Genomic DNA, 230686 nt, shown 5'->3' with positions numbered 1-230686 from the left:
CCCGGGCCACGTGCCGATGCAGTTGATCAAAGAGAACATGGACAAGCAGCTGGAATGCTGCGACGAGGCGCCGTTCTACACCCTCGGCCCGTTGACCACTGACATCGCGCCGGGCTACGACCACATCACCTCGGGTATCGGTGCGGCGATGATCGGCTGGTTCGGTTGCGCCATGCTTTGCTACGTGACGCCGAAGGAGCACTTGGGCCTGCCGAACAAGGATGACGTGAAGACCGGGATCATCACCTACAAGATCGCCGCGCACGCAGCGGACTTGGCCAAGGGGCACCCGGGCGCACAGATCCGCGACAACGCCTTGAGCAAGGCGCGATTCGAATTCCGTTGGGAAGACCAGTTCAACCTCGGTCTCGATCCGGACACCGCGCGTTCGTACCACGATGAAACCTTGCCGAAAGACTCGGCCAAGGTCGCGCATTTCTGTTCGATGTGCGGACCGAAATTCTGCTCGATGAAGATCACTCAGGAAGTCCGCGAATACGCGGCCAACCAGCGGATCGAAGCGGTCGACGCCGAAGTCGCCCAAGGCCTGGCGGAACAGGCTGAGCGGTTCAAGAAGGAAGGCAGTCAGCTGTACAAGAAAGTTTGATCTGACCTGAACAGGTGGGGTCTGCAAAGGCCCCATCGCCAGCAGGCTGGCTCCCACAGGGGACTATGAACGTACTCTCCTGTAGGAGCTGCCGAAGGCTGCGATCTTTTGACTTTGTTTTGCAAGATCAACAGATCGCAGCCTTCGGCAGCTCCTACAGAAAACTATTCACAAGTTCCCTGTGGGAGCCAGCCTGCTGGCGATAGCGGTCAACACAACAACAAATGTCCCTCTGAGATAACACCCTTGAGCATTCAACCCGGTACCTACTCCCCCGATCTCGCCGTGCCCGCCGACAAGCGTGTATTCGGCGGTCGCGATCTGTTTTCCCTGTGGTTCTCCCTCGGCATCGGCCTGATGGTGCTGCAGACCGGCGCATTGCTCGCGCCGGGTCTGGGCTTGTCCGGTTCGCTGCTGGCCATTTTCCTCGGCACGCTGGTCGGCGTTTTGCTGCTGGCGGCCGTCGGGGTGATCGGCAGCGACACCGGCCTGTCGTCGATGGCTGCACTCAAACTCAGCCTCGGCAGCAAAGGTGCGAGCCTGCCGGCGCTGCTCAATCTGTTGCAACTGATCGGTTGGGGCTCGTTCGAAATCATCGTCATGCGAGACGCCGCCAGCCTGCTCGGCACCCGCGCATTCAGCGAAGGTTCGCTGTGGTCCAATCCGGTGTTGTGGACGCTGTTCTTCGGCGCTCTGGCGACCCTGCTTGCCGTCAGCGGGCCGCTGACGTTTGTCCGGCAGATCCTGCGCAAATGGGGTATCTGGCTGCTGTTGGCCGCGTGCCTCTGGCTGACCTGGAACCTGTTCGCCAAGGCTGATCTGGCCGCACTTTGGGCGCGTGCCGGTGACGGTTCGATGCCATTCGCCGTGGGCTTCGACATCGCTATTGCCATGCCGCTGTCGTGGCTGCCGCTGATCGCCGACTACTCGCGTTTCGGCAAGCGTGCGAAGAACGTTTTCGGCGGCACCGCCGTCGGTTTCTTCATTGGTAATTTCTGGCTGATGAGCCTCGGCGTGGCATATACCCTGGCGTTCGCGCCGAGCGGTGAAGTCAATGCGTTGCTGCTGGCACTGGCCGGTGCCGGGTTGGGTATTCCGTTGCTGCTGATTCTGCTCGACGAGTCTGAAAACGCCTTCGCCGACATTCATTCGGCAGCGGTGTCCAGCGGGATTCTGTTGCGCCTGAAAGTCGAGCATCTGGCTTTGGCCATCGGCGTCATCTGCACGCTGATTGCACTGCTGGCGCCATTGGCGCAATACCAGAATTTCCTGCTGCTGATCGGCTCGGTGTTTGCGCCGTTGTTCGGCGTGGTGCTGGTGGATCACTTCATCCTGCGCAAGCGCCGGGGGCTGGTCGCTTCAGCCGCGTTGCGCTGGCCGGCGTTGTTGGCGTGGCTGGGTGGTGTCAGCACCTATCACTTACTGGCGAATCTGTATCCGGACATCGGCGCGACCCTGCCGGCGCTGGTGCTGGCAGGGCTGCTGCAATTGGTGCTCGGTCGAGCCTTCAGTTACGGCCGGGAAACAGCTCAGGCTTGAGAATGCCGTTCAGACGTGGATAAGGGATCTTCAGTTCGACGTGGCCCAGCGCGTAAGGCGCGATGGTGCTCGTTTCGTACTTGAGGATCACCCCGCCGTAGGTCAGCGCGACGTGCGGGGTTTTCACGAATGGCCAGCTCTTGACGAATTCGGCTTCCTGATCGAGCTTAGTGCTGATCAGCCAGCTGTTGTGCGCCACTTGCGCAGCCTTCCAGAACGCCTCTTCCTGCCCCGGCATCAGCATGTCGGACAGATTCAGCACTTTGTGCTGCTGGCGCGAATAGTTGATGAAACCGCGACCCGGTGTGCCATGGGCGCCACCGGTGTCGAGGTAGCTCGACAATTCGATGATCACCAAGCCGTCATGCTGCTCACGTACTTTCGCTTGCAGATAGCTGCTGTTGCGCGGGCCGGCGTTGGCCAGAAACTGCTCGCGGTAGGCCGCCAGCGTCGGCGCGACAGGTGCGCCCGGCTCGGTGCGGGTCATTTGCAGCAGGCGTTTTTCGATGATCGGGTCCAGCGCGGGCTCTGCTGGGAAGCGCAGGGTGTCGATGTTCACCAGTGGGCAATCCGGGTTGGAACAGCCCGGTTTCAGCTGTTCCGACGCATCACGGGTGGTTTCCAGCGGCGTGCGATAGTTGGGCTGGAACAGGCTCGCGCACGCGCCCAGGGTCAGGGCAATGGCGGCCACGGAGGCAATTTTGAAAAGCGACATGGGCGTCCTTTCGAAAGCAGGGGAAGGCAAAAAGTTACCGCTTCGACTCTCAACGAAGCAGTCAGTTCGCCACTAAGCTAATTAGAGTGGGTTTCGCCGCCACCGTCCATCCCGATGACGGTAAAGGGGCTGCATCAAACGGTACGGGCGCGTTAGGATGGCGCGAAGTCGAGGTTGCCGGTAACGATAAGGAACCTCGTAATGGATTCGCAGTAAACGAGGATGCTCATGACTGACTTTGCCAACGCCATTCCGACCGCCGTCGACATCGTGCGCCGCGAGAGCTGCTATCAGGGCTTCTACAAGCTCGATCGTGTGCACCTGCGCCATGAGCTGTTCGCCGGGGGCATGAGCCGCGAGATCAACCGTGAAGTGTTCGTGCGTCACGATGCCGTGTGCGTGCTGCCGTACGATCCGCAGCGCGACGAAGTGGTGCTGATCGAGCAGTTTCGCGTCGGCGCGATGGGCAAGGCTGACAATCCGTGGCTGGTCGAACTGGTCGCTGGTCTGATCGACAAGGATGAACAGCCGGAAGAAGTTGCTCACCGCGAGGCGCAGGAGGAAGCTGGGCTGGACATCAAGGCCCTGTGGCCGATGACCAAATATTTCCCGTCGCCGGGCGGCAGCAACGAGTTCGTGCATCTGTATCTGGGGCGTTGCAGCACCGATGGCGTTGGCGGCCTGCATGGGCTGGAGGAAGAGGCAGAAGATATCCGCGTCACGGTCTGGGCCTTTGAAGATGCCTTGCAGGCCGTCCGTGACGGACGCATTGCCAACGCGGCGAGCATCATCGCTTTGCAGTGGCTGGCGCTCAACCGCGCCGAAGTGAGGGGGCTATGGTTGTAAACAAGTTGCGCGATCGTTATCGAGTCGACCTCGCGGGGCTGCAAGCCGCCTGCGAGGCCAACTACGCGCGCCTGATGCGACTGGTGCCGGACATGCGCAACGAGCCCGAGGCGCGGCGCATCGCTGTGACTCAGGGCGAGCAGATGCTCGGCGTACTGGCCCTCGAAGTGCTGCAAACCTGCCCGTATACCACCACGTTGCAAGTGCGTCAGGAGCACAGCCTGCCATGGCTGCCGGTGCCGCAACTGGAAGTGCAGGTCTATCACGACGCGCGCATGGCCGAAGTGATCAGCGCCGAACATGCACGACGCTTTCGCGGCATCTATCCTTACCCGAACGCCGCGATGCATCAGCCCGATGAAAAAGCTCAGCTGAATCTGTTCCTGGGGGAATGGCTGAGTCATTGCCTGGCGTTAGGGCACGAGTACGAAGTCGTACGCTAGTTGTGAACTGCGTCCGGTTCCTCGGTTTCCTCTTTCAGTAATCCCCCAGCATAATTGCGGCACTTAACCGATTCCGTGCTTTTGCCTTGGGAGAACGCCTTGCCGAGCGTATCCACGTTGACCACCGCCGATCCGGCGTTGCTGGTGCAGTTGTCCGACAGCCATCTGTTCGCCGAAGCGGGTGGCACACTGCTGGGCATGAACACCCGCGACAGCCTGCAAAAAGTCATCGAGTTGGTCCTGGGGCAGCAGCCACGGATCGATCTGATGCTGGCCACCGGGGATATTTCCCAGGATGGCACGCTGGAGTCGTATCAGCTATTTCGTGAAATGACCGCGCAGATCGATGCGCCGGCGCGCTGGATTCCCGGCAACCACGACGAACCCATGATCATGGCTGAGGCAGCAGTGCAAAGCGCGTTGCTGGAATCGGTGGTCGATCTCGGCAACTGGCGTGTGACGATGCTGGATTCGGCGGTACCGGGTTCGGTGCCGGGGTATTTGCAGGACGATCAGTTGCAACTGCTGGCCCGCTCGTTGAGCGAAGCGCCGGAGCGTCATCATCTGGTGTGTTTTCACCATCATCCGGTGTCGATCGGTTGTGCGTGGATGGAGCCGATTGGTTTGCGCAATCCGGAAGCGTTTTTCGAAGTGCTGGATCGTTTTCCGCAGGCGCGGGCGGTGCTGTGGGGGCACGTGCATCAGGAAATTGATCGCGAGCGTAATGGCGTGCGTTTGATGGCGTCGCCTTCGACCTGTATTCAGTTCGAGCCGGGGAGTGAAGACTTCAAGGTCGGCGAGCAGGCGCCGGGATATCGCTGGTTGCGGTTGTTGCCGGATGGGGGGCTGGAAACTGGCGTGGAACGCGTGACTGGCTTCGACTTCACCGTCGACTACGGTTCCAACGGGTACTGAAATTCCTTTTCCCAACGGCTAATGCCAACCCCCGGCTAACGCTACCCTGTAGGAGCTGCCGAAGGCTGCGATCTTTTGATCCTGTTTTTTTACAATCAAAAGATCGCAGCCTGCGGCAGCTCCTACAAGAGGCAACATGGTCTGCATGGGCATCATTTGTATGGCCCATCCTGCTGTGACTCCCTGTAAACTCCGCTATCTTTCGCCGACACCCAGGGAGCTCAAATGTCCGGTTCGATCCTCTATATCCACGGTTTCAACAGCGCCCCGGCCTCGACAAAGGCCTGTCAGCTGGTCGCGGTGATGGAGCGCCTGGGTTTGAGTGAGCAATTGCGTGTTCCGGCCCTGCATCACCATCCGCGTGAAGCCATCGGTCAGTTGGAACAGGCGATTGCCGAGCTAGGCCAGCCGTTGCTGGTGGGAAGCTCCCTCGGCGGCTACTATGCGACTCACTTGGCCGAGCGCCATGGCCTGAAAGCCCTGCTGGTCAACCCGGCGGTCAGCCCGCACCGGATGTTCGACGGCTATCTGGGCACGCAGAAAAACCTGTACACCGATGAAACCTGGGAATTGACCCACGACCACGTTGCGGCCCTGGCCGAACTGGAAGTGCCGGCGCCCCAGGATGCGCAGCGTTTTCAGGTCTGGTTGCAGACCGGCGATGAAACATTGGATTATCGCCTCGCCCAGCAGTATTACCGCGCCTGTGCCTTGCGCATCCAGGCCGGCGGCGACCACAGTTTCCAGGGTTTCGCCGGGCAATTGCCGGCGTTGCTGAGTTTTGCCGGCATTGGCGCCGATTTGTATCAGGCAATCGATTTCACCGCACTGTGAAGTCTTGCCCCTATTTCATGAATGACTGACGACGAGACCCTATGGCCACTCCCAGCGCTAGCTCTTATAACGCCGACGCCATCGAAGTCCTCTCGGGCCTCGACCCGGTGCGTAAACGCCCCGGCATGTACACCGACACCAGTCGGCCGAACCACCTCGCCCAGGAAGTCATCGACAACAGCGTCGACGAAGCCTTGGCCGGCCACGCCAAATCGGTGCAGGTCATCCTGCACGCCGACCACTCGCTGGAAGTCAGCGACGATGGCCGCGGCATGCCGGTCGACATCCACCCTGAAGAAGGTGTGTCGGGCGTTGAGCTGATCCTCACCAAGCTCCACGCGGGCGGCAAGTTTTCCAACAAGAACTACCAGTTCTCCGGCGGTCTGCACGGGGTGGGTATTTCCGTGGTCAACGCCTTGTCGACCGAAGTCCGGGTGCGCGTGAAGCGTGATGGCAACGAGTACCAGATGACGTTCGCCGATGGCTACAAGGCCACCGAACTTGAAGTCGTCGGCACCGTTGGCAAGCGCAACACCGGCACCAGCGTGTATTTCGCGCCGGATCCGAAGTATTTCGACTCACCGAAATTCTCCATCAGCCGCCTCAAGCACGTGCTCAAGGCCAAGGCTGTGTTGTGCCCGGGCCTGCTGGTCAGCTTTGAAGACAAAGGCACCGGCGAGAAAATCGAGTGGCATTACGAAGACGGCCTGCGCTCTTATCTGGTCGACGCTGTCAGCGAGTTCGAACGCCTGCCGGACGAACCGTTCTGCGGAGCTTTCGCCGGTAATAAAGAAGCGGTCGATTGGGCATTGCTGTGGCTGCCGGAAGGTGGCGACGCGGTGCAGGAAAGCTACGTCAACCTGATCCCGACGGCGCAGGGCGGTACCCACGTCAACGGTCTGCGTCAGGGCCTGCTCGATGCGATGCGCGAATTCTGCGAATTCCGCAGTCTGCTGCCGCGCGGCGTGAAGCTGGCGCCGGAAGACGTCTGGGAGCGCATTGCCTTCGTTCTGTCGATGAAGATGCAAGAGCCGCAATTCTCCGGCCAGACCAAAGAGCGTCTGTCGTCCCGTGAAGCGGCGGCGTTTGTTTCCGGTGTGGTCAAGGACGCGTTCAGCCTGTGGCTCAACGCCAACCCGGAAACCGGTCTGGCGCTGGCCGAACTGGCGATCAACAACGCCGGCCGTCGTCTGAAAGCAAGCAAGAAAGTCGAGCGCAAACGCGTCACCCAGGGTCCGGCACTGCCGGGCAAACTGGCCGACTGCGCCGGGCAGGACCCGATGCGTTCCGAACTGTTTCTGGTCGAAGGTGATTCCGCCGGCGGTTCCGCCAAGCAAGCGCGGGACAAGGAATTCCAGGCGATCCTGCCGTTGCGCGGCAAGATCCTCAACACCTGGGAAGTCGACGGCAGCGAAGTGCTCGCCAGTCAGGAAGTGCACAACATCGCCGTGGCCATCGGTGTCGATCCAGGCTCGGCCGACATCGCCCAACTGCGCTACGGCAAAATCTGCATCCTCGCCGACGCCGACTCCGACGGTCTGCACATCGCAACCTTGCTCTGCGCGTTGTTCGTCCAGCATTTCCGCCCGCTGGTGGATGCCGGTCACGTCTACGTCGCGATGCCACCGCTGTACCGAATCGACCTGGGCAAAGAGATCTACTACGCCCTCGACGAGGCTGAGCGCGACGGCATTCTCGACCGTCTGGTCGCCGAGAAGAAGCGCGGCAAGCCACAGGTCACCCGATTCAAAGGTCTGGGTGAAATGAACCCGCCGCAACTGCGTGAAACCACCATGGACCCGAACACCCGGCGTCTGGTGCAGTTGACCCTGGAAGACTTCGACGCAACCTCGGAAATGATGGACATGTTGCTGGCGAAAAAACGCGCCGGCGATCGCAAGTCGTGGCTGGAATCCAAAGGCAACCTGGCCGAGGTTCTTGGTTGATGCGGGTTGGCTTTGCCCTGGCGTGTGCGTTACTCCTGAGCTCTGTTTCGGCGTTTGCCGAGCCGGTGCCGGAGTTGCGCGTGCTGTCCGAACATCCGGTAGACGGCATGCGCGGCGGCAACCTGTCGGGGCTGGCGCAGTGTGGCAACGAGTTGTGGACGGTGTCCGACCGCGACGATGATCAGATCTATCGCCTCGATACGCGGCAAACCACCTGGCAGGCCGAAACCGTGCACATCGACGTGCCACAATTGCCCGAGACCGGGTTGCCGTGGGGTTTGCGTTCGCGCAACTGGGCAGCGTCGTTCGTGCGCGGCGGCGATCTGGATTTCGAAGGCATCAGCTGCGACAGCGCCGGCAATCGCTACCTCGTCAGCGAGGGGCATGCAGCGGTGTTGCAGTTGCCTGTCAGCGGCCCGGCAAACTGGCTGAAGATCTCGCCGATGCTGGTTCGCGAAGCGCGAGCCAAGGGCATGTTGCAGAAATTCAACGCGATATTCGAAGGTCTGGCGATCAATCCGGCGGGCGATCAGATGTGGTTGGCTGCCGAGCGCCAAAGCCGTGGCTTGCTGTTGATCAAGCGCCAGCAGACGGTGTGGGACTGCGACGGACGCTGTGTGTTGGTGAGCGAAGGCGGCAAGGAAATGCAGCCGGCGCAGTTTCCCAAAGCCAAAGCGGTCGACCGGGATTTTTCCGACCTGTCATTGTTCAACGGCAAGCTGTTCACCCTCGAGCGCAATGCCTTCCAGATTTGCCGTCGCGATTCGCTGACGGCCAAGGTCGAGCGCTGCTGGTCGTATGCCGCCGAACTTTTGCAGAAAAACCGCCGCTATTCACAGAACTATGGGCTGGAAGAAGCGTTGATCGTTGATGCTGAAGGCGCGTGGATTGGCGTCGACAATAATTTCGGCCCGCGTGCCGATGGCGAGAACCGCCCGATCGTCTGGCGCTTCGCAGCGCCGGAAGGTGGCTGGAGCGCCAAGCCATGAGCCAGCAACTGCCGGGCAAGCGCGCCGGCCGGGTACTGATGATTCTGGCCTGGTGTGCGGCACTGTTTCTGGCGACGCGGTTTTTTGGTCAGTGGGAACAACGCCAGCAGAATCCGAACGTCGTCGTGAGTTCGGAGCAGGGCGCAGGATTTATCGAAGTGAAACTGGCGAGCAATGCCCAAGGGCACTTTGTCGCCAGCGGTCAGATCAACGGCGAACCGGTTGAGTTCATGCTCGACACCGGCGCGACCGATGTAGCGATCCCGGCGGATCTGGCCAAGCGTTTGAAGCTGGAAGAAGGTTTCGGTGTGACCCTGAGCACGGCCAATGGCCTGAGCCAGGGCTATCGTACAAAAATCGCTCGCCTGCAACTGGGCGACATCGTGCTGCGGGATGTCCGCGCGCTGGTGGCGCCGGGGTTGCATGGTGATCAGGTGCTGCTCGGCATGAGCGCCCTGAACAAACTTGAATTTACTCAGCGCGGTGGCACCATGCTGCTGCGCCAGACAACGAACCGATGAGGCCTGCATGAGCAATCCCCTTGATCTTAGCCTGGACGGTGTTGAACGCCGCTCGCTGGCTGACTTCACCGAAAGTGCCTACCTCAACTACTCCATGTACGTGATCATGGACCGTGCCCTGCCGCATATCGGCGACGGCCTGAAACCGGTACAGCGGCGGATCATCTACGCGATGAGCGAGTTGGGCCTGGACGCCGATTCCAAGCACAAGAAATCGGCGCGTACCGTCGGCGACGTGCTCGGCAAGTTCCACCCGCACGGCGACTCGGCGTGCTACGAAGCGATGGTGCTGATGGCCCAGCCGTTCAGCTATCGCTACACGCTGGTCGACGGCCAGGGCAACTGGGGTGCGCCGGATGATCCCAAATCCTTCGCGGCCATGCGTTACACCGAAGCGCGTTTGTCGCGCTATTCCGAAGTGCTGCTCAGCGAGCTGGGCCAGGGCACCGCGGACTGGGGCCCGAACTTCGACGGCACCCTGCAGGAGCCGCTGGTGTTGCCGGCGCGCCTGCCAAACATTTTGCTCAACGGCACCACCGGTATCGCCGTGGGCATGGCCACCGACGTACCGCCGCACAACCTGCGCGAAGTCGCGACCGCGTGCGTGCGCTTGCTCGATGAACCCAAAGCCACGGTCGAACAGCTCTGCGAACACATTCAGGGCCCGGATTATCCGACCGAAGCGGAAATCATCACACCGCGCGCCGACCTGCTGAAAATGTACGAAACCGGCAAGGGCTCGGTGCGCATGCGCGCCGTGTACCACGTCGAGGACGGCGACATCATCGTCACCGCGCTGCCGCATCAGGTCTCCGGGGCCAAAGTGCTGGAGCAGATCGCCGCGCTGATGCAGGCCAAACCGTCGAAAGCGCCGCAGATTGCTGACCTGCGTGACGAGTCCGACCACGAAAACCCGTGCCGCATCGTGATCATTCCGGTCAACAGCCGCGTCGATCACGAAGCATTGATGCAGCATCTGTTCGCCAGCACCGAGCTGGAGTCGACCTACCGGGTCAACGTCAACATCATCGGTCTGGATGGCAAGCCGCAGCTGAAAAACCTGCGCGCATTGCTGGTCGAATGGCTGGAATTCCGCGTGCAGACCGTGCGTCGCCGCCTGCAATTCCGCCTCGACAAGGTCGAGCGTCGCTTGCACCTGTTGGACGGTTTGTTGATTGCCTACCTCAACCTGGATGAAGTGATTCACATCATCCGTACCGAGGAACACCCGAAGCTCAAGCTGATCGAGCGTTTCGCCCTCAGCGAAATCCAGGCTGACTACATTCTCGACACCCGTCTGCGTCAATTGGCGCGACTGGAAGAGATGAAGCTGCGCGACGAGCAGGACGAACTGCTCAAGGAGCAAGCCAAGCTGCAAGCCCTGCTGGGCAGCGAAGCCAAGTTGAAGAAACTGGTGCGCACCGAGCTGATCAAGGATGCAGAGACCTATGGCGACGACCGCCGCTCGCCAATCGTCGAGCGCGCCGAAGCCAAAGCGCTGACCGAACACGATCTGCTGCCGAACGAGAAAGTCACTGTCGTGCTCTCGGAAAAAGGCTGGATCCGTTCTGCCAAGGGTCACGACATCGACGCCACCGGCCTGTCTTACAAGGCTGGCGACGGCTTCAAGACCTCGGCGGCGGGACGTTCCAACCAGTCTGCCGTGGTGATTGACTCCACCGGCCGTAGCTATTCGGTCGCTGCGCACACGTTGCCGTCGGCGCGTGGCCAGGGCGAACCGTTGACCGGACGTCTGACACCACCACCGGGTGCGACGTTTGAATGTGTGCTGATGCCCGAAGACGATGCGTTGTACGTGATCGCCTCCGACGCCGGTTATGGCTTCGTGGTTAAAGGTGAAGACCTGCAAGCCAAGAACAAGGCCGGCAAGGCGCTGTTGAGCCTGCCGAACAACGCTAAAGTCATCGCGCCACGGCCGGTGGCTGATCGTGAGCACAACTGGCTGGCCTCGGTCACGACCGAAGGTCGCCTGCTGATCTTCAAAATCAGCGATCTGCCACAATTAGGTAAGGGCAAAGGCAACAAGATCATCGGTATTCCCGGTGAGCGTGTCGCCAGTCGCGAAGAATATGTCACGGACATCGCGGTCATTCCGGAAGGCTCCACCCTGGTGTTGCAGGCCGGAAAACGCACGTTGTCGCTGAAGGCCGACGACCTCGAACACTACAAAGGTGAGCGCGGACGTCGTGGTAACAAGCTTCCGCGTGGCTTCCAGCGGGTCGATGCGCTGCTCGTCGAAAACCTCAATTAGGCGTCCTAGAGAGCTCGATCTACGATTTAACGCGTAGATCGACGCTTTGGCGCTGGAGTCGGAACGCATATTCACGGATGATATGGCCTTTCAAGCGCCGGCGTGGCCGAGCGTTCTTCATATTTATTGAGTATTTTCACTGTGGTCAGCTTTGTGGCGGCCACCTGGACGGGATGATGACTGCGCTGCGCCTTCCACTTATTTTGTTACTCGCTGGCGTTCTTGGCCTGGCGGGTTGCAGCGTTCGCCAGCCGGTGTCGCTGTATCAACTGGACAGCGGAAGTCCGGTTCAGCCCGCGCAAAGCGCGGGCATGGCGGTTTTACTGGGCCCGGTAGTCGTAGCCGATTACCTGCAACGTGAGACCCTGTTGCAACGTCAGCCGGATGGCAGCCTGCAAGCGGCGACCGATGGTCGTTGGGCTGGTAGCCTTTCGTCGGATATTGATCAGTTGCTGATGCGTCAGGTTTCCGGTCATCTGGACAGCCAGCGTGTCGTTCTGGCACCGGCCACTGGCGGGTTCACCCCGGATGTGCAGGTGTTGCTGACCATCACGCGTCTGGACTCCGGTGCGAAGCAACCGGCGATTCTCGATGCGCAATGGCGCTTGATCGACCGTCGCGGCAAGGTGCGCGATAACCGCATTGTTCATCTGCAAGAGTTGCATCTGGGAAGCACGGCGTCGCAAGTGAAGGCGCAAGGCATTCTGTTGCAGCGTCTGGCCGAGCAACTGTCGGTAGCGCTCAAGCCATTGGCCAATCAGCCTCCTGTGGCGGAAGCACCGCGTAAAGCGGCGCAGAAACCCGCAGCGCGGGCCGAGGAAGCCGAGAAGCAGCCGAAGATCCCGATGGCATCGCCGATTCGTACAGACATGGAAGTGTTTCGCTTCTAAGGCTGGATCGAGTCAAGACAGAGCCCGCCTTGTGCGGGCTTTGTTGTGTCTGGACGAACGAATAACACACGCGAACCCTGTAGGAGCTGCCGAAGGCTGCGATCTTTTGATCTGGTCTTCAGGATCAAGATCAAAAGATCGCAGCTCGCCGCAGCTCCTACACGATCCGATTCCGCGTTCGAAGATCCTTTCAGGTGACCACAAAAAAGCCCGCAGACAATCACTCGTCTGCGGGCTTCTGTGTATCAGGGCTAGGGCTTAAGCCCGACGCTCATGCATCCGCGCCAGTTGCCGCTCCAGCATTGATGGATAAGGCTCCATCAACCGCTCTACGCAGCAAGCGCCCTCAGGGCTGGCAATCGGTCGGATCCGCGCACGCTGACGGATCAGCGCGTCGTCACTGATCTTGCGCTCGACCAGCAGCAGGTTGCGGCTGTGTTGCGACAGGGCCAGGGCATCCTGCGCCGAATCAGTCAGCAGCAGATCGATCTGGCTCAAACCGAACAACTCATCGCCAAGGGTCAGGCCCAGCTGCAATTGCAGAGTGATGCCGCTGTCGGCGACTTCGATTTGCAACTGATGACCCAGTGCGCGCAGCAATTCGCCGCAGCAGATCGCGTTGGTCAGGTAGTCGTCGCCGCTGTCTTCGGTGTGGAACAGCATCAGCGTGCTGCCGTCGTTCAGGGTTTCGATTTCGCCCTGGTACAACGAAGCGGCTTGATCCAGACAGTCGCGGTAGCGCGCCTGCAATTCTTCCAGACGTGCCCGAGGCAAACGGCGCAGTTGCTCTTGCGAGCCCAATTGCACCGCCAGCACGGCGGTGTGTTGCGGTACGTTCGGCGTCGCTTTGCGCACGGCCGGTGGCGCGACAGCAGTCAAAGACTCGTCGCGCAGGTCGGCGAACGCGTCGTCGTCATCATCGTCTTCGACGGTGCTGACCACATGGCGCGGAGCAGGCTTGTGCGCGGCCAACGGACGGGTTTCGTCAAAGCTCGGGTCGCGCAGATTGCGCACTTCGAACTCCGGCTCGTCGTCCTCGTCCTCGTCCTCGTCCTCGAATTCAGGTTCTGGCTCAGGCTCGGGCGCAGGTTCCGGCGCGTAGTTGGCGTGCAGCTGACGGGCCAGATCGCCAATTTCATCCTGACGCTCTATGCCCGGCGTGTGCTCGTCGATCCGGCGCAGCCAGACGCGTAATTGCAGCAACGGTGTGGACAGATAGCGGCCCATGCGCAGGCTCAAGGCCAGCGACAGCGCCAACAGAATTGCACTGAGAATGCCCATGCTCTGCAAGCTGATGGTCATCGGCTGCTGGAATTGATCCATGTCCAGACTGATGCGCAGTTGCCCGGCAGTCACGTCCTGGAACGTGATCTTGCTCTCGTACATGCCCTCGGCTTCGCCTAACAGACTGTGCTTGGGGCGCTGACCGGATTCGGCGAGGATGCGGTTATCCACGCTATAGATAGCCGCGTGGGCCACCAGTTTGTTCTTGGTCAGGTTATTGAGCAGCACGTTGAGGCTGAGGATGTCGTTGGACACCAACAGCTCCGTGGCGGAGGTGGCGGTCTGCGTGGTCAGGCTTTCGCCCAGCGCATCGGCCTGCTCGTGCATGGCCTGCTTGAATTGCAAACCCATCACGCCGGCATAGATCACCAGGGCCAGAGCGACCAGGATCACGTTATGGCTGGCAATGCGCAATGCAATCGGTACACGGCGGTGGCGCAGTGCACGGAAGATCAGCAGGAAGAAGTTATCGGTTTTAACTGGCGTAGGCCGGTTCACTGAGCTCGGCTCTTTTGTCCGTGAAGTTGACGCGCAGTATAGCGACAGGCCCTAGACCGGCAAAGCGCTCGCTGTGCCCGATGGTCACTGAAAGTGGGTAGAATGCGGTTTTTTTCCAGTTGCGGGGGTGCGCGTTGCGCGAAATCGTCCTGATTAACATCACGGGAGTCGACCGTCCGGGTCTGACGGCGGCCATTACCGGTGTTCTGGCCCAAGGTGGCGTGAACATTCTCGACATCGGTCAGGCGGTGATCCACGACACCCTGTCGTTCGGCATCCTGGTTGAAATTCCCGACTCCGAGCAAGGCAAATCCGTGCTCAAGGACATCCTGTTCAAGGGCTACGAGCTCGACCAGCAGGTGCGCTTCACTCCGGTGTCGGAAGAGGATTACCAGCAATGGGTAGGTAATCAGGGCAAGAAACGCCACATCGTCACCCTGTTGACCCGCAAAGTGACGGCCGGCCAATTGCAGGCTGTCAGTTCGATCACTGCCAAATACGGCCTGAACATCGATCACATTGACCGTCTGTCGGGTCGCATGCCGCTGGACACCCCGGCCGACAAGGGCAAGGGCTGCATCGAGTTTTCCGTGCGTGGCGAAGCGGCCGATCCGCAGGCGTTGCGTGCTGAATTCCTCAGTGTCGCGCAGGAACTGAACGTCGACATCGCCTTCCAGGAAGATTCGCTGTTCCGCCGTAACCGTCGCCTGGCGGTGTTCGACATGGACTCGACGCTGATTGAAGCCGAAGTCATCGACGAACTGGCCAAGGCCGCCGGTGTTGGCGAGCAGGTTTCGCAGATCACCGAGCGCGCCATGGCCGGCGAACTGGATTTCCGTGAGAGTTTCAAAGAGCGTCTGGCGTTGCTAAAAGGCCTCGACGTCAGCGTGCTGGATTCGATCGGTGCTTCGCTGCGCCTGACCGAAGGCGCCGAAACCCTGTTCGCCGAACTCAAGCGTCTGGGCTACAAGACCGCCATCCTGTCTGGCGGCTTCACCTACTTCGCCAAGCAGTTGCAGGCCAAGCTCGGCATCGATTACGTGTTCGCCAACGAACTGGAAGTGGTCGACGGCAAGTGCACCGGCGTGGCAATCGAGCCGATTGTCGATGCGCAGCGCAAGGCTGATCTGCTGAAAGAGTTGGCGCACAAGGAAGGTTTGCGTCTGGAGCAAACCATCGCGGTCGGCGACGGCGCGAATGACCTGCCGATGCTGGCGATTGCCGGGTTGGGTGTGGCGTTCCGCGCCAAACCGCTGGTCAAACAGTCGGCGAAACAGGCGATCTCGACCTTGGGTCTGGATGGCGTGCTGTATCTGCTGGGTTTCCGCGATCGCGACGGGCAGCTGTGATTTAACGATCAAAAGATCGCAGCCTGCGGCAGCTCCTACAGGGGATGGGTATTGCCTCTGTATTTGCTGTGAACTAAAGATCAAAAGATCGCAGCCTGCGGCAGCTCCTGCACAGGAATTTGTATTTCCCTGTAGGAGCTGCCGAAGGCTGCGATCTTTTGTTTTTAAAGCGACTTCCAAAGAGAATCAAAATCCTCCTCGCTCCCGCCATTCTGCGCGGCCTCCAGCGAGCGATAAGCAAACTGATTGAAGCTGTGCGTACTCGCCACCCGTCGATCCAGACCGGCGCGGTGTTCTTCGCCCTGGGTGTTGATCAGCACTTTGCTGCCTTCCTGAAACGGCAAGCGTGGTGCCAGTAACGTTGCTGGCAGATCGATCGCGCTGATCTGCGGCAACAGCAATCCGCGTAAGTAATGGCTGTGATCGTCCCGCGAGCGCACCAGTTGCAGGCCGCACGGCTCGGCATGCGGTGCCACCAATTCGATGCCCATCTGCGTACCGCTGCCGCGCACCTGACGAATCCAGCGAATCACCGCAATGCTCCAGCCAAGACTCACACTGTCCTGAATCCCGAGCATTTCTCCGGCCTGCAGCTCGGTGGGCACCTCTTGCGGCCAGCCCAGGCAATATCCGCCGGGGCTGTGATTGATTACCGGCAACGCATAAGTCGGGTAGTGCGGCGTGCTGTCGGTGCTGTTTTCGTCCTCGACCAGACGGTCGTACTGGATTTCCTCGTAGGGTAAAAACTCGTCAGCCTTGCTCTGCGGCGCTGCGTCGAACGCCTGGCTCCAACTGTCCTTTTCACCCTTGGCCACCACGTTGTTGAAGTTTGCCGCACGGGCGCCGGGATGTTTCAGCAGATCGCTGAACGTACGCTCGCCGCCCAGGAAGAAGTGCAGGGCGCTCATGCCGACACACACGGTCAGGTTGCCCTGACCCACGGTGCGCTGGAAACTGCGCTCGGCCGCCTGACCCCAGGTCGCGTGCAAATGTTGCAGAGTGTCGAAACTGAGCCCCGCCGGGACGGCCAGCGGCGTCGAGGTGTGCTGGCGCAGTAGGTGCGCTTCGATGGCATTCACCAATAGCTGAGGATCAAAGCCGAGCAGTCCGGCCTTTTGCTCGTTGCGGAACATACTGCGATAGCGCGGGCCGGCGTCGATTTCAGCGCTGACCGCAAACAAGCCATCGTTCGGGCTGCCGGGATGGAGCTTGAGCAGTGCGCTCCACGGCTCCAGGACTTCCGCGAGTCGGGCGATCTGGTTCTGGCGCAGTTGATTGCAACGGGCACTGCCCAATAACAGTGTGGCGAGGTAAGTCTGTTCGACGCTCAGTTCGGTTGTCAGGCTGGCGAGATCATCGTGTACGCGACGTTGTTGCAGCTGCAATGCACACGCGGTGCGATACAGCTGATGCAGCTCGAACCACAGATGCTCTGGCGGCGAGCCGTACAACTGCGTCGCGCGCACCAGTTGGCCTTTGAGTGCATGGGTCGCCCGTTGCAGGGCCAGGCTGACCAATGCCGCACGATCCTTGCTGTATTTCGGCGCGATGCGCAGCACGATCTGCTTGTAGCCGATGGCCAGATGACTTTGCAGTGCCTGACACAAGTTGCTGATCTTGCGTGAACGCTCGTCGAGCATGATCGCCTGATGCAGAAAGTGCCGCTCCAGATGCTGGCAGACGAAATACACCTCGGGACGCAGCAGCTCCAGCAGTTGCAGGCGATTGTCGCTGGGGGTCAGCAATAGGTTGAGTTCGCCGAGGCCCTGGTACAACTGACGGGCAGTTTCGCCGATGTTGGCCTTGGGCAGGCCGGCGATCCAGCGCTTGAGATCGCGCGGGGTGGCTTCGCAAAACGACAGGCGCGTTTGCGTCGGGGTGGTGGCGCGTAGTTGCGGAGGAGAGATGGTTTGGCTCATGCCAAAAACCATAGCAGCAAATGAAGGTGCTGGCCTTTAACCTGTAGGAGCTGCCGAAGGCTGCGATCTTTTGATCTTGCTTGTAAAAAACAAAATCAAAAGATCGCAGCCTTCGGCAGCTCCTACAGGGGATCGGCGTGTTTCGTCGGATCAGGCTTTCGGCAGTGCCAGGCCCTGGCCCATTTGCACTGGCGAACCGGCAACCAGTTCTTCAGCCCACTTCACTTGATCAGGGCCGAACAGCACGATCGCGGTAGAACCCAGCTTGAAGCGCCCCAGTTCCGCGCCTTTTTCCAGATGAATCGGTGCACGGGCGGCTTCGTCGTAGCGGAAGGTTTTCAGCTCACGCTTGGGCGGCGTGACCAGACCGGCCCAGACGGTTTCGATCGAAGCAACGATCATTGCGCCGACCAGCACGACAGCCATCGGCCCGCGCTCGGTGTCGAAAATGCACGCCACACGCTCGTTGCGGGCGAACAATTCCGGGACGTTTTCGGCGGTGGTCTGGTTGACCGAGAAGATTCGGCCGGGGATATAAACCATTTCGCGCAGGGTGCCGGCCAGCGGCATGTGCACGCGGTGGTAGTCCTTCGGCGACAGGTAAACAGTCGCGAACTCGCCGCCCATGAACGGCGCCGCATTGGCCGCGTCACCGCCGAGCAGCTCCAGCACGCTGAAACTGTGGCCCTTGGCCTGGAACACGCGACCGTGTTCGATCGGGCCGAGTTGGCTGATCGCGCCGTCTGCCGGGCTGAGGATCGCGCCCGGGGTTTCGTCCAGCGGCCGCGCGCCGTCTTTCAGGGCACGGGTAAAGAAGGCGTTGAAGTGCTCGTAAGCGGTTACGTCTTCAACCAGCGCTTGCGACATGTCGACTTGATAGCGCTTGGCGAACCAGGTGGTGAAGGCATTCTTGAACCAGGGCACGCGGCACTCGGCGATGCAGCCGGCCAGGCGCGACAGCAGGTGATGAGGCAGCAGGTACTGGCTGAGGATAAACAGACGCTCTTTCATTAGTTGTCCTTAAAAACCTTAAATCTCGACTGGCGTGTCAGGGTGGTTGCCCCATTCGCCCCAGGAACCGGCGTAGCCTTTGACCCGCGGATAACCGAGGGACTTGGCCACCAGATAGGTGAAGCCCGACCGGTGATGGGTCTGGCAGTGGGTAATGATTTCTTTGTCCTTGGTGATCCCCAGGTCTTCGAGGATCTGCGGCATGTCAGTGCGAATGCGCAACTGACGCGCCTTGTCCATGCCGGCAGTCCACTCGAAATTGACCGCGCCGGGAATATGGCCTGCCTTGGCAGCCAAAACCTTCTCGCCGGAATACTCCAGCGGCCCGCGTGCATCCCAGATCGCCAGATCGGCAGCGCCGAGACGGCTTTGCAGGTATTCGCGAGTGGCGGTCGGCTCTTCATGCAGCGTCAGTGCGACCGGCCCACCGACGGCGGGTGGCACCTGGATCGACATCGGCGAACCTTCCGCCAGCCACGCCGGCAGACCGCCATCTATATAGTGATACTTGTCGTGACCGATCACGTCGAGCAGCCAGATGAAGCGCCCGGCCCAGCCACCGCCCTCGTCGTCGTAGACCACGTAGACCGCGTCCTTGCGGTGCCCCAGCTCACCGAACAACGCTTCCAGATCGGCTTTCGCCGGCATCAGGCCCGGTGCTGGCGGTTGGCCGAGCTGGGTGCGTTTCGGATCGACAAAGCGTGCGCCGGGCAGATGACCTTCGGCATAGCGGGCGGGACTGGTCAGGTCCACCAGGATGAGTTCGCTGGCATCGAGGCGAGAGAGCAGGTCGCTCGGTTCGATAACGAGCGGCAAGCCAGAGAAGTCAGACATGTGAGGTCTCCAGAGCACAAAGGGGGGGATTGTAGCGCAGCCTCATCGGCCACGGCTGCTAAAGCTGTGCAGGGCTTTTTCGATGCACTGCGCGGTTTTGCCAAAGGCTTGCACGGTGATATCGGCGAACGGCCCGCCGCCCTGATCGGCGACGACGATCATGATCACCCGACCGTTATTGACCAGTGAACGCAGGAACAGATGCTCGCCACGGAACAACGTGCGCAGACCCGCCGGCAACAACGCGGAGAATTGCGCGTTGTTCTCTGGATTGATCCGCACCTGTGCCTGCTGCGCGAGCAGTCGTTGCAGGACCTTGCTCTGGCTGACGACGAAATTCAGCGCCGCAGCTTCTTTCGGCAGGCCAACGGTTTGATGCACGCGCAAGTTCGACTGCGTGCGATCAGCCATCAGGATCATCACCCGCCGCATGCCGCTGGCCACCAGCGCGTCGCGGGCGGCGACGGTCAGGCTCATGGCATTGGTGAAGCGACTCGGCTCGGCCAGCAGTTCGGCGCATTGCCGGCGCCACTGGGTCAAATCTTCGGCATTGGGCGCCGCCGCAGGCAGCATGCCAGCGGGCAGGCGACGCGTACCCCACGGCCACAGCAACGACACGGCCGGGTGCCACAGGTCAGGCATCGCATGCTGACGCGCACTGTTGGCGGCTTGCTGGTGCAGCTGTTGTTGCACCTCGTCCATCGAAATCTGTAGATAAAGACTGGTCAGGTACTGCCAGCGCTCGCTGTGCGGGCTGTCCCACGCCTGCTGCGCCGACAGCGCCAGGCCGTTGGCCAGCAACACGGTATTGGCTGGCTGATTGAGCCATCGGCGCAGGGTCGGGTCCTCATCGAGTCGGTTTTGCTGGCGCAGCGGATGCTCGCTGTCGCGGGCGATGCGCAACACTTTGACCAGTTCTCGGTGCTCGCTGAGCAACAGTTTATAGCCCTGTTGCACCCAGATTGGCAGGTGCCAGACGGCCACCAGTGCTTGCGCGATTGCCAGCAGACGCACGCCAAACAATTGCTTCTCGACGGTGCGTGCCGATTCGCCCTTGTGGATCACCCGCAGCTCCCACTCTTCAAGCAATTGCGGGTAAGTCAGCGCCAGCGGCCACAGCGGCGAGAGGAACAACAGGCTACCCCAATGAATGTCCTGCCACAGCCGCGCCAGGCGACTGGCAAAAAAACCGTTGGCCTGTTGCGTGGCGTGCTGGCTGATCATTTGCAGTTGGCGCAGGGCCTTGGGGATCTGCATCTGCGGAACGGCGGGCAGGCGCGCGAGCAATTCTTCGGTGCGGGCGAGGCCGAGGCGATTGATCGCCACTTCGAGATTTTCTGCCGGCGTGGCCATGTTGCCGTGGGTGTGACGATTGGCCTCACGGATGATGCTCAAGGCCAGCGCCGGGCTGTCTTGCATCAGGTCGGCGATGTCGCGAAGCGAGCTGCGATTGTCGCGGATCGCGCGGCAGACCTTGTCGTGCGCCTCCTGCGGTACGGGCAGTAGAACGCTGTCGAGCAGTTTTACCCAGCCGTCGAGTGTGGTCGGTTGTGCGTGTGGGACGTTCGTTTCATTAGCCATGTCTGGACAAGATCTTCACTGACTGTAGACGCGCCCGGCATGGGCTAAATTGGCTTTTCGCCTGAACTGGCTATAGTCTGGCGCAGTTTTGCCGATAAGTAGAAGAAGAGATTTTTTAACTTCCGAATATGACCTTGAACCCGACTTAAATAAGTACTTTCTACCTATGGCTAAAATTATCGGCATCATCGTCGTATTCGCGAGCGTGCTCGGCGGATACGTGCTCTCCCACGGCAAAATTGCCGCCCTGATCCAGCCTTTCGAGGTGTTGATCATCGGCGGTGCTGCACTGGGCGCTTTTCTCCAGGCGAACCCCAGCTACATGACGATGCACGTGCTCAAGAAATCCCTGAGCATGTTCAGTTCGCGCTTCACCCACACTTTCTATCTGGAAGTGCTGGGGCTGATCTACGAGATCCTCAACAAGAGCCGCCGCGAAGGCATGATGGCCATCGAGGGCGACATCGAAGATGCCGCCGCGAGCCCGATCTTCGCCAAGTACCCGGCGGTGCTTAAAGATGAACGCATGACCGCGTTTATCTGCGACTACCTGCGCATCATGTCCTCCGGCAACATGGCTCCGCACGAGCTGGAAGGCCTGTTCGACATGGAGCTGTACAGCCTCAAGGAAGACCTCGAGCACCCATCCCACGCGGTGAACGGCATTGCCGACGCCATGCCGGGTTTCGGTATCGTTGCGGCGGTACTCGGTATCGTGGTGACCATGGCCTCCCTGGGTGAAGGCGATCAGAAATCCATCGGCCTGCACGTTGGTGCGGCACTGGTCGGTACCTTCTTCGGTATTCTCGCCGCCTACGGCTTCTTCGGTCCGTTGGCGCATTCCCTGGCCCACGATGCCAAGGAAGAGCTGAACGTGTATGAAGCCATTAAAGCTTCGCTGGTGGCTTCCGCTTCCGGCATGCCGCCATCGCTGGCGGTGGAGTTCGGTCGCAAGGTTCTGTACCCGGCCCACCGTCCAAGCTTTGCCGAGCTCGAACAAGCGGTTCGCGGTCGCTAAGTCATGGAAAATAATCAGCCGATTATCATCAAGCGCGTCAAGCGCATAGCCGGCGGGCACCACGGCGGGGCATGGAAAATCGCCTTCGCCGACTTCGCCACGGCGATGATGGCGTTCTTCCTGGTGCTGTGGCTGCTGTCCACTGCAACGCCGGAGCAGAAGATTGCTATCGCCGGTTACTTCAAAGACCCGGTCGGCTTCTCCGAAAGCGGCACGCCATACATCATCGATCTGGGCGGTACGCCGACGCTGGCGCCGGAGAACACCCTTAACCCCGAGGTGAAGTCCCAGCCGCAACCGGACAAGGTCACCGTCGACACCGAGCAAGTCGAAGGCATGGCCGAAATGGTCGAGAAAGAACGCCTGGAACTGTTGCTGCAAGAACTGCAGAACAAGGTCGACGAGAACCCGCAACTGCAGAAATTCAAGGACCAGATCCTCTTCGAGATCACGCCGAACGGCTTGCGCATCCAGATCATGGACGCCGAGAACCGGCCGATGTTCGACTCGGGTTCTGCGCGCCTGAAGCCGTACTTTGAAGACATCCTGCTAGCCATGGCCGACACCATCAAAGCGGTGCCGAACAAGATCAGCATCAGCGGCCACACCGATGCCAAGCCGTATATCGGTACCGGCGATTACGGCAACTGGGAGCTTTCAGCCAACCGCGCCAACGCTGCACGGCGTGCGCTGATCGCGGGCAGTTATCCCGACGCGCAAGTGGCGCGGGTGGTCGGTTACGCTTCGTCGGCACTGTTCGACAAGGAAAAACCGTTCAACCCGGTCAACCGTCGCATCGATATCGTGGTGCTGACCAAAAAGGCTCAGGCGGCCATCGAAGGTGCGCAAGGCCCCGACGCTGCGAAGCCGGCCGAACAAGGTCAGAACGGTGCCGCGCCGGCAACCCCGGTCGACCCGAACGCCTTGCCGGCGGATCAGCAACCGGTGCCTGCCCACGAGCTGCGCGAACGGCTGAACCTGTTCGACGACGCCGCGCCCAAACCGGCTGAGCCGGGGAGTGCGGCGCCAGTGCCGACAGCGCCAACAGCGCCACCGGCCACTGCACCGGCCCCCGCGCCGAAGCAGTGATTCACAAAAAAGCCGCGAGATGATCGCGGCTTTTTTGTGTCTGTCGGTTTGTGCTTCGCTGTGTTCGTTGGATCTTTCCCCCTCACCCCAGCCCTCTCCCCCCAGGGGGCGAGGGGGAAAGGGAGCCGATCTTCATGCGGTTCAAAACCTGAGTTCGACTCGGTCTTTCACGTCGGCGTAACTCGAACATCCGCCTCGGTCAGTCCCTCTCCCTCCGGGAGAGGGTTAGGGAGGGGCATCAAGGGTGACGATGTTTCAGAACCCGCGCCGAATCCGGTTCTTCAGTTGTTCGTGGAACATGTCGGCATTGCGTTTGTAGGTGCCCTTGACGGATTCACTCATCGATTCCAACGATATCGACCGCTTGTTCGACACCTCCTCACGATACGCATCAATAAAGAAATCCAGATCACTCTCCGTGCTCAGCTTCGGCCATTTGTCCAGATACAACGGCAACTCCGCTGGCCCGGTCCTGAAGGAACAGATCCGCCGATTGCTGATCGTCGCCTCGCCGATCTCAAACGGCACCCACCACGACAATGCGGTTTTTTCCGAAACCACCGCCAGCAGGTGCGTGCACTCGGTGATGTTGCGCGTGATGACCCCGGTGATGTCGTCGGTGGTCTGCGATTCCGGGTCCAGCACGTCAAGGTAGGTCTTGATGTTGGCCCTGATCAGGCGGCTGTTAATCGCCATCGCGTGGGCGCGATCCATGTGGCGGTAGCTGATAAAGACTGGCATCAGAAATGTCCTTTGAGGGCGAGTTCGCGGTAATAGGCGCCGAGGGCGGTGAGGCGGCAGCCGGTCGAGTGGATGGCCGCGTAATACATGTGCTCGGCGTCCATCGGTTCGATCAGGCTGTGGCGGTTGCACTTTTGCAGCTGGGCGAAGACTTCGCCGTGTTCCGGATTGAAAGTGGCTTCGGTGGGTTCGTAGCTGGGATCGAGCGGGAAAACTGATTCGGCTTCGGCAAACCATTCCGGCAGTTTGCGCAGGATCTCCTTGGGGATCAGCGGCGAGACTTCGCGCAGGGAAATGAACTGCGAGACGTTGGTCTTGAACACCGGACGCTGCTCCCAGGCATCGAGCGCATTGTCGACAAAGGAATAGAGGCTGCCGGGGGTAATCTTGCCGAGAATATTGGCTGCGCCGCCATGCAACGCCTGCAACAGCAGCCCGGTGAACACACCGTGTTGCGCGCCTTCCATGGCCGGCTCTTCCTTTTTGCACGCGGTCAGAATCGTCATGCCTTCGCCGACCACGCTGCTTTCACTGCGCAGCGCGCGCACCTCGCCGGCCGCGCCGCTTTGGCAGCAGTCGAGGATGATCACCTTGTTTTTGATCCTGGTCGCTTTGGCTGCCCAGTTGAGGATGTCGCTGATGCGGATGCCGTCCTTGGGGTTACGGAAATCCTGAGGCAGCAGCATGCCTTCATCATTGTCAGTGTCGAAGCCGCCATGCCCGGCGAAGTACAGCAGCGCGACGTTGCAGTCACCGGAAAACAGTTCGCGAATCTGGTCTTCGAGTTTCTCCCTGCTCAAGTGATCCTCGGCGGACGTCAGCACCACGTTCTTGAAGTTGGGGTCGCCATTGGCGTCGGTTTTCAGTACGGATGCCATGGCCATGGCGTCATTGCTGCACCCGCTCAAGCGCGAGATGTGTTTGTAGTCGTTGATCCCGATAAACAGTCCCTTGCGCATGGTTACACCGCCGTGTGCAGGCGAATCGCGCTGACAATGCTGTTGGTGTTCCACGCGCACTCGGCATGTGCGGCGTTGCGCACCAGATTGTCATGGCCGTGGGAGTGGTTCCACGAGTGGCTGATGAACAGATGGTAGGTTTGCATGGGGTTCCTCGGAGGTCGCGAACGTGCGAAGGAGGAACCGAATGTAGGCATCTGGGAAATGCCTACAAGATGTGCGCGGCAAAAGAGAAATGTCCTGCAAGCAGGCGTACGCAGGCCTTACAGAAAAATCTGATGTTTAAAAAAACAGGGAATTTGTAGGGAAAGATCCGACAACCGGCAGCACCTGAGACAGGCGCTGCCGGGTTGGCTGTTTAATAACCGTTTTCAGGCAGACTGGCGATGATCGAGCGGTAGCTGTTCATCCGTTGCTGCTGCACGCGGCCATCTTCCAGGGCCTTGAGCAGTGCGCAACCCGGTTCGCGATCGTGCTTGCAGTCGCGGAAGCGGCAGGTGCCGAGCAAGTCGTTGAACTCGATGAAGCCGGCTTCGACGTCGGCGCGGCTGACGTGGCCGAGGCCGAATTCGCGGATACCCGGGGAGTCGATCAACTCACCGCCGCCGGGGAAGTGGAACAGACGCGCGGTGGTCGTCGTGTGCGTGCCCTGCCCAGACAGCTCGGACAACGGCCCGACGCGGGTTTCAACCTCGGGCAGCAAGCTGTTGACCAGCGACGACTTGCCAACGCCGGACTGGCCGACGAACACGCTGATGCGCCCGTCGAGCTGCTGTTGCAGTTGTTCCATGCCGTTGCCGTGGTGCGCCGAAACTTCCAGCACCGGATAGCCGAGCGTGCGGTAAACCGCCAGCAGCGCGTTTAGCGCCGGGGCGTTCTGCTCGTCGATCAGGTCGAATTTGTTCAGCAGCAACAGCGGCCGGATACCGGCGTGTTCAGCCGCGACCAGGTAGCGGTCGATCAGGTTGGCATGCGGCTCGGGCAGCGGGGCGAAAACGATGACGATCATGTCAACGTTGGCGGCGACCGGTTTGAGCTGGCCACGGCTATCCGGGCGGCACAGCTCGGTGGTACGCGGCAGTTGCGCGACGATCACACCGATGCCCTGGTTACCGGCACGCCAGACGACGGTATCGCCGGTCACCAGCGCCGGCAGGTTGGCGCGCAAGTGGCAGCGGAATACCTGGCCGGCGAGTTCGCCGTCCTTGGCCTCGACTTCGACCTGCACACCGAAGTGTGCAATCACCAGGCCGGTCTGTTCCGGGCCCAGGTCGCCGCCCTCCAGGGCCTCGACAGCCGAGGACTCGCGTTTGGCGGCGCGTGCGGCGCGCTCGCCCTGAATTTTTTCGATGCGCCAGTTTTGACGTCGATTGAGTTGGCGTTTGGCCATGGGTGTTCCGTCTGAAGAATGCAGCGATTAGGTAAAACGGCCGCGAGTTTAGCACGCCCGGCCACCGGCCTAGGCTAAACTGCGCAGCATTGCCTAGGAGCCGAAATATGCAAAACCCGCAGAATTTGATCTGGATCGACCTGGAAATGACCGGTCTGGATCCGGATAACGACGTCATCATCGAAATGGCCACTATCGTCACTGACAGCGACCTCAACACTCTCGCCGAAGGGCCGGTGATCGCCATTCACCACAGCGATGAAGTCCTCGCGCGCATGGATGAGTGGAACACCCGCACCCACGGCAACTCCGGCCTGACCCAGCGCGTACGCGACAGCCGCGTCAGCATGGCCGAAGCCGAAGCCGAAACCATCGCCTTCCTCGAAAAGTGGGTGCCGAAGGGCAAATCGCCGATCTGTGGCAACAGCATCTGCCAGGATCGTCGCTTCCTTTATAACCACATGAAGGCGCTGGAAAGCTACTTCCACTACCGCAACCTCGACGTGTCGACCCTCAAGGAACTGGCCGCGCGCTGGGCGCCGGACGTACGTGACAGCTTCAAGAAGGGCAGCACGCACCTTGCGCTGGACGATATCCGCGAATCGATTGCCGAGCTGCAGCACTACCGCAAGCATTTCATCAAGTTCTGAGATTGGCGAACTTCGCTATCGCCCTCTTTTGGTGCCATGGCGAAGTCAGTAGACTGCGCGCCTTCCTGCAAGGATCGCCACCATGTTGCTGATGCTCTACCTCGTCGCCATCACCGCTGAAGCCATGACTGGCGCCCTGTCTGCCGGGCGTCGTGGCATGGACTGGTTCGGCGTGGTGCTGATCGCCTGCGTCACGGCATTGGGCGGCGGTTCGGTGCGCGACGTGCTGCTTGGGCATTACCCGCTGACGTGGGTCAAACACCCGGAGTATCTGGTACTGACATCAGTGGCGGCGATGTTCACCGTGTTCACCGCCCGCTGGATGCGTCACCTGCGCTCGCTGTTTCTGGTGCTCGATGCGGTCGGTCTGGTGGCATTCACCCTGATCGGCTGCATGACCGCCCTGGAAATGGGCCACGGTATGCTGGTGGCGTCTGTCAGCGGTGTAATTACCGGAGTGTTCGGTGGCATATTGCGCGATATCTTCTGCAATGATATTCCGCTGATCTTCCGTCGCGAACTTTACGCCAGCGTGTCATTTGCCGCAGCGTGGTGCTACATGCTGTGTCTGTATCTGAACTTGCCGAGTGAGCAGGCAATACTGATCACACTGTTCGGTGGTTTTCTATTGCGCTTGTTGGCGATCCGTTTTCATTGGGAGATGCCCAAGTTTGTATATAACGACGAACATTGAAATTTGCTGTGGTCGCTATTTGTAAACGGATGACTAACTAGTCGATAGTCGGCGATTATAAGTGTGTGCATATTTCTTACATTTTTAGGTTTGTCGCTCTTTTGAAGGTCGTGTTATTTTTTTGATCGGTTATCTCAGTATCGATTATCGAAACAAGCATGAATTCAAAGGAGTTGCATCATGGATGTAGAATTAGGCGTAGCACGGACCGCGGAAGCCATGTCGGTAGTTCTCGATGGTATTTCCAGCTTCAAGGTAAAGTTTGATGCGAGTGACGCTACCCGCAGCAAGACTCTATTCGGCAATGGGCGTATGCAGGTAAAAGTGCAGGTTCTGGTCACCGGAGTTGATAGTAATGGAACTCCAGTACATGTGCCTGCCGTAGTCATGGATAGCATTGAGCTTATCCATTACACCACCGGCAAAACCCTGCGCGCTGGCTGGGCCGCAAGCGCCGAGCAAGGGCGATTCACGCTGGAAGCACCAGCGGTCACGACCGTGGGTGGGGGCGATGACGATGCGGAGGATGACGTTCTACATCACCAGGTTCGCACGTTCTGGGTGTCGTCGTCGGGTGCCGGGACGACCCAGATCGCCGCGCGCCTTTCCCTCCAAGGCCAGACGATCACCACCAATGGAACTGCGCTCGGCGGTGTTCATGACAGCAGCGTGACGCTGGAGGCGCAACCACCACAAGCCTACGCGATGGAACAGTTCCGCTGGCATATGACCCGCCGGGGAAATGAGGAGCCGCGTAATCGTATCTTTAACTATTATCTTGGTTTATATCCAAACGGGCAGCAAATCAAACTGGTTGACTGGATTGCCGATGGAGCAGTGGCTGAAGAAAATTATAAGTTTGTTTCAGCTAATAAACTTTACGAATACGCGACGAATTATCTCAGCGGTATTTTGGCTCGGCCAACAGCTACGCATGTGCAACTGTCATTGCCCTACAACGGAGACGCGACTGCTTTTACATTTTTCCGTGATGCGATTACGCGGGATTCGAAACTTTACAGTGTGAGGGTAAATGACCGGGATGGAGAACTGACGTTTGTGCAGGCTCTCTCCGAATATTCGAGGATTGCACCTGAATTCAAAAGTGACAAAGTCTTTCGGTTTCGCGCCATTGATCAACATGGTACGGAGCATAAACTGGCGATTCGCACCGATTTCGCAGCGCGCAATTTCTATCTTGAACGAGGTTGAGTGCCGCCTCATTCAATTTGCGTACCGCACTAAAGCAGGCAGTCCGATAAACTGAATTTTCGCTCGTCAAGTATTGCGATATGCAGAATTTGTATGTCTGTCATGCGTTGACTCTGTAGGAATACGGAGTCTTCGCAACCACACGCCAACAGTTCTGAACTCTGTGCTAACGCACGTAATCAGCGTGGATTTTGCCGCCGCGTGCTGCTACATCCTGTGTCTGTATTTGAATGTGCCGGGTGAGCGAGCCATTCTGATTACCTGTGTGCGAATTTTTGTTGCGTCTGCTGGCCATTCGTTTTCATTGGAAAATGCCGAGTTTTTTGTAAAGACCAGTGTTGAAATGTTTTGCAGTTGCTGTTTGCGCGCGGGTAATTAACTTGTCGGTCTTGGTGATCATAAGTGTATGGATGTTTCTTGCGTTTTCCGCTTTACCGATCTTTTGACGGTTGTGTTATTTGTTTAGTCGGTTGTCTCAATATCGATTATCAAAATAAACATGTTTCAGAGGCGTCCATGACAGCAGCGTGACCGTGGAGGTGCAGCCGCCACAAGGCTACGCGTTGGAGCAGTTCCGCTGGGGGAGCATCCGACGGAGAAATGAGGAGTCGGGTAATCGTATCTATAACTTTTATCTTGGTTTGTATCCACAGGGGCGATTAACACGGATTCGGTAGAGTGCTATTTCCATCTTGAACGAGGTTGAACGCCGAAACATTCAATTTGCGGTGAATGTGGTAGACATGTATGCCGCTTTACAAAAGGCATGCCACTAAACTGAATTTCGCTCATCAAGTATTTGCGATACGCAGTATTTGCATGCCTGTCATGCGTTGACCCTGTCGGAATACAGGGTATTCGCAACCACATTTCAAGGATGAAATCCCATGGTTGGCAAAACGCCAAAAAACCCACCGGCACCCGTTCCCCCCGTTTCTCGCAAACGGATCCAGCCGCCTGACCCACCATTACGCGTCGAAACTTTTCTCCCTCCGATAGCTCACCCTTTAGTTACGAGCTCTGTGCTAACCCACACAGGCAGCCCGATACATGTTTCTCCAATCGTTGCCACTGCCGCCATCAAAGTCAGTCCTTATCCCCACAAACCTGACTCGCCAAGCGGCGCCGCGGTATCGATGGCCCGATCTCTGGAGGAGTTTTATACGCCGGTACCGTCGTGGATACCGAATACCGAGGCCGATGGAACATTGCTGTTCAAGCGGCGCCAATACGTGGCCGTAGACCATGAGCACTTTGTGCAAGTGGTTCGCGATCCCGCCAGTGGCCACCTGCGCGCAACACTGTCGATTGAACGAACGCCCTCGGGGCCGTGGCTTCAGCGTGATCCCGTCAGCGGATTCTGGCGTTGCGTGGAGCAACCAAGGATGGAGACTGTCACCGGCGCGTGGGGCCAGGCTGTCGAGCGCCCCGCGCAATGGCAGGTCGCGCAGCTATTCCGACGGTTAGGTCAGTCAGTCGCGATGTTCTCCGATGCCACCGTCGCCCGCATTCTCGCAGTGAGTGGTATCGATGATGATTTGCTGCATCGCCTCTACGCCCGATCCCGTCGCCCGCCTGCGCTGCTGGAAGACACGGTCAGGCGCTTCAAGCTTGATCAGCAGATCCGGCAGTTGGTCACCCATCTGGAGAGCGACGACCCCTCGGTATACGTCAAGGCCGATCCTCAGTTGCAGTTATTGCTGCTGAAAGCCAATGGCGTCGATGTTGCAAGCACCCCTCTGTTCAGGGGTGACTTACTCCCCTGTGTTGTCAGGACGCTGGATGCTGCATTGCTCGAAAAACTGCTGGCACCAACGGCAAGCGCGCAATCCGGTTTAACGCCGCTGGACTCACGGGTTGGCCGTTTACGCAAACTAATGGCCCGTTGGGCTCGGCACGCGCCAGAGCAGCTATTCAAAGCTCGAGAAGAAGCGTTCGAACTGGACTGTAACGAAACCACCCTGCAGATACGCCGGGTTTTTCCGAACCTGCCGAAGACTGCGGCTATGGAAATCTGGCGTAACGCGAGTGCCTCCGAGCGATTGCGGGTGCAAGGTAACCAGAGCATGTCCGACCCCATGATGAATGACGCCTTGCTGCTGTGGCGAGAGATCAGGATCGCGAGGGCATGTGAGGGCATTTACCTGCCGGCAGCCTCCAGTCTGGACAGCGACAGCGTGGCGCTACTGATGATTGCCGACTTGTCCCAATGGCCGCGAGACATGGCGATAGAGATTCGCCACTACGATAGGGGAGGCAAATTGTTGGCCGCTGTCGGAAAATCCGAAGTTGAGAAAACTCGCATTCTGGTGCGCACTGACGACGGTTATGTCATCGAAAATGGCGCCGCACTCAAATCGCAGCGGGCGCGCGATGTGTATTCGGCACTCCTGTTGACCTTGCAGCCTGCGCAGCGTCAAGCCTTCGGTTTGTCTGCCGATGAGGGCAAGTTGCTGCAGCGACGAATCCGGACGCAGCCTCTACCATCACGACAACGTATCAGCGAGGCGCTCGGGTTGCCACCGACCCCGATCGATACGCATGGTCAAGGCCTGGTGCCGCGCGATAGGGGATCGCTGCGCGGCGGTGGTGATATTGACCCCGCCCCCTCTACTTCAGATGTACAGCGCCTGCGTGAACTTTATCCATCGTTATCGGAGGACGAGGTGGCCAAATTCATGTCCCGCGGCGGCCAGCTTTCCAGTGTGTTGACGCGGCTGGAAAAGGAGTTCGCGACACTGCGCAGCGATTTGGCGGTCTGGAGTGCCGAGGTGCCCGCTGAATCGTCCTCGACGGGCCAAGGGAATGTGCTGAAACTCGCCGAACAACGCCAGGCTCGCCAACAGTTCAGCGCAATGCTGCAAGATATCTGGCAGCGCAAGTCGGTTTCGCAATGGGGGGAGGGAGAGTCTCATTTTTCTTACTATGTCGATTTTTCGGGTGAATTACCGAGATTGTCCGCCAGATTTGAGTATGTAACAGAGTTGATATTGACCGTAAAAAACCCGGACGTCCGTATAGGCACGTTTCTTGATTGCTTTCCCAATATTCAATTTTTAGGGGTCGTTGGCATAAAAATGGAAGAGTTCCCGTCAGGAATTTTTCAAATGCGCCAGTTAAGCGAACTTACACTGGACGGGTGCGCTCTAAAACTGTCTGAAGTCACGGCTGAGGGGGTGTCCAGAATCGAAACGCTCACATTGTTGAACCTGGCAAACAACCCTCTTACAGTCGCTCCGCATATAGGCTACATGGCAGGTTTGAGCGAGTTGATGCTGAGCAACGCAAATCTTTCCAGTGTTCCTTCAGGCATAGGTACGCTCAAGGGGCTAGAGCTCGTGGCATTACATAATAATAATATTTCCGACGTGGGATATGAGTTGTTTGATATTCCGGATACACAGGATCTATTCGTTGGTTTAGTGCATAACCCACTAAGTGATACGTCGAGACAGCGTATTGAACAGTATCTTGAAAATTCCAGTATGGACCGTAAGGTGGAAATCCAGACGGAGGGGGAAGTTTTAGAGTCTGACTCCGATAGTGAGTCTTCAGAAAGCGGGATCTCGACTGCGTCAGGAAGCGACTGAATATTGGTGAAAGTAACGGCTCCTTTGTTTTTCTGAGATAACCTGACAAGAATAAACTGCCCGGTGGCTCCCCTTTTGATTCTGTTGAGTTGAGGTCAGGAGGGGAGAAGGTCATTGAGTGCTGGAATCATGGGGGCAGGAAGAGTGTTGTTAAAGTCCGCTTCATGTGATCTACGATTTTTGAATGTATAAGCATTTGTGTGGGTTGTTGATGGTGATGTTAAAATATTACTCCCTCACAATTTGTCGAATGTCGCGGCTGTTTTTATTCAAGTCGATTCTCCATAGTTTGCTGAGTCCTTAGAGGGCGGAATCTATTAATCAGCAAGGTATTGTTAGATGTTTGATGAGCAAATTGGTATTTCCCGTATCGAGGTAAAACTCGACTCCACAAGGTCAGGCCAGCATAAAGTGCTTTATGCCAATGGGCGCATGCAGGTGCGGGTGTTGGTACTTCTACACGGGATCGATAACAATGGCGACGGCGCTTCACTGTATGGTCATCCCGCGTTGCAGACACTGCGCTTGATTGCCTATAACGGTGCTCGAGCTCTGGAAGGGGATTGGCAAGTATCCGTTCAGGAAAATCGGTATAACCACGAAATGTCGGGTGGAGTATCGCATCTCACAGAGGTTGCTAAGGTTACCGATAACCGAATAAGCAGCAATTTGGATCCGGTGCAGATTTTTGAGTTCTGGGTTTCCGCCACCAAGACCGGAATCATGGAGGTTGCCGCCGAAATCGTCATGAACGAAGAGGTATTGAGAAGCAACGGACTTGGTTTTGACAGCAGCGTTACGCTGGAGGCGATTCCACCGAAAGAGTATTCGCTGAGTGACTTCTCGGTGAGCAAATACGGAGACCAGGAGCGGCGTGATCGTTACGACTGGATCCAGACTTATCATATTGCCCTGCACGCGGAGGGCAGGCAGATTTCCCTCCTGGATTGGTACAGTAGCGAAGTAAGGCTTGCGTATTACGATTCCGATACTGCGGTGCAAGTGTATGTGTCCGGAAATATTCCCGATACTGAGGATAATCGGCGGTGTTTTTATGGCTATATGGCGCCGATGTATAAGCGCAGCGCAACGTTTCGCAGCCCTCGCCTTGGTTATATGACGGTGCCTGTGAACAAAGTAGCAGGGCGATTGACGCTCATTCAGTATATTTCCGCTGATTCTCAAGAGGGCGGCGAAAACAAAAACGGATTCGAGTTCTCGGTATTTGATGAGTTTGGTACGGAACATCGGCTGTGTCTCGAAGGCGACAAAGAGCAGCGTACTTTTATTCTGGTTAAGTCAAAGCGACCGATGCAACAGTTCTGGTCTCGTTAAGTCCGGCCAGGCCAGCACACAGTTCGCTGGCCTGCTGTTGTAGGCCGTATCTGAATAAATTGAATGCAAGGCGTTGTTTCATGACTAATAATTCAAATTCCCCTGTTCACTCAAATGCTTTCAACTTCGGTGAGTTCGTTACTGGAGGCGTTGATCCGCGTACGGGTATGTACACCTGCGCCTTTTCCTTGGGCACGTTACACTCGGCGGATCTCAATGGCCCTGACCTTGCAATTTCACTGGGCTTCAATCCGCTTAATCAGACGGATGCCGGTTTCGGAGTTGGCTGGTCGCTGATCACGACAAATTACGACTTGCGCAGCAAAGTCATGACACTGTCCAACGGTGAGCGTTACAAGGCTGTCGAAACGCCTGCTGGGTTGAAGTTCAAGGAAATGAAACTGCAAACGGCAAAAGTGTTAGTGACCGGAGCAGGGCGCTATGAAGTTCGATACAAGGATGGTCGGCGTGAACTGCTCAAGGTTCTGGCTGGCACTCAGGTCGCGGTAGCGGAAAAAATAATCGCGGCGAACGGTGTGAGCGTCACGCTCAAGCATAAGGCGTTCAATGAGTTTCCCATGCTGACCGAGATCAGCGACACCAAGGGATGCCTGCTGAACATTACACGCAAGGAGGGTCAGGTGACATTGACCCGGCATCCGGATACCTCGTCCAGTTTCAATTACAAATTGATCCTGAAAAATGGGCGGGTGACGTCAATCGAACTGCCGGTCGGCAAAGGTTGGGACCTCGATTATGACGTCATTGATGGAGCCAGTTATCTGCGCAAAGTCGTCAATCCATTGCATGGCATAGAAATCATTCGTTACAAGCGGCAAGGTCACCGCTTCATCAATGAGGTGGAACAGACACTACCGTTTGTTATCGCTCACGATATCTACCCTGGTCGTGGCCAACCCAGGCTGTGCAAGACGTACACCTACTCCGACCGTAACTTTCTCGGGCATGGTCTGGTGCCGGCCAGGGGCGATGACGGAGATCCTCTCTACCGGGCATCTGGCACCTACGTCTACACCTCTGAGGAGAAGTTGGTTGTGAGCGGTAAGGCACATACGCGCATCAACCGCACCTACAACAAATTTCATTTGCTGGTCGAAGAAGTTACGACGTGTGGCGATGCTCAGATCGAAACCACTACTGAATATCATTGTTCGGTCGCCAAGCCGTTCAACGAGCAGCCGGCTCAGTTCCGCATGCCGAAAGTTCAGACGGTGACCTATCTCGATCGACGCACCAAGCAAGCGCGCAAGGAAATCACCGTCACCGAGTTCGACGGCGAAGGCAACCTGCTTAAGTGCGTTGAGCCGAGTGGGGTGACGACTGTCACGGAGTTTTATCCGGCAAGCGGTGGGGACAACTGCCCAGAGGATCCGCTGGGTTTCGCCAGGTTCCAGAAAAAGAGGACGGTCACCGCTGCGGCAGCGGGTGAGGCCTCGACTGTCACGTACTACGACTATGCGCTGCATCCTGCGCTGGAAGGTGAGGGGCTGGCATCCGTCTTGCCGGTCGAGGAACGTGATTTCGAGTTCGTGAAGGGGGTAGAGGTCCTGCTATCGAAAACCGAACGCAGTTACCTCGATACGCCAAAGGATCCGTTCAAGCACGGGGCGACGAAAGCGCAAAGCGTCACCCGAAACTATAAAAAGATCTGTACGGAATTTTCCTATGAGCTTGAGGACAATCGTCTTCGGGTGAAGTCCAGCACACGCGGGTTTGATGGTTCGCAGCAGACCAGTGAAAAAGTGCTCTCGACGCAGACGGGCTTACTGTTGGCAGAGGTCGGTGTCGATGGCACGCGCATCGAACATGAATACGACGCGATCGGCCGAGCTGTATGCAAAACGGTTGCCCCCGGCACGCCCTACGCGGCCTCTACCCAGTGGGCCTACCTGGCCGCCAGTAAACAACAGCCGGCCACGATGGTGACCACGGATGCGGCGGGCGGCGAGCAAAGAGTGACTTATGACGGCCTGGAGCGGGTAATCACCGTTCAGGAAAAGGACTGCGATCATCCCGACAAGGACGGTCTTATCCAGTCCCGCACCCTATATTCAGCCATGCATGATTCGGCGGGTCATAAAGTCAAATCGACGCTGACCGATTGGCGCGATGGCAAGCCTTGTCCGGTCATTACCTGCTACGAATACGATAGCTGGGGCCAGGTCAGCAAGACGCTGCATGCCGATGGGCGCATCGAACACAGCGTGGCTGATCCGGTCCTTCGCCAGCAAACGAACTGGCTCGAGGGAATGGGCAAGACGGTGACTGAAGTCAACGACTTTGGTAAACCGCTGAGCGTCGAGCACTTCAACCTGAAGAGCAAGAGCCTCGGCAAAACCGTTTATACCTATGACGGCTTCGGGCGCACAACCAGCCAGACAGATCCCGTCGGCAATACGACTCGATATGAGTACGACGTTTTTGACCGGATGATCCGCACTGTCCTGCCCGATGCCAGCGCGGTCGTGACCGACTATGCCGAGCATAGCGATGAAGGTCTGCCGATCGGCATCAAGGTTGATGACAAAGTGTTGGGGCAGCAAACTTATGACGGTTTGAGTCGTTTAATACAAAGTACCGTGGGCGGACGAAAGTCCGAGGCTGGTTATGAAGCGGGCTTCACTCAGCCACAGTGGCACAAGAGTGCTGATGGCAAAAAAACCGAATTCACTTATTTGCGCGATCTGGGCGGTTTGCTGACGGAGCGCAAGGCAGGTGCTTTAGTCACGACCATGACTTACGACCCCGTCAGTGGCAATCCCTTGACCTGTACTGAAAACGGCAAGGAACGCAGCTTTACCTATTACCCTTCCGGACGCCTCAAATCCGAAACGACGACCTTCGGCGCTATCACGAAAGCCACGTCCAGTACCTATTCCCTGCAGGGGCGACCGATCACCCATGTCGATGTACTCGGAGCCGAAAGCAGATCCGAATACGATGAGCACGGCCGCCTGCTCTCCACTTCGCAGGGCTCGCTGAAAACCGAGTTCCACTACAACACCCGGACGGGGAAGCTGGACTGGACGAAAACCGAAGAAACGTCAATCAAGCGTCAAATGGTCACCCGGTTTGTCTACGACGATATCGGTCGTGAAACCCGCCGTACATTCGAGATTCAGGGTCAGCCTGACCAGACGCTGGAATCGACTTATACGCTTGCTGGCAAACTGGCGCAGAAGGTTTCCAGGCGTGGCACGCAAATTTTGCGTGATGAGCAATTCACATACGATGTGCGCGGGCGTCTGATCAAGTACGACTGTGCCGGCACCCAAAAGCCCCGCGATCCGTATGGCAAGGAAATTGTCCAGCAGACGTTCACTTTCGACGCGCTGGACAACATCCTAACCGTGCAGACGAAGTTCCCGCTGGGCGTGAATCTGACCACCTTCAGTTATGACAATCCTGATCCTGTACAGCTCAGCGCAGTCAAGCATTCCCATGTCGATTATCCGTCGGCAGTGACGCTGGAGTACGACGCCAACGGCAGGATGATCAAGGACGACCAGGCGCGAACGCTGGCCTATGACGCATTCGGACGTCTAGAGCAATTGTCCGGCGCTGGGGGATCAGTCATTCGTGGCTACCATTACGACGGTTTCGACGATCTGGTTGAACTGTCGCAACCCGAAAAGGCAACTGCGCAGCGTTACTACTACGCAGGCCGGGTCGCCAATGAGGTGAGTGGTGAAAATTCATACAGTGTTGTACGTCACGGTGGAGCGCTTGTGGGGCAACAGCAGCTAGGTTTGAACGCCGGCGCCCAGCTATTTGGCACCGATCAGCAGCAAAGCGTGCTGGCAACGCTGGGCAAGGAACAGCTCACCGATTGCGCCTACAGCCCTTATGGGCACCGTCCTGCCGAAGGCGGATTGTTCAGCCTCGCGGGGTTCAACGGCGAGCAGCTCGATCCGGTTACCGGGCTGTATCTGCTGGGGAATGGTTACAGGGCCTATAGTCCGACACTGATGCGTTTTCTCGCCCCCGACAGCATGAGTCCGTTCGGCGCGGGCGGATTGAATACCTATAGCTATTGCTTGGGCGATCCTGTCAATCGTGTCGACCCAACCGGGCATATCTCCTGGCAATCAGTCCTGGGAATCGGGCTCAGTATTCTCGGGGTTGTTGCCAGCGTATTGACGATGGGCGCGGCGACGCCATGGGCAGTGGCGTCAATGGGGTTGGCGGTTGCGTCTGGACTGGCGGGTATAGCCAGCGAGGTGCTCAATGAATTGGCACCGGGTTCTCAAGCAGGCGAGATATTGGGGTGGATCAGCTTTGGTCTAGGATTGGCTTCGCTCGGTACAGGCCTGGCGGCTGGTGCCAAAGCGGCCATTAATGCTGGCAGGAGACTTGCTGGGGCCTTTAAGCCGGGGTTGAGTGGCAGAGGAGGCCAAAAAGCAGGCCAAGAGATGGCCCGAGGTTTCGTCAAAGGAAAAGGGGCCAAGGCAGCGGCCAAAAAAGCCAAGGCGCCCGTGGTGGAAGAGTCGGATGAACCTTGGCAATTAATCAGGCCCACGCGACACACTTTCCAAAATCCATGTAATAGCAGAAAGGCTTATGATTTCTACAGGCTCATTGAAGGCAATAACTCCCCCCGCCAAGCGGCCAACCTAAATGGGATGCTGTACGGGGAAATGAGACCACTCGGCAATGGAAGAAGTGTATCGCATGTTTATATGGCGAAGACGGCCGGACGTGGGGAGCGTATTTACCTTCTAGAGGACAGTAATCAGAGAGTTTGCAAAGTCTTGCACGCGGGCGAGCATTTGTCCCCGGGGCAGACGAATGCACTGATAGAATCTGCTTACGATATGGATACAATGCGCATTCCTACGGCCTGAGTACTTTGCTGGCCCTTTATGGATTTGAAGGCCTGGAGTGCCGTTCCAGCGCCCATTCCACATGCTCTCTAACCAACTCCGACGGATAATCCCGTCGCGCCTTCAACGCTTCCAGCACCGGAATCGTTGAAGGCGCATTCCCCAGCCCCACTGCCAGATTCCTCAACCAGCGCTCATACCCGGCACGCCGCAATGGCGAGCCTTCGGTGCTGCTCAAGAACTTCTCTTCATCCCACAAAAACAGCTCGGCCAGTTCGGCATTGTCGAGGTTATGCCTCGGCTTGAAATCACCTTCTCCTGAGGGCTTGGCGAAACGGTTCCACGGGCAGACGATCTGGCAGTCATCGCAGCCGAACACGCGGTTGCCGATCAGCGGGCGCAAATCTTCAGGGATAGCGGTTTTCAGCTCGATGGTCAGATACGAAATGCAACGCCGGGCGTCCAGCACATACGGGCCGACGAAGGCGTTGGTCGGACAAATGTCGAGGCACGCGGTGCAACGGCCGCAATGTTCGCTGCTGTGCGGCTCATCCACTGGCAGCGGCAGATCAACAAACAGTTCGCTCAAGAAGAAATAGCTGCCCGCCTTGCGATTCAACACCAGCGTGTTTTTGCCGATCCAGCCCAGCCCAGCCTGTTCGGCGATGGCTTTTTCCAGTACCGGCGCGCTGTCGACGAAGGCACGAAAACCGAACGGGCCGATCTCGCCTTGAATCTTGTCGGCCAATTGTTGAACACGTTTACGGATCAATTTGTGGTAATCGCGGCCCAAGGCATAACGCGACACGTAAGCTTTTTCCGGTTCGGCCAGTCGTTTAGCCATTTCGGTGTCGCCCGGCAAGTAGTCCATGCGCAGGGAAACCACGCGTAAAGTGCCGGGCACCAGCTCCTCCGGATGCGAACGTTTGCTGCCGTGGGCGCCCATGTAATCCATTTCGCCGTGGTAGCCGGCTTCGAGCCAGCGCTCAAGGTGCTGCTCATGCTCGGCCAGATCGAGGCCGCTGATGCCGACTTGCTGAAAGCCCAGCTCGCGGCCCCAATCCTTGATCGATTGGGCGAGGGCGGGCAGGTCTGTGGTGATGGCGGACATGAGGCGAGAGAAACCGGAGCTGAGGTGCGTATAATTCTGCCAGACATCGGAGCCCGAAGACGCATGCCGCACACGAAAGATGAATTACCCGACGCGCTGTATGGCGCTGCGCAGGTGCGTGAGATCGACGCACGGCTGATTGCCGCCGGCACGCCGGGCTTTGAATTGATGCAACGCGCCGCCCATGCGACCTGGCGGGCACTGGTGCGGCAGTGGCCATCAGCCGATGAAATGACTGTGCTTGCTGGGCACGGCAACAATGCGGGCGATGGTTATTTGATCGCTGTGCTGGCGCAGCGGGCCGGGTGGTTGGTGCGGGTGTTGGCGGTCGGTGATCCGCAGCGTTTGCAGGGTGATGCTGCGCTGGCTCATGCCCAGGCGTTGGCAGAAGGCGTCAGCGTGCAGGGCTGGACTGCGCAAAGCGAACTGCGCGGCGTCATCGTCGATGCCTTGCTCGGTACTGGCCTCACCGGCGAAGTGCGCGAGCCTTATCTCGATGCAATCAAGACAATCAACGCCAGCGGCTTGCCAGTCACGGCGGTGGATATTCCTTCCGGATTGTCCGCCGATACCGGGCATGTGCTCGGCGTGGCGGTTCGTGCCGATCTCACGGTCACCTTCATTGGTTTGAAAATCGGCCTGTTCACCGGCGACGCGGCGGACTACACCGGTCATCTGGTGTTTAACGATTTGCAAGCCGCAGCCGAAACCTGTCGTGACATTTGCGTTCGTGCCCGACGCCTCAACGCGGCTAATCTGCCGCGGCTGGCGCCCCGTGCACCGACGGCGCACAAGGGCCGTTTCGGACACGTGCTGTTGATCGGCGGCGATCAAGGTTTTGGCGGGGCGATCTTGCTCAGCAGCGAAAGCGCCTTGCGCAGCGGTGCGGGCATGGTTTCGCTGGCGGCGCGCCCGGAGCATGTGCCGGCAGCGCTGACGCGGATTCCGGAAGTCATGGCGCTCGGCGTTTCTTCGGCCAATCAACTGATGGGCTTGCTGGAAAAGGTTTCCGTGCTGGTGGTCGGACCGGGTCTCGGGCAAGCAGGTTGGGGGCGGGCGTTGTTGTCCGCCGCCGCCAACGCAGCGCTGCCGCAAGTTTGGGACGCCGATGCATTGAACCTGCTGGCCAGCGGTTGTGTCAGCTTGCCCAGGGATTGCGTGATCACGCCGCATCCGGGTGAAGCGGCGCGTCTGCTGGGGATCAGCACCGCCCAGGTGCAGGCCGATCGTCCTGCCGCTGCGTTGGCGTTGAGCAAAAAATATACAGCGGTGGTAGTGCTCAAAGGCGCCGGTAGCCTGATCGCCCATCCCGACGGGCGTCTGGCGTTGTGTCATCAGGGCCATCCGGCCATGGCCACCGCCGGGCTCGGCGATGTGCTGGCCGGTTTGACCGGCGCACTGCTGGCGCAAGGCATGGACGGTTTCGATGCCGCGTGCCTGGCGGTCTGGCTGCATGCCAATGCCGGAATGCAACAAGGGAAATTCGGCCGTGGGCTGGCGGCCAGTGATTTGATTCCAGCCATTCGTCAGTTGTTGGAGGAGCATGCACCGTGTCTGAAGTAACCCTGTACTTGGCCGATGAACAGGCCATGAGCGACTTTGGCGCACGCATCGCCCGCGTTACCCAGGGCCATGGCCTGATTTTTCTCGAAGGCAATCTCGGCATGGGCAAAACCACCCTGTCGCGGGGCATCATTCGGGGTCTGGGGCATGTCGGCTCGGTAAAAAGTCCGACCTTCACGTTGGTCGAGCCCTACGAGATCGGTGACATCCGCGCGTTCCACTTCGACCTGTATCGCCTGGTCGATCCGGAAGAACTGGAGTTTCTCGGCATCCGCGACTACTTCGAAGACGATGCCCTGTGCCTGATCGAGTGGCCCGATAAAGGTGCAGGCTTTTTGCCAAAGCCTGACCTGACCATTACCATTAGCCCGCAAGACAGCGGTCGTTCGCTGAAAATTTTATCCCAGAGCTCGCGTGGCGAGGCCTGGTGTGCCGCTTTGGCATTGGAAACCAATTAAATGATGGGGTTAGGTATGCGCTTTCGCGCGTTGGTGGCTGCCGTTGGACTGTTGTTGATGGCAGTAACCGTCAACGCTGTGGCCGATTCAAAGGTCAACAGCGTGCGCCTGTGGCGGGCGCCGGACAACACGCGACTGGTCTTCGACCTGAGCGGCCCGGTGCAGCACAGCGTTTTCACCCTGACTTCCCCGGATCGACTGGTGATCGACATCAATGGCGCCACCCTCGGTGCGCCATTGAATGTGCAGACCGCGAATACGCCGATCACCGCGATGCGCTCGGCTCAGCGCACCCCGACCGACCTGCGGGTGGTCATCGACCTGAAAAAAGCCGTCACGCCGAAAAGCTTCTCGCTGGCGCCGAACGCGCAATACGGCAACCGTCTGGTGGTCGATCTGTTCGACAACCCGGCCGATGCCGCTCCGCCGCCTGCACCCACGCCGCGCGTGGCGACTGTACCGGCCGTGCCGGTCACCCCGACCGAACCGACAATCAAGCTGCCGCCAGCCCCGGCCGGCAAGCGCGACATTATTGTGGTGATTGACGCCGGCCACGGTGGCGAAGACCCGGGTGCGTCCGGCTCGCGCGGGCAGCGTGAGAAAGACGTGGTGCTGCAGATCGCCCGTGAATTGCAGCGTCAGGTCAATGGCATGAAAGGCTTCCGCGCCGAACTGACCCGTACTGGCGACTACTTCATCCCGTTGCGCGGCCGTACCGAAATTGCCCGCAAGAAGGGCGCCGACCTGTTCGTCTCGATCCACGCCGATGCTGCACCGTCAGCGGCGGCCTTCGGTGCTTCGGTATTTGCCCTGTCTGATCGCGGCGCGACCTCCGAGACCGCTCGTTGGCTGGCCGACAGTGAAAACCGTTCCGACCTGATCGGCGGTGCTGGCAACGTCAGCCTCGACGACAAGGATCGTATGCTCGCAGGCGTATTGCTCGATCTGTCGATGACTGCCTCGTTGACCTCAAGCCTCAACGTCGGCCAGAAAGTCCTGACCAACATCGGCCGGGTTACGCCGCTGCACAAACAGCGTGTTGAGCAAGCCGGGTTCATGGTGCTGAAGTCGCCGGACATTCCGTCGATCCTGGTTGAAACCGGGTTTATCTCCAACGCCAACGAAGCAAACAAACTCTCGGCGTCGAGCCACCAGCAAGCGCTGGCGCGTTCGATCAGCAGCGGCGTACGGCAGTTCTTCCAGCAGAATCCGCCACCGGGGACTTACATCGCCTGGCTGCGCGATTCCGGCAAGATTGCTCAAGGCCCGCGTGATCACCGGGTGAACCCCGGGGAAACCCTGGCGATGATCGCCGTGCGTTATCAGGTCTCGCCTGCGACGTTGCGCAGCGCCAACAATCTGAAAAGCGATGACCTGAAGGCCGGTCAGCACCTGACCATTCCTGGCACCGAACTGGCGTCCAAGGAATGAATCAGGTCTTGAATATGGCCCGCATCGAACTGCTCAGCCCACGGCTGGCGAACCAGATCGCCGCCGGTGAAGTGGTCGAGCGCCCGGCGTCAGTGATCAAGGAATTGCTGGAAAACAGCCTCGACTCCGGAGCGAAACGCATCGACGTCGATGTCGAGCAGGGCGGCGTAAAGCTGTTGCGGGTTCGCGACGACGGCAGCGGCATCTCCGCCGACGACCTGCCGCTGGCGCTGGCCCGCCACGCCACCAGCAAGATTCGTAATCTGGAAGATCTTGAGCAGGTGATGAGCCTGGGCTTTCGCGGTGAAGCCTTGGCATCGATCAGTTCCGTGGCGCGCCTGACCCTGACTTCGCGTACCCGCGATGCCGATCAGGCCTGGCAGGTTGAAACCGAAGGTCGCGACATGGCGCCGCGTGTTCAGCCGGCCGCGCATCCGGTGGGCACTTCGGTGGAAGTGCGTGACTTGTTCTTCAATACGCCGGCACGACGCAAATTCCTCAAGACTGAAAAAACCGAATTCGATCACCTGCAAGAAGTGATCAAACGTCTGGCACTGGCGCGTTTCGACGTGGCTTTCCATCTGCGCCACAACGGCAAGACCATCCTCAGCCTGCACGAAGCCCACGATGATGCGGCCCGCGCCCGGCGTGTGGCGGCGATCTGCGGCTCGGGTTTTCTTGAGCAGGCGCTGCCGATCGAGATCGAACGCAATGGCTTGCACCTGTGGGGTTGGGTCGGGTTGCCTACTTTCAACCGCAGTCAGGCGGACTTGCAGTACTTCTTTGTGAATGGCCGTGCGGTGCGCGACAAACTGGTGGCCCATGCGGTGCGCCAGGCGTATCGCGACGTGCTGTTCAACGGTCGTCACCCAACGTTTGCGCTGTTTTTCGAGGTTGATCCGGCGGCGGTGGACGTTAACGTTCACCCGACCAAACACGAAGTGCGCTTCCGTGACGGGCGCATGGTGCATGACTTCCTTTACGGCACGCTGCACCGTGCGTTGGGCGATGTGCGCCCGGAAGATCAGCTTGCCGGTTCGGTCACCACTGCCGTCGTCCGTCCGACAGGGCTTGATGCCGGCGAATTCGGGCCGCAGGGCGAAATGCGTCTGGCGGCCAATGCGCTGCTGGAGCAACCGCAGGCACAACCGGCGTTCAACACGTCGTCGGGCGCCAGCGCTGGCGGCGCTTACCAGTATCAATACACGCCGCGTCCGCAATCCGCCGTGCCGCCGGCCGCTGAGGCTCAGGCTGCCTACCGCGAGTTTTTCGCGCCGTTGCCAGAAGCCAATGCCAATGCATTGCCGGCTGGTCAGGAAGACATTCCGCCGCTCGGCTACGCATTGGCGCAGTTGAAAGGCATCTACATCTTGTCCGAGAACGCCCAAGGCCTGGTGCTGGTGGACATGCATGCTGCCCACGAGCGGATCATGTACGAGCGCCTGAAGATCGCTATGGCCAGCGAAGGCCTCAGCGGCCAACCGTTGCTGGTGCCGGAATCGCTGGCGGTCAGTCAGCGTGAGGCCGATTGCGCCGAAGAGCATGCCGCGTGGTTCCAGCGACTGGGCTTTGAATTGCAGCGTCTGGGCCCGGAAACATTGGCGATCCGCCAGATTCCAGCACTGCTCAAGCAAGCCGAAGCCAACCGTTTGGTCGGCGACGTGCTGTCGGATTTGATGGAATATGGCACCAGCGACCGGATTCAGGCACACCTGAACGAACTGCTCGGCACCATGGCCTGCCACGGCGCAATCCGCGCCAACCGGCGCCTGGCCCTGCCGGAAATGAACGGCCTGCTGCGTGACATGGAAAACACCGAGCGCAGCGGTCAATGCAACCATGGCCGACCGACCTGGACCCAATTGGGCCTGGACGATCTGGACAAACTGTTTTTGCGCGGTCGTTGATGAGCCAGCTTCCTCCAGCGATTTTCCTGATGGGCCCGACCGCTGCGGGCAAGACAGATCTGGCCATCGAGTTGACCAAAGTGCTGCCGTGCGAGCTGATCAGTGTCGATTCGGCGCTGGTCTTTCGCGGCATGGACATCGGCACCGCCAAGCCCTCAAAAGAGCTTCTGGCTGAATATCCTCACCGTCTGATCGACATTCTCGATCCGGTTGACGCCTATTCGGCTGCGGATTTTCGTCGCGATGCCTTGCAAGCCATGGCTGAAATCACCGCGCGCGGAAAAATTCCGCTGCTGGTCGGCGGCACAATGCTCTATTACAAGGCTTTGGTCGAAGGTCTGGCGGATATGCCAGCGGCCGATCCCGAGGTGCGCGCGCAGATCGAAGAAGAGGCTGCACGCCTTGGCTGGCAAGCCCTGCACGATCAATTGGCGGTGATCGACCCGGTGTCCGCCGCGCGGATTCATCCGAACGATCCACAGCGCTTGAGTCGCGCGCTGGAAGTCTATCGGGTCAGTGGTCAGAGCATGACTGCGCTACGTGAGCAACAATCTGCGCAAAGTACTGAAGCAGCCGCTTCGGGACTGCAACAATTGCCCTATACTGTCGCGAACTTGGCCATTGCCCCGGCGAATCGTCAGGTACTGCACGAGCGCATTAAACAAAGATTCACAAATATGTTGGAACAGGGATTCATCGACGAGGTCGTAGCCCTGCGTAAAAGAAGTGACCTGCATTCGGGGTTGCCGTCTATACGTGCGGTAGGCTACCGCCAAGTCTGGGACTACCTGGATGGCAAGCTGACATTGGCTGAAATGCAGGAGCGCGGCATCATCGCCACGCGCCAGTTGGCCAAGCGCCAGTTCACCTGGCTGCGCAGTTGGGAAGATCTGCACTGGCTCGACAGCCTTGATTGCGACAATCTGCCGCGCGCCTTGAAATACCTTGGGACCATCTCCATATTGAGCTGAGTCCTTGCAATTGCCGTCTATCCTTGGGGGTGTGACGGCCAAAGCCATCTGAATTACCTATTTTTATTATTGAATCCTTAAAGGAGTGCGGCACATGTCAAAAGGGCATTCGCTACAAGACCCTTACCTGAATACTTTACGTAAAGAGAAAGTTGGGGTTTCCATCTACCTGGTCAACGGTATCAAACTGCAAGGCACGATCGAGTCGTTCGACCAGTTCGTGATCCTGCTGAAAAACACCGTGAGCCAAATGGTTTACAAACACGCTATCTCGACAGTCGTGCCGGTTCGTCCAATTCGTCTGCCTAGCGCAACCGAATCCGAAGCAGGTGACGCTGAGCCAGGTAACGCCTGATAGGAGTCTCCTTTGTTCTTTGAGCGCCACGGTGGTGGTGAGCGAGTAATCCTCGTTCACTTGGATGGACAGGACCCTGAGGCGCGCGAAGATCCGCAGGAGTTTCAGGAACTGGCTAATTCGGCAGGCGCCGAGACCGTTGCGTTTTTTAACGTGCCGCGTCATCGGCCAACTGCCAAATTCCTGATTGGCAGCGGCAAGGTCGAGGAACTGCGCGATCTGGTCCATGCCGAAAAGGCCGATCTGGTGATTTTCAATCACATCCTCACGCCCAGTCAGGAACGTAACCTCGAACGTGTTTTCGAGTGTCGCGTGATCGACCGTACCGGTCTGATTCTCGATATTTTCGCCCAGCGCGCCCGAACCCATGAAGGCAAGCTCCAGGTTGAACTGGCCCAGCTTGACCACATGAGCACGCGGCTGGTTCGTGGCTGGACTCACCTTGAGCGTCAGGGTGGCGGTATCGGCATGCGCGGTCCGGGTGAAACCCAGCTTGAAACCGACCGTCGTCTGTTGCGGGTTCGCCTGCGTCAGATCAAGGGCCGGCTGGAAAAAGTGCGCAGCCAGCGTGAGCAGTCGCGGCGCGGCCGTTCGCGTGCGGATATTCCTACCGTGTCTCTGGTGGGCTATACCAACGCCGGTAAATCCACGCTCTTCAATAACGTGACCAAATCCGACGTGTACGCGGCTGATCAATTGTTCGCCACGCTGGACCCGACCTTGCGCCGTCTGGAACTGGACGACCTGGGGCCGATTGTTCTGGCCGACACGGTTGGTTTCATTCGTCACTTGCCACACAAGCTGGTCGAGGCTTTTCGGTCTACGCTCGAAGAGTCGAGCAACTCCGACCTGCTGTTGCACGTTATCGACGCAGCCGAACCGGATCGCATGTTGCAGATCGAGCAGGTGATGGTGGTGCTGGGCGAGATTGGCGCCCAGGACTTGCCGATCCTCGAGGTCTATAACAAACTCGATTTGCTTGAAGGTGTTGAGCCACAAATCCAGCGCGATGCCGATGGCAAGCCGCAACGGGTATGGTTGTCGGCGCGTGATGGCAGTGGTCTGGAATTACTTGAACAAGCCATTTCCGAGTTGCTGGGCGGTGATTTGTTTGTGGGTACATTGCGCTTGCCGCAACAATTCGCTCGACTGCGTGCGCAGTTTTTCGAACTCGGTGCGGTGCAAAAAGAAGAGCACGACGAAGAAGGCATCAGCCTGCTGGCCGTTCGTTTGCCCCGGGTCGAGTTGAATCGACTGGTAAGCCGCGAAGGATTGCAGCCGATGGAATTCATCGAGCAACACACTTTGCAATAAAAGCCTGACAAAGCGGTTGTGCCGCAACGTCAGGCATTCTGTAGCATTGGTCGGCGCGCCGTGGGTGCGTCTTTGCTTTATCAGATGGAGAGCGCTATGGCTTGGAATGAGCCGGGTGGCAACTCGAATAATCAGGATCCTTGGGGTGGCAAGCGCCGCAATAACGGCGACCGCAAGGGGCCACCAGATCTCGACGAGGCCTTCCGAAAGCTGCAGGAAAGCCTGAACGGTTTGTTCGGTGGTGGCAAGAAACGCGGTGGTGATGACGGCGGTGGTTCGGGCAAGAGCGGTGGCGGCTTCGGCGGTCTGATCGGTATCGCCCTCGTTGTGCTGGCGGCTGTCTGGCTGTACAGCGCGGTTTATGTAGTGGACGAGCAGGAGCAAGCCGTAGTGCTGCGCTTCGGCAAATACTACGAAACCGTCGGCCCGGGTCTGAACATCTACTTCCCGCCGATCGATAAAAAGTACATGGAGAACGTCACGCGTGAGCGTGCCTACACCAAGCAGGGCCAGATGCTGACCGAAGACGAGAACATCGTCGAAGTGCCGCTGACCGTGCAGTACAAGATCAGCAACCTGCAGGACTTCGTGCTGAACGTCGACCAGCCGGAAATCAGCCTGCAGCACGCGACCGAAAGTGCGCTGCGTCACGTGGTGGGTTCCACCGCGATGGATCAGGTGCTGACCGAAGGTCGTGAGTTGATGGCCAGCGAAATCAAGGAGCGTCTCCAGCGTTTCCTCGATACCTATCGCACCGGTATCACCGTTACTCAGGTCAACGTACAGAGCGCCGCTGCACCGCGTGAAGTACAGGAAGCCTTTGATGACGTGATCCGTGCCCGTGAAGACGAGCAGCGTTCGCGCAACCAGGCAGAAACCTACGCCAACGGCGTGGTGCCGGAAGCTCGTGGTCAGGCCCAGCGTATCCTCGAGGATGCCAACGGTTACCGCGACGAAACGGTCTCGCGCGCCAAGGGTGAGGCGGATCGCTTCACCAAACTGGTCGCCGAGTATCGCAAGGCGCCTGAAGTCACCCGCCAGCGTCTGTACCTGGACACCATGCAGGAAGTCTTCAGCAACACCAGCAAGGTACTCGTGACCGGCAACAAGGACGGCCAGAGCAATCTGCTTTACCTGCCGTTGGACAAAATGATCCAGAACAGTTCGGGCAGCGCACCGGTAACCGGTTCGGCCGCCGCCAGCAGCAACACGGACGTCACGCCGCATGTCACTGACGTGCCGCAGTCGCGCACAAGGGAGACCCGCTGATGAGCAATAAATCGCTGATCGCCCTGATCGTTGGCGTCGTTGTCGTACTGGTTGGCTGGAACTGCTTCTACATCGTGGCTCAGACCGAGCGTGCGGTGTTGCTGCAATTCGGTCGTGTGGTTCAGGCCGATGTCCAGCCGGGTCTGCATGTGAAAGTGCCTTACGTCAACCAGGTGCGCAAGTTCGACGCTCGCCTGCTGACGCTGGATGCACCGACGCAGCGCTTCCTGACCCTGGAAAAGAAAGCCGTGATGGTCGATGCCTACGCCAAGTGGCGCGTGAAAGATGCCGAGCGCTTCTACACCGCAACTTCCGGCCTCAAGCAGATCGCCGACGAGCGTCTTTCCCGTCGACTGGAATCCGGTCTGCGTGACCAGTTCGGTAAGCGCACCCTGCACGAAGTCGTGTCGGGCGAGCGTGATGCGCTGATGGCTGACATCACCGCGTCGCTGAACAAGATGGCGGAAAAAGAGCTGGGTATCGAAGTCGTCGATGTCCGGGTCAAGGCCATCGACCTGCCCAAAGAAGTGAACCGCAGTGTGTTCGAACGTATGAGCACCGAGCGTGAGCGTGAAGCTCGCGAGCACCGCGCCAAGGGTAACGAACTGGCTGAAGGCATCCGTGCCGACGCCGATCGTCAACGCCGCGTGCTGCTGGCTGAAGCCTATCGTGAATCTGAAGAGGTTCGCGGTGATGGTGATGCCCAGGCCGCTGCGATCTACTCCAAGGCCTACGGTCAGGATCAGGAGTTCTACGGTTTCTACCGTAGCCTGCGCGCCTACCGTGAAAGCTTCGCGAACAAATCCGACGTCTTGGTCCTCGACCCAAGCAGCGACTTCTTCCGTTACCTGGAAAAGTCCAAGCCTTGATACGGCGTTGACCTGAATCATTCCGCCCGGCGGCTAAAACCTCGGGCGGGGTGATCCTTTGGGAAAACGTGTGTATGATGCGGCAGCCGGGAAATTCCCGGCTTTTTTGCGTCTGCACGTTTGATTGCTGTTGTTACTGCAGAACATCGGGTTGAATGGCTCGACAGTTTTTCGAGGAAAGTGATGGGCGAAGCCGGTTAAAGGCCTTTCGCTGCGTCGTTCATGCGCGTGCGTTTTGAACGGACCGGTCATTTTCTGCTTCACTCAAGGCTCGCCCTAGTGCTGGCCGCCCGGATCAAAGGGGAATGGCGTAATGGCAACGGTAGACCGCTGGCTGCTGCCAGATGGCATCGAAGAAGTACTGCCACCAGAAGCTGCGCGCATTGAAGTCGCGCGTCGTCAGGTGTTGGATCTGTTCCAGAGCTGGGGTTACGAGTTTGTCGTGACTCCCCATATCGAGTACCTGGAATCCCTGCTGACCGGCGCAGGCTCGGACCTCGATCTGCGTACCTTCAAGGTCATCGACCCGCAGTCGGGGCGGCAGATGGGTTTCCGTGCCGACATCACGCCGCAAGTGGCGCGCATCGATGCGCACACCCTGCGTCGCGAGGGCCCGAGCCGTCTGTGCTACGCCGGCAGCGTATTGCACGCCCAACCGCGTGCATTGTCGTCGTCGCGCAGTCCGATCCAGTTAGGCGCCGAGTTGTACGGCGATGCCAGCCCGAGCAGCGACGTTGAAGTGATCAGCCTGATGCTGGCCATGCTGCAACTGGCCGATGTGCCGGACGTGCACATGGATCTCGGTCACGTGGGGATCTACCGTGGTCTGGCGCGCGCCGCCGGCCTGTCCGGTGAAGTCGAACAGCAGTTGTTCGATGCGTTGCAACGCAAGGCCATCGACGAGGTCATTACCTTGACCGAAGGCTTGCCGGCCGATCTGTCCGGCATGCTCCGTGCGCTGGTTGACTTGTGCGGCGGCCGTGAAGTGTTGAGCGCTGCCCGCGAGCGTCTGGCCAATGCGCCGGCGCCGGTGCTGGATGCACTGGAAGATTTGCTGGCGATAGCCGAGCGCCTGTCGGCACGCTTCCCGGAGCTGCCGCTGTACTTTGATCTGGGCGAGTTGCGCGGTTATCACTACCACACCGGTGTGGTGTTCGCGGTGTTCGTACCGGGCGTTGGCCAGTCCATCGCTCAGGGCGGCCGTTACGACGACATCGGTGCCGACTTCGGTCGCGCCCGTCCGGCGACTGGCTTTTCCACCGATTTGAAAACCCTGGTGACCCTGGGGCGTGCTGAGATCGAGCTACCGTCTGGCGGTATCTGGATGCCTGACAGTACGGATGCAGCACTCTGGCAGCAGGTTTGTCAGTTGCGCAGTGAGGGTCAGCGTGTCGTTCAGGCATTGCCTGGACAACCTTTGGCCGCCGCCCGTGATGCGGACTGCGACCGGCAATTGATTCAGCAGAACGGGCTTTGGCAAGTATCGCCACTGGCTTCTTGAGTTTTCCTGCCGGCCATCGCCGGCACCAAGTTTGCGCGAATGAGGACAAGTGTTATGGGTAAGAATGTCGTAGTCCTGGGCACCCAATGGGGTGATGAGGGCAAAGGCAAGATCGTTGATCTGCTGACCGAACATGCTGCCGCCGTAGTGCGCTACCAGGGTGGCCACAACGCTGGTCACACCTTGGTGATCGACGGCGAAAAAACTGTCTTGCACCTGATTCCGTCGGGCGTGCTGCGCGAAGGCGTGCAGTGCCTGATCGGCAACGGCGTAGTGGTTGCACCTGACGCCTTGCTGCGCGAGATCACCAAGCTGGAAGAGAAAGGCGTACCGGTGCGCGAGCGCCTGCGTATCAGCCCGTCCTGCCCGCTGATCCTGTCCTTCCACGTAGCGCTGGACCAGGCTCGTGAAAAGGCCCGTGGCGAGCTGAAGATCGGTACTACCGGTCGCGGCATTGGCCCGGCTTATGAAGACAAGGTTGCCCGTCGTGGCCTGCGTGTTGGCGACCTGCTCAACATGCCGCGCTTTGAAGACAAGCTGCGTGAACTGGTGGATTACCACAACTTCATGCTGGTTGGTTACTACAAAGAGCCGGCCATCGAGTTCGAAAAAACCCTCGCCGAGTGCAAGGAATACGCAGAACTGCTCAAGCCGCTGATGCTGGACGTGACGGCCGAGCTGCACGACCTGCGTCGCGCCGGCAAAGACATCATGTTCGAAGGTGCTCAGGGTTCGTTGCTCGATATCGACCACGGTACCTATCCGTACGTGACCAGCTCCAACACCACCGCGGGTGGCGTGGCGACCGGTTCGGGCGTTGGCCCGATGTTCCTGGACTACATCCTGGGCATCACCAAGGCTTACACCACTCGCGTAGGTTCGGGCCCGTTCCCGACTGAGCTGTTTGACGACGTGGGTGCGCACCTGGCCAAACAAGGTCACGAGTTTGGCGCTACCACCGGCCGTGCCCGTCGTTGCGGCTGGTTCGACGCCGTTATCCTGCGTCGCGCTATCGATGTGAACAGCATTTCGGGCATCTGCCTGACCAAGCTGGACGTACTCGACGGCCTGCAAACGATCAATATCTGCATCGGCTACAAAGATGCCGAAGGCAAAGACGTTGCCCCGACAGACGCTGACAGCTACGTGGGCCTTCAGCCTGTGTACGAAGAAGTGCCGGGCTGGACCGAATCGACCGTGGGTGCCAAAACCCTGGAAGAGCTGCCAGCTAACGCTCGTGCCTACATCAAGCGTGTTGAAGAGTTGATCGGCGCGCCGATCGACATTATTTCGACGGGCCCGGATCGCAACGAAACCATCGTTCTGCGTCATCCGTTTGCTTGATAAGTCGTTGATGTAAAAAACAAAGGCCCCTTAATCGGGGCCTTTGTCGTTTATGCCTGTAGGACGGCATGACCTTTGCTGTGAATCTTCCTACAAGAGTGCCATCAATTTAATGGCGTCAGAAGTAGAGGGATTCATAGTGTCAGCCGTTCTCTCACTGTTACAAAGCCGTCTGTTGCGGCCCGTGTTCGTTACCCTTGGTATCGCCCTTTTGGTGCAGGTGTTGGTGGCCGTTGCCCTGACGCGGAGCACGGTCACGGCACTGGAAGCTGATCTGGCGGTGCGCCTCGGTGCCGACAGCCAGAAACTCTCCGGGGAGCTGGAGCAGGCCGGGCGTGAAGTTACGTCGAGTCTCGACGCCTTGTCCGCCAGTACCCGTCAGCGTCTTACCGCTGGTTTGTCTTCGCGCCTGAAGGACGAACAGGCGCAATTGCGTGCGACGCTGGAAAAGGATTTGAAGGATTCGGCCAATGACATGGCCCAATTGCTGGCTTCGGTCGCACCCCGCGCCATGTGGGACAGCGACGTGCCGACACTGTCCGAGTTTGCCCGGCGCGCCCAGCGCAATCCCAATGTGCTGTTCGTGGTCTACGACGACGCTACTGGCCAACATTTGACCCGTTACCTCAATCGCGAAAATCCGATCAACAAGGCCTTGCTGGAGAAGGGCCAGGGCGAACGTGCGCTGGATAAAGTGCTGGATGCGGCAAAGAACGATCCGTCGGTTTATTACCTCGAAGCGTCGATCAGCCCTAACGGCGTGGAAATCGGCAAGGTGCTGATGGGCGTCTCCACGGCCTCGGTAGAGACCGATCTGGCCGCGCTCGACAAACGCTTCTCGGCATTGATCGCGAGCAGCGATCAACTGGTCGGCGACAGCCTCAAAGGCGCCGCAGCCGATAGCGCTACAGCGATGCGCGCGCGCCTGCAATCGGCACAGTCCACCGCCGCCGAGATGAAATCCAACACGGCGAGCACTGTGCAGGACGCTGCCGCGACCTTGCGTTGGCGCATCGGTATGGGCCTCGCGCTAGTCGGCTGCGGCGTGCTGTTGCTGCTGGCCGTGGTGCTCGGCCATCGCGTGGTCAATCGCTTGAAAATGCTCAATGCAGCGATGGACGACTTGGCGGCGGGCGAGGGCGACCTGACCAAGCGCGTGCAGATCAACAGCAAGGACGAGATCGGCGATATGGCAGCAGCGGTGAACCGCTTTGTCGACAAGTTGCAGCCGATCGTACGAGAGGCGGGCGATGTGGCCCAGCGCACAGGTGTGGAAATTGGCGCGATGACGCTGCGCAATGCCGGTGCCGATGCGGCGGCCGGGATGCAGCGTGACGAAGTCGCGGAAAGTCTGCGGGCGCTTTCGCAAATGGCGGACGAGGCCCAATCGGAAAGCCACGCGATGCAGGCAGCGTTGAAGCAGGTGGTTGATATTCGTCAGGCCACCGATGAGAACACTCGTACGTCGGCCAAGGTCGGCAGTCTGATCGAGGCGCTGGCGGGGCAGGTCGACACCGGGGCGAAAGTCATCGAGCGGCTCGCGCAGCAGAGTGAACAGATTGAAGTAGTACTGACGGTCATCCACGGGATCGCCGAGCAGACCAACCTGCTGGCATTGAACGCTGCGATCGAAGCAGCGCGGGCTGGCGAAACCGGGCGGGGGTTCGCTGTTGTGGCAGACGAAGTCCGGGCGCTGGCGAGCAAGACACAAAGCTCTACCGGCGACATCCAGGCGCACATCGTCGCATTGCAGCAGGGCGCGCGGGAGGCGGTCGAGGCGATTGGCCAGGCCGGGCGCCAGGCCAGTGAAGGTTTGCTGGTGCTGCGCGACAGTGCGCGGCTGCAGCAGTCGGTGCAAGCTTCGGTCGAGCAGGTGCACGCGGCGATTGGTCTGGCAACGCAGGCGGCGGCGCATCAGGCTGCGGGTGCGCAAGCGGTGCGTGGGCGCGTAGAGACGATTCATGTGCAGGCTGAAAAAGCGGCTCAGGCTGTGGTGGAAACCACGGCCAGTGGCAAGGTCCTGGATGGCTTGGCTGCGCAGCTTAAGGCGAGCCTGGGGCAGTTCCGGGCCTGAAGACCAAAAGATCGCAGCCTTCGGCAACTCCTGCAGGGAAACGCAAAATCCCCTGTAGGAGCTGCCGAAGGCTGCGATCTTTTTGCTTTGTCAGCGGCTCAAATACATCCGCGTAGTCAGCAGATAGACGGGCAACCCCGAAACCAATATCAACAGCGCCGCATAAGGTGCCGCCGCTGCAAACTCGACATTCGCGGTATGCGCCCAGACTTCGGTCGCCAAGGTGTTGAGTCCGGTCGGACTCAACAGCAAGGTCGCCGTCAATTCCTTCATCGCATCCAGAAAAACCAACGCAAACGCCGCGCCCAATGCCGGGAAAATGATCGGCAGCGTCACCCGACAAAACGCCGTGAACGACGATGCGCCCAAAGTGCGCGCGGCTTCTTCGAGTTGCGGCGCAGCCTTGTTCAGGGCGGTGCGAATCGGTGCCTGAGCCAACGGCAGAAACAGCAGCGCATAAGCGATCAGCAGCAAACCAGATGTCTGGTACAGCGCCGGAACGTAATGCAGGGCGAAATACACCAGCGTCAGAGCGATCACCAGACCTGGCAGTGCATGCAACAGATACGGCAGGCGCTCGGCCCAGATCGCCAGTTGACCTTTGTAACGCACCACCAGCAGGCCAACCGGCACCGCCAGCAGCAGGCACAGCGCTGCGCCACCCAGTGACAACGCCAGCGACGACAGCAGCGCCTCGGTAATTGCCGCGACCGGGAATGCCGCCGATGACCCGACGGCCAGCCAATACGCCAACATGCCCAGTGGAATCCCGCTGCCGATAATCGCCAGCGTCAGGCAATACAGCTGACCGACAGCGGCCCAGGATCCGAGCCTGACTTGCTCGGCCTGACGTGCCGCGCCCTGGCCGGTGCGTACGTGTCGGCCCTTGCCGCGCACGCGCAGTTCCAGCCACAACAGCACCAGGCACAGCGCTAGCAATACCGCAGAAAGCATCGCCGCATTAGCGTTGCTGAACTCCAGTTCGAACTGCTGATAGATCGCCGTGGTGAAGGTTTGCAGACCAATGATCGACAGCGCGCCGAACTCCACCAGCATGTGCAAGGCGATCAGCAACGAGCCGGCCAGCAGCGATGGCCAGAGCAGGGGGAGGGTGACGCGAAAAAACACCCCCCAACGGTTCTGGCCCAGGGTGCGGGCGGATTCTTCAAGGGATGGATCGAGATTGCGCAGGGTCGCTGCGACAGGCAAGAAGATCAGCGGGTATTTCGACAGGCTCATCACCAGAATCGCACCGCCCAGGCCCTCGAACTGTGCGCTCAACGACACCCAGGTGAAGCTGCTGACAAATGCCGGCACCGCGAACGGCAGGCATAAAATCACGCCCCATAGACGTCGCCCCGGCAAATTGCTGCGTTCCAGCAGCCAGGCCAGCGACAGACCGATCACGCCGCAGGTGACGGTCACGCCGACCATCAATGCCAAGGTGTTGCGCAGCAGGCCGAAAACGTAAGGGCGCCACAACAAGTGCAGCGCTTCGGCCCAGCCGGCCTGCCACGTTTTCAGCCCGACATACGCCAGCGGCAGCAGGCTCATCACCACCAGCAACAACACTGGCAGCACCAGCCAGATCGACGGCCGCTTGCGTCGTGGCACGTAACCCCCGCGCGCGGCGGGGGTGGCTAACGATGCGGTCATCAGTTCAAGCCAACTTCACGTTCCAGTTCCAGTGCCTCTTCAGCATTACCCAGGTCGGCCGGGGTGACATTCGGCGCTTCCAGCTCGCTGAACGGCTTGAGGCCGCGATCCGATGCCATACCTTTGTGCAGCGGATATTCGGCGGTGGTCTGAGTGATCACCCGCTGACCTTCTTCGCTGGCCATATAGGCGAGGAATTGCTGGGCTTCTTTTGGATGTTTGCTGGATTTCAGCACGGCGGCACTGGAGACGGTAATCAAGCCGCCGACGTCGCCGCCGGTGAAGTAGTGCAGTTTCGAATCCAGTTTGCCTTTCTCACGCTGAAGGGCGAACCAGTAGTAGTTGTTCACCAGCACGGTGGCGACTTCGCCGTTTTCCACCGCTTTGAGCGCGACCATGTTGTTGCTGTAAGTCTTGCCGAATGCGCGCAGACCGGTCAGCCATTCTTCGGCGGCGTCACGACCGTGCATCTTGATAATGGCCACGGCCTGTTCCTGGAACGCGCCGCTGGTTGGCACGAAGCCGACTTTGCCTTGCCATTGCGGATCGGAGAACTCCATCACCGATTTCGGCAGGTCTTTCTCATCGATCAGTTTCGGGTTGTAGGCAACCACGCGGACCCGGGCGGTCACGCCGATCCAGGTGCCGTTACTCGCGACGTATTTTTCCGGCAGCACAGCCAGGGTGGCGTCATCGGCCTTGGCCAGCAGGCCTTGCTCGCCAAGTTTGTTCAGTGGCGGGGATTCTTCGGTGTAGATCACGTCGGCGGGCGAGCGGTCGCCTTCTTCGACGATCTGGCTGGCAAGCTGATTGCTGCTGCCCTTGCGGACATTAACGTGTATGCCGGTCTTGGCTTCGAAGGCTTTGGCGATCGCATCGCCGACTTCCTTGTGCTGGCCGTTGTAGAGAGTCAGGGAAACCGCATCGGCAGCCTGGGTGAGGGGAGTGGCGAGTGCCAGGCCGAGAAGGGTGAAGGTCAAGCCTCGGCGCAGGGTATTTCGAAACGTCATTCTCAGGGTTCCTCACTGTCGCATTGCAAAATCTTGCAACAATGATAAACGATATTGTTTCTCAAGTGCGCCTTGCGGGGCTGGACGGGGTCTGGTACTGCAGTTGCTGCTCGTCCTTGTAGGAGCTGCCGAAGGCTGCGATCTTTTGACTTTTGCTTTCAAAAAACAAGATCAAAAGATCGCAGCCTTCGGCAGCTCCTACAGGGGGGGGCAATCGAATTTCGAGTGGGTCGCTTGGAGTTTCAGGAGAGCAGAAACGCAAAAACCCGCTTTCGCGGGTTTTTGAGAAATTCAGGGTCGTAACCTTGAATTTGAATTGGTGCCCAGAAGAAGACTCGAACTTCCACGACCTTGCGGTCACCAGCACCTGAAGCTGGCGTGTCTACCAATTTCACCATCTGGGCAATCATCGCAAGCGTTGCCGCTGTTGATGTGGCGCACTATACGGAGCGCTTTTTGATCTGTAAACCCCTGATTTAATTTTAATAAATCGGTTTTAACAAATCCTTTCCTTAGAATGCAAAAAACCCGCTTTCGCGGGTTTTTGTGTGAGTCTTGAAACTGATCTAGTCTCAAACTCGAAATTGGTGCCCAGAAGAAGACTCGAACTTCCACGACCTTGCGGTCACCAGCACCTGAAGCTGGCGTGTCTACCAATTTCACCATCTGGGCAGTATCGGCAGCGCTTGTGCGTCGTCGATGGCGCGCACTATACGGAGCGCCTTTTTAACTGTAAACCCCTGCTGCCGATTTTTTTGATTTTTTTTACCAGCGGTGTTCAAAACCAGTTTAAAACGGCGATACAGTGCTCTAGATGGGCCTTTATAGTCTGAAATTTCCCGTTTGATGGCGCCTATGCCAAACTAACCCGCATATAGACAAGGTGAAAACTCTCTAATGGCCGATTGGCAGTCCCTCGATCCCGAGGCCGCTCGTGAAGCGGAAAAATATGATAACCCTATTCCAAGCCGCGAACTGATCCTTCAGCACCTCGCTGATCGAGGTTCGCCAGCTGCCCGCGAGCAACTGGTCGAAGAGTTTGGTCTGACCACAGAAGACCAGATCGAAGCCCTGCGCCGCCGTCTGCGCGCAATGGAGCGCGACGCTCAACTGATTTACACCCGTCGTGGCACTTATGCGCCGGTGGATAAACTCGACCTGATCCTGGGCCGCATCAGCGGGCACCGGGACGGTTTCGGCTTTTTGGTGCCGGACGACGGCAGCGACGACCTGTTCATGAGCCCGGCGCAAATGCGCCTGGTGTTCGACGGTGACCGTGCGCTGGCCCGTGTTTCCGGCCTCGACCGTCGCGGTCGCCGCGAAGGCATGATCGTCGAAGTGGTCTCGCGTGCTCACGAAACCATCGTCGGCCGCTACTTCGAAGAGGGCGGTATTGGTTTCGTCGTCGCGGACAATCCGAAGATCCAGCAGGAAGTGCTGGTCACGCCGGGCCGTAACGCCAACGCTCAAATCGGTCAGTTTGTCGAAGTGAAGATCACTCACTGGCCGACGCCACGCTTCCAGCCGCAAGGCGATGTGGTTGAAGTCGTGGGCAACTACATGGCACCGGGCATGGAAATCGATGTCGCCTTGCGCGCTTACGATATCCCGCATGTCTGGCCTGAAGCGGTCTTGAAAGAAGCCGCCAAGCTCAAGCCTGAAGTCGAAGAGAAAGACAAAGAGAAGCGCATCGACCTGCGCCATCTGCCGTTCGTGACCATTGACGGTGAAGATGCTCGCGACTTTGATGACGCGGTCTACTGCGAAGCCAAGCCTGGCAAGTTGCGTCTGTTCTCCGGCGGCTGGAAGTTGTACGTGGCCATTGCCGACGTCTCCAGCTACGTGAAGATCGGTTCGGCGCTTGACAATGAATCTCAGGTTCGTGGCAACTCGGTGTACTTCCCCGAGCGTGTAGTGCCGATGCTGCCTGAGCAACTGTCCAATGGCCTGTGCTCGCTGAACCCGCATGTCGATCGTCTGGCCATGGTTTGCGAGATGACCATCTCCAAGTCCGGTGAAATGACTGACTACTGCTTCTATGAAGCGGTAATCCATTCCCACGCTCGTCTGACCTACAACAAGGTCAGCGCGATGCTGGAAACGCCGAAACTTACCGAGGCGCGTCAGCTTCGCGGTGAGTACAACGACGTTCTGCCGCACCTCAAGCAGCTTTATGCGTTGTACAAGGTTTTGCTGGCCGCTCGTCACGTACGCGGCGCGATCGATTTCGAAACGCAGGAAACCCGCATCATCTTCGGGACCGAGCGCAAGATTGCCGAGATCCGTCCAACCGTTCGTAACGACGCGCACAAGCTGATCGAGGAATGCATGCTGGCGGCCAACGTGGCCACCGCTGAATTCCTGAAGAAGCACGAAATACCCGCGTTGTATCGCGTTCACAACGGTCCGCCGCCGGAGCGTCTGGAGAAACTGCGCGCATTCCTCGGTGAGCTTGGTCTGTCCCTGCACAAAGGCAAGGACGGCCCGTCGCCGAAGGATTACCAGGCACTGCTGGCCAGCATCAAGGACCGTCCGGATTTCCATCTGATCCAGACTGTGATGCTGCGCTCGCTGAGTCAGGCGGTGTACAGCGCTGACAATCAGGGCCACTTCGGTCTGAATTACGAAGCCTATACCCACTTCACTTCGCCGATCCGTCGTTACCCGGACTTGCTCACGCACCGCGCGATCCGCAGTGTGATCCATTCGAAACAGGACACCCCGCACGTTCGTCGTGCCGGTGCGATGACCATTCCGAAGGCGCGCATTTATCCGTACGACGAAGCAGCGCTGGAGCAACTCGGCGAGCAATGCTCGATGAGCGAGCGCCGTGCCGACGAAGCCACTCGTGACGTAGTGAACTGGCTCAAGTGCGAGTTCATGAAGGATCGCGTGGGCGAATCGTTCCCGGGCGTGATCACTGCCGTCACCGGTTTTGGTTTGTTCGTCGAGCTGACCGATATCTATGTCGAAGGTCTGGTCCACGTCACCGCGCTGCCGGGCGACTACTACCACTTCGACCCTGTGCATCACCGCCTGGCGGGCGAGCGTACCGGTCGCAGCTTCCGTCTTGGTGACACCGTTGAGGTGCGCGTCATGCGTGTCGATCTCGACGAGCGCAAGATCGACTTCGAGATGGCCGAAAAAACCATCAGCGCACCGATTGGTCGCAAGAAACGTGGCGCCGAAACTGCTGCGCCCGCTGCCAAGACTGCGGCAGAACCGGCTCCAGCGAAAACCGCTGGCCGCCGTCCTGCCAAGGAAAAGGCCAGTGAAGCCTATCGCCCAAGCGATGCTGTGGCGAAAAACGCCGAGCTGCGCAAAAGCCGTGAAATGAAGCAGGCTTTGCTCGCCGATGCGAAAAACGGTGGTAAAGCGGCGTCCGGGGGAAAGACCGGACGGTCGGCGCCTGAGAATGCGACCGGCGGCAAGCCAGCCAAACCGAGCAAACACCGTAAAGGCCCGCCGAAAGCGGGTTCGGCTCCAGCCAAAAGTGGCGGGGCACGTAAACCGAAGGCGAAGTCATGAGTCAGTTGGAAAAAATCTACGGCGTTCACGCGGTAGAAGCGTTGCTGCGTCACCACCCCAAGCGCGTCAAGCAGATCTGGCTGGCTGAAAGCCGCAACGATCCGCGCGTGCAGACCTTGATCGAACTGGCCAACGAGAATCGTGTCCAGGTGGGTCAGGCCGAGCGTCGTGAGATGGACGCCTGGGTTGAAGGCGTGCACCAGGGTGTGGTGGCGGACGTCAGTCCGAGCCAGGTCTGGGGCGAGGCAATGCTCGACGAATTGCTCGATCGCACCGACGGTGCGCCACTGTTGCTGGTGCTCGACGGCGTGACCGATCCGCACAACCTCGGCGCCTGCCTGCGTTCGGCAGATGCTGCCGGTGCGTTGGCAGTCATCGTGCCAAAAGACAAGTCAGCCACCCTGACACCTGTCGTGCGTAAAGTGGCCTGCGGCGCGGCGGAAGTGATTCCGCTAGTTGCAGTGACCAACCTGGCGCGCACTCTGGAAAAGCTCCAGCAGCGCGGTCTGTGGGTTGTCGGCACGGCGGGCGAGGCCGAGGTCAGTATCTATGACCAGGACCTGACCGGCCCGACCATCCTGATCATGGGTGCCGAAGGCAAGGGCATGCGTCGCCTGACCCGTGAGCATTGCGACTATCTGGTGAACCTGCCGATGGCCGGTAGCGTCAGCAGTCTCAACGTTTCGGTGGCCACCGGCGTGTGCCTGTTCGAGGCGCAGCGTCAGCGCGGTGCAAAAGCCAAGGCTGCTGCCAAGAAATAAGCCTGCTCAGGACCTGTAGGAGCTGTTGAGTGAAACGAGGCTGCGATCTTTTGATCTTGTTTTGAAAAAAACAAAGTCAAAAGATCGCAGCCTTCGGCAGCTCCTACAGATGTCTGTCGGTGATTGTTCAAATAATCACCAATTGCCTTGCACCTCTTCAGTCCCTTCTCTACAATTGCGCCCCTTGCTGTGACGGCAGGCACGCATGTGCCCCGCGCCAGCAAGTCCATAAGTGTCATTCACTCCTTGTCTGACCGTTTTTGAGCGGCAGGCTACAACCCGTAAGGAGCATTCATGCGTCATTACGAAATCATCTTTTTGGTCCACCCGGATCAAAGCGAGCAAGTCGGCGGCATGGTAGAGCGTTACACCAAGCTGATCGAAGAAGACGGCGGCAAAATCCACCGTCTGGAAGATTGGGGCCGTCGTCAACTGGCCTACGCAATCAACAATGTTCACAAGGCTCACTACGTGATGCTGAACGTTGAGTGCACTGGCAAGGCCCTGGCCGAGCTGGAAGACAACTTCCGCTACAACGATGCAGTGATCCGTAACCTGGTCATCCGTCGCGAAGAAGCCGTTACCGGCCAATCCGAGATGCTCAAGGCTGAAGAAAACCGCAGTGAGCGCCGTGAGCGTCGCGACCGTCCTGAGCACGAAGGCGCTGATAGCGCTGATAGTGATGACAGCGACAACAGCGATAACGCTGACGAGTAATCCACGGACCTTTTAAGGAGCCTATCAAATGGCACGTTTCTTCCGTCGTCGTAAATTCTGCCGCTTCACAGCTGAAGAAGTGAAAGAGATCGATTACAAAGATCTCAACACTCTGAAAGCCTACGTATCCGAGACCGGCAAAATCGTTCCAAGCCGCATCACCGGTACCAAAGCTCGTTATCAGCGTCAGCTGGCCACCGCTATCAAGCGCGCCCGCTTCCTGGCCCTGCTGGCCTACACCGACAGCCACGGCCGCTGAGACCGGGCAGTCGACAAGTAGCAAAGGATTGAATGCATGCGTGCCTTAGCTGAGTTCATTATGCGAGGCCGTATGCAGGCCACTCTCGTAGTGGCCGGATGTGCAACATTGCCGTTGTTGTATTGGTTGGGTGCTGCCGCCGGGAGCCTTGTGCTTCTGCGGCGCGGATTGAAAGACGCTCTTGGCGTTCTTTCACTGGGGCTGCTGCCAGCGTTGATCTGGTGGTTGTATGCCGATGACCCACGGGCACTTCTGGTGCTTTTGGGATCTTCGGGGCTTGCGTTGGTTTTGCGCGCAAGTGAGTCCTGGGTTCGCACGCTGCTGGTCAGCGTAGCCGTTGGAGTGGTGTTTTCAGTGGTGCTCGGGGCGGCGTTTGCGGCCCAGATCGAGATGCTCGCGCAGGCCCTCATAAAGGTCATGCCAGCGCTTCTCGGTGAGACCTACAAGCAATTGTCGGTTGATGAGCAAGCGCGTTTCGCGTCCCTGATTGCGCCAGTCCTGACCGGACTGATTGCGGCCTTGTTGCAGATCGTCAGCGTGCTGAGCCTGATTGTCGGGCGTCATTGGCAGGCGTTGTTGTACAACCCGGGTGGTTTTGGTCGCGAGTTTCGCGCCATCCGGATCCCGCTGGGGCCGGCGATGTTACTGCTGGCGTTGATGCTTCTGGGCCCGAATCTCGGTGCACAGATGGCCATGTTGACGCCGTTGTGCAGTGTACCGTTGGTGTTCGCCGGACTTGCCTTGATTCATGGGCTGGTCGGGCAGAAGCGACTGGCCGGTTTCTGGCTGGTGGGGTTGTACGTCACGCTGTTGCTGTTCATGCAGCTGATCTATCCGTTGCTGGTGGTCTTGGCCATTGTCGACAGCCTGATTGATTTTCGCGGTCGTCACGTGTCGAAAGACACCGACAGCGCGAACGGTGAAGGTTAAAAGTTAGAGGATTTTCACATGCAACTGATCCTTCTGGAAAAAGTCACCAACCTGGGCAACCTGGGTGACAAAGTAAACGTTAAGGCCGGTTACGGTCGTAACTACCTGCTGCCTTACGGCAAGGCTACCGCCGCGACCCCAGCAAACATTGCTGCGTTCGAAGAGCGTCGTGCCGAGCTGGAAAAAGCTGCCGCAGACCGTAAAGCATCGGCTGAAAGCCGTGCTGCCCAACTGGCCGAGCTGGAAGTGACTATCACTGCCACCGCTGGCGACGAAGGCAAGCTGTTCGGTTCGATCGGTACTCACGACATCGCTGACGCACTGACCGCTTCCGGCGTTGAAGTGCAGAAGAGCGAAGTTCGTCTGCCGAACGGCACCATCCGCAACGTAGGCGAATTCGACGTAGCCGTGCACCTGCACGCCGAAGTTGAAGCCACCGTACGCGTTGTAGTGGTAGCAGCTTAAGCAACACCTGATCGGCTGGCGGCTTGTCCGTCAGACGGTTAACATCGGGCACGATCCTGTTTACAGGTCGTGCCCTTTGTCTTTCTGCAATCCCTGTTTTCACTAAACAACTCAAGTGGCCATGAACGATATCTCCGCTCCCGAGCAATACGATCTGCAAACCGCTGCCCTGAAGGTGCCGCCGCATTCCATCGAAGCCGAACAGGCTGTTCTCGGTGGTCTGATGCTGGACAACAACGCCTGGGAACGCGTGCTCGATCAAGTCTCCGACGGCGATTTCTATCGACATGACCACCGCCTGATATTCCGTGCGATCGCCAAACTGGCCGATCAGAACTCCCCGATTGACGTCGTGACCCTTGCCGAACAACTGGACAAGGAAGGTCAGACGTCACAGGTTGGCGGCCTCGGTTACCTCGGCGAACTGGCAAAAAACACGCCATCCGTCGCCAACATCAAGGCCTATGCGCAGATCGTTCGTCAGCGCGCGACACTACGCCAACTGATCGGTATCAGCACCGAGATCGCCGACAGTGCCTTCAACCCCGAAGGCCGCACCGCCGAGGAAATCCTCGACGAAGCCGAGCGCCAGATCTTCGCCATTGCCGAGGCCCGGCCTAAAACCGGTGGCCCGGTGGGTGTGAACGAGTTGCTGACCAAGGCCATCGATCGTATCGACACGCTGTTCAACACCGACAACGCCATTACCGGCCTGTCGACCGGTTACACCGACCTCGATGAGAAGACCAGCGGCCTGCAGCCGGCTGACTTGATCATCGTTGCTGGCCGTCCGTCGATGGGTAAAACCACCTTCGCGATGAACCTGGTAGAAAACGCCGTGCTGCGCAGCGACAAGGCCGTTCTGGTGTACTCCCTCGAGATGCCAGGCGAATCGCTGATCATGCGTATGCTCTCGTCCCTCGGCCGGATCGATCAGACCAAAGTGCGTTCCGGTCAGTTGGAAGATGATGACTGGCCGCGCCTGACCTCGGCGGTCAACCTGCTCAACGATCGCAAGCTGTTCATCGATGACACGGCCGGCATCAGCCCGTCAGAAATGCGAGCGCGCACGCGGCGCTTGGCGCGTGAACACGGTGACATCGGCCTGATCATGATCGACTACCTGCAACTGATGCAGATTCCAGGTTCCGGTGGCGACAACCGGACCAACGAGATTTCCGAAATCTCGCGTTCCTTGAAAGCCCTGGCCAAGGAATTCAATTGCCCGGTGGTGGCGTTGTCCCAGCTCAACCGCTCCCTGGAGCAACGGCCGAACAAACGCCCGATCAACTCCGACCTCCGGGAATCCGGAGCGATCGAGCAGGATGCTGACGTCATCATGTTCGTGTACCGGGACGAGGTGTATCACCCGGAAACCGAGCACAAAGGCATCGCCGAAATCATCATCGGCAAGCAGCGGAACGGCCCGATCGGTTTTATCCGCCTGGCGTTCATCGGCAAGTACACCCGTTTCGAGAACCTCGCGCCGGGCAGCTACAACTTCGACGACGACGAATAAAGGCTGGCCGAAAACCCTTCGGCCAGCTCTGCTATTTCATCCTGTTATCCAGCGGCGCCAGCGGCTCCCGCGCCGTTATTCCCGACTGGAACCATGCCCAGTTCCTGTCGGGACAACGTTTCGATGAGCGACGCTTCCTCGATCCGATTCGTTGCTTCCAGCGATTCGGATTGCGCCTTGAACTCATCAAGCGTCAGTCTATTGGCTGCGTGTTCAGCGGCGAGTTCTGTCTGCCGCAGCTGAAATGGCTGGCGTTGGTCTTCGAATTGCCCCCGGTATTTGTTGGTCACGTAGTCTTGCCAGAACTCTTCGGACAACAGCGCCTGGAATTCTTCGGGCGAGTCGTCCAGTGCCACCACTTTTCGATAAGCCGCCTCCAGCGCTCCCTCCGACACCTTGGCCATGTGGGTGTAGAAGACCTGATCGGGTTGCGCCGGCAATTGCAGGCGATCCTTGAGACCATAGCGATAGGCAAGCCTGATCTCCACTTCCTCTCTCAGACGTTCGCTATGCACGAGTTTTTCGATCTCAGACGTCGCCGGATCGCCGAGTATTGCCTCACTGCGCGCGATGTCGGCGGACGCGATCTTGTCGACTTCGTGCAAGCGAAACAGTCCCCGAGAGAGCATGGAAAGGTTGCGGCCCTGAGTTTGATCCGTAGCCTGAGCGATCGCCTTGAAGGCCAGCGACTTGGTTTCCAGGTTGGTAAAGGTGAACGCCGCCCGGTCACAACAGGTTGCGTCACCCGCCCGGTCCAGGAGTTCGCGACGCAGGCGTTTCGACTCCACAGAGTGCTCGGTCATCGAATCGATGAGCGCCCACAATCTCCGTTGTTGATCCGCGTGACCGGCTTTATTGACTCTAAGAAGCTCCAGCATGTTGAAAAAGCCGTTCGAGCCTTCCTCCTCGCGCACCGTTTGCCACTGGATTTTCCTGGTATTTATCTGGTCGGGGGACATCCCGGTGGTCCACCGCGCCATTGAATTATTGGTGAGTGCGCGCATTGCCACAGGTGCTTGGACGCGTGCAGTGTCGACCAGGTTGAATGCTTCGCGCAGAGGTACTTGCGCTTCGATCAAACGGGCCTCGTAAAGGTCGATCCGCGCCAATGTGGCCTCGGACAGCGGATTCGAGCCAATGTTGGTAAAGTCGTTGACGCGCGCGGTGTTCAGGAGTCGTTCGTTCGTGGGGGCGATGACCGCGTCAGGAATGTCCACGATTCTGTTGGAGCTCAAGTCGAAGTGGTCCAGCAGTGGCTGATCGGCAATGCCGCTCGGGAAGGTGTCGATGCCGGTATGGGCCATATTGAGCGAGCGCATGTCGGTTATCTGACTGAAGTCCGGAGCGACGCCCAGTTCCGGATTATTGTGAAGGCCCAAACCTCGTAGCGTTCTACGTTCTGAAATGACCCGGGCGGTGTCAGCCGTCAGCATTAACTGATTGTTCTGCAGAAAGAGTCGGGTCAGCCCGTTCATTTCTCCGATGGCGGGCGGCAGTGTGTGCAGTTGGTTGTGCGACAGATCGAGCCAGCGTACATGGCGGAAGCGGGTCAGAAAGCCCTCCGGCGAAATACTCAGGTTCATGTGGCTCAGTTTGAGTGAACCGACATGGCTGAAGTCAATGTCGAGATCCGGCAGGCTTCCTAGCCTCAGGCCGCTGAGATCCAGCTCAAGCCCGATGGGCGTGCGATCAAAGGCCAGTTTCTGCGGTGTTTCCCGTCTCCAGCAACTGAGAATCCTGGCGGCAGCGATCTCACGGTCAGGGCGGGCCTGCGCGTTGAGGGCCACCTGGTTCGCCCGAGCGTAAGCCGAACGAGCTCCCCGTCCAGAGAACACCCAGTCGTCGAGCTGTTGCTTCAGTTTTCCGAACTCCTGTTCGAGGTTGCGCAGTGTCGTGACCGCCGTATCACCCTCAAGGCTCCAAAGATATTTTCTGCACTGATTGATGTCCTTGCCTGGATACAGTCGTTGATAGCGCTGGGCGGGGGAGTCGCCACTATCAAAGATTACGCCCTCGGCAGCGGGCGTCAGTTCGGAGTGAGCTTCGTTCAGGCGCTGCCAGAATTCGTCGAATTTGCGCCAGTACTCGGTGGGGAAGTCGTTACCGTCGAGTTGGATGACGCTGTTGATCTTGCCAATGGCGAGCAACTGATCAGACGCCGGTTCAAGGAGTGCATGCGGTACTTCATTCAAGCGGTTATCGCGCAAATCAACGACTTTCAGTGCAGTCTTGTTTTGCAATCCACTCGGCCAGTGTTCGATTTCCGTGTTACGCAGCCGCAGGTACTCAAGCCCCGACATGTCGGTGAAGTCAGGGATGCCATCCAGTGGATTGCCCGACAGATTGAGGTCTGACAGCTGGTGCAGGCCAGTGATGACGTTAGTGGTGTGCTCATCGAGAGCGATCCTGTTATTACTCAGATCCAGGTGCGTGAGCTGCTGCATCTGCTCCACGCTGGCCGGCAGCCTGCCGAGGTCGCTTTGAGTGATGGAGAGTTTTTTCAGGTGGGTGAAACTCGACAGGAACCGGTCGCCAGCGTCCGACCAGGCAATGTTGTTCATTTCCAGAGAACGGACATGGCTGAAATCCGCCTCCAGTGCCGGGAGCGGCCCGCGTCCTTTCGGCAACTTCAGCGTGGTCAAGGAATCGTTTAACCAGCACTCCTTGAGGCTCCTCGCAACCTGCTGTACCCATTGGCGGGTCTGTACGTTGGCCGTGGACGAGCTTTGAACGTACCGCTCCAATTGTGCCGCCATCAGGTCGAATTTCTGCATGCGGTCGGGCAGCGCCTTTTGCGTGGCATCGTCCATTGCGTTCCAGTAGGCCTTGGCAGTCTGCACATCCTTGTCGGGGTACATCCGGCGCACCATGGCGATCTCTGGAATGTGGCCGTCCAGACGGAACGCGCCCGGCAGTGCCTGGGCGGCCAGCTCCGGATGATCCGCGGCTACCCGCACCCAGAACGCGCGAGCGACCGCCACAGGTCCGCTTCAAAGCGGTTGTCTTCAAGTTGCGTGACGCCATTGATCCTGGCGCGAGCGGACAACTGCTCCGCTGGCGGGTTGAGGACCGCATTTGGCACTTCACGCAGATCGTTGCCGCGCAGATCAACGAGTTTGAGCCTCGACTGATGCTGCAAGCCCTCAGGCCATCGTTTAAGACCGGTTTTGCTCAGGTTCAGGGTCTGCAAATCGCTCATCGCGCTGAAGTCCGGGGTTCGCCCCAGAGGGTTCTCGGACAGATCAATGGACTTGAGTTTCGTGAGTTTCCCCAGGCTGACCGCAGCCTGCTCATCAAGCCGGAGCTGATTGTTGCGCAGATTCAACTCGGTCAGGTTGTGCAGGGTCGCCAAGGAGTCCGGCAGCTTTTTCAGCGTGGAACGTGTCACTGTCAAACGGGTCAGGCCGGTGAAATTGCTGAGGAATGTCTCGGTTGCGACTGACCAGTTGACCTGGTCCAGCTCGAGCGTGCGGACATGGCTGAAGTCGGCCTTGAGCAGCGGCAGGGTAAAATTTTCAGCTCTAAGCTCAAGTTTCTTTGTTGTGGGGGACTGCCAGCATTGTTTGATCTTGATCGAGTTCAAGCGAATTATCAGATCCTGGCTACTTGCAAGCGACCAGGCCTTCAATGCCTTTTCCATATTTTTATACTCGGCTTCCCGACGAGCCAATCCTCCTGAAACATCGTCGCCAAGTGATGTGAGCAGGGCTGTGACTTGCCTCTCGGTGAGAGCCGGATACAACTTGCGCGCGCGAGACTCCGGGCTTTTCAAGCGATTGAGGGCGGCGCTGAGACGCTCTTTCAATGTGCGTGGCGGGGGATCCCCCGCCCGCCGCATGCCGCCGGCGCCCGGGATACTGACGCCAACCCAGCCCTCTACGGCGTCGAACACAATCGGCTGCGATCTGCCTGGGCGTGTCGCGACATAGCGGTTATCGACGTCGCCAGCCACCGCATCCGCGGCGCGCACGATACGCATCACCGGGGTGAGCGGCGTCGACGCGTCAAGGTCGTGCAGGGTCTGGTAGGTGTGGCTGTCTATCACCACGTAAAGCTTGCCGTCGAAGCGGTGCAGTCCGTTGACATCGGGTTCGACATCAGCGAAGTCCAGCGGTGTCCGGAACCCTTGCAAGCTGCTTTCGCTCAGGGCAAAAGTGATGGGCGATTCGTCGACTTGATGCCAGAGCCTGCTGATTGAGTCGCGTACCAGCAGCGGTCCGGAAGGCTCCAGCTCACTGGGCAATCTGGCACGGTGCTGACCGGTGGCGTCCGTCGCGACAGCGATAATGCCGACCTCGGCCACTTCAACGTAGCGGCGTCCCTTGAACATGATGAAACCCTCGGCGTCGGCATTCGGCAGATGCACCGCTACGCTGATCCGGTAGTCCTCCAGTGTTCGGATCACCGGTGTGGAAGTTGTTCCTGAGGCAGCGGAAACAGGCGTGGGCGTCACCACTACCGGGCTGATGGCATCGAGGTCGGGCCGCCCCGAAGTGCTTGCCGAATCCCTGGGGTTGTGGGGTCTTGCGATGTTCGACATACCCGGATCCAGAGAGTGCGGGAGCTCGGGCTGTCGCACCTGCAGATTGTCCGGCTGCACAGGACGCGTGTGGATGTCGACTGTGACAGTGTTGCGCGGAGGTGTTTTGATGGGCATTGAGTTTTTCTTCCTTGAGACTTGCTGCACCAGGGTCGGTAAACAACTGGCAGGGCAGCGTTCGGCGTCATTGCCGGGGTCGGTGTTTTACGATCAGGTCAAGCGTTCTGTTGCGGATTGAAAGAGCGCCATGATTGACCGGGTTGCTCATCCTTGAGCACTGACCTTTTCCCTGCACAATGATGACGGGGAAAAGGTCTGACTGGCGGGGTCTGCGCCTCGCTCAGTGAAAAGGCGCCTTGCTATCGAATCATCATTCCTGCCAGGGCGATCTCTTCATTATTCGTTAATCGTGAGCAGCAGGTTACGCCGGGATAAGCGTATTCCGGCTGCTTCAAGGCGCATTTGATAAATCAGCGCCTGCTGCCGGGCACTTTCGTCGAATTGGTTATGGGACACGTTGATCACGTTGGTGAGCCGCGCCGAAGCTGCCAGATGTTGCTGCGCAGGATTGATCAAATAGTCGGGAATACTGGTGAGGTTATTGCGGCTGAGATTGATCCGCTGCATCGAAGTCAATGCTTCGAGCCCGGGTGGCCAGTCCCGCAGGCCTGTGCGCGACAGGGCCAACGCGCGCAATTGGGTCATCTGGCTGAGGTCCGGCAACCACTGCAGTGGATTATTATTCATCTCCAACACCTGAAGGGTTGTGCGTTGCGACAGGATTCGCGCTGTCGCATCAGTCAACGCGATGCTGTTGCCGTTGAGAATCAGACGTGTCAGATGGTTCATGTTGCGCAATGCTTGAGGTAGTTCGGTGAGGTACGAGTTCGTCAGATCAAGTGTGCGCAGGTTGGTAAATCGGCTCAAGAAGCCTTCGGGAGGACTGTACAGTCCCTCGTTTTTCATCAGCAGTGAACCGACATGGCTGAAGTCGGCATCAAGATTTGGCAGCACCTCTACGTTGAGACCGCTCAAGTCCAGGGTCAGGTCAAGGAATGCTCCATCCGGCGTGGCCGATGTCGATTGCGTAATACCTTCACGCCGCCAGCAGCTCAAGATGCGCTCCGATGCTGGTTTTTTATTGTTCCCGCCCCAGTCCTGCAGCTGGGATTTCAGCGTATTGAGCTCGTGTTCCAGCGCAGCCAACCTTCCTGGAACGTCGGGCTCCAGCGACTGGATCAGGTGATTGATCGACTGTTCATTGTAGGAAGGGAAAATTTCCTGGACGCGTCGAGCAGGCGTCAGGACGCTGGGCTGTGCGGGGCGGGTGGGGAGGAAGCTGACAGGCAACTCCTGATTCTCAGGGTTGACGGCGGTCAGCAGGTTTCGCGGCCGTTGCAGTGTTATGCCAGCGGCTTGAAGCCTGCTCGCGAGTTGCCTTAAGTTGGATTGAGTGTCGGACGACAACGGGTTGCCGGTGATGTCGAGGCTGTCATAGAGACGGACAAACCCGGCGAGATCCTGATCACCAGGCGCAAGCAGGAAAAGGGGAAGGTCTTTAAACCCGTTATGTGACAGGTTGACCTCCTCCAGTGCCGGCATTCTCTCCAGTCCGGGCGGCCAGGAATCAATTTGCGTACGGGAAATATTCAGTTTTCGCAACGCTGGCAACAAGCTCAAATCAAGCGTGTGCACGAACCTGTTCCTGCTCAGGTTCAGCTCCCGCAGGGACGTCCTAGGCCCCAGGTCCTGGATCAGTTGCGCTGCGTCAGGCCCCAGATAGTTGTCGCTCATGTTCAAGCGTGTCAGATGCTGCATCTTCGCCAATGCCGAAGGCACGCTGCGCAGCTGGTTCTGCGAGATATCGAGCTCGTGCAAATTCGGGAATCGCCCCAGGAAACCGTCAGGATTGTGATGCAAGCGGGCACGTTTCAAGTTGAGCGAGGCGACGAAACTGAAATCAGCATCCAGGCTCGGCATGTTCTCCAGATTCAAACTGGTCAGATTCAATTTCAGGCCTAAATGCTCTCCCCCTGCCCCAAGCAGCATTCGCCCCTCCCGCCGCCAGCATTTCAAGATTTTTTGTGAGGCAATATTGAATTGTCCTTTGGACCATGCGTTGAGCTGGGTTTTAAGCACCTCGAACTCATATTCCAGCCGTGTCAGAACGTTGGAAGCATCCGCGCCCATGGACTGAAGAAACGCATCGGCATTATTTCCCATGGTGGGATACAGCTCGCGTACCCGAACCAGCAGAGCAGATGCCGCGCCGCTGCCATAGTCGCTGTGTACCGGAAGTCGAACCGGCAGTGGCTCCAGCCATCTCATGGTGCTTAACAGGTTCTCCGGATTGGACAGCGACAATCCGCTGGCCAGAAGGCGCAGACGATAAAGGCTGGCGCGCTCGAGCGTGATCAGAGAAAACGGGTTGCCATCCACATTGACGATGTTGCTCAGTCGCGTATTCGCCAGATGCTCGAATGCTGGTGCAATCAGGGCGTCGGGCAATTCGCTGAGGGCGTTGTACCTCAGATCCACCCGTTCAAGCAGTGGCAGTTGATCAAGGCTGGCTGGCCATCGCGCAAGATTCGTGTAGGTCATTTCCAGCCTGCGAAGATTTGGCAGGCCGCTGAAGTCTGGAGCGTCAGCCATCGCGCAGTTGTTCAGACTCAGCACTTGCAGTGTGTTGGAAACCAGCCGCTCACCTGGATTTATGGGTGACGGGTTGTAGTCGAGATTAAGGTGAGTCAAATGCTGCATTGCGCTCAACTGGTGAATCGAACCTTCGATTTTGTTACCCAACAGGTCCAGGTCGAGCACATTTTTGAAGGCGGACAGATTGATGTTTCGATCCAGATTATTACTGCGCAACTTCAGTGAAGTGACATGGCTGAATTCAATCCCGTCCAGCGACGGCAGATTGGTAATTCCCAGACCACTGAGATTGAGCTCCATGCCCAAGGGGGTTCCGTTTGCATCCAGATGCAGCGGCCCTGTCCTGCGCCAGATGCTCAGCAGGCGCTGACTGGCAGTTTCGATGGCATTGTTCGAGGCAGGCATGCCCGGCGTGGCGTTGGCGATTTCCTGCCATCGGGACAATCGCGTTTGCAGCCTGCTCAGACCCACCTCGAACTGAGTCAGTTTGCGCGGCAGGTCAACACCCAGCGACTCGATCGTCAGGCGCACCAGGTCATCCTCGATGGTGGGAAACAGTTCGCGCAGGCGACGCTCCGGGGAAGGAAGGGAAAGAACCTCGTTGTCGCCGCGTCGGATCCCGGCGTCAATCCAGCCGAGTCGCGCATCGAAAATCACCGGCTCCCCCTGAGCGATCAGTTCGGGCTGAAAAAAAGCATGGTTGTCCACGTCATTTGCGGTTCTCTGATGCACGATGTGCATCATTTGGGCCCCATGCTGATCCCACATCACCCGATAAACTTTCTTGCGAATAATGATGTAAGTGTTGCCGTCGAGCGGGTACACGCCGTTGATGTAAGGTTGCACACCCTCCAGATTTATTTGCGTGCGATAGCTTTCGAGACGGGCGTCTGTCAGGACATCTGAGGGTGACCACCAGTACTCGCCGCCAGGATCGGGCACCAGCACCGGCCCAGGCTCACGCTGGGTCGGCCATCTGGCACGGTAGAGGCCGGTGTCCGGATCACTGGCGATTTCCACCGTCTTGCCATCCGGCAAGTTGACGAACTTGCGCCCTTTGATCGTTCGTACGCCCTGACTGTCAATGGTGGCCTGAAGGTTATCCGGGAGCGTGACATGGAAATCTGCCACTGAGAGTCGTGATGCGCTTGTGACCATCGCGGCTAGCGTTGAGGGGGGCAGCGGGGTGACGGTGAGCGGCGTAGTTGAGGGGCCTGCCTGAACGTTGACGTTGGTAGCCGTTGTGCTTGCGGCGATGTTGGATTCGCGCAGATGGGGAAGTGGCGATACATCGATGCGCGAGGGCGTCTCAGTCCAGTCAGAGTGTATGGCGGGTTGTCGCGGTGGAGTAATAGCCGATGTGCCTGTGGGAGTTTTGCCTTTCATGTGTACTCATCCTTGAGTGATTGTTGTATCAATAGCGCGGCTGCAACGACTGATGTTGAACGGTTGTATGTTGTTCGTTTGCCGCGACAGTCGAGCGATCACCGCGCGATATCAAAAATTCTCTGCGCCGTCCTGCTGTCGAGTGCTTCACGCCAGATCGGCACGTGCACGCGTCCGGCCTGCTGATCCTTTTGTTGGGATGCCAGCCCCAAGCCGCTTTGCTCGAGGGTTTTCAGGTGGCCTCCCTGTACAGTGAAATCGAGCGCTGCGCTGTCCTTCCTGTCGTAGTGAAAATGCGCGTGCCACAGCGGCTCGCCACTGAGCCTGTCATTGAGCGAGTAGATATCGAGATAGTGTTTGTTGCTGCCCTTGCCCCGTTCCAGCCGGGTATGGGTTTTCACTGCGAGGATTTGATTCTGGTCGAGCAGGTACGCCACTCGGTTCGCGCTCAGGAACGACTTGTCCTTGTATAGCCGGACGCGGATATTCTCGCCCTCAGTACGCAGCCGCTGACTGTCATGACGTAACTGGCGAACGAGCGGAACGATATTCTCGTCAAGCGCATTCGGCAGGCGCTCCAGTTGCGAGGCGACGTCGTCCAGTTGTTCGGCTTTTGCGCCAAGCGATTCGACGATATTGGTGGCGTTTCGCTTGGCTTTTTCATCCTGTCTGGCGCTATTGAGGTGTGTATCGCATTGGCCCAGTCGCTCGTTGGCCAATGCCACCAGTGTAGGCAAGGCATCGTTTCGCGGCGGGGTCTGTCGGCGCCATTCGCCATCACGGCGCTCATACGTTTGCCAGACCTGATTACTGATGGGGTCTGTGACATCAATGACTTCTTCCCCCGAAGCGGTGCGGCGTGGATGACCGACGCTGATCCTGGAGACGTTATGGTGTCTGGCGCGAAACAAACGCCTGCGTGTTGGCGCCGGGCCGGAGACTTCCTGCGCAGGCACGAAGTCGAAATCAATCACCTGATCCTGCGCCGGCAGCGCCGCCGTAGTCAGCGACTCGCGGTGATAGCGACTCGCCCGCTCTTCCAGTACGTTTTCAAAAGATTGCACGACCTCGACGATTTGCCGACGGACGCCGGCCTCGGAAGACTCCGGCGCAAGCACCAGGGTTTCGTAGGAGGCCCTGATGGCTGCGGTCTCATCCAGCAAGTCGGTGATGACCGCAAGGCGCGCTTGCTGAGGAATACTGTCGATGTCATAGAAAGCCGAAGTCGTTTCAACGTGCCAGCTCCCCAGTTGCGCCAGCGCGGACTGGCTGTCGGCGGGTCTGCCGCTCAGCAGTCGGCTTTTGAAGCTGACCCACCAGGCAGATGCCACGTGCAAATCCAATGCTAATGTATTGCGTGAAGCGATTTCGAACGCGGACGAGCGCGATTGTCTGACGAAGTCATTGATCAGTTGCTGACGCGTTTCGAGAAGCTCGCGCTTCTTCCACAGGTATTCTGCATCGGCGTTGTAGAACTGGTGCAGGTTGTGCAAGCCCGCGCGCTCAATGGTCATGCGACTTTCCCTTGCATAAATCTGGTACTCACAAAGTTCGATGCTGCGCGCCCGCATTTCGTGCAGTTCGGATAGGTACCTTTCTTTTTCATACAGGATGATCGCGTCACGTTCGTTCACATAAAGGCTGATGAGGGGCGTGAGCAGCTCCTGTTCTTGGCGAGCGTACCCTTCCAGTAACGCCAGTGCGCCTCTTTCACCTTGGCTTCCCGGCTCCTGTTCAAGCCTTTTTTTTTCGGCTTTTTCGCTACGTTCCTTGGCCGCATCCCACCTGGCTCGTCCGTTATTCAGCAGGGCGGGCGAAACGAGCATGCGATCAGGCAGAAGAGGGGCAGGGTTTACGCGCCGCATCCCGCCGGCCCCTTTTACGCTGGTGCCGACCCAGCCGTGCTGCGGATCGAGAACAACGGCCTCCGAACGTCCCGGCCGGGTACCCACATAGATATTGTTGGCGTCATGGGCCACGGCGTCTTCCGCGCGGACGATACGCAGTACCGCGGTTGTCGGCGTAGAAGCATCCAGGTCATGCAGGACCTGATAAGCATGGTCGCGGATCACCGCGTAGAGCTTGCCGTCAAAACGGTGCAGACCGTCGCTGCCGGGTTCGATGCCGGTGAAATCGATGTCGCTGCGAAAGGCCTCCAGCCGGGTGTCACTCAGGGTATGCGGCAGCGCTTCGACATTGCCTGCTTCGCGCCAGAACCTGCCGTCGGGATCGGGTTGCAGTATCGGCCCGGAAGGATCGCGCTCGCTTGGGCGTCTGGCCCGGTAAAACCCGGTTTCAATGTCCATCGCGATCTGCACGATCTGGTTATCGGGCAAGGTGACGTACATGCGTCCTTTAATGATTCGCGGGCTCTGGGTAGAGGAACTGTCCCATTCCGGCGGGGGCGTGATGCAGTAATCCTGCAGTGCACGGTGTACGGGCAATGCTGGCGAGTCGATAGCCGTTGGTATCGCTCTGACGGTGGGGGCGGGCGTGATTGCGTCAAGGTCGACGCCGGCCGGGTGCGTCGTCACTAACCGGTTTGTCGGGCCCGCAGAGTGAATGCCGGGGACATCAACCCGCGTGAGGGCATCTGTTCCCGATGTGCCATTCATCGCAGGCCTTGTCGTGGTGGCGCCGTTGGCGCCCTTGCTGGTCTTGCCGATCATGAATACTCATCCTTTAGTATTTTCATGTCCGCCCCGCATGATGCAAGGCTTGAAAAATCTGACGGCGTTGCCGGTTCGCGCGCGTGGGACGTTCGCGGGGCATGTCGCGAACGATCCTGGGCAACGATAAAGAGAAACCGACCATTGCCGTCGGAATTGGTTATTTTTTGTGCTATATTCCGCGCCCGCGATTTTTCATCTCAACACCGGTCGTCGACATGCAAACAGCCAAGCCGTTATTTGACTATCCAAAATATTGGGCCGAATGTTTCGGGCCAGCGCCATTCCTGCCGATGAGCAGGGAGGAGATGGATCAGCTTGGCTGGGATTCCTGCGACATCATCATTGTTACGGGAGATGCCTACGTCGATCACCCGTCGTTCGGCATGGCAATCATCGGCCGGCTGCTGGAGTCGCAAGGCTTCCGCGTCGGGATCATTGCCCAACCGAACTGGCAGTCCAAAGACGACTTCATGAAGCTCGGCGAGCCGAACCTGTTCTTCGGCGTCGCGGCCGGCAACATGGACTCGATGATCAACCGCTACACCGCCGACAAGAAAATCCGTTCCGATGACGCCTACACCCCGGGCGGCATGGCCGGCAAGCGTCCGGATCGCGCCAGTCTGGTCTACAGCCAGCGCTGCAAGGAAGCCTACAAAAACGTGCCGATCGTGCTCGGCGGTATCGAAGCTTCGCTGCGCCGCATCGCGCATTACGACTACTGGCAGGATCGCGTGCGTAACTCGATCCTGATCGACGCCTGCGCCGACATCCTGCTGTACGGCAATGCCGAGCGGGCGATTGTCGAAGTCGCCCAGCGTCTGTCCTACGGTCACAAGATTGAAGACATCACTGATGTGCGCGGCACCGCGTTCATCCGTCGTGACACGCCTGCGGGCTGGTACGAAGTCGATTCCACGCGCATCGATCGTCCGGGCAAGGTCGACAAGATCATCAACCCGTACGTGAATACCCAGGACACCCAGGCCTGCGCCATCGAGCAGGAAAAGGGGCCGGTCGATGATCCGGAAGAAGCCAAGGTCGTGCAGATCCTGGCCAGCCCACGGATGACCCGCGACAAGACCGTGATTCGTCTGCCGTCGGTGGAAAAGGTCCGTGGCGATGCGGTTCTTTATGCGCATGCCAACCGCGTACTCCACCTGGAAACCAACCCGGGCAACGCCCGTGCGCTGGTGCAGAAGCATGGCGAAGTCGACGTCTGGTTCAACCCGCCGCCGATTCCGATGACCACTGAAGAAATGGACTACGTGTTCGGCATGCCTTACGCACGTGTTCCGCATCCTGCGTACGGCAAGGAGAAGATCCCGGCCTACGACATGATCCGTTTCTCGGTGAACATCATGCGCGGCTGCTTTGGCGGCTGCACCTTCTGCTCGATCACCGAGCACGAAGGCCGGATCATCCAGAACCGTTCCGAAGAGTCGATCATTCGCGAAATCGAAGAGATCCGCGACAAGGTGCCAGGCTTCACCGGCGTCATTTCCGACCTCGGCGGCCCGACCGCGAACATGTACCGCATCGCCTGCAAGACGCCGGAAATCGAATCCGCGTGCCGCAAGCCGTCCTGCGTGTTCCCGGGGATCTGTCCGAACCTGAACACCGATCACTCGTCGCTGATTCAGCTGTACCGCAGCGCTCGCGCGTTGCCGGGTGTGAAGAAGATCCTGATCGCCTCCGGCCTGCGTTATGACCTCGCGGTCGAGTCGCCTGAGTACGTCAAAGAGCTGGTGACCCACCACGTCGGCGGTTACCTGAAGATCGCCCCGGAACACACCGAGGAAGGTCCGCTCAACCAGATGATGAAACCGGGCATTGGCAGCTATGACAAGTTCAAGCGCATGTTCGAGAAGTACACCAAGGAAGCCGGGAAAGAGCAGTACCTGATTCCATACTTCATCGCCGCGCACCCAGGCACCACCGACGAAGACATGATGAACCTGGCGCTGTGGCTCAAGGGCAACGGCTTCCGCGCTGATCAGGTGCAGGCGTTCTACCCGTCGCCGATGGCTACCGCCACCGCGATGTATCACTCGGGCAAGAATCCGCTGCGCAAGGTCACCTACAAGAGTGACGGTGTGACCATCGTCAAGAGCGAAGAGCAACGTCGTCTGCACAAGGCGTTCCTGCGTTATCACGACCCGAAAGGCTGGCCGATGCTGCGCGAAGCACTGCAACGCATGGGGCGCGCCGATTTGATCGGGCCGGGCAAGGATCAGTTGATTCCGCTGCATCAGCCGGCCACCGACAGCTACCAGAGCGCCCGTCGCAAGAACTCGACGCCGGCTGGCAGCCATAAAGTGGCGAAGGAAGGCAAAGAGAAGACCACCAAGATCCTCACTCAGCACACCGGCCTGCCGCCGCGTGCCAGTGATGGCGGTAATCCGTGGGACAAGCGTGAACAGGCCAAGGCTGCGGCGTTCGCCCGCAACCAGCAGGCCGCCAAGGAGCGCAAGGACGCGGCCAAGGGCAAAGGGCCGAAGCCGACACGCAAACCGGTCGTGCCACGCTAAACAGAACGCCAACCTTCGGGTTGGCGTTTTTTTTTGAGTCAAAAGATCGCAGCCTGCGGCAGCTCCTACAGTGGGATTCGCGTTTCCCTGTAGGAGCTGCCGCAGGCTGCGATCTTTTGATCTTCGCCACATTTAGGCGCAACTTCGCCAAACCATTTCCTCGCATCGCCCGATTTTGGTGCTGTACTGCCCTGAGCATTCCGCAAAAGCGCCCGAGCCTGTGCATGGCATAAGTCTTGCGCGCTTTCGAATACGCTTAGGGCTCGCAGGAGGCACGCCGTGTCGATTCATGTCGCATTGCATCACGTCACGCATTACCGCTACGACCGCGCTGTCGAACTCGGCCCGCAGATCGTTCGCCTGCGCCCGGCTGCCCACAGCCGCACGCGGATTCTCTCGTATGCGCTGAAAGTCTCGCCCGACCAGCACTTCATCAACTGGCAGCAGGACCCACAGGGCAACTACCTAGCCCGGTTGGTGTTCCCGGAGAAAACCGACGAACTGCGCATTGAAGTCGACCTGCTAGCGGAAATGGCGGTGTTCAACCCGTTCGACTTCTTCCTCGAACCCTACGCCGAGAAGATCCCCTTCGCCTATGCCGCCGATGAGCGCAAGGAGCTGGCGCCGTACCTCGAAACCTTGCCGCTGACGCCGGCATTCAAAGCCTATCTCGACGGCATCGACCGTACGCCGCTGCCCGCTGTGGACTTTCTGGTCGCGATCAATCAGCGTCTGAGCGAAGACATCAATTACCTGATTCGCATGGAGCCGGGCGTGCAAACCCCGGAGCACACCCTCGAACACGCCTCTGGATCGTGCCGCGACTCGGCATGGCTGCTGGTGCAATTGCTGCGCAACCTCGGTCTGGCGGCGCGGTTTGTCTCCGGTTACCTGATTCAACTGACCGCCGACGTGAAAAGTCTCGACGGGCCATCCGGCACTGAGGTGGATTTCACCGATCTGCATGCCTGGTGCGAAGTGTATTTGCCGGGCGCCGGCTGGATCGGCCTCGATGCCACGTCAGGGCTGTTCGCCGGTGAAGGGCATATCCCGTTGGCCTGTAGTCCCGATCCGTCCTCGGCGGCACCGATCAGCGGCATGGTCGAACCCTGCGAGACGCAGTTCAGCCACGAAATGTCGGTTGAGCGAATCTGGGAAGCGCCAAGGGTCACCAAGCCCTACACCGACGAGCAATGGCTGGCGATTCAGGCGCTGGGCCGGCAGATCGATGCCGACCTGCTGGAGGGCGACGTGCGCCTGACCATGGGCGGCGAACCGACCTTCGTTTCCATCGATGACCCGGACGGCGCCGAATGGAACACCGCCGCTCTCGGCGAGGACAAGCGTCGGCTCTCCGCCGAGTTGTTCCAGCGCATGCGCAAGCATTACGCGCCGAAAGGTCTGGTGCATTTCGGCCAGGGCAAGTGGTACCCCGGCGAGCAACTGCCGCGCTGGTCGCTCAATTGCTATTGGCGTCGCGATGGTGTGGCGATCTGGCAAAACGACGCGCTAATCGCCGACGAGCAGCAGGATTACCGCGCCGATGGTGAACTCGCCGGGCGCTTTCTGGCGAGTGTCGCCGAACGCCTGAAAATTCCCACGCGGTTTGTGTTTCCGGCCTACGAGGACAATTTCTATTACCTCTGGCGTGAAGGGACTTTGCCGAGCAACGTCAGCGCCGAAGACTCGCGTCTGGAAGAACCGCTGGAGCGTGCGCGGCTGCGCAAAGTCTTCAATCAGGGACTCGATAAAGTCATTGGCCAGGTACTGCCGCTGGCGCGTACCACCAAGGGCGATCAATGGCAGAGCGGGCGCTGGTATCTGCGCGACGAGCATTGCCGTCTGGTGCCGGGCGACTCGCCGCTGGGCTATCGTTTGCCGTTGGGCGCGCAGCCTTGGGTGAAAGCGGCCGAGTATCCGTTTATCCATCCGCAGGATCCGAACCAGGACTTCCCGGAGCTACCGCAGATTGCGCAACTCAACAGTCACGGCGAACCGGCCACGGCTGACGAGCGCCAACCGAAAATCGACGAATCCGCCGACTGGCTGACCCGCACCGCGTTCTGCGCTGAAGCACGAGAAGGGCGCTTGTACCTGTTCATGCCGCCGCTGGAGCGGGTCGAGGACTATCTGGAGTTGGTCGCTGCCATCGAAGCCACCGCCGAAGAGCTGCACTGCCCTGTGCTGCTGGAGGGCTACGAACCGCCGAGCGATCCGCGCCTGAGCAATTTCCGGATTACTCCGGATCCGGGCGTGATCGAGGTCAACGTGCAGCCGTCGGCGACCTGGGACGAGTTGGTCGAGCGCACCGAGTTTCTCTATGAAGAAGCACGTCAAACCCGACTGACCACCGAAAAATTCATGATCGACGGGCGCCATACCGGCACCGGCGGCGGCAACCACTTCGTCCTCGGTGGCGCGACGCCGGCCGATTCGCCGTTTCTGCGGCGTCCCGATCTGCTGCGCAGCCTGATCAGCTACTGGCACAACCATCCGTCGCTGTCCTATCTGTTTTCCGGCTTGTTCATCGGTCCGACGTCCCAGGCGCCGCGAGTCGATGAGGCGCGTAACGACGCCTTGTATGAACTGGAAATTGCCTTCGCGCAGATGCCGGAGCCGGGCGAGGAGTGCGCGCCGTCGCTGGTCGATCGACTGCTGCGCAACTTGCTGATAGACGTCACCGGTAACACCCACCGCGCAGAATTCTGCATCGACAAACTCTATTCACCGGACGGCGCCACCGGGCGCCTCGGCTTGCTGGAGCTGCGCGCCTTTGAAATGCCGCCGCACGCGCGCATGAGCCTGGCCCAGCAACTGTTACTGCGGGCGCTGGTCGCACGTTTCTGGCGCGAGCCGTATGCGCCGCCGAAACTGGCGCGCTGGGGCACTGAGCTGCACGATCGGTTCATGCTGCCGCACTTTATCGAACAGGATTTCGCCGACGTTATCGTTGAACTCAACAGTGCCGGTTATCCGCTGCGGGCCGAGTGGTTCGCGGCGCATCTGGAGTTTCGTTTTCCCAAGGTTGGCGATTACTCCGTAAACGGTATCGAACTGGAGCTGCGCCAGGCCCTTGAGCCGTGGCATGTGCTGGGCGAAGAGGGCACGGCGGGCGGCACGGTACGTTACGTCGATTCATCGTTGGAGCGCTTGCAGGTCAAGCTCAAAGGCCTGCCACCGCAACGCTACCTGCTGACCTGCAACGGCATCGCGGTGCCATTGCATCCGACCGGGCGAGTCGGCGAGTTTGTCGCCGGTGTGCGTTATCGCGCCTGGCAACCGGCCAACTGCCTGCAACCGAATATCCCGGTGCACGCGCCGCTGGTGTTCGACTTGCTCGATACGTGGATGGCGCGCTCGCTGGGCGGCTGCCAGTACCACGTGGCGCATCCGGGTGGGCGCAATTACGAGACGCTGCCGGTCAATGCCAACGAAGCGGAGAGCCGGCGCATGGCGCGTTTCTTCCGCATCGGACATACGCCGGGGAAACTTCCTATACCGAATGTGGAAATAAACGACGAGCTACCGATGACAATCGATTTGCGCCGTTTCTGAATCGTACGCAGCGCCCGGATTTTTCGTCTATCCGGGCGTCATCTGCCTGCGTTAGTCTGACCTTTCCTTGCTGTCTGCCGAGCTTTCCATGCCTGACCTGCTAGACCGCTACCCGCTGACGGCGGGCACTTATCACGAACTGCTGGATGCCAGCGGTGCGGTGCGCCCGCATTGGCAACGGCTGTTCGACCAATTGCAGCGCAGCACACCGGCGCAACTGGTGCAGCGGCAGGCATTGCTGGCCCGGCAGATTCAGGAAAACGGCGTCACCTACAACGTCTATGCCGATCCCAAAGGCGCGGATCGTCCGTGGGAGCTGGACTTGCTGCCGCATGTGATTGCGGCGGATGAGTGGCAGCAATTGTCGGCCGGGATCGCCCAGCGAGCACGACTGCTCAATGCCGTGCTGGCCGATTTGTATGGGCCGCAGCGCTTGATCAGCGAAGGTTTGCTGCCGGCGGAGCTGGTATTCGGCCACAACAATTTTCTCTGGCCGTGTCAGGGCATTGTGCCGCCGGACAGTGCTTTTCTTCATCTATACGCGGTGGATCTGGCGCGCACGCCGGACGGGCGCTGGTGGGTGACGGCAGATCGCACGCAGGCACCTTCGGGTGCCGGTTACGCCTTGGAAAACCGCACCATCGTGTCCCGCGCCTTCCCCGAGTTGTACCGTGATCTGAAGGTGCAGCATCTGGCCGGTTTCTTCCGTACGTTGCAGGAAACACTGGCCCGCCAGGCGCCCACTGATGACGAGGCGCCGCTGGTGGTGTTGCTGACGCCGGGGCGGTTCAACGAAAGCTATTTCGAACACCTGTATCTGGCGCGTCAGCTCGGTTATCCATTGGTGGAGGGCGGCGACCTCACAGTGCGCGATGCCACCGTCTACCTGAAAACCCTCAGCGGCCTGCGCCGGGTGCACGCGATCATGCGGCGGCTCGACGACGACTTCTGCGATCCGCTGGAGCTGCGCACGGACTCGGCACTCGGCGTTCCCGGTCTGCTTGAGGCGGTGCGGCAGGGGCGGGTGCTGGTCGCCAATGCGCTGGGCAGCGGCGTGCTGGAATCGCCGGGTTTGCTGGGTTTTCTGCCGAGGATCAACCAATTCCTGTTTGGCGAAGAACTGATCCTGCCGTCCATCGCAACGTGGTGGTGCGGTGAAGCGCCGGTGTTGGCCCAGGCGCTGGAAAAACTCCCTGAACTGTTGATAAAACCGGCCTTTCCTTCACAAAGCTTCGCGCCGGTATTCGGCCGCGATCTGAGTGAAAAGCAGCGCCAATCCCTCGCGGAGCGCATGCAGGCGCGCCCTTACGCCTATGTTGCGCAAGAATTGGCGCAGCTCTCCCAGGCGCCGATCTGGCAAGCCGAAGACGGCCAGTTGCAACCCCGGGCGATCGGTATGCGTGTGTACGCGGCGGCCAGCCGTGACGGCTATCGAGTGCTGCCGGGCGGGCTGACCCGGGTGGCGGCCGAGGCTGATGCCGAAGTGGTGTCGATGCAGCGCGGCGGGGCGAGCAAGGACACCTGGGTGCTGGGCGATCGTCCGCCGAGCGGCGAACAGTGGAAGACCCAGCGCAACGTCGGCGTGCACGATCTGGTCAGGCGTGATCCTTATTTGCCGTCGCGTGTGGTGGAAAACCTGTTCTGGTTCGGCCGTTACTGCGAGCGTTGCGACGACAGTGCGCGGCTGCTGCGAATCATGCTCGCGCGGTATGTCGACGGCGACGACCCGCAAGCCTTGCAAGCCGCGGTCGACCTCGGCGAACGGCTGTCGCTGTTGCCGGACGAAGGTGAACTGCCGGAGCGTTTGCTGGCCGCACTGCTCGGCGAAGACTGGTCGTTCAGCCTGCGCTCAAACCTGCAACGCTTGCAGTGGGCGGCTTCGCAGGTGCGCGGCAAGCTCTCCCGGGAAAACTGGCAGGCGCTGGTCGAGTTGCAGCGTGAAGCGCTGGAGCTGGAGACCGACGAGCCGGATTTTGGCGAGTTGCTGGATTTTCTCAACCGCCTGGTGATGTCGCTGGCGGCGCTGTCCGGTTTCGCGTTGGACGACATGACCCGAGACGAAGGCTGGCGCTTCCTGATGATCGGCCGGCGTATCGAACGGCTGCAATTCCTCAGCAGCAGTCTGGCGGGGTTTCTGCGTGGCGCCGGTGCGTTCGATCAGGCCGGGCTTGAGTGGTTGCTGGAATTAGGCAACAGCAGCATCACTTACCGCTCACGTTATCTGGCGGTGGCGCAGTTGATCCCGGTGCTAGACCTGCTGTTGCTCGATGAGCAGAACCCACACGCGGTGTTGTTCCAGTTGAAACTGGTGACTCGCACGTTGAAACGCCTGAACGATGATTTCGGTGTGCCACGCGAGGCTGGGCTGCCACAACTGGTCGAACGATTGGCGCGATTTGATCTGGGCTGCCTGGAGAACCCGCTGTTCGGTGAATCCAGCGTACGCGCAGCGCTCGATGGTCTGGCGGATCTGCTGCAAGAGATCGCCGAGGCCAGCGGGCAAGCCTCGGATCGACTGGCCCTGCGCCATTTCGCCCATGTCGATGATGTCAGCCAGCGCACGGTGTCCGTCTGATGAGCGCGCATTACCAGATCTTCCACGACACCTGTTATCACTACGACAGCCCGGTCTCGCTGGCGCAGCAGTTGGCACACCTGTGGCCGCGTGAGTGCAGTTGGCAGCGCTGCACTGAACAACAATTGCTGATCAGCCCACAACCATCGGCACGACGCGATGAGCTGGATGTGTTCGGCAATCCGCTGACGCGGCTGGCGTTTGAGCGACCGCACGATGAGTTGCAGGTCAACGCCCGGCTTATCGTTGAAGTGCTGGCGCGACCGTCGCTCGATTTCAATCAGTCTCCGGCGTGGGAGCTGACGCGCAATGCACTGACCTACAGCAGCCAGCCACTACCTGCCGAATTGCTTGAGGCTTGCCGTTATCGTTTCCAGTCACCGTACGTGCATTTGAAACGCAGTTTCGTCGAGTTCTCGCACAGCTGTTTTCCACCGGGTCAGCCGTTGCTGTTAGGCGTGCAGGCCTTGATGCAGAAGATTTTCAGCGAATTCACCTTTGATGCCGAAGCCACCCAAGTGGCGACGCCGCTCGTGGAAGTGCTTGAGCGCCGTCGTGGGGTCTGTCAGGACTTCGCGCACCTGATGCTGGCCTGTGTGCGCTCAAGAGGCCTGGCGGCACGTTATATCAGCGGCTACCTGCTGACCCAGCCGCCACCGGGGCAGCCACGGTTGATCGGCGCCGATGCGTCGCATGCCTGGGTTTCGGTGTTTTGTCCGGTGCTGGGCTGGGTGGATTTTGATCCGACCAACAATGTGCAGCCGGCGCTGGAGCACATCACTTTGGCATGGGGACGGGATTTTTCTGATGTGTCGCCGTTGAGGGGGGTGATTCTGGGCGGGGGGAGCCATGATCCGGAGGTGCGGGTCACGGTGATGCCACTGGAGTAACGCGTATTGGGGAGCTTTTGTGGCGAGGGGATTTATCCCCGTTCGGCTGCGAAGCAGTCGCCCAGTCCAGACAACTCAATCGGATTGGCGGGACGCAGGGGGGCCGCTTCGCGACCCAACGGGGATAAATCCCCTCGCCACAGATCGCTCCCTGAGGGAGCGGATCAAGCAATCAATCAGGCGTCAGGCGCCTGCTCTTTCGGTGCATCTGCTTGTGTTTCTGCATCTACAGCGTCGTCTGTCGCCACTTCACCGTCAGGGTTCAGTGCCGCTTCTTCAGCTACTTGTTTCTTGCGCTGAAGCTTTTCCTCTTTCTTCTTTTCCTTTTCCAGGTCTCGTTGACGTTTGGCGAAGGAGTAATTGGGTTTGGCCATGGGCGATCCTCTTGGGTCGAAGGTGAGGTTGAGCGGCGCATATTCTGCCCTGTATCGGTGCCAGGCGGTTAGCCGGGTTTTTGGTCGACCCACTTTGGCGTGACGGTCGGCTTCCAGTTATCCAGGGCGTCGAGCAGCGTTTGCGGCGATTCGCTCACTTGCAGCATGTCACGGTGTGGCCCGCGAACGAAGCCTTCGCCGACGATATGGTCAAGAAAAGCAGTGAGTTTGCTGTAGAAACCGTTCACTTCCAGCAGGCCCAACGGCTTGCCGTGGTAGCCGAGCTGGCCCCAGGTCCAGACTTCGAACAGTTCTTCCAGGGTGCCGAGGCCACCGGGCAGCGCGATAAACGCATCGCTGAGTTCGGCCATCCGCGCCTTGCGGGCGTGCATGCCGTCGACCACTTCCAGACGCGTCAGGCCTTTGTGACCGATTTCCTTGTCCATCAGGCTCTGCGGGATGATGCCGATCACCTCGCCACCGGCGGCCAGTGCGGCATCGGCAACGATGCCCATCAAACCGACGGCGCCGCCGCCATAGACCAGCGTCAACTTGCGCTCGGCCAATGCGCGACCAAGGGCCACGGCGGCTTCGGTATAGGCTGGGTCAGTGCCGGCGTTGGCACCGCAAAATACACAAACGGATGTGAGAGACATGCCTTTCTCCGGTATCGAATCAGTCGCACAGGGTAATGGCTGGCACGCCTCGATCCAAGGTTTAGAGTGCACGCTCCGGCGATTCAAAGGTACCGCTGGCGCCGCAGGCATAGGCGGCGAGCAAGCTGCACAACAGGCCGTTAAAGATCATGACAGACGCTCCGTTTCAGTGAGATGCGCCGATCATAGATTCAGCCGGGTGATCTGGCCGTTAGATTGTGTCGATGAGTGTCATAGCCTGAAAGTTGTATACAATTTTTGACTCAAGTCATAGGAACTTGCGAAGATTTCAGGCAGTCTTTCAACCATTAGTGTTTTTGTTAACCCTGCCTTGGAGATTCACCATGTTTTCCAAAGTTGTTGCGGTATCCCTGCTGGCGCTGGCCAGCAGCCAATTGATGGCTGCCGAGTGCAAAACCACCGTTGACTCCACCGACCAGATGTCCTTCAACACCAAGGCCATCGAAATCGACAAGAGCTGCAAGACCTTCACCATCGAATTGACCCACTCCGGCAGCCTGCCGAAGAACGTCATGGGCCATAACCTGGTGATCAGCAAAGAAGCTGACATGCAGCCGATCGCTACCGATGGCCTGGCCGCCGGCATCGACAAGAACTACCTGAAGGACGGTGATGCACGCGTCATCGCTCACACCAAAATCATCGGCGCCAAGGAAACCGACTCGGTGACCTTCGATGTGTCGAAGCTCAATGCCAGCGAGAAATACGGCTTCTTCTGCTCGTTCCCTGGCCACATCTCGATGATGAAAGGCACTGTGACCCTGAAGTAATCATTCAGGCACAAAAAAAGCGTCCCGCGAGGGACGCTTTTTTGCTCTTGTGTAGGAGCTGCCGAAGGCTGCGATCTTTTGATCTTGTTTGTTGGAAGCAAAATCAAAAGATCGCAGCCTCGTTTCACTCGACAGCTCCTACAGCGATCACAGCGATCACAGCGATCACAGCGGATCGCTGGGATCTCAGAAGTTCCAGGGCGCTGCTTATTACGGCGCGAACGGCATCACGCGTTTGTGATGGGTCTTGTTGTACGTATCAACAATGATCTTGAACGCCTCTTCACGCAGCGGCTCGCCGTGCAGGAACGCGTCGATCTCGGTGTAGGTCACGCCATGGGACGCTTCGTCCGGTTTTCCCGGCGACAGGTCTTCGAGGTCCGCCGTCGGGACTTTCTCGACCAGCGACTCCGGCGCGCCGAAGCTGCGGGCAATCGCCCGTACCTGGTTTTTCACCAGACCGCTGAGTGGGGCGAGGTCACAGGCGCCGTCGCCGAACTTGGTGAAAAACCCCATCACCGCTTCCGCTGCATGGTCGGTACCGATCACCAGACCACCCGCCGCGCCAGCAATCGTGTACTGCGCAACCATGCGCATCCGCGCCTTGGTGTTACCGAGCACGAAATCCACTGACGCCGCTTGCTTGCCTTCGAACGCCGCGACTTCACTGGCCAGCGCTTTCACCGCCGGGCCGATGTTGACGGTGTGGCGTTCGTCCGGATTGATGAAATCCACCGAAGCCTGAGCGTCGTGCTCGTCGAACTGTGTTTCATACGGCAGGCGTACGGCGATGAATTTGTACGCATTGTCGCCGCTACGTTCGCGCAATTCACGCATCGCGCGCTGGGCCAGCAGCCCGGCTGTCAGCGAGTCGACGCCGCCGCTGATGCCCAACACCAGCGTCTTGAGCCCGGAATTGACCAGGCAATCCTGAATAAAGGTAATGCGCCGGGCGACTTCGGCTTGCAGGGCCTGGTGGTCAGCGAACGGCGGTTGCACCTTGAGCTGTTCAGCAATCTCACGCTGTACGGCTTGCATGAATTCACTCCTTGCTAGATAGACTGGAATCGGCAGGAACCTGGAAAACGTGTCGCAAATAGGCGACAAAATTCGGATCTTTGCAGTGGGTCTTGCCTGGCTCGTCGGAGATCTTCGCCACCGGTTGGCCGTTGCAGGCGGTCATTTTAAGCACGATGCTCATCGGTTCGACACCCGGAATGTCACAGGTCAGGTTAGTGCCGATGCCGAAGCTCACGTTGATCCGCTCGTGCAGCGCGCGGAATATCTCCAGCGACTTGGGTAATGTCAGGCTGTCGGAGAACACCAGCGTCTTGCTCATCGGGTCGATGCCGAGCTTGTGATAGTGGGCGATGCATTTTTCGCCCCATGCCACAGGATCCCCGGAATCGTGGCGCAAGCCGTCGAAAAGCTTGGCAAAGAACAGGTCGAAATCGCCGAGGAAAGCATCGGTGGTGATGCAATCGGTGAGGGCGATCCCGAGCAATCCCCGGTACTCGCGGACCCAGCAATCGAGGGCGGCGATCTGGCTGTCGATCAACCTTGGGCCGAGTTGCTGGTGCGCCATGATCCATTCATGGGCCATGGTGCCCAGCGGTTTCATGTCCAGTTCGCGAGACAGGTGGACATTGCTGGTGCCGACGAATCGGCCGGGGAAATCGTGCTTGAGCACGTTCACCACTTCTTCCTGTACTCGGTAGGAAAACCGCCGACGGGTGCCGAAATCGGCGACCTGCAATTGCGATAGTTCATCGGCCGAAGCATTGGCGGTCAGCCAGTCGAACTTGCGATAGAGCTGTTCTCGCGCCTGTTCGATCACGGTTTCGCGGTAGCGATAGCGGTTGCGCACTTCGCTGACGATGGCCAGCAGCGGCACTTCGTAGAGGATCACATGCAGCCACGGCCCGCGCAGACGGATAAACAGTTCGCCGTTTTCGATGCCGGTGTGCAAGTAGCGCAGATTGAAGCGGAACAAGCCGAGGAAGCGCAGGAAATCCGGTTTCAGGAAACTGATGCGCTCCAGAAAGCTCAGTTGATCGGCGCTCAGGCTCAGTTCGGCCAGACGCTCGATCTGAAAGCGGATCTCGGCCAGATACGGACGCAAGTCCTCACTGTTACGGCAGCGAAACTCCCATTCGACTTCGACGTTGGGGTAGTTGTGCAGCACCGCCTGCATCATCGTCAGCTTGTAGAAGTCGGTGTCGAGCAGGTTCTGCACGATGCGATCGGCAAACACACTCTCGCTCATAACGGGGTCTCCAGGTGCGCCGCGCCGTGGCGCGGTCTCGAACAATGGCGCTAGTGGCGCATATCAGCGGTGGGGATTGCCAGCGATTTCTATTCTGAGTGAGGTCAATTGTGGCGAGGGGATTTATCCCCGACCGGCTGCGAAGCAGTCGTCGCTCTTGAAATTTTGGGGCCGCTGCGCGACCCATCGGGGATAAATCCCCTCGCCACAAGGGGCTGATTTCAGCCTGGATTGTCGATCTGCTCCAGCATCCATTTCACAAAATCCCTCACCTTGGGCACTTCCGCAGAATGTTCCGGGTAGGCCAGGTAGTAGGCGTCGGTGCTGGGCATTGCATGCTGCCAGGGAATGACCAGTTTGCCGTCGGCCAATTCCTCTTCCACCAGAAACCGTGGCAGCAGCGCTACACCGCAGCCGACCTGTGCGGCGCGGATGCACATATAAAAGGTTTCAAAACGCGGGCCGTGGTAGCTATGTTCGGTCTGGTAACCCTGACTGTCGAACCAGTCGTGCCAGGCCTGTGGCCGTGAAGCGTTCTGCAGCAGCACCAGGTCGGTGAGTTGCGTCGGATCAGTGAAAGGCTTGTCGGGCAAGCTGCCGGGCGCGCACACCGGCACAAGCTCTTCGCCGAACAGCTTCAGGCATTCAGTGCCGGGGCGTGAACCCTGGCCGAAATAGAACGCCAGATCGCTGCGCCCTTGCAGCAAATCGTCGGCCTCCTGCTCGTTGCACATGTCGAGATGGATCGACGGATGGCGCAAGCGCCAGCCTTTCAGGCGTGGCACCAGCCAGCGGGCGCCGAAGGTCGAAGGCGTGGAGACGCGCAGGACTTCGGTCTCGCCGCCGTAGGAACGCAGGTAGTGGGTCGACATCTCTACCTGCGTGAGGATTTTTCTGACTTCCACCAGATACAAATCCCCGGCCGGGGTCATCTGCAAACGCCGGCGTATCCGGCGGAACAACAAGTGCTGCAACAATTCCTCTAGTTGCGCGACCTGTTTGCTGACGGCGCTTTGGGTGAGGTTCAGTTCCTCGGCGGCCCGGGTGAAACTCAGGTGCCGGGTCACGGCCTCGAAGCACTGCAATGCGGTGATCGAAGGCAAGTGGCGTTTGTTCAGCATGGCCGATCCTTTTCTTGTCTTTCTATGCGCAGCATGAATAAACGGAATGATATCTCGCGTAAAGGTCGTTTGTTGCCTCGCCGTACTGACGCTACAACTAAAGGCCTGCCCGGTCGTGAAAAACCGACCGCACACATTCAGTTTTTTGCTTGAGGAGTGACCCATGGTTGCCGCATTGCTTGATCGTCTTGGTGTGAACCCGGCCCTTTATCAGAACGGCAAAGTGCCGGTGCATTCGCCGATCGACGGCAGCCGCATTGCCGCCGTGAACTGGGAAGGCCCGGCCGAAGTCGAGCAGCACATCAGTCGCGCAGATCATGCGTTCGAAGCGTGGCGCAAGGTGCCGGCCCCGCGCCGCGGCGAACTGGTGCGCCAATTCGGTGAAGTGTTGCGCGAGTACAAAGCCGATCTCGGCGAACTGGTGTCGTGGGAGGCGGGCAAGATCACCCAGGAAGGCTTGGGTGAAGTGCAGGAGATGATCGACATCTGCGACTTCGCCGTCGGCCTGTCCCGCCAACTGTACGGCTTGACCATCGCCTCCGAGCGCCCGGGCCACCACATGCGTGAAACCTGGCATCCACTGGGCGTGGTCGGCGTCATCAGCGCCTTTAACTTTCCGGTTGCGGTGTGGGCATGGAACACCACGCTGGCGCTGGTCTGCGGCAACCCTGTGGTATGGAAACCCTCGGAGAAAACCCCGCTGACGGCGCTGGCCTGTCAGGCGCTGTTTGATCGCGTGGTGAAGAATTTCAGCGATGCTCCGGCAAGTCTCTGCCAAGTGATCATCGGTGGCCGTGACGCTGGTGAGGCGCTGGTCGATGACCCGCGTGTTGCGCTGATCAGTGCGACCGGCAGCACCCGCATGGGCCGCGAAGTGGCGCCGAAAGTCGCCGCGCGTTTCGCCCGCAGCATTCTCGAACTGGGCGGCAACAACGCAATGATCCTCGGCCCAAGTGCCGATCTCGACATGGCCGTGCGCGCAATCCTGTTCAGCGCGGTCGGCACTGCTGGCCAGCGTTGCACCACCCTGCGTCGCTTGATTGCCCACGAGTCGGTGAAGGAAGAAATCGTCACTCGCCTCAAGGCTGCGTACGCGAAAGTGCGTATCGGCCATCCGCTGGAAGGCAATCTGATCGGCCCGCTGATCGATAAACACAGCTTCGAAAACATGCAGGATGCGCTGGAGCAGGCGTTGAGTGAGGGCGGCCGGGTGTTCGGCGGCAAGCGTCAATTGCAGGATCAATTCCCCAACGCTTACTACGTCTCGCCAGCGATTGTTGAAATGCCGGAGCAGAGCGACGTGGTCTGCAGCGAAACCTTCGCGCCGATCCTGTACGTGGTTGGCTATAGCGATTTCGAGGAAGCGCTGCGCCTGAACAACGCTGTGCCGCAAGGCCTGTCATCGTGCATTTTCACCACGGATGTGCGCGAGGCCGAACGGTTCATGTCGGCGGTCGGCAGCGACTGTGGCATCGCCAACGTCAATATCGGCCCGAGCGGCGCGGAAATCGGCGGCGCGTTTGGTGGCGAGAAGGAGACCGGAGGCGGTCGTGAGTCGGGCTCCGATGCCTGGCGCGGGTACATGCGCCGCCAGACCAACACCGTCAACTACTCGCTGGAGTTGCCGCTGGCGCAGGGCATTACGTTCGACTGAGGATCGAGGAAAAGCTCAAAAGATCGCAGCCTTCGGCAGCTCCTACAGGGCTGCGGTTGGCTGCGGTTTTGTAGGAGCTGCCGAAGGCTGCGATCTTTTGGCAGGCCCACATACGCATTTGGTTAGGTTTCTGTTGGAGTCTGGCAATGCCGTTACGCGAAGAATGTCTGTGGGAAAAGCTCACGCCACTAAGGCCCGATAACACGGCGCTCAAGGGTGAGGTCAAGGTTGATGTCTGCGTGATCGGCGCCGGGTTCACCGGGTTGTCGGCGGCACTGCATCTGTTGGAAAAAGGCAAAACCGTCTGCGTGCTGGAGGCTCATCGTGCCGGTCACGGCGGTTCCGGGCGCAATGTCGGGCTGGTCAACGCCGGCATGTGGATCCCGCCGGACGAGATCGAAGCCGGTTTCGGCGAGGCGGTCGGCAGCCAGCTCAACCGCATGCTCGGGGCAGCGCCTTCATTGGTGTTCAGCCTTGTGGATAAGTACAACATCGATTGCCAGCTACGCCGCGAAGGTACGTTGCACATGGCGCACAACGCCAAGGGCGAGGCCGATCTGCGCAGTCGTGAACAACAATGGAAGCGCCGCGGCGCACCGGTCGAATTGCTGACCGGCAAGGCCTGTGAACAAGCCACCGGTACGCAGAAAATCGCTGCCGCCCTGCTTGATCGTCGCGCCGGCACGCTCAATCCGATGGCCTATGTCACCGGTCTGGCGAATGCCGTGATGAGCCTCGGTGGGCAGATGTTTGATCATTCTCCGGTCGCTCGACTTGAGCGCGTGGGGCAACGATGGTCAGTGCAGACCGAGCACGGTTCGGTGCTGGCCGAGCAAGTGGTGATCGCCTCCAACGCCTATACCGAAGGCGACTGGACCGAACTCAAACGCAACTTCTTCCCCGGTTACTACTATCAGGTCGCCTCGGTGCCACTGACCGAAGACGCCGCGCAGGACATTCTGCCGGGCGGGCAGGGGTCGTGGGATACGCGGCAAGTGTTGAGCAGCATCCGTCGCGACAAAGAAGGGCGGTTATTGCTCGGCAGTCTCGGCAACGGCAATCAGAAACCGGCCTGGTTTCTCAAGGCCTGGGCCGATCGGGTGCAACAGCATTACTTCCCCAATCTGAAACCTGTCGAATGGGAATGCACCTGGACCGGGCGTATTGCGTTCACGCCCGATCACTTGATGCGCCTGTTCGAACCGGCGCCCGGTCTGGTCGCTGTCACCGGTTATAACGGCCGTGGCGTGACGACGGGCACCGTGGTCGGCAAGGCCTTCGCCGATTACCTGTGCAATGGCAACCCTCAGGCCCTGCCGATTCCCTTTGCACCGATGCAGCCGCTGGCAGGCGTGGGCTTGCGCAGTTGTCTTTACGAAGCCGGGTTCTCGCTGTATCACGCGGGCCAGTGCCTGCGCATCGTCATTTGAGTGTTGAAATATGTTGCGTGAAGCGGCGCTTTTTCGCTTAGCGACTAGCCTGTAATGGTGCGGGTTGTAGCAGTCCCGCACCAGCAGTGTGCAGTTCGGTGACGCGGGCTGTTACAGGCTGGTTGCACATCGATTGGTGCCGCGGTTGCAATGATGGCGCAAGCGGGTTGCGCCTGAAAAAATAAATGGTTTCACCTTCCGCGGTTTAGACGGTTGCACGCCCAATGAAAATGGGAACGAAACAGTCGAAATAACAAGAAAGCAGCGACTTTTTGAAGAATAAAAAACCGATGGCACGGCCCTTGCTCTGAGCATCAAGAGAAGTGAAGTCGCAGTGCCAACTAAAAAAAACCTTGGAGCACCACCTCATGTCCCAGACGTTTTACAAGAAAGGCTTTCTGGCCCTCGCAGTGGCTACTGCGTTGGGTGTTTCTGCGTTTGCTCAAGCTGATGTGAAAATCGGTGTAGCGGGTCCAATGACTGGCGCCAACGCGGCATTTGGCGAGCAGTACATGAAGGGTGCACAGGCGGCGGCTGACGCGGTCAACGCCGCAGGCGGCGTCAACGGGGAAAAAATCGTACTGGTCAAGGGCGATGACGCCTGCGAACCGAAGCAGGCCGTGACGGTCGCCAAGGACCTCACCAACCAGAAAGTCGCCGGCGTGGTCGGTCACTTCTGCTCCTCTTCGACCATTCCAGCGTCGGAAATCTATGACGAAGCGGGCATCATCGCGATCACCCCGGGTTCCACCAACCCGCAAGTGACCGAGCGCGGCCTGAGCGCCATGTTCCGTATGTGCGGGCGTGACGACCAGCAGGGCATCGTTGCCGGCGACTACATCGTCGACGTGCTCAAGGGCAAGAAAGTCGTCGTGCTGCACGACAAAGACACCTACGGCCAAGGCCTGGCGGATGCCACCAAGGCCCAACTGGTCAAGCGCGGCGTGACCCCGGTGTTGTACGAAGGCCTGACCCGTGGTGAAAAAGACTTCAGCACCATCGTCACCAAAATCCGCGGCGCTGGCGCCGACGTTGTCTACTTCGGTGGTCTGCACCCGGAAGCCGGCCCACTGGTTCGCCAACTGCGTGAGCAAGGCCTGAAAGACGTCAAGTTCATGTCCGATGACGGCATCGTTACCGACGAACTGGTGACCACCGCTGGCGGCCCGCAATTCGTCGATGGCGTGCTGATGACCTTCGGCGCCGACCCACGCATGCTGCCCGACAGCAAGGCTGTGGTAGATGCCTTCCGCAAGGCTGGCACCGAGCCTGAAGGCTACACCCTGTACGCCTACGCTTCGGTTCAGACCCTGGCCGCCGCTTTCAACGGCGCCAAGTCCAACAAGGGCGAAGAAGCTGCTGCCTGGCTGAAGAAAAACCCGGTGAAAACCGTCATGGGCGAGAAGGCCTGGGACTCCAAGGGCGACCTGAAAGTCTCCGACTACGTGGTTTACCAATGGGACAAGGACGGCAAATACCACCAGCTGGAAAAACAGAAGTAAGGGCTGACGCGATCAGTTAATCACCACCGATCCCTTGTAGGAGTGAGCCTGCTCGCGATAGCGGTTCAACATTCAACAAATCTGTTGGCTGTGAGTCCGTCATCGCGAGCAGGCTCACTCCTACAGGGGCGGGGGTAATCAGGCTGATCGTGGCTGACATTGCTCCGACGTAAATCTGTATTTTTCCTAGAAGAACCGCACACCCAGGGTGTGCAGGTTCTCACTGCGTGAGATTGCGTTATGGATGGTATTTTCCTGCAGCAACTGGTCAACGGCCTGACCCTCGGGTCGGTCTATGGCCTGATCGCCATCGGCTACACAATGGTCTACGGCATCATCGGCATGATCAACTTCGCCCACGGCGAGGTTTACATGATTTCCGCTTACCTGGCGGCAATCAGTCTGGCTCTGCTGGCGTACTTCGGTATCGAATCTTTCCCTCTGCTGATGCTCGGCACCCTGATCTTCACCATCGTCGTCACGGCGGTGTATGGCTGGGTCATCGAGCGTGTTGCCTACAAACCTCTGCGTAACTCCACACGGCTGGCGCCGCTGATCAGCGCCATCGGTATTTCCCTGATCCTGCAAAACTATGCACAGATCGCCCAAGGCGCCAAACAACAGGGCGTTCCGACGCTGCTCACCGGTGCATGGCGGGTTGAAGTCGGTACCGGCTTCGTACAACTGACCTACACCAAAGTCTTCATTCTGGTGGCCGCATTCGTCGGCATGGGGCTGCTGACCTACATCATCAAGTACACCAAGCTCGGCCGCATGTGCCGCGCTACCCAGCAAGACCGCAAGATGGCTTCGATTCTGGGGATCAACACCGACCGGGTGATTTCCTACGTGTTCATCATCGGTGCAGCCATGGCGGCACTCGCGGGTGTGCTGATCACCATGAACTACGGCACCTTCGACTTCTACGCCGGCTTCATCATCGGCATCAAGGCGTTCACCGCTGCGGTACTCGGCGGGATCGGCTCGCTGCCCGGCGCCATGTTGGGCGGGATCATCCTCGGCATCTCCGAGTCGCTGTTCTCCGGCCTGGTCAACTCCGACTACAAAGACGTATTCAGCTTCTCGCTGCTCGTACTTGTTCTGGTCTTCCGGCCGCAGGGCCTGTTGGGCCGTCCTCTTGTGTCGAAGGTGTAAGCGATGTCTTCAACCACTAAAAAATCCATTGATGTCAAAAAAAGCCTGGTTGAGGCGATTCTGGCCGGCCTGATTGCCTTGATTGTTTTCGGGCCGATCGTCGGTGTCGTGCTCGACGGTTACAGCTTCAACCTTGAAGTGACCCGCGTGGCGTGGATCATTGCCATCGTCATGGCTGGCCGCTTTGCCCTCAGCCTGTTCCTGCAAACGCCCAAGGGTCTGAAGATTCTCGACGGATTCGAGAGCTCCGGATCGGGCGTGCATGTATTGCCCGCCGATCACAAATCCAGCCTGCGCTGGATTATTCCGCTGGTGGTTTTGCTGGCAGTAGCTGTGCCGTTCTTCTCCAACTCGTACCTGCTGGGCGTGGTCATCCTCGGGTTGATCTACGTGCTGTTGGGGTTGGGGCTGAATATCGTGGTCGGCCTGGCCGGTCTGCTCGACCTTGGTTACGTGGCGTTCTACGCCATCGGCGCCTATGGTCTGGCGCTCGGTTATCAATATCTCGGGCTGGGTTTCTGGACGGTGCTGCCGCTGGCGGCGATCACCGCGGGGCTTGCCGGCTGCATCCTCGGTTTCCCGGTGCTGCGCCTGCATGGCGACTATCTGGCGATCGTGACCCTGGGCTTCGGTGAGATCATTCGTCTGGTCCTCAACAACTGGCTGTCCCTCACGGGTGGCCCGAACGGCATGGCGGCGCCGCTGCCGACGTTCTTCGGCCTGGAGCTCGGCAAGCGGGCGAAGGATGGCGGGGTGCCGTTTCATGAGTTTTTCGGCATCGCTTACAACCCGGACGTGAAGTATTACTTCATTTACGCGGTGCTGTTTCTCGTGGTGCTGGCCGTGCTGTACATCAAGCATCGACTGGTGAAAATGCCGGTCGGTCGCGCTTGGGAAGCCTTGCGTGAAGATGAAATCGCCTGCCGCTCGATGGGCCTCAACCACGTACTGGTAAAGCTCTCGGCATTCACCATCGGCGCGTCGACGGCGGGTCTGGCGGGTGTGTTCTTCGCGACTTATCAGGGCTTCGTCAACCCGACCTCGTTTACGTTCTTCGAATCGGCGCTGATCCTTGCCATCGTCGTCCTCGGCGGCATGGGCTCGACCATCGGTGTGGTGATTGCAGCGTTTGTGCTGACCGTCGCCCCTGAACTGCTGCGCGGGTTTGCTGAATATCGCGTGCTGCTGTTCGGCATTCTGATGGTGTTGATGATGATCTGGCGACCACGCGGGTTGATTCGCATCAGCCGTACCGGGGTCAAACCACGCAAAGGTGTCATTCACTACGAGAGGACTGCGCCATGAGTGAAGTCGTACTCTCTGTTGAAAAACTGATGATGCATTTCGGTGGCATCAAGGCGTTGAGCGATGTCAGCCTGAAGGTCAAACGCAACTCGATCTTCGCCCTGATCGGCCCCAACGGCGCCGGCAAGACCACGGTGTTCAACTGCCTGACCGGTTTCTACAAAGCCTCCGGCGGCAAGATCGAGCTCAACGTGCGCGGCCAGCAGACCAACGTGATTCAACTGCTGGGCGAGTCGTTCAAACCGACCGACTTCGTTTCGCCGAAAAGCTTTCTCAGCCGGATGTACTACAAAATGTTCGGCGGTACCCATCTGGTGAACCGCGCAGGCCTGGCTCGAACCTTCCAGAACATTCGTCTGTTCAAGGAAATGTCGGTGCTGGAAAACCTGCTGGTGGCCCAGCACATGTGGGTCAACCGCAACATGCTCGCCGGCATCCTCAACACCAAGGGCTATCGCAAGGCTGAAAGTGACGCGCTGGATTGCGCGTTCTACTGGCTGGAAGTGGTCGATCTGGTGGACTGCGCCAACCGTCTGGCCGGTGAGCTCTCGTACGGTCAGCAACGCCGTCTGGAGATCGCTCGGGCCATGTGCACGCGGCCGCAGATCATCTGCCTCGACGAACCGGCCGCCGGCCTCAATCCTCAGGAAACCGAAGCGCTGAGCGCAATGATCCGGTTGCTGCGTGACGAGCATGATCTGACCGTGGTGCTGATCGAACACGACATGGGCATGGTAATGAGCATTTCCGACCACATCGTGGTACTGGACCACGGCATCGTTATCGCTGAAGGGGGACCTGAAGCCATCCGCAACGACCCGAAAGTGATTGCCGCCTACCTGGGCGCCGACGAAGAGGAGCTGGTATGAGCCAACCGATCCTCGAACTGAAAAACCTGGACGTGTTTTACGGCCCGATCCAGGCACTCAAAGGCGTTTCGCTGCAGATCAATGAAGGGGAAACCGTCAGCCTGATCGGCTCCAATGGCGCGGGGAAATCAACATTGCTGATGTCGATCTTCGGCCAGCCGCGGGCGGCGAACGGGCAGATCATCTATCAAGGCGTCGACATTACCCACAAGTCATCGCACTACATCGCGTCCAACGGCATTGCGCAGTCGCCGGAAGGACGGCGGGTGTTCCCTGACATGACCGTCGAGGAAAACCTGCTGATGGGCACCATCCCGATTGGCGACAAGTACGCCAAAGAGGATATGCAGCGCATGTTCGAGCTGTTCCCACGGCTTGAAGAGCGGCGCACGCAACGGGCGATGACCATGTCCGGCGGCGAACAGCAGATGCTCGCCATTGCTCGCGCATTGATGAGCCGACCCAAGCTGTTGCTGCTCGATGAGCCGAGCCTGGGGCTGGCGCCGATCGTGGTGAAGCAGATCTTCGCGACCCTGCGGGAACTGGCGAAAACCGGCATGACGATTTTCCTCGTCGAGCAGAACGCCAACCATGCGTTGAAGCTGTCGGATCGCGCGTATGTGATGGTCAACGGCGAGATTCGCCTGACGGGTACCGGTAAGGAGTTGCTGGTGAACGAGGAGGTGCGTAACGCCTATCTGGGCGGGCACTGATACTCATCGTTATGCAAAAGCCCCGACGCGAAAGCCTCGGGGCTTTTTTACATCCGTAATTCACCTCAGACCCCCTGTAGGAGCTGCCGAAGGCTGCGATCTTTTGATCCTTAAAAACAACATCAAAAGATCGCAGCCTGCGGCAGCTCCTACATGGAATCCAGCCGTGACATCAAGCGGATTTTGAAATTGTGGAAAACAAATTCCGCAACCTGCCAAAGCGCGACATATAGACGCTGCAAATGGCTGTTTTTCCACAGTTTTGACTTGTCCCCGTTTGCTGTGGAACTGGCTGTGAATAACGTGGGAGTAGCTGGCTGAAGCCCTTTAAAACCGTGGCGTGCAGGCGTGTGGTTGTTTTTTGATCAGGCGTTTTTGCGGGAGCGACAGACGTCTTTGTCAACCTTTTTGTGGGCGCAGCATGGCAGCAGGTTTGATGCGTACAAGCCTGTGGATAAGTCTGTGATTAAACTCTGGAAAGACCCCGCTAAGGGCCGTAGTTACTGGCCTCGCGCAATCACTTCGCCAACCGGGCTGTCGTGCAAAATGCCATGTCCCGCACAGGTATCGCTCCAGGGTCAAGCAAAAAACTTTCTATTTCGCCCGCAAAGCCTTGTGTGGCGTGGCTTTGCGCGCTTCCACTTGCCCCCGGAAACTGTGGAAGGGACTGTGGATAACATGCGTGCACATGGCTACAGGCCACGGTGCATATGGCGTAGCGACGACTGATCAAATTTCATACAGTGTTTACGCTTTTGTAGGAGCTGCCGCAGGCTGCGATCTGTTGATTCTTGTTTTTAAGATCAACAGATCGCAGCCTGCGGCAGCTCCTGGACGGGCAACGGTTGCTGGTTAATCTCGGGCCGGGCATGCTGCCTGCTGATTTTCTATTCCAATGGCTGCCCTCGCGGTCGAAGCAAGGAGAACACGATGTCCAACACCCTGTTTATCACCGGCGCGACGTCCGGTTTTGGTGAAGCATGCGCCCGTCGTTTTGCCGAGGCTGGCTGGAAACTGGTGCTGACCGGTCGTCGTGAAGAACGCCTCAACGCTCTGTGCGCCGATTTGTCGAAACAGACCGAAGTGCATGGCCTGGTGCTTGATGTCCGGGACCGCAAGGCAATGGAGGAGGCGATTGCCAACCTGCCGCCATCGTTCGCCAAACTGCGTGGCCTGATCAACAACGCGGGCCTGGCGCTGGGCGTTGATCCTGCGCCGAAATGCGATCTGGATGACTGGGACACCATGGTCGACACCAACGTCAAAGGCCTGATGTATGCCACTCGCTTGCTGCTGCCGCGCCTGATCGCCCACGGTCGTGGCGCCGGCATCGTCAACCTCGGCTCCATCGCCGGCAACTACCCTTACCCCGGCAGTCATGTGTACGGCGCGACCAAAGCGTTTGTTAAACAGTTTTCGCTGAACCTGCGCTGCGACTTGCAGGGCACCGGCGTGCGTGTCAGCAACATTGAGCCGGGGCTGTGCGAGAGCGAATTCTCGCTGGTGCGTTTCGCCGGTGATCAGGAGCGCTACAACGCCACCTACGCCGGAGCCGAGCCGATCCAGCCGCAGGACATCGCCGAGACGATTTTCTGGGTGATGAATGCGCCGGCGCATATCAACATCAATAGCCTGGAATTGATGCCGGTGAGCCAGACCTGGGCCGGGTTTGCCATCGAGCGTAACAAGGCTTAAGACCGCATAACGGCCATCGCTGGCAAGCCAGCTCCCACAGGGGCTTCGGCCTAGACATAATCTTGTGACCGACTCGATACCTGTGGGAGCTGCGGTGCGACGATTCGACTTGCCAGCGATGGGGTCATAACAGCCAATAAATCCCGATAAGGTAGACTCCTCTCCCAACAACCCCACCGCACCCCGCGGTTTTCAAGGTTTTCAGAGGAGGCTACGTGAGTAACCGAGGTGAGCAGTCGCTGCTCAAACAATCGACCATCCTGATGTTCGCCGTGTCGATTGCCGGGATCGTCACCGGTTTTGTTTCAGGTTCCCAATCCATCCTGTTCGATGGTTTTTTCTCGCTGATCGCAACATTCATCAAAGTACTGATGCTGATCACTGCCAAGCTGATCGCCAAGGAAAGCAATCACCGTTTCCAGTTCGGCTTCTGGCATCTGGAACCCATGGTGCTGCTGATTGAAGGCAGTTTTCTGCTGTTGATTGCCATCTACGCGTTTCTCAACGGCGTGTTCGGCATCATCGACGGTGGCCGAGACATTGAGTTGGGTCTGGTGATCATCTATGCCGCCGTGTTTACCGTGGTCGAGTTCGCCTACTTCTTCTATGTACGCCGGCGCAATCGCAAGCTCAAATCCAGCCTGATCCAGTTCGACAACATCAGTTGGCTGGTGGATGCGATGCTTTCTGTGGGCCTGCTGATCAGTTTTCTCACGGCGCTGCTGCTCAAGTCCCAGGGCTATGGCGAGTGGGCGGTTTACGTCGATCCGCTGATCCTGATCGTACTGGCCCTGACCATGCTGCCGCCGGCCTTCAAGATCCTCGGCCCGGCGCTACGCGATGTGCTTGGCATCGCGCCGGACACGCTGAATGACCACGTGCGCCAGGTAATGGACGAGGTGAAGGTCGAGCATGGTTTCGACGATTATGTGTCCTACGTGCAGAAGCACGGGCGGGCGCGGTTTATCGAGATTCATGTGGTGTTGCCGGCGGATTACCGACTGGAGCACGTCGGGCAACTCGATGCGCTGCGTGAAGAGATTTCCGCGAAGCTGGGCAAACCGGATGCGGCGCGATGGTTGACCATCAGCTTCACGGGCGACAAGAAGTGGATTGCCTGAAGAACGGCTGATGGGAATTGTGTAAGGGAATGTTGTGCTGAAGGGGTTTACTGTGGCGAGGGGATTTATCCCCGATGGGTTGCGAAGCGACCCCAAAAGCCGGGGCTGCTGCGCAACCCATCGGGGATAAATCCCCTCGCCACAAAGGCCCCTGTTCCACAAAGATTCCCTTTGCAACAGCAGATCCCTTTGCGCGAAACGTCAGCGAAGATAGTCAGCCAATCCGCGATAGCACGTCGCCAAGTGATACGGCGTGGTCGAGGGCATGTCCTTGCGGCTGACCTCGCCCTGCTCATCGCGGCACTCATGCCAGCCACCGGCATGCAGAAAGCGCTGTTGCAACGCCTGCAATTGATGCAGCACCACGGCTTCGCTGTCGGGGCGCAAGGTCAGCGCACGCAGGTATTCGGCCTGGGCCCAGATGCGCTGGGTTGAATCTTTCGCACGTTCGTCCATTTCCAGATCAAGCATTGCGCGCACCGCACCGGACGGCTGCTCCACGCCGAATTGCTCGGTGAAGGCAAAGGCCTTATCAAGCGCCGCATGCAATTTCGAACCGCGCAGCAGCGCTGACGATTGCAGCAGGAAATACCATTCGAACTGGTGCCCGGGCTCGTACCAGTTATCCACAACGCCCAACGGTTTCTCCATCAACACGCCATGTTGCGGGTCGATGAAACGCTTGTGCATGGCTGTGCATAACTCAAGCAGCGCCTGTTGCGTCGCGCTGTCCTGGCGAACTTGCAGAGTGGCGAGGAAGGCTTCGGCGAGGTGCATCAGCGGGTTTTGCAGCGGGCCGGTTTGCAACGTCATCCAGTCGCGGTCGAGGCACGCTTCGTAAAGGCCATCGCCGGTAGCGAAACGCTGACCGATGACTTCCAGCGCGGCGTTCAACGTCGATTCCACCAGCGGCTCGCGGGATTTTTCCCAGTAATGCGCGCAGGCAAACAGGATGAACGCGTGGGTGTAGAGATCTTTGCGCTGATCCAGCGGTTTGCCCTGCGCATCGATGCTGTAGAACCAGCCGCCGTGCTCGGCATCGTGGAAGTGTCGTTGCAGAGAACGGAACAGCGCGGCCGCGCGTTCTGCTGCGTTATCCACAACGCCGATCAGGCTGGAAAACAGATACAGCTGTCGTGCACAGGCCATCGCCCGATAACGTTGCGCTGGCAACGGATGGTGCGCGGCGTCGAGTGCTTCGTAGGGCAGTGCCATGTCGGCATTCCAGCCCGGGCCTTGCCAGAGCGGCACGATCACGTTGACGAAGTGCTGTTGCACCTCGGTGAACAGGGCGGTCAATTCAGGCAGGGATTTGGAGCGGGAAGCATGGGGCATTGGCGGACGTCGTCACGGCTGGGGCGATTGCGCGACATGGTAGCAGAGCGGCGGGCTTTAGAGACCCGGTGTCTGTCAGACCGCTACCGCCAGCAGGCTGGCTCCCACAGTGACTTAAGTGCGCAATGCGACCCTGTAGGAGCTGCCGAAGGCTGCGATCTTTAATGTCAAAATCAAAAGATCGCAGCCTTCGGCAGCTCCTACAGGGGGATGAGGCGTTTAGCCGGCCAGCAACCAGGCACCAGTCATTGCCGAAGCCGCACCCGCCAACCGCACCAACGGCGCTGCCGCTTGCGGCAACACGCGCACCACGCCATAACCGGCGGCATGCAGCGCAGCAGTGGCAGCTACAAAACCTGCCGCATACGCCCACGGATTGCTCATCTCCGGCAATTCCAGCCCATGCGCAACACCATGGAACAACGCAAACAGCGCCGTCGCCGCCACCGCCATAACCAGCGGCGGACGCACCGCCAGCGCCACGGCCAGGCCCAGCGCCAGCACCGATGCGGCGATCCCGCTTTCCAGCGCCGGCAGTTCCAGCCCTTCAAAACCGAGCATGCCGCCGATCAGCATGGTGCCGACAAAGGTGCACGGCAGCGCCCAGCGTGCCGCGCCTTGTTGCTGCGCAGCCCACAAGCCGACGGCGACCATCGCCAACAGGTGATCGAGGCCGCCAATCGGGTGGCTGATGCCCGCGATCAAGCCGCTGTCGCCGTGGCCCGGATGTGCGAAGGCCAGTGCCGGGGTCAGCAGCAGCGCAACGGCGCCGAGAATACGTTTGAGTGTCATGGATAAGCTTCCTTGTTGATAAGTGAATCAGGCTGCGGTCAGCAAGCCCTGGCGTTCGATGAAGGCGATGATTGCGTCCAGACCCTGACCGGTCTTCTGGTTGCTGAACACGAACGGCTTGCCGTTGCGCATGCGTTTGGTGTCGCTATCCATCATTTCCAGCGAGGCACCGACCAGCGGCGCCAGGTCGATCTTGTTGATCACCAGCAGGTCGGACTTGCAGATCCCCGGCCCGCCCTTGCGCGGCAACTTGTCGCCGGCCGAGACGTCGATCACGTAGATGGTCAGGTCGGACAGTTCCGGGCTGAACGTCGCCGACAGGTTGTCGCCGCCGGACTCCACCAGAATCAGGTCCAGCCCCGGAAAACGCCGGTTCAACTGATCGACCGCTTCGAGGTTGATCGAGGCGTCTTCGCGGATCGCCGTGTGCGGGCAGCCGCCGGTTTCCACACCGATGATCCGCTCGGGCGCCAGCGCTTCGTTGCGCACCAGAAAATCGGCGTCTTCGCGGGTATAGATGTCGTTGGTGACCACGGCGAGGTTGTAGCGCTCGCGCAAGGCAAGGCACAGGGCGAGGGTCAACGCGGTTTTACCGGAACCGACCGGGCCGCCGATACCGATGCGCAGAGGTTGTGTGTTCATACAGCTTCTCCAAAATAAAAGGCTCAAAATGACGGGCCCTAGGAACGGAACAGACGGCTGTACTGGCGCTCATGGGCCATGCACGTCAGGGACAGGCCGAACGCGGCGCTGCCAATGTGTTCGGGTTTGATGTGGGTCGCGTCTTGCTGCGCCTGTTGCAGCAACGGCAGCAATTCGCTGGTCAGGCGTTGGGCGGCTTGCTGGCCCAGCGGCAAGGTTTTCATCAGCACGGCGAGCTGGTTTTCCAGCCAGCTCCACAGCCACGCGGCGAGGGCGTCTTGGGGTCTGATCCCCCAGGCGCGAGCAGCCAGCGCCCAGCCGAGCGCCAGATGCGGTTCGCTGCATTGTTCGAGAAAGGTTCGGGCCGGCGCGTCGAGCTCTGGCAAACCGTTGAGCAACTGCTGCAGCGAATAACCCATCTGCCGACTTTCCAGATGCAACTCGCGAGTCTCGCGGCTGGCACGGTGGGTTTCGCAGATGTGCAGTAATTCGCCCCAGTTTTCCTCGGCGGCTGCCTGGCAATGGACAAGCAGCAGCGGAGCTTCGAACCGGGCGAGGTTGAGCAGCAACTGATCGCTGATCCAGCGGCGGGCGCTGTCCGGGTTGTTGACGCGGCCGTTATCCACAGCCATTTCCAGGCCTTGCGAATAGCTGTAGCCGCCAATCGGCAATTGCGGACTGGCCAGGCGCAGCAGCGCCCAGGCTGGGTTCATAAACGAACGCCGAACTGGTGCAGTTTTGGCGCGTAGTTGAAGTCTTCGTCGCCGTGCCGCGAATGATGATGGCCACCGCCGTAGGCGCCGTGTTCCGGCTGGAACGGCGCTTCAAGCGCTTCAACCTGCGCGCCGAGTTGTTCCAGCATGGCTTTGAGCACGTAGTCGTCGAGCAAGCGCAGCCAGCCATCGCCGACTTGCAGGGCGACGTGGCGATTGCCCAGGTGATACGCGGCGCGGGTCAGTTCGAAGGCATTGGCGCAGGTGACGTGCAGCAGTTGTTCGGGGCGGGCGCAGACACGGACGATGCGGCCATCTTCGGCCTGTAGGCATTCGCCGTCATACAGCGGCGGCTGACCGCGCTCCAAAAACAACCCGACGTCTTCGTTTTCGGCACTGAAACAGCGCAAACGGCTCTTGCTTCGGGCTTCGAAGGTCAGGTGCAACTCGGCGGCCCAGACGAGTTGAGGGTCGATTCTGCGATGAATCACCAGCATCGGAAAGCTTCCAGCAGTGGACAATACTCAGGCTAGAGCAAGGGGCTTGCCAATCGGGCGAACTGTAGGAAATCCCTGTCGGATCGTAGATGGTGTTGCAGGATGTTGCGGGGATTTGAAGCGTTTTGGTGCATGAAGATTTTTACATGCACCAATTTGCGGCGCAAAAAAGATCGCAGCCTTCGGCAGCACCTACACCGATCTCTGTAGGAGCTACCGAAGGCTGCGATCTTTTGATTTTTATTCGGTACTGCCCAGCCCTTGCCAGTGCTTGAGCCCGATAAAGATGAAGCGCAACTGCTGGGTGATCTTCGCCTGCGCCGTCAAATGCTCGGGCAAGGCCTCGGCCGGTGGATCGATGATATCCGGCAGGGTGGCGAACACCGATTTGACGATCAGGTCGGCCACCACGCTCAGGCCTTCGGCGTCCAGGTGCTGGAGCTTGGGCATCATCGTCAGATCGGCCGCGAGGTCGGAACTGATGTTCTCGCGCAGACGGCCAATCGCCTGGCGCACCGGCAACGAACCACCGTACTGCTCGCGCGCCAGAAACAGGAACTGCGAACGGTTGGCGCTGACCACATCGAGGAAGATCCGCACCGACGCATCGATGATGCCGCCCATGACGAATTCGTTATGGCGTACCAAACGGATGGTTTCGCGGAAGGTCTGGCCCACTTCGCTGACCAGCACCAGACCGAGTTCGTCCATGTCGGCAAAATGCCGATAGAAACCGGTGGGCACGATGCCGGCGGTCTTCGTCACTTCGCGCAGGCTCAGGCTGCCGAATCCTCGGCCGCTTTCCATCAAATGGCGGGCAGCGTCCATCAGGGCGTTGCGGGTCTGTTGTTTCTGTTCGGCGCGGGGCAGCATCGCAAGGTGTGTTCTTTGGCAAGACAAGCGCCGCACTCTAGCAAATCGGCTTTATCGGCGTCGAACGGCAGCGGGGCAGGTAGCGGGGAAATAGCGACTTATTAATGGCTGCGGCCAAAAAGGCAAAAGCCCAATCCGGGGACTGGGCTTTTTTTCAGGGCCGCCATGGGCTTAGCTCACAGCGCTGTTGCGTTCGATCACACGGTCACCACCACCTTCGGCAAGCGCTTGGCCTTGTGGGGTTTTGTCGTAGCCGTCTTCGACCAGACCTTTTTCTTCCAAGCGATTGCGACCGTTTTCGGCGAGAGCCTGGCCTTGTGGGGTTTTGTCGTAGCCGTCTTCAACCAGACCTTTTTCTTCCAGACGATTGCGACCGTTCTCGGCAAGTTGACCTTGTGGAGTTTTGTCGTAGCCGTCTTCGGCCAGGGTTTGGCTGAACACCGAGTGGCTGTCTTTGACTTGCGGAGTGGCTTGTTCGGCAGCGGGCAGAGCGAAGGCAGTGCTGGCTAGCATCGAAAGGGTAAGACTAAGCAGTAATTGGCGTTTCATGATGGGTTGCTCCTTGGGAGGGCGATAAAGTGGGTACGAGGGCAATGCTACTCTCGATAAGTCGATATAAAAGTTCATAAACGCAATGGTAATAATCAACAGAATTGATTGTTCTGGCGGAAGGCTCTAGAACGGGCCTTCCAGAGGGGCGCTTTTGCACCGCAGTGGGTATTTTCGACCCACTCGCGCCTCGCAAAAGTGCGGGTGGCGGTAACGCTGCCTGACCGATCGGTCGGATTTGGCGCGGCTTTTTGCGCCTTAATCGGTCTTTCGATTAAACCTGCGGGCCTTTTGCCAGTCACAGATTTCATAAGGGGCGCTTTGGCCCGCCGTTTCAGCCGTACGCCGCAGGTTTTGCGTGCGGTCGTAATCAGGAGTTTTGTGCATGACGCGCACCGGAAAAATTTTCAGCTGGACCTTCGCTACCCTCGTACTGCTTCTGGCCGTACTGGTACTGATCATCGTGTTCTTCGACTGGAACCGGATCAAACCGCCGCTCAACGCCAAAGTCTCGGAAGAACTGCACCGACCGTTTGCCATCAACGGCAACCTCGCGGTGGTCTGGCAGCGCGAGCCGGATGAAGGCGGCTGGCGCGCCTGGGTGCCTTGGCCGCATGTGGTCGCCGAGGATTTGAGCCTGGGCAACCCGGACTGGTCGAAGCAGCCGCAGATGGTCACGCTCAAGCGCGTCGAGTTGCGTATTTCGCCGCTGGCCTTGCTGGGGCAGCGCGTGGTGATCCCGCGCATCGACCTGACCGAACCCAATGCCGAGTTGCAACGTCTGGCCGACGGCCGCGCCAACTGGACGTTCAAGTTCGATCCCAAGGATCCGAATGCCGAGCCGTCGAACTGGGTTGTCGATATCGGCGCCATCAAGTTCGACAAGGGCCACGTCACCCTTGATGACCAGACCTTGAAGACCAACCTTGATGTGCTGATCGATCCTCTGGGCAAGCCGATTCCGTACAGCGATATCGTCGGCGACAAAGCGGCGAAAACCACGCAGGACAAGGTTGGCGCACCGCAGGACTATGCGTTTGCCTTAAAGGTAAAAGGTCAGTATCACGGCCAGAAACTCAGCGGCCAGGGCAAGGTCGGCGGGCTGCTGGCCTTGCAGGACTCGAGCAAACCGTTCCCGCTGCAAGCCCAGGCGAAAATCGGCGATACCAGCATTGAGCTGGCCGGCACCCTGACCGACCCGCTCAACCTGGGCGCCCTCGACCTGCGTCTGAAACTGGCCGGTGACAGCCTCGGCAACCTCTACCCGCTGACCGGTGTGACCCTGCCGGACACGCCACCGTACGCCACCGACGGTCACCTGATCGCCAGGTTGCATGACGAGGCCGGCGCAAAATTCACTTATGAGAAATTCAACGGCAAGATCGGCAGCAGTGACATTCACGGTGACCTGACCTACGTCGCCAGCCAGCCACGGCCAAAACTCAGCGGCGCGCTGGTGTCCAACCAACTGCTGTTCGCTGACCTCGGGCCGTTGATCGGCGCCGACTCGAACGACAAGCAAAAGACTGGCAGCGGCGAGAGCAAGCAACCGGCAGACAAAGTGTTGCCGGTAGACGAGTTCAAAACTGACCGCTGGCGCGCGATGGACGCCGATGTCGAGTTCACCGGCAAGCGTATCGTCCACAGCGAAAAACTGCCGTTCACCGACCTTTATACCCACTTGATACTCAACGACGGCGAACTCAGTCTGGAGCCGCTGCGCTTCGGCGTGGCTGGCGGCAAACTCGATGCGCAAATTCGCCTGAATGGTCGCACCGAGCCGCTTGAAGGCCGGGCCAAATTGACGGCGCGCGGGTTCAAACTCAAGGAGCTGTTCCCGACCTTCGAGCCGATGAAAACCAGTTTCGGCGAGCTCAACGGTGACGCCAATATCAGCGGACGCGGTAACTCGGTAGCGAAGTTGCTGGGCGGCGCCAACGGAAATCTGAAGATGCTGATCAATGACGGCGCGATCAGTCGTGAACTGATGGAACTGGCAGGCCTCAACGTCGGCAACTACGTGGTCGGCAAAATCTTTGGCGACAAGGAAGTGAAGATCAACTGCGCAGCGGCGGACTTCGATATCAAGACTGGTCTGGCGACTACGCAGCTGTTTGTCTTCGATACCGAGAACGCGATTATCTATATCGACGGCACGGCGAACATGGCGACCGAGCAACTGGACCTGACGGTGACGCCGGAATCCAAGGGCTGGCGTTTGATTTCGTTGCGCTCGCCGCTGTATGTACGCGGCAAGTTCATCAAACCCAGCGCTGGCGTCAAACCGGTCCCGCTGTTGTTGCGCGGCGCGGGGATGGTGGCGTTGGGCGTGATTGCCGCACCGGCGGCGGGGCTGCTGGCGTTGGTGGCGCCGAGCGGTGGCGAGCCGAATCAGTGCGCGCCGTTGCTGGAGCAGATGAAGGCCGGCAAGGCACCGGTTACCGTCAAACCAACCAAGTAGGCCAAGATCAAAAGATCGCAGCCTTCGGCAGCTCCTACAGAGGAACGCATTTCCCTGTAGGAGCTGCCAAAGGCTGCGATCTTTTGATTCTAATTTTGACCCATCGCGAGCAGGCTCACTCCTACATCTGGAATGCGTTCCAAATGTGGGAGCGGGCTTGCCCGTGATGGCGATTTTGAAGGTTTACAGATCTTTCAGAATGTCAGCCATGTCATCCGCATGCTCTTCTTCCTGCGCGAGGATGTCTTCGAAGATGCGGCGGGTGGTCGGGTCTTTTTCGCCGATGTACTGAATGATCTCGCGATAACTATCAATCGCGATCCGCTCGGCGACCAGGTCCTCGTAGACCATCTCCTTCAAGCTGTTGCCGGCTACATATTGTGCATGGGACAGTTTCGACAGCATGTCCGGATTGAACTCCGGTTCGCCGCCCAATTGCACAATGCGCTCGGCCAGTCGGTCGGCGTGCTGGGCTTCCTGAACGGCATGCTCAAGGAACTCATCGGCGGCCGTGCTGGCCTTCAGACCGCTGGCCATGAAGTAGTGACGTTTGTAGCGCAAGACGCAGACCAGTTCAGTGGCCAGCGATTCGTTGAGCAAGCGCAGCACCTCTTCACGGTTGGCGCTGTAGCTTTCGGTCACTGCGCCGTTTTCCACGTGTAGTCGTGCGCGTTCGCGCAGTGTTTTGACATCTGACAGATGCAGGTCGTCGCTCATTTCAGTCTCCTGGAGGCTAATCCGATTGGCGCCACGCTCTACAGGCGCGATCGCCTACCCAGGTTGTGAGTGATGCGCGAGCGGAAAAGTTTTATCGGATCTACACCGAAGCTGCCGAAGGCTGCGATCTTGGCGCCAGGCCAGACAAAAGTGCTTCTTCCTGCAACCACGCAAAAAACGCCCGCACCGGCGGGTGCCGCTCGCGCCCCGGCACACAAAGCGCGCTGTAGCCGGCACCGTCGACTTGCACATCGCCTTGAAATGGCACCAGCAAACCACTGGCGATGCTTTCCGAAACCAGAATATTGCTCGCCAGCACCAAGCCTTGCCCGGCGATCGCCGCTTGCAACGCGTAATGCTCTTCATCGTATTCGCGAATCGCCGGATGCTGATTCAGCCAGTTCGCACCGGACTTTGCGCACCACGCGTCCCAGCCATGGGCATACAGGTTCGAGTTGTGCCAGCGCACGCTGATCAGCGCCGGCGTGCGCCGCGCCGCCAGCGCCACTTGTTCTGGCGAGCCGTAAACCCCGAACGATTCATCGAACAGGCACAAACCGTAGAGATTCGGGTAATCGTCGAGGCTGTAGCGCAGCACGAGATCGACACTGGCGTCCTGATGCAGATCGATCACTTCGCAATGCGTGTCCAGGCGCACATTGATGTTCGGGTGCCTGGCATAAAACCGCCCGAGGCGCGGCACCAGCCACAGCGCGGCAAACGCGGCAGTGGTCGACAGCGTCAGGCTGCTGCCACTGCGTTGCGGGCGCAAGGTGTCGACGCTTTGCGCCACGTCCAGCAGCGCGCCATGCAGGCTGCGGAACAGCCGCTCGCCGCCCTCTGTCAGGCGCACCTTGCGCGGCAGACGTTCGAACAGGGCCGCGCCGAGCCAATCCTCCAGCACACGGATCTGATGGGAGATCGCCGTTGGCGTTACCGACAATTCTTCGGCTGCGGCCTTGAAGCTCAGCAAGCGTGCAGCGGACTCAAAGGCGCGCAGGGCGGTCAACGGCAAGGAAGCGAACATTGAAACTCCATGGATGAAATGGATTCATCCCGAATGATTTTTGCTCATTTGAAGTCGGGCGGCTACGAGCTTCAAGCTGCAAGCCACAAGCAGTTGGATTCTAGTCCGGAGGAAGTACAGATGAGCAAAATTCTTGTGATCCATGCCAGCCCGCGCGGCGACCGTTCGCACTCGCGGCGTCTGGCGGAAGGTTTTCTCAGCGCCTGGCAAGTGCGTTATCCACAGCCGCAAGTGACGCGTCGTGAAGTCGGCCGGGCGCTGATTCCAGCGGTCAACGAGGCCTTTGTCGCGGCGGCATTCCATCCCGAGTCCGAAGCTCGGTCGCTGTCGATGCAGGCTGATCTGGCACTCAGCGATCAACTGGTTGGCGAGTTGTTCGATCACGATCTGTTGCTGATTTCCACGCCGATGTACAACTTCAGCGTGCCCAGCGGCCTCAAGGCCTGGGTCGATCAGATTGTGCGATTGGGCCTGACCTTCGATCACACGCTCGACAACGGTGTGGCCCAGTACACACCGCTGTTGCAGGGCAAGAGAGCGTTGATCGTCACCAGTCGCGGCGGTTTCGGCTTCGGTCCGGGCGGTGAGCTGGAGGCACTGAATCACGCCGACCCATGGCTGCGCACGGCGCTGGGTTTTATCGGCATCAACGACGTCACGGTGGTCGCGGCCGAAGGCGAGGAGTCTGCCGAACGCACTTTCGCGGTATCGGTGGCCGAGGCTGAGCAGCGCTTGCTTGAACTCGCGAGGGAGTTCCAGGTGGCCTGATTGTGGCGGGGGTTGCAGGGCTGAAGTAGGCTGAACGCTGCGTTGTCATCATTACAGCGGATGCTTGGCGGGTGTTTTGCACGCCTTGCATCCACTTACCGACCACAAGGATGTTTGCCCATGTCGACGCGTTATCCATTGGTGCTGGTGCCGGGAATGCTCGGGTTTATCCGGCTGGTGCTTTATCCGTATTGGTACGGGATTATCAAGGCGTTGCGCCGTGGTGGTGCAACCGTGATTGCGGTGCAGGTGTCGCCGCTCAATTCGACCGAGGTGCGTGGCGAGCAGTTACTCGCGCGCATCGACGAGATTTTGCGCGAAACCGGGGCGCAGAAGGTCAATCTGTTTGGCCACAGTCAGGGCTCGTTGACGGCGCGTTACGCTGCAGCGAAACGCCCGGATCTGGTGGCTTCGGTCACTTCGGTGGCCGGGCCCAATCATGGTTCGGAACTGGCCGACTATCTGCACAAACACTATCCCGCAGACAGCGCCAAGGGTCGTATCCTCGAAGTGCTGCTGCGTGTTGTCGGCTGGCTGATGGCGTTGCTGGATACCGGTTATCACGGGCCGAAACTGCCCGTGGATATCCACGCCTCGCATCATTCGCTGACCACTGAAGGCGTGGCGCTGTTCAATCAGCGTTATCCACAGGGCCTGCCTGAAACGTGGGGTGGCCACGGGCCGGAAGAGGTCAACGGCGTGCGGTATTACTCGTGGTCGGGTACGTTGCAGCCGGGCAAGACGGATCGTGGCGGCAATCTGTTCGACGGGACCAATCGCAGCTGTCGATTGTTTGCGAAAACCTTTGTCCGTGAGCCGGGGCAGTGCGACGGGATGGTCGGGCGTTACAGCTCGCATCTGGGCACGGTGATTGGCGACGACTATCCGCTGGATCACTTCGACATCGTCAACCAGTCGCTGGGGCTGGTGGGCAAGGGCGCGGATCCGGTGCGGTTGTTTGTCGAGCATGCGGCGCGCCTGAAAGCTGCTGGGCTGTAAGATCAAAATAAAAGATCAAAAGATCGCAGCCTGCGGCAGCTCCTACACGGGATCAGAGGTTATCCGCAAAACCGGCGGCGAACGCGGTGCCCTGTAGGAGCTGCCGCAGGCTGCGATCTTTTAAATCAGGCAACGCTGATTTTGCGGCCCAACACCGTCGTCCAGCGCTCGGAAAGAATCACCCCGCCCAACGTCAGCAAACCACCCACCAGGTGATACATCGCCAGTTGTTCCTTCAACACCAGCGCCGCAATCAGTGCGGTAATCAACGGCAGCAAGTTGAAGAACAGTGTGGTCCGGCTCGGCCCGAGGCGCATCACCGCCTGCATCCACGCCAGCGGCGCGACCATCGATGCCAGCAGGCACGCATACAACACCAGCGGAATATTCTGCAGCGTCAGCCCGGTTTTCGGTGAGGCGGCATACAGCGGAAACAACACCACAATCGCTACCAGCACCTGCAAATACAGCAACACCAGCGGCGGCAGGCGTAGCTGCCATTTCTTCAGCAAGGTGCTGTAAATCGCATAGGCGAGCGTGGCGATCAGCATCATCGCATCGCCCAAATTCACGCCGTGTTGCAGCAACGCGCCGAGGCTGCCCGACGACACCACCACCAGCACACCGGCAAACGACAGCACCGCCCCCACCAACGCACCGGCAGTCAGGCGCTGGCCGAGGCTGATGATTGCCATGGCCAGCGACATCAACGGCATCAGCGACAGGATGATGCCCATGTTGGTTGCCGTGGTCAGGGTCGCGGCGAAGTAGGCGAGGCTTTGATACACCGCCATGCCGAGCACGCCGAGGACGAAAATCTTGCCGAGGTTGGGGCGGATCTGCGGCCAGTGCGCGATCACTTGTTTGAGCATGAACGGGGTGAACAGCAAACCGGCTAGCAGCCAGCGGTAGAAACCGATTTCGGCCGGAAAGATCGCGCCGACCGCGAGTTTGTTGATCACGGTGTTGCCGGCCCAGATAAAGATCGCCAGCAGGGGAAAAGCGTATTGCATGCGTTGAAACCAGTACGTTGATGAAACGTGATTATCCCCTGTCTGGATGCAGCCCTATACTTCGAACCAGACAACCTGCCACTGAAAGCGGACAGCATGAACAGTAAACACATTGATCTGCTCGATTTCAGCGAACTGCCGTCAGCGGTGTACTTCCGTTACGCCGATTTCAACGCCCATGAGTTTGCCGCGCCGCACCGCCATCCGTGGGGCACTCTGGAATACGCCGCTCACGGGGTGTTGCACATGGACGTCGATGGCAGTCGTTTCATGTCCCCGCCGCAATACGCAGTGTGGGTGCCACCGCAGGTCGAACACAGTTTCTATAGTCATCAACCGGTCAATTATCGGGCGGTATGTCTCGATCCCAAGGTTTGCGCCGAGCTGCCGGCGCGGGCCTGCACATTGGCGATCAGCGATATCCTCAAGGCGATTCTCAAAGACTTCGCCGCCCGTGACGTGAAGATTCCCGAGCTGGATGCTGATCAGCGTCTGGCTCAGGTGCTGGTCGATCAACTGCAACAGGCGCCAGTGCATGAGTGTTATCTGCCGTATGCAAGCAGCCCCGGATTGCTGGCGATTCTTGAAACGCTGCAAGCGCAGCCAGGCAACAACCAGCCGCTGGCGCACTGGGCGTCGCAGGTGCATGTCAGCGAGCGCACGTTGGCGCGGCAGTTTGTTCGAGAGCTGGGGATGAGTTTCGGCGAGTGGCGCCAGCGTCTGCGCTATCTCGCCGCAATTGAAGCGCTGGAAACGTCGCACAGCGTGCAGGAAATCGCTTTTGATCTCGGCTACAGCAGCGGCTCGGCGTTTATCGCCATGTTCGCGCGGCAGGCCGGTTGCACGCCGGAGCAGTACCGCCGTAGCCACCTGGAAGGCAGGAAGATGTAACAGGATTTGGCTACACTCCAGCAGAGGCCGCCTCCATCGAAGCGGCGACAAGGAGAAAACTCCATGAAGATGTTGCGTGTCCCGTTGTTGATGATTGGTTTGCTCCTGTGTTCCCAGGGTTTCGCCGCCACGGCGCAACAGAACAAAATGACCACCTGCAATGCCGATGCGACCGCCAAGAGTCTGAAAGGCGATGAGCGCAAAACCTTCATGAGCACTTGCCTGAAGGCAGCGCCGGCGGCCAATGACGCCAAGGCCCTGACCCCGCAACAGCAGAAGATGACCACCTGCAACGCCGATGCGAAAACCAAAGCCCTGAGCGGCGATGCGCGCAAGGCGTTCATGAGTGAGTGCCTGAAGAAAAAGTGATCCTCTGACCTTGTGGTGAGCGTGCCGGCCTCATCGCGGGCAAGCCCGCTCCCACAGGGTTTTGGTCGGCTCAGATAATTTGTGTACGACGCAATCACTGTGGGAGCTGGCTTGCCAGCGATGAGGCCAGATAGCCCCCTGAGCTTTTGACTCATGGCCCCGATCAGGCTTGCCCCAGCATATCCCTAGTGCTCCCCCCGGAACGCTGGCAGACTGCCAATCCTTTTACGCCGTTCGTTTTGAGGCTGTATGCCAACGTTTTCTGAGCGTCATGTTGTGTTCTGGGTCAGTTGCATCATCATTTTCGGCGGGTTGCTGCTCGTCCTGCCGCTGCGGTTGTTGCCCAGCCTGCTGGCCGGGTTGCTGGTGTTCGAGCTGGTCAACATGCTCACCCCACAACTGCAACGGCTGATCGAAGGTCGCCGCGCTCGTTGGCTGGCGGTGGCACTGCTCGGTACGCTGGTGGTCAGTGTGCTGGCGTTGCTCTTCGCCGGGGCTATCAGTTTCCTCCTGCACGAAGCGGAAAATCCCGGCGCCTCTCTGGACAAATTCATGGGCGTGGTCGATCGGGCGCGCGGTCAGTTGCCGCCGTTCATCGATGCCTATTTGCCGGCCAGCGCCGCTGAATTTCGTGTGGCCATCGGCGAATGGATGAGCAAACACCTGTCCGATCTGCAACTGGTGGGCAAAGACGCGGCGCACATGTTCGTGACGTTGCTGATCGGCATGGTGCTCGGCGCGATCATCGCCTTGCAGCGCATACCGGACGTGACCAAACGCAAACCGCTGGCGGCCGCGCTGTTCGACCGTCTGCACCTGCTGGTTCAGGCCTTTCGCAACATTGTTTTCGCGCAGATCAAGATCTCCCTGCTGAACACCTTCTTCACCGGGATATTCCTCGCGGTGATCCTGCCGATGTTCGGCGTCCATCTGCCGTTGACCAAGACGCTGATCGTCCTGACCTTCCTGCTCGGCCTGTTGCCGGTGATCGGCAACCTGATATCGAACACGCTGATCACCATCGTCGGTCTGTCGCTGTCGATCTGGGTGGCGATGGCCGCACTGGGTTATCTGATTTTCATCCACAAGCTCGAATACTTCCTCAACGCGCGCATTGTCGGCGGGCAGATCAGTGCCAAGTCGTGGGAATTGCTGCTGGCGATGCTGGTGTTCGAGGCCGCATTCGGCCTGCCGGGCGTAGTGGCGGGGCCGATTTATTATGCGTATCTGAAGAGTGAGTTGAAGCTGGGCGGGATGGTTTAAAACAGCAGCTTCGAGTTTTCAGCTGCAAGCTGCAAGTAAGGGCAAAAGCAGATGCGCTTTTGATCCTGCTTGCAGCTTGAAGCTCGCAACTTGCAGCTGGCGTTAAACGCCGTAACGTTTACGGGCCTCAATCGCCAAACCGCTGCCAATGCTGCCGAAGATATTCCCCTCGACGTGCCGCGCATTCGGCAACATCGCCGAAACGCTGTTGCGCAGCGCCGGGATGCCGCTGGAACCACCGGTGAAGAACACCGTATCCACTTGATCCACGCGCACATTGGCGTCGTTCAGCAAATTCGTGACGCTGCCGCGCACCCGCTCCAGCAGGGCATCGATCGCTGATTCAAACAACGCCCGCGTCAGTTCCACGCTCAGCCCGGCTTCGATGCGGTCCAGCGGCACGTGGCGGCTGTCGGCGTGGGTCAGCTCGATCTTGGTTTCCTCGACTTCCATCGCCAGCCAGTGCCCGGCGCGTTGTTCGATCAACTTGAACAGGCGATCAATGCCGCCCGTGTCTTCGATGTCGTAGCGCATGCTGCCCAGCGCCAGACTCGATTTTTGCGAGTACACCGAGTTGATCGTGTGCCAGGTTGCCAGGTTCATATGATGGCTGGTCGGCATGTAGGCGCCGCTCTTCATGCGGCTGCCGTAGCCGAACAGCGGCATCAGGCCTTGCAGGCTCAGCTGTTTGTCGAAGTCGGTCCCGCCGATGTGCACGCCGCCGGTGGCGAGAATGTCGTCGTGGCGGTTATCCACACCGCGACGCTCGGGCGACAGGCGGACCAGCGAGAAGTCGGATGTACCACCGCCGATGTCGACGATCAGGACCAGCTCTTCCTTTTCGATGGTCGACTCGTAGTCGAAGGCCGCAGCGATCGGTTCGTACTGAAACGACACGTCTTTGAAACCGATCTTTTTCGCCACGTCGACCAACGTGTCTTCGGCTTCCTGGTCGGCCAGCGGATCGTCATCGACGAAAAACACCGGGCGGCCGAGCACCACTTGCTCGAACTCCCGACCGGCGGCGGTTTCGGCGCGGCTCTTCAGTTGGCCGATGAACAGGCCGAGCAGGTCCTTGAACGGCATCGCCGTGCCAAGGACGCTGGTGTCGTGCTTGATCAGCTTGGAGCCGAGCAGGCTTTTCAGCGAGCGCATCAGGCGGCCTTCGTAGCCTTCCAGGTACTCGTGCAGCGCCAGGCGACCGTACACCGGGCGGCGCTCCTCGAAGTTGAAGAAGACCACCGACGGCAGGGTGATCTTGTCGTCTTCCAGCGCGATCATCGTTTCCATGCCGGGGCGCAGCCAGCCGACGGTGGAGTTGGACGTGCCGAAGTCGATGCCGCAGGCACGGGCTGGAGAGGCGTCTTTCATGTCTTTCGGTTCCGGTCAAAAAAACGGCCGCGCAGTGTATGTCAGTGCGCGGCAGATTCGTAGGCCGGTCATCTGCTATTTGATGACTAATCTCGCTTGAAACTCGCCGCTTTGCCCCAAACTTGCTGGCATGGGCCGGCAGATACACCGGCGGTCGCAAGAACCGCCGTCCACTGCCGATAAACTTCTGCAGCGCCACCCGGTCACAAACTTGAGATCGGTCAACCCGGCACGCGCGAATCGGCGCATGCTGGCATGGGCGCGAAATCGATAACGGATGGTGATTCCTTCAATGGACTTCAAAGACTATTACAAGATACTCGGCGTGGAGCCGACAGCAGACGACAAGGCCATCAAGGCTGCCTATCGCAAGCTGGCGCGCAAGTACCACCCCGATGTCAGCAAGGAAAAAGACGCCGAGTCCAAATTCAAGGACGCGTCGGAAGCCTATGAAGCGCTGAAAAGCGCCGACAAACGCGCCGAATACGACGAGCTGCGCCGCTACGGCCAGCACGGTCAGCCGTTCCAGGGACCGCCGGGCTGGCAGAGCCGTGGCGGTTTTGGTGGCGGCGGTCAGGACACCGGCGACTTCTCGGACTTTTTCAGTTCGATCTTCGGCAATCGCGGCCCCGGTTTCGGTGGTGGTGACGGTCGGCAACAACGCAGTGCAGGGCGCCGAGGGCAAGACGTGGAAATGGAACTGCCGATCTTCCTCGAAGAAACCCTTTCGAACGAATCGAAAAAGGTCACCTTCCAGGTGCCGCAATACAACGCGGCGGGCCAGCACGTCAGCAACACCAGCAAAAGCCTGAACGTGAAGATCCCTGCGGGTGTGACCGACGGCGAGCGCATCCGCCTCAAGGGCCAGGGTGCACCGGGTGTGGGTGGTGGCGCGAGTGGCGATCTGTACCTGACCATCCGTCTGGCGCCGCACCCAAAATTTGATGTCGAAGGCGAGAACCTGATCATCACGCTGCCTTTGGCACCGTGGGAGTTGGCGCTGGGTGCCGAAGTGGCCGTGCCGACCCTGACCGGCAAGATCAACCTCAAGGTGCCGGCCGGCAGCCAGAACGGCCAGCGCATGCGCGCCAAGGGCCATGGTCTGAAAAACAAGGCCGGTGAGCGTGGTTATCTGTTCGTGCAGCTCAAAGCCGTCATGCCAAAGACCGCCGACGACGAGGTCAAGGCGCTGTGGCAGGAACTGGCGAAGAAAGCCGCTTTCAATCCGCGAGAGAACTTCTGAACCCAGCGACGGAGTAGCCCATCATGAGCAGCCCCCTGATCGTTCAACTGGACATGGCAGAATTCTGCGAGGCGGCCGATTTGTCGGACGTCTACGTGATCGAAATCGTCGAACACGGCATCCTCGAACCTCAGGGCGCGCAGCCCCGGGAATGGCGCTTCACCGATTACGAACTGGCCCTGGCCAAGCGCGCCGCGAAGCTGCGGCGCGATCTCGATCTGGAATGGGAAGGCGTCGCACTGGCGCTGGACCTGCTTGAAGAGGTTCGCGAACTGCGCGCCGAGAACAGTATGTTGCGCCAGCGGTTGGGACGCTTGGTGGTCGAATAACCGAATCGCGGTCCCTGTAGGAACTGCCGAAGGCTGCGATCTTTTGACCTTGTTTTTTAAAAGCAGGATCAAAAGATCGCAGTCTTCGACAGCTCCTACAGGGATTGGTGTACGCAGGCCCTTGTAGGAGTGAGCCTGCTCGCGATGAACGATTACGCGGTACGACAGACAGAATGAAAAAGGCCCGGATGGGCCTTTTTTGTCAGAACAGGAAATAGCGCTGCGCCATCGGCAGCGTTTCCGCAGGCTCACACCAGAGCAACACACCGTCAGCCTTGACCTGATACGTCTGCGGATCAACGTCGATGTTTGGCAGGTAATCGTTGTGGATCAAGTCGGTTTTCTGCACCTCGCGACACCCTTTGACCACCGCGATTTTCTTTTTCAGACCCAAGGCTTCCGGCAACCCGGCTGCCTGCGCCGCCTGACTGATAAACGTCAGGCTGGTGGCATGCAGTGAACCGCCATAGCTGGCGAACATCGGCCGGTAGTGCACCGGTTGCGGCGTAGGAATCGAGGCGTTGGCGTCGCCCATCAGGCTCGCCGCAATGGCGCCGCCCTTGAGAATCAACGTCGGTTTCACGCCGAAAAACGCCGGACGCCAGAGCACCAGATCCGCCCATTTGCCCACTTCGATCGAGCCGACTTCATGGCTGATGCCGTGAGTGATCGCCGGGTTGATCGTGTATTTGGCGATGTAGCGTTTGGCGCGAAAGTTGTCGTTGCCTGCGCCGTCCTGTGGTAGCGGGCCGCGCTGCTTTTTCATCTTGTCGGCAGTCTGCCAGGTGCGCGTGATGACTTCGCCGACGCGGCCCATGGCCTGGCTGTCGGAGCTGATCATCGAGAATGCGCCGAGGTCGTGGAGGATGTCTTCGGCGGCAATCGTCTCGCGGCGAATGCGGCTCTCGGCGAACGCCACGTCTTCGGCAATGCTCGGGTCGAGGTGGTGGCAGACCATCAGCATGTCGAGGTGTTCGTCGATGGTATTGCGGGTGAACGGCCGGGTAGGGTTGGTCGAGCTCGGCAGCACGTTGGCGAAACCGCAGGCCTTGATGATGTCCGGCGCATGTCCGCCACCGGCACCTTCGGTGTGATAGGTGTGGATGGTGCGGCCCTTGAACGCGCCGAGGGTGGTTTCGACGAAACCGGATTCGTTGAGCGTGTCGGTGTGGATCGCCACCTGCACGTCGTATTGGTCAGCGACGTTCAGGCAGTTATCGATGCTCGCCGGGGTGGTGCCCCAGTCTTCGTGCAGCTTGAGACCGATGGCGCCGGCCTTGACCTGCTCGATCAACGGCTCCGGCAGGCTGGCGTTGCCCTTGCCGGTGAGGCCGATGTTCATCGGGAACGCGTCGGCGGCCTGAAGCATGCGCGCCAGGTGCCACGGCCCTGAGGTGCAGGTCGTGGCGTTGGTGCCGGTGGCCGGGCCAGTGCCGCCGCCGATCATGGTGGTGACACCACTCATCAGCGCTTCTTCGATCTGCTGCGGGCAGATGAAGTGGATATGCGTGTCGATGCCGCCCGCGGTGAGGATCATGCCTTCGCCGGCAATGACTTCGGTGCTGGCGCCGATGGCGATGGTCACGTTGGGCTGCACGTCCGGGTTGCCGGCCTTGCCGATTGCGGCGATGCGCCCATCCTTGAGGCCGACGTCAGCCTTGACGATGCCCCAGTGGTCGATGATCAGCGCGTTGGTGATCAGCGTGTCGACGACTTCGGCAGCCAGCAGTTGGCTTTGGCCCTGACCGTCGCGGATGACTTTGCCGCCACCGAATTTCACTTCCTCACCGTAGGTGGTGAAGTCCTGTTCGACTTCGATCCACAGTTCGGTGTCGGCCAGGCGCACCTTGTCGCCGACGGTGGGGCCGAACATGTCGGCGTAGGCCTGTTTAGAAATCTTCATGTGCTCGCCTTGGGATTCAATTGGTTTTGAAATCGCTCGCATTACTCGCTTTCGCGAGCAGGCTCGCTCCTACATTTGATAGCGGTCTCATGTAGGAGTGAGCCTGCTCGCGATGGCTTTCTTGCAGTCACCTGATGACTTAGAGATCACCCATGACCCGCCCGGCAAAACCGAACACCCGCCGATGCCCGGCGTAATCCACCAACTCGACTTCCCGGCTCTGCCCCGGCTCGAAGCGCACCGCTGTGCCGGCCGCGATGTTCAGGCGCATGCCACGGCTGGCCGCGCGATCAAACGTCAGGGCGTCGTTGGTTTCGAAAAAGTGATAGTGCGAGCCGACCTGGATCGGCCGATCGCCGCTGTTGGCGACTTTCAGGCTGACGGTGCGGCGGCCGACGTTGAGTTCAATCTCGCCGGGCTGGATCTGGTATTCGCCAGGAATCATCACTGGGCTCCTTGCAGAATTTTGTAGTAGAGGGCAGTCGGTCGATACGTGCCGTGGGGATCGCAGGCGTAGTCGGGGATGGCCCCGGCGCGGATGTAACCCAAGGCCTTGTAGAAGTCTTCAGCAGGCGAGCCTGCCTCGGTGTCGAGGTAGAGCATGCCGCGCTTGTGCTTGGGCGCTTCGAGCTCCAGCGCTGTCATCAGTTGCTGGCCGAGACCACGACGACGCGCTTGCTCGCGTACCAGCAGTTTTTGCACTTCGGCGCGATTCAGACCGTTGGCCTTTTGGCACAGGCCCAACTGCACACTGGCCAGCACTTGCTCGTCGTTGACCACCACCCAAAGCAACACGCTGCCCTTGTTGACGTTGTCTTGCACCTCATCGAAATAGGCGCGGGCCTGCGCGGCATCGAGGTCGGCCATGAAGCCGACACTGGCGCCATACCCCACGGCATCAAGCAGCAGATCGATCAGGCCCTGACGATAATGCGCAAAACTTTCAGCGTTGACGCGGCGCAGTTGGGCGGCGTTCATCGGTGTCACTCCTTGTCGGTGTCGGGCGGCTCCGCGCCAGGGTTGAGGGTCAGTTGCATGAAGGTCAGGTCCAGCCAGCGGCCGAACTTGGTACCGACTTGCGGCATCTGCCCGGTGATGAGGAAACCGGCGCGCTCGTGCAGGCGAATCGAGGCGGCGTTGCCGCTTTCGATGGCGGCGACCATGACGTGTTTGCCGCAGGTTTTTGCGCGCTCGATCAGTGCAGTCATCAGTTGCGGACCGAGGCCGTTGCCGCGTTGGTCGTTGCGTACGTAAACCGAATGCTCGACGGTGTGGCGGAAGCCGTCGAAGGGCCGCCAGTCACCGAACGAAGCGTAGCCGAGCACCGTGTTGTCGCTGTCGACGATCACCAGAATCGGGTACGCCTGCGCCTGGCGTGCGGCGAACCACGCTTGCCGGTTGCCGAGGTCGACGGCCGATTCGTTCCAGATCGCCGTGGTGTTGAGCACGGCGTCGTTGTAGATATCGCGGATCGCCGGCAGGTCGGCGTGGAGGGCATCGCGAATGGCGTAGGTCATGGCGCGGCCTCAGACAATCGGTTGGTGGACGGTGACCAGTTTGGTGCCGTCGGGGAACGTTGCCTCAACCTGAATCTCCGGGATCATTTCCGGGATGCCTTCCATCACCTGGTCGCGGCTGAGCAGGGTGGTGCCGAAGTGCATCAGCTCGGCGACGGTGCGGCCGTCACGGGCGCCTTCGAGCAGGGCTGCGGAGATGTAGGCCATGGCTTCCGGGTAGTTGAGCTTCACACCGCGAGCCAAACGCCGCTCGGCGACGAGGCCGGCGGTGAAGATCAGCAGCTTGTCTTTTTCGCGTGGGGTCAGGTCCATTTGGAATCAATCTCGGCAGTTAAAGATATTAAGTCGTGCGCACTGTAGGAGCTGCCGAAGGCTGCGATCTTTTGACTTTGTTTTTAAGTGCAAGATCAAAGGATCGCAGCCTCGTTTCACTCGACAGCTCCTACAGGGGGATTGCATTTCAGGGTTCAAATGCGCAATGCATTTCAGGTGTTCCAGATTCGTGGGGGCTGGGCGTCGCGACCCAGCAGGGCGGGTCTGAGCAAACGCCATAAATCGATGAGCCAGGCCCGGGCGAGCAATGCTTCACTGGCCAGACACCGAGCGACCAATAGCCCCGGCAACTGCGTCAGATCCCCACGTACTTCGTGGCCCAACGAGCGGCAACGCTCAAGCAATTCAGCATCAATTTCCCCGGTCACCAGCAACGTCGCAAACACCGGTTGCCCGTCCAGACCTATGGGCGAATCAAGCAAACCGTCCCCGCCGACAATGCGCTGTCGCTCATGCCAGAGCAATCGACCATCGCGACGAATATCCAGATGACTCTGAAAATGGCCCAGATCAAAGCGCTCGCCACTGGCCGGACGACCCAGCGCGACCACGTCCCAGTAGAACAACCGCGCATCGCCTTCAAGATCGATCGAGGTCGTCAGTTCTGCCTGCGCGGCGCTGTAGACGATGGTCTCTTGCGGCAACCATTCCAGCGTCGCCCCGGCAGCTACTTTCAAGTCCAGCTGCTGATACGCAGGGCCTGCCGCGCGGTACCACTTGGCCGCGCCGGGGCTGGTGATCTGCGCCCAGGCGTGCGCCTCGACGCGGGCGCTGATATCCAGCCGATCACCGCCGGCAATCCCGCCAGGCGGGTGGACGATGATGTGTTGGCACACTTCAGGACCTTCGGCGTACAGATGCTTTTGCACCCGCAGCGGGCCAAGGTGACGGCGCATGACCGGCCGCGTGCAATCGCCGAAGCGCGCGTAGGCCAGCTCCAGCTCAGCGTGCCAGCTCGGGGTAAACAGGGCAGTGGAAATGGGTAAATTCATGGTTTGTAATTATCGTTAGGAAGCTACAGGTTAGATCGTATCGTTAAATCGTGACTAGCCCGCGCACACCCTCGGCCTCCATATTTTCGCCGCGACCCTGTTGCACGATCTCGCCTCGGGACATCACCAGGTACTGATCGGCCAACTCCGCGGCGAAATCGTAGAACTGCTCCACCAGCAAAATCGCCATGTCGCCACGGGCCGCCAGCTTCTTGATCACCGCACCAATCTCTTTGATCACCGACGGCTGAATGCCTTCGGTGGGCTCGTCGAGGATCAGCAGGCGCGGACGGCTGGCCAGTGCTCTGCCGATGGCGAGCTGCTGTTGCTGACCACCGGACAGATCACCACCGCGACGCTGTTTCATTTGCAGCAGCACCGGGAACAATTCGTAGATGAACGCAGGGACTTCCTTCGCTTCGCTGCCGGGAAACCGCGACAGACCCATCAGCAGATTTTCTTCCACGGTCAGCCGCCCGAAGATTTCCCGGCCCTGCGGCACATAGGCAATTCCGGCGTGGACCCGTTGGTGCGGTTTGAACGTGGTGATCGGTTTGCCTTCCCAATTCACCGCGCCTTCTTTCGCCGGCAGCAGGCCCATCAGGCACTTGAGCAGCGTGGTCTTGCCGACGCCGTTGCGCCCGAGCAGGCAGGTGACTTCGCCAACCTTCACGTCAAAGCTCAAGCCCCGCAGGATGTGACTACCGCCGTAGTACTGGTGCAGCTTTTCGACTTGCAGCATGTCCAAAATCTCCCTAAATCCCTGTAGGAACTGCCGCAGGCTGCGATCTTTTGATCTTGTTTTTGAAGAGCAAAGTCAAAAGATCGCAGCCTGCGGCAGCTCCTACAGGGTGACCTTAGCGGCCTAAATACACTTCGATCACCCGCTCGTTTTCCTGCACCTGCTCAAGCGACCCTTCCGCCAGCACGCTGCCCTGATGCAACACCGTCACGTGGTCGGCAATCGAGCCGACAAACCCCATGTCGTGCTCCACCACCATCAGCGAATGCTTGCCGGCCAGGCTCTTGAACAGTTCTGCCGTGAACTCGGTTTCGGCATCGGTCATGCCCGCCACCGGTTCGTCGAGCAGCAGCAATTGCGGGTCTTGCATGAGCAACATGCCGATTTCCAGAAATTGTTTTTGGCCGTGGGACAGCAGCCCCGCCGGGCGATTGACCGAGGTGGTCAGGCGAATGGTGTCCAGCACTTCGCTGATGCGATCGCGCTGCTCGCCGCTCAAGCGCGCACGCAAACTGGCCCACACCGATTTGTCGGTTTTCTGCGCCAGCTCAAGATTTTCAAACACGCTCAGCGCTTCGAACACCGTGGGTTTCTGAAACTTGCGACCGATGCCGGCCTGGGCGATCTGCACTTCGCTCATCTGCGTCAAATCCAGCGTTTCACCGAACCAGGCCTTGCCGTGGCTGGGGCGGGTCTTGCCGGTGATCACGTCCATCAGCGTGGTTTTGCCCGCGCCGTTGGGGCCGATGATGCAGCGCAATTCGCCGACGCCGATGTACAGGTTGAGATTGTTCAGCGCGCGGAAGCCATCGAAGCTGACGCTGATGTCTTCCAGGGTCAGGATCGTGCCATGACGGGTATCGAGGCCCGGGCCGACGCGTTGGCCGAGGCCGATGGAATCGCGGCTGGTGCCGGCGTCCTTGTTCGGCTCGACAGGAAAGAAGGCGGGTTCAAGCATGAATTCTGCGCTGGCCGTGACTCTCATGATTCACCTCGTTTTTTCAGCAGACCGATCACGCCTTTGGGCAAGTACAGGGTCACGATGATGAACAGCGCACCGAGGAAGAACAGCCAGTATTCAGGGAACGCCACGGTGAACCAGCTCTTCATGCCATTGACCACGCCAGCGCCCAGCAATGGGCCGATCAAGGTGCCGCGTCCGCCGAGAGCGACCCACACTGCCGCTTCAATCGAGTTGGTCGGCGACATTTCGCTCGGGTTGATGATCCCGACTTGCGGCACGTACAACGCACCGGCCAAGCCACACAACACCGCGCTCAACACCCAGACAAACAGCTTGAAACCGCGCGGATCGTAGCCGCAGAACATCAGACGGTTTTCCGCATCGCGCAGCGCGGTCAGCACCCGACCGAACTTGCTCTGCGCCAGACGCCAGCCGATAAACAGACTCGCCACCAGCAACAAAACCGTCGCCAGAAACAGCACCGCGCGAGTGCCGGGTTCAGTGATGCCGAAACCCAGAATCGTGCGGAAATTGGTAAAGCCGTTGTTGCCGCCGAACCCGGTCTCGTTGCGGAAAAACAGGAGCATGCCGGCGAAGGTCAGGGCCTGGGTCATGATCGAGAAGTACACGCCTTTGATCCGCGAGCGGAAGGCGAAAAAGCCGAACACCAGCGCCAGCAATCCTGGCGCCAGCACCACCAGACACATGGCCCAGAGGAAGCTGCTGGTGCCGGTCCAGTACCACGGCAACTCGGTCCACGACAGAAACGTCATGAACGCCGGCAGGCCATCGCCGGCAGCCTGACGCATCAGGTACATGCCCATCGCATAACCGCCGAGGGCGAAGAACAGACCGTGGCCCAGCGACAGCAAACCGGCGTAACCCCAGACCAGATCCAGCGCGAGTGCGACGATGGCGTAGCAGAGGATTTTGCCGACCAAAGTCAGGGTGTAAGCGGAGACGTGCAGCGCGCTGTCCGGTGACAACAGCGACAGCAACGGTAATGCGATCAGCAACGCGAGGATGACGACGCCAACCGCCATCGTGATTTTCGGGCCGGCCTTTTGCGTGGCCGTAACGAGCAGGGGCTGGTTCATCAGTCGATCACCCGTCCTTTCAATGCGAAGAGGCCTTGCGGACGTTTCTGGATAAACAGAATGATCAGCGCGAGGATCAGGATCTTGCCGAGCACCGCACCGATCTGCGGTTCAAGAATCTTGTTGGCGATGCCCAGGCCGAATGCCGCGAGTACGCTGCCGGCCAGTTGGCCAACACCACCGAGCACCACGACCAAAAACGAATCGATGATGTAGCTCTGGCCCAGATCCGGGCCGACGTTGCCGATCTGGCTCAGCGCTACACCGCCGAGTCCGGCGATGCCGGAACCGAGACCGAAGGCGAGCATGTCGACGCGCCCGGTCGGCACGCCGCAGCAAGCCGCCATGTTGCGGTTCTGGGTGACGGCTCGGACGTTGAGGCCAAGGCGTGTCTTGTTCAGCAGCAGCCAGGTGAGGACAACCACAAACAACGCGAAAGCGATGATGACGATGCGGTTGTACGGCAGCACCAGATTGGGCAGCACCTGAATTCCGCCGGACAGCCACTCGGGGTTGGCCACTTCGACGTTCTGCGCACCGAACAGCAAGCGCACCAACTGAATCAGCATCAGGCTGATGCCCCAGGTGGCGAGCAGGGTTTCCAGCGGTCGGCCGTAGAGGTGACGAATCACCGTGCGCTCCAGCGCCATGCCAATAGCGGCGGTGACGAAAAATGCCACCGGCAGTGCGATCAGCGGATAGAACTCGATGGCCTGCGGGGCGTAACGCTGGAACATCAACTGCACCACATACGTCGAGTAGGCACCGAGCATCAGCATCTCGCCGTGGGCCATATTGATCACGCCGAGCAGGCCGAACGTGATCGCCAGACCGAGTGCCGCGAGCAGCAGAATCGAGCCCAGCGACATGCCGCTGAACGCCTGCCCGAGAACTTCGCCAATCAGCAGTTTGCGTTTGACCTGGGCGAGGCTGGTTTCGGCGGCGGTGCGCACGCTGGCATCGGTTTCGACGCCGGGTTCGAGCAAACCTTCGAGGCGGGTGCGGGCCAGCGGGTCGCCGGTTTCACCGAGCAGACGCACTGCGGCGAGTCGCACTGCCGGGTCAGTGTCGACCAGTTGCAGATTTGCCAGCGCCAGGCTCAGGGCCGCGTGGACACTTTCATCTTTTTCGCCAGCCAGTTGCTGGTCGAGGAATTTCAGCTGCGCCGGTTTGGCGCTTTTCTGCAATTGCTGCGCGGCGCTCAGACGGATTTTGCCGTCGGCGGCGAGCAATTGGTGGCTGGCCAGAGCGGTGTCGATCAGACCCCGCAGGCGATTGTTCAGGCGCAGGGTTTTCGGTTGGCCGTCGATGGTCAACTGGCCTTGTTGCAGCGCGTTGATCAGTTCGATACGGGCCGGGTCGGGCTGCGCGGCCCAGGTTTCCAGCAGTTTGGCTTGTTGCATGGGATTGGCGGCGACGAAGTCTTCGGCGTCGCCGGCGTGGGTGGTCATCGGCAGCAAGATGGCGATGGCGAGGATGAAGCGATAAAGGGCAGTGGGCATATTCAGTCGCCTTGACGCAGACATTGTGGGAGCAGGCTTTTGTGGCGAGGGGATTTATCCCCGTTGGGTCGCGAAGCGGCCCCAAATCCAGCGGTCGTGGTGTATCAGGTAGATCGCGTCGACCGATTTCGCGACTGCTTCGCAGCCGAACGGGGATAAATCCCCTCGCCACAACTGCCCACTCCCACAGGGATATGTGTCGGGCCAAAAAGTCAGGCCCGACACCCAATGGCTCAGTTGCTCTTCACCGCATAATCCGGCTTCTTGTCGTTGCCATCGATAAACGGACTCCACGGCTGCGCCCGAATCGGCCCCTCGGTCTGCCACACCACGTTGAACTGACCGTCGGCCTGAATCTCGCCGATCATCACCGGTTTGTGCAGGTGGTGATTGGTCTTGTCCATGGTCAGGGTGTAGCCGGACGGCGCGGCAAAGGTCTGGCCGGCGAGGGCTTCGCGGACTTTGTCGACGTCGGTGGATTTGGCTTTCTCTGCGGCCTGCGCCCACATGTGGATGCCGACATAAGTGGCTTCCATCGGGTCGTTGGTCACCGCTTTGTCAGCGCCCGGCAGGTTGTGTTTCTTCGCGTAGGCTTTCCAGTCGGCGACGAATTTCTTGTTCGCCGGGTTCTCCACCGACTCGAAGTAGTTCCACGCCGCGAGGTTGCCCACCAACGGTTTGGTGTCGATGCCACGTAATTCTTCTTCACCCACCGAGAACGCCACCACCGGAACGTCGGTGGCTTTCAAACCCTGATTGGCCAGTTCTTTATAGAAGGGCACGTTCGAGTCGCCGTTGACGGTCGAGATCACCGCAGTCTTGCCGCCAGCCGAGAACTTCTTGATGTTGGCGACGATGGTTTGATAGTCGCTGTGACCGAACGGGGTGTAGACCTCTTCGATGTCCTTGTCGGCCACGCCTTTGGAGTGCAGGAACGAGCGCAGGATTTTGTTGGTGGTGCGCGGGTAGACGTAGTCGGTGCCGAGCAGGAAGTAGCGCTTGGCGCTGCCACCTTCTTCGCTCATCAGATATTCAACGGCCGGGATCGCTTGCTGGTTCGGCGCGGCGCCGGTGTAGAAGACGTTCGGCGACATCTCTTCACCTTCGTACTGCACCGGGTAGAACAGCAGACCGTTGAGCTCTTCGAACACCGGCAACACCGATTTACGCGACACCGACGTCCAGCAACCGAACACCACGGCAACCTTGTCCTGGGTCAGCAACTGCCGGCCTTTCTCGGCGAACAGCGGCCAGTTCGAGGCCGGATCGACTACCACCGGCTCAAGCATTTTGCCGTTCACGCCGCCCTTGGCGTTGATCTCGTCGATGGTCATCAGCGCCATGTCTTTGAGCGACGTTTCGGAGATCGCCATGGTCCCGGACAACGAATGCAGAATCCCGACCTTGATGGTCTCGGCTGCCTGGACAGTCCAGGTCATGCCCATCGCGGCAATGGATGCCGTGAGTGTGAAAGCCTTGATCAAACTGCGACGCTTCATTGTGCGATCTCCATGAACGTTAAAGTTTTTTATGGTTGGCAGATGCGGACGACTGAAGGGTGTTTTGCAAGGGCTGTGCCCGGTCGGGTTTGGGCAGGAAAATGTCGTGTTAGAGCGCTTGCGCTGCTGAGCTCTGCACCATGAAGGGACGCACATGAGGCGTTGGTGCAGGCGGTCGCGCCAGAATGGGGCGCGAACAATCCGTGTAGGAGCTGCCGCAGGCTGCGATCTTTTGATGTTGTTTTTCAAGATCAAGATCAAAAGATCGCAGCCTGCGGCAGCTCCTACATGGGGTGGATCAGGATGAAGTCGAGGCGGACTCGGTTTGCCTGCTCAGGCGCGACAGCAGCAGTCGATCCAGCAACCACACCACCACCAGCGAAGCCCCCACCAGCGGAAAAATCACCGCCAGTGCGAGCATGATCACCACGCCGGTTTTCCATTTCGGCAGGTCATGACGCAGCGGTGGCACGCCGAACTTGCCCTGTGGGCGGCGCTTCCACCAGATCACCACGCCACTGACGGCGCTGAGCAGAATCATCAGGCAGATCAGCAGCACGACGATCTGGTTGAAGGTGCCGAACATCTTGCCTTCGTGCAGCATCACGCCGATTTCCGTGGCCCGTGCCACCGTACCGTATTGCTCGAAACGCACGTCGGCGAGAACCTTGCCGGTGTACTGGTCGACATGCAGCGTGGCGTCATTGCGTGGGTCGTCGGCAAACACTGCGATGGTGAACACACCGGTCGCGGTGGTGGGCAGGGTGATGCTGTAACCCGGTTCGACTTTGCGTTCAGTGGCAATGTTCTGCACATCTTGCAGGCTGATGCTCGGTGCGGCCGGGCCGGCCGGGGCGGCGCCGTGGGCCATGTGTTCGGCGTGGTCGCCGGACATTGGCATCGGCGTGTTTTCCATCGCCCATGGCACGGTCTGGCGGGTGGCGCTGTTGAGGCTGCGGGCCTCGACGTCGGAGGTCGGCACGTTTTCCCACATCGCCGCCGGGAACACGTTCCACACCTGCGCGTATTGCTTGCCCCAGAAACCGGTCCAGGTCATGCCGCTGAGCAGCATTACCAACAGCAATGTCGCGCCCCAGAACCCGGTGACCGCGTGCAGATCACGCCACAACACGCGGCCGCGACTGTTCAGGCGCGGCCACAAAATTCCTGCCGCCTGACCGCGCGGCCACCACAGGAAAACTCCCGACACCACCAGCACCACGCCCCAACCGGCGGCCATTTCGATCAGCCGGTCGCCGACAGTGCCGATCATCAATTCGCCGTGGAGGGCGCGGGCGATGGCTTGCAGATTCTGCTTGGCATCCTGTTCGCCGAGGATATCGCCGTGGTACGGATCGACGAATACATTCAGCTCCTGCCCGGCATTGGTCACGACAAATTGCGCACTGCGCTCGGCGTTTACCGGTGGCAGGTACTGGGTGATCTGACCCTGGGGATAAGCACTTTTGACCCGTTGCAGCAGGTCGTCGGCGGGCACGGTGTGATGACCGGCCGGGACGTTGAGCAGGCTGCTGTACATCAGCGAATCGAGCTGGGGTTTGAACAGGTAAATGATGCCGGTCAGGGCCAGCATCACCATGAACGGCGCGACGAACAGTCCGGCATAAAAATGCCAACGCCAGGCCAGGTTGTAGAAATTCGGTTTGGGCTTTTGCATCACGTTTGCTCCGCTTGGCGAATTTTTTTAGATCAAAAGATCGCAGCCTTCGGCAGCTCCTACAGGTTGCACGCATACCCCATGTAGGAGCTGGCGCAGCCTGCGATCTTTTGACTTTTTTTGTCAGAAACTCATGTCCACCTTGGTCCAGAGCGTGCGCCCCGGTTCATTGATGGCTTGCGGGTCGTTGGCCGGGTAGCCGAAACCGGCGTTGCCCGCCAGGTTCAGGTGTTCGGCGTAAGCCTTGCCGAACAGGTTGTCGACGCCGCTGCTGACCTTCCAGTTTTTGTTGATCCGGTAGGCACCGTTGAGCGAGAACACGCCGAAGCCCGAACTCTTGTCGTAATCCTTGCCGACCACGTTGCCCTTGTTCTGGTCGATACGGTTTTGCGCGGCAACCACCCTCCACAGTGCGCCGGCGCTCCAGTTGTTTTCGGTATAGGTCAGGCCCATACGTGCGTCCAGCGGCGGCATTTGGGGCAGGGCCGAACCGTCGCTGCTGTTCTTGCCCCAGGCGTAGGCCAGGGTCGCATCGGCTTTCCAGTTGTCGGTGAGTTTGTACGCAGCGCCGAGTTCACCGCCCATGATCCGCGCGTCGATGTTCTCGGCGCGCGAAGTGCTCATGCCCATCATTCCCGGGGTGTAGTCGAAGAGGATGTAATCGCGCACCACGCCGATGTACCCGGAGGCCCATGCCTCAAGATCGGCACTCTTGTAGTTCACGCCGAAATCCAGCTGGGTGGTCTTTTCCGGTTTGATCGAGTCGAACGCATTGACCGAGCCCGCAGGTCCCGACTTCGGCGAAAACAGCTCCCAGTAATCCGGGAAGCGCTGTGCGTGGCCAATACCGGCGTAGAGCGTGGTCGGGCTGTCGGCCAGATCGTGCTCGTAGCGCACGAAGCCGCTCGGCAAGGTGTCGGCGCGGGTGTCATCGGCGGTTGGATTGGGCCGGGTCATCATTCCCGAACCGCTGGTCTGCCGGTAATCCTTGGCCGAGGCGCGGTCAACGCGGGCGCCGGTGATCAGGCGATCACGGTCGGCGGCGTACCAGGTCATTTCGCTGAACAGGCCGTAGTTATGGAAATCGGCGTCCTTGTTGTAGGGCTGATCCTTGTAGGTATCGATGCCCATGCCGCTGCGCTGGCGGTGTTCGTTGGTCTGCGCGTCAAGGCCGGTGATCAGCTGAATGTCAGCCCAGCGCCACGTCGCTTTGATCCGTGCGCCAAGGGTGCGGCGGTCGACGTTGGATGCCATTGGCCCCGCCATCATGCCGGTGCCGGACGGGGTACGCAGGGTGTAGTTGTCCATCACGTGGTCGGCGTAGTTGTAATAGACCTGTGCTTCCAGCTTCTCCAGCACGTCGCTGATGTTGGATCTTTCGACGCGCAGGCCGAGGCTTTCACGCAGGAACTGCGAACCGTCCATGCCGCGTCCGGCGTAGCGGGCTTCACCATCACCCTTGCCGGCGGTGAGCTCGATCAGGGTGTCGGCGTCCGGCGTCCAGCCCACGGCGACATCGCCGTTCCACTTGTCGTAGCGCGAGGCGACGATGTCGTTGTTGCCGTCGCGGTAGTCGTCGGAGTGCGCGGTGTTGCCGATCACCCGCACGTAGCCCAACGGACCGCCGGCAGCGGCGTCGACGACTTTGTCGAAGCGCCCGTGGGAGCCGGCCAGAATGCTGGCGTTCACCCTCGTGCCGAGTTCGCCGAAGCTCTCCGGTTCACGGTCGAACAGCACGGTGCCGGCCGAGGCACCCGGGCCATAGAGCACGGTTTGCGGGCCTTTGATTACGGTGAGTTTGTCGTAGGTTTCCGGCGAGATGTACGAGGTTGGCGCGTCCATCCGGCCTGGGCAGGCGCCGAGCATCATGCTGCCGTTGGTAAGAATATTCAGGCGCGAACCGAACATGCCACGCAGTACCGGATCGCCGTTGGTGCCGCCGTTGCGCACCAGCGCAAAGCCCGGAATGGTCTTCAGGTAGTCGCCACCATCGCTGGCCGGCACTGGCTGGCGCGGGTCTTTGGGGTTGGTGACGATGGTCAGTGGCGAGCTCGGGGCGATGGCGGTAATCACCGTCGGGCTCAGTTCTTCGCGGTGATCGGCGTGATCATCGGCCAGCACCAGCGGGGACAGCAGGATGCCGCAAAGGACGGCGATAGCGTGCCTGAAACGAATGCGTGATTCGTTCAAAGCGAAGGACGCCTGGGCAGAGCCCGAGCGGGGAACAGCAGAAAACCTGGACATGACAATTTCCATCAAGCAGTCGTAAACGACACGGCCGGCAGCCTGAGGCTGTCTTCTCAACCGTGTGCAATCAAAGGTGCGTGTTTACGCTGTGACGGGCGGGGCGCGGGGGCGGGCGCCGGGGAAGAAGGTTTGCCCGGCATGACCCAGGCGTGGCGAGGGTGAAGTGAAGGTGTTCAGCGGCAGGATATTGAAGGCAACGAAATCGCCGCCGCCCGTCAGTGCCGGGCAATTGAACAGCAGGCTGCAATAGCCGCATTTTTCCCACAGCACATGCTGCGAGGATTGTGGCGGGCAATGTTCGGCTGCGGGTTTTGCGCCATGCCCGGAGTGATCCATGCCGGGCATGTCCATCGACATGTCCATGCTCATTGGCGCGGATGTCGAGGCGTGTTGATTCATCGGCATCGACTGAGAAATCAGTGGGCCGATGAAGATCATCAACATGGCGAACAGGGCGATCCAACTGCCTTGCTGACGGCGGTTGTCGATGGACCTGGCGCGAGGCGGGCGCATGGGTGCGATCAGCCGGGCTGATTACTGAGCGTGCGCGTGGGCCTTGCTATTTTCCGGCGGTTTCTTCTGCACGGCGACTTCGACGGTGACGTCCCCGGCCTTCTCGAAATGCATCGTCAGCGGGAAGCGTTTGCCGTCGCTGAGCAGGCTGCGGTCAGTCGGGTTGAGCAGCATCACGTGATAGGCCATCGGCGCGAAGGTCACGTTGCCGCCCGCAGGAATATCCACGCTCGGCACCTGCTGCATCTTCATCAGGTCGCCCTGCATCACATGCTCATGCAATTGTGCTTCGGGGGCGATGGGCGAGTCGACACTGAGCAAGCGGTCGGCGGTCTTGCCGGTGTTGTGAATCACGAAATACGCGGCAACCGTGGGGGCATTGGGCGGTAGTTCCTGCGACCACGGGTGGGCAATTTCAAGCTCGCCAGCCTTGTATTCGTGGGCATGGGCGAAGCACGCAGGCAGCAAGAGCGCAGCGATGACGATGAATTTGTTCAACATGGCAGTTCTCCAGAACGATTTGAAACGCAGATTAATTGCGCGAACAAATCAAACCAGAGGGGAGGCGCGGGGGTTCAGACTCGGCCATTGCTGGCGCGGCGTAGGGGCTTGCAATGAGGCGGGCGCCACACTGCGATTGCTTTCGAAACGCGCAAAATACAGCTGCGGTGGATGTCCCGGCAGCGCCACCAGCGACGCTGAGCCCGAGCAACACCAGCAATGCTGCATGTTGGAATGGTTGTCGGTGGGCGGGGCTTTTTCATCCGTGGTGCCGATGTTGATCGCCACCATTTTCGTCCCGCTGCCAGTGCAGAAACTGCTCCACAACAATTGCTCGGTCGGAGAATTGGCCGCCTGTGCCATCGCTCCCGTCATCGGCATGGCGAGCATGTTGAACAGCACTGCAAAGCAGGCAATCCAGGCAAGCGCGAGCCGTTGTCGGTTCATGGGACAGGTCCATAGGGTGGGCGATCAGGCGTGGCTATTTAGCCTGATCAGGGCCGATAAGTAAAAAAGCGTCGTGCGGTTTGGTGTCGCAGAGCTTCCTGCAAGAGTTTGAGAAGTCTGCGGCCCAGCTCGATTTCGCCGTTATAAATGAGTGTAGCGGCTTCGATTCGCATTGCCTGGGCGAAATCCGAGTCGCTTTCTATTCGTGCGCGAATGGTCTGCTTGACGTCTCGAAGTGCTACCCGGTTGAGCTGCCCATCGCCGGAGTCTTCGATCTCACAGCCCTTGATGTATTGGCCGAGGTCGGCAGATGTTGTGAGGTGATCCTTAACGTCGAAACGCAGGAATTTTTCTGACATTGGATGTCTATGCCTTTGGAATGAAAGACAGTGAGCGTAGATGTGGACGCTCGACGCTGACAGTCAGTAATTCGTTAAGTTGTTGTGGGCAGTATCTGGCGCGGTTGTAGGATTAAATTCGGACGCAGTCAGATATTCGGTCAAGCCTGGACATTGTAGGAGTGAGCCTGCTCGCGAACTCGCTGTGTCAGGCAATGAGGTGCCGGCTGTGCTGACGTCATCGCGAGCAGGCTCACTCCTACAGTGGTCTGTGTCATCCGCATAATCTGTGTACACCGGAGCGACGGTGCGACCTTTTTAAAGCCGGTTGAAGGTCGCGAGGGCGGTGATGACTTCGTTGACCGACCCAAACTCCCGATCAACCCCCGGCAACCCCGGCCGCTTCAACACAATCACCGGCACCCCACGCTCCCGAGCCACTTCCAGCTTCGGTTCGGTCGCCGTGCTGCCGCTGTTTTTGCTGATCAGCACATCAATCTGCCGCCGTTCGAATAGCGCCCGCTCGTCCTCCAGCAGGAACGGCCCACGTGCGCCGATGACTTCGCAGCGTTCGTTACCGGGATAAACGTCGAGGGCGCGCAGGGTCCAGAATTGTTCGGCGGGGATTTCGTCGAGGTGTTGCAACGGTTCGCGGCCCAAGGTGAACAGGGGGCGGCGAAACGGTTTGAGGGCGTCGATCAGTTCGGCCCAGTCGCAGACTTCACGCCAGTCATCACCTGGCTGCGGCTTCCAAGCGGGGCGGCGCAGGGCCCAGCAGGGGATGCCGGTCAGTTGCGCGGCGGTGGCGGCGTTCTGGCTGATTTGTGCGGCGTAGGGGTGAGTGGCATCGAGCAGCAGATCAACGCCTTCATCGCGAATGAACTGCGCCAGACCTTCAGCGCCACCGTAGCCACCGACGCGCACCTGACAGCTCAGATCGCTGGGCACACGACCCACCCCGGCCAGGCTGTAAATATGTTGCGGGTCAAGGGTGCGGGCAATCGCCAGCGCCTCAGTCACGCCGCCCAACAACAGAATCCGCTTCATGCAAAACCTCCGGCATGGCCGATAATGCCGCCCTGACGATCAATCGCAAATACCTCGACCTGCACCTGCGCTGGCACCACGCTACGGGCGAAATCCAACGCGTGACGACAGACTTCATCGCCCAGTGCGATCCCCACTGCACTGGCCAGCGCCAACGCCTGCTGGCTGGTGTTCGCCTCACGAATATTCTGCTGCAAAGTCTCGTCAGCGCCGATCGCCGCCGCCCAGTCGGCCAGTTGCGGCAGGTCAATGCTGGAATGGCGCGAGTGCAGATCCATGTGCCCGGCCGCCAGTTTGCTGATCTTGCCGAAACCGCCGCACAGGCTGAGTTTATCCACAGGTACTTTGCGTAAATGCTTGAGCACCGCGCCGACGAAGTCGCCCATTTCGATCAGGGCGATTTCCGGCAAATCGTAGACTCGGCGCATGGTGTCTTCGCTGGCGTTGCCGGTGCAGGCGGCGATGTGCAGGTAGCCGTTGGTCTTGGCGACATCGATGCCTTGATGAATCGAGGCAATGTACGCCGCGCAGGAAAAGGGCCGGACGATGCCGCTGGTGCCGAGGATCGACAATCCGCCGAGAATGCCCAGGCGCGGGTTCATGGTTTTCAGCGCGAGGGCTTCGCCGCCCTCGACGTTGACGGTGACCTCGAAGCCGCCGGCATAACCGGTTTCGGCCGCGAGCAGGCTCAGGTGGTCGCTGATCATCTTGCGCGGCACCGGATTGATCGCCGGTTCGCCCACTGCCAGCACAAGTCCCGGGCGAGTCACAGTGCCAACGCCCGCACCGGCATTGAAGCGAATCCCCGGTTCGGCCAGCAGTCGCACCCGCGAATAGAGCAAGGCGCCGTGGGTCACGTCCGGGTCGTCGCCGGCGTCCTTGATCGTCCCGGCTTCGGCGCCGTCGTCGGTCAACCGGCAGAACTCCAGACGCATCTGCACCTGCTTGCCCTTGGGCAAGATGATTTGCACGGCATCGGCCGAGACTCCGCCGAGCAGCAGCCGGGCGGCGGCGAGGCTGGTGGCGGTGGCACAGCTGCCGGTGGTCAGGCCGCTGCGCAGGGGCGCGGGTTGTTCGGCGGTTTCGTCACGCATCGAAAGGTTTGACCAGATCGAGCAGGGTGATCGGCAACGCCTGACGCCAGGTGTCGAACTCGCCGAGCGGTTGCGCCTGAGCGACGTGAATGCGCGTCAGCTCGCCGCCGTAGCGTTCGCGCCAGTGCATCAGGGTGACTTCGCTTTGCAGGGTCACCGCGTTGGCGACCAGTCGGCCGCCGGGCTTGAGTTGTTCCCAGCAGGTTTCAAACACGCCTTCGCGGGTCACGCCACCGCCGATGAAAATGGCGTCCGGGCGCTCCAGTCCCGCCAGTGCTTGCGGTGCCTTGCCGCGAATCAATTGCAGTCCCGGCACACCCAGCGCGTCGCGATTGTGTTCGATCAATTGCTGACGGCCGTCATCGGCTTCGATGGCCAGCGCGCGGCAGCTTGGGTGAGCGCGCATCCACTCGATGCCAATCGAACCACTGCCCGCGCCGACGTCCCACAGCAGTTCGCCGGGAGTCGGCGCGAGGCGGGCGAGGGTGATCGCGCGCACGTCGCGTTTGGTCAGTTGGCCGTCATGCTGGAATGCCGAGTCGGGCAGGCCGGCGAGACGGGACAGTCGCGGGGTTTCAGCGTTGGCGCGGCATTCGACGGCGATCACATTCAGATCGGCAATCGGCGGGTCGCACCAGTCATTGGCGCTGCTGTCGATACGCCGTTCGGCGTCGCCGCCCAGATGTTCCAGCACGCTTATGCGACTCGAACCAAAGCCGCGGTCACGCAACAATTGCGCGACTGCCGCGGGACTGGCTCCGTCATTGCTCAGCAGCAACAGGCGCACGCCGCTGAACAGCTGCGCATTGAGCGCCGCCAGTGGTCGAGCGACCAGCGACAACGTCACGACGTCTTGTAACGGCCAGCCGAGGCGGGCGGCGGCCAGCGAGCAGGAGGATGGCGCGGGCAGGATCAGCATCTCGTCGCTCGGCAGTTGCCGCGCGAGGCTGGCGCCGACGCCGTAGAACATCGGGTCACCGCTGGCTAGTACGCACACCGCTGCACCGCGCTGTTCAAGCACCGGCGCCAGCGAAAAGGGGCTCGGCCACAACTGCCGCTCGCCGCGAATGCACACGGGCAACAGGTCCAGTTGGCGCTGACCGCCGACGATCCGCGAGGCGCCCATCAGGGCACGCCGGGCGTTTTTGCCCAGGCCCTTGAAGCCGTCTTCACCGATTCCCACAACCGTCAGCCAGGGTGACATCTATATTCCTCTAAACATGCCGTTCCGACGGGCAGACTTTTCATGCCGCCGGACAAAGCAGGCATAATACCGCGCCTTCGCCCGCGAAGCGCCTTTCCCACGCAGCCGGTCAGCCCCTTGAACGAACGCCCGATGTCCACCGCCATACGCCCCTCGGCCTGCCCGGGGTTGCTGCGTATCGTCCAGGCATTGGACGGCGGCATCTGCCGGATCAAGCTCAATGGCGGCTCGATCAGCGCCGATCAGGCTGACGCGGTGGCCAATGCCGCCGAACAGTTCGCTGGCGGGGCGATTGAGGCGACCAATCGCGCCAACCTGCAAATCCGTGGCATCGGCCAGCAATCGGCTGCCCTGATCGACAGTTTGCTGGCTGCCGGACTGGGGCCACGCACCGCCGCAGGCGATGATGTGCGCAATCTGATGCTCAGCCCAACCGCCGGGATCGACCGCCAGATGCGTTTCGACACCCGCGCACTCGCCGAGCAGATTCTCGACACGCTGCAGAGCCATCCACGTTTCCACGAGTTGAGCGCCAAGTTCGCCGTGCAACTCGATGGCGGTGAAGCGCTGGCGATGCTCGAACATCCCCACGACCTGTGGTTGTCGGCGTTCGAGCGCGATGGCGAAACGTTGCTGGCGTTTGGTCTGGCCGGGTGCCCGAGCGATCGCGCGGTCGGCGCGGTGAAGCTGGAAAATGGCCATGCGCTGGTGGTCGCGGTGCTGGAATTGTTCCTCGAACTGGCGCGGCCCGAGCAAACGCGGATGCGCCATTTACTTGAAGAACTGCCGATGCTGGCGTTTCTTGAACAGCTCAGAACACGCTTGCCGATCAAAGCGATCAGCAACTGGCAACGTCTGCCAGGCGCGGACGATCTGCACATAGGCGTTCATCCACAAGGCACAGACACTCTCGTCTACGTTGGCGCGGTGCCGCCACTCGGTCGCCTCGACCCGGCCATGCTGCGCGGTGCCGCTCAACTGGCTCGTCAGTTCGGTGACGGCAGCCTGCGTTTCACCCCGTGGCAAAGCCTGCTGCTGCCGAACGTGACGCAGACCGACGCAAACCAGGTGATCGAAGGCCTCAAACAGCTGCACCTGCTGACCGAGGCCGCTGAGCCACTGGCAAGAATGATCGCCTGCACCGGCACCAACGGCTGTGGGAAAGGCCTGGCCGACACCAAAAGCGATGCCCGTCTGTTGGCGACGCTGCTGGCGCAAGCGCAAAGCGTGCACCTGTCCGGTTGCACGCGTTCGTGCGCCGCCGCGCACTGTGCCCCGGCGACCTTGCTGGCCGTCAGTGCCGGTCAATACGACCTCTATTTTCGCGATGCAGCACAGCCGGGTTTCGGCACGCTGCACGCACGCAACCTTACTATTGAAGCGGCCGCGGCACTCCTTATCGATGCTGCCCGAAGCCCGCTCCCGGAGCCCCCTTGATGCTTGATTACATCCGCGACGGTCAGGAGATCTATCGCAACTCCTTCGCGATCATTCGCAGCGAGGCCAATCTGGCGCGCATCCCCGCCGATCTGGAAAAACTCGCGGTGCGGGTGATTCACGCCTGCGGCATGGTCGAAGCCATCGACGGTCTGCAATTCTCTGAAGGCGCAGGCACGGCCGGGCGCGCTGCGCTGGCCGCGGGTGCGCCGATCCTCTGCGATGCGCGAATGGTCTCCGAGGGCGTGACCCGCGCGCGCCTGCCGGCCAACAACCAAGTGATCTGCACCCTGCGCGACGACAGCGTGCCGGAGCTGGCGCGCGAGCTGGGCAACACCCGTTCCGCCGCCGCGCTGGAGCTGTGGCGCCCGCACCTGGAAGGCAGCGTCGTGGTGATCGGCAATGCGCCGACCGCGCTGTTTTATCTGCTGGAAATGCTTGATGCCGGCGCACCGAAACCGGCGCTGATTCTCGGCTTCCCGGTGGGTTTCGTCGGTGCCGCAGAATCGAAAGCGGCGCTGGCCGCCGACAGCCGTGGCGTGCCGTTTGTGATCATGCAAGGTCGGCTCGGCGGCAGCGCCATGGCGGCCGCGGCGGTCAATGCCCTCGCCACGGAGATCGAATGATGCAGGCCAAAGGACGTTTGATTGGCCTGGGCGTCGGCCCCGGTGATCCGGAACTGATCACCGTCAAGGCCTTGCGCCTGCTGCGCGAATCGCCGGTGGTGGCGTACTTCGTCGCCAAGGGCAAAAAGGGCAACGCGTTCGGCATCATCGAAGCGCACCTGCAGGACGCGCAGAATCTGCTGCCGCTGGTGTACCCGGTGACCACCGAAGCGCTGCCGGCGCCGCTCTCGTATGAACAGGTGATCAGTGATTTCTACGATGAAGCCGCCGAGACGATTGCCGCGCATCTGGACGCCGGTCGTGACGTGGCGGTGATCTGTGAAGGCGATCCGTTCTTCTACGGCTCCTACATGTATTTGCATGATCGACTGGCCACCCGCTATGAAGCGCAAGTGGTGCCGGGCGTGTGCTCGATGCTTGGTGGCGCGTCGGTGCTGGGTGCGCCGTTGGTGTACCGCAATCAGAGTCTGTCGGTGCTTTCCGGCGTATTGCCCCATGAAGAACTGAAGCGACGTCTGGCGGATGCCGACGCGGCAGTGATCATGAAACTGGGGCGCAATTTCCACAAAGTGCGTCAGGTGCTGGAAGAACTCGGCCTGGCCGAGCGGGCGCTCTACGTCGAGCGTGCGACCATGGCCAATCAGAAGATCGTGCCGATCGACCAGGTCGAGCCGATGTCGTCGCCGTACTTCTCGCTGATCATCGTGCCTGGCGAACGGTGGCAAGGCTGATGACTGCATCCACTCCCGCGATTGTCATTCTCGGTCAGGGCAGCCTGGCCACCGCCCGGCGCATTCAGCAGGTGTATCCGGCGGCGCAGATTCACGGCCTCGCCGGGCGTGTCGAAGGTGCCGACTGCACGTATCAGGAATTCGGCGCGACCCTGCGCCAGTTGTACCAGCAGGCCACGCCGATCATTGCCCTGTGCGCGGCCGGCATTGTCATCCGCACACTGGCGCCGCTGTTGCTGGAAAAGGGCGCCGAGCCTGCGGTTCTTGCCGTCGCCGAAGACGGCAGCGCCGTGGTGCCGCTGCTCGGTGGCCTCGGCGGGGTGAATGTCATGGCGCGGGAAATCGCTGCCGGTCTGCAAGTCGCGGCGGCGATCACCACCAGCGGCGAACTGCGCTTTGGCACCTGCCTGCTCAACCCTCCGAGCGGCTATGCGCTGGCGGATCTGGAGTCGGGTAAACGCTTTGTCTCCGATCTGCTGGCCGGGCACAGCGTGCGCATAGAAGGCGCGGCGCCGTGGCTGGAGCAGGCGCAACTGCTGGAAGATCCGCAGGCGCAGCGTTCGATTCATGTCGGCAGTGCCGAGCGTGCGGCAAGTGCCAATGAGTTGCTGATCTATCCGCGCAGTGTTGCGGTTGCCGTAAGCGCTGAAGCGGCGGATTTGCCGAATGTGATTCGCGCAGCATTGCAGCAGGCGAACGTCGCGGTTCAGGCACTGGCTTGTCTGCTGGCAGCGGATACCGCGATGGCCTCGGCTGACCTGCGCGAAGCAGCACTTGAATTGAATGTGCCGCTGCGATTTGTCTCGGCGCAAAGCGAGATTGGCGCAATGGCGCGAACTGCGCTGCCTGATGCCCGGATCGTTGAGACAAGCGGCCTGGCCATCGCTATCGCCGAACAGCCGCTGGACGTCGCGCACATCGGTCGCCCGCGCGGTCGTCTCGCGGTGATCGGCCTCGGTCCCGGCGCTGCCGAACTGATGGTGCCGGCGGTGAAAGCCGAACTGGCTCGCGCCACCGATGTGCTCGGCTATGAAACCTATGTGCGCATGGCCGGCCCGTTTCGCGACGATCAAGTGCAGCATTGCACCGACAACCGCGAAGAAATGCAGCGCGCCCGCCACGCCTTCAGGCTGGCGGCCGAGGGCCGTTCGGTGATTGTGGTTTCGTCCGGCGATCCGGGCGTATTCGCCATGGCGGCGGCGGTGCTCGAAGCGTTGCACGAGTCGGATGATCCGGCGTGGCACCGTGTCGATCTGGAAATTCTCCCGGGCGTTTCTGCGTCCCTCGCCACCGCTGCCCAGGCCGGTGCGCCGCTGGGCCATGACTTCTGTGTGATGTCGCTGTCGGACAACCTCAAACCGTGGTCGATCATCGAGAAGCGTCTCGACCTGGCCGCGCAAGCGGATCTGGCGCTGGCGTTCTACAACCCGATCTCCCGCGCCCGTCCATGGCAACTGGGTCGGGCCCTGGAAATCGTCGCGCAACATCGCACACCGCAAACCCCGGTGGTGCTGGGGCGTGACATCGGCCGGCCGGGGCAGACCCTGCGCACTACGACTCTCGGCGCTTTGACGCCGGATCAGGTGGACATGCGCACCATGGTGTTGATCGGTTCCTCCACTACTTGCACTTTTGCACGCGCCGGCGGAGGGGAATGGGTTTACACGCCTCGTTGGTATGGTGAAAAGCCGATTGGCTGACAATCCGCCCATTGATCGGTCAAGGAAGTTGTAAGTAACTTCAAGTTGGCGTGACATGGAGTTAATACTGTCGTCTATAAAGTCCGATAACAAAAACAAGGCCGCGACCCATTCGGGTTCGCGGCCTTGCGCGTTTGCAGGCGAAAAAATCAAAGCTGAACTTGTTGCTGGATCATGCTGTTGTGCACGTTGAATGTTGTTCGATGTTTCGCGTGACACTGGTTGAGTTTCTTTCTGGTTTGAGTGTGCCCTGTTTAAGCAATAGTTTTATTTGACGTATTAACTATTGATTCAAGGATGGGTGTTGATGGGCGCTATGGAAAGTTATGCAAACAATAATGGATTTGTTTCGGCGGAAGATTTTTCGATACTGCAGCTGGCATTGATCAATTTTGCCGATTCAGCGGACTACACGATGCTGAGTACGCATCATGAGGTTGCCAGTAGCTCAGTTGATCCTGCAGAAAAACTGCTGGCGGTGAAGTTGTTTCAGGAAAAACTGGGGTCACTACTAAGCCGCAGTAAACCGTCCGCACCTGTGGCGATCAATCGGATTCAAGGCGGGTTGAACGAATATATTGCGAGACTTTCGGCGACGGTGGAGATCCTTTCCGGAGCGGCAACACCCGTACCGAACATCATGCACTTCGTTTGGGTGGGCGGCAGTGAAGTTGGTGCGATTCAGCGTGATTACATGAATATCTGGCGCGAAGTGCTCAAGCCTGAGCAGTACCGGTTCAATCTCTGGTACGACAGCGACGCTTTGCTTGCTTTTGAAATGAATCGGGTGATTCTCGACAGCGCACGTATTGATGCGATGGAGTCGGGAGGCGCTCTGGCCGGGAAGCCCGGCGAACTGGCGCGAATGATCGAGGATCGCGCGCGCGTGTTGAAACACCAGATGTTCGCGTACATCGAACAACCGCAATGGCGCGGCAGGGCGGATGAGGCCCGTATTGACCTGATGGTGCGGGCGTATGGCAAGGATCGCGCGACGCTTGAGGCCTTTCGCCAAAAGTGTCTGGCTTCGCATCAGGCCATGGCGGGATCGGATCTGGATTTGCGCGACGTACGTCAGGCGTTCGCCGGACACTTTTTACAGGATGTCTATCAGCGCGAAGTGGCCATGCGCGGCAACTTTGCGGCGGCCAGTGATGTGGTGCGTTTGCAGGCCGTGCACCTCGAGGGTGGCCGTTACAGTGACATGGATTACTTGCCACCGTTGGCCGACAAGTTGGGTGGCGTGGATATCAGTGGTTTCAATGGAGAGCAGCGATTTGCGGTTCTTAAACTTTTACTGGATCACAACGAGGCGTTGATGCCGGGTCGCGATGCGCTTCGTTACGAAGGCATCGGCGGACAAATTCCTGCCCGGCATGTAGAGGCGTTGACCACATTTGCGCTCAGCAAACCGCGCGCTCTGGATATTTTTGTTGCGCCACGGGACAAGGGGGTTCCACGGCAAGCGATTCGCTTGGGGACTGCGCACAGCGATCCTTCAAGGGGGGAAATGAATGCGCATATGTTGGCCCATCCTGGTAGTGGTATGACCCGCTCCATCATGGAAGTCATACGGGTCAACTACGACTGTCTCACCGAAGTCGAACGGCGGATGGATGCAGCAGGCGCGGGATGGGGAGAGAAAGCACGGCTGAATAAAGTCATCGCAGATGTAATGGAAGAAAAAGCCGCACGAGTCATCGCACTGTCGCATGCGGATGAGTTGTATCTGCCCCGGCTGGAACTGGCGATTCTTCAGTATTACTCAGACGGGATTCGTCCCGAATCGCGCGGCACGATTGTATTGAGCGGTCCGAGTGCTGCCAGTGCAGGGCTCGGTAAGTACGCGGCCACACATCTGCAACTTGATCAATGGCTGGCCGTGCGCGACAAACTGAAGTTGACGCAGGGCTACAACACATATACCGAAGAGGAACTCGTCAGCGGCTGGACGGTAAACGGTACCGAGGAGGACTGGTTAATAAAAGAAGTGGAAAAATGGCAAACCGGCAAACTCAAGTCGCGTTACGCCGGCCAGTTGGCCGACCTGCTGAAAGAACACACGCTGACGTTCAAGCAAGGCTGGCCGGTGATTGAAGGCAAACCGGTGTTGTTGACTTCAGTATTGCAGCAGTTGATGAATGATTTGGGCGAGCCATTCATTCGCGTCATGAAGGAGAAGTTGAGCGGTGATTTCACCTTCGACACAGCCTTCGCCCTTGATTTTGATACCCGTCAACAGATCATCGCGCAACCCGACAGCCAGATCCCGACGTCCCTTGGCGTCGAGTCCACCAGCAACCTGAACGAATTGTTCACCCACGTCGCCCACGGCTCACTCAAACCTGACCACTTGAGCCCGATGCTGCGCGTGATACTTGGCGGTATTTTCGGCGCTACAAGCCTGGACGCCGCCGGGTTCGCCAGTGTTTGGCAGCAAGTATCGGATATCGCCCACGCAACCACGCAAGACGGTCTGTTCGCTCGCTACAACGCCATCGAGAATGCCGTGCGCCAGCGCCAGCCAGCGGTCAACGAAACCGCCCCGGCGCCGGGTGGCCAGCCTGACAGCCACACTTCGCGCGAGCTCAAGGTGTTTGCCCTGACCGAACCGCTGACGCTTAACAGCTGGCGTGAGCGCGTTGAGCAGATCAACCGCACCGCGCGACGTGAATATCACGCGCAAATCCTCAAGCGCGGCGGGCAGGTGCGTGATCTGTTTTTCAAGGCAGGTGCCATTTCCAGCCGGCAGATGCCGCAGGATTTACTGATGAACACTGCAGGCGATCCGGGTCGGCGCTGCTATCCGCTGGCGCTGCTGACTGCGTCGGCACTGGCACAGGGCGAGTCGGCCGAGCGTGCACTGATCGGGCGTGTGGCCAACGCCGGCAAGACACCGGATGACGCTGATTCACGGGCCTTGCTGCTGGCACTGGATGAGCTGCATCAAACGCCCATCACCGAGCATGGAAGCGCGCGCGGCCTGCTCGGGCTGGAGGGTATCGTGCAGATGCTGCAAGCGAAAACGGCACCTGCCGTGATGCTGCTCGATACCGGCAATCATGCGCTGTTGGTGGCCAAAGTCATGCAGGGCGATGCGCCGGTCTTGCGCTTTTATGACCCCAACTTTGCGATTTTCAGTTTCGCCGCAGCACCAGAACTGACCTTGGGTATGGCGCTCTACTTGAGCGCCGGAAAGAGCGCGATGGCCAGGCTTTACGGTCTGGACGACATCGCCAAAGCACAATTCAACGTAATCGAATTGGATACCACGAAGATAGCCAGCACCGTGCTTTCTTCCAATCTGCGGCTCGACAGCTTTCTGCAAAGTGAGGCGATTGCCGATGCTCAAGGTGTTTCAATCTGGGAAAAATATTCAGCAGAGCGCACCCGCTCCGTGAATGAAAACGCTCGGATGGGCGCTGGTCTGGCGCAGCTGGACGCTCGCTACTGGACGCAGGAGTTTGCCCAGGCCACCGACCTTTTGCGCGCCGAGCATAAACTGGGACCTGAATACCTGCCGTTGCTGGACACCGTCGAAAAAACGCCGGATGCGGGTTACTCGCTGACCATGGCCGACGCACGCCACCCGCAGAACAGCCTCAAGGTCTCGACCACCGACGCGCGGTTCAGCAAGATCAAACAACACCTTCAGCGTCTGGTGAAAACCCTGGCCGGTGAGGCCACCCATGCGGGGGAAGCCGACGGCGGGAGTCGCTTGAGTTTCGCCTTCGCGATTCAGACGCTGATCACTGAAATGCGCCAACGTGATTACCAGGACGGCGAAGGACAGATGCCGGCATTGGCGATTGCCCTTCAGGTTCAGGTGTATGTGAACTATGCACAACTGGGGTTCGGTGTGGTCAGCGACGCGGTGCAGATTGCCCGGCTGGTGCAACAGGTGTCTGCCGCTGAACAGGCACTGCGACAGGCCCCGGTATCGGGACGGTTGGTCGGTCGTGCTGCCACTGGCGTCGGTTTTGTATTCTCCCTCGCCAATATCGGCTTCGATATTTACAACCTGTCGATTGCCGAAAATCATGAGCAGCGTTCGCGGTTTTCCACATCGCTGGCGTTCAACGTCGCAGCGCTGGGGCTGGATATCGTCGCGCTGGCGGCGGGCGGCGTCGTTGGCGGAGCAGCGGCTATTCTCTCTGTCCCCTTGCTCGGTATCGGCATCGGCGTGACGGCCATCGCCAGCAATCTGGGGCAGATCCGGGACAAGGCCACGGCGGTCGGCAATCATCTGCGCGATATCCAGAATGCCTACACCCCCGGCGCCTATACGCTCGAAAACGGGGTTTTGCAGTTCCCGGCCGAGGCGGTCATCACGGGCCTTGATCTGCAAGATAATCAAGTCCGGTTCAACAGCCAGAGTTTTTACCCATGGGTGGGCGGCCCTCTGGAGTTGCCGCATTACACCGCTGCCGCAAAGCATATGCACCGCGCCATCAACATTCGCGAGGCATTGGAACTGCCCGAAATCATGACGCTCGACGAGGGCCGAGCCGGCGATCGCCATACGGTCGTGCTGCCGTGTACGCCTGTCTGCTTTTACGGATACGAGTATCAACTGGGGGGCACGGGGCACAAGTACGTGCCCAAGCCAGGAGAGGTGGTTGCGCCGCGTGCCGCGAGTGAGGCCCCCGGGCCGCAGTGGTATTCATACCTTTCGCCTCTTGCTGTGGCCATTGAAGCGATTGCCGACAGCTACAACGATGGCATCTATACCCGCTATCCTCAATTACGCAACAGTGCGGCTTACAAGTTGGAGTATGACAAACAAGGTAACCAACGGTTTTACCTGTACAGCACTCCATCGCTAAAACACATCCTCTACAAACTGATCCCGATCCATAAGCCGACGAACATAGAAGTGCAACTGGATGAGCATGTCCGTCAGTTGGTAGTCCCGCAGTTGCCGAAGGAATGGAAACAGTGCATTTCTTACGAGATCGTCAGCCGTTCTCCCGGCATCCGTCAGCTCTGGCTGACGCCGGGGCTCGTTGCGGTTTCCCTGCGCAATTACGCAGCGACGCAGTGGATACTTCATGCAGCGTGGGCTGCCGAAAAAAGCATTCGCTTTAACGGCGTGACGCTTAACGTCGACGGAATTCCCATTGAAGGTCATGTGGACTTCATCGAACTGGCCAGCGGTGAATTGTTCCGCCTCGACTGGAAAACCGCGCGGCTGGTGCTGGTATCAATCACGCTGCAGCATCCGGTTATGCTGGCCACCTTGTCGACATGGAACATTACGGCTGGCAGAGAAACTTCGCAGGCAGAGGTGAAGGAGCGGATTCGAAGGTTGGTAGCAGAGCAACGCGTCGCCACCGCTTATGTGCCGTTGTACAAGTTCAAGGTGCCGCTGAACGAGGCTAATCAACCGGTGTTCGTCACCGCTTACTATGACGTGGCGAACGCCCGGACGTTCTATGCGCGCAACCTGCCCGAAGCAGTCAATGACGGCGTGATGCTGGCGGCAGTCGACACAAGGCACGCCTGGTTCTATCACCCCGAGCATGCAACGGTCTGGCGCGTCGACGCGATCACCGGCACCGTCAACCGTCGTTATCGGCTGATGAATCCCGCCAGTGGCTCAAGGATTGTCGGTTGTGAACAGACTGCCGGTGGCATTCGGGTGCGGCAAACGATGCTTGAGGTTGTCAGCGGCGTGGAGACCGGTTTTGAATACATTCTGACTGAGTCCGCGACAGTGCTTGAGTGCATCGACACTTCGGCTGCCTGGGGCGATTACACGCCGCGCCGGTCGGTGAATTACTGGCGTTCATTGGTTGATCGCTTCAAAACGCCGCGTGACTACTCCGATAGCCTCTCCGGCATGGCGCCGAGTGTGGCCATTTGGGGACCTGCCCAATTTGTGCAGATACGCAGTCATGTCCAGCAAGCGGTTCGAGATCTGGGCTGGATTCGTCTGGCCGATAATCTGTATTTCCATTTAAGCCGCGCCAGTGGCCTCGATCTGGATACGGTGATGCTGGTCTGGGATGAAGGTCTGGGCGATCTCCCGCTGTTCTACAGTAAAAGCGCCGGGCTACTGCAACGTGGTGCAGAGACGGATGCCGCGCAAGTCATCGCCAGTGACGTCATCGATGTCAGCAAATTCGGCCAGCGTTACATCGCCACTCGAGAAGACGGCCTGTTGTTCGAGGTCGACAAGCAAGGTGTGATGAATTTTGTCGGTGTCGGGAAGCACTGGTTGCGCAAGCATACGGATTGGCTCGCCGCTTTACCGGCACTTGCTGAAACGTGGAAAGCTGCGCCGTTTTCGATCATTGGGCCTGGCGATGTCAGCAGCGAACATTCACTGGCGATGTGGTGTATCGACGGCAAGGTCTTGCTGGCCAATATCACGGGTGCCAGGGAGTTGGATCTGGTTGGACTGACGCCTGACAAACAGGCCGCGTGGCTGCTGGATGGCTGGGGGCGACTCTATCGCCAGCCCCTGATGCAGATGGAAGGTTTGCGCCGGGTGTTTGCCGATGGCAGTCGTCTGTTGCATCCAGAGCATTTGCCACGCGCGGAAAAAGTCTGGTCGCAATGGTCATTTGCCCAAGTGCTGGTGCACGGCGAAGGCCTGCTCGGACAAACCCACGAAGGCGTCAACCTGGAACTGTTCGATCATCAGCCTGCACGTATTGTCAGTTTCGAAAACACATGGTCGGACACAGCCGGGCAACATCCCGAGCAGTTGCAGGAGCGCTTGCGAGCACTTTTGAGCAGGGAGAGCCATGCGCCCTTCCTGCCAATCAAAGCGCATGAGGAGCGCTACACCTATTACGTGCCGAAACTGGATCGGCTGTTCGAAGTTGGCGGCCGCGCGGATGGGCAGTGGGCTGAGTTGCTGGGTACTCTCGGTGAGTCGGTGGCGCTGCTGTTCGATCCTGTGGACGGCTTGATCTTCAGTCGTGGAGCGGCGACGAACATCTGGCTGCCGGACAGTTACTCCCACCGCGACGGCGAGGTGCTGTCGCTTGAAGCGAGTGGTGAGGTCAACGATCTCGTGGCGATGCTGCCGGACGGGGTCACCACGTTGGTTCTGGCTTTCGGTGCGTTTACGTCGAGCTACCGAATCTCGGATGAAGCGTGGCAGCGGCTGGACTGCATCGTTGTCGATAGCCGCCGACCGTCCGCTACGCAAGTCGCCGGCGAAGGCACGCTGGTTCTGGACCTGGCCAACAATGAACGCTTGGTGATGTCGCAGGTTGATGGGCAACTGGTGTTCAGCGATCCGGACAATGCGCACAGTCTGATCGTGCGCGCGGCTGAACCGCAGGAGGGGGAAACAGGGATGACAGTGCAAATCAACATTATTGTTGCCGACCACCTGTACACGCTCGCGACTCAGCAGTGGCTGAGCGCTTTGGCCAAAGCGCGGGGTGATAAAGGGTTTGCCACACTCGACGCGGTTGTTGAAAACGTTTGATTTGAATTCGGCAGGGCCGGTGAGCGCCGGTTAACCCTGAGCGACAGCAAAACGCCGCGAACGATACCGTTCGCGGCGTTTTACCGGGTGGTTATTACCGGCGAGCCTGTACTCAAGGCACCAGATAACCCTTGATCCCGGTAAAGATGATCTGCGCCGCCAGTGCGCACACGAACAAGCCCATCAAACGACTGACAATCTGCAGACCCTGATCGCCGAGAATCCGCTCGATGCGGTTCGACAGGTACAGCACCACGCCGACGGTGAAGCTGGCCAGCGCGATACTTGTGATCGCGGTGAGTTTGTCGTCCCAGTGTGGCTGGCTGACGCCCATCACCAACAAGGCGCCGATGGTGCCGGGGCCGACAGTCAGTGGAATGGTCAACGGCACGATGGTCACATCCTGCTGCACATTGTCGGTTTGCACCACCGACTTGCCCTGCGCCATGCCCAGCGCCGATATGAACAACACGCTGCCGGCGCCGATCCGGAAGGCATCCACAGTGATGCCAAACACGTCGAAAATCACTCGCCCGAACAAATACAGCAGAACGCTGGAAACCAGGGTGGCAATCGCCACTTTCCACGCCAGTCGGCGTTGCTCCTTGCGCGAATAACCACGGGTCAGGCTGATAAAGCAGGACAACACGAAGAACGGGCTGTAGAGCACCAGCATCTTCAGGTAAACGCTGAATAACACGTGGAGCATGATCTTGGCTCACGGCAGGAGAATGTGGGGATGGAGTCTATCAGTCGTTCAAGTTTTTGTCGGTAACGTCTTTTTAATATGTTTGGAGTTGCTGTTCGTTTGGTTGTTGGTTGTTGTTTTGTTTGTTGATTATGTTACATCTTTAGGTTGGTATGTTTTTGTTTGGCTGGTTATGGTTGTTCTCACAAGTTCATGAGAGCTTGTTTGAGTAACGATAAGGAATTCGTGATGAGTAACCAAGTGATGCAGCCAACGTTTGTTGATAGGTGTTTGAAAGAAATACAACAATATGATGTCAGTGAGATGCCCGCTATTCGGAGTCGAAGTTTTGCCTCGGGTATTACCGCGGGAGATGCTGTTGTAGTACCGGATAAAGGCTCTGTCGTTGGTGAGGGTATTCTGTCTTTTACGGGTAACCTCAGTGATGTAAATCGAACCGACGCACAAAATGCCTTTCTTTTCGCAAGCCTGGCGGCGAACAAACGGTATCCGCGGGAAGACCAAGGTCAAGAATGGTATCTTCTCTTCCGTAACGTTATGGAAGCCGCGGGCTGGACGTCTATCAGAAAATATTACAATGATCTTGAAGTAGGCGGCACCAGTGTTCGAATGGACAAACTGGTACTGGAGATTCTGGGTTCAGTTCTCTCGGGTGTAGCATTGCCCGGTCCGACTAGTGCATTGATGTTGAAAGTGGCAACCGATGCAATTGCAGCCCTGAGCAAGCGTGAGACCGCCTTGACGCTGTATGAACGAAACCTTCTGAATAACGGCGTGGGTGGTATTTCGACCGGAGCCTGTACCGAAGTAAATGGTGTGCCCTTAATGGCTGTCGGTGCAGTTCGTTTCCTGCGCAGGAATACGTCGGACAAAGTGCTGTTCGTCGATGTGGATGTTCGCAACGTGAAAATGTATCGTGGCGAAACCGTGTTTGAAAAAAACACTGATACAGCCAATGCAACTCGCGACTATATACGAACTAAGTTGGGTCTGAATGCACTTTCTAAAATCGAAGAGTTCGAGATTTAATCAGTGTTTGAAGGGCGGTCGGAGTCGGCTGCCCTTTTTTATATTCAGGAGGGGTGGACATGGTCGATGAATATTTGACGATGGTGGTGGGAAATTCCATTGTACTTGTGCCTGAAGTTGATGGTGCGGCGGCTTACGATGATCTGATCAATTCGATATTGCTTGCACAATTGGTGGCTAATAAAAAGATTGAAAAAACTCCTGAGGTAATCTGGTATGACGCCTGTATGGAAGTTCTCGATGCCTACTGGTTACGACAAAAAAAGTCGAATCAGACATGGGAGTTCAGTTACAACGCAGAAGGACTCGTGCCCGATGTGTTTACCGCCATGTTGACTTACGGCGCGTTGGGTGACGCCCATACAACCGCCGCGGTTCTGGCGCGAGTTGCAAAGTTGCCAGACAAAGAGCCGGCACTCCAACTGCTGCGCAGTCACATGCAACCATTGGTTGAGCCCAAGCCGACCGCAGTTCCAGAGCCGTTGATGGATGTACGTTTACTGGTGATAGTCGCGAAATCCCCCAACTCGATTACCAGCGCGTATGTCGAGTTCAAAACTCGACAGGCACTGAGCCCCAATCCATTCCAACAGTCGTATCAAGCTGATGATCTGCACGGTTTGGTTCACGTGCATCACGCGTGTGCAAACCTTATTGAACAGCTTTACGGCCCTGTGCGTGCCGCGACTGCCTTGAAAGTCAGGGACAGACTTGCGCGCAATGTTGCAACGTTGCCTCTGCCAACGGAGGTGGAATCATGTCGGCTCCGATGACACCGCAGGCAGCGGTGGTGGGCGGTAGCGTCGTGGCATTTGCCGGTAGCCTGCCGGCGTCACATCGAGAAGACATCTTCATGAGCACCGCCTATGCACAAAAGACTACGCGTGCGGCAATTGAGGATGGTCTTTCGGCTGACTGGTTCGAGTACTACTGCAAGGTACTCAAGTTTATCGGTTGGGATGTGCCGAAACCGCAAACCTTGACGCCATTGCGCAACAGCTTGATGGCCGGCCAGGCGACGCAACGGATTTCAACCATCATGGGCGAGGAGTTTTCCGAGCCAATGCGTCGTGCGCTGGTGGCAATGGAGCGCAATACATTGGCGCTCAAGCTGTTCGAGTCTACGAGCATTCGTGGCAATGCCGGTTTCTTTCAGATAATTCCCTGCGTCATGAGCGGCCTGAACAAGGTTCAGATGGGCATCTATAATCGTCAGTTCAGGATCAAGCGACAGATCTCAGGATTTCTGTTCGGCGAGGACGAGACGCTGATCCATGACAGCGTCGAACAGATCGCCGCCATCACGTTCAACACCCTTTATTACGCCCAGTTTCGGGAAAAGGTAAAAGAGTCGGTAATAAGCGGCTCGCTCAATTATCTGAGCAGTCTGGAGATCTGAGCGATTCAGAAGGTCGACGCCGTACGATTGTGCTGATCACGTTGGGCCACCCAATGCTCGATCAACTCGCGCAATTGCGACAGCTCGACCGGTTTGGACATGTGCCCGTCCATTCCGGCCTGGCGTGCGCGCTCCTTGTGCTCGGCTAAAATGTGCGCGGTCAGCGCGACGATCGGCGTGCGGATGCGTTGGTTGCTGACTTCCCACGCGCGCAATTGCTGAGTTGCGGAGAAGCCGTCGAGGATGGGCATCTCGCAGTCCATCAACACCAGATCGTACCGTTGGGCTTTCATCGCTTGCAGCGCTTCTTCGCCGTTGCTGGCGGTGTCGGGTTGCAGGTTGAGCTTGCCGAGCATGCCGCGAATCACTTTGGTTGAAATCGTATTGTCTTCGGCAACGAGGATGCGGAAGTCGCTCGGCACTTTGGCCACCGTGGCCGCGCTCACCACTTGCGGCTGGAACACCACCTGGCCTTTGTTGCGCTGGTTGAGTTCGTCCGCCAGGGTGGTCTTGAGCGTATAGCCGGCCACGGGTTTGGCCAGAATCCGTTTGATCCCCGAGTTGCGCGCGATGATCTTGCTCGGCGCGTTGCTGATGCCGGTGAGCATGATCAACAGGATGTCGTGGTTCAGGCTTGGGTCTTCCTTGATCTTGGCTGCCAGTTGCATGCCGGTCATGCCGGGCATGTTCTGATCGAGCAGGACCACATCGAAGTAATCACGCAGGTGCGCCTTGGTGCGCAGCAGCGCCAGCGCTTCCTTGCCCGACGGCACGGCGCTGACGTTCAGGCCCCAGGCGCTGCATTGCTGCACCAGCACCTTGCGACAAGTGTCGTTGTCATCGACCACCAGCACCCGCGCGCCTTGCAGCGGGCTGTCGAGGTCGGAGGTCGGGTGTTCAAGGCGATCCGGGTCCAGCGGCAGCGTCAGCCACAAGGTGCTGCCCTGATTGGTGCCGCTCTTGATGCCGAATTCACCCTGCATCAACCGGATCAGTTGCCGTGCGATCACCAGGCCCAGATTGCCACCCAGACGATTGGCCGAAAGGAAGTGCTTGCTGTGCAGCTCGGCGTGCATCAGCGCGTCACGCTCTTCCTGCTCCATCGGCTGGCCGCTGTCCTGCACGGCGATGCGCAGGCGCGGTTTGCTGCTGCGCTCATCGAGGGCGACGACGATCAGCACTTCACCTTCGTCGGTTTTCTTCAGGGCGTTTTCCAGCAGGCTCAGCAGGGTCTGGCGTAGACGGGTCGGGTCACCGCTGATCACCCGTGGTACTTGCGGCTGAATGAAGCTGATCAGTTCGACGTTCTGCTGTTCGGCCTTGGCGCGGTAGATGCTCAGACAATCGTCGATCAACGCGTTGAGATCGAACTGCACGTCGTCCAGTTCGATCTGCCCGGATTCGAGTTTGGAGATGTCGAGGATCTCGTTGATCAATGTCAGCAGTTCGTTGCCGGCGCTGTGGATGGTCTGCACGTAATCGCGCTGTTTGACCGACAACGGCGTGCCGAGCAGCAACTCGGTCATGCCCAGCACGCCGTTCATCGGCGTGCGGATCTCGTGGCTGATCTTGGCGAGGAACTCGGCCTTGGCGTTGATCTCGGCGTTGCTTGCGGCGAGGTCGCGACTGATGCTGAAGCGGCTTTCGGTGATGCTGCGTTGACGCTCGCCCAGGGCAATGCTCATCAACAGCCCGCTGATGCAGATAAACACCATCAGCGTCATGATCAGGCCTTGCGGCGCGACCAAGGTCAGGCCCAGCAATGCCGGAAGAATAATCAGCGTACCGATGTTGAACACCACCATGGCGGCCACGAACAACCGCGCCGGGCGGTAGCCCTTCTGCCAGTGATAACACGCTACAAACAACATGCTCAGGCCGGCGAGTGCTACCAGCGCGTAAGTGATGATGTTCAGTGGCAAGGTGTTGACGAACAACAGCAACAAGCTACAAGTCACGATGAACAGAATGTCGCCCAGCAACAGTTTGTTCAGCGGATGCGGGCCCAGCGGGGCGAAGAAGCGCAGGGCAAACATCAGACCGGCCGGAGCGGTCAGCAGCAACGCGAGATAAGCCCCTGGCGTCTGGATCGCATGCCAGTTCGGCAGCCAGGGGCCGGCGAGGTTGAGCAACAGCAACAGGCTGAGCCCCAACAGACCCTCGCAGACCGCGAGCCACAGGCTGCTGCGTGAACGGGAGTAGGCGTAACGCACGAGATTGTGCAGCAACAGCATGGCGAGGCAGCCGAACAACAGGCCGAAGATCAGTGTCTGGTTCTGGTCGGCTGCGCTCATGACCGCCGATTGCAGGGTGATGTGCGGGCGCAACTGATGGTCGGAAACCAGCCGCACGTAGACGTCGAGAGGCTTGCCACTTTGCGGCAGCGGCAACATGAAGTCGCTGCTCGGTAGCGGCCGTTCAGCCTGGGGCTGGTCGGTGCCGGTGTTGCGTTGTTCGATCAGCTGGTCGCCGTCGAGCACGTACAGATTGAGGTGTGACAGGTCCGGGGCGAAGATCCGCAGCACTTGTTCGTGCTTGCCGGGCGCGAGCCTGAAACGCAGCCACAATGCTCCCTCGGGCTGGGCCGCGGTGAGGCGGTCAAGGTCGATGGGGCTGAATTGATTGGTGTAACGGGCTGAGCGAATGTCGCTCAGTTGCAGATTGCCCTGATCGTCGAGCAATACCGACCAGCCACTGCCTTGCGAGGCCTGGGCCGGGAGCATGCAGAGCAAGGTCAGCAACGTGACGGTGAAGCTTATGGCAATCCTGAGCCAGCGCACGGCGAAATCCCTTCTTAGGTTGATGCCAGAGTATAACGACGCGCGGCGGCGGAACAGCCCGGTGAGGAGCGGTACTCCTCACCGGACTTCATGGACAGCTTATTCCTGGGTTTCGCCACGTTCACGGGCAATGGCGCGGTAGCCAATGTCCTTGCGGTAGAAGCTGCCTTCCCAGTCGATCGCGGCCGCCAGCTTGTAGGCTTGCTGTTGGGCTTCACTGACGCTGGCGCCCATTGCGGTGGCGCAGAGTACGCGACCACCGGCGGTCACGACCTGGCCATCTTTCAGTGCGGTGCCGGCGTGGAAGACTTTGCCTTCCAGGCTTGCCGCAGCGTCCAGACCGTTGATCGCCGCGCCTTTGGCGTAGTCGCCCGGGTAGCCGCCAGCGGCCAGCACGATGCCAACGCTCGGACGTGGATCCCACTGCGCTTCGATCTTGTCCAGCGCTTGCGCCAGAGCGGCTTCAACCAGCAGCACCAGGCTCGACTGCAAACGCAGCATCACCGGTTGGGTTTCCGGATCACCGAAACGGCAGTTGAACTCGATGACTTTCGGGTTGCCGGCCTTGTCGATCATCAGACCGGCGTACAGGAAGCCAGTGTAGACGTTGCCTTCATCGGCCATGCCGCGCACGGTCGGCCAGATCACCAGGTCCATCACGCGCTTGTGCACGTCGGCGGTGACTACCGGGGCAGGGGAGTAAGCACCCATGCCGCCGGTGTTCGGGCCGCTGTCGCCGTCGCCGACGCGTTTGTGGTCCTGACTGGTGGCCATCGGCAGGACGTTCTTGCCGTCGACCATGACGATGAACGAAGCTTCTTCGCCGTCGAGGAATTCTTCGATGACCACACGCGAACCGGCATCGCCGAAAGCATTGCCGGCAAGCATGTCGCGCACGGCGTCTTCGGCTTCAGCCAGGGTCATGGCAACGATCACGCCTTTACCGGCGGCCAGGCCATCGGCCTTGATCACGATCGGTGCGCCTTTTTCACGCAGATAAGCCAGGGCTGGCTCGATCTCGGTGAAGTTCTGGTAGTCGGCAGTCGGGATCTTGTGGCGCGCCAGGAAGTCCTTGGTGAACGCTTTCGAGCCTTCCAGCTGCGCAGCGCCAGCGGTCGGACCGAAGCAGTCCAGGCCACGGGAGCGGAACAGGTCGACAACGCCAGCGACCAGCGGCACTTCCGGGCCGACGATGGTCAGGGAAACGTTTTTCTCGGCGAAATCGGCGAGTTGCTCAAGGGCCAGCACGTCAATGGCGACGTTCTCGCACTTGGCTTCAATCGCCGTGCCGGCGTTGCCCGGGGCAACGAAAACCTTCTGCACGCGCGGATCCTGAGCCACTTTCCAGGCCAGAGCGTGTTCACGGCCACCGCTGCCAATGATCAAAACATTCATTTCAAAAACCTCAAATTCTGTAAAGCGCTGCAAAACCTCTGTGTGCAAACCCTGTAGGAGCTGCCGGAGGCTGCGATCTTTTGATCTTGATCTCAAAAACAAGATCAAAAGATCGCAGCCTCCGGCAGCTCCTACAAAGCTTCTGCACAGAGGGAGCGTGTATCAGTGACGGAAGTGGCGCATGCCGGTGAACACCATCGCAATGCCGGCTTCATCAGCAGCGGCAATCACTTCAGCATCACGCATTGAGCCACCTGGCTGGATCACCGCAGTGATGCCGACCTTGGCCGCATTGTCCAGACCGTCGCGGAACGGGAAGAACGCGTCCGATGCCATCACCGAACCGGCTACTTGCAGACCCGCGTGTTCAGCCTTGATCGCAGCGATACGTGCGGAGTTTACGCGGCTCATCTGGCCAGCGCCGACACCGATGGTCTGACGGTTCTTGGCGTAGACGATCGCGTTGGATTTGACGTACTTGGCCACTTTCCAGGCGAAGATCAGGTCGTTGATTTCCTGTTCGGTCGGTGCACGCTTGGTCACGACTTTCAGGTCTTCGCTGCCGATCATGCCGATGTCGCGGCTTTGTACCAGCAGGCCGCCGTTGACGCGCTTGTAGTCCCACGCGGCAGCGCGGTCAGCCGACCACTCGCCGCAGGCCAGCAGACGCACGTTGGCTTTGGCGGCAACGATGGCGCGGGCTTCTTCGCTCACGGAAGGGGCGATGATCACTTCAACGAACTGACGCTCGACGATCGCCTTGGCGGTCTCGGCATCCAGTTCACGGTTGAAGGCAATGATGCCGCCGAACGCCGATTCGGTGTCGGTGGCGTAAGCCAGTTCGTAGGCCTGACGGATGCCGCCTTCGGCGTCCGGGCTCACCGCCACGCCGCACGGGTTGGCGTGCTTGACGATCACGCAGGCTGGCTTGACGAAGCTCTTCACACATTCCAGCGCAGCGTCGGTGTCGGCCACGTTGTTGTACGACAGCTCTTTGCCTTGCAGTTGGGTCGCGGTAGCGATGCCGACTTCGGCAGGTTTGGCTTCCACATAGAACGCCGCGCTCTGGTGCGGGTTCTCGCCGTAGCGCATTTCCTGAGCCTTGATGAACTGGCTGTTGAAGGTGCGCGGGAATTCGCTGCGGCCTTCGGTGCTCAGGGTTTCAGCGGCCTGGTTCACGGTGCCCATGTAGTTGGCGATCATGCCGTCGTAGGCAGCAGTGTGTTCAAACGCCTTGAGCATCAGGTCGAAACGCTGAGCGTAGGTCAGGCCACCGGACTTGAGGTTTTCGAGGACGTTGGCGTAATCGCTGGCATTCACCACGATCGCGACGTCTTTATGGTTTTTCGCTGCCGAACGAACCATGGTCGGACCGCCGATGTCGATGTTCTCGATGGCGGTCGGCAGGTCGCAACCTGGCTTGTTGATGGTCGCTTCGAACGGATACAGGTTGACCGCTACCAGATCGATCGGCTTGATGCCGTGTTCGTTCATGATAGCGTCGTCGATACCGCGACGACCGAGGATGCCACCGTGGATTTTCGGGTGCAGGGTCTTCACCCGACCGTCCATCATCTCTGCGAAACCGGTGTAATCCGCGACTTCCACTGCGGCAACGCCGTTGTCGCGCAGCAGCTCGAACGTTCCGCCGGTGGAGAGGATCTCGACGCCCAGGGCTTCAAGCTCCTTGGCGAATTCGAGGATCCCGGTCTTGTCGGAAACGCTGATCAAGGCGCGGCGGATCGGCAGGCGGGTAGTCTGGTCGGTCATCTCAATTTCCATCAAAAGCAAAGGAAGTCAGCAAAAAAGGCGACCGGTTTTACGCGGGCGCCTTTCTGGTTTGATTGAATGCTTACAGCAGATCGTACTGCTTGAGTTTCTTGCGCAGCGTGCCTCGGTTGAGTCCGAGCAGCTCGCTGGCCTTGGTCTGGTTGCCCTTGACGTAGTTCATCACGCTTTCGAGCAGGGGAGCCTCGACTTCGGAGAGCACCAGGTTGTACACATCCGTGACGGACGCGCCCTCAAGGTGGGCGAAATAATTGTGCAGCGCCTTCTCGACACTCCCGCGAAGGGTCTGACCTTCTTCGCTTGGTGTATTGAGGTGCTGTTTCAAATTCACGTTGTCGCTCACGGGTGCTGTTCCACTCACTAAAGTCTCGGTCATCATCGTCATGCGGCCACCCCTTCTTCGTCCCCTGTCAGGCTCTTGTAATGCTCGGCGAAGAACTCCCGAACATTGGCGCATTGTGTTTCCGTACCATCCAAACGATTGAAGTGGGCGCGAAACTCCTTGGCGCCCGGCAAGGTTGCGAGATACCAGCCCACATGCTTTCGAGCAATACGCACGCCCATCACATCCCCATAGAAAGCGTGAAGTGCGGCCAGATGCTCTAGCAGAATGTGTTCCACCTCGATCAGCTCCGGTGCCGGCAATTTCTCGCCAGTGCGCAGGAAATGATCGATCTCGCGAAAAATCCATGGCCGCCCTTGGGCGGCTCGGCCTACCAACAGGCCATCGGCACCGGTCGCATCGAGCACGTAACGGGCCTTTTCCGGCGAATCGATATCGCCATTGGCAAACACCGGGATCGACACGGCCTGCTTGATCGCGGCAATCGTGTCGTACTCGGCTTCACCTTTATAAAGATCGGCGCGAGTGCGGCCATGCACTGCCAGCGCGGTGATCCCGGCCTGCTCGGCGATCTTCGCCACGGTCAGACCGTTCTTGTTGTCGCGATCCCAGCCAGTGCGGATCTTCAGGGTGACCGGCACATCAACTGCCGCCACGACGGCCTGCAGGATCTCGGTCACCAATGCTTCATCTTTCAACAACGCGGAGCCGGCGGCCTTGTTGCAGACCTTCTTTGCCGGGCAACCCATGTTGATATCAATAATCTGTGCGCCCAGTTCGACGTTGGCGCGGGCCGCATTTGCCAGCATCTGTGCATCACCACCGGCAATCTGTACCGAGCGTGGCTCGGGATCGCCTTCGTGGATCATGCGCATGCGCGACTTGCGGGTGTTCCACAGGCTCATGTCACTGGTGACCATTTCCGAGACCACAAGCCCTGCGCCCAAACGCTTGCAAAGCTGACGAAAGGGCTGGTCGGTGACCCCCGCCATCGGGGCGAGAATCAAGCCGTTCTGTAATGTATATGGGCCGATGCGTACCGCCGACATAGGACTTCCCTGAAGTGGGGCCGGATCATGAGAGTTCGAAAAAGGGTTGGCATGATACCCGCTCTCGATGACTGGATAAAGGCTGAATTGAACAAAATCTGAACAGTTATTTTCTTATCGCCAGCGGTTCGGTAGCCCGGCGCGCAGTCAGAAAATTGCCGTCAATTCAGAAACGATGAAGCGATTCACTCGGGCGAGTGAAAACTCAGGCTGTAATTCACCGCTTTAGGGCCTGGATCGAGAATATCCAGCGCGATGTGGATCGGCGTTTGTGGCGGCATTTCTGCCAAACCTTCGAGATCGCCGCTCAAGTATTCGCCGGGTTTGAAGCGCCGACTGGCGATCAGGTGGCCGTTTAGGTCGGCAAACCGCAGCTCCAGCAGCGGAAACGGCTGGGAGAACGTTGCGCGGTTATAAATGATCGCGTCGACCACCAGCGCGCCGTTGAACTCCGGATGGCTGCGCACTACCAGGTTGCTGCTTTTGATTCTGGCAATGTCGACCTTGGACGGCACCGTGCAGCCGATTTGCGGGCAGACTTGCTGGAACCATGGGCGGTATTGATCCTGCCGCGCCAGTTCGTCGAAATGGTAGGCGATGTACTGGGCGGCGAGGCCACCAGCGGCGAGCAACACCAACAGCAGCCAAAGCAGGCGACGGGCCCAGGGTGAGCGGCGCTTTTGCCAGTCCAGTTGCAGCGGGTCGTCAGTCAGGTCCTGCAAGACTTCGGCGCGTACACCGGGGTCTGCGCGCTCACGTTTTTTGCGCTGCGGTTCGAGCAATGGCAGATCGTCATCGCTGTCGTCACTCGCGGAGAGGCGCTCACGGCGGGCATTCGGATCGATCGGATCGTGCAGGCGCAATTGCGGGATCGCCGGTTCATCATCCAGATCCACCGGCTCCAGCGACAGCGAGGGCTCGGTGCGGGCGGCTTTGATCGGTTCCTCGACAACTTCCGGTTCGGCTTCAGGCTCCGCTCTCTCGTCGGCAGGCTTGCTGAACAGGCTGTCGGGCCAGACCGCTTCATCCGGTTCCGGACTGTCGCGACGGGCACTCAGGGAATCTTCGCGCGGACGACCGAATTCGGTGGTCGGCTGGATTTCCCGTTGTTCGAGGCGGGCGAGTTCTTCGTCCAGGTCGAGACTGTCGAGGTCCAGCTCCGAGGCGCTCCATTGCTTTTGGCTGATGGCGCGGGTGACAGGTGGCTCAACGACCGCGGGCGATTCAACCACCGGCGGTGGCGCAACCGGCAGTTGTTCGGCATTGGCAGGTGCAACCGGCGTCACCGCGTCCTTGCCCGCGTGCTGTTCAAGCAGCTGTTTGGCGGCGTTGAACACTTGCAGGCAGGAGCCGCAGCGAACCACTCCGCGGGCCACGCTCAATTGAGCGTGGCTGACACGGAAGCTGGTTTGGCAATGCGGGCACTGAGTGACGAAACTGTCGGTCATGCGGCGATCCGGATTATGCAGGCGGCCATTCTAGCGCCGACGCCCGGTGATGCGCACCCAGCCATCGCGATTGGCGATCGGGTCGAGATCGAAGTCCTGAGCGTAGGCAGCAGCGACTTCTTCACCTTGTTCGGCAAGAATGCCCGACAGCGCCAGACGCCCGCCGGTCTTGACCAGGCTGGCCAATTGCGGTGCCAGCGAAACCAGCGGGCCGGCGAGGATATTGGCGACCAGCACGTCTGCTTTGACCTGCGGCAGATCTTGCGGCAGGTACAGCGGGAACAGCTCATCGGCGATATTGTTGCGCCCGGCATTGTCGCGCGAGGCTTCCAGCGCCTGCACGTCGATGTCGGTGCCGACGGCTTCTTTAGCGCCGAGCAGCAGGGCGGCGATGGCCAGAATCCCCGAGCCGCAGCCGAAATCCAGCACGTTGCAGTCTTTGAGGTCCTGGCCGTCGAGCCATTCCAGGCAGAGCGCGGTGGTCGGGTGGGTGCCGGTACCGAACGCCAGGCCCGGATCCAGCAGCAGGTTGACTGCGTCAGGCTCGGGCGCGGCGTGCCAGCTCGGAACGATCCACAGGCGTTGGCCGAAACGCATTGGCTGGAAACCATCCATCCAGCTGCGCTCCCAATCCTGGTCTTCGATGACTTCGCTGTGATGCTCGGGCAACGGGCTGCCGGTCAGCAATTCGAGGTGGGCCAGCACGGGTGCAGGCTCGGTGCCGCCTTCGAACAGGGCCAGCAGGTGAGTGTGCGCCCACAGCGGAGTGGTGTTGAGTTCCGGCTCGAAGATCGGTTGATCTTCGGCGTCCATGAAGGTCACCGAAACAGCGCCCACTTCAAGGAAAGCGTCTTCGTAGGTTTCGGCTTGTTCCGGGCTGATGGCGAGACGTACTTGCAGCCAAGGCATGGCGGGCACCTTTGAAAAATATTGATTGCAGACTAGCGGCCTGCGAGAAGCGCGCAAGTTTACGCGAGCGCGCGGCAGAACACGACCATGGCCGAAGATCAAAAGATCGCAGCCTGCGGCAGCTCCTACAGGGGAATACATTCTAAATGCAGGAGTTGCCGCAGGCTGCGATCTTTTGACTTTGCTGCACAAACAACAAAGCCGCCCGAAGGCGGCTTTGTCTGGTGCGGGCTGAAGCTTAGTGCTTCTCGCCAGCCAGCTTGTGCTCGAGGTAGTGAATGTTCACGCCCCCTTTGCAGAAGCCTTCGTCACGAACCAGATCACGGTGCAGCGGGATGTTGGTCTTGATCCCGTCAACCACGATTTCGTCCAGGGCATTGCGCATGCGGGCCATGGCTTCGTCGCGGGTAGCGCCGTAAGTGATCAGCTTGCCGATCAGCGAGTCGTAGTTCGGCGGAACGGCATAACCGCTGTACAGGTGCGAATCGACGCGAACGCCGTTGCCGCCTGGCGCGTGGAAATGCTTGACCGTGCCCGGGCTCGGCATGAAGGTCTTCGGGTCTTCAGCGTTGATCCGGCATTCCAGCGAGTGACCGCGGATAACCACGTCATCTTGCGTGAACGACAGCTTGTTGCCAGCGGCGATGCTGAGCATCTCCTTGACGATGTCGATACCGGTGACCATTTCCGAAACCGGGTGCTCCACCTGAACACGAGTGTTCATTTCGATGAAGTAGAAACGACCGTTCTCGTACAGGAACTCGAAAGTGCCGGCGCCGCGGTAGCCGATGTCGATGCACGCCTTGACGCAGCGAGCCAGAACTTCCTGGCGAGCCTGCTCGTCGATGCCCGGTGCCGGCGCTTCTTCGAGAACCTTCTGGTGACGACGTTGCAGCGAGCAATCGCGGTCGCCCAGATGGATGGCGTGACCCTGGCCGTCGGACAGAACCTGCACTTCGACGTGACGCGGGTTGGTCAGGAATTTTTCCAGATAGACCATCGGGTTGCCAAACGCCGCGCCTGCTTCGGTGCGGGTCAGTTTGGCGAACGAGATCAGGTCTTCTTCCTTGTGCACCACGCGCATGCCGCGACCACCACCGCCGCCAGCGGCCTTGATGATCACCGGGTAGCCGACTTCACGACCGATGCGCAGCGCCGTTTCTTCGTCTTCCGGCAGTGGGCCGTCAGAACCTGGAACGGTTGGCACGCCTGCTTCGATCATCGCGTGCTTGGCCGATACCTTGTCGCCCATCAGGCGAATGGTGTCGGCTTTCGGGCCGATGAAGGCGAAGCCGGAGTTCTCGACCTGCTCGGCAAAATCGGCGTTTTCCGCGAGGAAACCGTAGCCTGGGTGAATGGCGGTAGCGCCAGTCACTTCGGCGGCAGCGATGATGGCCGGGATGTGCAGGTAAGACTGAGAGGCCGAGGCCGGGCCGATGCAGACGGATTCGTCTGCCAGACCCAGGTGCATCAGCTCTTTGTCGGCCTTGGAGTAAACGGCGACGGTCTTGATGCCCATCTCTTTGCAGGCACGCAGAATCCGCAGGGCGATCTCACCGCGGTTCGCGATCAGAACTTTTTCCAACTTCGCAGTCATCAAAGGCTCTCCGCAGTTCAAACGATGGTGAACAGCGGTTGGTCGTACTCAACCGGCTGGCCGTCTTCGACGAGGATGGACTCGATCACACCGCTGGTTTCAGCTTCGATGTGGTTCATCATCTTCATGGCTTCAACGATGCACAGAGTGTCGCCTTTCTTCACGGTCTGGCCGACTTCAACGAAGGACGGCGAGGCTGGCGAAGACTTGCGGTAGAACGTGCCGACCATCGGCGAACGGGCAACAGTGCCGTTCAGCGCCGGGGCAGCAGCGGCAACCGGAGCAGCTGCAGCTACAGGAGCGGCGGCTGGTGCAGCGACCGGCGCTTGCATCGGTGCAGGCGCGTAGTACTGCTGAGCCGGGGTCTTGCTGTGACGGCTGATGCGTACGGACTCTTCGCCTTCCTTGATCTCGAGCTCGTCGATGCCGGACTCTTCCAGCAATTCGATCAGTTTCTTAACTTTACGGATATCCATGAATCATCAACTCCCAAGGGTCGGTCAGGGGCGCTTAACGCTTGTCGTTCAAGTCGTTGCCTGTGTTTCAAGCTGTTCTAGTGCAGCCTCCAGGGCCAGTCGGTAACCGCTGGCGCCAAGGCCGCAGATCACTCCCACCGCTACGTCGGAGAAGTAAGAGTGATGGCGGAAAGGTTCGCGCTTGTGCACGTTGGACAAATGCACTTCGATGAATGGGATGCTCACTCCAAGCAACGCGTCACGTAATGCAACACTTGTATGTGTAAATGCGGCCGGATTGATCAGGATAAAGTCCACACCTTCGCCGCGTGCGGCGTGGATGCGGTCGATCAATTCGTACTCGGCATTGCTTTGCAGATGCAGCAGATGATGGCCGGCTTCACGGGCGCGGCGCTCCAGATCCTGATTGATCTGCGCCAGGGTCGTCGACCCATAGGTACCCGGTTCGCGGGTGCCGAGCAGGTTCAGGTTGGGGCCGTGCAGCACCAGTAGGGTTGCCATCTGCGTTGTCCTTGTCATGAATGAGCAGTCGTCAGAACCCGGCGACTATGCCGCAAAGACTTTATGACTGTCCAGTTCTATGCAATAGCCAGCACGATGGCCGATGTTTGCGCAAAATATGTGACCGCGTGATCTGATCCGGTCATTTGTGGCAATTCCTGTAGGAGCTGCCGCAGGCTGCGATCTTTTGATTTTCAGAAGCAAGATCAAAGGATCGCAGCCTGCGGCAGCTCCTACAGGGAATTTCTTTAGACGCGGAAGGCTTGTACGGCCGTATGCAACTGCCCGCCCAGTACCAACAGGTTTTCGCCTTGCTCGCGGCCCCGGCCGATACGCAGCAAGTTATCCCCACCCAACTGATGAATCCGCTCACTGTGATCGCGAATCTCGCTGACCGCGCCACTTTGCTGCGCGGTGATATCGGCGATGCGGATTGCTGTGTCGGAAATGGTCTGGATCGCACCGACAATCTTGTCCAGCGCACCGTCCGCCGCTTGTGCCTGATTCGCCGTCGCTTCGGCGTGCTCGACTTGCGCACGCATGCCTTCGACCGATTGCCGGGCAGCGGTTTGCAGGCCGGCAATCAGGGTTTGAATTTCCGCCGTCGCCCCGGCCGTACGCTGCGCCAGGGAGCGCACTTCCTCGGCCACCACGGCAAAACCGCGGCCCATTTCCCCGGCGCGCGCCGCTTCAATCGCTGCGTTCAGTGCCAGTAGATTGGTCTGGTCGGCAATCGAGCGGATCACCGTCAGCACGCCGCCAATGGTCGCCGACTCTTCAGCCAGATGTTCGATCATCTGCGCATTGCCCTGCACTTCGCCGACCAAGGCGTGCAGGCCTGTGAGGCTCTGGCCGATGACGGTCTGACCGTGCTCGACAGCCAAACCGGCATGACGGCTGGCATCGGCGGCCTGACGCGCGTCCCCGGCAACTTGCTGGATAGTCGCCTCCAGTTCGCCGAGCGAATCGCGAATCAGCGCCGTGTCTCCGGCCTGATGTTCGGCGCCGCTGTGCAGTTCGTTGCTCAACTCGGCGAGGGTGCGACTGCTGCCCGCGACTTGTTCAGCATTGCCGCGAATGGTCCCAACCAGATCCACCAGATACGCGCGCAAGCGGTTGAGCGAGGCTTCGATGTCGTGCAGCTCGCGGTTGGTCTTGCCCAGTTGAATGTCGCGACTGAAATCGCCGTCGGCCCATACGGACAATGCCGGCGCGAGGTTGGTCAGGGTTCGCGCCAGACGCCGCTGCAAGGTGTCGATCAGCAGCGCAATCAGCAGGATCAGGCCGATCATCACGCCTTGCATCAGCCGCACTTCGCCCTGAATTTGCCCGTGCTGGGCACGCACCACCGGTTCCAGTCCGGCGATGGCGTGTTGCACGGCAGCGATTTTCGCGTGGGTGGCGGTGCTGAGTTCGCTGCGTTTCTGGATTTGCTCGCGGGTGCGCGCAAGCTCTGCCGGGTAACGACCGAGCAGGCTGTTGAGTTCACGTTTGAGGCCTACGCCCGCATCCTCGGCAACGGCTTTTTCGCTGCTTTCGATGCCCATCATCGCCGCGAAGTCGTCGCTGCTCGATTCGTTGCTGGCCACTACACCCAGCAGGGGCAGAGCATCGATCAACTGTGCTTGAGCGCGGATATTGCTGACTTCGCGTTCAACGTCGACCGCCAGTTCACTGCGACCGCTGCTGACCAGTTTGTCTCGCGCCAGTGAGAGTTTGCCCAAGTGCTGAGAGGCAGCAAGCAGCGGCGTCAGGTAGGCCGCGTTGCCGCTGGCATAAGCGCTGAGCTGGTCGAGGCTGGCGCTCAATTCGCGCTCGGCCTGTAACAGCAATGCCTGCGGATCACCGGCCAGTTTGCCGGCGGCGAGCAAATCGGTTTTGCTGAATTCATCAAGGCCCGACAGGCTCGGGCGCAGGGTATCGGCCAGCGCCGGTGGCAGTTCGCCGAGTTGTTTTTGTACGCTGTCGATGGCCTGGCTGGCACTGCTTAAACGCAGGGCATCGCCGCTGACGAGGTAGTCCTCGACGTTGCGCGCCACCTCGTTCTGAAATTGTTGCGACAGCCCCAGATAACGCTCCATCAACAGATACGGGCGTTCCAGCGCTTTTTGCGACCACCACAGCGTGGCGCCGAGTGCGAGGCACACGGCGACCAGCAGCAGCGTATTAAGATTTGTGAGCAACTTCAGGCGCATGACAGCTACCAACGACAGAAATGGTAAGTGCCTGAATTTATTGCGGTTCTATTACAGGGTTATGACCGAATCGGTGGATTCCGATGAAATAGTGGCACTTTGCTTTGATTCCCGCGCCGTCTGCACCCGGTTACGCCCGGCACCCTTGGCACGGTACAGCGCCTCGTCGGCCTGGCTGGCCATCATCAGGCTGTCGGAATCATCGCGCATTTCCACCACGCCGGCGCTGAAGGTGCACCACAAGTCATGAGGTTGCGCCGGGTAGTGGATTTCGGCGAAGCGCTGGCGGATCTCGTCGAGCACTTTATGCGCGGCTTCCATATCAGTGTCGGGCATGACGATGGCGAACTCTTCGCCGCCGTAACGGCCGATGAAATCGGTTTTGCGCAAACGTTGCTTGAGGAACAGTGCAAGGCTCTTGATGACACGGTCGCCCATCGGGTGGCCGTGGCTGTCGTTGACCCGTTTGAAGTGGTCGATGTCGAGCATGGCAAAGCTCAGCGGCTTGTTCTCGCGACGGGCGCGGAACGAGCAGTCTTCGAGCAATTGCAGGATGTGCGTGTGGTTGTACAAACCGGTGAGGCTGTCGCGCACCATCCGTGCTTTCAAGTTGCGCGCACGGGCAGCTCGGTTGCGTACGGTGGTGATCAGGTGACGCGGCTTGATCGGTTTGGTCAGGAAGTCGTCGCCGCCCTCGCTCATGGCGTCAAGCTGCTTGTCCAGATCGTCCTCGGCCGACAGGTAAATGATCGGCACGCTCACATAACGGTCGTTGTGGCGGATCACCTTGGCCAGTTCGGTGCCGGTGCAGGCTGGCATGTACATGTCGAGGATGATCAGGTCAGGCTGGAAATCCGCCAGTTCAGCCATTGCCTGAATCGGTTCGATCAAGGTGCGGGTGACGATACCGGCGCTGTTGAGCAGGCGTTCGGTGTGCATGGCCTGGGCGCGGGAGTCATCGATGATCAGCACTTTATAAGGTTCGTACTGGGCGACGCAGGTCAGGACTTCGATCTTCTCCAGCAGGCTCGACGCTTCGAGGGTGCCGGTGAGGAATTCCTGGCCACCGGCGCGTACGGCCGCGAGGCGAGTCGGGGTGTCGGTTTCGTGCAGGCTGAAAAACAGCAACGGCAACGGCTCCTCCAGCCCGACCTGGGCTTCGGCAGCGAGTTTCAAGCCAACGCCGGCACCACTGAAATCCACGTCCATGACGATCGCGGCCGGCAAGCGCTCGACCATCGATGAGCGAAACGCCGCGACGCTGTCCAGCGACTGGGCGCTGAGGCCAAAGAATTCCAGTTGCTTGGCCAGCCGCTCGGCACGGTCGTGATCCTGCAGCATCACGTAGATGGGCTTGCGCAGCGGCGGCAGGAAGGTCTGGTCGAGCTGATCGCCTTGGCGCAGGCCGGTACGCGACAAGCGCTGCATCAAACGATTGAGGTCGGTGATCAAGCCACTGCTCAGGCGTCCACGATTGGCGTCCACTGCTTCCAGCGACTGACTGATGTGGCGCGCGAGCTGGGTGTGTTCAGGCTGTTCGAAGCGCTCGGCAAAGCGCAGCAGGCGCAGGTTGGCCTCACTCAGTTCGGCGAGGTCGACGGTGGACCATTCACTGCGTTGCAGGCGCTGCCATATCTCAAGAATCTGACGTGCCTGATGAATTACCCGCTGGGCAAAGTGGTGCTTGAGACGCTCACGGCTGGGGTCTTCTGGCTCGGTCATATCCTGACTACTAGTTAGGGTGCATGCTGAGATCGACTGGTGGCTCTATGCTAGCACCTCTTTTCCCTTAGACGAGTGTCGTACGTCAATAATCTGTAATGCGTCACTATTCAGTTTCTGACCGAGTGGTTTTGTTTTCGCTCTGGACGTCGGCAAAGTCCCTGTAGGCAGGGCGCCTTAATATATAGCGGCTAACATTTCAGGTAACTCTGTGCGTCTCACACCAATGGGGCAAACGAGGTTTTAATGGCTCTGCGTCGAAATAGCAGGTGAATGGCATCAGGGATTCCCTTAGGCCTGACGGATGCGTCGAGCGCCTGCACCATTTGCGGCATATCTTCACGCGCAGGTGCCCGGCCTTGGCACGTTGTTGTATGGTTGTGGTCGAACCGTTGACCCCAAGTGATTGAAAGGATATCGCCATGCTGGACTGGAAAAACCGCGCGGGCAGCGCGCCTGAACGTGCCGCCGAGCCCAAGTCGGCCGCCCGCAGCTATGTCGGCGGGCTGTTGTTCAGCCGTGCGTTGGCCACTCTGCTCGGTATTTATTTGTTAGTGACCATTGGCCTGGGCTGGTACTGGAGCCAGGAACCGGCGTTATTTCCTGTGGCGCAAAACGCGCAACTGGCCGCCGAGAAAGAAGGCAAGCAGATGGTGATCGGCTACACCACAGTCGAGACTCTGAAGACCGTTGCCGGCACCTTGCTCGATAAACCGGGCGGTTACATTTCCAACGACCGTTTCCCCCCTGGCCTGTGGATGGACAACACGCCAAGCTGGGAATACGGCGTCCTGGTACAGGTCCGTGACCTGACCCGTGCCCTGCGCAAAGACTTCGCCCGTTCGCAATCGCAGTCGGCCGAAGACTCCGACCTGGCCAAGGCCGAACCGCGTTTCAACTTCGACAACAAGAGCTGGATCCTGCCATCCAGTGAGTCCGAGTATCAGGAAGGCATCAACTCCCTGAGCCGCTATCAGGCGCGCCTGTCTGACCCTTCGCAGAAAAACGCGCTGTTTTACGCACGCGCTGACAACCTCAACAACTGGCTCGGCGATGTCGGCACGCGTCTGGGATCGCTGTCGCAACGGCTGTCGGCCAGTGTTGGTCGGGTCAAACTCAACACCGCGCTGAAAACCGAAGTCCCGGCCGTCGGCGAAGTGCCGCAGCTTGACGAAGAAGTTGTCGAGACCCCGTGGATGCAGATCGACAATGTCTTCTACGAAGCGCGCGGTCAGGCCTGGGCACTGTCGCACTTGCTGCGAGCCATCGAAGTCGACTTCGCCGATGTACTGGCGAAGAAGAACGCCACGGTCAGCGTGCGTCAGATCATCCGTGAGCTGGAAGCCTCGCAAGAGCCGGTTTGGAGCCCGATGATTCTCAACGGCAGCGGCTTCGGCGTATTGGCCAACCACTCGCTGGTCATGGCCAACTATATTTCCCGGGCCAACGCGGCAGTCATCGACTTGCGTCAACTGCTCAATCAGGGCTGATACATGAGTCAAAACGCCAAAGAGGCGGCCCATCGCGCCGCCTCGGATGCCGAACAAATCGCCTGGGTCGACGAGCAGGACAACCTGCTCGGCGCCTTGGTGCGTGCCGATCTGCGTGAACGCGGGCTGATCGGTCGCGGCACTTACATCATGTTGTTCAATTCCGCCGGTGAGCTTTGTGTGCACCGGCGAACCTTGAGCAAGGCGATCTACCCCGGTTACTGGGACGTGGCGGCAGGCGGTATGGTGCAGGCCAACGAAACCTATGCCGAGTCGGCTGCCCGTGAGCTGGCGGAAGAGTTGGGGGTCAGCGGTGTGGAACTCACCGCCCACGATCATTTTTACTTCGAGGACACCGGCAATCGTCTCTGGTGTTCGGCGTTTTCCGCCGTGTGGGACGGTCCGCTGAAATTGCAGCCGGAAGAAGTCCTGGAAGCGCGCTTCATTCCGGTCGAACAGGTCATGCAGGAAATCCGGCAAAAGCCTTATTGCCCGGACTCTCTGGCCGCTTTGAAGCGCTATCTGAAGGCGCAGCAAAGCGACGTCGCAAAGAACACATAAATTGGCGCCGATTGGCACTTAGCAATTGGGTTTTTTGCCGTTACACTGCGCGACCTTTTCAAGCTGCACCGAATCGCTTGATGTTGGCCTGCTGACTTATTGTAGGAGCTGCCGAAGGCTGCGATCTTTTGATCTTGCTTTGTAAAGATCAGGATCAAAAGATCGCAGCCTGCGGCAGCTCCTACAGTTCAGTCCACATTCCGGTGCAGTAGCGCTGCCCCTGCCTGAGTGGGGCTTCGCGGTCGATGACCTTGCCCAAGGTTGCGATCAGTCTTTGTCCTCCCAAGAGGATTGCCGGTGGCCAAAAAAGCCGCATCCTTCGCCGCCCTTGGCGGTCTGGTATTTTCCACCGACGCAGGTCGTCATTGCCCGGAATGCAGTCAGCCGGTGGACGCCTGTATCTGCAAACAAACCGTGATCCCTGCCGGTGACGGCATTGCCCGCGTGCGTCGCGAGAGCAAGGGCCGCGGCGGCAAGACGGTGACCACCATCACCGGCGTGCCGCTGGCCGAAGACGCGCTCAAGGAGCTGGCGACAACGTTGAAGAAACGTTGCGGCACCGGCGGGGCGTTGAAGGACGGGATCATCGAAATCCAGGGCGATCATGTCGAGCTACTCTTGGCGGAACTGATCAAGCACGGTTTCAAAGCGAAGAAATCCGGCGGCTAGCAGCCTCTGTGAAAGCCACCAGCGGCTTGATCCGGTTCTGACAGGTTCAGCTCCGGCATCGTCTCCATGGTTTTCACAGAGCCTGTTCATGACCGGTTTCTAAACTCCACGCGGTCCGCGCGGTCTACCGCCGCGCTGACGAATCGTCATTTTCATACTTTAGACTGCGCCGGCCTGAGATCAGGCGACGCACTATGACTTCTTTATAGGGGACTTCGATGTCCGTACGACGCACACGCAAAGACGATGGCAGCCAATGGACAGTTGCGGACAGCCGCAGTGTTTACGGGATCCGCCATTGGGGGGCCGGGTATTTCGCGATCAATGACGCCGGTCGCGTCGAAGTTCGTCCGAACGGCCCGAGCAGCTCGCCTATCGACCTGTTCGAGCAAGTCGACCAACTGCGCAAAAGCGGTTTGTCCTTGCCGTTGCTGGTTCGTTTTCCCGACATTCTGCAAGACCGTGTACGCCAGCTGACCGGCGCCTTCGATGCGAACATCGAGCGCCTGGAATACCAGAGCAAGTACACCGCGTTGTACCCGATCAAGGTTAACCAGCAAGAAGCGGTGATCGAGAACATCATCGCCACCAAGGACGTCTCCATTGGTCTGGAAGCCGGCTCCAAGCCGGAGCTGCTGGCCGTGCTGGCGCTGGCGCCGAAGGGCGGCACCATCGTCTGCAACGGCTACAAGGACCGCGAGTTCATCCGCCTGGCGCTGATGGGCCAGAAGCTCGGCCACAACGTGTTCATCGTGATCGAGAAAGAGTCCGAAGTTGCGCTGGTGATCGAAGAAGCGGCGTCGCTCAAGGTCAAGCCACAGGTCGGCTTGCGCGTGCGTCTGTCGTCGCTGGCTTCGTCGAAGTGGGCGGACACGGGCGGCGAGAAATCCAAATTCGGTCTGTCGGCTGCGCAATTGCTGTCGGTGGTCGAACGCTTCCGCGCGGCCGGTCTGGATCAGGGCATCCGCCTGCTGCACTTCCACATGGGCTCGCAGATCGCCAACCTGGCCGACTATCAGCACGGCTTCAAGGAAGCGATCCGTTACTACGGCGAGCTGCGCAATCTCGGTCTGCCGGTCGATCACATCGACGTCGGTGGCGGTCTGGGTGTCGACTACGACGGCACACACTCGCGCAACGCCAGTTCGATCAACTACGACATGGACGATTACGCCGGTGTCGTGGTCGGCATGCTCAAGGAATTCTGCGACGCGCAGAGCCTGCCGCATCCGCACATCTTCTCCGAAAGCGGCCGCTCGCTGACCGCGCACCACGCCATGCTGGTGGTGCAGGTGACCGACGTCGAGAAGCACAACGACGAGATCCCGCAGATCGAAAACAAGGAATCGCTGCCGGAAACCGTGCAGTGGCTGGTTGACCTGCTCGGCCCGACCGATATCGAAATGGTCACCGAAACCTACTGGCGCGCCACCCACTACATGAGCGACGTTGCCGCTCAGTACGCCGATGGCAAGCTGACCCTGGCTGAAAAAGCCTTGGCCGAGCAGTGCTACTTCGCCGTGTGCCGTCGCCTGCACAACTCGCTCAAAGCCCGTCAGCGTTCGCACCGTCAGGTGCTCGACGAGCTCAACGACAAACTGGCCGACAAGTACATCTGCAACTTCTCGGTATTCCAGAGCCTGCCGGACACCTGGGCGATCGATCAGGTCCTGCCGATCATCCCGTTGCACCGTCTCGACGAAGAGCCGCTGCGCCGCGCGGTGCTGCAGGATCTGACCTGCGACTCCGACGGCAAGATCAACCAGTACGTCGACGAGCAGAGCATCGAGACCAGCCTGCCAGTACACGGCTTGAATGAAGGCGAAGACTACCTGTTGGGCGTGTTCCTGGTCGGCGCCTATCAGGAAATCCTCGGCGACATGCACAACCTGTTCGGTGACACCGACTCGGTGAACATCTACCAGAACGCCGATGGCAGCGTGTACCACGCGGGTATCGAAACTCACGACACCATCGAAGACATGCTGCGTTATGTGCACTTGTCGCCGGAAGAACTGATGACCCACTACCGCGACAAGTGCGCCAGTGCCCGCATCAGTGCCAGCGAGCGCACGCAATTTCTCGATGCCTTGCGTCTGGGCCTGACCCGCTCCTCCTACCTGTCTTCCTGAGACCAGGTTGCTGTCTCGCCGGGTTGTCTGAAATTTTCCCTATTGCTGTGGAAAATTCGGATGACCCGGTGGGATATATCCCAAAATCTTCGCGATATGTTTGGCTATCCCGGTCAGCAAAGTGATCCGGTCTGCTTTTCGCGTAGGTCATTTCCTAAGTTGTACTTCAGCTCTCTACTCGGCCATGGCTCTCGGCGAGAATCCCCGACCGCCCCTCCTGTAGAGATCCGCCTATGTTCGATCCAGTCAACGAGTCGTCATTTCGTCTCGATGTAGCGGGCCTGTCCGACCCTTTCGAAGTCCTGGCCTTTACCGGTAGCGAAGCCCTCAACGAACCTTTTGCGTTCGAAATCGATGTGTTGATCGACGATCCGCAACTGGATCTCGCCGGCCTGCTTTATCGTTCGGCGTTCCTCTGTTTCGGGCCGTCGGGGGAGGGTGTGCACGGGCAGTTGCAGAGCCTTGTCCAGCATGAGCACGGACACGGTTCGCGGTTGAGCCGGATCCATCTGGGACCGAAACTCGCTTGCCTTGACCTGCGCATCAGCCAGCGGATCTTCAGTGGCCGTTCGGTGCCACAGATCATCGAGCAGGTGCTCAGGGAACACGGGATCGTCGGTGCCCAGCGACGCTTCGAATTGCGTGACGACTACCCGGCCCGCACGTTTTGCACGCAATACCGCGAATCGGATCTGCAACTGCTGCAGCGCTTGTGCACACAGGCGCGTATTCACTATTTCTTCGAGCATACCCACGACCGGCATTGCCTGGTGTTCAGCGATGATCCGGCGCATTTTCCGCTGGCTAGCGCCGCGCTGTATCAAGGTGAACAAGACGAAAAAAGTACCTGTCCTGCCGTTCACCATTGGCAGTTGCATGAAGCCATGCAGGCCGGCTCGCAAGGTTTGCGGCAGGCAACGAATGCCGAAGGACGCAGTGATCTTGCGGCGTTGCGCAGCGGGCATTGGCTGCGTTTGGTCGGGCACCCTTTCCCCGAATGCAATCGGCAATGGTTGTTGACCCGAATCGAACACAGCGCTGACCTGTCCCTTGATCTGCCGTACGCCAACCGTTTGTTTGCCGCCGCGCAGTTACCCTCATCGGCGCCGTCGCGCTTGCGCATGCACAGCCTGCAACGGGCCTGGGTGGTGACCGTAGACGAACCGCAACCCGACCGTTTCAGGCCGGTGGCGGTGCAGTTCGACTGGCTCTATCAGGGCGAAGGCGCGGCGCCGAGTCATTGTTGGCTGCCGCTCGCGCCGGCCTTGGCCGAAGCACCAATGGCGGCGTTGGGCGATGGTGTCGAAGTGGTGGTGAGCTTTTTTGAGGGTGACCCGGATCAGCCAATGATCAGCGGCGTCTTACAGTCGTCAGTCGCTGTTGCGCAAACCAGCGATGCGCCAACGCCACCGCTGCCGGACAGCCTGGCGAGTGAAGGCTTGCAGCAAATGCTGACGTCAGGCGAGCCATTGCTGTTGTTGTGCCTGATCCCAGGAGGCGGCAGTTTCAACCATTGCACAGAGGCGGTTTGCAGTTGTCGGCTGGTCACCACGCTTGAACAGAGCAGCGCAAGATGAGCGGGGTGGCGCTTGAGCCGGTAGCGCAATGGCTGTTGCTCGACGGCGCGGATGCAGCGCGGGCCTTGACGACGCTGAGCAAGGGTTTCGCCGGCTTGCCGAGTTTCAAACTGTTCGACGGCACCGAGTTTGAGCCGGTCAGCGACCACGGTCCGGTGCTGGTCGATATGCGAGACAGTCCGGCGCTGGCGTCGTTGTGTCACAGCGATCCGGATACGTGGCGCGGGCTGTTGCTGGGCAGCGAAGCGTCGGCGCAGGAACTGCTGAGCCACTTGCAGCGCATGCTCACGGTTTCGTTCGGGTTGAGCCATCGGGCCTTGCTCAGTTATTACAACCGCCAGACCGCGAGCTATTTTTTCGACGCCTGCGACGCCGCAGAACTGAGTCGCTGGCTCGGGCCTATCCGCCTGTTGCACTGGTTCGGTGGCACTTGGGCCGACCGCGCCATCGGCAGTCAGGGCTGGCAGCAGTTGCGCAATCCGGGGCTGAGCGTGGAGCCGTTGAGCATCGAAGAAAGCCTTACCCGGCGACAGTGCGAACGCTTGCAAACCTGCCTGCTGGAGCAACACATCTGGCGCTGGTGCCAATCGTTGGGAACTGATTACGCGGCGATCGCCTCCCATGTTCAGCAGGGCCTGGCGCTGGGTTTCAGCGACCGCACCGTGCTCGAAGGCTGGTTGTGGCTACGCTTGCAGCATCCGCGTGCAGTGCTGGTGCCGCCACCGCAGGATTTGACCCAGCAAGAGCGGCTTGAGCATGTGCGGCGCCAGTGGCGCAGCGATCAAATTTGACCTGAGGTTCGGCGCGTATGGCAGGTTTTTTTCGTCAAGGATTCGCTGCAATGTTCGGCGTTTTGTTGCTGTTGGCATTGAGTGCCTGTTCGCCGGTCAAGCTGCTCAATGCGCTGACGCCGGACAGCACGTTCGTCAAAACCGCCGGTATTGCTTATGGCGACGATCCACGGCAAAAACTTGATGTGTACGTGCCGCGCCACGCTTTGCCAGATGCGCCGGTCGTGGTGTTTTTCTACGGCGGCAGTTGGAACAGCGGTGCGCGCGAGGACTACAACTTTGTTGGCGAGGCGTTGGCGTCGCGGGGCATTGTCGCGGTTGTGGCGGATTATCGGCTGTATCCGCAGGTGCGTTATCCACTGTTTCTGCAGGACGGTGCGCGGGCGGTGGCATGGACCAAGGCGCACATCCGCGAGTTTTCCGGCAATCCACAGCGTTTGTACCTGATGGGGCACAGCTCGGGTGGCTACAACGCGGCGATGCTGGCACTGGACGGCGATCTGCTCGCTGCGGCGGGCATGTCCCCCAAGGACCTGCGCGGCTGGATCGGTCTGGCCGGGCCGTACGACTTTCTGCCGATCGAGAATCCCGCCGTGCGGCCGGTGTTTTTCTGGCCGGACTCACCGCCGCAATCGCAGCCGATCAATCATGTCAGTGGCGGTGCGCCGCCCGCGCTGCTGATCGCGGCGAGCGAGGATGATCTGGTCAACCCGACGCGCAACACCGGCGGCCTGGCGCACAAACTGCGCGCGGCCGGGGTGCCGGTGCAGGATTTCTACTATTCGCGGCCCAATCACATAACGCTGGTGGCGACGCTGTCGCGACCGTTACGTGGACTGGCGCCGGTGCTCGATCAGGTGGTCGGCTTCATCAAGCACACGCCGGCTCAGTGAGCGGCGCCGGTGAACCAGCCGTCGTTGCGCTTCAGCCACCAGGCTTGCGCACCGAGGGTCAGGCTGCGCAGCACCATGAACAGCAGAAACGTTATCCACAGGCCATGATTGCCCAGACCTTGCAGCGCCCAGGCGAACGGCAGGAGCAACACCACCGTCATGAGCATGCCGTTGCGCATTTCCCGGGCCCGGGTGGCGCCGATAAACAGACCGTCGAGCAGGTAGCTCCACACCGCAACCAATGGCAGCACAGCGAGGTAGGGCAGGTAGACGAATGCAGTGTCGCGTACGTTCTGGATGTCGGTTTGCATCTCGATGAACAAATGCCCGGCCAGGAGAAACAGCAGGGCAAAGCCGAGACTGGCGATCAGTGACCAGCCACCGGCAACCACCAGTGAACGGCGCAAAGCGAGGCGATCACGCGCACCGATGGCGTGTCCGCAAAGGGCTTCGACCGCGTGGGCCAAACCATCCAGAGCATGCGCAGTCAGTAACAAACCATTGAGCAGCAGCGCGTTGGCGGCGACCGTCGCATCACCGAGCCGCGCACCTTGCACCGTGATCAGGAAAAACACCGATTGCAGCGCCAGGCTGCGGATGAAGATATCGCGATTGACCGCCAGCAGCGGTCGCCAGCTCTGCCATACCTTCAGCGCGGCCCAGGCGATGTGCCCGGGATAGGCGCGCAATGCTTTGCGGGTCAGCAGCAAGCCGAGCAGGGCGCCGCTCCATTCGGCGATGACCGAGGCGCGAGCGGAGCCGACCACGCCCCAGTCCAGGCCGATGACGAACCAAAGATTGAGGACGATGTTGATCAGATTGGTCGTCAGCAGAATCGCCAGCGGCGCCCGCGCGTTCTGGGTGCCGAGGAACCAGCCCACCAGCGCATAACTGGCCAGCGCGGCGGGGAGGCCGAACAACCGGGTATGGAAAAACTCGCGAGTGAGCTGATCAAGCTCCGCCGACGGCTGCATGAAATGCAACGCCACGCCGCTCAGCGGAACACCCAGGGTGCCGAGTACCAGTGCCAGACCCATCGCCAGCAGCAAGCCTTGCAACAGAATCTGCCGCAGCGCCGCGCCATCACTGCGCCCGGCCGCTTGTGCGGCGAACCCGGTGGTGCCCATGCGCAGGAAACCCATGGCCCAGGCGAGAAAGGTATACAGGCTGGCGCCGACCGCTACTGCGCCCAGTTGATGGGCGTGGGGCAAGTGGCCGATGACGGTGCTGTCGACCAGCGCTACCAGCTGCACGGAAATATTGGAAAGGATCATGGGCGCCGCGAGCACCCAGACCTTGCGGTGAGTCGGGCGGTCGCGCCAGTCGGCAATCAGGTTGGACATGCGGGCTCCTTGGGGGAGCGGGCATTGTAGCGACTCATCTGGCTGGCAATGCGATCCAATGTAGGAGTGAGCCTGCTCGCGATAGCGGTGGGTCAGTCAAAATTGATTTGAATGACCCACCGCTATCGCGAGCAGGCTCACTCCTACAAGGGTTTCGTGGGGTCTAGTGAATAATCCAGCTCAACAACCACAACCCCAGCAACAACCAGATAATCCCGGCAATGATCGACGCATTCATGAACGCACGGATCGCCGACCACAACAGCATCAGCCCGACAATCAGGGCGATGATGCTGATGATCGAAGTGTCCATCCCCAGCGTCTTGGCCAGGCCGTCGACAAAGTTGCCTCCGGCGTTGCTCAGTATGTTGAACAAACCACTGAGACCATCAACGATAAAGCGGATGACCGCGCCGAGTGCCTGGCCGAGCCATTCGAAAAAGCTTTCTACCTGCATGTGTGCATCCTGAGAAATTGGCATTGAACCTTGGGCCGCAGCACCTATGGCCGAGTTCCGTGGCGGGAGTATGGCGTAAACCTGTAGGAGCTGCCGCAGGCTGCGATCTTTTGATCCTGCTTTTGAATTCAAAAACCAGAAATCGAAAGATCGCAGCCTGCGGCAGCGCCTACATGGACCTTGCCTTCAAGCAACATCCCCCCGAAGCTATACGCCTCCAGGAGAACCCGATGAACCTTGTTGAACTGACCGAACGCCTGCACGCCATTCGCGATCGCAATGACTGGCGGCAATTTCACAGCCCGAAAAACCTTGCGATGGCCGCCAGCGTCGAGATGTCCGAACTGGTGGAGATCTTCCAGTGGCTGACGGAAGACCAGTCGCGCCAGTTGCCAGCGGACAAACTCGCCCACGCCGGGCAGGAAGTGGGCGACATCGTCTTGTATCTGTTGCTGCTGTGCAGCGAGTTGGGGTTGGACATGAATGAAGTGGTGCGCAGCAAACTCGCCGACAGCGAACGGCGGTTCAGCTGATGAGCGACCGGCATTTCGATCAGTTGGCGACGCGTTTCGCCGAAAAAATCTATGGCGGTGCCAAAGGTGCCATTCGTCTCGCGGTGTTGCAGGCTGACCTTGCCGAAGCGCTGCCGGATCGCCCGTTGCGGGTGCTCGACATTGGTGGCGGTCTGGGCCATATGTCGCTGTGGCTGGCAGAGCGTGGGCACGATGTGACCTTTACCGAGCCGGCCGAGCCGATGCTCGAAGGCGCTCGCCAGCGCTTTGCCGATGCGGGGCAAACGGCGACATTCATTCAGGCGCCGTGGCAGGAACTGCCCGGCCAGCTCACTGAACCCTACGACCTGGTGATCTGCCACGCCGTGCTGGAATGGCTCGCCGAACCCCACGCGATTTTGCCGGTGCTGCACCAATTGACCAAACCCGGCGGCTGGTTGTCGCTGGCGTTCTACAACCGCGATGCGCTGATTTATCGCAATCTGCTCAAGGGCCATTTCAAGAAGATGCGCAAGAACGTCATGGCCGGCGAAAAGCAGAGCCTGACCCCGCAGCAGCCCCTCGACCCGCGAGAACTTGCAACGCAACTCGATGGCGTGTGGCAGGTCGAAAGCCAGAGCGGAGTGCGGGTTTTTCACGATTACATGCCGGTGGAATTCCAGGCCCGCGTCGAACTCGCGGATTTACTCGAGATGGAGCTCGCCCACCGTCGTCACCCAAGCTTCGCCGGGCTTGGGCGCTACTTGCACTGGATCTGCCGGCCGATCTGATCGGAGCGCGACATGAAAGCTCAATCCGGGTTATTGCTGATCTGTCTGGGGTTGGCTGCCTGCCAGGGTAGCAACCCGTATGTGGCGCAGTCGCGGCCCTTGCCCCCGGCGCCGCCGCAAGCCGCCAACACGTTTGACCGCAGTGCCTACCCGGCACCACCGCGTGATTATGGACGCTATCGCAGTTGGGCCTGGCTCAACGGGCAATTGCCGCCGGGCACTGCGTGGGCGGATTCGGCGCAAGTGGCCGAAGCGGTGAGCAATGCGCTGGATCAGCGTGGTTTACGGCCGTTGCACGACAATCGCCCGGCGGATATCTTCGTTACCGCCGACCTGCGTCTGGAAACCCGCTTGCGTCAAGAGCGGGACGATTACGGCTACTACGGCGGATACGGCAGCTATGATCGTTACGGACGCGGTTACGGCATGTACAACACCGTACCGATCGTCCGTACTTATCAGGAACAGGTCGTGGTGGTGCAAGTCGATCTGTTCGACGCCGTCACCGGTCAACCGGTGTGGAGCGCCAGCGCCGAAACCGCCAACAGGGGCAGCCAGAGCGACCGCACCGATGCAATTCGCGAGGCTGTGGAAAAGGCCATGTCGGCGTATCCTCCGAGTTAGCTTCCTGCCTACGAGTGGAGAAAACCCATGTTCCGCCGTCTCGCTTTACTGGCCATGGCCGCGCTGCTCAGCGCCTGCGCCTCGAACCAGGTCAACCACGACTTTGATGCCAGCCGCGACTTTGCTGCCTATCGCAGCTGGAGCTGGAAAGATCCCGCCCTGCAATATCGCCCGGACGATCCACGGATCAAAAGCGACCTGACCGAACAAAGGATTCGTCAGGCGGTGACCGATCAGCTCGATCAACGGGGTTTGCGTCCCGCAGCGGCAGGCGCCAAGGGTGACGTGAGTGTGCAGACCTACTTGATTGTCGAGGATCGCCAGCAGCAAGTGACGACCAATTACGGCGGCGGTTGGGGTGGCCCATGGAATGGTTACTGGGGCGCGCCGATGTACAACGAAACCCGCAACATCACCTACAAGGTCGCAACCATCCAGGTCGACTTGCTCGATGGCAAGGACGGCAAACTGGTGTGGCGCGGCAGCGATGAGCAGATGCTCGCCAGCAGGCCGAATCCAGAGGACCGCAGCAACGCCATACGCGAGACAGTCGCGCGCATCCTCGCCAACTATCCACCGCGCTAACTCTGTATAAAAAGGGAACCCTTGGGGTTCCCATTTTTTTGCCCAACACAAACTCCCTGTAGGAGCTGCCGAAGGCTGCGATCTTTTGATGTTGATCTTTTAAAAACAAGATCAAAAGATCGCAGCCTTCGGCAGCTCCTACAGGGGATTTGTGACGGTGCCGTTAGCTTATGGCTTGGTGCCAGCAACTTCGCCGCGCCCCGTCTACACTCAAATCCACCCATGGAGGTTGCGCTCGGCGGTGCGCCGGCAAAGGAGTGCGCGATGTCACCCCGTTCACAATTCAACAGCCCGGCCCGACAGCGCGGGGCGATCGGCCTGACGGCGGCACTGACCCTCGGCCTTGCGGTGTTGATGATGTTGCTGGTAGTCGATACCGGCCGCTTGTACATGGAGCAACGCAAACTGCAGCGCGTGGTGGATAACGCCGCTCTGGAAGCGGTCAGTCGCGGTGGCAATTGCCTGTCCGGCCTGACGGCAGCCACTTATGCCGGGCAAAGCGCCGTGCGCAATGGATATACCGTCGATACCACCAATACCCTTGCGACCAGTTGCGGCACTTTGCTGACCGGCGCCAACGGGATGCGCACGTTCACCGCTGATGCGACTCAGGCGGCAGCGGTCCAGGTCGCGGCCAGTCGCACGGTGACCACCAGTTTCGCCCGTGGCATACGCGCGTTGTTCTCGGGAGCATCGGTCAGCCAGAACACCACGTTGCAGGCTTCCGCCGTCGCCGCAAAACCGCAGCCGACGCTCGCGCAACTGAACATTCGCAGCAATCTGGCGAGCATCGATACCGCCCAGTCGAACATCCTCAACCCGCTGTTTTCAGGGCTGCTCGGTGGCAACGTCAACCTCACCGCGCTGGGCTGGGATGGCCTGCTGAAAACTGATATCAACCTGCTCAAATACCTCGATCAACTGGCGATCAATCTGAATGTCGCGGCCGGTAACTACAGTCAATTGCTCAACACTCAAGCCTCGGTCACACAACTGATTCAAGCCGCTGCGACAGTGGCGCAACTCAACGGCGCGACCGCCGAACCGACACCAGCATTTCTCTGGCCGACGGTGAGAGCTTTGTGATCAGCGGGCTGATCAGCACGCGCAACGCCTCTGAAGTGAACAAGTTTCCCGGCCTTGGCGACATCCCGGTCCTCGGCGCATTTTTCCGCAACTCGTCGATCAATCGCGAAGAGCGCGAGTTGCTGATGATCGTCACCCCGCACCTGGTGCAGCCACTGGCCGCCAATGCGCCGCTGCCTTCGCTGCCGGGGGAGAAACTGCGCAACTACGACCCGAACTGGTATCGCCTGTACTTCCTCGAAAACGGCAACTTCGATAAACGCAGCGGATTATCGCAATGAGCCAGAACCTGAGTCAGACCTTCCTCGCCATCACCCGCAACGACACCGACCTTGAGTGGCTGCAAGGTGCGCTGGCGCCACTCGGTCAGGTGGTCAGCGCCGGTGGCGGCAGCCTTGACGAGTTGCTGGCGCTGGTCGATGTAACCTTCGCCAGCCTGGTGTTCGTGGGGCTTGATCGTGATCATCTGGTGGCGCAAAGCGCCCTGATCGAAGGGGTGCTCGAAGCCAAGCCGATGCTCGCCATCGTCGCCCTCGGTGACGGCATGGACAATCAGTTGGTGCTCAACGCAATGCGCGCCGGCGCGCGGGATTTCGTCGCCTACGGTTCGCGCTCCAGTGAAGTCGCAGGTCTGGTACGACGCCTGAGCAAACGCCTGCCGGCGGTGACGCCGAGCACTCAGCTCGGTGGTTTGACCGTGCTCTATGGCGTACAAAGCAACGCCGACGGCGCACTGCTCGCCAACCACATGGCGCTGGTGGTGCAGAAGAGCGGCCAGCAAACCCTGCTGCTCGATCTGGGCCTGCCGCGCGGTGACAGCCTGGCCTTGCTCGGGCTTGAGAGTTCGTTCAATTTCGGCGACGCGTTGAGGCATCTGCGGCGGCTCGACACGACCCTGATCGACAGCGCCTTCACCAGCGCCGAAGCCGGCCTGCGCATTCTCGCTTACGCCGGTTCCGATGAGCCGCTGGAGCGCACCAGTGCCGCCGAGTTGTACATGTTGCTCAGCGCCCTGCGCCAACACTTCCAGCACATCGTGGTCAACCTGACCGGCCAGCCCGACAGCGAAGCACTGCGCACCTTCGTCAGTCATTGCGACAAGTTGTTGTGGTACACCGATCAGAATGTCCTCGACTGTCGGCGCAATCTTGCGGTGCTCAATCTGTGGCGCGAAAAAGGCATGAAACTCGACCACTGCCGGCTGCTGGTGGATCGCTACTTGCGCAACGTCGCACCGGATTCCGACACCCTCGGCAAGACCTTCGGCCTGGAGGTGATCGCGGTGCTCGCCTACAGTCCGGAGATTCGTCTAAACGCAAAAAACCAGGGTGTCAGCCTGTTCGAACTGGCACCGCGTGAAGCCATCAGCCAAAGCCTGCGTACCCTCGGCGAACGTCTGGCGAAACGCTCCGAAGGCCTGGCCAAACCCAAGTCCAGCTGGTTCGACCGGTTGCGAGGCACCTCATGAGCGGCGAACAACTGTTCGGCGGGACGCAGCGCACCGCCCCCGGCAACACCGATCACGACGGCCTGAAACTGGTGCTGCACCGCTACATCATCGACGCCATCGAAGAGTCGGGGAAAAACCTGCTGGAGGGCTCGCGGCAGGTGCTCTCGCAGTTCGTCATCGACAAGGTTGCCGAATACATCGCACGCCTGCACCTGGCGATTTCCCGTTATGAGATGGAGCGCTTGGCCGAAGAAATCGTCGATGAGCTGACCGGTTTCGGTCCGCTGGAGGTATTGCTGCGCGACAGCGCGGTGACCGAGATTCTGGTCAACGGCCCGCACCGGGTGTTCATCGAACGCGACGGCGTGCTGCACCTGAGCGATCTGCGCTTTATTGATGCACACCACGTTGAACGGGTGATGCAGCGCATTCTCGCGCCACTCGGTCGGCGTCTCGATGAGTCGTCGCCGATGGTCGATGCACGCCTGCCCGATGGCAGCCGGGTCAACGCCATCATTCCGCCGATTGCCCTCGACGGCCCGTGCCTGTCGATCCGAAAATTTCGCAAGGACATGCTCAAGAGCACCGACCTGATGGCAATGCAAACCATCGATCAGGCGATCTTCGACTTCATCCAGGAGGCGGTGGGCAAGCGCTGCAACATCCTCATCAGCGGCGGCACCGGCACTGGCAAAACCACCTTGCTGAACATCCTCAGCCAGTTGATCAATCCCAACGAACGTCTGGTGACCATCGAAGACGTTGCCGAATTGCAGCTCGGCCATCCCCACGTCGTGCGCCTCGAAACCCGGCCGCCGAACGCCGAAGGCCATGGTGAGGTGAAAGCCAGCGATCTGATTCGCAATGCCCTGCGCATGCGGCCCGACCGGATCATCCTCGGCGAGATTCGCGGCGTTGAAGTGGTCGACGTGCTGACGGCGATGAACACCGGTCACGACGGCTCCATGAGCACCGTGCACGCCAACAATGCCCAGGACGCCTTGCTGCGTCTGGAAACCCTGGTCGGCCTGACCGGGCGCACCATCGCCGAACGCACGCTGCGCCAGATGATATGCGCCGCGCTGGATGTGGTGATTCAACTGACGCGCATGCCGGACGGCCGTCGCTGCGTCAGCGAGGTGGTGGAAGTGGTCGGCGTGCGCGATGACGTCTACGTCACCAACACGCTGTTCCGTCTCGACCGCCGCACAGGCTTCGGCTTCATGCGCGAGGCGGTCAACCCGGCTGGCGACAAGTTGCGCCGCGAACCGATGCTCGCGCACTGAGGGCCCACCGCATGCTCAAACCGCTGTTGCTGATCGTGATTTGCCTGACCTTGCTGGGGTTGTCGCTGCGCCTGTTCTACAGCGGCTGGCGTCAGGGCGGGACCGAGCGGGTACTTGATCGGCTTAATCAGGGGCAACCGCAATTGACGGTGGAGGCGCCGCGCTGGGTGGGGCTTGAACGTGCGTTTCTGCGTGCGGGACTGGGCCGGCCGACGGAGCGTATCGGCCTCTGGTTACTGTTGTGGGCCTTTGCGATGCTCATCGGTTTCGCCCTGGCGGGGATGATTGGCTTGCTGGTGTTGTTCGTCTTGCCGCCGCTTGCCCTGCGCGGGTATGTCAGTTGGCGCTATCAACGTCGGCTGCGGCGAATGATTGAACAATTGCCGCAACTGCTCGACCACACTGTGCGAAGCCTGAAGTCCGGACGTACCCTGGCCGATGCGGTGCTCGGAGCCATTGAGGCCAGTGAATATCCGCTCAAGGATGCCATGGGCCGGGTCCAGCGCAGCGTGCAGTTGGGCGTGAGCCTGCCGGACGCGGTGTCGGATCTGGCAGAGCTTTACGAGCGCGATGAATTTCGGCTGTTCGCCCTCGGCCTCAAGGTCAATCATCGCTACGGCGGCAACGCCAGCGAGTTGCTGGAAAACCTGATCAAGATGATCCGCGAGCGCGATCAGGCCGCGCGCCAATTGCGCGCGATGACTGGCGAAACCCGCCTCACCGCGTGGGTACTGGGCTTGCTGCCGATTACCATGGCCGGGTACTTCCTGATGGCCAATCCGGTTTATCTGGTCGCCATGTGGCACGACCCCTCCGGACAGCGGATGCTGGCCACGGCGTTCGGCATGCAGGTGATCGGCAGTCTGTTGCTCTGGCGGATGTTGCGCAGCCTATGACGACGCCACTGATGATCAGCGCCTTGCTCTTGCTTGGCGCCGCGCTGTTGCTGCTTTTCAGCCTGCTGGACCAGCGCCGCCGTAGCCAGCAGATCAGCCGCCGGCTGGAGGGCAACCTGCTGCGGCAGAATCGCTTCGGCAACCTGCTGCAAGTGCTCGGTGACAGCAAGGTCGGCCAGCGCAGCGTCAAAATCGATAACGAAACCCAGGCCCTGCTCAACCGTCTCGGCTGGCGCAGCGCCCGTCAGCGCTCGCTGTTCGCCGCCTGCCAGATTGGCTCGCCGTTGTTGCTGCTGGCGCTGACCGTGCTGCTGCAATCGGTATTTTTCCCCGCCGTGGAAAAACAATGGATCGCGCCGCTGTTCGCCCTCGGCGTTGGCTACCTGTTGCCCAAGCGACTGTTGGTGATTGCCGTCGCCCGTCGGCAAAAACAACTGGCCAGTGAGATCGGCACGTTCATTCCGCTGCTGCGCATCCTCTTCGAATCCGGCATGGCCGTGGAGCAGGCACTGCGCGTGTTGAGCCATGAAGGCCAGGCGTTGTTGCCGGTGCTGACCCAGGAACTGCGGCTGGTGTTGAGCCGCGTCGACTCAGGCCTTGAGTTGGGCGCAGAACTGAACAAAGCCACGCAACTGCTGGCGGTCGACGAGTTCACCGACACCTGCGTGATCCTCCAGCAACTGCTGCATCAGGGCGGCGGCGCGATGAAATCGCTGCTGTCGCTCAAGCAACTGCTTGATGACCGGCGCCTGACGCGCCTGCAGGAATACATCTCGAAAATGTCCGCAAAAATGTCCGTCGTGATGATGCTGTTTCTCTTCCCGGCGTTATTGATTGTCCTCGCCGGCCCGGGCTTTACCGCCCTGGCGAAGGCGTTGGGGGCTTGAAGGAGTGGTGATGAAAGCAATGATTGCAGGTGTCTGTTTGCTGCTGCTCGGTGGTTGTGCCAACACCGGGCAAAACCCTTGGCAAGCGCTGACCAATAACACCAGTTGCGCCAAGTTGAGTTCCGATCAACAGCTGTCGTTGAACCTCGCCGATGACATGGCCAACGATGGCAAATTGCACGCCAGCCTCGCCAACCTGCAAAGCCTGCCGGACAACATCGCTGATGTGCGTCTGCGCAAGGCCAAGGTGTACCGCTTGCTCGGTCGCAGTGAGGCCGAGCCTTTGTATCGCAGCCTGCTCGGTTCGTGTCTGGCCGCCGAGGCCGAACACGGCTTGGGCCAATTGGCAGCGGCGAGGTCCGACTACGGTCAGGCGCAGGCTCATTTGCAACGCGCCGCACGCCTGGCGCCGACCGACGAAAAAATCCGTAACGATCTGGGGGTGGTTTACCTCAACCAGTTGCGCATTGAAGACGCACGCTTCGAATTTCTCACCGCCATGGAGCTCAAGCAGAGCGACCAGTTGGCGGCGCTAAACCTGGTGACGCTGTTGCTCTATCAGAACGACTGGAACCGCGCCGCCGAACTGGTCAGCCGTCTCGGCCTGAGCCCGGCGCAATTCAGCGAAGCCCAGGGCCGCGCGGAAAAACTCAAAGTGCCGAGCCCGGCCACCGCCGCCGTCACGGCAATGCTCAAGTAAGGAGACCGCGATGAGAGCTGCCATTTTTTTTGTTGGCCTGCTGGCACTGCCGCTGACCAGCCACGCCATCGACGCCGGCCCGGCCTCGGCCCAGCAACAGGAAACCGAAGGCTGGCTGCTGCTGCAAAGCCGCAACAAAGTCGCCTCGCCGGTCGTGCAAACCCAGACGCCGACTGAACGGGAACTGGCCATGCAGCGCTGGCTGAAAAGCTACCTGCATGAGATTCCGCAGTATTTCGATCAGGCTGAGGGCGGGGAGGTCGACAGCGGATCGGGGGGCTAGCCCGGTTCACCGCGTTATCGTTCTTCGCGAGCAGCCCAGTCAATACAACTCATGCAGACTGCATATACCCGTGTAGGAGCTGCCGAAGGCTCGGGCCGCGATCGGACGATCTTTTGATCTTGTTCTTAAAGATCACAATCAAAAGATCGCAGCCTTCGGCAGCTCCTACACGGGGGGTATTTCAATTCGGGATGTTTAAGTGTGTGTGGGATTTTCGGAACCCTCCCACAAGGTTTTCAGGTTGTCCGTCGGACGTGCGCTCACTAGTCTTGGGTTGTCGCTGACGTCTCAGCGATCGGGTGTGGAAACCCGCTTAAGTAGATGCATTACATCAGCACCGTAATCGTTGCCGACGTCTTCATTCGTCTGCAAACTGCGTCGCGGCGGCTGTGCGTGGGCAGACTTCGGTCTGGCCGGTTGCCTACTTATCGGTTTTCCACCCCGCGTACAGCTGCCACCTTTTTGCCGTGTGGAAACGACAACAGGTGGCTACGAAGCCAAGTAGGAGTTGTTAATGGACAAGCTGATTCCCGATCCCCCCCTCGAAACCCCCACCCCACTTGCCGACGCCATCCGCGTCGATGAGCAGACAAAAAACCGCGAAGCCATAAAGCGTGCGCTGGATTTCTACCTCTGCCCTGATCCCGTCAAACCTCGCCAGCCGAGCACGATGTTCATGGTCAACCCCAACGTCGATACCGAAAGCCTGCTCGCCCACGCCTGCGAATCACTGGCCAGCGCCAGCGCGGCGGCCAGCAACTTCGCCAACGAACTGAGCGGCTTGCAGCGCAGTACGGTGTTGGGCATCCAGCAGATCATCATGCTCGCCGAACTGGCGGTGAACCGGGCGCTGGATCGAGTCGATCCGCAAAGCTGATCCACAACGAAAACCGCGTCATCGTTCATCGCTGGCAAGCCAGCTCCCACAGGATCTGCATAGTTTTCGAAAATGTCGCAATACCCTGTGGGAGCGGGCTTGCCCGCGATGAGGCCCGCCCAGTCCACCCACCTCATACTGACTACAACCACACGCGTAGGAGCTGCCGAAGGGTGCGATCTTTTGATCTTGTTCTTAAAGATCACAATCAAAAGATCGCAGCCTTCGGCAGCTCCTACACGGGGGGGATTTCAATTCGGGATGTTTAAGTGTGCGTGGGATTTTCGGAACCCTCCCACAAGGTTTTCAAACCGCGCCAGCCGAGCACGATGTTCCTCGTCAATCCGAGCGTCGATACCGAAAGCCTGCTCGCTCACGCCTGCGAATCACTGGCCAGCGCCAGCACGGCGGCCAGCAACTTTGCCAATGAGCTGAGCGGCTTGCAGCGCAGCACGGTGTTGGGCATTCAGCAGATCATCATGCTCGCCGAACTGGCGGTGAACCGGACGCTGGATCGAGTCGATCCGCAAAGCTGATCCACAACGAAAACCGCGTCATCGTTCATCGCTGGCAAGCCAGCTGCCACAAGTTCCGCATCTATCTTGAAAGTGGCATATGACCCTGTGGGAGCGGGCTTGCCCGCGATGAGGTCCGCCCACCTCACGCTGACTACACGCACCTGTGTAGGAGCTGCCGAAGGCTGCGATCTTTTGATCTTGATCTTGATCTTTAAAAACAGGATCAAAAGATCGCAGCCTTCGGCAGCTCCTACAGGGGATTTACTTACAGCTGATAACTGAAGCTGATGCTGTACCGCGGTTTGCGATTGAAGGTGTCCAGTGCTTCATCGGACATCGCCTTCGCTGCCTCCAACGCAATGTTGTAGTACTTGGCATCACCAAACCTTAACCCGATCGCTGTCGATGACAGGTTGTTGGCCTGCACCGGCAAGTCATTGAACCAGCTGCGCGAGCGGTCGAGCACTACGTACGGTTGCAGGATTCGCACCCAGTTGCCCTCACGGTTGAAGCTGTAGTTGACCTCGTAAGCCACCCCCCAACCCTTGTCGCCGGACGCCTGGTCATCGGGATAACCGCGACCGAAATTCTGCCCGCCGAACACGGCGCGCTCGCTGTCGGGCAAGGTGTCGTCGCTCCAGTACAACGCTGCCGACAGCACGCCTTGCCAGTTGTCGAAGAACTTGTCGCTCTGCACGCCGGAGAGTCGCGCGCGGAAGAAGTCCAGGTCGATGTCATCGAAGTTGGTATGCGCGCCCAGGCTGTCGAAACCCTGATAGACGCCGGCGCTGAGGATGCGCAACTGGCGGGCATCGGCCTTGCGCCAGTCGCCTTCGAAGGCGAGGGCGCGAATGTCGGTGCGAAACTCCGTGCTGAACGGAAAGTTGATGCCGTCGTAGCGGGTCTTGTCGTCGACCGCGTACAGGCGCGAGCCGGCAGTCAGCAGTTCGTTGGAGGAGGCAATCAGCGGCATGCTGAAACCGATCGAGTATCGGTCGTTTTCGCGGTGGGTATCGAGGCGGCCGCCATTGTTGACCAGCACCTCGGTGCCGGGGTCGGCGCGATAACGCGAGGCCGACAGATTCAGTTGCGTGCCTTCAGCATCGAGGAACTGGCTGTAGTCGAGGCGATAGTAACGTTCGTGGTCATCTCCCGGCGGGAACAGGCCGCTGAGGGTCAGTTGCTCGCCCATGGAGGTTTGCGAATTGCTGCTGACACCGAGCAACGCTTGCGTGCCGTTACGGTTGTTTTCGGTGGCGCTCAGCGTGCTGGTGAACGGTTTGCGGCTGGCCTCGGCGATCAGCGTCGTGGCGCCGTCAGTGGTGCCGGGCGGCGGCACCTGGGCCTGAATCGTGACGCCGGGGATGCGCGTCATCAGCGTGGTGTAGCGCTCGAAGGTCTTGCGGGTCAGCGGCCGTTCGGCCTGTATTTTCGCCACCAGTTTATCGAGCAGGCCTTTGACCCGGCCGACATCACCCTGCATCTGCACATCGCGAACGTAGCCTTCGACCAGCACCACTCGCGCCACGCCGTCGTCGAAATTCTGTTGCGGCAGGAAGGCGTAGGACAACAGATAGCCGTCCTGTTGATAGCGTCGGGTGATGTTGCGCGTCGCCTCGATCAGGTCGGCGAGGCTGGTCTGGTGGCCGATCAGCGGCTTGTAGACTTCGGCCAGTTCGTTGAGCGGATAAATCGTCCCGCCTTCGATCTGCACGGTCCTGAGAGTGACCTTGGTTTCCATCAGCAACGGTTGCGCGGTGGCGGCGCCGGGGTCAGGCACTTCCAGCGGCGTGGCGCTCGGGCGATAAGCGTCGGCCGGCAGATTGGGCACGGGCAGGTTGCGGATGGTTTCGTTGCTGTTGAGAAAGCTGGGCAGGGTGTCGGCGAGGGCGGTGGAACTGAGACTGAGGCACAGCAGGGATGCCATAACGCGCATAGGACACTCCATGGTCAGAACACAGCGAAGGGCTGATTTTCCAAAGAAAAAAGCGGAAGACTCGTGGGAATCTTCCGCCCTCAACCAAGCGTAGGCGCTGTAGGTAAGGCCGTCGAATCGGCCAGGTGCAATTTAGCGATTGTTGCCTCCCAGAGCGCCGGTCAAACCACCGAGCACACCGCCCAGACCGCCAGTTGTGGTGCCGCCGGTGGTGCCTGTACTGGCACCGCCATTGACCAGCCCACCGACGGCGCCGACGGTAGCACCTACGTTGTTGACCAGACCGCCGACGGCTGTAGTGACCGGGTTGTTGGTGGCAGCGATCGTGTTGCCGATGTTGCTGACTGCGCCGCCGACCTGGGTGGTGAGACCGGCCACAGGTGCGGAGATACCGGTGGTGGCGCCGACATTTTGGGTCAGGCTGGTGACAGCGCTGGTAACCGGGTTCAGACCAGCCCCCACAGTGGCGCCGACGGTGGCCAGTGGTGAGGTCGGAGCGGTGATCGGTGTGCCCGATCCGCCAAGTGCAGTGTTGAGCGAAGCGATGGTATTACCCAAGCCACCCGCGGTGACACCACCTGCACTGACCACGCCATTGGTGCTGCCGGCATTCAAGCCTGCGCCGACGTTGACCACTGCGCCGCCAACGGTTTGCAGCAGGCCCGTGCCAGCCAGAGCGCCGCCGACACCACCGACACCTCCGCCACCGACACTGCCGCTACTGATCGCGCCACCGACAGCCACGACAGCGCCGCCGACACCACTGACAGCACCGCCTACGGCACCACCGGCACCACCTAAACCACCGACAGCACCACCGATACCTGCGACAGCGCCGCCGACACCACTGACAGCCCCGCCCACAGCGCCGCCGATACCACCGACACCGCCGATACCACCGGTACCCGAGCCGGTGCCGTTGGACACCAGGCCACCGGCCTTGCCAACGGCTGTGCCGGTATTGCTCAGCGCACCGCCGACGGTGTTGGTCAGAGCATTGCCGTGACCGGCGTCGGTGACCTTGCCACCCAAGCCGTTCACCGCGCCGCCGACTTGCGAAATCACACCTTTGAGCGGAGTGCCCAGGCCGGTGGCGCTACCGATTTTGTCAGTAGTACTTTCAACCATGGCGATCACCGGCACCAGTTTGCCGCCAACGGTGTTGGTCAGTTGGCTGGTTGGGCCGGTACTGAGTGATGTGTTCAGCGTGTCGCCGAGCATGGTGACTTTCTCGCCGACGCCATCGAGCAACGGAGCCACTTTGGTGACCACGCCGCCGACCACCGGGACGCGATTGGTTGCGGTCGACAGTTTGCCGCTGAGATCGGACACGCCGTCGCCGACATCCTGTACCACGCCGCCGACCGAAGAGACGGTGGTGGTGAGGCCTTTTGGATCAGTCGCCAGTTTACCGATGCCGTTGGTTACGCCGTCGCCCAGTGTGGAGACAACGTTGCCAGCGGTGTTGGCCGCGCTCTGTACCACGCCACCGACTACAGGCACGCCGCTCAGGGAGTCGCCCACTTGGCCAACACCATCGCCGACGCCGCTGACTGTTTTACCGACATCCTGCACGAGGGTGGTGGTCACCAGCGCTGGGGGGGGATTAGTCGGGTTGGTTGGATCTGTCGGGTTCGTTGGATTGGTTGGATTGGTTGGATCTGTCGGGTTTGTAGGGTTTGTCGGATTGGTAGGATTAGTACCGCCGGTGCCACCCGTTCCTCCAGTTCCACCCGTGCCGGCGGTATCACCTGTTCCGCCAGTGCCGGCGGTATCACCTGTTCCGCCAGTGCCGCCAGTGCCTCCGGTATTGCCAGTGCCGCCAGTGCCACCCGTACCGGCGGTGTCACCGGTTCCGCCAGTGCCACCCGTTCCGGCGGTATCACCGGTTCCGCCTGTTCCACCAGTTCCGCCCGTCCCATCGGTACCGGCGGTGCTGTCCTGCGAAGAGGCGCCGGGATTGCTCTTGTGACCGCCACCGCCGCTGCTGCAACCGGTGAGGCCGAGGGAAAGCATCAATGCCAGAGCAATTGCCGATTTGCACCACACGTTTTGAGTTTTCATGATCGAGTTACCTGCACCTGTCACAACGTTCGTCGTCTTCGATGGCCCGCCGATCTGTTGTCGGTGATGCCTCGTCCGTTGTGCCAATCTCAGTCCGGGGGCAGGGTTCGCACCATTCTCAAGTTGGTATTAACGCCTTTATATATAAGGTGCTGCGCAGCGCCTAAGGACTAATACCCACGATATAGACGCAAAAAAAAAAGCCTTGAATATCAAGGCTGGGTGTTTGCCGGAGAAGGGGGCAGAGCGCGCAAAAACTTAAGTGATATATACACAATTAACAGGCTTGCCCCCGACGCTATCGAAAGGGTTTTCAGGCAATCTGCTGCCAGCCACCCACCATGTGCTCAAGTTCCCCCGCGCCCACCAGGCGCAATTCGCCGCTGGACCCTGCCGCGCTCGCGAGCAACGTCACCTCACTCGGCAATCGCACCGGTTTGCGAAAGTGCACGGTGACTTCGAAATTGGCCTTGGGCAAATGATCCGCCAATGCCGCGATTGTGCGTGCCTTGTTCCACAAACCATGGGCAATGGCCGTGGGGAAACCGAACAGCTTGGCGCTGGCCGCACTCAAGTGAATCGGGTTGTAGTCACCGGAGACCTTGGCGTATCGGCGGCCGATGTCTGCCGGTGCTTTCCAGTGCGTCACTTCAGTCAGCGCTTGCGACGTTTCCCACTGCTGCTCGACGGCCTCACCGTCGAGTTTCACACCGCGACAGAGCATCTGGCTTTCGGCTTCCCACAGCAGCCCGAGCTGATCGTTCAGTGTGGTCACCAGATCGAACGTCGCCCCCTTGGGATGCGGTTGCAGGTTGTGCACGCGCACGCTGACTTGCGCCCGACTGATCCCGCCCATCGGCCGCAGCACGCGAATGCGGTTGCGCAAATGAATCAACCCCAGCAGCGGAAACGGAAAGTCCTTGGCCGTGAGCAATTGCATCTGCAAGGCAAACGCGAGGATGTGGGGATAAGTCGGCGGCAGCAGACCATCGTCGACAAAACCGCAGACCTTGCGATAGTCCGCCAACCGTTTGCCGTCGACATCGACCCAACAGCGCAAACCACTGTCGGGCAATTGCGTGCCGGTGATTTTGCGTCGTGTTGCGGCCCTTGCGTACAGCCCGGGCAGACTTGGTTCGCGGTCCAGCGTGTGCCATTCGATGCTCATGCCTATGCCCCCAGAACGCTTTGCCCACAGACGCGCAGCGCCTGCCCGGTGAACGCGCCGGTGCCCGGTTGTGCCAGCCACGCCACGGCTTCGGCGACGTCCTGCGGCAGGCCGCCCTGGCCCAGCGAACTCATACGGCGGCCGGCTTCGCGCAAACCGAAGGGGATGTGCGCGGTCATCTGGGTTTCGATAAACCCCGGGGCCACGGCGTTGATGCTGATGCCGCGCTCCTGCAACGTCGGTGCCCAGGCCTGCGCGAGGCCGATCAGACCGGCCTTGCTCGCGGCATAGTTGGTTTGCCCGCGATTACCGGCGATGCCGCTGATCGAGGCCAGCAGGACCACCCGCGCATCGTCATGCAAGGTGCCGCTGTCGAGCAGGGCCTTGGTCAGTATTTGCGGGGCGTTGAGGTTGACCGCCAGCACCGCGTCCCAGAATTCCGGGGTCATGTTGGCCAGGGTCTTGTCGCGGGTGATTCCGGCGTTGTGCACCAGAATGTCGAGGCCGTCCGGCAACTGTTCGATCAATTGCGCGGCGGCGTCTTCGGCGCAGATATCGAGAGTAATACTGCGACCGCCCAGGCGTGCGGCGAGGGCTTCCAGATCGGACTTGGCCGGTGGCACGTCGAGCAGGATGACGTCAGCGCCATCGCGCGCGAGGGTCTCGGCAATCGATGCGCCGATACCGCGTGCCGCGCCAGTGACCAATGCCTTGCGTCCGGCGAGTGGCCGCGTCCAGTCGGTCACCGGGGTCGCACACGCGGTCAGGCGAATTACTTGTCCGGAGACAAAAGCGCTTTTGGGCGAAAGGAAAAATCGCAGTGGCCCTTCCAGTTGATCCTCGGCGCCTTCGCCGACATAGATCAGTTGCAGCGTGCCGCCGCTACGCAATTCCTTGGCCAGCGAACGGGAAAAACCTTCCAGCGCACGTTGGGCGCTGGCCGCGAACGGATCGCGCAGGCTTTCCGGCGCACGGCCAAGAATCACCAGATGGGCGCTGTGCTCAAGGTTTTTCATCAGAGGCTGGAAGAACTCGCGCAGCTGTTTGAGCTGGTCGGTGTGCTGCAAGTCACTCGCATCGAACACCACGGCTTTGAGTTTTGGGCCAAGGCCCGGAATCCACTCAGTGGCCGTCGCCGGTTGCTCGCCGTAACGGTAAATCCCTTCGGTCAAACGGTTGGCGAAAGCACTGATGCGCTCGGTCAGCGGGCCACCACCGATCAGCAGCGCACCTTCCACCGGCCGCAGGCGCCCGGCCTGCCAGCGCTCCAGTCGCACCGGCGACGGCAGGCCCAAAGCCCCGACCAGGCGATGGCCGATGGACGAGTTGGCGAAGTCGATATAGCGGTCAGACATGGAACGCTCTCCAAAAGTTGGGGTTCAAAGTGTGGACTACCCACGGCAATCAATCGTTCGATCCACGCAATAAGGCCTACGCTAGAACAGCAGAGTAGACCAATGCCCTTGTGGGAGCTGGCTTGCCAGCGATGGCGGACTGTCTGCCAATGAATTTGTTGGATGTGCCCGCCCCATCGCTGGCAAGCCAGCTCCCACAGGGGGCTATGTGAATCTGGAATCCAAACAGGAGCTTTTCATGAGTCAGCTGCGCCGCGTCGCGATCATCGGCGGTAACCGTATTCCCTTCGCCCGTTCCAATGGCCCTTATGCCGCGGCCAGCAATCAGGCGATGCTCACCGCAGCCCTCGAAGGCCTGATCGAACGCTACAACCTGCACGGCCAGCGCATTGGCGAAGTGGTGGCGGGCGCGGTGCTTAAATTGTCACGGGATATGAACCTGGCCCGCGAATGCGTGCTCGGCTCACGCCTGTCACCGACCACCCCGGCCTATGACATCCAGCAAGCCTGCGGCACCGGGCTGGAAGCGGCGTTGCTGGTGGCCAATAAAATCGCCCTCGGCCAGATCGATTGCGGCATTGCCGGCGGCGTCGACACCACCTCAGACGCGCCGATCGGCGTCAGTGAAGGCCTGCGCAAAATCCTCCTGCAGGCCAATCGCGCCAAGACCACCGGTGAAAAGCTCAAGACTTTTCTGCAACTGCGCCCGCAACACCTGATCCCGGATTTTCCGCGCAACGGCGAAGTACGCACTGGCCTGTCGATGGGCCAACACTGCGAGTTGATGGCGCAGACCTGGAATATTGCGCGCGAAGATCAGGATCAATTAGCCCTCGAAAGTCATCACAAACTGGCCGCGTCTTATGGCGAAGGCTGGCACAACGATCTGATGACGCCGTTCCTCGGCCTGACCCGTGACAACAATCTGCGCCCGGACCTGACCCTGGAAAAACTCGCCGCGCTGAAACCGGCGTTCGAAAAAAGCGCCAAAGGCACGCTGACGGCGGGTAATTCCACACCACTGACGGACGGTGCGTCGGTGGTGCTGCTTGGCAGTGAGGAATGGGCGAAGGAGCGTGGCTTGCCGATTCTGGCCTACCTGCGCGATGGCGAAACGGCGGCGGTGGACTTCGTCAACGGCGTCGAAGGCCTGCTGATGGCGCCGGTGTACGCGGTCCCCCGGTTGCTGGCGCGCAACGGCCTGACCTTGCAGGATTTCGACTATTACGAAATTCATGAGGCGTTCGCCGCGCAGGTTTTGTGTACGCTCAAGGCCTGGGAGGATCCCGAATACTGCAAAACCCGTCTGGGGCTTGAGGCGCCGCTGGGTTCCATCGACCGCAGTCGCCTCAATGTAAAAGGCAGTTCACTGGCGGCGGGGCATCCGTTTGCCGCGACCGGCGGGAGGATTGTCGCCAATCTGGCGAAGTTGCTGGATGCGGCGGGGCAGGGAAGAGGGTTGATTTCGATCTGCGCGGCGGGGGGGCAAGGGGTTACCGCGATTATTGAGCGCTAGAAGAGTCCCTCTCCCTCGGGAGAGGGCTGGGGTGAGGGGCAAGGGCCAGAACACCCGATGTCAGATTCTGTCGCAAATGCCCTCATCACTGTTTACCAACATTTACCACCGGCTCAGCTATGATTCGCTGCGGTCGATTTTTTCGGCACAGTGTGTGCATTCATAAGGTTCACAGGTCGGCAACCCCTCCCCGAAGCGCGAGGATTGCCGTATAACGAGTGACATTCGCGTGTTTGGTAATAAAGGACCCACAATAAAAGCTGATGAAGACTCCAAAACGCATTGAACCCCTGATCGAGGACGGTCTGGTCGACGAAGTGCTGCGCCCACTGATGAGTGGTAAAGAAGCAGCTGTTTATGTGGTGCGCTGCGGCAATCAGTTACGTTGCGCAAAGGTCTACAAGGAGGCGAACAAACGCAGTTTCCGCCAGGCGTCCGAATATCAGGAAGGTCGCAAGGTACGCAACAGCCGACAGGCACGGGCAATGGCCAAGGGCTCGAAGTTCGGCAAGAAAGAAACCGAAGACGCCTGGCAGAACGCTGAGGTCGCCGCGCTGTTCCGGCTGGCCGGCGCGGGCGTTCGGGTTCCGCAACCGTACGATTTCCTTGAAGGCGTGCTGTTGATGGAACTGGTGGCCGACGAGTACGGCGATGCCGCGCCGCGTCTGAACGACGTGGTGCTGGAGCCGGATCAGGCGCGCGAATATCACGCGTTCCTGATTTCGCAGATCGTGCTGATGTTGTGTACCGGTCTGGTGCACGGTGACCTCTCGGAGTTCAACGTGTTGCTGACACCAACCGGCCCGGTGATCATCGATCTGCCGCAGGCAGTCGATGCGGCGGGCAACAACCACGCGTTCAGCATGCTCGAGCGTGACGTTGGCAACATGGCTTCGTACTTCGGTCGCTTTGCTCCGGAGTTGAAGAAGACCAAGTACGCCAAGGAAATGTGGGCGCTATACGAAGCCGGCACCTTGCACCCGGCCAGCGTGCTGACCGGTGAGTTCGACGATCCGGAAGAGCAGGCGGATGTTGGCGGCATTCTGCGCGAGATCGAAGCGGCGCGACTCGATGAAGAGCGCAAGCAAGCGATTCGTGCGGCGGACGACGAGCCGAAGGGCAAGTCGGACGAACCCCCGCCTCCCCCGTGGATGCAGTGATTGCTTGAACAGAAACCCGGCTTCGGCCGGGTTTTTTGTGCCCGATACATTCCCATAAGCAACCACAAACATATTTGATGCTGCTGACCTTGTAGGAGCTGCCGAAGGCTGCGATCTTTTGATCTTGTTTTTCAAAGGCAAGATCAAAAGATCGTCCGATCGCGGCCCGAGCCTTCGGCAGCTCCTACAAGGATCGTATGTGAACGCCAACACCCGCTTCATCATCACGGCCCGGCTGATCTCCGATTTCGGCGCCTTCCTCAACATGGTCGCGTTGGCCACCTACGTCTATCTGCTCAGCAACAGCGCCATGAGTGTGGGGATTTTCCTTGCCAGCCGCGTGGGGGGCGGGATTTTTGCCAGTCTGATCGGCACGCGTTTTTATAGACGCTGGAGCGGCCGTCTGCCGCTGATCGCGTTTGATCTGTTGCGCGCCGGCGTGCTCGGATTGTTGCTGATCGTGCCGGTCAGTCAGCAAGCGCTGTTGTTGCCGGTGATCGCTTTCGCGCTGGGCTTGGGCAATTCGATGTTTGCCATCGGTCTCAACAGTCAGTTACCACGGCTGATCGAGCCGTCGCAGTTGCTCAAGACCAACGCCTGGATCACCTCGGCTTCTTCCGCAGCCATGGTCGGTGGCAGCCTGGTTTCAGGGTTGCTGGTAGCGGGGTTTGGGTTCGAAACGGTATTTGCCTTGAACGCGCTGACCTATTTGCTCGCGGCGTTGTTGATTGTGCCGCTGCGTTTCGAGCCTGTGACTATCAACCAAGCGCCCGAGCGTGGCGAGTGGTCGGCCCTCAAGCAAGGTTTGCGCAGTGCGCCGGTAGTTGCTGCGATGCTCGCGGTGACGATGGCCGACACCTTGGGCAGCGCCGCGCACAACGTCGGATTCCCGATCATTTCCAAACTGCTGTCACCGGATTCAGCGAGCACAACCCTGGGCCTGATGCTGGCGGTGTGGGCCAGTGGCAAACTGCTCGGCGCGCGGATCGCCAGCCGATTGAAAGGCTCGGACAACATTCATCTCGAGCGGCGGTTTTTCTTCGGGGTGGCGTTGATGTCCTGCGGTTTTATCCTGATGTTCCAGCAGCACAGCCTGTATGGACTGCTGTTGTTTTCGTTGCCGGCGGGGCTGGGTGACGGCTTCTCCGAAGTCGGTCTGATGTCGCGCCTGCAACGCGAGCCCGAGCATTTGCGCCTGCCGATTTTCAGCTTTTTGACGTTACTGCAGATGACCGGCTTCGGCGTCGGCATGCTGATCGCCGCACCGTTTTACTCATGGTGGACGCCGGGTGCCGTGGTCATGTTGTTCCACGGCATTCCACTCGGCACTTTGCTGACGGTGAAGGGGCTGGCGCTCAGGCGCGGGCGGGTTGCGCGCAGCAGCCCGACGCCAGTTCCTTGAGGATCGGGCAGTCGGGGCGATGATCGCCCTGACAATGCTCGACCAGGTCCTGCAACGTGTCGCGCAACTGGCCGAGTTCGCGGATCTTCTGGTTCAGTTCATCGATGTGCTGCCGCGCTAGCGCCTTCACATCGGCGCTGGCCCGTTGGCGATCCTGCCAGAGGGTCAGCAGCTTGCCGACCTCTTCCAGTGAAAAACCGAGGTCGCGCGAACGCTTGATGAAGGCCAGTGTGTGCAAGTCATCAGCGCCGTAGACCCGGTAGCCGCTGTCGGTGCGATGGGCCGCTTTGAGCAGGCCGATCGATTCGTAGTAGCGGATCATTTTTGCGCTCAGGCCACTTTGCCGGGCCGCTTGGCCGATGTTCATCGATGCTCCTCCAGATCCTTGGGTTTCCAGGTTTTCAACAGTAGCGCATTGCTCACTACGCTGACGCTCGACAGTGCCATCGCCGCGCCGGCCAGCACCGGGTTGAGAAAGCCGAACGCCGCCAACGGAATGCCGATCAGGTTGTAGACGAAGGCCCAGAACAGGTTCTGGCGAATCTTCGCGTAAGTCTTGCGGCTGATTTCCAGCGCCGCCGGCACCAGTCGTGGATCACCGCGCATCAGCGTTATGCCCGCCGCGTGCATGGCGACGTCGGTGCCGCCGCCCATGGCAATGCCGATGTCGGCTGCCGCGAGCGCCGGGGCGTCGTTGATGCCATCGCCGACCATGGCCACGACGCCGGTTTTTTTCAGTTCGGTGACGGTGGCGGCTTTGTCGGCTGGCAGGACTTCGGCGTGGACGTTGTTGATGCCCAGAGCCTCAGCCACCACGCGCGCGCTGCCACGGTTATCCCCGGTCAGCAAATGGCTTTGGATATTTCGAGCGGCAAGCTGTTGCACCGCCTCCAGTGCACCGGGTTTGAGGGTGTCACCGAAGGCGAACAAACCGAGAACGCGGGGCTCGGGGCTTTGTTCGATCAGCCACGAAAGCGTACGGCCCTCGGCTTCCCAAGCCTTCGCCGATTCAGCCAGGTCACCTGCGCTCAGGCCACTTTCTTCGAGCATTCGCCGATTGCCCAATGCCAGGCGCCGACCGTCGAGATTGCCAGCGATGCCGCGACCGGTCAGCGACTGGCTGTCGCTGACGTCCGGTACATCCAGCTCACGTTCGGCGGCCGCATCCAGCACCGCTTTGGCCAGCGGGTGTTCGCTGCCGCGTTGCAGGGCGCCGGCGAGTTGCAGCAGATTATTTTCATGACCGTCGATTGCACTGAAATGCGCGATGCGCGGCGTGCCGGAGGTCAGCGTGCCGGTCTTGTCGAACACCACGCTGCTGACTTCATGGGCGCGCTCCAGGGCTTCGGCGTCCTTGATCAGGATGCCGTGGCGCGCGGCCACGCCGGTGCCGGCCATGATCGCGGTGGGTGTGGCGAGGCCGAGGGCGCAGGGGCAGGCGATGACCAGTACCGCGACGGCGTTGATCAACGCGGTTTCCAGCGGCGCGCCGTACAGCCACCAGCCGATCAGTGTCGCCAGCGCCAACACCAGCACGGTCGGAACGAACACCTGGCTGACTTTATCCACCAGTTTCTGGATCGGTGCTTTCGCCGCTTGGGCGTCTTCGACCAGGCGAATGATGCGCGCCAGCACGCTTTCCGCGCCGAGGGCCGTGGTGCGCACCAGCAGCCGGCCTTCACCGTTGATGGCGCCGCCGGTAACTTTGTCGCCGGGCTGTTTCGGCACCGGCAAGCTCTCGCCGCTGATCAACGCTTCGTCAGCGTGGCTTTGGCCTTCCAGCACTTCGCCGTCGACCGGGAAGCGCTCGCCGGGTTTGACCAACACCCGATCATTGAGGCGCAGAGCGCTGATGGCGACATCCTGCTCGCGGCCGTCAATCACTTGAATCGCCCGCTCCGGACGCAAAGCTTCGAGGGCGCGGATGGCGCTGGCGGTCTGGCGTTTGGCGCGGCTTTCCAGGTATTTGCCGAGCAGCACCAGCGCGATGACCACCGCCGACGCTTCGAAATACAGGTGCGGCATGCGCCCGGCGGCGGTGGCCCATTCGTAGAGACTCAAGCCATAACCGGCGCTGGTGCCGAGGGCGACCAGCAAATCCATGTTGCCGGCTCCGGCGCGCACGGCTTTCCAAGCCGCCACGTAAAACCGCGCGCCGAAGATGAATTGCACTGGGGTGGCGAGGGCAAACTGCGCCCAGGCCGGGAGCATCCAGTGGATGCCGAACGGTTGCAGCAACATCGGCAACACCAGCGGCAAGGCCAGGGTGATGGCACAGATCAGTGCCCAGCGCTCACGTTGCAGACGCTGTTGCTGATTATCGTTTTGAGGGTGTTCGGCTTGCCAGACGCTGGAGGCGTAACCGGCCTTGCTCACCGCGTCGAGCAGGATCTGTGGATCGATTTGACCGAGCAATTCGAGGTGGGCGCGTTCGTTGGCCAGATTGACGCTGACGCTTTTCACCCCGGGGACTTTGTTCAGGGCGCGCTCGACTCGACCGACGCAGGACGCGCAGGTCATGCCGTCGATGCTCAATTCGAGGGTCTGTTGCGGCACGCTGTAACCGGCGCGTTCAACCGCGTCCATCAACGCCGGCAGACTGTCCCCGGGCGCCTTGACGCGGGCCTGTTCGGTAGCGAGGTTGACGCTGACGGCACTGGCACCGCTGACTTTACTCAAGGCCCGCTCGACACGCCCGGCGCAACTGGCGCAGGTCATGCCGGCAATCGGCAGATCGAAAGTGATGGATTCGGACATCGTTCACGCTCCCTGTAGAAGTTGCCTACAGGATCAACCTTGCCATGCGGGCAAGGTCAAGCGCCAATCTTGAGAATGCCGCAAGACGATAAATGTGGGAGCGAGCTTGCTCGCGAAGACGTCGTGTCAGTCAATATCGTGTTGCAGTCGTTGCTCCTGTGTATTTTCGGAAGGCGGGGGCCGCTGCGCGACCCATCGGGGATAATCCCCTCACCACAAAGGTTGTTCATACATTTTTGGATTTGACTAATAGCCGAGGTCGGCGCGCTTGAGGTACATGCCTTCCCGCGTCATCGCGATCCGGTACTTCTGGATATCACCGGCCTGCAATTTGATTTCCTGCGAGCCCGGTGCGAGCAAACCAGGATTGCAACCTGGCGCTTGCCCCGGCAGCAACTTCAGACGCAACGATACGGTGCCTGGCGGCAGGTTGAACGAGGTGCTTTGTTCCTGGAACAGCCGCGCCGACAGTTGATCCTGGATATACACGCCAATCTCGCACGAGGTCGCTACTTCAAGTCGCTCGCGGGAAATGATCAGCACCCCATAGTCCTCACCTGCGGCGTGCACCGAAGGGATGGCGGCAAAGAGGCCGAGAAAGCCAAACAGGCTGAAAGCTGACCAGCGCATGGCTGAATCTCCTGAATTCATGTCATTGATGGATGCAGCTTGGCCGAGCGCGGCGCCGATTGCCAGCCCGGCAGTTTATTCAAGAACTTGACCTTGCCATCGTGGCAAGCTCGACACTGCCGGCAAACTCACTCAAAGGAGTCATTCCATGCAAGTGTTCAATGTTCAAGGCATGTCCTGCGGTCACTGCGTCAAAGCCGTCACACAAGCCGTGCAGGCCAAGGATCCGGCGGCCAATGTGCGCGTTGATCTGGCAGCAAAAGAGGTCGGCGTCGAAAGTACATTGAGTGCCGAACAGGTCATCGAGATCATCAGCGAAGAAGGGTACGCGGTGAAACTTGCCTGATTGTTCTTGACTGAAAAAAGCAAAAAGATCGCAGCCTTCGGCAACTCCTACAGGGGATTTGCGTTGCTCTTGTAGGAGCTGCCGAAGGCTGCGATCTTTTGATCTTGATATCCCGTTTTCTGATTGTTAGCCAGCTATCGGAATGTTCAAGGCGTCCATGCCCGGCTAGACTGTCGGGCTGCCGAATTGCCAACCTGGATGCCTGATGAACTTTCGTACCATTCTGATTCTCGGAGCCTTGACCGCTTTCGGTCCGTTGGCGATCGACTTCTATTTACCTGCATTTCCGTCGATGGCGCTCGCGTTCGGCACCGACGAGAAGCACGTGCAGATGACGTTGGCAGCGTATTTTCTCGGTCTGTCCATCGGCCAACTGGCGTACGGCCCGGTAGCCGATCGCTTCGGTCGACGGGTTCCGTTGCTCATTGGTCTGGCGCTGTTCACTCTGGCATCACTGGCATGTGCTTATGCCCCGAACCTGGAATGGCTGATCGGCGCACGTTTCGTCCAGGCGTTGGGCGGTTGTGCAGGGATGGTGATCGCCCGGGCGGTGGTCAGCGATAAATGCGATGCCGTGGGCTCGGCGAAAGTCTTCTCGCAGTTGATGCTGGTGATGGGCCTGGCGCCGATTCTGGCGCCGATGCTCGGCGGGCTGTTGGTCAACACAACCGGCTGGCAGTCGATCTTTTTGGTGCTGACCGGGTTCAGCGCGTTGGCAGGTCTGGCCGTGGCGCTCGGTCTGCCGGAAAGTATGCCCGCAGACATGCCGCGCCAGCCGCTGTCCGGTGCACTGCGTCAGTATGGACGGCTGCTGAAGGATCGGATTTACCTCGGCCACGCCCTGACCGGCGGAATCGCGATCGCCGGAATGTTCGCTTACATTGCCGGCTCACCGTTCATCTTCATCAAACTGTATGGCGTTCCGGCCGAGCATTTCGGCTGGCTGTTCGGTACGAACGCGGCAGGGTTCATTCTGGTAGCGCAGGTCAATGCGCGGTTGTTGGCCAAGCGTGGCCCGGCGTTTCTGCTGTCGCGTGCGGTCTGGGTTTACCTGGCTGCCGGGCTGACATTGCTGGCCGTCAGCGCCTTGCACACTGAAGCACTTTGGCCGTTGTTGATTCCATTGTTCATCTGCGTGTCCAGCCTCGGCTGCATCAGCCCTAACGCTGCCGCCTGCGCGATGAACGGGCAGGGCGCGCGCGCCGGCAGCGCGTCGGCGTTGCTCGGTTGCATGCAATTCAGTGTCGCGGCCGGGGCCTCGGCGCTGGTGGGGGTATTGCACGATGGCACAGCCGTGCCGATGGCCATCGTCATCAGCGTGTGCGGTTTTCTGGTGGTGATCGTCGCGATTCTTACCCGACGTCTGCAAAATGCCCGAGCCCTGGCTCAGGCCCAGGCCGAGGCTTGAACCTCAGCCTGCCGCGCGTTGCTGGCCGTGATCGGGAATCTTGTGTGGCGCGCAGAGTCGCGCTTCGAGGGTGCGAGTGAAGGCCAGCGCTTCGGCTTCACTGCGGAATGTCACGGCGTGCTGGTCGAGTCGAACCTGCCATTGAGACTTTGCCACTTCTTTTATCAGGATCTTCATTGCTGACCTCCCTTGCGTAAAAGATGTATCGCAGAGGTTTCGATTGTAGACCTGAATACGATCGCAATTGTGACAACGGTCAAGCATCTGACTGACGGCAAAAGAAGATCGCAGCCCTTGCAGGAGCTACCTCAGACTGCGATCTTCTGATCCTTAGAAACCTTCTAAAACAATTTTCCCCTTGGCTTTGCCGCTTTCCAGCAACTCATGCGCGCGACGCAGATTCGCCGCATTGATCGTGCCGAAGTGCTCGCCGACGGTCGTCTTCAACGTGCCTGCATCAATCAACTCGGCCACGCGGTTGAGCAGCTTGTGCTGTTCGATCATGTCTGGCGTCTCGAACAGCGAACGGGTGTACATGAACTCCCAGTGCAGCGACAGGCTCTTGCGCTTGAGCTTGGTCACGTCCAGCGACTTCGGGTCGTCGATCAGCGCCAGTTTGCCTTGCGGCGCCAGGGCCTCGACCAGTTGATCCAGGTGCTGATCGGTCTGAGTCAGGCTGGCGACGTGGGTCACGTTATTGATGCCGGCGCGTTTGAGTTCTTCGCTCAGCGGCTGGCTGTGGTCGATGACCAGATCCGCCCCCAGTTCGCTGACCCAGTCGCGGGTCTGTGGACGGGAGGCGGTGCCGATCACTTTGAGGCCGGTCAGTTGCTTGGCCAATTGGGTGAGGATCGAACCGACGCCACCCGCCGCACCGACGATCAGCAGGCTCTGGCCATTATCGATATGGCCTTCGCTGACTTGCAGGCGTTCAAAGAGCAACTCCCATGCGGTTATCGCGGTCAGCGGCAGGGCCGCGGCTTCGGCGAAACCGAGGGACTTGGGCATATGGCCGACGATACGCTCATCGACCACATGCAGTTCGCTGTTGCCGCCCGCGCGGGCGATGGAGCCAGCGTAGAAAACCTTGTCGCCAGCCTTGAACAGCGTCACCTCGCTGCCAACTGCCTTGACCACGCCGGCCACGTCCCAGCCCAGCACTTTCGCGGCCCCGTCTTCAGGCGCCACATTCTGCCGCACCTTGGTGTCGACCGGGTTGACCGAAATGGCTTTGACCTCCACCAGCAAGTCGCGCGGGCCGGCTACTGGCTCAGGCAGATCGATGTCTTGCAGTGATTTGGCGTCGCTGATGGGCAGTGAGGCGTAGTAGGCAATGGCTTTCATGGAGGGCTCCGCACAGGTAGTAGAAGATAGGGCTGATGATTAGCTATTTCTCTGCGAGATAAAACCGGCTAAAAGAGCAGTCTCTTTCAATATTTTTTTGATAATCGAGGCTGGAATGCTGCGTTTCGATGACTTGCAATTGTTTGTCCGGGCAGCGGATCTGGGTAGCCTGTCGGCGGCGGCGCGGGTGATGGATATGTCCGCCGCGGTGGCCAGCGCGGCGCTGAAACGTATCGAACAGCAACTCGGTGCGCGTCTGCTCGCCCGTTCGACGCGCAGCTTGCGCCTGACGGCCGAGGGTGAAGGCTTTCTCGAATACGCTCGGGCGGCGTTGAGCAATCTCGAGGAGGGGCGGCGTTTGCTGGCCAGCGGGCAGGATCAGGTCAGCGGAGTCTTGCAGCTGTCGGCGCCTTCCGACTTTGGCCGCAACCTGCTGCTGCCGTGGCTCGACGAGTTCCAGCGCGAGCACCCGAAACTGACCGTGCGCTTGCTGCTCGGCGACCGCATTGCCGACCTGTTTCGCCAACCGGTGGACATCGCCCTGCGTTATGGCGAGCCGGAAGATTCCAGCCTGATCGCCTTGCCCATCGCGCCGCACAATCGTCGCGTGCTTTGCGCATCCCCGGCGTACCTGGCGCGGCACGGCGAACCGCGGCAACTCGAACAACTGGCCCAGCACAATTGCCTGTTGTTCATGCTCGGCAGTCGGGTCCATGACCACTGGAGCTTCACTGACGGCAAGCGCGAAGTCAGCCTTACTGTCACGGGTGACCGCTTCAGCGACGACGCCGACGTGGTACGTCTGTGGGCCGTGGCGGGTGCCGGCATTGCCTACAAATCCTGGCTGGACGTGGGCGCCGATGTTCTCGCCGGGCGCCTCAAAGTGCTATTGCCGGAGCTGCTGTGTGAGCGCGCTCCGCTGAACTTGTTGTGCGCCCATCGCGCACAATTGAGTAAGCCTGTGAACCTTTTAAGGGAGATGCTCGCCAGCCGTTGCGCTGATTTGAGTAGTCAATTTCCCGCTTTCTCGAAAGTTGATCATTAGTCGCAGGTAAATAGAGAAATTTCTGTCAGGAACAATCACCACCCATGCAGTCCACAGCGCGGGACGGCGCGTGCATCCCGCTTATACTAGCGCCCGCCTCATGCCAGTACCGAAACCGGCCCCGAACGCCATCAATGCTGAGCTGCCCTTGTTTAATTCCGGGGACTGCTGCGGTTGCGGGTTCGGCGCCGGAACATGTTGTGTCAATGGCCTGCCTTGCCCCGGCTCAGGGCGTTTTTCGCGTCTTGGCCGCCGACTCATTACTGGTCAAGATGTCTCCGAGCAGTAGACGATACGATTCCACAGGGAGTGAATACATGGAACATGCACCTTGCATCAGCCAGATCGCCACGTTGCTGGCCGACCCCAAGCGCAGCGCGATGATGTGGGCGTTGATGGATGGCTCGGCCCGGCAGACCGAGGAGCTTGCGCTACTGGCAGGGCTGTCGCCGTCGTCGGCCAGCGCGCATCTGGCACGGCTGGCCGCTGGCGGACTGCTGAAGGTTGAAGTCCGTGGGCGTAAACGGTTTTTCCGCCTCTCGGCACCGGAGGTAGGGGCTGCGATCGAAGCGTTGGCCAGCGCCACCATCGCCAGTGCCCCGCGAGAAGTCGCCGAGGTGTTCAAACGTAAGACACCGATGGCCAAGGTTGCGGCGGCGCCGTCTTCACTGTTGCGCGCTCGTTTCTGTGATGACCACCTGGGCGGCACACTGGCCGCCGATCTGTATCAGCGCCTGCTCGACGCCGGCTGGATCGAACAGCTTGAGCAACGCGTGGTGGTGACCCATAAAGGCGCGAACAAGTTGGCCGGCCGTGGCGTGTTCATCCAGGCGCTGGCCCATCGCAACGTGCAGGTGGCCTGTGCCTGCCCGGACTGGAGCGAGCGTCGTCCGCACATGGGCGGTTCACTCGGCGCGGCGTTGCTGCAGTTGTTCATGCAGTCCGGTTGGCTGACCTTGCCCCATGACTCGAGGGCGTTGCAACTGACCGCTATTGGCCAGCGAGAACTGCATCGATTTGCCAAGGAAACAGAGCTGGAACTGGCGTAGCAGAGCGTGTGAAATCTTTGCCTGAGCCCGAATCCATGAGCTAACACTGTACCTGTGGGAGCGGGCTTGCCCGCGATAGCGGTCCGTCAGTCAACAATGATGTTGGAATTGATGGCCTCATCGCGGGCAAGCCCGCTCCCACAGGTTTTTGTATTGCTCTTAAGGTTTTACCAGACGTGCATCGAGGCTGTTCTGCGCCAGGCGTTTGGCCTGATCCTGGGTCATGCCCAAATGTTCGTACAGCGCATGGAAGTTCTCGGTGACGTAACCACCGAAATACGCCGGGTCATCGGAGTTCACAGTCACCTTCACGCCACGCTCAAGCATGTCGAGGATGTTGTGCTGCGACATGTGATCGAACACGCAAAGCTTGGTGTTCGACAGCGGGCACACGGTCAGCGGGATCTGCTCGTCGATGATCCGCTGCATCAGGCGCTCGTCTTCGATGGCGCGTACGCCGTGGTCGATGCGCTGGATTTTCAGCAGGTCGATGGCTTCCCAGATGTATTCCGGCGGGCCTTCTTCACCGGCGTGGGCGACGGTCAGGAAACCTTCGTGACGGGCACGATCGAACACGCGCTGGAACTTGCTTGGCGGATGGCCCATTTCGGAGCTGTCCAGGCCTACGGCAACAAACGCGTCACGGAACGGCAGCGCCTGATCGAGGGTTTTCTCGGCTTCTTCTTCGCTCAAGTGGCGCAGGAAGCTGAGGATCAAACCGCTGGTGATGCCCAGTTGCTGCTCGCCATCCTTCAACGCGGCGGCGATGCCGTTGAGCACCACTTCGAACGGGATGCCACGGTCGGTGTGGGTCTGCGGGTCGAAGAACGGTTCGGTGTGAATCACGTTCTGCGCCTTGCAGCGCAGCAGGTAGGCCCAGGTCAGGTCGTAGAAATCCTGCGAGGTGCGCAGCACATCGGCGCCTTGGTAATACAGGTCGAGGAATTCCTGCAGATTGTTGAAGGCGTAAGCCTTGCGCAGGGTTTCGACGTCGTTCCACGGCAGGGCGATCTTGTTGCGTTCGGCCAAAGCGAACAGCAACTCAGGCTCCAGCGAGCCTTCCAGATGCAGGTGCAGTTCGGCCTTGGGCAGGGCGTTGAGCCAGTCGTACATATTCTTTTCTCATCAGGTGCAATGACGGCATTCTACAGATGCTTGCTGAAATAATTGGCAAAACCTGACCAAGCGATCCGTCACACCGCTTCCTGTTCCCGTCGATAAGCGTAGGTATCGGCGAAGCGCGACAGCAGGAATTCAGCACAAGTGGTCGTCGGATATTTCGCCGGGTGTTCTGCGCTCTGGCAACCGGGCAGGCACTCGATACGGGTGTCCGGGTGAGGCTCGGCAAAGAACGGCATCGAGTAGCGATCCACCCCGAGCGGGCTGATCACCCGGTGCGGTGTCGAGCGATATCGGTCATTGCTCCAGCGCGCCATCATGTCGCCGAGATTGACCACAAACGTCCCGTCAATCGGTGGAGCGTCGATCCACTCGCCTTTGACGTTCTTCACTTGCAAGCCGCCGGCGCTGTCCTGATAGAGCAGGGTGATGCAGCCGTAATCGGTGTGCGCACCGGCGCCTTGCTGCTCGGCGGAACTGGCGGTGTGACGCGGCGGGTAGTGGATCATGCGCAGCACACTCACGGGCTCAAGAAAGCGCTTGTCGAAGAAGTCGCGTTCGATGTCCAGGGCAAGGGTCATGGCGCGAAGCAGCGTTTGCGCGAGGGCCTGCATGTCCAGGTAGTGTTGTTCCATCAGCGCCTCCCAACCGGGAATTACCGGATGGCGGTTGGGCCCGCGCAAGGGTTTTTCCGCCAGCACTTCGGGATGGTCCGCCGACAGGTGCAGGCCCATGTCAAAGGTTTCTTTGAGGTCGCTGGGTTTGTTCGGGTCGAGCTGTTCGGTGGCGATGGCGCCGTAGCCGCGATGGTGGCGGGTCTGGGTGATGTCGATCTTGAGCTTCTCTGCCGCCGGCAGATCGAAAAAACGCTGCGCATGATCGAGCAGCGCGTCGATGCGCTGGGCTGTGATCGGATGACCTTTGATGTAGAAGAAACCCCACTCGCGGCAAGCGTGGTCGATTTGCTCAGCAACGGCGGGCCAGGCGTTTTGGTTGTCGGTGTAGAGCGGGGCGATGTCGATGATCGGAAGACTGTTCATGCACAATCCTTGAATACGCTGAAGATCAATTGTAGGAGTGAGCCTGCTCGCGATGGCGGTGCGTCATTCGACACATTTGTATCTGACACACCGCTATCGCGAGCAGGCTCACTCCTACAGGGGGGGGCGCTGAGAATTACTTCGGCATCTCAGCCTTCATGCCTTCCACGTAATAGTTCATCGACGCCAGTTCCGCCGTGGTCGCACTCACACCCGCGGGGATTTTCTCGACCCCGGCCTGATCCTTGATCGGCCCGGTAAACGGCTGCAACGCACCGCTCTTGATATCGGCAATGATCTGCTCGGCCTCGGCTTTGACCGGTGCTGGCACCAGGTCGCTGATCGGCAGTTCAACCGTGCCTTCCTTCAGCCCGCCCCAGTAATCCTGAGACTTCCAGCTGTGATCGATCACGCTTTGAGTCGCCTGAATGTAATGCGGCGCCCAGTCGTTGACGATCGAGGTCAGCACCGCTTTCGGCCCGAAGTGGGCCATGTCGGAGGCGTAACCCACCGCGTAGACACCGCGGCGTTCGGCAGCCTGAATCGGAGCCGGGCTGTCGGTGTGCTGGAATACCACGTCGACACCCTGATCGATCAGCGCGTTGGCGGCATCGGCTTCCTTGCCCGGATCGAACCACGAGTTGACCCACACCACTTTGATCTCGGTGCCGGGGTTGTACTTGTTCAGGGCCAGTTGAATGGCGTTGATGTCGCGGATCACTTCCGGGATCGGGAAGGAGGCGACGTAGCCGATCTTTTTGGTCTTGGTCATCTTCGCCGCGAGGAAGCCGCCGACGTAACGGCCCTCGTAGGTGCGCGCCAGATAGGTGCCGAGGTTCTTGTCCTGCTTGTAGCCGGTGGCGTGCTCGAAGGTCACCTTGGGAAATTGTTTGGCGACTTTCAGCGTCGGGTTCATGTAGCCGAAGGACGTGGTGAAGATCAGGTCGTACTTGTCCTTCGCCATGTTGCGGATCACCCGCTCGGCATCGGCACCTTCGGCGACGTTCTCCACGTAGTTGGTGGTGATCTGCGCGCCGAACTTCTCCGCCAGCGCCTTGCGCCCCTGTTCATGCTGATACGTCCAGCCGTGGTCACCGATCGGGCCGATGTAGACGAAACCGACCTTCAGCGGATCGGCAGCGCTGGCGCTCAGACTTATCCCCAGACCAATGGCGGCGCACAGCAGTTTGTGCAGCGGACGTATTTGCATGAATTGGAGCTCCATTTTGTTGTGTGTGGTCAGGGGCAATGCAAATTGCTGACCAACAGGACAACAAACCCGTCCGGAATCGCATGAAGGCTATCGCGAGCAGGCTCACTCCTACAGGTAATAGCGTTCCCCTGTAGGAGTGAGCCTGCTCGCGATGGGGCCGGTGAGGCCAATAAAAGTGCATCGGTTGAAACGGCTGCTTTCGGCTGGTGCGCTAATGTGTAACGAAACGTTAGCGCCGCGCCGTAGTCAGTAGCTCATTCGAATCTTTGGCAAAAAAGGCCCGCCATGCTCTCAATCCTCAAGCAAGAAAGCTTTCTGCTGCTGGCCCTGCTCGCCGCAGTCGTCGCTTATCCGTTGGAACACTGGATGCTGCACAGCGGCCAGATCGTCGCGCTGACTGCCGGTCTGGTGCTGATCGCGTTCATCGTCGCCGCTTCGATGCGCGTCGCCCATCACGCCGAATTGCTCGCCGAAAAGGTCGGCGACCCATACGGCACGATGATCCTCACGCTGGCCGCCGTGCTGGTGGAAGTGGTGATTCTGGCGATCATGATGAGCAACGAAGCGTCGCCCACGCTGGTGCGCGACACGATTTATTCGGCAGTAATGCTCGACATCAACGGCATCCTCGGCCTGGCAGCGCTGATGGGCGGGATCAAGCATGGCGAGCAGTCCTACAACGACGATTCGGCGCGCAGCTACAGCGTGATGATCCTCACCGCGATGGGCGTGTCGATGGTGGTGCCGGAGTTCATTCCCGAGGCCAACTGGAAGATATATTCGGCGTTCACCATCGGTGCAATGGTGGTGCTTTACGCGCTGTTTTTGCGCATGCAGGTCGGCCCGCACAGTTACTTTTTCAGCTACAGCTACCCGGACAAACGTCGCAAGAAAGAACCGCAGGACGCGCAGGCGAAAGCACCGGGCATCGGCCTGTCGATCGGCATTCTGGTGTTCGGCATTGTGGTGATCGGCGCATTGGCCGAGGTGATGTCCAAGACCCTCGATCTGGGCCTGGAAGGGACGGGCGCTCCTCCAGTGATCACGGCGATTCTGGTGGCGGCGATTTCGGCGGCGCCGGAGATTTTGACCGCGTTGCGTGCGGCGCTGGCCAATCGCATGCAGTCGGTGGTCAATATTGCGATGGGTGCGTCACTGTCGACGGTGATCCTCACCGTGCCGGTGATGGAAGCGATGGCGCTGTATACCGGTCAGCCATTTCAGATGGCAATGACCCCGGTGCAGACGGTGATGATCTTTCTCACATTGATCGTCAGCGCGATCAATCTCAATGACGGCGAGACCAATGCTATTGAAGGCATGACGCACTTTGTGTTGTTTGCGACCTTCATCATGCTGTCCCTGCTGGGCCTTTAAGCCCGCCACACCCCCCCCTGTAGGAGCTGCCGCAGGCTGCGATCTTTTGATCTCGTTTTTCAAAACACAATCAAAAGATCGCAGCCTGCGGCAGCTCCTACAGGGGATCGCGGTGAATCAGGTGCCGGCGATCAACTGGCGAGCAGCCTGGCTGTGATCGGCGATCAGGCCTTTCAGATCCAGCCCTTCGACCTGGCCATCAACCACGCGCCACTTGCCGCCAATCATCACCCGATCCGCCCGGTCTGCGCCGCACAGCAGCAGCGCCGAAATCGGATCGTGGCTGCCAGAGAAGCGCAGTTCATCGAGCTTGAACAACGCCAGATCCGCCTGTTTGCCCACCGCCAGTTCACCAATGTCGGTACGACCCAACAGACTCGCCGAGCCCTTGGTCGCCCAGCCCAGCACGCGCTCCGGGGTGATCTTCTCGGCGCCGTAACGCAGGCGCTGGATGTACAGCGCCTGACGCGCTTCGAGGATCATGTTCGATGCATCGTTGGACGCCGAGCCATCCACGCCCAGACCGAACAGCGCACCGGCGTCGGTCAAATCAATGCTTGGGCAAATGCCCGAGGCCAGACGCATGTTCGAGCTTGGGCAATGACAGATGCCAGTGCCGGCCTGACCGAGGCGGGCGATTTCGTCCGGGTTGAAGTGGATGCCGTGGGCCAGCCAGGTGCGCGGGCCGAGCCAGCCGACGCTGTCCAGATAATCCACGGTGCGCAGGCCGAAACGCTGCAGGCAGAAATCCTCTTCGTCGAGGGTTTCGGCCAGGTGCGTGTGCAGGCGCACGTCGAGTTTGTTCGCCAGTTCGGCGCTGGCCGACATGATTTCCGGCGTCACCGAAAAAGGCGAGCACGGTGCCAGAGCGATCTGGATTTGCGCACCGTCGCCACGCTCGTGGTACTCGTGGATCAGGCGCTGACTGTCGTCGAGAATCACCTGGCCTTCCTGCACGGTCTGCTGCGGCGGCAGGCCGCCGTCCTTCTCGCCGAGGCTCATCGAGCCACGGGTGAGCATGGCGCGCATGCCCAGTTCTCGCACGGTTTCGACTTGCACGTCGATGGCGTTTTCCAGACCGTCCGGAAACAGATAATGATGGTCGGCAGCGGTGGTGCAACCCGACAGCAGCAACTCGGCCAACGCGACTTTGGTGGCGAGGGCGAGTTTTTCCGGCGTCAGCCGTGCCCACACCGGGTACAGGGTTTTCAGCCACGGGAACAACGGCTGATTGACCACCGGCGCCCAGGCGCGTGTCAGGGTTTGATAGAAGTGATGGTGGGTGTTGATCAGGCCCGGCAGGATCACATGCTCGCGAGCATCGAACACTTCATTGCACGGCGCTGACGGCTGTTGACCGGCAGCAAGCACTTCGACGATCACGCCGTCTTGCAGCACCAGACCGCCACGGGCATCGAGCTCGTTGGAGGTGAAAATGGCGAGGGGGTTTTTTAACCAGGTACGGGTCGCAGGCATTGTCGCCGGCTCCTCTGAAAGTGGGTTCAGGGTTGCCAGCTCAGTGTTGTCCTGTCTGCTGATCCAGGTTCGCCGCGACGGACGAGGTGCGCAGTTTCAAACAAATCGTTGCGCCGGGCAAGCCCCACCCGACAGGACAACATCACCAAAATACACAACCCCTGTAGGAGCTGCCGAAGGCTCGGGCCGCGATCGGACGATCTTTTGATCTTAAAAAAATCAAAAGATCGCAGCCTTCGGCAGCTCCTACAGGGGATCATCAATTACCAGGGAATTGTTTCACCCTTGTAGTTGATAAAGTGATGTCCGCCCTTGCCGGTAAACGCATTCACCTGATCAATCAGACCGCGTGTGCTGGTGTCCACATCAAGGTCAGCCCCTTCACCGCCCATGTCGGTCTTCACCCAACCCGGATGCAGCGACAGTACGGTCAGTTTTTGCTCGCCCAATTGCGTGACAAAACTGTTGGTCATCGAGTTCAGCGCAGCCTTGCTCGCCTTGTACAGCGCCAGTTCCGGCGCATCCGGCATGGTCACGCTGCCGAGTACCGAACTCATGAACGCCAGCACGCCGCTGCCATCGCGGATCTGTCCGGCAAAGCGTTGCGCCAGATTGATCGGCGCCACCGCGTTGGTGAAAAACAGCTGACCGACTTCCGCCAGGGTCGCGCCGCCCGGGGTCTGTACGGCCGGGCCTTTGACCCCGGCATTGACGAACAGCAGGTCGAAAGTTTCGCCCTTCAACTGTTGGTTCAAGGCGATCACCGCCTGCTGGTCATCCATGTCGAGCTTCTCGATCCGCACGTTGCCCAGCGCTTGCAGCGCCTCGGCGTTCGAGGGATTGCGCACGGTGGCGGTCACTTGCCAGCCGTCGCCCAGCAGGGTCTTCACCAACCCGAGGCCCAAGCCTCGGGAGGCGCCGATGATCAGTGCGTTTTTTGCCTGGGACATGATGGGTTCCTTGAAAGTCAAAGTTCAGGATTCAATGGACACGCCTGACCGAGCCGTAGTTGCAACTCATGCCGTAGCGCGTCGAGTTCGCTCATGCGGGTTTCAATCAGTAGCAGCTTGTCGCGCAGCAATTGCGCCACAGCGTTTTTCGGATCGGGCGCGTTCCACAGTGCGGCAACGCTGTCGCCGATCTCGCCGAGGGTAAAACCCAGGCGCTGCGCCGTCTTGATGTAGAGCACCAGTTGCAGCATTTCCGGCGGGTAGTCGCGATAACCATTGGCACTGCGTTGCGCCGCGATCAATCCGCGTTGCTCATAGAAACGCAGCGTGTCGCGACTGACTGCGCTGGCCTGTGCCAATTCACCGATGCGCATTTGTGATGCTCTGAAGAGGGCTTGACCCTGGAGCATACTCCAGGCTTTAACGTGGTTGCTCCTCAAATTTCTGGAGCATGGACGATGTGGACTTCAACACAATATCGAAACGTGGTGCGCGGCAGCGCCTGGTACGACCTGATCGTCACGGCGGCGTTTGTGACGCCGTGGAGTTTTGCTTTTTTGCATGGGGTTTTGGCGGCGCTGAGTCAGACGATGGATTTGCCGGGTGAGTTGCCGGCGTTCGCGCCGATGCACATGTTGATGGCGAATATGTTGGGTTCGGTGGTTTGTGTGTGGGCGGTGCTGCGGATTCGTGATCCGCAGGCGCTTTATGGACGTTATGACGCGGTGGCGCGGTTTCTGTTTGCGGCTTGGCAGGGGTATGCCCTGGTCCATGGCGCCAGTTCGATTTTGCTGATTTTCCTCGTCTTCGAACTGGCGTGGGGCATCGCTCAGGTGTTGCCTGTTCGGGCCCCATCGCTGGCAAGCCAGCTCCCACAGGTTCCGGTGGTGTAATCCAGAACGCATTCACACCCGAGATCCCTGTGGGAGCTGGCTTGCCAGCGATGAGGCCCGTGAAATCACCACATTAATGCCCCGCCTGCCAAGGCTGCCCCAACGACACCGGCGCATACAACCGTGTGCGCAGCGCATCGCGCGACAACAACACCAGCACCACAATCGTCGCCACGTACGGCAGCATCGCCAGAAGACTAGACGGAATCGCCAGCCCCAACCCCTGCGCCACCAGGTGCAGGATGCTGGCGAGGCCGAACAGATAGGCGCCCAGCAACAACCGCCACACCCGCCAACTGGCAAACACCACCAGCGCCAAGGCAATCCAGCCACGCCCGGCCGTCATGTTTTCCGCCCACATCGGCGTATACGCCAGCGACAGATACGCCCCGGCCAGCCCGGCCATCGCGCCGCCGAAAAGCACCGCCAGGGTGCGCACGGTCAACACCGGCAAGCCCATCGCACTGGCCGCATCCGGGTTTTCGCCGACCGCTTGAATGATCAGCCCGACACGGCTTTTGATGATCACCCACGCCACCAGCGCAAACAGCGCAAACGACAGATACACCAGCAGATCCTGCGCGAACAGCATCCGCCCGATCAGTGGAATTTCACTCAGATACGGAATCGCCAACGGCTCGAATCCAGCCAATGGTTTGCCGACCCACGCCGCGCCCACGAAAGTCGACAGCCCCACGCCAAAAATCGTCAGGGCCAAGCCGGTCGCCACCTGATTGGCGTTGAACACCAGCGCCACCAAAGCAAACAGCGACGACAGCAACATCCCGGCGAGCATCGCCAGCAATACGCCGAGCCACAGGTTGCCGCTATTGAGCGCGACGATAAAACCGATCACCGCACCAAACAGCATCATCCCTTCCTGCCCAAGGTTGAGCACGCCGCTCTTCTCGCAGATCAGTTCACCCAGCGCCACCAACAGCAGCGGCGTGCCGCAACGCACCATCGCGAAGAAAATATTGCTCAGCAGATCGATATCCATCACAGCGCTCCGGCGGTTACGGTGGGGGTCTGTGTGCGCCGTGCCCAGCGCAGATTCAGGCGTGGTCGATAGAGAATCAGCACATCACTGGCGAGCAGGAAAAACAGCATCATTCCCTGAAACAGTTGCGTGATCGCTTGCGGCAGATTGAGGCTCATCTGCGCGTTCTCGCCACCGATGTACAGCAGCGCCATCAGCAAACTTGCGAACAGAATTCCGATGGGGTTGAGCCGCCCGAGAAACGCCACGGTGATCGCCGCGTAGCCATAACCCGGTGACACTTGCGGCACCAATTGGCCGATCGGGCCGGTGACTTCGCAGACCCCGGCAAGCCCCGCCAACCCGCCGCTGATCAACAGGGCAAGCCAGATCAAACGCTTCTCGCGAAAGCCAACGAACCCTGCCGCACGCTTGTCGAGCCCGAGCACTTTGATCTGGAAACCGATAAAACTCTTCTGCAACAACACCCACACCGCGACCAGCGCGAGCAGGGCGAAATACACCCCGGCATGCACGCGGCCATCCTCCAGCAACAGCGGCAAACGGCTGGCGTCGCCGAACATTGCCGACTCGGGAAAATTGAAACCGGCGGGATCCTTCAGCGGCCCATGTACGCAGAACAGCAGCAAGTTCAGCGCGATGTAATTGAGCATGATGCTGGTGAGGATTTCGTTGGCGTTGAAACGTGTGCGCAGCCATGCGGTGAGCCCCGCCCATGCGGCACCGGCGAGGGTGCCGGTCAGCAGAATCAGCACCAGCGCCCAACGGCTTTGCATGTCGATGATGTTGACCGCCAAGGCACTGCCGGCGAGTGCGCCCAGCAGCAATTGACCTTCGGCGCCGATGTTCCAGATTCGCGCTTGGTAGGCCACCGCCAGTCCCTGCGCGCAGAGCAGAATCGGCAGGGCTTTGACCAGTAATTCCGAAACGCCGTACAAGTCGCTGACCGGCGCGATCAGCAGCGTGTGCAAGGTTTGCAGCGGATCATGACCGAGGGCGATGAACAGCAGCGAACCGCAGCCGAGCGTCAGCGCCGCCGCCAACAGCGGTGAGCACCAGAGCATCAGGCGTGATTGCTGGCCACGGGGTTCGAGGGAAAGCAGCATGTTTGAAACTCCGTTAAACCGTGGCGTGTTGTTGAGGGGCATCGAACTGACCGGCCATCCATCCGCCGACGTCGCTCAGTTGCGTGTCCGTGGTGTTTTGCAGCGCCGACAGCTTGCCGCCACACAAGGCGCCGAGGCGGTCGCTGATCTGGAACAGTTCATCGAGGTCTTCGGAAATCACCAGAATCGCCGCGCCGGCGTCGCGCAAGGCGATCAACGCGCGGTGGATGGTCGCGGCGGCGCCGACGTCGACGCCCCAGGTCGGGTGCGCGGCGATCAGCAGTTTTGGTTGCTGGAGGATTTCCCGGCCGAGGATGAATTTCTGCAGATTGCCGCCGGACAGGCTGCGGGCGGCGGTTTGCGTATTCGGCGTTTTTACCCCGAAGCGCTGAATGATTTGCTGGGCGAGGGCATCGACTTTGCCTCGTTCTATCAAACCGTTGCTCACCAACCCTTGTTGAAAGGCTGTCAGCAGCGCGTTGTCGGCCAGACTCAGCTCCGGCACCGCACCATGGCCGAGACGCTCGGCCGGGACGAAAGCCAGACCGAGTTTGCGTCGTGCATCGGGGCGTAAATCAGCAACGGCCTGATGACCGAAACGAATCTTTTCGACTTCGGCCCGTGGCAGCGTTTGCTCGCCACTGAGCAGGGCAAGCAGTTCATCCTGGCCATTGCCCGCGACTCCGGCGATGCCAACGATTTCACCGCTGCGCACCTGCAAGTCGATACCTGTCAGTGAGCAGCCAAACGGGTCCGGGTTATGCCAGCTCAAACCGCTGACCTGCAAAAACACCGCGCCACCGCTGGCCTTTGGATAGTCGCCAATCAACGCCGCCGCTTCGCCCACCATCATCTGCGCCAACTGTTGATCCGAGCATTCGGCCGGTACGCAATGCCCGGCTACCCGCCCGCCGCGCAAGACCGTGGCGCTGTGGCACAAGGCGCGAACCTCACCGAGCTTGTGGCTGATAAACAAAATGCTGCAACCCTCGGCGGCGAGACGGCGCAGGGTGATGAACAAATCGTCGGCCTCCTGCGGCGTCAGCACTGAAGTCGGTTCGTCGAGGATCAGCAGCCGGATGTCCTGCATCAGGCAGCGAATGATTTCCACCCGTTGCCGCTCGCCGATCGACAGGCTGTGGACAAGTCGCTCAGGCTCCAGCGCCATGCCGTAGCGCCGCGAGACTTCGCGAATCTTTGGCTCAAGCTGTTTCGGTGTGCCCGCTGCCGCACCCATTGCCAAGGCAATGTTCTGCGCCACGGTCAGAGTTTCGAACAGCGAGAAATGTTGGAAGACCATGCCGATCCCCAGCTGTCGCGCCTGGGCCGGATTGCGCATGTTCACGCGCTGTCCTTGCCAGAGCATCTCGCCCGCGTCGGCCTGAGTGACGCCGTAGATGATCTTCATCAGCGTGCTTTTGCCTGCGCCGTTTTCACCGAGCAGCGCATGGATTTCACCGGGCGCAATGCTCAGATCAATGGCGTCATTGGCCAGACATCCGGGGTAGCGTTTGCTGATATGGCGCAGTTGCAGGCGCGGGACAGGAGGGGCGATGGGCATGACAGGCTCGACTTGCTTGAAGTTATGCCTGTGGATAAAGCAATTTCCTGGCCATTGAGTCAGGAAGTCCGCCACGCATCGCCTCCCAGCATTTGGTGCAGAGCTGGCGAGGTCAAATCCCGATGATGCCAAGCACCAATTGAGAGCAAAGCTGATGATCAGGCTCCAGTTTTGCTCGTCGGTAATTGATCAAAAAACGAGCAAACCCATTGGAGCTATACAGCATCGGCGACTGCGACAGCCATGAACGGGTTATCCACAGGTTGTTCCACAGTTATTGTGCGCAAGCTGAAATCCCGGGCATAAGCACCGCGGTGCTTTCTTCTAATGGTGATAAACCAAGATAACTGATTGTTTTTGCGTGGGATTTGCATTTGGTCGGGGGAATTGAACGAAAAGTGAACAAATCGCGCAAAGCCGCATGACAGAAGGGTTACAGCGGGATGTGCTCAGGTTATCCACAGCCGGGTGCACAGCCGATGTGGGCAAGTCCGGGTAATAACGGAAAAGGGTGATGCCCTAAAAGATCGCAGCCTTCGGCAGCTCCTACAGGGGAATGCGTTTCAAGTGTAGGAGCTGCGGAACGCTCGGGCCGCGATCGGACGATCTTTTGATCTTTTATCGTTGAAGCAAAATCCGCCCACGACTCAAATCGGCTAGCTGCGTTTGCAAGACCTCGATCTGCGCTTCCCCCACAGCTAACTTCAACTCAACGCCGTTTGCCGTGAAGTTTTCTTCGACAATCAACCCACCCAGATCCGCTACCCGCAACTTCACCAGCGCCAACTCGGCAAAACCACAGGCACAACTCAACGGCACGCGGCTGATCAACTCGACTTTCGCCGCCGTTTGCAGGCACTTGTTCGCTCCGCCGCCATAGGCCCGGGCCAATCCCCCCGTGCCGAGTTGAATGCCGCCGTACCAGCGGATCACCAGCACCGCGACCTGATCGCAATCCTGCGCTTCAATCGCCGCCAGTATCGGTCGCCCGGCCGTGCCGCCCGGTTCGCCGTCGTCATTGCTGCGATATTGATCGCCGAGTTTCCACGCCCAGCAATTGTGCGAGGCGTTCAAGTCGCTGTGCTGTTCGAAGAACGCCTGCGCGTCAGCGGGGCTGCTGATCGGTGCAGCGAAAGTGATAAAGCGGCTTTTGCGAATCTCTTCGCGGTACTCGCAAAAACCGCTGAGGGTGAAAGGCATAAACGTCTTATAGAGAAGGAGTGAGGCCGCAGCCTTTGAGAATGATGCGGATCAGGTTGTTGCCGGCGTCTTCCATGTCCTGCTTGGTCAACTTGCTGCGCCCGCTGACGCGGCAGATCTGCGTGGCGAAGTCGGCGTAATGCTGGGTGCTGCCCCACAACAGGAAGATCAGGTGCACCGGATCCACCGGGTCCATTTTGCCGGCATCGATCCACGCCTGAAACACCGCCGCGCGGCCCTGGAACCAAGCGCGGTAATCCTGGTTGAAATATTCGCTCAGACATTCGCCGCCACTGATCACTTCCATCGCAAAGATTCGCGAGGCTTGTGGCTGGCGACGGGAGAATTCCATTTTGGCGCGGATGTAACGGGTCAGCGCTTCAGCCGGATCGTCTTCGGCGGTGAGAGTGTTGAAGGTGCTGTCCCACAACTCGATGATGTTGCTCAGCACCGCTACGTACAGCCCCAACTTGTTGGTGAAGTAGTAATGCAGGTTCGCCTTGGGCAACCCGGCATTCTGCGCGATGGTGTTCATGCTGGTGCCTTTGTACCCGTGACGGGCGAACTCGTCTTCGGCGGCTTTGAGAATGGTCTCTTCGTTCTTCTGACGAATGCGGCTGGCGGGCTTGCCGCCGTGAGCGGGGACTTCAAAGGTCATAGGCACTTCCGGGTTTGTCTGTGGGTGCAACCAGTTGCGTTGATAGCGCACCCACACGTATCCGACAAGTCCTGAAACGATAAAACCGTTACGCCTGTTCGATCTTGTTCAGCGGCGCATGTACTTCAGTGGGGGCTGGTTTTGCTTCCGGCAGCAGCAGACAAAGGATGATTGCCGTCAGCCCGCCGCTGGTAATCGCCGAGTCGAACAGGTTTTGCACCAGTTTCGGTAGCAGGTGCAGCAGGTTCGGTTGCGCGGCGATGCCCAGGCCGACGCCGAACGACGTGGCGATGATCAGCACGCTGCGCCGATCCAGCGGCGATTGCGCGAGGATGCGCACGCCGGCAGCGGCGACGGCACCGAACATCACCAGAGTGGCGCCGCCGAGTACTGGTTTAGGGATCTGTTGCAGCACGGCACCGATCATTGGAAACAGGCCGAGACAAAACAGAATCGCGCCGATGTATAGGCCAACGTAACGGCTGGCAACGCCGGTCAACTGGATCACGCCGTTGTTCTGCGCAAACGTGGTGTTGGGGAAGGCGCTGAACGTTGCGGCGATCATGCAGCTCACGCCATCACCCAGCACCCCACCGCGCAAGCGGCTTATATAAGAAGGGCCGCTGATGGGTTGGCGGGCGAGCATGCAATTGGCGGTGAGGTCACCGACGGTTTCGATGGTGCTGATCAGATAGATCAGCGCGACCGGCAGGAACGCGGTCCAGTCAAAACTGAATCCGAACTTGAACGGTGTAGGAAAACTCACCAGCGGCAAGTCAGGCAAAGGCTGCGGGACCAGTTTCCCACTGAACCACGCCGCCAGGCTGCCGAGCACCAAGCCGATGATGATTGCCGACAACCGCACCCAAGGCGTGTTCGAGCGGTTGAGCAAAATGATCGTCAGCAACACGAATACGCCCAGCGCCAGATTGCCCGGCGCGCCAAAGTCCGGGGCATTGAAGCCTCCGCCGAGATCGGTGATGCCGACCTTGATCAGGCTGATGCCGATCAGCGTGATGACAATCCCGGTTACCAACGGCGTGACCACCCTGCGCAATTGACCAATGAAACGGCTGAGCACGATCTGCACAATCGCGCCGAAAAAACACACGCCAAAGATCATCGCCAGAATGTCTTCCGGACTGCCGCCGCGCTGCTTGACCAGAAACCCGGCCGACAGCACCGCGCCGAGAAAGGCGAAACTGGTGCCTTGCAGGCAGATCATCCCTGCGCCAATCCCGAACGGGCGGCGTGCCTGAATAAACGTGCCGACCCCGGACACCATCAGCGCCATGCTGATCAGGTAAGGCAAATGCGCGGTCAGCCCGAGCGCCGAGCCGATCACCAGCGGCGGGGTGATGATGCCGACGAAACTGGCGAGCACGTGTTGCAGGGCGGCAAGGGTCGCGGCCAGCGGTTTGGGGCGGTCGTTGAGGCCGTAGATCAAGTCGCTGGACGGTTCAGAATCTGGCTGCATGGCGTTGGGCTTCTTGTTGAAGGATCGGGATTGATCCTGCTTTGCAAAAAGCTGTCCACTTGCTCAGGTTATTGGTTAATTTTGTCTCTAGGGCCTAACGTGGCTGGGTGTTTGTTGGTTTTCAACGTGTTGCCGCCAGACTATCCAGAAAGCTTTCCAGCACCAAATGAGGGCGCCGGCCCTTGCGCGTGACCGATGCCAGACTCAAATCATAAAAACGTGTATTAGCCTTGAGTGCGCGTAAACGCCCTTGCTGTACCCAAAGGCTGGCGTAATGATCCGGCAGATAACCAATGTAGCGCCCGGTCAGAATCAGAAACGCCATGCCCTCACGGTCGGAAGCGCTGGCAGTGCAGTTGAGCGCTTGATAGTGCGCCTGGATTTCCGCCGGCAAACGAAACGTCGGGGCAATGGCGTCCTGACTATTTAGGCGCTCGTCATCGAGTTGTTTGTCATCGACATAAAACAGTGGATGACCGACCGCGCAATAAAGCAGTGAGCGCTCGCTGTACAACGGTTGATATTCCAACCCGGAAAGCGCGCTGGCCTGCGGCACCACGCCGACATGCAGGCGACCGTCCAGCACGCCTTGTTCGACTTCATTCGGCGCAATCATGCGGATCTGGATTTGCACATCCGGCCCGCGCTCCTTCAATTGGGCGAGGGCGTGAGTGATGCGCATGTGGGGCAGGGTGACCAGATTATCGGTCAGGCCGATGATCAGTTCGCCACGCAAGTGTTGGTGCAGGCCATTGACCTCGGTGCGAAAACTTTCCAGCGCACTCAATAGCTGCAGGGCTGATTGATAGACCTCGCGACCTTCTTCGGTCAGCGAGAATCCAGCGCGGCCACGCTGACATAAACGTAAACCGAGGCGTTGCTCCAGATCGCTCATCTGCTGGCTGATTGCCGAGCGCCCGATGCCGAGCACGGTTTCCGCTGCCGAGAAGCCGCCGGATTCCACCACGCTGCGAAAGATCCGCAGCAGGCGAATATCAAAGTCACTGACCTGGGCCAGCGGATCGGGACGGCGGCTGCTCATGTTTAATCGCTCAAAGTTTAGTGATGCTCTAACTGAAGGTTAGAAGAGTTGGATTTCACCGACTTTATCCGCGTGGCAATTTAGCTGCAACAACGACTTTTATCTCCCTGAAGCTTAAGCCCTGCGAGGTTTTGCCCGATGAACATGCCCGAAAACGCTCCGTCGCCACTGGCCAGCCAATTGAAGCTGGACGCGCACTGGATGCCGTACACCGCCAACCGTAACTTCCAGCGCGATCCGCGACTGATCGTTGGTGCCGAAGGCAGTTGGCTCATCGATGACAAAGGCCGCAAGGTGTACGACTCGCTGTCGGGGCTGTGGACCTGCGGCGCTGGGCACACCCGCAAGGAAATTCAGGAAGCAGTCTCCAAACAGTTGGGCACCCTCGATTACTCGCCGGGTTTCCAGTACGGCCATCCGTTGTCCTTTCAACTGGCCGAAAAAATCACTGACCTGACCCCAGGCAACCTGAACCATGTGTTCTTCACCGACTCCGGCTCCGAGTGCGCCGACACCGCGGTGAAAATGGTCCGTGCCTACTGGCGTCTGAAAGGTCAGGCGACCAAAACCAAAATGATCGGCCGTGCCCGTGGTTATCACGGTGTGAACATCGCCGGTACCAGCCTCGGCGGCGTCAACGGCAACCGCAAGCTGTTCGGTCAGTCGATGATGGACGTCGATCACCTGCCGCACACGCTGCTGGCGAGCAATGCGTTCTCTCGTGGGATGCCGGAACAGGGCGGTATCGCCCTGGCCGACGAGTTGCTGAAGCTGATCGAACTGCACGACGCGTCGAACATCGCCGCGGTGTTCGTTGAGCCGATGGCCGGTTCCGCAGGTGTGTTGGTGCCGCCGCAGGGTTACCTGAAGCGTCTGCGCGAGATTTGTGATCAGCACAACATCCTGCTGGTATTCGACGAAGTGATCACCGGTTTCGGCCGCACCGGTTCGATGTTTGGTGCCGACAGCTTTGGCGTCACCCCGGACCTGATGTGCATCGCCAAGCAGATCACCAACGGCGCGATCCCGATGGGCGCGGTGATTGCAAGTTCCGAGATCTATCAGACCTTCATGAACCAGGCGACCCCGGAATACGCCGTGGAATTCCCGCACGGCTACACCTACTCGGCGCACCCGGTGGCGTGCGCTGCTGGCCTGGCATCGCTGGATCTGCTGCAAAAGGAAAACCTGGTGCAAAGCGTTGCCGAAGTCGCCCCGCATTTCGAAAATGCGTTGCACGGTCTGAAAGGTTCGAAGAACGTCATCGACATCCGCAACTACGGCCTGGCCGGTGCGATTCAGATTGCCGGTCGTGATGGCGATGCCATCGTGCGTCCATTCGAAGCGGGCATGGCCCTGTGGAAAGCCGGGTTCTACGTGCGCTTCGGCGGCGACACCCTGCAGTTCGGCCCGACCTTCAACAGCAAGCCGCAAGACCTCGATCGTCTGTTCGACGCGGTCGGCGAAGTGCTGAACAAGCTCGACTGATTTTTCCTTCTATATATACCTACAAACGGCGGGTGCCCCTCGTGGGCATCCGCGGACAAGAATTCAGGAGTTTTCGATGAGCGTTATCCCGCATTTGATCAATGGTGAACTGGTGACCGAGAACGGTCGCGCGGTTGATGTATTCAACCCGGCTACCGGCCAGGCGATCCACAAGCTGCCACTGGCCACCCGCGAGACCATCCAGAAAGCCATTGATGCCGCCAAGGCTGCGTTCCCGGCTTGGCGCAATACGCCGCCGGCCAAACGTGCCCAGGTGATGTTCCGCTTCAAGCAACTGCTGGAGCAGAATGAAGCGCGCATCTCGCAATTGATCAGCGAAGAACACGGCAAGACCCTGGAAGACGCTGCCGGTGAACTGAAGCGCGGTATCGAGAACGTCGAGTTCGCCTGCGCCGCCCCGGAAATCCTTAAGGGCGAGTACAGCCGCAACGTCGGCCCGAACATCGACGCATGGTCGGACTTCCAACCGCTGGGCATTGTTGCCGGTATCACGCCGTTCAACTTCCCGGCCATGGTGCCGCTGTGGATGTACCCACTGGCGATCGTCTGCGGCAACTGCTTCATCCTCAAACCGTCCGAGCGTGATCCGAGCTCCACGCTGCTGATCGCTCAGCTGCTGCTGGAAGCGGGTCTGCCGAAAGGCGTAATGAGCGTGGTGCACGGTGACAAGACCGCGGTAGACGCGCTGATCGAAGCGCCGGAAGTCAAAGCGCTGAGCTTCGTCGGTTCGACGCCGATTGCGGAATACATCTACGCCGAAGGCACCAAGCGCGGCAAACGCGTTCAGGCACTGGGCGGCGCGAAGAATCATGCGGTGCTGATGCCGGATGCAGATCTGGACAACGCGGTCAGCGCACTGATGGGCGCGGCTTACGGTTCCTGCGGTGAGCGTTGCATGGCGATTTCGGTAGCCGTGTGTGTGGGCGATCAAGTGGCGGATGCGCTGGTGGCCAAACTGGTTCCACAGATCAAGGCGCTGAAAATCGGTGCCGGCACTTCCTGCGGTCTGGACATGGGGCCGCTGGTTACCGGTCAGGCTCGCGACAAAGTCAGCGGTTATGTGGATGACGGCGTGGCGGCGGGCGCGACTCTGGTGGTCGACGGTCGTGGTCTGAGCGTGGCGGGCCATGAAGAAGGCTTCTTCTTGGGTGGCTGCCTGTTCGACAACGTCACCCCTGAGATGCGCATCTATAAAGAAGAGATCTTCGGTCCGGTGCTGTGCGTTGTTCGCGTCAACAGCCTGGAAGAGGCTATGCAACTGATCAACGATCACGAATACGGTAATGGCACCTGCATCTTCACCCGTGATGGTGAAGCGGCGCGTCTGTTCTGTGATGAGATTGAAGTCGGCATGGTTGGCGTCAACGTTCCTCTGCCTGTGCCGGTTGCTTATCACAGCTTCGGTGGCTGGAAGCGTTCGCTGTTCGGCGACCTGCATGCTTACGGCCCGGATGGCGTGCGCTTCTATACCCGTCGCAAGGCGATCACTCAGCGCTGGCCGCAGCGTGCGAGCCATGAGGCTTCGCAGTTCGCATTCCCTAGCTTATAAATAGAAGGGCGTGCAGAAGGCCGACCTTTTAAGGTCGGCCTTTGCGTTTTCGGGCTTTTTTGACTGATATGACAGAATTATGAAAATAGCGGTTGACGGCAGATTCCAGACGTCTATAATTCGCCCCACTTCCGGCGCAGTCGAAACGGAAAACTCCTTGAGATTCAATGAGTTAAGTAGGTTTCGAGAGCGGGTCGCTTCAGTTCATCGAAGCCTGG

At 59.6% G+C, this 230686-nt stretch carries 190 protein-coding genes, 2 tRNA genes and 4 pseudogenes (1 of these 196 cut by a window edge); 103 read left to right on the top strand and 93 right to left on the bottom strand.

Annotated elements, in window-relative coordinates:
- Together thiC and cytX are read left to right on the top strand one after the other, a co-directional pair.
- Positions 1-607: the 3' end of a phosphomethylpyrimidine synthase ThiC gene (thiC, locus tag ICA15_RS18450; RefSeq protein ID WP_210554274.1), read on the top strand. It extends 1283 nt beyond the left edge of the window; the window shows 607 of its 1890 coding nt (coding positions 1284-1890); its start codon lies off the left edge, out of view; it ends in the stop codon at positions 605-607.
- 246 nt (positions 608-853) lie between these two features.
- Positions 854-2146 carry a putative hydroxymethylpyrimidine transporter CytX gene (gene cytX, locus ICA15_RS18445; RefSeq protein WP_150617553.1) on the top strand — a complete coding sequence of 431 codons (1293 nt, stop codon included), beginning with the start codon at positions 854-856 and terminating at the stop codon, positions 2144-2146.
- Here the strand turns inward: cytX and ICA15_RS18440 are convergent.
- Positions 2115-2861 (bottom strand): RsiV family protein, encoded by a 747-nt coding sequence (locus ICA15_RS18440; protein WP_150602662.1) that lies wholly within the window; start codon positions 2859-2861, stop codon positions 2115-2117. The two genes, cytX and ICA15_RS18440, sit on opposite strands and share 32 nt — an antisense overlap.
- A 228-nt stretch (positions 2862-3089) precedes the next feature.
- Between ICA15_RS18440 and ICA15_RS18435 the strand changes: the two genes are divergently transcribed.
- The 9 genes from ICA15_RS18435 (at position 3090) to ICA15_RS18395 (ending at position 12517) form a co-directional block, all read left to right on the top strand.
- Positions 3090-3707, top strand: a complete 618-nt coding sequence (locus ICA15_RS18435; RefSeq protein ID WP_115145950.1) for an NUDIX domain-containing protein — start codon at positions 3090-3092, stop codon at positions 3705-3707.
- Positions 3698-4150 carry a DUF1249 domain-containing protein gene (locus tag ICA15_RS18430; RefSeq protein WP_003221062.1) on the top strand — a complete coding sequence of 151 codons (453 nt, stop codon included), beginning with the start codon at positions 3698-3700 and terminating at the stop codon, positions 4148-4150. The genes ICA15_RS18435 and ICA15_RS18430 overlap by 10 nt, the downstream gene beginning before the upstream one ends.
- Positions 4151-4249: 99 nt before the next feature.
- Positions 4250-5065: a 3',5'-cyclic-AMP phosphodiesterase gene (gene cpdA, locus ICA15_RS18425; RefSeq protein ID WP_210554273.1), complete on the top strand. Its 816-nt coding sequence runs from the start codon at positions 4250-4252 to the stop codon at positions 5063-5065.
- A gap of 225 nt (positions 5066-5290) precedes the next feature.
- Positions 5291-5899, top strand: a complete 609-nt coding sequence (locus ICA15_RS18420; protein WP_150602660.1) for a YqiA/YcfP family alpha/beta fold hydrolase — start codon at positions 5291-5293, stop codon at positions 5897-5899.
- A gap of 41 nt (positions 5900-5940) precedes the next feature.
- Entirely contained in the window at positions 5941-7845 is a 1905-nt protein-coding gene (parE, locus tag ICA15_RS18415; RefSeq protein WP_150602659.1) for a DNA topoisomerase IV subunit B, read from the top strand.
- Positions 7845-8834 (top strand): esterase-like activity of phytase family protein, encoded by a 990-nt coding sequence (locus ICA15_RS18410; RefSeq protein ID WP_210554272.1) that lies wholly within the window; start codon positions 7845-7847, stop codon positions 8832-8834. Before parE ends, ICA15_RS18410 begins: the two co-directional genes overlap by 1 nt.
- The gene (locus ICA15_RS18405) at positions 8831-9355 is read left to right on the top strand and encodes a TIGR02281 family clan AA aspartic protease (RefSeq protein ID WP_210554271.1); all 525 of its coding nucleotides are present in this window, start codon (positions 8831-8833) and stop codon (positions 9353-9355) included. The genes ICA15_RS18410 and ICA15_RS18405 overlap by 4 nt, the downstream gene beginning before the upstream one ends.
- A 7-nt stretch (positions 9356-9362) precedes the next feature.
- Positions 9363-11627: a DNA topoisomerase IV subunit A gene (parC, locus tag ICA15_RS18400; protein ID WP_150602656.1), complete on the top strand. Its 2265-nt coding sequence runs from the start codon at positions 9363-9365 to the stop codon at positions 11625-11627.
- A 176-nt stretch (positions 11628-11803) separates the two neighbouring features.
- The gene (locus tag ICA15_RS18395) at positions 11804-12517 is read left to right on the top strand and encodes a membrane integrity-associated transporter subunit PqiC (protein ID WP_210554270.1); all 714 of its coding nucleotides are present in this window, start codon (positions 11804-11806) and stop codon (positions 12515-12517) included.
- 258 nt (positions 12518-12775) lie between these two features.
- Here ICA15_RS18395 and ICA15_RS18390 read toward each other — a convergent pair whose 3' ends face one another.
- Positions 12776-14299 carry an AhpA/YtjB family protein gene (locus ICA15_RS18390; protein ID WP_210554269.1) on the bottom strand — a complete coding sequence of 508 codons (1524 nt, stop codon included), beginning with the start codon at positions 14297-14299 and terminating at the stop codon, positions 12776-12778.
- 134 nt (positions 14300-14433) lie between these two features.
- Between ICA15_RS18390 and serB the strand changes: the two genes are divergently transcribed.
- Complete coding sequence (gene serB, locus ICA15_RS18385) at positions 14434-15648, top strand: phosphoserine phosphatase SerB (RefSeq protein ID WP_150617558.1); 1215 nt, start codon at positions 14434-14436, stop codon at positions 15646-15648.
- A gap of 164 nt (positions 15649-15812) precedes the next feature.
- Here the strand turns inward: serB and ICA15_RS18380 are convergent, their stop codons facing one another.
- The 4 genes from ICA15_RS18380 to ICA15_RS18365 all read right to left on the bottom strand — a co-directional run bounded on the left by ICA15_RS18380 (position 15813) and on the right by ICA15_RS18365 (position 20993).
- Positions 15813-17567: a molecular chaperone gene (locus tag ICA15_RS18380; protein ID WP_210554268.1), complete on the bottom strand. Its 1755-nt coding sequence runs from the start codon at positions 17565-17567 to the stop codon at positions 15813-15815.
- Between the two features lie 150 nt (positions 17568-17717).
- A complete protein-coding gene (gene asd / locus ICA15_RS18375; RefSeq protein ID WP_150602651.1) occupies positions 17718-18578 on the bottom strand; it encodes an archaetidylserine decarboxylase in 861 nt (286 codons plus the stop codon).
- An 18-nt stretch (positions 18579-18596) separates the two neighbouring features.
- The gene (gene rhdA, locus ICA15_RS18370) at positions 18597-19412 is read right to left on the bottom strand and encodes a rhodanese-like domain-containing protein (RefSeq protein WP_210554267.1); all 816 of its coding nucleotides are present in this window, start codon (positions 19410-19412) and stop codon (positions 18597-18599) included.
- A 42-nt stretch (positions 19413-19454) separates the two neighbouring features.
- A complete protein-coding gene (locus ICA15_RS18365) occupies positions 19455-20993 on the bottom strand; it encodes an HDOD domain-containing protein (protein ID WP_210554266.1) in 1539 nt (512 codons plus the stop codon).
- A gap of 166 nt (positions 20994-21159) precedes the next feature.
- Here ICA15_RS18365 and motA point away from each other — a divergent pair, with 166 nt between their 5' ends.
- Complete coding sequence (gene motA / locus ICA15_RS18360; RefSeq protein WP_150594024.1) at positions 21160-22011, top strand: flagellar motor stator protein MotA; 852 nt, start codon at positions 21160-21162, stop codon at positions 22009-22011.
- Positions 22012-22014: 3 nt separating this feature from the next.
- Positions 22015-23100, top strand: a complete 1086-nt coding sequence (motB, locus tag ICA15_RS18355) for a flagellar motor protein MotB (protein ID WP_210554265.1) — start codon at positions 22015-22017, stop codon at positions 23098-23100.
- A 255-nt stretch (positions 23101-23355) separates the two neighbouring features.
- Here motB and ICA15_RS18350 read toward each other — a convergent pair whose 3' ends face one another.
- The 4 genes from ICA15_RS18350 to rsgA all read right to left on the bottom strand — a co-directional run bounded on the left by ICA15_RS18350 (position 23356) and on the right by rsgA (position 26190).
- A complete protein-coding gene (locus ICA15_RS18350) occupies positions 23356-23841 on the bottom strand; it encodes a toll/interleukin-1 receptor domain-containing protein (RefSeq protein WP_210554264.1) in 486 nt (161 codons plus the stop codon).
- A complete protein-coding gene (locus tag ICA15_RS18345; RefSeq protein ID WP_210554263.1) occupies positions 23841-24800 on the bottom strand; it encodes a caspase domain-containing protein in 960 nt (319 codons plus the stop codon). The genes ICA15_RS18350 and ICA15_RS18345 overlap by 1 nt, the downstream gene beginning before the upstream one ends.
- Positions 24801-24802: 2 nt before the next feature.
- Entirely contained in the window at positions 24803-24946 is a 144-nt protein-coding gene (locus ICA15_RS18340; protein WP_191626423.1) for a hypothetical protein, read from the bottom strand.
- A gap of 212 nt (positions 24947-25158) precedes the next feature.
- A complete protein-coding gene (gene rsgA, locus ICA15_RS18335; RefSeq protein WP_150602645.1) occupies positions 25159-26190 on the bottom strand; it encodes a small ribosomal subunit biogenesis GTPase RsgA in 1032 nt (343 codons plus the stop codon).
- Positions 26191-26297: 107 nt separating this feature from the next.
- Here rsgA and orn point away from each other — a divergent pair, with 107 nt between their 5' ends.
- From orn to ICA15_RS18300, 7 genes and pseudogenes are all read left to right on the top strand, one after another.
- Complete coding sequence (gene orn, locus ICA15_RS18330; protein WP_150618010.1) at positions 26298-26840, top strand: oligoribonuclease; 543 nt, start codon at positions 26298-26300, stop codon at positions 26838-26840.
- Positions 26841-26922: 82 nt separating this feature from the next.
- Positions 26923-27534, top strand: a complete 612-nt coding sequence (locus tag ICA15_RS18325) for a trimeric intracellular cation channel family protein (protein ID WP_150602643.1) — start codon at positions 26923-26925, stop codon at positions 27532-27534.
- A 180-nt stretch (positions 27535-27714) separates the two neighbouring features.
- The gene (locus ICA15_RS18320) at positions 27715-28746 is read left to right on the top strand and encodes a hypothetical protein (RefSeq protein ID WP_210554262.1); all 1032 of its coding nucleotides are present in this window, start codon (positions 27715-27717) and stop codon (positions 28744-28746) included.
- Positions 28747-28927: 181 nt separating this feature from the next.
- Positions 28928-29075: pseudogene (locus ICA15_RS18315) on the top strand (trimeric intracellular cation channel family protein); the annotation flags it as partial.
- A gap of 807 nt (positions 29076-29882) precedes the next feature.
- The gene (locus ICA15_RS18310; RefSeq protein ID WP_210554261.1) at positions 29883-32336 is read left to right on the top strand and encodes a leucine-rich repeat domain-containing protein; all 2454 of its coding nucleotides are present in this window, start codon (positions 29883-29885) and stop codon (positions 32334-32336) included.
- 339 nt (positions 32337-32675) lie between these two features.
- On the top strand, positions 32676-33671 hold the full coding sequence (locus ICA15_RS18305) for a hypothetical protein (RefSeq protein ID WP_210554260.1): 996 nt from the start codon (positions 32676-32678) through the stop codon (positions 33669-33671).
- An 80-nt stretch (positions 33672-33751) separates the two neighbouring features.
- On the top strand, positions 33752-38536 hold the full coding sequence (locus ICA15_RS18300; protein ID WP_210554259.1) for an RHS repeat domain-containing protein: 4785 nt from the start codon (positions 33752-33754) through the stop codon (positions 38534-38536).
- 16 nt (positions 38537-38552) lie between these two features.
- Here the strand turns inward: ICA15_RS18300 and queG are convergent, their stop codons facing one another.
- Positions 38553-39626: a tRNA epoxyqueuosine(34) reductase QueG gene (queG, locus tag ICA15_RS18295; protein WP_210554258.1), complete on the bottom strand. Its 1074-nt coding sequence runs from the start codon at positions 39624-39626 to the stop codon at positions 38553-38555.
- A 63-nt stretch (positions 39627-39689) separates the two neighbouring features.
- On the opposite strand from queG, the gene ICA15_RS18290 reads away from it, so the two are divergent.
- The 12 genes from ICA15_RS18290 to ICA15_RS18235 all read left to right on the top strand — a co-directional run bounded on the left by ICA15_RS18290 (position 39690) and on the right by ICA15_RS18235 (position 54682).
- The gene (locus tag ICA15_RS18290) at positions 39690-41189 is read left to right on the top strand and encodes an NAD(P)H-hydrate dehydratase (protein WP_210554257.1); all 1500 of its coding nucleotides are present in this window, start codon (positions 39690-39692) and stop codon (positions 41187-41189) included.
- Positions 41177-41647 carry a tRNA (adenosine(37)-N6)-threonylcarbamoyltransferase complex ATPase subunit type 1 TsaE gene (gene tsaE / locus ICA15_RS18285; protein WP_150602636.1) on the top strand — a complete coding sequence of 157 codons (471 nt, stop codon included), beginning with the start codon at positions 41177-41179 and terminating at the stop codon, positions 41645-41647. The genes ICA15_RS18290 and tsaE overlap by 13 nt, the downstream gene beginning before the upstream one ends.
- Positions 41648-41650: 3 nt before the next feature.
- On the top strand, positions 41651-43078 hold the full coding sequence (locus tag ICA15_RS18280) for an N-acetylmuramoyl-L-alanine amidase (RefSeq protein ID WP_210554449.1): 1428 nt from the start codon (positions 41651-41653) through the stop codon (positions 43076-43078).
- Entirely contained in the window at positions 43075-44985 is a 1911-nt protein-coding gene (gene mutL / locus ICA15_RS18275; protein ID WP_150602634.1) for a DNA mismatch repair endonuclease MutL, read from the top strand. The genes ICA15_RS18280 and mutL overlap by 4 nt, the downstream gene beginning before the upstream one ends.
- Complete coding sequence (miaA, locus tag ICA15_RS18270) at positions 44985-45956, top strand: tRNA (adenosine(37)-N6)-dimethylallyltransferase MiaA (protein WP_210554256.1); 972 nt, start codon at positions 44985-44987, stop codon at positions 45954-45956. The genes mutL and miaA overlap by 1 nt, the downstream gene beginning before the upstream one ends.
- A 94-nt stretch (positions 45957-46050) precedes the next feature.
- The gene (hfq, locus tag ICA15_RS18265) at positions 46051-46311 is read left to right on the top strand and encodes an RNA chaperone Hfq (RefSeq protein ID WP_007902656.1); all 261 of its coding nucleotides are present in this window, start codon (positions 46051-46053) and stop codon (positions 46309-46311) included.
- 12 nt (positions 46312-46323) lie between these two features.
- Positions 46324-47625, top strand: a complete 1302-nt coding sequence (hflX, locus tag ICA15_RS18260) for a ribosome rescue GTPase HflX (protein ID WP_042557387.1) — start codon at positions 46324-46326, stop codon at positions 47623-47625.
- A gap of 96 nt (positions 47626-47721) precedes the next feature.
- Positions 47722-48894 (top strand): FtsH protease activity modulator HflK, encoded by a 1173-nt coding sequence (gene hflK, locus ICA15_RS18255; RefSeq protein WP_150602632.1) that lies wholly within the window; start codon positions 47722-47724, stop codon positions 48892-48894.
- The gene (gene hflC, locus ICA15_RS18250) at positions 48894-49763 is read left to right on the top strand and encodes a protease modulator HflC (RefSeq protein WP_042557389.1); all 870 of its coding nucleotides are present in this window, start codon (positions 48894-48896) and stop codon (positions 49761-49763) included. Before hflK ends, hflC begins: the two co-directional genes overlap by 1 nt.
- A 313-nt stretch (positions 49764-50076) precedes the next feature.
- Entirely contained in the window at positions 50077-51264 is a 1188-nt protein-coding gene (locus ICA15_RS18245; RefSeq protein ID WP_150602631.1) for an ATP phosphoribosyltransferase regulatory subunit, read from the top strand.
- A 54-nt stretch (positions 51265-51318) separates the two neighbouring features.
- Complete coding sequence (locus tag ICA15_RS18240; protein WP_210554255.1) at positions 51319-52608, top strand: adenylosuccinate synthase; 1290 nt, start codon at positions 51319-51321, stop codon at positions 52606-52608.
- A gap of 139 nt (positions 52609-52747) precedes the next feature.
- Positions 52748-54682, top strand: coding sequence for a methyl-accepting chemotaxis protein (locus ICA15_RS18235; protein ID WP_150602629.1), 1935 nt, complete (start codon positions 52748-52750; stop codon positions 54680-54682).
- 90 nt (positions 54683-54772) lie between these two features.
- Here ICA15_RS18235 and ICA15_RS18230 read toward each other — a convergent pair whose 3' ends face one another.
- The 4 genes from ICA15_RS18230 to ICA15_RS18215 all read right to left on the bottom strand — a co-directional run bounded on the left by ICA15_RS18230 (position 54773) and on the right by ICA15_RS18215 (position 58020).
- On the bottom strand, positions 54773-56338 hold the full coding sequence (locus ICA15_RS18230) for an ABC transporter permease (RefSeq protein ID WP_210554254.1): 1566 nt from the start codon (positions 56336-56338) through the stop codon (positions 54773-54775).
- Complete coding sequence (locus tag ICA15_RS18225) at positions 56338-57348, bottom strand: extracellular solute-binding protein (RefSeq protein ID WP_150602627.1); 1011 nt, start codon at positions 57346-57348, stop codon at positions 56338-56340. Before ICA15_RS18225 ends, ICA15_RS18230 begins: the two co-directional genes overlap by 1 nt.
- 317 nt (positions 57349-57665) lie before the next feature.
- Positions 57666-57752, bottom strand: a tRNA-Leu gene (locus tag ICA15_RS18220).
- Positions 57753-57933: 181 nt separating this feature from the next.
- Positions 57934-58020: transfer RNA gene (locus ICA15_RS18215), tRNA-Leu, on the bottom strand.
- Between the two features lie 225 nt (positions 58021-58245).
- On the opposite strand from ICA15_RS18215, the gene rnr reads away from it, so the two are divergent.
- A complete protein-coding gene (gene rnr / locus ICA15_RS18210; RefSeq protein ID WP_210554253.1) occupies positions 58246-60876 on the top strand; it encodes a ribonuclease R in 2631 nt (876 codons plus the stop codon).
- Positions 60873-61637: a 23S rRNA (guanosine(2251)-2'-O)-methyltransferase RlmB gene (gene rlmB, locus ICA15_RS18205; protein ID WP_150602625.1), complete on the top strand. Its 765-nt coding sequence runs from the start codon at positions 60873-60875 to the stop codon at positions 61635-61637. Before rnr ends, rlmB begins: the two co-directional genes overlap by 4 nt.
- Here rlmB and ICA15_RS18200 read toward each other — a convergent pair.
- A complete protein-coding gene (locus tag ICA15_RS18200) occupies positions 61598-61867 on the bottom strand; it encodes a hypothetical protein (RefSeq protein ID WP_210554252.1) in 270 nt (89 codons plus the stop codon). The genes rlmB and ICA15_RS18200 overlap by 40 nt on opposite strands.
- Positions 61868-61931: 64 nt before the next feature.
- Between ICA15_RS18200 and rpsF the strand changes: the two genes are divergently transcribed.
- The 5 genes from rpsF to dnaB all read left to right on the top strand — a co-directional run bounded on the left by rpsF (position 61932) and on the right by dnaB (position 65527).
- The gene (gene rpsF, locus ICA15_RS18195) at positions 61932-62354 is read left to right on the top strand and encodes a 30S ribosomal protein S6 (RefSeq protein ID WP_003236224.1); all 423 of its coding nucleotides are present in this window, start codon (positions 61932-61934) and stop codon (positions 62352-62354) included.
- Positions 62355-62382: 28 nt separating this feature from the next.
- A complete protein-coding gene (rpsR, locus tag ICA15_RS18190) occupies positions 62383-62613 on the top strand; it encodes a 30S ribosomal protein S18 (RefSeq protein ID WP_003171373.1) in 231 nt (76 codons plus the stop codon).
- Between the two features lie 36 nt (positions 62614-62649).
- The gene (locus ICA15_RS18185) at positions 62650-63543 is read left to right on the top strand and encodes a hypothetical protein (RefSeq protein ID WP_150594047.1); all 894 of its coding nucleotides are present in this window, start codon (positions 62650-62652) and stop codon (positions 63541-63543) included.
- 18 nt (positions 63544-63561) lie between these two features.
- Entirely contained in the window at positions 63562-64008 is a 447-nt protein-coding gene (gene rplI, locus ICA15_RS18180) for a 50S ribosomal protein L9 (RefSeq protein WP_042557398.1), read from the top strand.
- Between the two features lie 121 nt (positions 64009-64129).
- Positions 64130-65527 carry a replicative DNA helicase gene (gene dnaB, locus ICA15_RS18175; RefSeq protein WP_042557399.1) on the top strand — a complete coding sequence of 466 codons (1398 nt, stop codon included), beginning with the start codon at positions 64130-64132 and terminating at the stop codon, positions 65525-65527.
- Between the two features lie 44 nt (positions 65528-65571).
- On the opposite strand, the gene ICA15_RS18170 is transcribed toward dnaB, so the two are convergent.
- Both ICA15_RS18170 and ICA15_RS18165 read right to left on the bottom strand, forming a co-directional pair.
- Positions 65572-68508, bottom strand: coding sequence for an NEL-type E3 ubiquitin ligase domain-containing protein (locus ICA15_RS18170; RefSeq protein WP_210554251.1), 2937 nt, complete (start codon positions 68506-68508; stop codon positions 65572-65574).
- The gene (locus ICA15_RS18165; protein ID WP_210554250.1) at positions 68475-70067 is read right to left on the bottom strand and encodes a leucine-rich repeat domain-containing protein; all 1593 of its coding nucleotides are present in this window, start codon (positions 70065-70067) and stop codon (positions 68475-68477) included. The genes ICA15_RS18170 and ICA15_RS18165 overlap by 34 nt, the downstream gene beginning before the upstream one ends.
- A gap of 73 nt (positions 70068-70140) precedes the next feature.
- Here ICA15_RS18165 and ICA15_RS18160 point away from each other — a divergent pair, with 73 nt between their 5' ends.
- Complete coding sequence (locus ICA15_RS18160) at positions 70141-70305, top strand: hypothetical protein (RefSeq protein ID WP_210554249.1); 165 nt, start codon at positions 70141-70143, stop codon at positions 70303-70305.
- A gap of 158 nt (positions 70306-70463) precedes the next feature.
- Here the strand turns inward: ICA15_RS18160 and ICA15_RS18155 are convergent, their stop codons facing one another.
- Together ICA15_RS18155 and ICA15_RS18150 are read right to left on the bottom strand one after the other, a co-directional pair.
- Entirely contained in the window at positions 70464-74108 is a 3645-nt protein-coding gene (locus tag ICA15_RS18155) for a leucine-rich repeat domain-containing protein (protein ID WP_210554248.1), read from the bottom strand.
- Positions 74109-74206: 98 nt separating this feature from the next.
- A complete protein-coding gene (locus ICA15_RS18150) occupies positions 74207-76777 on the bottom strand; it encodes a hypothetical protein (protein WP_210554247.1) in 2571 nt (856 codons plus the stop codon).
- A 218-nt stretch (positions 76778-76995) separates the two neighbouring features.
- On the opposite strand from ICA15_RS18150, the gene ICA15_RS18145 reads away from it, so the two are divergent.
- From ICA15_RS18145 to ICA15_RS18130, 4 genes are all read left to right on the top strand, one after another.
- Entirely contained in the window at positions 76996-79308 is a 2313-nt protein-coding gene (locus tag ICA15_RS18145; protein WP_150602691.1) for a YgiQ family radical SAM protein, read from the top strand.
- A gap of 279 nt (positions 79309-79587) precedes the next feature.
- On the top strand, positions 79588-82863 hold the full coding sequence (locus ICA15_RS18140) for a DUF2126 domain-containing protein (RefSeq protein WP_210554246.1): 3276 nt from the start codon (positions 79588-79590) through the stop codon (positions 82861-82863).
- A gap of 88 nt (positions 82864-82951) precedes the next feature.
- Positions 82952-85438: a circularly permuted type 2 ATP-grasp protein gene (locus ICA15_RS18135; RefSeq protein ID WP_210554245.1), complete on the top strand. Its 2487-nt coding sequence runs from the start codon at positions 82952-82954 to the stop codon at positions 85436-85438.
- A complete protein-coding gene (locus tag ICA15_RS18130) occupies positions 85438-86328 on the top strand; it encodes a transglutaminase N-terminal domain-containing protein (RefSeq protein ID WP_150617991.1) in 891 nt (296 codons plus the stop codon). Before ICA15_RS18135 ends, ICA15_RS18130 begins: the two co-directional genes overlap by 1 nt.
- A gap of 176 nt (positions 86329-86504) precedes the next feature.
- On the opposite strand, the gene ICA15_RS18125 is transcribed toward ICA15_RS18130, so the two are convergent.
- Together ICA15_RS18125 and ICA15_RS18120 are read right to left on the bottom strand one after the other, a co-directional pair.
- Complete coding sequence (locus ICA15_RS18125; protein ID WP_150617990.1) at positions 86505-86702, bottom strand: hypothetical protein; 198 nt, start codon at positions 86700-86702, stop codon at positions 86505-86507.
- A 68-nt stretch (positions 86703-86770) separates the two neighbouring features.
- A complete protein-coding gene (locus tag ICA15_RS18120; protein WP_210554244.1) occupies positions 86771-87358 on the bottom strand; it encodes a TIGR00730 family Rossman fold protein in 588 nt (195 codons plus the stop codon).
- A gap of 344 nt (positions 87359-87702) precedes the next feature.
- On the opposite strand from ICA15_RS18120, the gene azu reads away from it, so the two are divergent.
- Positions 87703-88149, top strand: coding sequence for an azurin (gene azu, locus ICA15_RS18115; protein WP_042557408.1), 447 nt, complete (start codon positions 87703-87705; stop codon positions 88147-88149).
- 210 nt (positions 88150-88359) lie between these two features.
- Here the strand turns inward: azu and nadE are convergent, their stop codons facing one another.
- The 3 genes from nadE to ICA15_RS18100 form a co-directional block, all read right to left on the bottom strand.
- Positions 88360-89187, bottom strand: coding sequence for an ammonia-dependent NAD(+) synthetase (gene nadE, locus ICA15_RS18110; protein ID WP_210554243.1), 828 nt, complete (start codon positions 89185-89187; stop codon positions 88360-88362).
- Between the two features lie 4 nt (positions 89188-89191).
- A complete protein-coding gene (gene pncB / locus ICA15_RS18105; protein ID WP_210554242.1) occupies positions 89192-90415 on the bottom strand; it encodes a nicotinate phosphoribosyltransferase in 1224 nt (407 codons plus the stop codon).
- Between the two features lie 221 nt (positions 90416-90636).
- Complete coding sequence (locus ICA15_RS18100) at positions 90637-91536, bottom strand: LysR family transcriptional regulator (RefSeq protein ID WP_150602614.1); 900 nt, start codon at positions 91534-91536, stop codon at positions 90637-90639.
- Positions 91537-91699: 163 nt separating this feature from the next.
- Here ICA15_RS18100 and ICA15_RS18095 point away from each other — a divergent pair, with 163 nt between their 5' ends.
- The 9 genes from ICA15_RS18095 to ICA15_RS18055 all read left to right on the top strand — a co-directional run bounded on the left by ICA15_RS18095 (position 91700) and on the right by ICA15_RS18055 (position 102980).
- Positions 91700-93190, top strand: coding sequence for an aldehyde dehydrogenase family protein (locus ICA15_RS18095; RefSeq protein WP_042557412.1), 1491 nt, complete (start codon positions 91700-91702; stop codon positions 93188-93190).
- 146 nt (positions 93191-93336) lie between these two features.
- A complete protein-coding gene (locus ICA15_RS18090; protein ID WP_210554241.1) occupies positions 93337-94620 on the top strand; it encodes an NAD(P)/FAD-dependent oxidoreductase in 1284 nt (427 codons plus the stop codon).
- A gap of 368 nt (positions 94621-94988) precedes the next feature.
- Positions 94989-96122: an ABC transporter substrate-binding protein gene (locus ICA15_RS18085; protein ID WP_042557414.1), complete on the top strand. Its 1134-nt coding sequence runs from the start codon at positions 94989-94991 to the stop codon at positions 96120-96122.
- Positions 96123-96362: 240 nt separating this feature from the next.
- Positions 96363-97277: an ABC transporter permease subunit gene (locus ICA15_RS18080; RefSeq protein ID WP_042557415.1), complete on the top strand. Its 915-nt coding sequence runs from the start codon at positions 96363-96365 to the stop codon at positions 97275-97277.
- A 3-nt stretch (positions 97278-97280) separates the two neighbouring features.
- Positions 97281-98582 carry a high-affinity branched-chain amino acid ABC transporter permease LivM gene (gene livM, locus ICA15_RS18075; protein ID WP_210554240.1) on the top strand — a complete coding sequence of 434 codons (1302 nt, stop codon included), beginning with the start codon at positions 97281-97283 and terminating at the stop codon, positions 98580-98582.
- The gene (locus ICA15_RS18070) at positions 98579-99451 is read left to right on the top strand and encodes an ABC transporter ATP-binding protein (RefSeq protein WP_016985385.1); all 873 of its coding nucleotides are present in this window, start codon (positions 98579-98581) and stop codon (positions 99449-99451) included. Before livM ends, ICA15_RS18070 begins: the two co-directional genes overlap by 4 nt.
- A complete protein-coding gene (locus tag ICA15_RS18065; protein ID WP_150594063.1) occupies positions 99448-100164 on the top strand; it encodes an ABC transporter ATP-binding protein in 717 nt (238 codons plus the stop codon). Before ICA15_RS18070 ends, ICA15_RS18065 begins: the two co-directional genes overlap by 4 nt.
- A gap of 930 nt (positions 100165-101094) precedes the next feature.
- Complete coding sequence (locus ICA15_RS18060) at positions 101095-101859, top strand: SDR family oxidoreductase (RefSeq protein ID WP_150617986.1); 765 nt, start codon at positions 101095-101097, stop codon at positions 101857-101859.
- 215 nt (positions 101860-102074) lie between these two features.
- On the top strand, positions 102075-102980 hold the full coding sequence (locus tag ICA15_RS18055; RefSeq protein WP_150602608.1) for a cation diffusion facilitator family transporter: 906 nt from the start codon (positions 102075-102077) through the stop codon (positions 102978-102980).
- A 201-nt stretch (positions 102981-103181) separates the two neighbouring features.
- On the opposite strand, the gene ICA15_RS18050 is transcribed toward ICA15_RS18055, so the two are convergent.
- The 7 genes from ICA15_RS18050 to ICA15_RS18020 form a co-directional block, all read right to left on the bottom strand.
- Positions 103182-104315, bottom strand: coding sequence for an AGE family epimerase/isomerase (locus ICA15_RS18050; protein ID WP_210554239.1), 1134 nt, complete (start codon positions 104313-104315; stop codon positions 103182-103184).
- 219 nt (positions 104316-104534) lie between these two features.
- The gene (locus tag ICA15_RS18045; protein WP_210554238.1) at positions 104535-105107 is read right to left on the bottom strand and encodes a HupE/UreJ family protein; all 573 of its coding nucleotides are present in this window, start codon (positions 105105-105107) and stop codon (positions 104535-104537) included.
- Between the two features lie 27 nt (positions 105108-105134).
- Positions 105135-105749, bottom strand: a complete 615-nt coding sequence (gene ureG / locus ICA15_RS18040; RefSeq protein ID WP_150594068.1) for an urease accessory protein UreG — start codon at positions 105747-105749, stop codon at positions 105135-105137.
- 38 nt (positions 105750-105787) lie between these two features.
- Positions 105788-106462: an urease accessory protein UreF gene (locus ICA15_RS18035; protein WP_210554237.1), complete on the bottom strand. Its 675-nt coding sequence runs from the start codon at positions 106460-106462 to the stop codon at positions 105788-105790.
- The gene (gene ureE, locus ICA15_RS18030) at positions 106459-106959 is read right to left on the bottom strand and encodes an urease accessory protein UreE (protein ID WP_210554236.1); all 501 of its coding nucleotides are present in this window, start codon (positions 106957-106959) and stop codon (positions 106459-106461) included. The genes ICA15_RS18035 and ureE overlap by 4 nt, the downstream gene beginning before the upstream one ends.
- A gap of 240 nt (positions 106960-107199) precedes the next feature.
- Positions 107200-107832, bottom strand: a complete 633-nt coding sequence (locus tag ICA15_RS18025; RefSeq protein ID WP_150602604.1) for a TetR family transcriptional regulator — start codon at positions 107830-107832, stop codon at positions 107200-107202.
- A gap of 171 nt (positions 107833-108003) precedes the next feature.
- Positions 108004-108381: a hypothetical protein gene (locus ICA15_RS18020; protein ID WP_210554235.1), complete on the bottom strand. Its 378-nt coding sequence runs from the start codon at positions 108379-108381 to the stop codon at positions 108004-108006.
- A 385-nt stretch (positions 108382-108766) separates the two neighbouring features.
- Here ICA15_RS18020 and ICA15_RS18015 point away from each other — a divergent pair, with 385 nt between their 5' ends.
- Positions 108767-110842 (top strand): AsmA family protein, encoded by a 2076-nt coding sequence (locus ICA15_RS18015; RefSeq protein WP_150602602.1) that lies wholly within the window; start codon positions 108767-108769, stop codon positions 110840-110842.
- Between the two features lie 183 nt (positions 110843-111025).
- On the opposite strand, the gene ICA15_RS18010 is transcribed toward ICA15_RS18015, so the two are convergent.
- Both ICA15_RS18010 and ICA15_RS18005 read right to left on the bottom strand, forming a co-directional pair.
- Positions 111026-111559, bottom strand: a complete 534-nt coding sequence (locus tag ICA15_RS18010; protein ID WP_150602601.1) for a bacterioferritin — start codon at positions 111557-111559, stop codon at positions 111026-111028.
- A gap of 100 nt (positions 111560-111659) precedes the next feature.
- Complete coding sequence (locus ICA15_RS18005) at positions 111660-112586, bottom strand: LysR substrate-binding domain-containing protein (protein ID WP_210554234.1); 927 nt, start codon at positions 112584-112586, stop codon at positions 111660-111662.
- A gap of 120 nt (positions 112587-112706) precedes the next feature.
- On the opposite strand from ICA15_RS18005, the gene ICA15_RS18000 reads away from it, so the two are divergent.
- Positions 112707-113354, top strand: a complete 648-nt coding sequence (locus ICA15_RS18000) for an FMN-dependent NADH-azoreductase (protein WP_210554233.1) — start codon at positions 112707-112709, stop codon at positions 113352-113354.
- Positions 113355-113474: 120 nt separating this feature from the next.
- On the top strand, positions 113475-114353 hold the full coding sequence (locus ICA15_RS17995; RefSeq protein ID WP_150602598.1) for an esterase/lipase family protein: 879 nt from the start codon (positions 113475-113477) through the stop codon (positions 114351-114353).
- 125 nt (positions 114354-114478) lie between these two features.
- Here the strand turns inward: ICA15_RS17995 and ICA15_RS17990 are convergent, their stop codons facing one another.
- On the bottom strand, positions 114479-115366 hold the full coding sequence (locus ICA15_RS17990) for a DMT family transporter (RefSeq protein WP_210554232.1): 888 nt from the start codon (positions 115364-115366) through the stop codon (positions 114479-114481).
- 96 nt (positions 115367-115462) lie between these two features.
- Here ICA15_RS17990 and ICA15_RS17985 point away from each other — a divergent pair, with 96 nt between their 5' ends.
- The 3 genes from ICA15_RS17985 (at position 115463) to ICA15_RS17975 (ending at position 117889) form a co-directional block, all read left to right on the top strand.
- Complete coding sequence (locus tag ICA15_RS17985) at positions 115463-116257, top strand: AraC family transcriptional regulator (protein ID WP_150602596.1); 795 nt, start codon at positions 115463-115465, stop codon at positions 116255-116257.
- Between the two features lie 63 nt (positions 116258-116320).
- Positions 116321-116626, top strand: a complete 306-nt coding sequence (locus tag ICA15_RS17980; RefSeq protein WP_042557433.1) for a PsiF family protein — start codon at positions 116321-116323, stop codon at positions 116624-116626.
- Between the two features lie 249 nt (positions 116627-116875).
- Entirely contained in the window at positions 116876-117889 is a 1014-nt protein-coding gene (locus tag ICA15_RS17975; protein WP_150602595.1) for an AI-2E family transporter, read from the top strand.
- A gap of 102 nt (positions 117890-117991) precedes the next feature.
- Here the strand turns inward: ICA15_RS17975 and ICA15_RS17970 are convergent, their stop codons facing one another.
- The gene (locus ICA15_RS17970; protein ID WP_042557435.1) at positions 117992-119260 is read right to left on the bottom strand and encodes an Hsp70 family protein; all 1269 of its coding nucleotides are present in this window, start codon (positions 119258-119260) and stop codon (positions 117992-117994) included.
- A gap of 292 nt (positions 119261-119552) precedes the next feature.
- Here ICA15_RS17970 and ICA15_RS17965 point away from each other — a divergent pair, with 292 nt between their 5' ends.
- A complete protein-coding gene (locus ICA15_RS17965; RefSeq protein ID WP_042557436.1) occupies positions 119553-120503 on the top strand; it encodes a DnaJ C-terminal domain-containing protein in 951 nt (316 codons plus the stop codon).
- Positions 120504-120526: 23 nt separating this feature from the next.
- Positions 120527-120832, top strand: coding sequence for a chaperone modulator CbpM (locus ICA15_RS17960; protein WP_150602593.1), 306 nt, complete (start codon positions 120527-120529; stop codon positions 120830-120832).
- A gap of 202 nt (positions 120833-121034) precedes the next feature.
- Here ICA15_RS17960 and ureC read toward each other — a convergent pair whose 3' ends face one another.
- The 20 genes from ureC to cbiE all read right to left on the bottom strand — a co-directional run bounded on the left by ureC (position 121035) and on the right by cbiE (position 140450).
- Complete coding sequence (ureC, locus tag ICA15_RS17955) at positions 121035-122735, bottom strand: urease subunit alpha (RefSeq protein ID WP_150602592.1); 1701 nt, start codon at positions 122733-122735, stop codon at positions 121035-121037.
- 139 nt (positions 122736-122874) lie between these two features.
- A complete protein-coding gene (locus ICA15_RS17950; protein WP_210554231.1) occupies positions 122875-123180 on the bottom strand; it encodes an urease subunit beta in 306 nt (101 codons plus the stop codon).
- Positions 123180-123713, bottom strand: a complete 534-nt coding sequence (locus ICA15_RS17945; protein WP_210554230.1) for a GNAT family N-acetyltransferase — start codon at positions 123711-123713, stop codon at positions 123180-123182. The genes ICA15_RS17950 and ICA15_RS17945 overlap by 1 nt, the downstream gene beginning before the upstream one ends.
- 5 nt (positions 123714-123718) lie before the next feature.
- Positions 123719-124252, bottom strand: coding sequence for a GNAT family N-acetyltransferase (locus tag ICA15_RS17940; RefSeq protein WP_210554229.1), 534 nt, complete (start codon positions 124250-124252; stop codon positions 123719-123721).
- A gap of 9 nt (positions 124253-124261) precedes the next feature.
- A complete protein-coding gene (gene ureA, locus ICA15_RS17935; protein ID WP_042557443.1) occupies positions 124262-124564 on the bottom strand; it encodes an urease subunit gamma in 303 nt (100 codons plus the stop codon).
- A 173-nt stretch (positions 124565-124737) separates the two neighbouring features.
- Positions 124738-125577: an urease accessory protein UreD gene (locus ICA15_RS17930; RefSeq protein WP_150617972.1), complete on the bottom strand. Its 840-nt coding sequence runs from the start codon at positions 125575-125577 to the stop codon at positions 124738-124740.
- Positions 125578-125620: 43 nt separating this feature from the next.
- The gene (urtE, locus tag ICA15_RS17925; protein ID WP_047299522.1) at positions 125621-126319 is read right to left on the bottom strand and encodes an urea ABC transporter ATP-binding subunit UrtE; all 699 of its coding nucleotides are present in this window, start codon (positions 126317-126319) and stop codon (positions 125621-125623) included.
- Positions 126320-126434: 115 nt separating this feature from the next.
- A complete protein-coding gene (gene urtD / locus ICA15_RS17920; RefSeq protein WP_210554228.1) occupies positions 126435-127304 on the bottom strand; it encodes an urea ABC transporter ATP-binding protein UrtD in 870 nt (289 codons plus the stop codon).
- A complete protein-coding gene (gene urtC / locus ICA15_RS17915) occupies positions 127301-128380 on the bottom strand; it encodes an urea ABC transporter permease subunit UrtC (protein ID WP_210554227.1) in 1080 nt (359 codons plus the stop codon). The genes urtD and urtC overlap by 4 nt, the downstream gene beginning before the upstream one ends.
- On the bottom strand, positions 128380-129882 hold the full coding sequence (gene urtB, locus ICA15_RS17910) for an urea ABC transporter permease subunit UrtB (RefSeq protein WP_210554226.1): 1503 nt from the start codon (positions 129880-129882) through the stop codon (positions 128380-128382). Before urtB ends, urtC begins: the two co-directional genes overlap by 1 nt.
- Positions 129883-130115: 233 nt before the next feature.
- Positions 130116-131381: an urea ABC transporter substrate-binding protein gene (gene urtA / locus ICA15_RS17905; protein WP_042557449.1), complete on the bottom strand. Its 1266-nt coding sequence runs from the start codon at positions 131379-131381 to the stop codon at positions 130116-130118.
- Between the two features lie 298 nt (positions 131382-131679).
- Positions 131680-133059, bottom strand: coding sequence for a PepSY-associated TM helix domain-containing protein (locus ICA15_RS17900; RefSeq protein WP_210554225.1), 1380 nt, complete (start codon positions 133057-133059; stop codon positions 131680-131682).
- Between the two features lie 123 nt (positions 133060-133182).
- A complete protein-coding gene (locus ICA15_RS17895; RefSeq protein ID WP_210554224.1) occupies positions 133183-135303 on the bottom strand; it encodes a TonB-dependent copper receptor in 2121 nt (706 codons plus the stop codon).
- Between the two features lie 84 nt (positions 135304-135387).
- The gene (locus ICA15_RS17890) at positions 135388-135819 is read right to left on the bottom strand and encodes a DUF2946 domain-containing protein (protein WP_210554223.1); all 432 of its coding nucleotides are present in this window, start codon (positions 135817-135819) and stop codon (positions 135388-135390) included.
- Between the two features lie 21 nt (positions 135820-135840).
- A complete protein-coding gene (locus ICA15_RS17885; protein ID WP_210554222.1) occupies positions 135841-136320 on the bottom strand; it encodes a copper chaperone PCu(A)C in 480 nt (159 codons plus the stop codon).
- Positions 136321-136368: 48 nt separating this feature from the next.
- Positions 136369-136767, bottom strand: a complete 399-nt coding sequence (locus ICA15_RS17880) for a DUF2946 domain-containing protein (protein ID WP_210554221.1) — start codon at positions 136765-136767, stop codon at positions 136369-136371.
- 47 nt (positions 136768-136814) lie between these two features.
- Complete coding sequence (locus ICA15_RS17875; protein WP_210554220.1) at positions 136815-137126, bottom strand: hypothetical protein; 312 nt, start codon at positions 137124-137126, stop codon at positions 136815-136817.
- Between the two features lie 297 nt (positions 137127-137423).
- On the bottom strand, positions 137424-138152 hold the full coding sequence (locus tag ICA15_RS17870; protein WP_210554219.1) for a cobalt-precorrin-6A reductase: 729 nt from the start codon (positions 138150-138152) through the stop codon (positions 137424-137426).
- The gene (locus tag ICA15_RS17865) at positions 138149-139246 is read right to left on the bottom strand and encodes a cobalt-precorrin-5B (C(1))-methyltransferase (protein WP_210554218.1); all 1098 of its coding nucleotides are present in this window, start codon (positions 139244-139246) and stop codon (positions 138149-138151) included. Before ICA15_RS17865 ends, ICA15_RS17870 begins: the two co-directional genes overlap by 4 nt.
- Positions 139239-140450, bottom strand: coding sequence for a precorrin-6y C5,15-methyltransferase (decarboxylating) subunit CbiE (cbiE, locus tag ICA15_RS17860; RefSeq protein ID WP_210554217.1), 1212 nt, complete (start codon positions 140448-140450; stop codon positions 139239-139241). The genes ICA15_RS17865 and cbiE overlap by 8 nt, the downstream gene beginning before the upstream one ends.
- A gap of 132 nt (positions 140451-140582) precedes the next feature.
- Here cbiE and cobG point away from each other — a divergent pair, with 132 nt between their 5' ends.
- The 5 genes from cobG (at position 140583) to ICA15_RS17835 (ending at position 152391) form a co-directional block, all read left to right on the top strand.
- Positions 140583-141887 carry a precorrin-3B synthase gene (cobG, locus tag ICA15_RS17855; RefSeq protein WP_318010476.1) on the top strand — a complete coding sequence of 435 codons (1305 nt, stop codon included), beginning with the start codon at positions 140583-140585 and terminating at the stop codon, positions 141885-141887.
- Positions 141887-142513 carry a precorrin-8X methylmutase gene (locus tag ICA15_RS17850; RefSeq protein ID WP_210554215.1) on the top strand — a complete coding sequence of 209 codons (627 nt, stop codon included), beginning with the start codon at positions 141887-141889 and terminating at the stop codon, positions 142511-142513. The genes cobG and ICA15_RS17850 overlap by 1 nt, the downstream gene beginning before the upstream one ends.
- Positions 142510-143244: a precorrin-2 C(20)-methyltransferase gene (locus tag ICA15_RS17845; protein WP_390896383.1), complete on the top strand. Its 735-nt coding sequence runs from the start codon at positions 142510-142512 to the stop codon at positions 143242-143244. Before ICA15_RS17850 ends, ICA15_RS17845 begins: the two co-directional genes overlap by 4 nt.
- Positions 143244-144944, top strand: coding sequence for a precorrin-3B C(17)-methyltransferase (cobJ, locus tag ICA15_RS17840; RefSeq protein WP_210554214.1), 1701 nt, complete (start codon positions 143244-143246; stop codon positions 144942-144944). The genes ICA15_RS17845 and cobJ overlap by 1 nt, the downstream gene beginning before the upstream one ends.
- 565 nt (positions 144945-145509) lie before the next feature.
- Entirely contained in the window at positions 145510-152391 is a 6882-nt protein-coding gene (locus tag ICA15_RS17835) for a TcdA/TcdB pore-forming domain-containing protein (RefSeq protein ID WP_224450890.1), read from the top strand.
- 112 nt (positions 152392-152503) lie between these two features.
- On the opposite strand, the gene ICA15_RS17830 is transcribed toward ICA15_RS17835, so the two are convergent.
- Positions 152504-153100, bottom strand: coding sequence for a MarC family protein (locus tag ICA15_RS17830; protein WP_150617957.1), 597 nt, complete (start codon positions 153098-153100; stop codon positions 152504-152506).
- A 228-nt stretch (positions 153101-153328) separates the two neighbouring features.
- On the opposite strand from ICA15_RS17830, the gene ICA15_RS17825 reads away from it, so the two are divergent.
- From ICA15_RS17825 to ICA15_RS17815, 3 genes are read left to right on the top strand one after another with little or no spacing between them, the layout of a single operon-like run.
- A complete protein-coding gene (locus ICA15_RS17825; protein ID WP_150617956.1) occupies positions 153329-154129 on the top strand; it encodes a hypothetical protein in 801 nt (266 codons plus the stop codon).
- A gap of 59 nt (positions 154130-154188) precedes the next feature.
- Complete coding sequence (locus ICA15_RS17820) at positions 154189-154902, top strand: hypothetical protein (RefSeq protein ID WP_210554212.1); 714 nt, start codon at positions 154189-154191, stop codon at positions 154900-154902.
- Positions 154887-155528 (top strand): hypothetical protein, encoded by a 642-nt coding sequence (locus ICA15_RS17815; protein WP_210554211.1) that lies wholly within the window; start codon positions 154887-154889, stop codon positions 155526-155528. Before ICA15_RS17820 ends, ICA15_RS17815 begins: the two co-directional genes overlap by 16 nt.
- Positions 155529-155533: 5 nt before the next feature.
- Here ICA15_RS17815 and ICA15_RS17810 read toward each other — a convergent pair whose 3' ends face one another.
- From ICA15_RS17810 to gcbA, 12 genes are all read right to left on the bottom strand, one after another.
- Positions 155534-158308 (bottom strand): hybrid sensor histidine kinase/response regulator, encoded by a 2775-nt coding sequence (locus tag ICA15_RS17810; RefSeq protein ID WP_210554210.1) that lies wholly within the window; start codon positions 158306-158308, stop codon positions 155534-155536.
- 99 nt (positions 158309-158407) lie between these two features.
- Positions 158408-159703: a phosphoribosylamine--glycine ligase gene (gene purD, locus ICA15_RS17805; RefSeq protein WP_210554209.1), complete on the bottom strand. Its 1296-nt coding sequence runs from the start codon at positions 159701-159703 to the stop codon at positions 158408-158410.
- 162 nt (positions 159704-159865) lie between these two features.
- On the bottom strand, positions 159866-161473 hold the full coding sequence (purH, locus tag ICA15_RS17800; protein ID WP_210554208.1) for a bifunctional phosphoribosylaminoimidazolecarboxamide formyltransferase/IMP cyclohydrolase: 1608 nt from the start codon (positions 161471-161473) through the stop codon (positions 159866-159868).
- 82 nt (positions 161474-161555) lie between these two features.
- Positions 161556-161876 (bottom strand): DNA-binding transcriptional regulator Fis, encoded by a 321-nt coding sequence (gene fis, locus ICA15_RS17795; RefSeq protein WP_003221275.1) that lies wholly within the window; start codon positions 161874-161876, stop codon positions 161556-161558.
- Complete coding sequence (dusB, locus tag ICA15_RS17790) at positions 161873-162883, bottom strand: tRNA dihydrouridine synthase DusB (protein WP_150602564.1); 1011 nt, start codon at positions 162881-162883, stop codon at positions 161873-161875. Before dusB ends, fis begins: the two co-directional genes overlap by 4 nt.
- Before the next feature lie 185 nt (positions 162884-163068).
- Positions 163069-164331, bottom strand: coding sequence for a DUF3426 domain-containing protein (locus tag ICA15_RS17785; RefSeq protein WP_150602563.1), 1263 nt, complete (start codon positions 164329-164331; stop codon positions 163069-163071).
- Positions 164332-164361: 30 nt separating this feature from the next.
- A complete protein-coding gene (prmA, locus tag ICA15_RS17780; protein ID WP_210554207.1) occupies positions 164362-165240 on the bottom strand; it encodes a 50S ribosomal protein L11 methyltransferase in 879 nt (292 codons plus the stop codon).
- A gap of 238 nt (positions 165241-165478) precedes the next feature.
- Complete coding sequence (accC, locus tag ICA15_RS17775; protein WP_150602561.1) at positions 165479-166837, bottom strand: acetyl-CoA carboxylase biotin carboxylase subunit; 1359 nt, start codon at positions 166835-166837, stop codon at positions 165479-165481.
- A 17-nt stretch (positions 166838-166854) separates the two neighbouring features.
- The gene (gene accB, locus ICA15_RS17770) at positions 166855-167313 is read right to left on the bottom strand and encodes an acetyl-CoA carboxylase biotin carboxyl carrier protein (protein ID WP_150602560.1); all 459 of its coding nucleotides are present in this window, start codon (positions 167311-167313) and stop codon (positions 166855-166857) included.
- 48 nt (positions 167314-167361) lie between these two features.
- Positions 167362-167814 carry a type II 3-dehydroquinate dehydratase gene (gene aroQ, locus ICA15_RS17765; RefSeq protein ID WP_025111759.1) on the bottom strand — a complete coding sequence of 151 codons (453 nt, stop codon included), beginning with the start codon at positions 167812-167814 and terminating at the stop codon, positions 167362-167364.
- A gap of 248 nt (positions 167815-168062) precedes the next feature.
- Entirely contained in the window at positions 168063-169106 is a 1044-nt protein-coding gene (locus ICA15_RS28665) for a methyl-accepting chemotaxis protein (RefSeq protein WP_411959660.1), read from the bottom strand.
- Between the two features lie 954 nt (positions 169107-170060).
- Positions 170061-171731 carry a diguanylate cyclase GcbA gene (gcbA, locus tag ICA15_RS17755; protein ID WP_210554205.1) on the bottom strand — a complete coding sequence of 557 codons (1671 nt, stop codon included), beginning with the start codon at positions 171729-171731 and terminating at the stop codon, positions 170061-170063.
- A 422-nt stretch (positions 171732-172153) separates the two neighbouring features.
- Here gcbA and ICA15_RS17750 point away from each other — a divergent pair, with 422 nt between their 5' ends.
- From ICA15_RS17750 to ICA15_RS17720, 7 genes are all read left to right on the top strand, one after another.
- Entirely contained in the window at positions 172154-173221 is a 1068-nt protein-coding gene (locus ICA15_RS17750; RefSeq protein ID WP_150617947.1) for a DUF2333 family protein, read from the top strand.
- Between the two features lie 3 nt (positions 173222-173224).
- On the top strand, positions 173225-173782 hold the full coding sequence (locus ICA15_RS17745) for an NUDIX hydrolase (protein WP_150617946.1): 558 nt from the start codon (positions 173225-173227) through the stop codon (positions 173780-173782).
- Between the two features lie 297 nt (positions 173783-174079).
- Positions 174080-174451, top strand: a complete 372-nt coding sequence (locus tag ICA15_RS17740) for a translation initiation factor Sui1 (protein ID WP_016984929.1) — start codon at positions 174080-174082, stop codon at positions 174449-174451.
- 218 nt (positions 174452-174669) lie between these two features.
- Positions 174670-176583: an arginine decarboxylase gene (gene speA / locus ICA15_RS17735; RefSeq protein ID WP_150602555.1), complete on the top strand. Its 1914-nt coding sequence runs from the start codon at positions 174670-174672 to the stop codon at positions 176581-176583.
- Positions 176584-176816: 233 nt separating this feature from the next.
- Positions 176817-178160, top strand: a complete 1344-nt coding sequence (locus ICA15_RS17730) for a type VI secretion system Vgr family protein (RefSeq protein WP_210554204.1) — start codon at positions 176817-176819, stop codon at positions 178158-178160.
- Complete coding sequence (locus ICA15_RS17725) at positions 178157-178951, top strand: DUF4123 domain-containing protein (RefSeq protein WP_210554203.1); 795 nt, start codon at positions 178157-178159, stop codon at positions 178949-178951. The genes ICA15_RS17730 and ICA15_RS17725 overlap by 4 nt, the downstream gene beginning before the upstream one ends.
- A gap of 17 nt (positions 178952-178968) precedes the next feature.
- On the top strand, positions 178969-179844 hold the full coding sequence (locus tag ICA15_RS17720) for an alpha/beta hydrolase (protein ID WP_210554202.1): 876 nt from the start codon (positions 178969-178971) through the stop codon (positions 179842-179844).
- Here ICA15_RS17720 and ICA15_RS17715 read toward each other — a convergent pair.
- Both ICA15_RS17715 and ICA15_RS17710 read right to left on the bottom strand, forming a co-directional pair.
- On the bottom strand, positions 179838-181187 hold the full coding sequence (locus ICA15_RS17715) for an MATE family efflux transporter (RefSeq protein ID WP_210554201.1): 1350 nt from the start codon (positions 181185-181187) through the stop codon (positions 179838-179840). The two genes, ICA15_RS17720 and ICA15_RS17715, sit on opposite strands and share 7 nt — an antisense overlap.
- Before the next feature lie 163 nt (positions 181188-181350).
- Positions 181351-181644 carry a hypothetical protein gene (locus ICA15_RS17710; protein ID WP_150602550.1) on the bottom strand — a complete coding sequence of 98 codons (294 nt, stop codon included), beginning with the start codon at positions 181642-181644 and terminating at the stop codon, positions 181351-181353.
- Between the two features lie 230 nt (positions 181645-181874).
- Here ICA15_RS17710 and ICA15_RS17705 point away from each other — a divergent pair, with 230 nt between their 5' ends.
- From ICA15_RS17705 to ICA15_RS17640, 14 genes and pseudogenes are all read left to right on the top strand, one after another.
- Positions 181875-182177 carry a MazG-like family protein gene (locus ICA15_RS17705; RefSeq protein ID WP_007951009.1) on the top strand — a complete coding sequence of 101 codons (303 nt, stop codon included), beginning with the start codon at positions 181875-181877 and terminating at the stop codon, positions 182175-182177.
- Positions 182177-182926, top strand: a complete 750-nt coding sequence (locus ICA15_RS17700) for a methyltransferase (RefSeq protein ID WP_210554200.1) — start codon at positions 182177-182179, stop codon at positions 182924-182926. Before ICA15_RS17705 ends, ICA15_RS17700 begins: the two co-directional genes overlap by 1 nt.
- Before the next feature lie 12 nt (positions 182927-182938).
- The gene (locus ICA15_RS17695; RefSeq protein ID WP_210554199.1) at positions 182939-183550 is read left to right on the top strand and encodes a DUF4136 domain-containing protein; all 612 of its coding nucleotides are present in this window, start codon (positions 182939-182941) and stop codon (positions 183548-183550) included.
- A gap of 27 nt (positions 183551-183577) precedes the next feature.
- Positions 183578-184135, top strand: coding sequence for a DUF4136 domain-containing protein (locus ICA15_RS17690; RefSeq protein ID WP_150602546.1), 558 nt, complete (start codon positions 183578-183580; stop codon positions 184133-184135).
- 264 nt (positions 184136-184399) lie between these two features.
- Positions 184400-185179: pseudogene (locus ICA15_RS17685) on the top strand (pilus assembly protein TadG-related protein); the annotation flags it as partial.
- Positions 185167-185502 (top strand): annotated as a pseudogene (locus ICA15_RS17680) (type II and III secretion system protein family protein); the annotation flags it as partial. The pseudogenes ICA15_RS17685 and ICA15_RS17680, both read left to right, overlap by 13 nt.
- Positions 185499-186689: a CpaE family protein gene (locus ICA15_RS17675; protein WP_210554198.1), complete on the top strand. Its 1191-nt coding sequence runs from the start codon at positions 185499-185501 to the stop codon at positions 186687-186689. The pseudogene ICA15_RS17680 and the gene ICA15_RS17675, both read left to right, overlap by 4 nt.
- Positions 186686-187957 carry a CpaF family protein gene (locus ICA15_RS17670; protein ID WP_210554197.1) on the top strand — a complete coding sequence of 424 codons (1272 nt, stop codon included), beginning with the start codon at positions 186686-186688 and terminating at the stop codon, positions 187955-187957. Before ICA15_RS17675 ends, ICA15_RS17670 begins: the two co-directional genes overlap by 4 nt.
- 11 nt (positions 187958-187968) lie before the next feature.
- Positions 187969-188853 (top strand): type II secretion system F family protein, encoded by an 885-nt coding sequence (locus ICA15_RS17665; RefSeq protein ID WP_210554196.1) that lies wholly within the window; start codon positions 187969-187971, stop codon positions 188851-188853.
- Entirely contained in the window at positions 188850-189740 is an 891-nt protein-coding gene (locus tag ICA15_RS17660) for a type II secretion system F family protein (RefSeq protein WP_210554195.1), read from the top strand. Before ICA15_RS17665 ends, ICA15_RS17660 begins: the two co-directional genes overlap by 4 nt.
- Positions 189741-189750: 10 nt before the next feature.
- Positions 189751-190440 (top strand): tetratricopeptide repeat protein, encoded by a 690-nt coding sequence (locus tag ICA15_RS17655; RefSeq protein WP_210554194.1) that lies wholly within the window; start codon positions 189751-189753, stop codon positions 190438-190440.
- 10 nt (positions 190441-190450) lie between these two features.
- Positions 190451-190723, top strand: a complete 273-nt coding sequence (locus tag ICA15_RS17650; protein WP_150602532.1) for a DUF3613 domain-containing protein — start codon at positions 190451-190453, stop codon at positions 190721-190723.
- Between the two features lie 514 nt (positions 190724-191237).
- Positions 191238-191600, top strand: a complete 363-nt coding sequence (locus ICA15_RS17645; protein ID WP_210554193.1) for a DUF6124 family protein — start codon at positions 191238-191240, stop codon at positions 191598-191600.
- A 308-nt stretch (positions 191601-191908) separates the two neighbouring features.
- A pseudogene (locus ICA15_RS17640) lies at positions 191909-192136 on the top strand (DUF6124 family protein); the annotation flags it as partial.
- Positions 192137-192383: 247 nt separating this feature from the next.
- Here ICA15_RS17640 and ICA15_RS17635 read toward each other — a convergent pair.
- From ICA15_RS17635 to ICA15_RS17620, 4 genes are all read right to left on the bottom strand, one after another.
- The gene (locus ICA15_RS17635) at positions 192384-194054 is read right to left on the bottom strand and encodes a ShlB/FhaC/HecB family hemolysin secretion/activation protein (protein WP_210554192.1); all 1671 of its coding nucleotides are present in this window, start codon (positions 194052-194054) and stop codon (positions 192384-192386) included.
- A 132-nt stretch (positions 194055-194186) separates the two neighbouring features.
- Entirely contained in the window at positions 194187-196118 is a 1932-nt protein-coding gene (locus tag ICA15_RS17630) for a collagen-like triple helix repeat-containing protein (protein WP_210554191.1), read from the bottom strand.
- A gap of 313 nt (positions 196119-196431) precedes the next feature.
- Positions 196432-197286: a MaoC family dehydratase gene (locus ICA15_RS17625; protein ID WP_210554190.1), complete on the bottom strand. Its 855-nt coding sequence runs from the start codon at positions 197284-197286 to the stop codon at positions 196432-196434.
- Between the two features lie 2 nt (positions 197287-197288).
- Positions 197289-198641, bottom strand: coding sequence for a 3-oxoacyl-ACP reductase (locus tag ICA15_RS17620; RefSeq protein WP_150617922.1), 1353 nt, complete (start codon positions 198639-198641; stop codon positions 197289-197291).
- Between the two features lie 238 nt (positions 198642-198879).
- Here ICA15_RS17620 and ICA15_RS17615 point away from each other — a divergent pair, with 238 nt between their 5' ends.
- The 3 genes from ICA15_RS17615 to ICA15_RS17605 all read left to right on the top strand — a co-directional run bounded on the left by ICA15_RS17615 (position 198880) and on the right by ICA15_RS17605 (position 202719).
- Positions 198880-200157 carry an acetyl-CoA C-acetyltransferase gene (locus ICA15_RS17615; protein WP_210554189.1) on the top strand — a complete coding sequence of 426 codons (1278 nt, stop codon included), beginning with the start codon at positions 198880-198882 and terminating at the stop codon, positions 200155-200157.
- A 263-nt stretch (positions 200158-200420) separates the two neighbouring features.
- Entirely contained in the window at positions 200421-201317 is an 897-nt protein-coding gene (locus ICA15_RS17610; protein WP_042557508.1) for a PA4780 family RIO1-like protein kinase, read from the top strand.
- A 199-nt stretch (positions 201318-201516) separates the two neighbouring features.
- Positions 201517-202719: an MFS transporter gene (locus tag ICA15_RS17605; protein WP_210554188.1), complete on the top strand. Its 1203-nt coding sequence runs from the start codon at positions 201517-201519 to the stop codon at positions 202717-202719.
- On the opposite strand, the gene cueR is transcribed toward ICA15_RS17605, so the two are convergent.
- From cueR to ICA15_RS17590, 3 genes are all read right to left on the bottom strand, one after another.
- Positions 202673-203086, bottom strand: a complete 414-nt coding sequence (gene cueR, locus ICA15_RS17600) for a Cu(I)-responsive transcriptional regulator (RefSeq protein WP_150602525.1) — start codon at positions 203084-203086, stop codon at positions 202673-202675. The genes ICA15_RS17605 and cueR overlap by 47 nt on opposite strands.
- A complete protein-coding gene (locus tag ICA15_RS17595; protein WP_210554187.1) occupies positions 203083-205476 on the bottom strand; it encodes a heavy metal translocating P-type ATPase in 2394 nt (797 codons plus the stop codon). The genes cueR and ICA15_RS17595 overlap by 4 nt, the downstream gene beginning before the upstream one ends.
- A 246-nt stretch (positions 205477-205722) precedes the next feature.
- On the bottom strand, positions 205723-206106 hold the full coding sequence (locus tag ICA15_RS17590) for a hypothetical protein (protein WP_150617918.1): 384 nt from the start codon (positions 206104-206106) through the stop codon (positions 205723-205725).
- 148 nt (positions 206107-206254) lie between these two features.
- Between ICA15_RS17590 and ICA15_RS17585 the strand changes: the two genes are divergently transcribed.
- Both ICA15_RS17585 and ICA15_RS17580 read left to right on the top strand, forming a co-directional pair.
- The gene (locus tag ICA15_RS17585; protein ID WP_210554186.1) at positions 206255-206452 is read left to right on the top strand and encodes a heavy-metal-associated domain-containing protein; all 198 of its coding nucleotides are present in this window, start codon (positions 206255-206257) and stop codon (positions 206450-206452) included.
- Between the two features lie 205 nt (positions 206453-206657).
- Positions 206658-207860, top strand: a complete 1203-nt coding sequence (locus tag ICA15_RS17580) for a multidrug effflux MFS transporter (RefSeq protein ID WP_210554185.1) — start codon at positions 206658-206660, stop codon at positions 207858-207860.
- A 3-nt stretch (positions 207861-207863) separates the two neighbouring features.
- Here ICA15_RS17580 and ICA15_RS17575 read toward each other — a convergent pair whose 3' ends face one another.
- Complete coding sequence (locus tag ICA15_RS17575; protein ID WP_191626421.1) at positions 207864-208037, bottom strand: hypothetical protein; 174 nt, start codon at positions 208035-208037, stop codon at positions 207864-207866.
- A gap of 153 nt (positions 208038-208190) precedes the next feature.
- The gene (locus tag ICA15_RS17570; RefSeq protein WP_150617916.1) at positions 208191-209204 is read right to left on the bottom strand and encodes a zinc-binding alcohol dehydrogenase family protein; all 1014 of its coding nucleotides are present in this window, start codon (positions 209202-209204) and stop codon (positions 208191-208193) included.
- 115 nt (positions 209205-209319) lie between these two features.
- Here ICA15_RS17570 and ICA15_RS17565 point away from each other — a divergent pair, with 115 nt between their 5' ends.
- Both ICA15_RS17565 and ICA15_RS17560 read left to right on the top strand, forming a co-directional pair.
- Positions 209320-210249, top strand: coding sequence for a LysR family transcriptional regulator (locus ICA15_RS17565; RefSeq protein WP_150617915.1), 930 nt, complete (start codon positions 209320-209322; stop codon positions 210247-210249).
- A gap of 317 nt (positions 210250-210566) precedes the next feature.
- A complete protein-coding gene (locus ICA15_RS17560) occupies positions 210567-211298 on the top strand; it encodes an ArsR/SmtB family transcription factor (protein WP_150617914.1) in 732 nt (243 codons plus the stop codon).
- A 159-nt stretch (positions 211299-211457) separates the two neighbouring features.
- On the opposite strand, the gene ICA15_RS17555 is transcribed toward ICA15_RS17560, so the two are convergent.
- The 3 genes from ICA15_RS17555 to ICA15_RS17545 form a co-directional block, all read right to left on the bottom strand.
- A complete protein-coding gene (locus ICA15_RS17555; RefSeq protein ID WP_042557518.1) occupies positions 211458-212411 on the bottom strand; it encodes an adenosine deaminase in 954 nt (317 codons plus the stop codon).
- A gap of 80 nt (positions 212412-212491) precedes the next feature.
- Entirely contained in the window at positions 212492-213457 is a 966-nt protein-coding gene (locus ICA15_RS17550; RefSeq protein WP_210554184.1) for a 2-oxoglutarate and iron-dependent oxygenase domain-containing protein, read from the bottom strand.
- 136 nt (positions 213458-213593) lie between these two features.
- Positions 213594-214667 (bottom strand): BMP family ABC transporter substrate-binding protein, encoded by a 1074-nt coding sequence (locus tag ICA15_RS17545; RefSeq protein ID WP_042557520.1) that lies wholly within the window; start codon positions 214665-214667, stop codon positions 213594-213596.
- Between the two features lie 288 nt (positions 214668-214955).
- Here ICA15_RS17545 and ICA15_RS17540 point away from each other — a divergent pair, with 288 nt between their 5' ends.
- Complete coding sequence (locus ICA15_RS17540; RefSeq protein WP_210554183.1) at positions 214956-216047, top strand: calcium:proton antiporter; 1092 nt, start codon at positions 214956-214958, stop codon at positions 216045-216047.
- Positions 216048-216164: 117 nt separating this feature from the next.
- On the opposite strand, the gene ICA15_RS17535 is transcribed toward ICA15_RS17540, so the two are convergent.
- The 3 genes from ICA15_RS17535 to ICA15_RS17525 form a co-directional block, all read right to left on the bottom strand.
- Entirely contained in the window at positions 216165-217523 is a 1359-nt protein-coding gene (locus ICA15_RS17535; RefSeq protein WP_115145867.1) for an 8-oxoguanine deaminase, read from the bottom strand.
- A 263-nt stretch (positions 217524-217786) separates the two neighbouring features.
- Positions 217787-218473, bottom strand: coding sequence for an SDR family oxidoreductase (locus ICA15_RS17530; RefSeq protein WP_210554182.1), 687 nt, complete (start codon positions 218471-218473; stop codon positions 217787-217789).
- A 17-nt stretch (positions 218474-218490) separates the two neighbouring features.
- The gene (locus ICA15_RS17525) at positions 218491-218847 is read right to left on the bottom strand and encodes a MerR family transcriptional regulator (protein ID WP_210554181.1); all 357 of its coding nucleotides are present in this window, start codon (positions 218845-218847) and stop codon (positions 218491-218493) included.
- 84 nt (positions 218848-218931) lie between these two features.
- Between ICA15_RS17525 and ICA15_RS17520 the strand changes: the two genes are divergently transcribed.
- Entirely contained in the window at positions 218932-219366 is a 435-nt protein-coding gene (locus ICA15_RS17520) for a hypothetical protein (RefSeq protein WP_210554180.1), read from the top strand.
- A gap of 73 nt (positions 219367-219439) precedes the next feature.
- On the opposite strand, the gene ICA15_RS17515 is transcribed toward ICA15_RS17520, so the two are convergent.
- The 7 genes from ICA15_RS17515 to ICA15_RS17485 form a co-directional block, all read right to left on the bottom strand.
- On the bottom strand, positions 219440-220366 hold the full coding sequence (locus ICA15_RS17515; protein WP_210554179.1) for an ABC transporter permease: 927 nt from the start codon (positions 220364-220366) through the stop codon (positions 219440-219442).
- A complete protein-coding gene (locus ICA15_RS17510) occupies positions 220366-221472 on the bottom strand; it encodes an ABC transporter permease (RefSeq protein WP_210554178.1) in 1107 nt (368 codons plus the stop codon). The genes ICA15_RS17515 and ICA15_RS17510 overlap by 1 nt, the downstream gene beginning before the upstream one ends.
- Before the next feature lie 13 nt (positions 221473-221485).
- The gene (locus ICA15_RS17505; RefSeq protein ID WP_210554177.1) at positions 221486-223033 is read right to left on the bottom strand and encodes an ABC transporter ATP-binding protein; all 1548 of its coding nucleotides are present in this window, start codon (positions 223031-223033) and stop codon (positions 221486-221488) included.
- Between the two features lie 618 nt (positions 223034-223651).
- Positions 223652-224233 carry an IMPACT family protein gene (locus tag ICA15_RS17500; protein ID WP_150617872.1) on the bottom strand — a complete coding sequence of 194 codons (582 nt, stop codon included), beginning with the start codon at positions 224231-224233 and terminating at the stop codon, positions 223652-223654.
- A gap of 7 nt (positions 224234-224240) precedes the next feature.
- On the bottom strand, positions 224241-224891 hold the full coding sequence (locus ICA15_RS17495; protein ID WP_150617871.1) for a TetR/AcrR family transcriptional regulator: 651 nt from the start codon (positions 224889-224891) through the stop codon (positions 224241-224243).
- 88 nt (positions 224892-224979) lie between these two features.
- Entirely contained in the window at positions 224980-226368 is a 1389-nt protein-coding gene (locus ICA15_RS17490) for a uracil-xanthine permease family protein (RefSeq protein ID WP_210554176.1), read from the bottom strand.
- Positions 226369-226489: 121 nt separating this feature from the next.
- Entirely contained in the window at positions 226490-227410 is a 921-nt protein-coding gene (locus ICA15_RS17485; RefSeq protein ID WP_210554175.1) for a LysR family transcriptional regulator, read from the bottom strand.
- A 138-nt stretch (positions 227411-227548) separates the two neighbouring features.
- Here ICA15_RS17485 and ICA15_RS17480 point away from each other — a divergent pair, with 138 nt between their 5' ends.
- Complete coding sequence (locus tag ICA15_RS17480) at positions 227549-228898, top strand: aspartate aminotransferase family protein (protein WP_150617868.1); 1350 nt, start codon at positions 227549-227551, stop codon at positions 228896-228898.
- A gap of 76 nt (positions 228899-228974) precedes the next feature.
- On the top strand, positions 228975-230468 hold the full coding sequence (locus tag ICA15_RS17475) for a CoA-acylating methylmalonate-semialdehyde dehydrogenase (protein WP_150617867.1): 1494 nt from the start codon (positions 228975-228977) through the stop codon (positions 230466-230468).
- The last annotated feature ends 218 nt before the right edge of the window (positions 230469-230686 follow it).

It is taken from the genome of Pseudomonas sp. P116, assembly GCF_020149425.1.
GTDB classification, from domain to species: Bacteria; Pseudomonadota; Gammaproteobacteria; order Pseudomonadales; family Pseudomonadaceae; genus Aquipseudomonas; species Aquipseudomonas anatoliensis.
The sequence above is the reverse complement of the archived record's forward strand: the minus strand, read 5'-3'. Positions and strand labels throughout refer to the sequence as shown.

Bases quoted from the DNA above. Each gene is read 5' to 3' on its own strand.
- rplI (WP_042557398.1), top strand. From the start codon at position 63,562: ATGCAACTGATCCTTCTGGAAAAAGTCACCAACCTGGGCAACCTGGGT.
- ICA15_RS18000 (WP_210554233.1), top strand. From the start codon at position 112,707: ATGAGCAAAATTCTTGTGATCCATGCCAGCCCGCGCGGCGACCGTTCG.
- ICA15_RS17610 (WP_042557508.1), top strand. From the start codon at position 200,421: ATGAAGACTCCAAAACGCATTGAACCCCTGATCGAGGACGGTCTGGTC.
- ICA15_RS17730 (WP_210554204.1), top strand. From the start codon at position 176,817: ATGTTCGATCCAGTCAACGAGTCGTCATTTCGTCTCGATGTAGCGGGC.
- ICA15_RS18120 (WP_210554244.1), bottom strand. From the start codon at position 87,358: ATGTCTCTCACATCCGTTTGTGTATTTTGCGGTGCCAACGCCGGCACT.
- azu (WP_042557408.1), top strand. From the start codon at position 87,703: ATGTTTTCCAAAGTTGTTGCGGTATCCCTGCTGGCGCTGGCCAGCAGC.
- ICA15_RS17945 (WP_210554230.1), bottom strand. From the start codon at position 123,713: ATGAACGCCGCCCAACTGCGCCGCGTCAACGCTGAAAGTTTTGCGCAT.
- urtD (WP_210554228.1), bottom strand. From the start codon at position 127,304: ATGAGAGTCACGGCCAGCGCAGAATTCATGCTTGAACCCGCCTTCTTT.
- ICA15_RS17695 (WP_210554199.1), top strand. From the start codon at position 182,939: ATGAAAGCTCAATCCGGGTTATTGCTGATCTGTCTGGGGTTGGCTGCC.
- cbiE (WP_210554217.1), bottom strand. From the start codon at position 140,450: ATGTCACCCTGGCTGACGGTTGTGGGAATCGGTGAAGACGGCTTCAAG.
- ICA15_RS17565 (WP_150617915.1), top strand. From the start codon at position 209,320: ATGCTGCGTTTCGATGACTTGCAATTGTTTGTCCGGGCAGCGGATCTG.
- ICA15_RS17660 (WP_210554195.1), top strand. From the start codon at position 188,850: ATGACGACGCCACTGATGATCAGCGCCTTGCTCTTGCTTGGCGCCGCG.
- ICA15_RS18430 (WP_003221062.1), top strand. From the start codon at position 3,698: ATGGTTGTAAACAAGTTGCGCGATCGTTATCGAGTCGACCTCGCGGGG.
- ICA15_RS18035 (WP_210554237.1), bottom strand. From the start codon at position 106,462: ATGAACCCAGCCTGGGCGCTGCTGCGCCTGGCCAGTCCGCAATTGCCG.
- rlmB (WP_150602625.1), top strand. From the start codon at position 60,873: ATGAGTCAGTTGGAAAAAATCTACGGCGTTCACGCGGTAGAAGCGTTG.
- ICA15_RS17520 (WP_210554180.1), top strand. From the start codon at position 218,932: ATGTGGACTTCAACACAATATCGAAACGTGGTGCGCGGCAGCGCCTGG.
- ICA15_RS18365 (WP_210554266.1), bottom strand. From the start codon at position 20,993: ATGGCTAATGAAACGAACGTCCCACACGCACAACCGACCACACTCGAC.
- ICA15_RS17995 (WP_150602598.1), top strand. From the start codon at position 113,475: ATGTCGACGCGTTATCCATTGGTGCTGGTGCCGGGAATGCTCGGGTTT.
- ICA15_RS18380 (WP_210554268.1), bottom strand. From the start codon at position 17,567: ATGAGCCAAACCATCTCTCCTCCGCAACTACGCGCCACCACCCCGACG.
- livM (WP_210554240.1), top strand. From the start codon at position 97,281: ATGTCTTCAACCACTAAAAAATCCATTGATGTCAAAAAAAGCCTGGTT.
- aroQ (WP_025111759.1), bottom strand. From the start codon at position 167,814: ATGGCAACCCTACTGGTGCTGCACGGCCCCAACCTGAACCTGCTCGGC.
- ICA15_RS17655 (WP_210554194.1), top strand. From the start codon at position 189,751: ATGAAAGCAATGATTGCAGGTGTCTGTTTGCTGCTGCTCGGTGGTTGT.
- ICA15_RS18280 (WP_210554449.1), top strand. From the start codon at position 41,651: ATGGGGTTAGGTATGCGCTTTCGCGCGTTGGTGGCTGCCGTTGGACTG.
- ICA15_RS18340 (WP_191626423.1), bottom strand. From the start codon at position 24,946: ATGCAAACCTACCATCTGTTCATCAGCCACTCGTGGAACCACTCCCAC.
- ICA15_RS18325 (WP_150602643.1), top strand. From the start codon at position 26,923: ATGTTGCTGATGCTCTACCTCGTCGCCATCACCGCTGAAGCCATGACT.
- urtC (WP_210554227.1), bottom strand. From the start codon at position 128,380: ATGAACCAGCCCCTGCTCGTTACGGCCACGCAAAAGGCCGGCCCGAAA.
- urtE (WP_047299522.1), bottom strand. From the start codon at position 126,319: ATGCTGCAAGTCGAAAAGCTGCACCAGTACTACGGCGGTAGTCACATC.
- ICA15_RS18150 (WP_210554247.1), bottom strand. From the start codon at position 76,777: ATGATCGGCAAGACCAGCAAGGGCGCCAACGGCGCCACCACGACAAGG.
- ICA15_RS17480 (WP_150617868.1), top strand. From the start codon at position 227,549: ATGAACATGCCCGAAAACGCTCCGTCGCCACTGGCCAGCCAATTGAAG.
- ureA (WP_042557443.1), bottom strand. From the start codon at position 124,564: ATGGACCTGACCCCACGCGAAAAAGACAAGCTGCTGATCTTCACCGCC.
- ICA15_RS17690 (WP_150602546.1), top strand. From the start codon at position 183,578: ATGTTCCGCCGTCTCGCTTTACTGGCCATGGCCGCGCTGCTCAGCGCC.
- ICA15_RS17900 (WP_210554225.1), bottom strand. From the start codon at position 133,059: ATGCAAAAGCCCAAACCGAATTTCTACAACCTGGCCTGGCGTTGGCAT.
- ICA15_RS17630 (WP_210554191.1), bottom strand. From the start codon at position 196,118: ATGAAAACTCAAAACGTGTGGTGCAAATCGGCAATTGCTCTGGCATTG.
- ICA15_RS17615 (WP_210554189.1), top strand. From the start codon at position 198,880: ATGAGTCAGCTGCGCCGCGTCGCGATCATCGGCGGTAACCGTATTCCC.
- ICA15_RS18090 (WP_210554241.1), top strand. From the start codon at position 93,337: ATGCCGTTACGCGAAGAATGTCTGTGGGAAAAGCTCACGCCACTAAGG.
- ICA15_RS17890 (WP_210554223.1), bottom strand. From the start codon at position 135,819: ATGCGCCCGCCTCGCGCCAGGTCCATCGACAACCGCCGTCAGCAAGGC.
- ICA15_RS17850 (WP_210554215.1), top strand. From the start codon at position 141,887: ATGCTTGATTACATCCGCGACGGTCAGGAGATCTATCGCAACTCCTTC.
- motB (WP_210554265.1), top strand. From the start codon at position 22,015: ATGGAAAATAATCAGCCGATTATCATCAAGCGCGTCAAGCGCATAGCC.
- ICA15_RS17555 (WP_042557518.1), bottom strand. From the start codon at position 212,411: ATGTACGACTGGCTCAACGCCCTGCCCAAGGCCGAACTGCACCTGCAT.
- ICA15_RS17575 (WP_191626421.1), bottom strand. From the start codon at position 208,037: ATGAAGATCCTGATAAAAGAAGTGGCAAAGTCTCAATGGCAGGTTCGA.
- motA (WP_150594024.1), top strand. From the start codon at position 21,160: ATGGCTAAAATTATCGGCATCATCGTCGTATTCGCGAGCGTGCTCGGC.
- ICA15_RS17485 (WP_210554175.1), bottom strand. From the start codon at position 227,410: ATGAGCAGCCGCCGTCCCGATCCGCTGGCCCAGGTCAGTGACTTTGAT.
- gcbA (WP_210554205.1), bottom strand. From the start codon at position 171,731: ATGACCGAGCCAGAAGACCCCAGCCGTGAGCGTCTCAAGCACCACTTT.
- urtA (WP_042557449.1), bottom strand. From the start codon at position 131,381: ATGAAGCGTCGCAGTTTGATCAAGGCTTTCACACTCACGGCATCCATT.
- rpsR (WP_003171373.1), top strand. From the start codon at position 62,383: ATGGCACGTTTCTTCCGTCGTCGTAAATTCTGCCGCTTCACAGCTGAA.
- queG (WP_210554258.1), bottom strand. From the start codon at position 39,626: ATGTCCGCCATCACCACAGACCTGCCCGCCCTCGCCCAATCGATCAAG.
- ICA15_RS18070 (WP_016985385.1), top strand. From the start codon at position 98,579: ATGAGTGAAGTCGTACTCTCTGTTGAAAAACTGATGATGCATTTCGGT.
- ICA15_RS17865 (WP_210554218.1), bottom strand. From the start codon at position 139,246: ATGCGTGACGAAACCGCCGAACAACCCGCGCCCCTGCGCAGCGGCCTG.
- ICA15_RS17560 (WP_150617914.1), top strand. From the start codon at position 210,567: ATGGAACATGCACCTTGCATCAGCCAGATCGCCACGTTGCTGGCCGAC.
- ICA15_RS18165 (WP_210554250.1), bottom strand. From the start codon at position 70,067: ATGTCGAACATCGCAAGACCCCACAACCCCAGGGATTCGGCAAGCACT.
- ICA15_RS18065 (WP_150594063.1), top strand. From the start codon at position 99,448: ATGAGCCAACCGATCCTCGAACTGAAAAACCTGGACGTGTTTTACGGC.
- nadE (WP_210554243.1), bottom strand. From the start codon at position 89,187: ATGCAAGCCGTACAGCGTGAGATTGCTGAACAGCTCAAGGTGCAACCG.
- cobJ (WP_210554214.1), top strand. From the start codon at position 143,244: ATGACTGCATCCACTCCCGCGATTGTCATTCTCGGTCAGGGCAGCCTG.
- ureC (WP_150602592.1), bottom strand. From the start codon at position 122,735: ATGAAGATTTCTAAACAGGCCTACGCCGACATGTTCGGCCCCACCGTC.
- ICA15_RS18310 (WP_210554261.1), top strand. From the start codon at position 29,883: ATGGCCCGATCTCTGGAGGAGTTTTATACGCCGGTACCGTCGTGGATA.
- ureE (WP_210554236.1), bottom strand. From the start codon at position 106,959: ATGCTGGTGATTCATCGCAGAATCGACCCTCAACTCGTCTGGGCCGCC.
- cueR (WP_150602525.1), bottom strand. From the start codon at position 203,086: ATGAACATCGGCCAAGCGGCCCGGCAAAGTGGCCTGAGCGCAAAAATG.
- purD (WP_210554209.1), bottom strand. From the start codon at position 159,703: ATGAATGTTTTGATCATTGGCAGCGGTGGCCGTGAACACGCTCTGGCC.
- ICA15_RS17540 (WP_210554183.1), top strand. From the start codon at position 214,956: ATGCTCTCAATCCTCAAGCAAGAAAGCTTTCTGCTGCTGGCCCTGCTC.
- ICA15_RS18130 (WP_150617991.1), top strand. From the start codon at position 85,438: ATGAGCGCGCATTACCAGATCTTCCACGACACCTGTTATCACTACGAC.
- ICA15_RS17830 (WP_150617957.1), bottom strand. From the start codon at position 153,100: ATGCTCCACGTGTTATTCAGCGTTTACCTGAAGATGCTGGTGCTCTAC.
- ICA15_RS18405 (WP_210554271.1), top strand. From the start codon at position 8,831: ATGAGCCAGCAACTGCCGGGCAAGCGCGCCGGCCGGGTACTGATGATT.
- rhdA (WP_210554267.1), bottom strand. From the start codon at position 19,412: ATGTCTGACTTCTCTGGCTTGCCGCTCGTTATCGAACCGAGCGACCTG.
- ICA15_RS17645 (WP_210554193.1), top strand. From the start codon at position 191,238: ATGGACAAGCTGATTCCCGATCCCCCCCTCGAAACCCCCACCCCACTT.
- ICA15_RS18045 (WP_210554238.1), bottom strand. From the start codon at position 105,107: ATGACACTCAAACGTATTCTCGGCGCCGTTGCGCTGCTGCTGACCCCG.
- ICA15_RS17990 (WP_210554232.1), bottom strand. From the start codon at position 115,366: ATGCAATACGCTTTTCCCCTGCTGGCGATCTTTATCTGGGCCGGCAAC.
- ICA15_RS17750 (WP_150617947.1), top strand. From the start codon at position 172,154: ATGCTGGACTGGAAAAACCGCGCGGGCAGCGCGCCTGAACGTGCCGCC.
- ICA15_RS18435 (WP_115145950.1), top strand. From the start codon at position 3,090: ATGACTGACTTTGCCAACGCCATTCCGACCGCCGTCGACATCGTGCGC.
- ICA15_RS18145 (WP_150602691.1), top strand. From the start codon at position 76,996: ATGCAAACAGCCAAGCCGTTATTTGACTATCCAAAATATTGGGCCGAA.
- ICA15_RS17585 (WP_210554186.1), top strand. From the start codon at position 206,255: ATGCAAGTGTTCAATGTTCAAGGCATGTCCTGCGGTCACTGCGTCAAA.
- ICA15_RS17530 (WP_210554182.1), bottom strand. From the start codon at position 218,473: ATGTCCCAGGCAAAAAACGCACTGATCATCGGCGCCTCCCGAGGCTTG.
- speA (WP_150602555.1), top strand. From the start codon at position 174,670: ATGTCCGTACGACGCACACGCAAAGACGATGGCAGCCAATGGACAGTT.
- ICA15_RS18025 (WP_150602604.1), bottom strand. From the start codon at position 107,832: ATGCTGCCCCGCGCCGAACAGAAACAACAGACCCGCAACGCCCTGATG.
- ICA15_RS17820 (WP_210554212.1), top strand. From the start codon at position 154,189: ATGGTCGATGAATATTTGACGATGGTGGTGGGAAATTCCATTGTACTT.
- ICA15_RS17495 (WP_150617871.1), bottom strand. From the start codon at position 224,891: ATGACCTTTGAAGTCCCCGCTCACGGCGGCAAGCCCGCCAGCCGCATT.
- dusB (WP_150602564.1), bottom strand. From the start codon at position 162,883: ATGTCGGCGGTACGCATCGGCCCATATACATTACAGAACGGCTTGATT.
- ICA15_RS18100 (WP_150602614.1), bottom strand. From the start codon at position 91,536: ATGCTGAACAAACGCCACTTGCCTTCGATCACCGCATTGCAGTGCTTC.
- ICA15_RS17505 (WP_210554177.1), bottom strand. From the start codon at position 223,033: ATGCCCATCGCCCCTCCTGTCCCGCGCCTGCAACTGCGCCATATCAGC.
- orn (WP_150618010.1), top strand. From the start codon at position 26,298: ATGCAAAACCCGCAGAATTTGATCTGGATCGACCTGGAAATGACCGGT.
- ICA15_RS18010 (WP_150602601.1), bottom strand. From the start codon at position 111,559: ATGAGCGACGACCTGCATCTGTCAGATGTCAAAACACTGCGCGAACGC.
- ICA15_RS18125 (WP_150617990.1), bottom strand. From the start codon at position 86,702: ATGGCCAAACCCAATTACTCCTTCGCCAAACGTCAACGAGACCTGGAA.
- ICA15_RS18410 (WP_210554272.1), top strand. From the start codon at position 7,845: ATGCGGGTTGGCTTTGCCCTGGCGTGTGCGTTACTCCTGAGCTCTGTT.
- ICA15_RS18020 (WP_210554235.1), bottom strand. From the start codon at position 108,381: ATGAAACGCCAATTACTGCTTAGTCTTACCCTTTCGATGCTAGCCAGC.
- ICA15_RS18245 (WP_150602631.1), top strand. From the start codon at position 50,077: ATGGCAACGGTAGACCGCTGGCTGCTGCCAGATGGCATCGAAGAAGTA.
- ICA15_RS18395 (WP_210554270.1), top strand. From the start codon at position 11,804: ATGACTGCGCTGCGCCTTCCACTTATTTTGTTACTCGCTGGCGTTCTT.
- rpsF (WP_003236224.1), top strand. From the start codon at position 61,932: ATGCGTCATTACGAAATCATCTTTTTGGTCCACCCGGATCAAAGCGAG.
- ICA15_RS17715 (WP_210554201.1), bottom strand. From the start codon at position 181,187: ATGTCCAACCTGATTGCCGACTGGCGCGACCGCCCGACTCACCGCAAG.
- ICA15_RS17595 (WP_210554187.1), bottom strand. From the start codon at position 205,476: ATGTCCGAATCCATCACTTTCGATCTGCCGATTGCCGGCATGACCTGC.
- accB (WP_150602560.1), bottom strand. From the start codon at position 167,313: ATGGATATCCGTAAAGTTAAGAAACTGATCGAATTGCTGGAAGAGTCC.
- fis (WP_003221275.1), bottom strand. From the start codon at position 161,876: ATGACGATGATGACCGAGACTTTAGTGAGTGGAACAGCACCCGTGAGC.
- ICA15_RS17580 (WP_210554185.1), top strand. From the start codon at position 206,658: ATGAACTTTCGTACCATTCTGATTCTCGGAGCCTTGACCGCTTTCGGT.
- ICA15_RS18050 (WP_210554239.1), bottom strand. From the start codon at position 104,315: ATGCCCCATGCTTCCCGCTCCAAATCCCTGCCTGAATTGACCGCCCTG.
- ICA15_RS17525 (WP_210554181.1), bottom strand. From the start codon at position 218,847: ATGCGCATCGGTGAATTGGCACAGGCCAGCGCAGTCAGTCGCGACACG.
- ICA15_RS17845 (WP_390896383.1), top strand. From the start codon at position 142,510: ATGATGCAGGCCAAAGGACGTTTGATTGGCCTGGGCGTCGGCCCCGGT.
- ICA15_RS18440 (WP_150602662.1), bottom strand. From the start codon at position 2,861: ATGTCGCTTTTCAAAATTGCCTCCGTGGCCGCCATTGCCCTGACCCTG.
- ICA15_RS18420 (WP_150602660.1), top strand. From the start codon at position 5,291: ATGTCCGGTTCGATCCTCTATATCCACGGTTTCAACAGCGCCCCGGCC.
- ICA15_RS18015 (WP_150602602.1), top strand. From the start codon at position 108,767: ATGACGCGCACCGGAAAAATTTTCAGCTGGACCTTCGCTACCCTCGTA.
- rnr (WP_210554253.1), top strand. From the start codon at position 58,246: ATGGCCGATTGGCAGTCCCTCGATCCCGAGGCCGCTCGTGAAGCGGAA.
- ICA15_RS18200 (WP_210554252.1), bottom strand. From the start codon at position 61,867: ATGGACTTGCTGGCGCGGGGCACATGCGTGCCTGCCGTCACAGCAAGG.
- dnaB (WP_042557399.1), top strand. From the start codon at position 64,130: ATGAACGATATCTCCGCTCCCGAGCAATACGATCTGCAAACCGCTGCC.
- parE (WP_150602659.1), top strand. From the start codon at position 5,941: ATGGCCACTCCCAGCGCTAGCTCTTATAACGCCGACGCCATCGAAGTC.
- ICA15_RS18095 (WP_042557412.1), top strand. From the start codon at position 91,700: ATGGTTGCCGCATTGCTTGATCGTCTTGGTGTGAACCCGGCCCTTTAT.
- ICA15_RS18185 (WP_150594047.1), top strand. From the start codon at position 62,650: ATGCGTGCCTTAGCTGAGTTCATTATGCGAGGCCGTATGCAGGCCACT.
- ICA15_RS17515 (WP_210554179.1), bottom strand. From the start codon at position 220,366: ATGGATATCGATCTGCTGAGCAATATTTTCTTCGCGATGGTGCGTTGC.
- ICA15_RS17675 (WP_210554198.1), top strand. From the start codon at position 185,499: ATGAGCCAGAACCTGAGTCAGACCTTCCTCGCCATCACCCGCAACGAC.
- ICA15_RS17950 (WP_210554231.1), bottom strand. From the start codon at position 123,180: ATGATTCCTGGCGAATACCAGATCCAGCCCGGCGAGATTGAACTCAAC.
- ICA15_RS17475 (WP_150617867.1), top strand. From the start codon at position 228,975: ATGAGCGTTATCCCGCATTTGATCAATGGTGAACTGGTGACCGAGAAC.
- ICA15_RS17510 (WP_210554178.1), bottom strand. From the start codon at position 221,472: ATGCTGCTTTCCCTCGAACCCCGTGGCCAGCAATCACGCCTGATGCTC.
- ICA15_RS17960 (WP_150602593.1), top strand. From the start codon at position 120,527: ATGAGCAGCCCCCTGATCGTTCAACTGGACATGGCAGAATTCTGCGAG.
- purH (WP_210554208.1), bottom strand. From the start codon at position 161,473: ATGACCGACCAGACTACCCGCCTGCCGATCCGCCGCGCCTTGATCAGC.
- hfq (WP_007902656.1), top strand. From the start codon at position 46,051: ATGTCAAAAGGGCATTCGCTACAAGACCCTTACCTGAATACTTTACGT.
- ICA15_RS17965 (WP_042557436.1), top strand. From the start codon at position 119,553: ATGGACTTCAAAGACTATTACAAGATACTCGGCGTGGAGCCGACAGCA.
- ICA15_RS17650 (WP_150602532.1), top strand. From the start codon at position 190,451: ATGAGAGCTGCCATTTTTTTTGTTGGCCTGCTGGCACTGCCGCTGACC.
- ICA15_RS17625 (WP_210554190.1), bottom strand. From the start codon at position 197,286: ATGAGCATCGAATGGCACACGCTGGACCGCGAACCAAGTCTGCCCGGG.
- ICA15_RS18060 (WP_150617986.1), top strand. From the start codon at position 101,095: ATGTCCAACACCCTGTTTATCACCGGCGCGACGTCCGGTTTTGGTGAA.
- ICA15_RS17930 (WP_150617972.1), bottom strand. From the start codon at position 125,577: ATGAATTTACCCATTTCCACTGCCCTGTTTACCCCGAGCTGGCACGCT.
- ICA15_RS18225 (WP_150602627.1), bottom strand. From the start codon at position 57,348: ATGACGTTTCGAAATACCCTGCGCCGAGGCTTGACCTTCACCCTTCTC.
- ICA15_RS17870 (WP_210554219.1), bottom strand. From the start codon at position 138,152: ATGAAGCGGATTCTGTTGTTGGGCGGCGTGACTGAGGCGCTGGCGATT.
- ICA15_RS17825 (WP_150617956.1), top strand. From the start codon at position 153,329: ATGAGTAACCAAGTGATGCAGCCAACGTTTGTTGATAGGTGTTTGAAA.
- ICA15_RS17635 (WP_210554192.1), bottom strand. From the start codon at position 194,054: ATGCGCGTTATGGCATCCCTGCTGTGCCTCAGTCTCAGTTCCACCGCC.
- hflK (WP_150602632.1), top strand. From the start codon at position 47,722: ATGGCTTGGAATGAGCCGGGTGGCAACTCGAATAATCAGGATCCTTGG.
- ICA15_RS18345 (WP_210554263.1), bottom strand. From the start codon at position 24,800: ATGCGCAAGGGACTGTTTATCGGGATCAACGACTACAAACACATCTCG.
- ICA15_RS28665 (WP_411959660.1), bottom strand. From the start codon at position 169,106: ATGATCGGCCTGATCCTGCTGATTGCGCTGCTGATCGACACCTTGCAG.
- ICA15_RS17700 (WP_210554200.1), top strand. From the start codon at position 182,177: ATGAGCGACCGGCATTTCGATCAGTTGGCGACGCGTTTCGCCGAAAAA.
- ICA15_RS17665 (WP_210554196.1), top strand. From the start codon at position 187,969: ATGCTCAAACCGCTGTTGCTGATCGTGATTTGCCTGACCTTGCTGGGG.
- ICA15_RS18300 (WP_210554259.1), top strand. From the start codon at position 33,752: ATGACTAATAATTCAAATTCCCCTGTTCACTCAAATGCTTTCAACTTC.
- ICA15_RS17875 (WP_210554220.1), bottom strand. From the start codon at position 137,126: ATGTCAGAAAAATTCCTGCGTTTCGACGTTAAGGATCACCTCACAACA.
- ICA15_RS17705 (WP_007951009.1), top strand. From the start codon at position 181,875: ATGAACCTTGTTGAACTGACCGAACGCCTGCACGCCATTCGCGATCGC.
- pncB (WP_210554242.1), bottom strand. From the start codon at position 90,415: ATGAGCGAGAGTGTGTTTGCCGATCGCATCGTGCAGAACCTGCTCGAC.
- urtB (WP_210554226.1), bottom strand. From the start codon at position 129,882: ATGCCCACTGCCCTTTATCGCTTCATCCTCGCCATCGCCATCTTGCTG.
- ICA15_RS17490 (WP_210554176.1), bottom strand. From the start codon at position 226,368: ATGCAGCCAGATTCTGAACCGTCCAGCGACTTGATCTACGGCCTCAAC.
- ICA15_RS18350 (WP_210554264.1), bottom strand. From the start codon at position 23,841: ATGCCAGTCTTTATCAGCTACCGCCACATGGATCGCGCCCACGCGATG.
- ICA15_RS17670 (WP_210554197.1), top strand. From the start codon at position 186,686: ATGAGCGGCGAACAACTGTTCGGCGGGACGCAGCGCACCGCCCCCGGC.
- ICA15_RS17720 (WP_210554202.1), top strand. From the start codon at position 178,969: ATGGCAGGTTTTTTTCGTCAAGGATTCGCTGCAATGTTCGGCGTTTTG.
- ICA15_RS17885 (WP_210554222.1), bottom strand. From the start codon at position 136,320: ATGTTGAACAAATTCATCGTCATCGCTGCGCTCTTGCTGCCTGCGTGC.
- miaA (WP_210554256.1), top strand. From the start codon at position 44,985: ATGAGCCAGCTTCCTCCAGCGATTTTCCTGATGGGCCCGACCGCTGCG.
- ICA15_RS17895 (WP_210554224.1), bottom strand. From the start codon at position 135,303: ATGTCCAGGTTTTCTGCTGTTCCCCGCTCGGGCTCTGCCCAGGCGTCC.
- ICA15_RS18005 (WP_210554234.1), bottom strand. From the start codon at position 112,586: ATGTTCGCTTCCTTGCCGTTGACCGCCCTGCGCGCCTTTGAGTCCGCT.
- ICA15_RS17975 (WP_150602595.1), top strand. From the start codon at position 116,876: ATGCCAACGTTTTCTGAGCGTCATGTTGTGTTCTGGGTCAGTTGCATC.
- ICA15_RS17725 (WP_210554203.1), top strand. From the start codon at position 178,157: ATGAGCGGGGTGGCGCTTGAGCCGGTAGCGCAATGGCTGTTGCTCGAC.
- asd (WP_150602651.1), bottom strand. From the start codon at position 18,578: ATGAAAGAGCGTCTGTTTATCCTCAGCCAGTACCTGCTGCCTCATCAC.
- ICA15_RS17545 (WP_042557520.1), bottom strand. From the start codon at position 214,667: ATGCAAATACGTCCGCTGCACAAACTGCTGTGCGCCGCCATTGGTCTG.
- ICA15_RS17620 (WP_150617922.1), bottom strand. From the start codon at position 198,641: ATGTCTGACCGCTATATCGACTTCGCCAACTCGTCCATCGGCCATCGC.
- ICA15_RS18240 (WP_210554255.1), top strand. From the start codon at position 51,319: ATGGGTAAGAATGTCGTAGTCCTGGGCACCCAATGGGGTGATGAGGGC.
- ICA15_RS18160 (WP_210554249.1), top strand. From the start codon at position 70,141: ATGTCGACTGTGACAGTGTTGCGCGGAGGTGTTTTGATGGGCATTGAG.
- ICA15_RS18080 (WP_042557415.1), top strand. From the start codon at position 96,363: ATGGATGGTATTTTCCTGCAGCAACTGGTCAACGGCCTGACCCTCGGG.
- ICA15_RS17590 (WP_150617918.1), bottom strand. From the start codon at position 206,106: ATGCGCTGGTCAGCTTTCAGCCTGTTTGGCTTTCTCGGCCTCTTTGCC.
- ICA15_RS18155 (WP_210554248.1), bottom strand. From the start codon at position 74,108: ATGAAAGGCAAAACTCCCACAGGCACATCGGCTATTACTCCACCGCGA.
- rsgA (WP_150602645.1), bottom strand. From the start codon at position 26,190: ATGGCCAAACGCCAACTCAATCGACGTCAAAACTGGCGCATCGAAAAA.
- ICA15_RS17880 (WP_210554221.1), bottom strand. From the start codon at position 136,767: ATGAACCGACAACGGCTCGCGCTTGCCTGGATTGCCTGCTTTGCAGTG.
- ICA15_RS18085 (WP_042557414.1), top strand. From the start codon at position 94,989: ATGTCCCAGACGTTTTACAAGAAAGGCTTTCTGGCCCTCGCAGTGGCT.
- ICA15_RS17940 (WP_210554229.1), bottom strand. From the start codon at position 124,252: ATGACCTACGCCATTCGCGATGCCCTCCACGCCGACCTGCCGGCGATC.
- ICA15_RS18305 (WP_210554260.1), top strand. From the start codon at position 32,676: ATGTTTGATGAGCAAATTGGTATTTCCCGTATCGAGGTAAAACTCGAC.
- ICA15_RS17980 (WP_042557433.1), top strand. From the start codon at position 116,321: ATGAAGATGTTGCGTGTCCCGTTGTTGATGATTGGTTTGCTCCTGTGT.
- cobG (WP_318010476.1), top strand. From the start codon at position 140,583: ATGTCCACCGCCATACGCCCCTCGGCCTGCCCGGGGTTGCTGCGTATC.
- ICA15_RS17710 (WP_150602550.1), bottom strand. From the start codon at position 181,644: ATGCAGGTAGAAAGCTTTTTCGAATGGCTCGGCCAGGCACTCGGCGCG.
- ICA15_RS18230 (WP_210554254.1), bottom strand. From the start codon at position 56,338: ATGACCGCATCGTTAGCCACCCCCGCCGCGCGCGGGGGTTACGTGCCA.
- ICA15_RS17535 (WP_115145867.1), bottom strand. From the start codon at position 217,523: ATGCCTGCGACCCGTACCTGGTTAAAAAACCCCCTCGCCATTTTCACC.
- ICA15_RS18290 (WP_210554257.1), top strand. From the start codon at position 39,690: ATGCCGCACACGAAAGATGAATTACCCGACGCGCTGTATGGCGCTGCG.
- accC (WP_150602561.1), bottom strand. From the start codon at position 166,837: ATGACTGCGAAGTTGGAAAAAGTTCTGATCGCGAACCGCGGTGAGATC.
- ICA15_RS17500 (WP_150617872.1), bottom strand. From the start codon at position 224,233: ATGCCTTTCACCCTCAGCGGTTTTTGCGAGTACCGCGAAGAGATTCGC.
- ICA15_RS18320 (WP_210554262.1), top strand. From the start codon at position 27,715: ATGGATGTAGAATTAGGCGTAGCACGGACCGCGGAAGCCATGTCGGTA.
- mutL (WP_150602634.1), top strand. From the start codon at position 43,075: ATGAATCAGGTCTTGAATATGGCCCGCATCGAACTGCTCAGCCCACGG.
- hflC (WP_042557389.1), top strand. From the start codon at position 48,894: ATGAGCAATAAATCGCTGATCGCCCTGATCGTTGGCGTCGTTGTCGTA.
- ICA15_RS17550 (WP_210554184.1), bottom strand. From the start codon at position 213,457: ATGAACAGTCTTCCGATCATCGACATCGCCCCGCTCTACACCGACAAC.
- ICA15_RS17570 (WP_150617916.1), bottom strand. From the start codon at position 209,204: ATGAAAGCCATTGCCTACTACGCCTCACTGCCCATCAGCGACGCCAAA.
- parC (WP_150602656.1), top strand. From the start codon at position 9,363: ATGAGCAATCCCCTTGATCTTAGCCTGGACGGTGTTGAACGCCGCTCG.
- ICA15_RS17985 (WP_150602596.1), top strand. From the start codon at position 115,463: ATGAACAGTAAACACATTGATCTGCTCGATTTCAGCGAACTGCCGTCA.
- ICA15_RS17785 (WP_150602563.1), bottom strand. From the start codon at position 164,331: ATGACCGACAGTTTCGTCACTCAGTGCCCGCATTGCCAAACCAGCTTC.
- ICA15_RS17815 (WP_210554211.1), top strand. From the start codon at position 154,887: ATGTCGGCTCCGATGACACCGCAGGCAGCGGTGGTGGGCGGTAGCGTC.
- ICA15_RS17745 (WP_150617946.1), top strand. From the start codon at position 173,225: ATGAGTCAAAACGCCAAAGAGGCGGCCCATCGCGCCGCCTCGGATGCC.
- ICA15_RS18135 (WP_210554245.1), top strand. From the start codon at position 82,952: ATGCCTGACCTGCTAGACCGCTACCCGCTGACGGCGGGCACTTATCAC.
- ICA15_RS17970 (WP_042557435.1), bottom strand. From the start codon at position 119,260: ATGAAAGACGCCTCTCCAGCCCGTGCCTGCGGCATCGACTTCGGCACG.
- ureG (WP_150594068.1), bottom strand. From the start codon at position 105,749: ATGAACACACAACCTCTGCGCATCGGTATCGGCGGCCCGGTCGGTTCC.
- prmA (WP_210554207.1), bottom strand. From the start codon at position 165,240: ATGCCTTGGCTGCAAGTACGTCTCGCCATCAGCCCGGAACAAGCCGAA.